The organism is Modicisalibacter ilicicola DSM 19980 (assembly GCF_900128925.1).
Classification (GTDB): Bacteria; Pseudomonadota; Gammaproteobacteria; order Pseudomonadales; family Halomonadaceae; genus Modicisalibacter; species Modicisalibacter ilicicola.
On the sequence record NZ_FQUJ01000002.1, the window covers coordinates 34,856 to 262,854 of the forward strand.

212 protein-coding genes, 1 tRNA gene and 1 riboswitch (1 of these 214 cut by a window edge) are annotated in these 227,999 nt (G+C 63.3%); of the genes, 76 read left to right on the forward strand and 137 right to left on the reverse strand.

The features are described from left to right. Positions 1–148 precede the first annotated feature (148 nt). Together sufB and BUA41_RS00210 are read right to left on the reverse strand one after the other, a co-directional pair. Complete coding sequence (gene sufB, locus BUA41_RS00205) at positions 149–1,591, reverse strand: Fe-S cluster assembly protein SufB (protein ID WP_072818453.1); 1,443 nt, start codon at positions 1,589–1,591, stop codon at positions 149–151. A gap of 18 nt (positions 1,592–1,609) precedes the next feature. Beyond that, entirely contained in the window at positions 1,610–2,113 is a 504-nt protein-coding gene (locus tag BUA41_RS00210; RefSeq protein WP_072818456.1) for an SUF system Fe-S cluster assembly regulator, read from the reverse strand. Positions 2,114–2,649: 536 nt separating this feature from the next. Here BUA41_RS00210 and BUA41_RS00215 point away from each other — a divergent pair. From BUA41_RS00215 to BUA41_RS00250, 8 genes are all read left to right on the forward strand, one after another. Further along, a complete protein-coding gene (locus tag BUA41_RS00215; RefSeq protein WP_072818459.1) occupies positions 2,650–3,996 on the forward strand; it encodes a UDP-glucose dehydrogenase family protein in 1,347 nt (448 codons plus the stop codon). A gap of 333 nt (positions 3,997–4,329) precedes the next feature. Continuing rightward, positions 4,330–6,261 carry a glycosyltransferase gene (locus BUA41_RS00220; protein WP_072818461.1) on the forward strand — a complete coding sequence of 644 codons (1,932 nt, stop codon included), beginning with the start codon at positions 4,330–4,332 and terminating at the stop codon, positions 6,259–6,261. Between the two features lie 40 nt (positions 6,262–6,301). Further along, entirely contained in the window at positions 6,302–7,882 is a 1,581-nt protein-coding gene (locus tag BUA41_RS00225; protein WP_072818464.1) for a PilZ domain-containing protein, read from the forward strand. Positions 7,883–7,933: 51 nt separating this feature from the next. Beyond that, positions 7,934–8,857, forward strand: coding sequence for a polysaccharide lyase (locus BUA41_RS00230; protein WP_245791819.1), 924 nt, complete (start codon positions 7,934–7,936; stop codon positions 8,855–8,857). Further along, positions 8,811–10,160, forward strand: a complete 1,350-nt coding sequence (locus tag BUA41_RS00235) for an alginate lyase family protein (RefSeq protein WP_245791820.1) — start codon at positions 8,811–8,813, stop codon at positions 10,158–10,160. Before BUA41_RS00230 ends, BUA41_RS00235 begins: the two co-directional genes overlap by 47 nt. A gap of 177 nt (positions 10,161–10,337) precedes the next feature. Beyond that, positions 10,338–11,528, forward strand: a complete 1,191-nt coding sequence (locus tag BUA41_RS00240) for an alginate lyase family protein (protein WP_139249020.1) — start codon at positions 10,338–10,340, stop codon at positions 11,526–11,528. A 40-nt stretch (positions 11,529–11,568) separates the two neighbouring features. Then, positions 11,569–13,473, forward strand: coding sequence for a tetratricopeptide repeat protein (locus BUA41_RS00245; RefSeq protein ID WP_072818472.1), 1,905 nt, complete (start codon positions 11,569–11,571; stop codon positions 13,471–13,473). Between the two features lie 87 nt (positions 13,474–13,560). Next, complete coding sequence (locus BUA41_RS00250; protein WP_072818474.1) at positions 13,561–16,347, forward strand: tetratricopeptide repeat protein; 2,787 nt, start codon at positions 13,561–13,563, stop codon at positions 16,345–16,347. Between the two features lie 73 nt (positions 16,348–16,420). Here BUA41_RS00250 and BUA41_RS00255 read toward each other — a convergent pair whose 3' ends face one another. From BUA41_RS00255 to BUA41_RS00305, 11 genes are all read right to left on the reverse strand, one after another. Further along, positions 16,421–17,716, reverse strand: a complete 1,296-nt coding sequence (locus BUA41_RS00255) for an adenylosuccinate synthase (protein ID WP_072818476.1) — start codon at positions 17,714–17,716, stop codon at positions 16,421–16,423. An 81-nt stretch (positions 17,717–17,797) separates the two neighbouring features. Then, positions 17,798–18,991: an ATP phosphoribosyltransferase regulatory subunit gene (locus tag BUA41_RS00260; RefSeq protein WP_072818478.1), complete on the reverse strand. Its 1,194-nt coding sequence runs from the start codon at positions 18,989–18,991 to the stop codon at positions 17,798–17,800. 112 nt (positions 18,992–19,103) lie between these two features. Beyond that, positions 19,104–19,994, reverse strand: coding sequence for a protease modulator HflC (gene hflC, locus BUA41_RS00265; protein ID WP_072818480.1), 891 nt, complete (start codon positions 19,992–19,994; stop codon positions 19,104–19,106). Then, positions 19,994–21,220: an FtsH protease activity modulator HflK gene (gene hflK, locus BUA41_RS00270; protein WP_072818482.1), complete on the reverse strand. Its 1,227-nt coding sequence runs from the start codon at positions 21,218–21,220 to the stop codon at positions 19,994–19,996. Before hflK ends, hflC begins: the two co-directional genes overlap by 1 nt. A 90-nt stretch (positions 21,221–21,310) precedes the next feature. Next, positions 21,311–22,639 carry a ribosome rescue GTPase HflX gene (gene hflX, locus BUA41_RS00275; RefSeq protein WP_072818485.1) on the reverse strand — a complete coding sequence of 443 codons (1,329 nt, stop codon included), beginning with the start codon at positions 22,637–22,639 and terminating at the stop codon, positions 21,311–21,313. 18 nt (positions 22,640–22,657) lie between these two features. Continuing rightward, positions 22,658–22,903, reverse strand: coding sequence for an RNA chaperone Hfq (gene hfq, locus BUA41_RS00280; RefSeq protein WP_072818487.1), 246 nt, complete (start codon positions 22,901–22,903; stop codon positions 22,658–22,660). 122 nt (positions 22,904–23,025) lie between these two features. After that, positions 23,026–23,964: a tRNA (adenosine(37)-N6)-dimethylallyltransferase MiaA gene (gene miaA, locus BUA41_RS00285; RefSeq protein ID WP_072818489.1), complete on the reverse strand. Its 939-nt coding sequence runs from the start codon at positions 23,962–23,964 to the stop codon at positions 23,026–23,028. A gap of 2 nt (positions 23,965–23,966) precedes the next feature. Next, positions 23,967–25,925, reverse strand: coding sequence for a DNA mismatch repair endonuclease MutL (gene mutL, locus BUA41_RS00290; RefSeq protein WP_072818491.1), 1,959 nt, complete (start codon positions 25,923–25,925; stop codon positions 23,967–23,969). 30 nt (positions 25,926–25,955) lie between these two features. Beyond that, complete coding sequence (locus BUA41_RS00295) at positions 25,956–27,362, reverse strand: N-acetylmuramoyl-L-alanine amidase (RefSeq protein ID WP_139249033.1); 1,407 nt, start codon at positions 27,360–27,362, stop codon at positions 25,956–25,958. An 86-nt stretch (positions 27,363–27,448) separates the two neighbouring features. Beyond that, a complete protein-coding gene (gene tsaE / locus BUA41_RS00300) occupies positions 27,449–27,937 on the reverse strand; it encodes a tRNA (adenosine(37)-N6)-threonylcarbamoyltransferase complex ATPase subunit type 1 TsaE (RefSeq protein ID WP_072818496.1) in 489 nt (162 codons plus the stop codon). Continuing rightward, the gene (locus BUA41_RS00305) at positions 27,934–29,442 is read right to left on the reverse strand and encodes a bifunctional ADP-dependent NAD(P)H-hydrate dehydratase/NAD(P)H-hydrate epimerase (RefSeq protein WP_072818498.1); all 1,509 of its coding nucleotides are present in this window, start codon (positions 29,440–29,442) and stop codon (positions 27,934–27,936) included. Before BUA41_RS00305 ends, tsaE begins: the two co-directional genes overlap by 4 nt. Before the next feature lie 112 nt (positions 29,443–29,554). On the opposite strand from BUA41_RS00305, the gene queG reads away from it, so the two are divergent. After that, on the forward strand, positions 29,555–30,709 hold the full coding sequence (gene queG / locus BUA41_RS00310; protein WP_072818500.1) for a tRNA epoxyqueuosine(34) reductase QueG: 1,155 nt from the start codon (positions 29,555–29,557) through the stop codon (positions 30,707–30,709). Here the strand turns inward: queG and orn are convergent. After that, positions 30,655–31,242, reverse strand: a complete 588-nt coding sequence (gene orn, locus BUA41_RS00315) for an oligoribonuclease (protein WP_072818503.1) — start codon at positions 31,240–31,242, stop codon at positions 30,655–30,657. The two genes, queG and orn, sit on opposite strands and share 55 nt — an antisense overlap. Positions 31,243–31,341: 99 nt before the next feature. Here orn and rsgA point away from each other — a divergent pair, with 99 nt between their 5' ends. From rsgA to BUA41_RS00340, 5 genes are all read left to right on the forward strand, one after another. Further along, on the forward strand, positions 31,342–32,355 hold the full coding sequence (gene rsgA / locus BUA41_RS00320) for a small ribosomal subunit biogenesis GTPase RsgA (RefSeq protein ID WP_072818506.1): 1,014 nt from the start codon (positions 31,342–31,344) through the stop codon (positions 32,353–32,355). A gap of 85 nt (positions 32,356–32,440) precedes the next feature. Further along, positions 32,441–33,271 (forward strand): sulfurtransferase, encoded by an 831-nt coding sequence (locus BUA41_RS00325; RefSeq protein ID WP_072818508.1) that lies wholly within the window; start codon positions 32,441–32,443, stop codon positions 33,269–33,271. A gap of 164 nt (positions 33,272–33,435) precedes the next feature. Next, positions 33,436–34,278 (forward strand): archaetidylserine decarboxylase, encoded by an 843-nt coding sequence (gene asd / locus BUA41_RS00330; RefSeq protein WP_072818510.1) that lies wholly within the window; start codon positions 33,436–33,438, stop codon positions 34,276–34,278. Between the two features lie 124 nt (positions 34,279–34,402). Next, positions 34,403–34,894 (forward strand): (2Fe-2S)-binding protein, encoded by a 492-nt coding sequence (locus BUA41_RS00335; protein WP_281247807.1) that lies wholly within the window; start codon positions 34,403–34,405, stop codon positions 34,892–34,894. Beyond that, positions 34,891–37,056 carry a xanthine dehydrogenase family protein molybdopterin-binding subunit gene (locus BUA41_RS00340; RefSeq protein ID WP_072818512.1) on the forward strand — a complete coding sequence of 722 codons (2,166 nt, stop codon included), beginning with the start codon at positions 34,891–34,893 and terminating at the stop codon, positions 37,054–37,056. The genes BUA41_RS00335 and BUA41_RS00340 overlap by 4 nt, the downstream gene beginning before the upstream one ends. A 56-nt stretch (positions 37,057–37,112) precedes the next feature. Here the strand turns inward: BUA41_RS00340 and epmA are convergent, their stop codons facing one another. Further along, positions 37,113–38,084, reverse strand: a complete 972-nt coding sequence (epmA, locus tag BUA41_RS00345) for an EF-P lysine aminoacylase EpmA (protein ID WP_072818515.1) — start codon at positions 38,082–38,084, stop codon at positions 37,113–37,115. 253 nt (positions 38,085–38,337) lie between these two features. Then, positions 38,338–38,904, reverse strand: a complete 567-nt coding sequence (efp, locus tag BUA41_RS00350) for an elongation factor P (RefSeq protein ID WP_072818517.1) — start codon at positions 38,902–38,904, stop codon at positions 38,338–38,340. A 74-nt stretch (positions 38,905–38,978) separates the two neighbouring features. On the opposite strand from efp, the gene epmB reads away from it, so the two are divergent. Next, positions 38,979–40,019: an EF-P beta-lysylation protein EpmB gene (gene epmB / locus BUA41_RS00355; protein WP_072818520.1), complete on the forward strand. Its 1,041-nt coding sequence runs from the start codon at positions 38,979–38,981 to the stop codon at positions 40,017–40,019. Between the two features lie 67 nt (positions 40,020–40,086). On the opposite strand, the gene BUA41_RS00360 is transcribed toward epmB, so the two are convergent. The 15 genes from BUA41_RS00360 to pgi form a co-directional block, all read right to left on the reverse strand. After that, entirely contained in the window at positions 40,087–40,479 is a 393-nt protein-coding gene (locus tag BUA41_RS00360; protein WP_072818522.1) for a hypothetical protein, read from the reverse strand. Positions 40,480–40,629: 150 nt separating this feature from the next. After that, positions 40,630–41,013: a hypothetical protein gene (locus tag BUA41_RS18830; protein WP_139249021.1), complete on the reverse strand. Its 384-nt coding sequence runs from the start codon at positions 41,011–41,013 to the stop codon at positions 40,630–40,632. A gap of 152 nt (positions 41,014–41,165) precedes the next feature. Then, a complete protein-coding gene (locus tag BUA41_RS00365; protein WP_072818524.1) occupies positions 41,166–41,555 on the reverse strand; it encodes a hypothetical protein in 390 nt (129 codons plus the stop codon). Next, positions 41,542–43,092, reverse strand: a complete 1,551-nt coding sequence (locus BUA41_RS00370) for a hypothetical protein (protein ID WP_072818526.1) — start codon at positions 43,090–43,092, stop codon at positions 41,542–41,544. The genes BUA41_RS00365 and BUA41_RS00370 overlap by 14 nt, the downstream gene beginning before the upstream one ends. Before the next feature lie 104 nt (positions 43,093–43,196). Beyond that, positions 43,197–43,715, reverse strand: coding sequence for an Hcp family type VI secretion system effector (locus tag BUA41_RS00375; RefSeq protein WP_072818529.1), 519 nt, complete (start codon positions 43,713–43,715; stop codon positions 43,197–43,199). Positions 43,716–43,929: 214 nt separating this feature from the next. Continuing rightward, positions 43,930–44,790 carry a DUF6920 family protein gene (locus BUA41_RS00380; RefSeq protein WP_072818532.1) on the reverse strand — a complete coding sequence of 287 codons (861 nt, stop codon included), beginning with the start codon at positions 44,788–44,790 and terminating at the stop codon, positions 43,930–43,932. 14 nt (positions 44,791–44,804) lie between these two features. Continuing rightward, entirely contained in the window at positions 44,805–45,056 is a 252-nt protein-coding gene (locus BUA41_RS00385) for a TIGR02647 family protein (RefSeq protein WP_072819393.1), read from the reverse strand. 77 nt (positions 45,057–45,133) lie between these two features. Continuing rightward, positions 45,134–45,499, reverse strand: a complete 366-nt coding sequence (locus tag BUA41_RS00390) for a protealysin inhibitor emfourin (protein WP_072818534.1) — start codon at positions 45,497–45,499, stop codon at positions 45,134–45,136. Beyond that, positions 45,496–46,554: a M4 family metallopeptidase gene (locus BUA41_RS00395; RefSeq protein WP_072818537.1), complete on the reverse strand. Its 1,059-nt coding sequence runs from the start codon at positions 46,552–46,554 to the stop codon at positions 45,496–45,498. Before BUA41_RS00395 ends, BUA41_RS00390 begins: the two co-directional genes overlap by 4 nt. Before the next feature lie 134 nt (positions 46,555–46,688). Continuing rightward, a complete protein-coding gene (locus BUA41_RS00400; RefSeq protein WP_175546908.1) occupies positions 46,689–48,365 on the reverse strand; it encodes an HD domain-containing phosphohydrolase in 1,677 nt (558 codons plus the stop codon). A 67-nt stretch (positions 48,366–48,432) separates the two neighbouring features. Further along, positions 48,433–49,638, reverse strand: coding sequence for a phosphoserine phosphatase SerB (gene serB, locus BUA41_RS00405; RefSeq protein WP_072818541.1), 1,206 nt, complete (start codon positions 49,636–49,638; stop codon positions 48,433–48,435). Further along, a complete protein-coding gene (gene parC / locus BUA41_RS00410; RefSeq protein ID WP_072818543.1) occupies positions 49,635–51,896 on the reverse strand; it encodes a DNA topoisomerase IV subunit A in 2,262 nt (753 codons plus the stop codon). Before parC ends, serB begins: the two co-directional genes overlap by 4 nt. A gap of 172 nt (positions 51,897–52,068) precedes the next feature. Continuing rightward, positions 52,069–53,964, reverse strand: coding sequence for a DNA topoisomerase IV subunit B (parE, locus tag BUA41_RS00415; RefSeq protein ID WP_072818545.1), 1,896 nt, complete (start codon positions 53,962–53,964; stop codon positions 52,069–52,071). Positions 53,965–54,043: 79 nt separating this feature from the next. After that, the gene (locus BUA41_RS00420) at positions 54,044–54,670 is read right to left on the reverse strand and encodes a YqiA/YcfP family alpha/beta fold hydrolase (protein ID WP_072818548.1); all 627 of its coding nucleotides are present in this window, start codon (positions 54,668–54,670) and stop codon (positions 54,044–54,046) included. Positions 54,671–54,698: 28 nt separating this feature from the next. Further along, on the reverse strand, positions 54,699–56,369 hold the full coding sequence (pgi, locus tag BUA41_RS00425; protein ID WP_072818550.1) for a glucose-6-phosphate isomerase: 1,671 nt from the start codon (positions 56,367–56,369) through the stop codon (positions 54,699–54,701). Positions 56,370–56,540: 171 nt separating this feature from the next. Here pgi and cmoA point away from each other — a divergent pair, with 171 nt between their 5' ends. Continuing rightward, positions 56,541–57,281 (forward strand): carboxy-S-adenosyl-L-methionine synthase CmoA, encoded by a 741-nt coding sequence (gene cmoA, locus BUA41_RS00430; RefSeq protein WP_072818552.1) that lies wholly within the window; start codon positions 56,541–56,543, stop codon positions 57,279–57,281. A 4-nt stretch (positions 57,282–57,285) separates the two neighbouring features. Beyond that, positions 57,286–58,278: a tRNA 5-methoxyuridine(34)/uridine 5-oxyacetic acid(34) synthase CmoB gene (gene cmoB / locus BUA41_RS00435; protein ID WP_072818554.1), complete on the forward strand. Its 993-nt coding sequence runs from the start codon at positions 57,286–57,288 to the stop codon at positions 58,276–58,278. Between the two features lie 22 nt (positions 58,279–58,300). On the opposite strand, the gene BUA41_RS00440 is transcribed toward cmoB, so the two are convergent. Continuing rightward, complete coding sequence (locus tag BUA41_RS00440) at positions 58,301–59,170, reverse strand: PA4780 family RIO1-like protein kinase (RefSeq protein ID WP_072818556.1); 870 nt, start codon at positions 59,168–59,170, stop codon at positions 58,301–58,303. 108 nt (positions 59,171–59,278) lie between these two features. Next, positions 59,279–60,460, reverse strand: a complete 1,182-nt coding sequence (hmpA, locus tag BUA41_RS00445) for an NO-inducible flavohemoprotein (protein WP_072818558.1) — start codon at positions 60,458–60,460, stop codon at positions 59,279–59,281. A 547-nt stretch (positions 60,461–61,007) separates the two neighbouring features. On the opposite strand from hmpA, the gene BUA41_RS19415 reads away from it, so the two are divergent. Both BUA41_RS19415 and BUA41_RS19420 read left to right on the forward strand, forming a co-directional pair. Next, complete coding sequence (locus BUA41_RS19415) at positions 61,008–61,169, forward strand: hypothetical protein (RefSeq protein ID WP_175546909.1); 162 nt, start codon at positions 61,008–61,010, stop codon at positions 61,167–61,169. 35 nt (positions 61,170–61,204) lie between these two features. Beyond that, positions 61,205–61,375, forward strand: a complete 171-nt coding sequence (locus tag BUA41_RS19420) for a hexameric tyrosine-coordinated heme protein (RefSeq protein ID WP_245791821.1) — start codon at positions 61,205–61,207, stop codon at positions 61,373–61,375. Positions 61,376–61,452: 77 nt separating this feature from the next. Here BUA41_RS19420 and trhP read toward each other — a convergent pair whose 3' ends face one another. The 10 genes from trhP to BUA41_RS00500 form a co-directional block, all read right to left on the reverse strand. Continuing rightward, complete coding sequence (gene trhP, locus BUA41_RS00455; protein ID WP_072818564.1) at positions 61,453–62,766, reverse strand: prephenate-dependent tRNA uridine(34) hydroxylase TrhP; 1,314 nt, start codon at positions 62,764–62,766, stop codon at positions 61,453–61,455. A gap of 45 nt (positions 62,767–62,811) precedes the next feature. Then, positions 62,812–64,032 (reverse strand): NnrS family protein, encoded by a 1,221-nt coding sequence (locus tag BUA41_RS00460; RefSeq protein ID WP_072818566.1) that lies wholly within the window; start codon positions 64,030–64,032, stop codon positions 62,812–62,814. A gap of 129 nt (positions 64,033–64,161) precedes the next feature. Then, positions 64,162–65,742 (reverse strand): nitrite reductase, encoded by a 1,581-nt coding sequence (locus tag BUA41_RS00465; protein ID WP_072818569.1) that lies wholly within the window; start codon positions 65,740–65,742, stop codon positions 64,162–64,164. After that, entirely contained in the window at positions 65,736–66,581 is an 846-nt protein-coding gene (cobA, locus tag BUA41_RS00470) for a uroporphyrinogen-III C-methyltransferase (RefSeq protein ID WP_072818571.1), read from the reverse strand. Before cobA ends, BUA41_RS00465 begins: the two co-directional genes overlap by 7 nt. A 35-nt stretch (positions 66,582–66,616) precedes the next feature. Then, positions 66,617–67,813 carry a heme d1 biosynthesis radical SAM protein NirJ gene (gene nirJ, locus BUA41_RS00475; protein WP_072818574.1) on the reverse strand — a complete coding sequence of 399 codons (1,197 nt, stop codon included), beginning with the start codon at positions 67,811–67,813 and terminating at the stop codon, positions 66,617–66,619. Between the two features lie 23 nt (positions 67,814–67,836). Then, a complete protein-coding gene (ahbB, locus tag BUA41_RS00480) occupies positions 67,837–68,391 on the reverse strand; it encodes a siroheme decarboxylase subunit beta (RefSeq protein WP_072818576.1) in 555 nt (184 codons plus the stop codon). Beyond that, the gene (locus tag BUA41_RS00485; protein WP_217652751.1) at positions 68,366–68,845 is read right to left on the reverse strand and encodes an Lrp/AsnC family transcriptional regulator; all 480 of its coding nucleotides are present in this window, start codon (positions 68,843–68,845) and stop codon (positions 68,366–68,368) included. The genes ahbB (BUA41_RS00480) and BUA41_RS00485 overlap by 26 nt, the downstream gene beginning before the upstream one ends. 10 nt (positions 68,846–68,855) lie before the next feature. Continuing rightward, positions 68,856–69,392 (reverse strand): siroheme decarboxylase subunit beta, encoded by a 537-nt coding sequence (gene ahbB / locus BUA41_RS00490; RefSeq protein WP_217652752.1) that lies wholly within the window; start codon positions 69,390–69,392, stop codon positions 68,856–68,858. Next, complete coding sequence (locus BUA41_RS00495) at positions 69,389–69,874, reverse strand: Lrp/AsnC family transcriptional regulator (RefSeq protein WP_072818579.1); 486 nt, start codon at positions 69,872–69,874, stop codon at positions 69,389–69,391. The genes ahbB (BUA41_RS00490) and BUA41_RS00495 overlap by 4 nt, the downstream gene beginning before the upstream one ends. 67 nt (positions 69,875–69,941) lie before the next feature. Next, positions 69,942–71,702 carry a nitrite reductase gene (locus tag BUA41_RS00500; protein ID WP_072818581.1) on the reverse strand — a complete coding sequence of 587 codons (1,761 nt, stop codon included), beginning with the start codon at positions 71,700–71,702 and terminating at the stop codon, positions 69,942–69,944. A 350-nt stretch (positions 71,703–72,052) separates the two neighbouring features. Between BUA41_RS00500 and BUA41_RS00505 the strand changes: the two genes are divergently transcribed. Together BUA41_RS00505 and BUA41_RS00510 are read left to right on the forward strand one after the other, a co-directional pair. Next, the gene (locus tag BUA41_RS00505) at positions 72,053–72,382 is read left to right on the forward strand and encodes a c-type cytochrome (RefSeq protein ID WP_072818583.1); all 330 of its coding nucleotides are present in this window, start codon (positions 72,053–72,055) and stop codon (positions 72,380–72,382) included. 35 nt (positions 72,383–72,417) lie between these two features. Further along, the gene (locus BUA41_RS00510) at positions 72,418–73,623 is read left to right on the forward strand and encodes a cytochrome D1 domain-containing protein (RefSeq protein ID WP_072818586.1); all 1,206 of its coding nucleotides are present in this window, start codon (positions 72,418–72,420) and stop codon (positions 73,621–73,623) included. A 369-nt stretch (positions 73,624–73,992) separates the two neighbouring features. Here BUA41_RS00510 and BUA41_RS00515 read toward each other — a convergent pair whose 3' ends face one another. The 4 genes from BUA41_RS00515 to BUA41_RS00530 form a co-directional block, all read right to left on the reverse strand. After that, positions 73,993–74,544, reverse strand: coding sequence for a cytochrome b/b6 domain-containing protein (locus tag BUA41_RS00515; RefSeq protein WP_072818590.1), 552 nt, complete (start codon positions 74,542–74,544; stop codon positions 73,993–73,995). Beyond that, positions 74,537–74,812: a PepSY domain-containing protein gene (locus BUA41_RS00520; RefSeq protein WP_072818592.1), complete on the reverse strand. Its 276-nt coding sequence runs from the start codon at positions 74,810–74,812 to the stop codon at positions 74,537–74,539. Before BUA41_RS00520 ends, BUA41_RS00515 begins: the two co-directional genes overlap by 8 nt. Positions 74,813–74,997: 185 nt before the next feature. Beyond that, positions 74,998–75,435: an OsmC family protein gene (locus tag BUA41_RS00525; protein ID WP_072818594.1), complete on the reverse strand. Its 438-nt coding sequence runs from the start codon at positions 75,433–75,435 to the stop codon at positions 74,998–75,000. A gap of 68 nt (positions 75,436–75,503) precedes the next feature. Further along, a complete protein-coding gene (locus BUA41_RS00530) occupies positions 75,504–76,556 on the reverse strand; it encodes a cytochrome-c peroxidase (protein ID WP_072818596.1) in 1,053 nt (350 codons plus the stop codon). A gap of 266 nt (positions 76,557–76,822) precedes the next feature. Here BUA41_RS00530 and BUA41_RS00535 point away from each other — a divergent pair, with 266 nt between their 5' ends. Then, positions 76,823–77,854 carry a zinc-dependent alcohol dehydrogenase family protein gene (locus tag BUA41_RS00535; protein ID WP_072818608.1) on the forward strand — a complete coding sequence of 344 codons (1,032 nt, stop codon included), beginning with the start codon at positions 76,823–76,825 and terminating at the stop codon, positions 77,852–77,854. 123 nt (positions 77,855–77,977) lie between these two features. Here the strand turns inward: BUA41_RS00535 and BUA41_RS00540 are convergent, their stop codons facing one another. The 5 genes from BUA41_RS00540 to BUA41_RS00560 form a co-directional block, all read right to left on the reverse strand. Beyond that, a complete protein-coding gene (locus BUA41_RS00540; RefSeq protein ID WP_072818610.1) occupies positions 77,978–78,307 on the reverse strand; it encodes a hypothetical protein in 330 nt (109 codons plus the stop codon). An 89-nt stretch (positions 78,308–78,396) separates the two neighbouring features. Continuing rightward, positions 78,397–78,585: a hypothetical protein gene (locus BUA41_RS00545; RefSeq protein ID WP_072818612.1), complete on the reverse strand. Its 189-nt coding sequence runs from the start codon at positions 78,583–78,585 to the stop codon at positions 78,397–78,399. A gap of 30 nt (positions 78,586–78,615) precedes the next feature. Then, a complete protein-coding gene (locus tag BUA41_RS00550; RefSeq protein WP_072818615.1) occupies positions 78,616–79,374 on the reverse strand; it encodes a VIT1/CCC1 transporter family protein in 759 nt (252 codons plus the stop codon). A 177-nt stretch (positions 79,375–79,551) separates the two neighbouring features. Beyond that, positions 79,552–80,877 (reverse strand): sensor histidine kinase, encoded by a 1,326-nt coding sequence (locus BUA41_RS00555; RefSeq protein WP_072818617.1) that lies wholly within the window; start codon positions 80,875–80,877, stop codon positions 79,552–79,554. Next, a complete protein-coding gene (locus tag BUA41_RS00560; protein ID WP_072818619.1) occupies positions 80,874–81,533 on the reverse strand; it encodes a response regulator in 660 nt (219 codons plus the stop codon). Before BUA41_RS00560 ends, BUA41_RS00555 begins: the two co-directional genes overlap by 4 nt. Before the next feature lie 166 nt (positions 81,534–81,699). On the opposite strand from BUA41_RS00560, the gene BUA41_RS00565 reads away from it, so the two are divergent. Genes BUA41_RS00565 through BUA41_RS00575 form a run of 3 tightly spaced genes read left to right on the forward strand, consistent with a single transcriptional unit; the run spans position 81,700 to position 84,902 of the window. Further along, the gene (locus BUA41_RS00565) at positions 81,700–82,113 is read left to right on the forward strand and encodes a PepSY domain-containing protein (protein WP_072818621.1); all 414 of its coding nucleotides are present in this window, start codon (positions 81,700–81,702) and stop codon (positions 82,111–82,113) included. Positions 82,114–82,171: 58 nt separating this feature from the next. Further along, entirely contained in the window at positions 82,172–82,654 is a 483-nt protein-coding gene (locus tag BUA41_RS00570; protein ID WP_072818623.1) for a DUF2271 domain-containing protein, read from the forward strand. Between the two features lie 22 nt (positions 82,655–82,676). Then, complete coding sequence (locus BUA41_RS00575) at positions 82,677–84,902, forward strand: PepSY domain-containing protein (protein WP_072818625.1); 2,226 nt, start codon at positions 82,677–82,679, stop codon at positions 84,900–84,902. Between the two features lie 35 nt (positions 84,903–84,937). Here BUA41_RS00575 and BUA41_RS00580 read toward each other — a convergent pair whose 3' ends face one another. Then, complete coding sequence (locus tag BUA41_RS00580; RefSeq protein WP_072818627.1) at positions 84,938–86,356, reverse strand: dihydrolipoyl dehydrogenase; 1,419 nt, start codon at positions 86,354–86,356, stop codon at positions 84,938–84,940. Positions 86,357–86,501: 145 nt separating this feature from the next. Between BUA41_RS00580 and BUA41_RS00585 the strand changes: the two genes are divergently transcribed. The 4 genes from BUA41_RS00585 (at position 86,502) to BUA41_RS00600 (ending at position 89,610) form a co-directional block, all read left to right on the forward strand. Continuing rightward, positions 86,502–87,302, forward strand: a complete 801-nt coding sequence (locus tag BUA41_RS00585; protein ID WP_072818629.1) for a methyltransferase domain-containing protein — start codon at positions 86,502–86,504, stop codon at positions 87,300–87,302. Positions 87,303–87,340: 38 nt separating this feature from the next. Continuing rightward, positions 87,341–87,444: riboswitch (TPP riboswitch) on the forward strand. A 53-nt stretch (positions 87,445–87,497) separates the two neighbouring features. Next, entirely contained in the window at positions 87,498–88,601 is a 1,104-nt protein-coding gene (gene thiO / locus BUA41_RS00590) for a glycine oxidase ThiO (RefSeq protein WP_072818631.1), read from the forward strand. After that, positions 88,598–88,807 carry a sulfur carrier protein ThiS gene (gene thiS / locus BUA41_RS00595; protein WP_084670988.1) on the forward strand — a complete coding sequence of 70 codons (210 nt, stop codon included), beginning with the start codon at positions 88,598–88,600 and terminating at the stop codon, positions 88,805–88,807. The genes thiO and thiS overlap by 4 nt, the downstream gene beginning before the upstream one ends. Next, on the forward strand, positions 88,807–89,610 hold the full coding sequence (locus tag BUA41_RS00600; RefSeq protein ID WP_072818633.1) for a thiazole synthase: 804 nt from the start codon (positions 88,807–88,809) through the stop codon (positions 89,608–89,610). The genes thiS and BUA41_RS00600 overlap by 1 nt, the downstream gene beginning before the upstream one ends. On the opposite strand, the gene BUA41_RS00605 is transcribed toward BUA41_RS00600, so the two are convergent. From BUA41_RS00605 to BUA41_RS00630, 6 genes are all read right to left on the reverse strand, one after another. Further along, positions 89,607–90,458 carry a putative universal stress family protein gene (locus BUA41_RS00605; protein WP_072818636.1) on the reverse strand — a complete coding sequence of 284 codons (852 nt, stop codon included), beginning with the start codon at positions 90,456–90,458 and terminating at the stop codon, positions 89,607–89,609. The two genes, BUA41_RS00600 and BUA41_RS00605, sit on opposite strands and share 4 nt — an antisense overlap. Further along, positions 90,455–92,860, reverse strand: a complete 2,406-nt coding sequence (locus tag BUA41_RS00610; protein ID WP_072819401.1) for a Lon protease family protein — start codon at positions 92,858–92,860, stop codon at positions 90,455–90,457. The genes BUA41_RS00605 and BUA41_RS00610 overlap by 4 nt, the downstream gene beginning before the upstream one ends. 113 nt (positions 92,861–92,973) lie before the next feature. Beyond that, positions 92,974–93,495 carry a cytochrome c gene (locus tag BUA41_RS00615; protein ID WP_084670990.1) on the reverse strand — a complete coding sequence of 174 codons (522 nt, stop codon included), beginning with the start codon at positions 93,493–93,495 and terminating at the stop codon, positions 92,974–92,976. A gap of 15 nt (positions 93,496–93,510) precedes the next feature. Continuing rightward, positions 93,511–96,639 (reverse strand): efflux RND transporter permease subunit, encoded by a 3,129-nt coding sequence (locus BUA41_RS00620; protein ID WP_072818640.1) that lies wholly within the window; start codon positions 96,637–96,639, stop codon positions 93,511–93,513. Further along, positions 96,636–97,994 (reverse strand): efflux RND transporter periplasmic adaptor subunit, encoded by a 1,359-nt coding sequence (locus BUA41_RS00625; RefSeq protein WP_245791822.1) that lies wholly within the window; start codon positions 97,992–97,994, stop codon positions 96,636–96,638. Before BUA41_RS00625 ends, BUA41_RS00620 begins: the two co-directional genes overlap by 4 nt. After that, entirely contained in the window at positions 97,991–98,602 is a 612-nt protein-coding gene (locus tag BUA41_RS00630) for a TetR/AcrR family transcriptional regulator (protein WP_072818645.1), read from the reverse strand. The genes BUA41_RS00625 and BUA41_RS00630 overlap by 4 nt, the downstream gene beginning before the upstream one ends. A gap of 173 nt (positions 98,603–98,775) precedes the next feature. Between BUA41_RS00630 and BUA41_RS00635 the strand changes: the two genes are divergently transcribed. After that, complete coding sequence (locus tag BUA41_RS00635; protein WP_072818647.1) at positions 98,776–99,981, forward strand: cation:proton antiporter; 1,206 nt, start codon at positions 98,776–98,778, stop codon at positions 99,979–99,981. A gap of 425 nt (positions 99,982–100,406) precedes the next feature. On the opposite strand, the gene katG is transcribed toward BUA41_RS00635, so the two are convergent. Both katG and BUA41_RS00645 read right to left on the reverse strand, forming a co-directional pair. Then, complete coding sequence (gene katG / locus BUA41_RS00640) at positions 100,407–102,629, reverse strand: catalase/peroxidase HPI (protein ID WP_072818650.1); 2,223 nt, start codon at positions 102,627–102,629, stop codon at positions 100,407–100,409. Between the two features lie 220 nt (positions 102,630–102,849). Beyond that, positions 102,850–103,059, reverse strand: coding sequence for a hypothetical protein (locus BUA41_RS00645; RefSeq protein ID WP_217652753.1), 210 nt, complete (start codon positions 103,057–103,059; stop codon positions 102,850–102,852). A gap of 96 nt (positions 103,060–103,155) precedes the next feature. Here BUA41_RS00645 and BUA41_RS00650 point away from each other — a divergent pair, with 96 nt between their 5' ends. Both BUA41_RS00650 and BUA41_RS00655 read left to right on the forward strand, forming a co-directional pair. Further along, positions 103,156–103,410 (forward strand): type II toxin-antitoxin system HicA family toxin, encoded by a 255-nt coding sequence (locus BUA41_RS00650; protein WP_072818653.1) that lies wholly within the window; start codon positions 103,156–103,158, stop codon positions 103,408–103,410. After that, positions 103,407–103,742 carry a type II toxin-antitoxin system HicB family antitoxin gene (locus BUA41_RS00655; RefSeq protein WP_072818655.1) on the forward strand — a complete coding sequence of 112 codons (336 nt, stop codon included), beginning with the start codon at positions 103,407–103,409 and terminating at the stop codon, positions 103,740–103,742. The genes BUA41_RS00650 and BUA41_RS00655 overlap by 4 nt, the downstream gene beginning before the upstream one ends. Here the strand turns inward: BUA41_RS00655 and BUA41_RS00660 are convergent. Genes BUA41_RS00660 through BUA41_RS00670 form a run of 3 tightly spaced genes read right to left on the reverse strand, consistent with a single transcriptional unit; the run spans position 103,734 to position 105,666 of the window. After that, on the reverse strand, positions 103,734–104,147 hold the full coding sequence (locus BUA41_RS00660; protein WP_072818657.1) for a DUF6858 family protein: 414 nt from the start codon (positions 104,145–104,147) through the stop codon (positions 103,734–103,736). The genes BUA41_RS00655 and BUA41_RS00660 overlap by 9 nt on opposite strands. Positions 104,148–104,168: 21 nt before the next feature. Further along, the gene (locus BUA41_RS00665) at positions 104,169–105,134 is read right to left on the reverse strand and encodes an arsenic resistance protein (protein WP_072818659.1); all 966 of its coding nucleotides are present in this window, start codon (positions 105,132–105,134) and stop codon (positions 104,169–104,171) included. A 58-nt stretch (positions 105,135–105,192) separates the two neighbouring features. Continuing rightward, positions 105,193–105,666 (reverse strand): DsrE family protein, encoded by a 474-nt coding sequence (locus BUA41_RS00670; protein ID WP_072818662.1) that lies wholly within the window; start codon positions 105,664–105,666, stop codon positions 105,193–105,195. A gap of 136 nt (positions 105,667–105,802) precedes the next feature. Here BUA41_RS00670 and BUA41_RS00675 point away from each other — a divergent pair, with 136 nt between their 5' ends. The 3 genes from BUA41_RS00675 to BUA41_RS00685 all read left to right on the forward strand — a co-directional run bounded on the left by BUA41_RS00675 (position 105,803) and on the right by BUA41_RS00685 (position 108,496). After that, positions 105,803–106,114 (forward strand): ArsR/SmtB family transcription factor, encoded by a 312-nt coding sequence (locus tag BUA41_RS00675; protein ID WP_072818664.1) that lies wholly within the window; start codon positions 105,803–105,805, stop codon positions 106,112–106,114. A gap of 97 nt (positions 106,115–106,211) precedes the next feature. After that, complete coding sequence (locus tag BUA41_RS00680) at positions 106,212–107,810, forward strand: tetrathionate reductase family octaheme c-type cytochrome (RefSeq protein WP_072818666.1); 1,599 nt, start codon at positions 106,212–106,214, stop codon at positions 107,808–107,810. Next, positions 107,807–108,496 carry a cytochrome b/b6 domain-containing protein gene (locus BUA41_RS00685; RefSeq protein ID WP_084670999.1) on the forward strand — a complete coding sequence of 230 codons (690 nt, stop codon included), beginning with the start codon at positions 107,807–107,809 and terminating at the stop codon, positions 108,494–108,496. Before BUA41_RS00680 ends, BUA41_RS00685 begins: the two co-directional genes overlap by 4 nt. Before the next feature lie 117 nt (positions 108,497–108,613). On the opposite strand, the gene BUA41_RS00690 is transcribed toward BUA41_RS00685, so the two are convergent. From BUA41_RS00690 to BUA41_RS00700, 3 genes are all read right to left on the reverse strand, one after another. Further along, the gene (locus BUA41_RS00690; RefSeq protein ID WP_072818668.1) at positions 108,614–109,348 is read right to left on the reverse strand and encodes a ZIP family metal transporter; all 735 of its coding nucleotides are present in this window, start codon (positions 109,346–109,348) and stop codon (positions 108,614–108,616) included. 267 nt (positions 109,349–109,615) lie between these two features. Further along, entirely contained in the window at positions 109,616–110,053 is a 438-nt protein-coding gene (gene trxC / locus BUA41_RS00695) for a thioredoxin TrxC (protein ID WP_072818670.1), read from the reverse strand. Between the two features lie 90 nt (positions 110,054–110,143). Beyond that, positions 110,144–111,367, reverse strand: a complete 1,224-nt coding sequence (locus tag BUA41_RS00700) for a TsoY family (seleno)protein (RefSeq protein ID WP_072818672.1) — start codon at positions 111,365–111,367, stop codon at positions 110,144–110,146. 190 nt (positions 111,368–111,557) lie between these two features. Between BUA41_RS00700 and BUA41_RS00705 the strand changes: the two genes are divergently transcribed. The 12 genes from BUA41_RS00705 to BUA41_RS00765 all read left to right on the forward strand — a co-directional run bounded on the left by BUA41_RS00705 (position 111,558) and on the right by BUA41_RS00765 (position 123,348). Continuing rightward, positions 111,558–111,767: a YgaP family membrane protein gene (locus BUA41_RS00705; RefSeq protein ID WP_072818674.1), complete on the forward strand. Its 210-nt coding sequence runs from the start codon at positions 111,558–111,560 to the stop codon at positions 111,765–111,767. A 60-nt stretch (positions 111,768–111,827) separates the two neighbouring features. Continuing rightward, on the forward strand, positions 111,828–112,526 hold the full coding sequence (locus BUA41_RS00710; RefSeq protein ID WP_072818676.1) for a glutathione S-transferase family protein: 699 nt from the start codon (positions 111,828–111,830) through the stop codon (positions 112,524–112,526). Further along, on the forward strand, positions 112,516–113,241 hold the full coding sequence (locus BUA41_RS00715; RefSeq protein ID WP_084671000.1) for an ankyrin repeat domain-containing protein: 726 nt from the start codon (positions 112,516–112,518) through the stop codon (positions 113,239–113,241). Before BUA41_RS00710 ends, BUA41_RS00715 begins: the two co-directional genes overlap by 11 nt. Positions 113,242–113,541: 300 nt before the next feature. After that, positions 113,542–114,927, forward strand: coding sequence for a V-type ATP synthase subunit B (locus BUA41_RS00725; protein WP_072818680.1), 1,386 nt, complete (start codon positions 113,542–113,544; stop codon positions 114,925–114,927). Positions 114,928–115,175: 248 nt separating this feature from the next. Further along, positions 115,176–115,781, forward strand: a complete 606-nt coding sequence (locus tag BUA41_RS00730; protein ID WP_072818682.1) for a V-type ATP synthase subunit D — start codon at positions 115,176–115,178, stop codon at positions 115,779–115,781. Further along, positions 115,778–117,559, forward strand: coding sequence for a V-type ATP synthase subunit I (locus tag BUA41_RS00735; RefSeq protein ID WP_072818684.1), 1,782 nt, complete (start codon positions 115,778–115,780; stop codon positions 117,557–117,559). Before BUA41_RS00730 ends, BUA41_RS00735 begins: the two co-directional genes overlap by 4 nt. Further along, positions 117,547–117,996, forward strand: a complete 450-nt coding sequence (locus BUA41_RS00740; protein ID WP_072818686.1) for an ATP synthase subunit C — start codon at positions 117,547–117,549, stop codon at positions 117,994–117,996. The genes BUA41_RS00735 and BUA41_RS00740 overlap by 13 nt, the downstream gene beginning before the upstream one ends. A gap of 19 nt (positions 117,997–118,015) precedes the next feature. Then, entirely contained in the window at positions 118,016–118,708 is a 693-nt protein-coding gene (locus BUA41_RS00745; RefSeq protein ID WP_072818688.1) for a hypothetical protein, read from the forward strand. Positions 118,709–118,740: 32 nt separating this feature from the next. Further along, entirely contained in the window at positions 118,741–119,439 is a 699-nt protein-coding gene (locus tag BUA41_RS00750; protein WP_072818690.1) for a hypothetical protein, read from the forward strand. Beyond that, complete coding sequence (locus BUA41_RS00755; protein ID WP_072818693.1) at positions 119,439–121,268, forward strand: V-type ATP synthase subunit A; 1,830 nt, start codon at positions 119,439–119,441, stop codon at positions 121,266–121,268. The genes BUA41_RS00750 and BUA41_RS00755 overlap by 1 nt, the downstream gene beginning before the upstream one ends. Before the next feature lie 174 nt (positions 121,269–121,442). Beyond that, entirely contained in the window at positions 121,443–122,438 is a 996-nt protein-coding gene (gene ubiU, locus BUA41_RS00760; protein WP_072818695.1) for a ubiquinone anaerobic biosynthesis protein UbiU, read from the forward strand. Between the two features lie 10 nt (positions 122,439–122,448). After that, positions 122,449–123,348 carry a U32 family peptidase gene (locus tag BUA41_RS00765; RefSeq protein ID WP_072818697.1) on the forward strand — a complete coding sequence of 300 codons (900 nt, stop codon included), beginning with the start codon at positions 122,449–122,451 and terminating at the stop codon, positions 123,346–123,348. 220 nt (positions 123,349–123,568) lie between these two features. Here the strand turns inward: BUA41_RS00765 and BUA41_RS00770 are convergent, their stop codons facing one another. Next, on the reverse strand, positions 123,569–124,624 hold the full coding sequence (locus tag BUA41_RS00770; RefSeq protein ID WP_072818700.1) for an alcohol dehydrogenase family protein: 1,056 nt from the start codon (positions 124,622–124,624) through the stop codon (positions 123,569–123,571). A 47-nt stretch (positions 124,625–124,671) separates the two neighbouring features. Between BUA41_RS00770 and BUA41_RS19145 the strand changes: the two genes are divergently transcribed. Then, positions 124,672–124,842 (forward strand): hypothetical protein, encoded by a 171-nt coding sequence (locus tag BUA41_RS19145; RefSeq protein ID WP_175546910.1) that lies wholly within the window; start codon positions 124,672–124,674, stop codon positions 124,840–124,842. Here BUA41_RS19145 and cdd read toward each other — a convergent pair. The 7 genes from cdd to BUA41_RS00810 are packed head-to-tail and all read right to left on the reverse strand — an operon-like array spanning position 124,831 to position 131,532. Next, positions 124,831–125,256, reverse strand: a complete 426-nt coding sequence (gene cdd / locus BUA41_RS00780) for a cytidine deaminase (RefSeq protein ID WP_072818702.1) — start codon at positions 125,254–125,256, stop codon at positions 124,831–124,833. The genes BUA41_RS19145 and cdd overlap by 12 nt on opposite strands. Then, positions 125,253–125,987 (reverse strand): purine-nucleoside phosphorylase, encoded by a 735-nt coding sequence (gene deoD / locus BUA41_RS00785; RefSeq protein ID WP_072818704.1) that lies wholly within the window; start codon positions 125,985–125,987, stop codon positions 125,253–125,255. The genes cdd and deoD overlap by 4 nt, the downstream gene beginning before the upstream one ends. After that, positions 125,987–127,273: a phosphopentomutase gene (locus BUA41_RS00790; RefSeq protein ID WP_072818706.1), complete on the reverse strand. Its 1,287-nt coding sequence runs from the start codon at positions 127,271–127,273 to the stop codon at positions 125,987–125,989. The genes deoD and BUA41_RS00790 overlap by 1 nt, the downstream gene beginning before the upstream one ends. Further along, a complete protein-coding gene (gene deoA, locus BUA41_RS00795; protein WP_072818709.1) occupies positions 127,270–128,598 on the reverse strand; it encodes a thymidine phosphorylase in 1,329 nt (442 codons plus the stop codon). The genes BUA41_RS00790 and deoA overlap by 4 nt, the downstream gene beginning before the upstream one ends. Then, positions 128,598–129,389 (reverse strand): deoxyribose-phosphate aldolase, encoded by a 792-nt coding sequence (gene deoC, locus BUA41_RS00800; protein WP_072818712.1) that lies wholly within the window; start codon positions 129,387–129,389, stop codon positions 128,598–128,600. Before deoC ends, deoA begins: the two co-directional genes overlap by 1 nt. Before the next feature lie 34 nt (positions 129,390–129,423). After that, the gene (locus tag BUA41_RS00805) at positions 129,424–130,695 is read right to left on the reverse strand and encodes a NupC/NupG family nucleoside CNT transporter (RefSeq protein WP_072818714.1); all 1,272 of its coding nucleotides are present in this window, start codon (positions 130,693–130,695) and stop codon (positions 129,424–129,426) included. Positions 130,696–130,710: 15 nt separating this feature from the next. Continuing rightward, complete coding sequence (locus tag BUA41_RS00810; protein ID WP_084671001.1) at positions 130,711–131,532, reverse strand: outer membrane protein OmpK; 822 nt, start codon at positions 131,530–131,532, stop codon at positions 130,711–130,713. A 198-nt stretch (positions 131,533–131,730) separates the two neighbouring features. Here BUA41_RS00810 and BUA41_RS00815 point away from each other — a divergent pair, with 198 nt between their 5' ends. Then, a complete protein-coding gene (locus BUA41_RS00815) occupies positions 131,731–132,486 on the forward strand; it encodes a DeoR family transcriptional regulator (protein ID WP_072818716.1) in 756 nt (251 codons plus the stop codon). Between the two features lie 42 nt (positions 132,487–132,528). Here BUA41_RS00815 and BUA41_RS00820 read toward each other — a convergent pair whose 3' ends face one another. From BUA41_RS00820 to BUA41_RS00830, 3 genes are read right to left on the reverse strand one after another with little or no spacing between them, the layout of a single operon-like run. After that, positions 132,529–133,488: a universal stress protein gene (locus BUA41_RS00820; RefSeq protein ID WP_072818719.1), complete on the reverse strand. Its 960-nt coding sequence runs from the start codon at positions 133,486–133,488 to the stop codon at positions 132,529–132,531. A gap of 17 nt (positions 133,489–133,505) precedes the next feature. Next, positions 133,506–136,517 (reverse strand): molybdopterin-dependent oxidoreductase, encoded by a 3,012-nt coding sequence (locus BUA41_RS00825; RefSeq protein WP_217652754.1) that lies wholly within the window; start codon positions 136,515–136,517, stop codon positions 133,506–133,508. Next, positions 136,490–137,305, reverse strand: coding sequence for a hypothetical protein (locus BUA41_RS00830; RefSeq protein WP_072818723.1), 816 nt, complete (start codon positions 137,303–137,305; stop codon positions 136,490–136,492). Before BUA41_RS00830 ends, BUA41_RS00825 begins: the two co-directional genes overlap by 28 nt. A gap of 334 nt (positions 137,306–137,639) precedes the next feature. Between BUA41_RS00830 and BUA41_RS00835 the strand changes: the two genes are divergently transcribed. The 3 genes from BUA41_RS00835 to BUA41_RS00845 all read left to right on the forward strand — a co-directional run bounded on the left by BUA41_RS00835 (position 137,640) and on the right by BUA41_RS00845 (position 140,778). After that, the gene (locus BUA41_RS00835) at positions 137,640–138,167 is read left to right on the forward strand and encodes a TRAP transporter small permease subunit (RefSeq protein ID WP_072818725.1); all 528 of its coding nucleotides are present in this window, start codon (positions 137,640–137,642) and stop codon (positions 138,165–138,167) included. A gap of 51 nt (positions 138,168–138,218) precedes the next feature. Next, positions 138,219–139,280: a TRAP transporter substrate-binding protein gene (locus tag BUA41_RS00840; protein WP_072818727.1), complete on the forward strand. Its 1,062-nt coding sequence runs from the start codon at positions 138,219–138,221 to the stop codon at positions 139,278–139,280. A gap of 187 nt (positions 139,281–139,467) precedes the next feature. Beyond that, positions 139,468–140,778 carry a TRAP transporter large permease gene (locus tag BUA41_RS00845; RefSeq protein ID WP_072818728.1) on the forward strand — a complete coding sequence of 437 codons (1,311 nt, stop codon included), beginning with the start codon at positions 139,468–139,470 and terminating at the stop codon, positions 140,776–140,778. A gap of 204 nt (positions 140,779–140,982) precedes the next feature. Here BUA41_RS00845 and BUA41_RS00850 read toward each other — a convergent pair whose 3' ends face one another. Genes BUA41_RS00850 through ubiT form a run of 3 tightly spaced genes read right to left on the reverse strand, consistent with a single transcriptional unit; the run spans position 140,983 to position 144,390 of the window. Further along, the gene (locus BUA41_RS00850) at positions 140,983–141,714 is read right to left on the reverse strand and encodes a ribonucleoside-diphosphate reductase (RefSeq protein WP_072818730.1); all 732 of its coding nucleotides are present in this window, start codon (positions 141,712–141,714) and stop codon (positions 140,983–140,985) included. A gap of 56 nt (positions 141,715–141,770) precedes the next feature. Then, a complete protein-coding gene (locus tag BUA41_RS00855) occupies positions 141,771–143,882 on the reverse strand; it encodes an adenosylcobalamin-dependent ribonucleoside-diphosphate reductase (RefSeq protein WP_072818732.1) in 2,112 nt (703 codons plus the stop codon). Between the two features lie 37 nt (positions 143,883–143,919). Then, positions 143,920–144,390, reverse strand: a complete 471-nt coding sequence (gene ubiT / locus BUA41_RS00860; protein WP_072818735.1) for a ubiquinone anaerobic biosynthesis accessory factor UbiT — start codon at positions 144,388–144,390, stop codon at positions 143,920–143,922. Positions 144,391–144,698: 308 nt separating this feature from the next. On the opposite strand from ubiT, the gene fdxA reads away from it, so the two are divergent. Genes fdxA through BUA41_RS00880 form a run of 4 tightly spaced genes read left to right on the forward strand, consistent with a single transcriptional unit; the run spans position 144,699 to position 146,418 of the window. Beyond that, complete coding sequence (gene fdxA, locus BUA41_RS00865; protein WP_072818737.1) at positions 144,699–145,022, forward strand: ferredoxin FdxA; 324 nt, start codon at positions 144,699–144,701, stop codon at positions 145,020–145,022. A 36-nt stretch (positions 145,023–145,058) separates the two neighbouring features. After that, positions 145,059–145,499 (forward strand): DUF4870 family protein, encoded by a 441-nt coding sequence (locus BUA41_RS00870; RefSeq protein ID WP_072818740.1) that lies wholly within the window; start codon positions 145,059–145,061, stop codon positions 145,497–145,499. Beyond that, positions 145,492–146,091 carry a cytochrome c oxidase subunit 3 family protein gene (locus BUA41_RS00875; RefSeq protein ID WP_072818742.1) on the forward strand — a complete coding sequence of 200 codons (600 nt, stop codon included), beginning with the start codon at positions 145,492–145,494 and terminating at the stop codon, positions 146,089–146,091. Before BUA41_RS00870 ends, BUA41_RS00875 begins: the two co-directional genes overlap by 8 nt. A 21-nt stretch (positions 146,092–146,112) precedes the next feature. Further along, positions 146,113–146,418, forward strand: coding sequence for a cytochrome C oxidase subunit IV family protein (locus BUA41_RS00880; protein ID WP_072818744.1), 306 nt, complete (start codon positions 146,113–146,115; stop codon positions 146,416–146,418). Here BUA41_RS00880 and BUA41_RS00885 read toward each other — a convergent pair. From BUA41_RS00885 to BUA41_RS00905, 5 genes are all read right to left on the reverse strand, one after another. Further along, a complete protein-coding gene (locus BUA41_RS00885) occupies positions 146,403–146,618 on the reverse strand; it encodes a hypothetical protein (RefSeq protein ID WP_072818746.1) in 216 nt (71 codons plus the stop codon). The two genes, BUA41_RS00880 and BUA41_RS00885, sit on opposite strands and share 16 nt — an antisense overlap. Positions 146,619–146,774: 156 nt before the next feature. Next, the gene (locus BUA41_RS00890; protein WP_072818749.1) at positions 146,775–148,715 is read right to left on the reverse strand and encodes a nitric oxide reductase activation protein NorD; all 1,941 of its coding nucleotides are present in this window, start codon (positions 148,713–148,715) and stop codon (positions 146,775–146,777) included. A gap of 170 nt (positions 148,716–148,885) precedes the next feature. Further along, positions 148,886–149,698, reverse strand: coding sequence for a CbbQ/NirQ/NorQ/GpvN family protein (locus BUA41_RS00895; RefSeq protein ID WP_072818751.1), 813 nt, complete (start codon positions 149,696–149,698; stop codon positions 148,886–148,888). Positions 149,699–149,771: 73 nt separating this feature from the next. Beyond that, positions 149,772–151,121: a cbb3-type cytochrome c oxidase subunit I gene (locus BUA41_RS00900; RefSeq protein WP_072818753.1), complete on the reverse strand. Its 1,350-nt coding sequence runs from the start codon at positions 151,119–151,121 to the stop codon at positions 149,772–149,774. A gap of 46 nt (positions 151,122–151,167) precedes the next feature. Continuing rightward, positions 151,168–151,620, reverse strand: coding sequence for a c-type cytochrome (locus BUA41_RS00905; RefSeq protein ID WP_072818755.1), 453 nt, complete (start codon positions 151,618–151,620; stop codon positions 151,168–151,170). A 306-nt stretch (positions 151,621–151,926) separates the two neighbouring features. Between BUA41_RS00905 and BUA41_RS00910 the strand changes: the two genes are divergently transcribed. The 8 genes from BUA41_RS00910 to BUA41_RS00945 all read left to right on the forward strand — a co-directional run bounded on the left by BUA41_RS00910 (position 151,927) and on the right by BUA41_RS00945 (position 160,479). Beyond that, positions 151,927–152,238 (forward strand): c-type cytochrome, encoded by a 312-nt coding sequence (locus tag BUA41_RS00910; protein ID WP_072818757.1) that lies wholly within the window; start codon positions 151,927–151,929, stop codon positions 152,236–152,238. Between the two features lie 242 nt (positions 152,239–152,480). Next, the gene (gene nosR, locus BUA41_RS00915) at positions 152,481–154,625 is read left to right on the forward strand and encodes a transcriptional regulator NosR (RefSeq protein ID WP_084671002.1); all 2,145 of its coding nucleotides are present in this window, start codon (positions 152,481–152,483) and stop codon (positions 154,623–154,625) included. 3 nt (positions 154,626–154,628) lie between these two features. Further along, positions 154,629–156,512, forward strand: coding sequence for a TAT-dependent nitrous-oxide reductase (gene nosZ, locus BUA41_RS00920; protein WP_072818759.1), 1,884 nt, complete (start codon positions 154,629–154,631; stop codon positions 156,510–156,512). 76 nt (positions 156,513–156,588) lie between these two features. Beyond that, complete coding sequence (locus BUA41_RS00925) at positions 156,589–157,905, forward strand: nitrous oxide reductase family maturation protein NosD (RefSeq protein WP_084671003.1); 1,317 nt, start codon at positions 156,589–156,591, stop codon at positions 157,903–157,905. Next, positions 157,902–158,828 (forward strand): ABC transporter ATP-binding protein, encoded by a 927-nt coding sequence (locus tag BUA41_RS00930; RefSeq protein ID WP_072818761.1) that lies wholly within the window; start codon positions 157,902–157,904, stop codon positions 158,826–158,828. The genes BUA41_RS00925 and BUA41_RS00930 overlap by 4 nt, the downstream gene beginning before the upstream one ends. Then, positions 158,825–159,649 (forward strand): ABC transporter permease, encoded by an 825-nt coding sequence (locus BUA41_RS00935; RefSeq protein WP_072818763.1) that lies wholly within the window; start codon positions 158,825–158,827, stop codon positions 159,647–159,649. The genes BUA41_RS00930 and BUA41_RS00935 overlap by 4 nt, the downstream gene beginning before the upstream one ends. A gap of 20 nt (positions 159,650–159,669) precedes the next feature. Continuing rightward, positions 159,670–160,197 (forward strand): nitrous oxide reductase accessory protein NosL, encoded by a 528-nt coding sequence (locus tag BUA41_RS00940; RefSeq protein ID WP_072818765.1) that lies wholly within the window; start codon positions 159,670–159,672, stop codon positions 160,195–160,197. Positions 160,198–160,230: 33 nt separating this feature from the next. Next, on the forward strand, positions 160,231–160,479 hold the full coding sequence (locus BUA41_RS00945; protein WP_072818767.1) for a DUF2442 domain-containing protein: 249 nt from the start codon (positions 160,231–160,233) through the stop codon (positions 160,477–160,479). Positions 160,480–160,504: 25 nt separating this feature from the next. On the opposite strand, the gene BUA41_RS00950 is transcribed toward BUA41_RS00945, so the two are convergent. The 4 genes from BUA41_RS00950 to BUA41_RS00965 are packed head-to-tail and all read right to left on the reverse strand — an operon-like array spanning position 160,505 to position 164,064. Next, a complete protein-coding gene (locus BUA41_RS00950) occupies positions 160,505–160,978 on the reverse strand; it encodes a hypothetical protein (RefSeq protein WP_072818770.1) in 474 nt (157 codons plus the stop codon). A 25-nt stretch (positions 160,979–161,003) separates the two neighbouring features. Then, positions 161,004–162,398, reverse strand: a complete 1,395-nt coding sequence (hemN, locus tag BUA41_RS00955) for an oxygen-independent coproporphyrinogen III oxidase (RefSeq protein ID WP_072818772.1) — start codon at positions 162,396–162,398, stop codon at positions 161,004–161,006. A 16-nt stretch (positions 162,399–162,414) separates the two neighbouring features. Beyond that, positions 162,415–162,819: a ribonucleotide reductase subunit alpha gene (locus tag BUA41_RS18835; RefSeq protein WP_072818774.1), complete on the reverse strand. Its 405-nt coding sequence runs from the start codon at positions 162,817–162,819 to the stop codon at positions 162,415–162,417. A gap of 54 nt (positions 162,820–162,873) precedes the next feature. Beyond that, a complete protein-coding gene (locus tag BUA41_RS00965) occupies positions 162,874–164,064 on the reverse strand; it encodes an NnrS family protein (RefSeq protein WP_175546911.1) in 1,191 nt (396 codons plus the stop codon). A 208-nt stretch (positions 164,065–164,272) separates the two neighbouring features. On the opposite strand from BUA41_RS00965, the gene BUA41_RS00970 reads away from it, so the two are divergent. After that, positions 164,273–164,749, forward strand: coding sequence for an Rrf2 family transcriptional regulator (locus tag BUA41_RS00970; protein ID WP_072818778.1), 477 nt, complete (start codon positions 164,273–164,275; stop codon positions 164,747–164,749). On the opposite strand, the gene cysN is transcribed toward BUA41_RS00970, so the two are convergent. From cysN to BUA41_RS01000, 6 genes are all read right to left on the reverse strand, one after another. Next, positions 164,739–166,172, reverse strand: a complete 1,434-nt coding sequence (gene cysN / locus BUA41_RS00975; protein ID WP_072818781.1) for a sulfate adenylyltransferase subunit CysN — start codon at positions 166,170–166,172, stop codon at positions 164,739–164,741. The genes BUA41_RS00970 and cysN overlap by 11 nt on opposite strands. A gap of 182 nt (positions 166,173–166,354) precedes the next feature. Beyond that, positions 166,355–167,269, reverse strand: coding sequence for a sulfate adenylyltransferase subunit CysD (gene cysD / locus BUA41_RS00980; protein WP_072818783.1), 915 nt, complete (start codon positions 167,267–167,269; stop codon positions 166,355–166,357). A gap of 181 nt (positions 167,270–167,450) precedes the next feature. After that, positions 167,451–168,173, reverse strand: coding sequence for a metallophosphoesterase (locus BUA41_RS00985; protein WP_072818785.1), 723 nt, complete (start codon positions 168,171–168,173; stop codon positions 167,451–167,453). Then, complete coding sequence (locus tag BUA41_RS00990) at positions 168,173–168,619, reverse strand: DUF1249 domain-containing protein (RefSeq protein WP_072818787.1); 447 nt, start codon at positions 168,617–168,619, stop codon at positions 168,173–168,175. Before BUA41_RS00990 ends, BUA41_RS00985 begins: the two co-directional genes overlap by 1 nt. Positions 168,620–168,623: 4 nt before the next feature. Continuing rightward, positions 168,624–169,253, reverse strand: coding sequence for an NUDIX domain-containing protein (locus BUA41_RS00995; RefSeq protein ID WP_072818789.1), 630 nt, complete (start codon positions 169,251–169,253; stop codon positions 168,624–168,626). An 89-nt stretch (positions 169,254–169,342) separates the two neighbouring features. Next, on the reverse strand, positions 169,343–169,984 hold the full coding sequence (locus BUA41_RS01000; RefSeq protein ID WP_072818791.1) for a tetratricopeptide repeat protein: 642 nt from the start codon (positions 169,982–169,984) through the stop codon (positions 169,343–169,345). A 104-nt stretch (positions 169,985–170,088) separates the two neighbouring features. On the opposite strand from BUA41_RS01000, the gene greB reads away from it, so the two are divergent. Further along, the gene (gene greB / locus BUA41_RS01005) at positions 170,089–170,622 is read left to right on the forward strand and encodes a transcription elongation factor GreB (protein ID WP_072819411.1); all 534 of its coding nucleotides are present in this window, start codon (positions 170,089–170,091) and stop codon (positions 170,620–170,622) included. A 64-nt stretch (positions 170,623–170,686) separates the two neighbouring features. Here greB and BUA41_RS01010 read toward each other — a convergent pair whose 3' ends face one another. The 4 genes from BUA41_RS01010 to BUA41_RS01025 all read right to left on the reverse strand — a co-directional run bounded on the left by BUA41_RS01010 (position 170,687) and on the right by BUA41_RS01025 (position 174,375). Further along, on the reverse strand, positions 170,687–171,931 hold the full coding sequence (locus BUA41_RS01010) for an AMP-binding protein (protein ID WP_072818793.1): 1,245 nt from the start codon (positions 171,929–171,931) through the stop codon (positions 170,687–170,689). Positions 171,932–172,014: 83 nt separating this feature from the next. Next, positions 172,015–172,392, reverse strand: coding sequence for a photoactive yellow protein (pyp, locus tag BUA41_RS01015; protein ID WP_072818795.1), 378 nt, complete (start codon positions 172,390–172,392; stop codon positions 172,015–172,017). A 208-nt stretch (positions 172,393–172,600) separates the two neighbouring features. After that, positions 172,601–173,599: a methyltransferase gene (locus tag BUA41_RS01020; RefSeq protein WP_072818798.1), complete on the reverse strand. Its 999-nt coding sequence runs from the start codon at positions 173,597–173,599 to the stop codon at positions 172,601–172,603. Beyond that, positions 173,596–174,375: a methyltransferase gene (locus tag BUA41_RS01025; protein WP_072818800.1), complete on the reverse strand. Its 780-nt coding sequence runs from the start codon at positions 174,373–174,375 to the stop codon at positions 173,596–173,598. The genes BUA41_RS01020 and BUA41_RS01025 overlap by 4 nt, the downstream gene beginning before the upstream one ends. Positions 174,376–174,710: 335 nt before the next feature. On the opposite strand from BUA41_RS01025, the gene BUA41_RS01030 reads away from it, so the two are divergent. Next, a tRNA-Arg gene (locus BUA41_RS01030) sits at positions 174,711–174,787 on the forward strand. A gap of 2 nt (positions 174,788–174,789) precedes the next feature. Here the strand turns inward: BUA41_RS01030 and BUA41_RS01035 are convergent. The 3 genes from BUA41_RS01035 to BUA41_RS01050 all read right to left on the reverse strand — a co-directional run bounded on the left by BUA41_RS01035 (position 174,790) and on the right by BUA41_RS01050 (position 178,121). Next, positions 174,790–174,972, reverse strand: coding sequence for a hypothetical protein (locus BUA41_RS01035; protein WP_072818802.1), 183 nt, complete (start codon positions 174,970–174,972; stop codon positions 174,790–174,792). Positions 174,973–175,786: 814 nt separating this feature from the next. Further along, positions 175,787–175,969: a hypothetical protein gene (locus tag BUA41_RS01045; protein ID WP_072818807.1), complete on the reverse strand. Its 183-nt coding sequence runs from the start codon at positions 175,967–175,969 to the stop codon at positions 175,787–175,789. Between the two features lie 160 nt (positions 175,970–176,129). Then, a complete protein-coding gene (locus tag BUA41_RS01050) occupies positions 176,130–178,121 on the reverse strand; it encodes a sensor domain-containing diguanylate cyclase (RefSeq protein ID WP_072818809.1) in 1,992 nt (663 codons plus the stop codon). A gap of 273 nt (positions 178,122–178,394) precedes the next feature. Between BUA41_RS01050 and BUA41_RS01055 the strand changes: the two genes are divergently transcribed. Further along, positions 178,395–178,751 (forward strand): DUF488 domain-containing protein, encoded by a 357-nt coding sequence (locus tag BUA41_RS01055; protein ID WP_072818812.1) that lies wholly within the window; start codon positions 178,395–178,397, stop codon positions 178,749–178,751. A 91-nt stretch (positions 178,752–178,842) separates the two neighbouring features. Here the strand turns inward: BUA41_RS01055 and BUA41_RS01060 are convergent, their stop codons facing one another. The 6 genes from BUA41_RS01060 to BUA41_RS01085 form a co-directional block, all read right to left on the reverse strand. Continuing rightward, on the reverse strand, positions 178,843–180,039 hold the full coding sequence (locus tag BUA41_RS01060; protein WP_072818825.1) for a porin: 1,197 nt from the start codon (positions 180,037–180,039) through the stop codon (positions 178,843–178,845). A 453-nt stretch (positions 180,040–180,492) separates the two neighbouring features. Continuing rightward, complete coding sequence (locus BUA41_RS01065; protein WP_072818827.1) at positions 180,493–181,287, reverse strand: ProQ/FINO family protein; 795 nt, start codon at positions 181,285–181,287, stop codon at positions 180,493–180,495. An 83-nt stretch (positions 181,288–181,370) separates the two neighbouring features. Beyond that, entirely contained in the window at positions 181,371–181,934 is a 564-nt protein-coding gene (locus BUA41_RS01070) for a dihydrofolate reductase (RefSeq protein ID WP_072818828.1), read from the reverse strand. After that, a complete protein-coding gene (locus tag BUA41_RS01075; RefSeq protein WP_072818829.1) occupies positions 181,931–182,770 on the reverse strand; it encodes a thymidylate synthase in 840 nt (279 codons plus the stop codon). The genes BUA41_RS01070 and BUA41_RS01075 overlap by 4 nt, the downstream gene beginning before the upstream one ends. After that, the gene (gene lgt, locus BUA41_RS01080) at positions 182,767–183,594 is read right to left on the reverse strand and encodes a prolipoprotein diacylglyceryl transferase (protein ID WP_072818831.1); all 828 of its coding nucleotides are present in this window, start codon (positions 183,592–183,594) and stop codon (positions 182,767–182,769) included. The genes BUA41_RS01075 and lgt overlap by 4 nt, the downstream gene beginning before the upstream one ends. 16 nt (positions 183,595–183,610) lie before the next feature. After that, entirely contained in the window at positions 183,611–185,776 is a 2,166-nt protein-coding gene (locus tag BUA41_RS01085; protein WP_072818832.1) for a response regulator, read from the reverse strand. A 367-nt stretch (positions 185,777–186,143) separates the two neighbouring features. On the opposite strand from BUA41_RS01085, the gene BUA41_RS01090 reads away from it, so the two are divergent. Next, on the forward strand, positions 186,144–186,968 hold the full coding sequence (locus BUA41_RS01090; protein ID WP_072818833.1) for an NRDE family protein: 825 nt from the start codon (positions 186,144–186,146) through the stop codon (positions 186,966–186,968). 72 nt (positions 186,969–187,040) lie between these two features. On the opposite strand, the gene ptsP is transcribed toward BUA41_RS01090, so the two are convergent. Next, positions 187,041–189,311 (reverse strand): phosphoenolpyruvate--protein phosphotransferase, encoded by a 2,271-nt coding sequence (ptsP, locus tag BUA41_RS01095; RefSeq protein ID WP_072818835.1) that lies wholly within the window; start codon positions 189,309–189,311, stop codon positions 187,041–187,043. A 33-nt stretch (positions 189,312–189,344) separates the two neighbouring features. After that, on the reverse strand, positions 189,345–189,836 hold the full coding sequence (locus BUA41_RS01100) for an RNA pyrophosphohydrolase (protein WP_072819414.1): 492 nt from the start codon (positions 189,834–189,836) through the stop codon (positions 189,345–189,347). A gap of 141 nt (positions 189,837–189,977) precedes the next feature. On the opposite strand from BUA41_RS01100, the gene BUA41_RS01105 reads away from it, so the two are divergent. From BUA41_RS01105 to BUA41_RS01115, 3 genes are all read left to right on the forward strand, one after another. After that, the gene (locus BUA41_RS01105) at positions 189,978–190,631 is read left to right on the forward strand and encodes a histidinol-phosphatase (RefSeq protein WP_072818836.1); all 654 of its coding nucleotides are present in this window, start codon (positions 189,978–189,980) and stop codon (positions 190,629–190,631) included. A gap of 119 nt (positions 190,632–190,750) precedes the next feature. After that, positions 190,751–191,839, forward strand: coding sequence for an efflux RND transporter periplasmic adaptor subunit (locus BUA41_RS01110; RefSeq protein WP_072818838.1), 1,089 nt, complete (start codon positions 190,751–190,753; stop codon positions 191,837–191,839). Between the two features lies 1 nt (position 191,840). Further along, entirely contained in the window at positions 191,841–194,924 is a 3,084-nt protein-coding gene (locus BUA41_RS01115; RefSeq protein ID WP_072818839.1) for an efflux RND transporter permease subunit, read from the forward strand. A 336-nt stretch (positions 194,925–195,260) separates the two neighbouring features. On the opposite strand, the gene BUA41_RS01120 is transcribed toward BUA41_RS01115, so the two are convergent. From BUA41_RS01120 to BUA41_RS01155, 8 genes are all read right to left on the reverse strand, one after another. Then, a complete protein-coding gene (locus tag BUA41_RS01120; RefSeq protein WP_072818841.1) occupies positions 195,261–195,767 on the reverse strand; it encodes an Rsd/AlgQ family anti-sigma factor in 507 nt (168 codons plus the stop codon). Between the two features lie 160 nt (positions 195,768–195,927). Then, positions 195,928–196,476, reverse strand: coding sequence for a disulfide bond formation protein B (locus tag BUA41_RS01125; protein WP_072818842.1), 549 nt, complete (start codon positions 196,474–196,476; stop codon positions 195,928–195,930). A 36-nt stretch (positions 196,477–196,512) separates the two neighbouring features. Next, entirely contained in the window at positions 196,513–198,114 is a 1,602-nt protein-coding gene (gene gshA / locus BUA41_RS01130) for a glutamate--cysteine ligase (protein ID WP_084671019.1), read from the reverse strand. A gap of 94 nt (positions 198,115–198,208) precedes the next feature. After that, positions 198,209–200,569, reverse strand: a complete 2,361-nt coding sequence (locus BUA41_RS01135; RefSeq protein WP_072818845.1) for a Tex family protein — start codon at positions 200,567–200,569, stop codon at positions 198,209–198,211. Positions 200,570–200,846: 277 nt separating this feature from the next. Then, the gene (gene msrB, locus BUA41_RS01140; RefSeq protein ID WP_072818846.1) at positions 200,847–201,344 is read right to left on the reverse strand and encodes a peptide-methionine (R)-S-oxide reductase MsrB; all 498 of its coding nucleotides are present in this window, start codon (positions 201,342–201,344) and stop codon (positions 200,847–200,849) included. A 129-nt stretch (positions 201,345–201,473) separates the two neighbouring features. Further along, the gene (locus BUA41_RS01145; protein WP_072818847.1) at positions 201,474–203,057 is read right to left on the reverse strand and encodes a phosphoenolpyruvate carboxykinase; all 1,584 of its coding nucleotides are present in this window, start codon (positions 203,055–203,057) and stop codon (positions 201,474–201,476) included. A gap of 263 nt (positions 203,058–203,320) precedes the next feature. Next, the gene (gene hslO, locus BUA41_RS01150) at positions 203,321–204,196 is read right to left on the reverse strand and encodes an Hsp33 family molecular chaperone HslO (protein WP_072818849.1); all 876 of its coding nucleotides are present in this window, start codon (positions 204,194–204,196) and stop codon (positions 203,321–203,323) included. Between the two features lie 59 nt (positions 204,197–204,255). Continuing rightward, on the reverse strand, positions 204,256–204,645 hold the full coding sequence (locus tag BUA41_RS01155; protein WP_072818850.1) for an RNA-binding S4 domain-containing protein: 390 nt from the start codon (positions 204,643–204,645) through the stop codon (positions 204,256–204,258). A gap of 113 nt (positions 204,646–204,758) precedes the next feature. On the opposite strand from BUA41_RS01155, the gene nudE reads away from it, so the two are divergent. Continuing rightward, on the forward strand, positions 204,759–205,337 hold the full coding sequence (gene nudE / locus BUA41_RS01160) for an ADP compounds hydrolase NudE (protein ID WP_072818852.1): 579 nt from the start codon (positions 204,759–204,761) through the stop codon (positions 205,335–205,337). Positions 205,338–205,428: 91 nt separating this feature from the next. Then, positions 205,429–205,755 carry a longin-like domain-containing protein gene (locus tag BUA41_RS01165; protein ID WP_072818853.1) on the forward strand — a complete coding sequence of 109 codons (327 nt, stop codon included), beginning with the start codon at positions 205,429–205,431 and terminating at the stop codon, positions 205,753–205,755. Positions 205,756–205,905: 150 nt separating this feature from the next. Here the strand turns inward: BUA41_RS01165 and BUA41_RS01170 are convergent, their stop codons facing one another. The 15 genes from BUA41_RS01170 to nrdR form a co-directional block, all read right to left on the reverse strand. Beyond that, a complete protein-coding gene (locus BUA41_RS01170) occupies positions 205,906–206,985 on the reverse strand; it encodes an oxidoreductase (protein ID WP_072818855.1) in 1,080 nt (359 codons plus the stop codon). Positions 206,986–207,353: 368 nt separating this feature from the next. After that, positions 207,354–209,198 carry a dihydroxy-acid dehydratase gene (gene ilvD, locus BUA41_RS01175; protein WP_072818856.1) on the reverse strand — a complete coding sequence of 615 codons (1,845 nt, stop codon included), beginning with the start codon at positions 209,196–209,198 and terminating at the stop codon, positions 207,354–207,356. A 220-nt stretch (positions 209,199–209,418) separates the two neighbouring features. Beyond that, the gene (locus BUA41_RS01180; RefSeq protein ID WP_175546912.1) at positions 209,419–210,369 is read right to left on the reverse strand and encodes a phosphoribosyltransferase; all 951 of its coding nucleotides are present in this window, start codon (positions 210,367–210,369) and stop codon (positions 209,419–209,421) included. Between the two features lie 101 nt (positions 210,370–210,470). After that, on the reverse strand, positions 210,471–211,124 hold the full coding sequence (locus BUA41_RS01185; RefSeq protein ID WP_072818860.1) for an ATP-binding cassette domain-containing protein: 654 nt from the start codon (positions 211,122–211,124) through the stop codon (positions 210,471–210,473). Next, positions 211,117–212,817 (reverse strand): thiamine/thiamine pyrophosphate ABC transporter permease, encoded by a 1,701-nt coding sequence (gene thiP / locus BUA41_RS01190; protein ID WP_072818862.1) that lies wholly within the window; start codon positions 212,815–212,817, stop codon positions 211,117–211,119. Before thiP ends, BUA41_RS01185 begins: the two co-directional genes overlap by 8 nt. Continuing rightward, positions 212,793–213,815, reverse strand: a complete 1,023-nt coding sequence (gene thiB / locus BUA41_RS01195) for a thiamine ABC transporter substrate binding subunit (RefSeq protein WP_072818863.1) — start codon at positions 213,813–213,815, stop codon at positions 212,793–212,795. Before thiB ends, thiP begins: the two co-directional genes overlap by 25 nt. 66 nt (positions 213,816–213,881) lie before the next feature. Beyond that, positions 213,882–216,296, reverse strand: coding sequence for an endopeptidase La (lon, locus tag BUA41_RS01200; protein WP_072818868.1), 2,415 nt, complete (start codon positions 216,294–216,296; stop codon positions 213,882–213,884). A gap of 114 nt (positions 216,297–216,410) precedes the next feature. Beyond that, a complete protein-coding gene (locus tag BUA41_RS01205; protein ID WP_072818870.1) occupies positions 216,411–217,661 on the reverse strand; it encodes a DUF945 family protein in 1,251 nt (416 codons plus the stop codon). A gap of 17 nt (positions 217,662–217,678) precedes the next feature. Then, entirely contained in the window at positions 217,679–218,152 is a 474-nt protein-coding gene (locus BUA41_RS01210) for a phosphatidylglycerophosphatase A family protein (RefSeq protein ID WP_072818873.1), read from the reverse strand. Next, entirely contained in the window at positions 218,149–219,132 is a 984-nt protein-coding gene (gene thiL / locus BUA41_RS01215; protein WP_072818875.1) for a thiamine-phosphate kinase, read from the reverse strand. Before thiL ends, BUA41_RS01210 begins: the two co-directional genes overlap by 4 nt. Next, the gene (nusB, locus tag BUA41_RS01220) at positions 219,116–219,616 is read right to left on the reverse strand and encodes a transcription antitermination factor NusB (protein ID WP_072818877.1); all 501 of its coding nucleotides are present in this window, start codon (positions 219,614–219,616) and stop codon (positions 219,116–219,118) included. Before nusB ends, thiL begins: the two co-directional genes overlap by 17 nt. After that, entirely contained in the window at positions 219,613–220,095 is a 483-nt protein-coding gene (gene ribH / locus BUA41_RS01225) for a 6,7-dimethyl-8-ribityllumazine synthase (RefSeq protein WP_072818879.1), read from the reverse strand. Before ribH ends, nusB begins: the two co-directional genes overlap by 4 nt. Before the next feature lie 23 nt (positions 220,096–220,118). Further along, complete coding sequence (gene ribBA, locus BUA41_RS01230; protein ID WP_072818881.1) at positions 220,119–221,318, reverse strand: bifunctional 3,4-dihydroxy-2-butanone-4-phosphate synthase/GTP cyclohydrolase II; 1,200 nt, start codon at positions 221,316–221,318, stop codon at positions 220,119–220,121. A gap of 168 nt (positions 221,319–221,486) precedes the next feature. Beyond that, entirely contained in the window at positions 221,487–222,629 is a 1,143-nt protein-coding gene (ribD, locus tag BUA41_RS01235) for a bifunctional diaminohydroxyphosphoribosylaminopyrimidine deaminase/5-amino-6-(5-phosphoribosylamino)uracil reductase RibD (RefSeq protein ID WP_072818883.1), read from the reverse strand. A gap of 4 nt (positions 222,630–222,633) precedes the next feature. Then, a complete protein-coding gene (nrdR, locus tag BUA41_RS01240; RefSeq protein ID WP_072818885.1) occupies positions 222,634–223,116 on the reverse strand; it encodes a transcriptional regulator NrdR in 483 nt (160 codons plus the stop codon). 143 nt (positions 223,117–223,259) lie between these two features. On the opposite strand from nrdR, the gene BUA41_RS01245 reads away from it, so the two are divergent. Further along, positions 223,260–225,095, forward strand: coding sequence for a sugar phosphorylase (locus BUA41_RS01245; protein ID WP_072818888.1), 1,836 nt, complete (start codon positions 223,260–223,262; stop codon positions 225,093–225,095). Here the strand turns inward: BUA41_RS01245 and BUA41_RS01250 are convergent. Further along, positions 225,080–226,300 (reverse strand): glycosyltransferase family protein, encoded by a 1,221-nt coding sequence (locus BUA41_RS01250; RefSeq protein WP_072818890.1) that lies wholly within the window; start codon positions 226,298–226,300, stop codon positions 225,080–225,082. The genes BUA41_RS01245 and BUA41_RS01250 overlap by 16 nt on opposite strands. Continuing rightward, entirely contained in the window at positions 226,297–227,139 is an 843-nt protein-coding gene (locus BUA41_RS01255) for an HAD-IIB family hydrolase (protein ID WP_072818893.1), read from the reverse strand. Before BUA41_RS01255 ends, BUA41_RS01250 begins: the two co-directional genes overlap by 4 nt. Positions 227,140–227,272: 133 nt before the next feature. On the opposite strand from BUA41_RS01255, the gene BUA41_RS01260 reads away from it, so the two are divergent. Then, the gene (locus tag BUA41_RS01260) at positions 227,273–227,785 is read left to right on the forward strand and encodes a gluconokinase (RefSeq protein ID WP_072818895.1); all 513 of its coding nucleotides are present in this window, start codon (positions 227,273–227,275) and stop codon (positions 227,783–227,785) included. Between the two features lie 87 nt (positions 227,786–227,872). Here the strand turns inward: BUA41_RS01260 and BUA41_RS01265 are convergent, their stop codons facing one another. Then, positions 227,873–227,999 carry the 3' end of a 2-dehydro-3-deoxygalactonokinase gene (locus BUA41_RS01265; protein WP_072818897.1) on the reverse strand. The gene runs 788 nt beyond the window's last position, so only the last 127 of its 915 coding nucleotides appear in the window; the start codon falls outside the window, past its right edge; the stop codon is at positions 227,873–227,875.

Below are 227,999 nucleotides of genomic sequence, written 5' to 3' on the forward strand. Positions count from 1 at the left end.
CTCGCTTCAGCGAGCGAGAGGTCGATCCATCGCCCGATGAATCGGGCTCCTACCAAGACCAGCGGTTCCATCTCCCCGTAGGAGCTCGCTTCAGCGAGCGATGCAATGGTTCAACCGCCCATGAATCGACTCCTACCGCAGCAGCGCCTTAACCAACCGCACCCTCGAGCGTGACATTGAGCAGCGCCTCGGCCTCCACGGCAAACTCCATCGGCAGTTCCTGGAACACGTCCTTGCAGAAGCCGTTGACGATCATGTTCACCGCGTCCTCCTCGGAGATGCCGCGCTGACGGCAGTAGAACAGCTGGTCTTCGCCGATCTTCGAGGTGGTGGCCTCATGCTCGACGGTCGCGGTGCTGTTGCCGATCTCCTGGTAGGGAAAGGTATGCGCGCCGCTGCGATCGCCGATCAGGAGCGAGTCACACTGGGTGAAGTTGCGCGCCCGCCTGGCCCGCGGACCGATCTTGACCAGGCCACGGTAGGACTGGTCGCTGTTGCCGGCGGAGATCCCCTTGGAGACGATCGTCGACTTGGTCCCCTCGCCGATATGGATCATCTTGGTGCCGGTGTCGGCCTGCTGGCGCCCGTTGGTCACCGCGACGGAATAGAACTCGCCGACGCTGTCCTTGCCGCGCAGCACGCAGGAGGGGTACTTCCAGGTGATGGCGGAACCGGTCTCGACCTGGGTCCAGGACACCTTGGAACGATCGCCGCGACAGTCGGCCCGCTTGGTGACGAAGTTGTAGATGCCGCCCTTGCCATCCTCGTCGCCGGGATACCAGTTCTGCACCGTGGAGTACTTGATGTAGGCATCTTCCAGGGCCACCAGCTCGACGATGGCGGCATGCAGCTGGTTCTCGTCGCGCTGCGGCGCGGTGCAGCCTTCCAGGTAGGAGACCTGGGCCTGTTTCTCGCAGATGATCAGGGTGCGCTCGAACTGGCCGGTGTTGGCGGCATTGATCCGAAAGTAGGTCGACAGCTCCATCGGGCAGGTGACCCCCTCGGGCACGAAGACGAAAGACCCGTCGGTGAAGACCGCGGAATTGAGCGCCGCGAAGAAGTTGTCCCCCTTGGGCACCACGCTACCCAGGTATTGCTTGATCAGGTCGGGGTAGTCGCGAATCGCCTCGGAGATCGAACAGAAGATCACCCCGGCCTCGGCAAGCTTTTCCTTGAAGGTGGTGGTCACCGATACCGAATCGAAGACCGCGTCGACCGCCACCCCGGCAAGGGCCGCCCTCTCATGCAACGGGATGCCCAGCTTCTCGTAGGTCTCGAGCAGCTTGGGGTCGACTTCGTCGAGGCTCTGCGGTCGATCCTCGGGCTTTTTCGGTGCGCTGTAGTAGGAAATCGCCTGGTAGTCGATGGGCGGATAGTTCAGGTGCGCCCAGGAGGGCTCCTTCATCTTCAGCCACTGGCGATAGGCATCGAGCCGCCACTCCAGCATCCACTCCGGCTCGCCTTTCTTCTGCGAGATGAAGGCGATCACGCTCTCATCCAGACCCGGCGGTACGGTGTCGCTTTCGATGTCGGTCACGAACCCCTGGGTGTATTCGCGCCGAACAAGCTGCTCCATTTCCTCGGTAGCCATGTCTTTTCCCCTCCGGGCTTATGCTAGTGGGTCTTCTTCGACCTCAAGGCGGTGCTCGACTTCGGCCACTTCGGCCAGAGTCACACTCTGTATGGGTAATTGAACGGGTAACTTGATGGGGGCGGACTGTGCCAGATGCGCCAGGGTCACGCTGTCGAGCAGCGTCCCCACGGCCAAGGACACTCGTTGCCAGTTGCTGGCCACGCCGCAGCTGCCGAAAAGATCGCACTCGCCATCGGCATGGCTGCATTCGGTCATCGCCACCGGGCCTTCGATGGCCGCGATGATGTCGCTGGCACTGATCTGCGACGCCGGGCGCGCCAGGTGGTAGCCGCCTTGAACACCACGCTGCGACACAAGCAAGCCGGCCCGCACCAACATCTTCAACGTCTTGCTCACCGTCGGGCGTGGTAGCTTGACCGCTTCGGCCAGTTCGGTTGCAGCGTGAGGCTGGTCCGGATGGCGAGCAATCTGTGCCATCACGACGGCTGCGTAATCGGTCAGCTTGGATAGCTTCAGCACGCTTGAACCTCGGCGAACAGGATAATGTGGACCATTTTAGTCCTGTATCGCCGGATTGTGAAGCCCGGACATCGAAACGCTGGCCCTGCGGGGCCGTCCGGCCGCGCCGAATGTCATGAAAAAGCAACAATGTGCTGGTAGAGTGTCGTCAGCGTTCTGAACTTGTTATTTTGAGTAAACATTGGTTCCAGTGCGTGATGCCCTGTGAGACGGCCCACGGCAATATCACCGCCGCAAAACGCCATCCTTGAAGTACTTGGCCAGGGAGCGGACACACAATTACCACTCTGTGTCGAGGTTACGCCGGGTTTGACGCCTTCAACTAAGGTCTCTAGTCTTGTGGTCAATCATGCCTACGTGCGCTTGCTGATAGCGGATCGAATGACTTATTGCTCGCTAACCGATACAAGTTCGGCTGCAAGCCCGTATTCATATGCCTGAAACTGGCAGAAGAATTTTTTGCATATAGATAACGAACAGTGTTAGAAAACCAATCCACTCTTAACTGAATCCATTCAACCACCCATGGAGGGGCCATGAAGATCACTATATTCGGTTCGGGTTACGTTGGGCTAGTCACCGGGACTTGCCTTGCCGATGCAGGCCACGAAATCGTCTGCGTCGATGTCGACGAGGACAAGGTCGCAAGGCTCAATGCCGGCGAAGTCCCCATCTACGAACCCGGCCTGGAACCGATGATCCGCACCAACATGGATGCCGGTCGCCTCCGTTTTACCACGGATGCGGAGATGGCCGTCAATTTCGGTCTCCTGCAGTTCATTGCCGTCGGCACCCCTCCCGATGAAGACGGCAGTGCCGATCTCAAGTACGTGCTCAAGGTGGCCGAGACCATCGCCACCCACATGCAGGACTACAAGATCGTCATCGACAAGTCCACGGTTCCCGTGGGTACGGCCGACAAGGTCAGTGCCGCCATCGACAAGGTTCTCAAGCAGCGCGGTGTCGAACTCGAATACGATGTCTGCTCGAACCCCGAATTCCTCAAGGAAGGCGCCGCGGTCGAAGATTTCTCGAAGGGTGCCCGCATCATCGTCGGCACCGATTCCGAGCGCGTGAAGAGGGCCATGCGCGAATGCTATTCCCCCTATAACCGCAACCATGAAAAGCTGATGTTCATGGACGTGCGTTGTGCCGAGCTGACCAAGTATGCCGCCAACGCCATGCTGGCCACCAAGATCAGTTTCATGAACGAGGTCGCCAACCTGGCCGAGACCCTGGGCGCCGACATCGAACAGGTGCGGCATGGCATCGGCAGCGATCCACGCATCGGCTATCACTTCATCTATCCCGGCTGCGGGTATGGTGGCTCCTGCTTTCCCAAGGACGTCCAGGCTCTGGCACGCGCGGCCAGCGACGTCGGCTACAACGCCGAGCTGCTCAATGCCGTGGAATCAGTCAACAAGCGACAGAAGGGCAAGCTATTCCAGAAGCTCGTCCAGGCCTTCGACAACGATCTCGAGGGCAAGACCATCGCCTTATGGGGATTGGCTTTCAAGCCCAATACCGACGATATGCGCGAGGCGCCCAGCCGCGAGCTGATGGAGTCCCTCTGGAAGGCCGGTGCCAAGGTTCAGGCCTTCGATCCCGAAGCCAGCAGGGAATGCAAGCGCATCTATGGCGAGCGCGACGACCTGACGATCACCGACAAGCGCGACGATGCCCTGGAAGGGGCCGACGCTCTGGTCATCTGCACGGAATGGAAGGCGTTCCGCACCGTCGATTTCGATTTCGTGAAGCAGAAGCTGAACACCCCGGTCATCGTCGATGGCAGGAACCTGTTCGACCCCGACACCGTCAAGTCTGCCGGGCTTCTCTATTTTGCCATGGGGCGTGGTGAGTCGCTACGCAAGGTGACTTACTGAGCCGGTGCCGCACGACCGCTGGCCAACATCGGCTTCTCGCAACCGAGAAGCCGCGTGGCCGGCGGTGATGTAGCGAAGCGATGGTCAGCCAACAGCGACACACTAATGGGTCAGCGCCCAGTGCGCGGGGGGAAGAACATTCCTTCCCGGGCAGAATGGCTTATGCATGGTGCTCTCATCAAGATCTGATATTGCCCTCGTGGGGCGGGCGGCCTGACTGCTCGTTCGGAGTTGATTCAAAAGCATCAACTTGTACACCCAACATTGGAATCAGTGCCGGCGGCAAATGACATCGTCGCATTTGCACAGCAACGGCAACCAGGAAGGTTCTACATGAACGATTTCCAATCTGGATCCTCGGGAGCCAGCTGGATCACAGAACTCACGGCTTTCTTGTTCGCAGCGGCGCTGCTGGTGATTCTGTTTTTCGAACTTCCCAGCGAAGTGTTCTCCCCGGAGTCGAAGAGCTTCATCCTGGCGATCGGGATCATCGGCGCATGGCGCTATTCCTGGTGGTTCGTCCAGGCGATACGCTCGGTCTGGTACAACCGTCGCGTCTTTCCCGACTTGCGCGCCCAGGCCGATGCGCTTGGTGCCATCGAAAAGCCGGATGCGCTCTACGTGCTGTGCACCTCCTTTCGCATCGAGCCGGAGGTGACGTTTGCCGTCTACGATGCGCTGATCAAGGATGCCCACGACTACGGGGTGCCGACAACCATCTTCGCGGCCATCTCCGACCGCAGCGATATCGATGTCATCGACCATGTCATGGCCGAGAACGGCTGGCCCGGCAACATCGAGGTCAGCTACATGTTTCAGAAGGGGGATGGCAAGCGCTCGGCGATGGCAGAGGTGCTGCGGGCCATCTCGCGGCGCATGCCGACCCATCGTTCGCTGCTGGTCTCCATGGATGGCGACATCCAGATCGAACCGGGCACCCTCCCCCGCTCGTTGTCGTTCTTCCTCATCGACGAAAGCCTGGGAGCGCTGACCACCAACAACAAGGCCATCGTCAACGGCGGCGACGTCACCAAGGAGTGGTACGACCTGCGCTACGCCCAGCGCCATCTGGTGATGAGCTCGATGTCCCTCTCGGAACGCCTGCTGGTGCTGACCGGGCGCTACAGTGCCTTCCGTGCCGAGCTGGCGACGGAGCCGGAATTCATCGACTTGGTCGAGAACGATCACGTCGAGCATTGGCGCTTCGGCAACTTCAAGTTCCTTTCCGGGGACGACAAGTCCACCTGGTACTGGTTGCTCAAGAACCGCTGGAAGATGCTCTATATTCCCGATGTCAACGTCTCGGGGTTCGAGGAGCTGCCCGACAAGGATCGCTTCTTCAAGTCGACCATCGACCTGATGCGACGCTGGTTCGGCAACATGTTCAGAACCAGCGGCCGGGCCATCGGCCTGGGTCCGCGCACGATGGGATTCTTCACCTGGTGGAGCCTGGTCGACCAGCGCCTGTCGATGTGGACCACCCTGATCGGGCCTACGGTCGCCATCCTGGTGACGCTGTTCGTGCGTCCCTCGTTCATCTTCGCCTATCTGCTCTGGGTGCTGTTCACCCGCAGCATCGCGTCCTCCGTGCTGGCCTGGCAGCGCGGACGCTTCAGCCTGCTCTGGGTGCCTCTGCTCTACTACAACCAGGTCGGCGGTGCCTTGCTCAAGACCTACATCAGCTTTCGCTTCAACCGCCAGTCCTGGTCACGCCAGGGCATCTCCGCGGGGGAGCCGGACGATCCCCGGGCCGCGCGTCGCCAGCGCCTGCTCGGTCACCTGATGCATGCACTCTATTTCGGCGGCCTGCTCACGGTGCTGATCGTCGCCGTGGGTGTCATGGCTCCCCCCGATCGGACCTCCATGGCCATCCTCCAGGACGAGCTCGGGCTTGGCCAAAGCCAGGCAGAGGAACAGCAGGAAGGTGACAGTTACTGGATAGCCCTTGCCCTGGCCGATACCCCCGAGGGGGGGCAGGTACGCCTCCCGGCGGGCAGGGTGATCCTGGACGCCTCGCTTACAGAGGAACTGGGCAAGCTCGAGAAGATACGTGCCGGCAGCATGGTAGGAAACGGCGACAAGCCTGCCACCGTCTTGCTGGTCGATGACGCGATCGCCGACCGCGTGCATGACCAGAACGACCGCCCTCTCAGCGAAACCAAGCGCATGGTCTGCAAAGCGCAGGACCATTGCACCTTGACGACCGAGGCAGGCCCGATCGAGCTGATCGATATGGAAATACGGCTGCGCTCAGCGCAAGCATGACACACCGGATGACACAGATTTCAGACGAAGGGTACCACTTATGGCCGACGAACATATCACCAACGATGACCACAAGCGCAGCGAACCCACCATTGGCTCCTCGCGCCCGTCGAGAGACACCGACGATGCGGGGAACCAGCGGCAGGAGCACGAAGAACGCAGCGCCCGGGAAGGCCAGTTGAGCCACGAGCGTCGCGACGAACGCCAGCATGTCCGCGTGCACGCCCCCTTCCAGGTCCGTTTCGAGGACGGTCATACCCTGCCGGGGGAGGATCTCTCCCTGGGCGGATTCTCGATTCACACCGACCGTCCGGTCGAGCCCGACCAGGTGGTCCAGGTGTCCTTGCTGCTGATGGCAGGCTCGGCGGAACTGATCGTCCCGGTCACCGCGCGTGCGCTGCGCAGCCATGCCGAACGCCAGGGCAAGAGCCACGAGACAGCCTTCGAGATCACCAAGATCGATCAGCGCCACCGCGAGCTGCTGCGCCGAATCATCCGCTCGCACCTGAGTGGCCGCTACGCCGCGGTGGAAGACCTGATCGAGCGCGAGGACCCCCAGACGCCACGCAAGCGGGACCAGTCCGCCGCGCCGCGCCCCGCTCCACAGCGCAAGAAGCCCAAGGGCAGATATGCCCTGCTGATTCTCGCCGGGGTGACCCTGCTGGCAGTCATTGCCGCCACGGCCTACCGCAACTTCATGCTGATCGAACCCAGCTTCGCCGCCGTCACCGCGCCGCGCATCGACATTCGCGCGCCGGGCCCGGGCATCCTGGCGGAGCATGGCCTCAAGGCCGGCGACAAGGTGGATCGCGACCAGAAGCTCACCACGGTCATCAACAGTCAGCTGCAGACCGACCTGATCCTGGCCAAGGCCTCGCATACCTACAACCAGCAGCTGATCAAGAACATGCAGGAAGCCATCGAAGGCAACAGCGATGTGCTCATGTCCGACTCGACGACACCTTCCGGTGGCGAGCCGAGCAGCTACGAAACCGTTTCGCCGGAGATCGCCCAGGCCAGGATCGAGCAGTTCGAGACCGCTCGGGACTACGAGAGTTCGCGCATCGATGCCCTGGAAGCGCAGATGGCCGCCAACACCATCTACAGTCCATGCGATTGCCAGGTCGCCTGGGCACTGAGCAGCGCCGGCGGCGTCTATATCAATGAAAGCGAACGCATCATGACGCTGCTGCAGACGGGCGAGAACGACATCATGGCGGAAGCCCTGGTGCACATGAGCGACATCGCCCGCATCCAGCCGCACCAGAAGGCCTACATCGCCCTGCCCAACGCTTCCGAGCCCATCGAGGCCACGGTGCGCACCGTCGCCCTGGACGTCGAGAGCCAGCCCCGGGCCGGCTTTCCGAAATGGGTACGCCAGCAGCAGAACGTCGCCAGTGTGCTGCTGGTCCCGGAGGAACCTCTTCCGGCCAGCGCAGTCGGTATTCCTGTCGACGTCCGGTTCAGTGAAGCTCCGGTGATCGACAACGCCGTGGAGTGGATCTGGCAGGGAGGCCGCGCCGTCGTCCAGCAGACGATGCGCCTCTTCGGCGCCGACAACCCTGAAGCGGTGGATAGTGAAGAGGCCGTCGAGGAGCAGATCAGCGAAGACAGCGCTTGATCACTGACATCTCATACCTTTTGGCGATGAGTCAGCATCCAGGAGAGTCGAATGTCGGATTTTCATCCTGACCACAGCAACATCCGCACGCGCCGCCCCGCTCGGGTGTCGTGTCATCCCCTGTTCGATCTGGCCCTGGCGACAAGCCTGCTGGTGGCACTTCCCGGCTTGGCCAGCGCCGACGACGGTGGCGACAAGCCCAAGCTGACTACACCCCAGGTGGCGCCCTGTTCGGAGCGCTACGAGCTGGTAGCCGACCCGGCACCGCCACCCAACCCCAGGGATGGCAAGGAAGCCGTACGCATGGGCTACGGCACCAACGACGACTGGGGCACCCGCGAGAACGTCGAGGTCTTGTCTCCCCAGCAAGCAGGGCTGAATGAAACGGCGCTGCGGGTTCACTATCCGAAAGGTACCTCCGCCCCCAGCGACAACGGCGAGGGCGGTGCCGGCTTCTACGCGACCATCGACGGGTTGGCCGAGGCCGAAAGCGCCTGTCTGCAGTACAAGGTGCGCTTCGAGCGTGGCTTCGACTTCGTCAAGGGCGGAAAACTGCCGGGACTCTACGGCGGGGTCGGCCCCAGCGGGGGTGAAGAAGTCACGGGTGACAGCGGCTTTTCCGTGCGTTTCATGTGGCGTGAAGAGGGCCAGGGTGAACTTTATGAGTATGTCATCAAGGACGCAGACTACGGCAAATCCGTGGGTCGCGGCCGCTGGACTTTCCCGACCGGCGAGTGGGTGACCATCGAGAATGAAATCATTCTAAACGACCCCGACCAAAAAAATGGTATCGCACGTGTCTGGATCGATGGGCATCCTGTACTTGAACAGCAAGACATCGTCTATCGCACTCATGATCGCATCTATGTCGATGGCTTGATGTTCTCGACATTCTTCGGTGGCCATGGCGAGGAGTGGCGCACACCGCGTGACCAAATCGCCGATTTTGCCGATTTTCGCTTCTTCCGACCGTGAGGCTGAGCCATGGCACCGTTGCACATTTTTGTCACGGAGGATGCACGACGCCATGTTGTCACAAAACGGAATTGGCCCCATCGCACAGGGCGGGAAAGCATTTTTCAAGGGTCTTACGCTAGTGGCCTTTCTTGCCCCCATCGTCTCGACGACCCACGCCATGACCTATGAAGCGCGCCAGAAGCTGGATCTTTCGGAGTATACCGTCAAGCGTCCCGATGCCTCTTACTTCGATGTACAGGAGCGCATCGACCTACTGCAGGAGACGAACAATCCGATGCTCATGCACCAGGTCACGCGGCTGATCAAGGGCCCCAGTTGCCAACAGAAGATGGCCCTGCCCCCGCTGAAGGATCAGATTCGCATTCCCGGCTTTTATCCCAGCCCGGAGGAGTGGCGCTTTGCGACGCGCCCGCTCTTTCAGTTCGAAGACACGGTCTCCAACCTTGCCGGCACCTATGTGGCCAGTAACGACGTTTACTACGCCGAGTGTCTGGTCTCTTTCCTGGATCAGTGGGCTCAAGCAGACGCCTTGATGGATTTTTATTACCACTGGGATGAACCGCAGGCCTGGTTCGGGACGGAGTCGATGATCTTCGCCGCCGCCATGGCCTACTCGATCGTACGGCCTCAGGTCGAGGGCATGGACGAAGAAATCGCGCGCGTGAACGGGTGGCTGAATCGCTTGGCCCACCAGCATTCGAGCATCCCTGGCGGTATCCAGAGCAGCTGCTGCAACAACCACTTCTATCGTCGTGCCCTCTACGCCACCATGGTCGGCGTCTTGACCGAGGATCAGGAGCTGTTCCGCTTCGGCATCAGCGCGGTCTATTCGGCGCTCAGCGATCTTACCCAGGAGAGTGCCTTTCGGTTGGAAATGAAGCGCGGACGCCGCGCCACCCACTATCAAAACTACGCGTTGCTCTATTTGATCACCAACATGCAGATCATTGCGCGTCAGGGTTACGACATTTTCGAGCTGGAAGTCGATGGAAAGACGATTCACGATGCGATCGATTTCGCTCTGGAAATCATCGACGATCCCGCTGCCTTGGGTGATCTCGCACCGCTGGAACAGTACGAGGGGTTCCTCAAGGACGATCAGTATTTTTCCTGGATGGAGATTTATCTCTCGCGCTTCGACAAGCCTCAATTGAGCGAACTCATCAAGCCGATGCGCCCTGTCTACAACCGTAGTGCAGGCGGCTATATGAGCCTTTACTTCATGGACCCTAGCGAGCAGAGACGTAAGATCATAAAGGAACCTGAAAGGATCGAAGCGACCCGTATCTTCGAAGAGTAATTCCTTTCACCACCGTGATCAGGCAATGGAAAGCCGACTTTCGTTTTTATCGTTGACGCCGCTGATCGTTAGCGTCCGGCATCTCAAACGACGAGTAACGACATGGACCTTACGCCCTTGAAAAATGGACTTCACGAGACCCCGAAAGCCGGGAAAGGCGTTCTGCCGGCGCTTCTGATGCTGACAAGCCTGTTCGCCGGTGGTTTTTCCACCGCCCATGGAATGACCATCGAGGAGCGCCAGGCGTTGGATCTTTCCGAGTATACCGTCACCGACCCGGACGCCTCCTACTTCGAGGTGGAAGCGCGCATCGAGCTGCTTCAAGAAACCGACAACCCGATCCTCATGCAGCAGGCCGCCAGGCTCGAGAGCGGCCCCAGCTGCAAGCAGATCCTGGCCATCCCGCCGCTTTCGGACCAGATTCGCATCCCCGGCTTCTACCCTAGCCCCGAGGAGTGGCGCTTCGCGTCGCGCCCGCTGTTCCAGTTCGAGGATACCGTCTCGAACCTGGCCGGCGCCTACGTGGCAAGCGATGACATCTACTACGCCGAGTGCCTGGTGTCCTTCCTCGATCACTGGGCCCGGGAAGACGGCCTGATGGACTTCTACTACGTCTCCTCCCACCCCCAGGCGTGGTTCGCGACGGAGTCGATGATCTTCGCCGCCGCCATGGCCTACTCGATCGCCCGCCCGCGGGTCGAGAACATGCAGGAAGAGAAAGAACGCATCGACGACTGGCTGAACCGGCTGGCGCACCAGCATGCGGACATCCCGGGTCGCCCCGGAAACAGCTGCTGCAACAACCACTTCTACCGTCGGGCGCTCTACGGCACCATGGTCGGTATCCTGACCGAGGATCAGGAGCTGTTCCATTTCGGCATCAGTTCGATCTACTCTGCGCTGAGCGATCTCACCGAGGAAGGCGCCTTCAGGCTGGAAATGAAACGCGGGCGGCGTGCCAGCCACTACCAGAACTACGCCCTGCTCTACCTGATCACCAACATGCAGATCATCTCCCGTCAGGGTTACGACATCTTCGACCTGGAGATCAACGGCAGGACCATACACGATGCGGTCGACTTCGCCATGGACATCTTCGAGGACCCCGCGGCGCTCGGTGACCTCGCGCCACGGGAACAGTACACGGGGTTCTTCAACGACGACCAGTATTTCGCCTGGATGGAGATCTACCAGTCCCGATTCAACGACCCCAGGATTGCCGAATTCATCAAGCCGATGCGGCCCATCTTCAATCGCAGCGCCGGGGGATACACAACCCTCTATTTCATGGAGCCCGATGCCCAGGATCAGGAGATCATAGAGCAGGAACCCGAAGAGATCGAAGAAACCAGGGTCTTCTCCGATTGAGCCCATTCACCACCGTGGCACTCCACAGGAAGGCGTCATCATGATGGTGTTTCTTGCCCTGAGTCGTTTCGTCGTGCCGGCACCTGGCAGGCTCGCCATGCTCGTCGCATCGATGGGCACGGTACTGCTCGCCGGCTGTGTCGCGGGAGTGGGTGGCTCGGGGGACACCGCCGTGCATGACGACATCCCCCCCGCCCACCGGGACTGGTTCGATGGCGGCCAGCCGGTCGACATGGACTCGATGGACTGGGGGCGCATCGAGTTCGCCCGCCAGGCCGCGGCAAAGGGCGATGCCAGACGCGCCGTGGGTATCCTGCAGCCGATGATGAACGAAGGGTTCTCGCCGGCCTACTACGAAGCCGGCAAGTTGCACGAAGACGGTATCGGCACCCCGCCAGACCCGGCCAAGGCCGCGATCTATTACGGCAAGGCGCTTCGCTCCCCCTCGAACGTGCTGGGCAATGCCTCCCTGAGGCTGGGACGGCTGTACCGGGACGGCCAGGCCGTGGAGCGCAACGAGACCCTCGCATACCACCTGTTTCGCCAGGCGGTCGATCGGGACACCGGGGCGAGCGCCCTGGTAGCGCTTGCCGAGATGCTCGTCGAGGGCCGTGGCGTGGAGGCGAATACCGAAGAAGCCGAGGCACTCTATTCCCGCGCTGCCGATCTCGGTTATCCCCAGGCGTTCAGGGCCCTGGCCGAAGCCCATGCGCCGGGAGGCTGGCTCGAGCGAGACGATCAGCTTGTCCGGGAGTACGCGCAGCGTTATGCGACCGGCCTCGAGAAGCAGGTCCAGGCCCGGGCCGACGACCAGGACGCCCTGGCGGCGCTGGCCAGGCTCCATGACGAAGACGGTCTGCTCGGCCCCAGGCCCGACGCCTATCGTCATTGGCTGAGACGGGCCGCCGAGGCAGGTCATGCCGGTTCCCTGGGCAAGGCCGGGGAGATCGCCCTCGAGGAAGGAAATGTGCAACACGGTCTCGAGATGCTGCGCCGCAGTGCCGAAGCCGGTAATGTCTATGCGATGACGGACCTGGGCAGGGCCCTGCTCGAGCGCGATCCTGCCCGGGCAGAACAATGGCTGCAGGCCGCCGCCGAAAAGGGGTCGGTGAACGCGGCGGCATCGCTGGGTCGTGCCTACCTGCCGGGCGGAGAGTTGCAAGCTGACCATCGCCGGGCGCGCACCTGGCTATCCCGAGCCTCGGAGGGCGGCCATGCAGGTGCGGCAGCCACCCTGGGCCGACTGTATCTGCGAGGTGATGGCGTCGCGCAGGATACCAGCCGGGGGGTCGCCTATCTGGAACGTGCCGTGGCCCAGGGACACGCGGGCGCACGAATCGACCTCGGCAAGCTGCTGCTGGCCGGGGATGGCGTGAATCAGGATACCCAGCGCGGTATCAGCCTGCTGCGTTCCGCAGCCGAACGCGGCAATGCAGACGCCGCTCACTCTCTCGGCGATGCCTATCTGGAGGGCAAGGGCGTCGAGCAGGACCCTCGGCAGGCGGAGAAATGGCTTGCCCAGGCAGTCGATGCCGGCAATCCGTTCGCCACCTACAGCCTCGGACGGACACATCTCTATGGCGAAAAGGGATTCGAGCCGAATGTGGCACGCGGCCGCGAACTGCTGGCCCAGGCAGCCGAACAGCAGCACGCCGGCGCCCAGACGCTGCTGGGTCGCGAGTACCTCAGAGGCGAGCTGTTCGAAAAGGACCCCGACCAAGGCGCCAGTTATCTCTACCAGGCTGCCCGGCAAGGCCATTCCGGTGCGCGCCTGGCCCTGGCCAAGGCCTACCTCTGGGCCAACGGTCTCGAAGGGGCCAACCAGGAGCAGGCCGTGCTCTGGCTAGACGACATACTCGATGGCGATAGCGAGGTGGCCCTCGCGACCATGCGCCAGTTATTAACCGAGGCAGACGACAAGGCGGTGAGGGATTCGCTGCAGTAGGCAGGCTGACGAACCCGCGTTGTCGATGCCCCAACTCGAACAGTGGTAGCGAGAAGCATCGCGTCTCGCCCAGGGAGGCTCAAAACCATGAAAGGTACGAAATTGACTCACTCGCATCGTCGGCGCACCCCCGCCTTCACGCGCCTGCTCCTCACCAGTGCCGTGGTGATCGGCCTCGGTGGATGCGCTACCGGAGGTGGCGGCAGCGGCGACACCCTCGACACCTCCAGCCTGCCCGAGCCCGCCGTCGACCCACGGTACAGCGACTGGTTCGATGGCGGCCGCCCCTCCGATATGGGCTCCATGGAATGGGGCCAGGTGGAATTCGCCCGCCAGGAGATCGAGCAGGGCAATACCGAGGAGGGTATCGAACAGCTCCGCGCCCTGATGCGCCAGGGTTACCCGCCGGCCTACTACGAGCTGGCCCAGGTATACGACGATGGCATCGGCGTGCCACGAGATCCTGCTCGCGCGGCATCTCTCTATGGCGAGACGCTGGAAACCCCCTCGTCCATCAACAAGCATGCCGCGCGCAAGCTGGCCGAGCTCTACATGGTCGGCGACGGCGTCGAACGCAACGAAACCCTGGCGTACCGTCTGGCCAAGATGTCCGTCGAGGATCAGGGCGGCCCGAGCTCACTGTCCCTGCTGGCCGAGATGCTGGTCAAGGGCATCGGCGTCGAAGCCAATCCCCAGCTCGCCATCAAGCTCTATGAACAGGCCGCCAACCAGGGCTATCCGAACGCCATGAAGGCCCTCGCCGAGGCCTACAGCGCGAGCGGCTGGGCCGAGAAGAATATCGGGCAGTCGCGCAGCTACGCGCAACGCTATGCCGAAGCGATCGAACCTCAGGCCCAGGCGGGGGATATCGATGCCATGATGAAGCTGGCGGCGCTCTACGAGCCGGACGGACTGTTGAAGCCCGACCCGCAGAAACGCCAGGAATGGCTGCTGCGAGCCGCCGACTCGGGCAATCCCGAGGCACTGGGTGAAGCCGGCGAAGCGCTGCTCGAGTCCGGCGATACCCAGCGTGGCCTCGACATGCTGACCCAGGCCGCCGAGGCCGGTGACGTGGAAGCCATGGAGCACCTGGGCCAGGCGCTGCTCGGGGAAAACGGCGTTCAACCGGCCCCGGAACGCGCGGTGCAGTGGCTCGAGAGCGCTGCCTCCAAGGGCTCCACCCTGGCGCAGGTCACCCTCGGCCGCGCTTATCTCGAGGGCACGACCCTGTCCCGCCAGCCGGACCGGGGGATCGCGCTGCTCGAAGAAGCGGCGCGCAAGAACGATCCCCTGGCGCTGGCCGTGCTCGGTGATCTCTACCTGGATCCCGAGATCGAGCCAACCAATCCCCAGCGCGGTATCGACTACCTGCAACGCGGCCACGAGGCCGGCAGCGAGTACGCCACCGCCCTGCTCGGCGAAGCCTACCTGACCGGTAACGGCGTCGCGCCGGATGGCGTGCGCGCGATCCAGTATCTTTCCGATGCCGCCGATCGCGGCCAGATCTTTGCCTCCCGCATGCTCGGTGAAGCCTATCTCGAAGGCAACGTGCTCAAGCTCGACAAGGCGGAAGCCGAACGGCTGTTGCGCCAGGCTGCCGAGGCCGGAGACACCACGGCCATGACCAAGCTGGGCGAGGCCTATGTCGACGGGGCGCTGGAACAGACCGAGTCCGGAGAAGGCATACGGCTGCTGGAGAAAGCCGCCAACAGTGGCGACGCCTATGCCATGATCGTCCTGGGGCGCGCCTATCGCGACAGCGAGCTGGTACCCCAGGACCTGCAGCGCTCGCAACAATGGCTGAGCCGCGCCCGGGACGCTGGCCACGACTCGGCCGAGGACGCCCTGTCGCGCACCTACCGCGAACTGGGTGAACAGGGCGATATCGATGCGCTGATCCGTGCCGCCGAGATGGGCGACCCCGCGGCGATGGCGGATCTTGGCCGTGCCTATCTCGACGGCCGGGGGGTGAGCCGGAACTACCGCCAGGCGCGCCTCTGGTTCGAACGCGCCTACGACGAAGGCCATGCCGGCGCGGCCGCCGCCCTGGGCCGCATGTATCTCGAGGGCCAGGGCGTCCAGCGCAATACCACCTACGGCATCGACTACCTGAGAAGCGCGGTGGCCCGCGGCCACGCCGGGGCACGCGCCGATCTCGGCGAGATACTGCTCAAGGGTGAACTGGTCCCCGCCGAACCCGAGCGCGGCCTGGCACTGTTGCGCCAGGCCGCCCGCAATGGCAACAGCGGCGCCAGGCTCTTCCTGGGCGAGGCCTATCTCAATGGCGAGCATGTCGAGAAGGATGTCGAGACGGGGCTGAGCTATCTCAACGACGCCGCCGAAAGCGGCAACCCCTACGCCGCGCGGGCCCTCGGGGAAGCCTATCTCAAGGGAGAAGGCGTCGAGAAGAACACCGAACTCGCCGAGAAATGGCTCTCCTACGCCGCCGAGTCCGGCGACCCCTGGGCCAAGTCGCTGTTTGGCCACGCGCTGATCTATGGTACCGCAGGCCTGCCCAAGGACGTGGAGCGGGGCCAGCGGTTGATGACCGAGGCCGCCGAGTCGGGCCATGCCGGCGCCCAGTCGGCCCTGGGCAGTGAATATCTCCAAGGCGAAGCGCTGGAGCTGGATCCCGAGCGTGGCGCCGAATTGCTATTCCAGGCGGCCAGCAGTGGCAATCGCACCGCGCGGCTGGCATTGGCCAAGGCCTACCTGATGGCCAACGGCCTGGAAGGTGTCGATCAGTCGCAGGCCCTGTTATGGCTGGACAAGGTAATCGATGGCGACAGTCAGATCGCCCTGCAGACCATGCGCGAACTGCTGCAGGACCCGAAGGCCATCGAGGCGGCCCGGGAGGCGGCCCAGGCAGGCTAGCCCCGGCCGTGAAGGGAAGCAGCAACGAAAAAGCCGGCGAATCGCCGGCTTTTTCGTCACGGTGACACCCGCTTCATCCCGTGAACGGGTTGCGCAGCACGATGGTCTCGTTACGGTCGGGGCCCGTCGAGATGATATCGATCGGCGTGCCGGTCTGCTCTTCCAGGAAGCTGATATAGGAACGTGCCGCGGCCGGCAGTTCCTCGACGCGCTTGACGCCCAGCGTCGACTCGCTCCAGCCGGGCAGGTCCCGGTAAATGGGCTCTACCGCCTCGTAGCCTTCCGAATCGACGGGCGTATCGAGCCTTTCACCGTCCTTGCTGCGATAGCCGACACAGACCCGGATGGTCTCGAGACCATCGAGCACGTCGAGCTTCGTCAGGCAGAGACCCGAAACGGAATTGATCTGCACCGCATGGCGCAGGGCGACGGCATCGAACCAGCCGCAGCGCCGCGGTCGCCCTGTCGTGGCGCCGAACTCGTGGCCACGCTCGGCCAGATGGCGGCCGAATTCGTCGAAGAGCTCCGTGGGGAAGGGGCCCGACCCGACCCGGGTGGTATAGGCCTTGGTGATGCCCAGCACGTAATCCAGATACAACGGCCCTACCCCGGAGCCGGTGGCGGTGCCCCCGGCGGTGGTATTCGAGCTGGTGACGAAGGGGTAGGTCCCGTGGTCGATATCGAGCAACGAACCCTGGGCGCCCTCGAAGAGGATGTTTTCCCCGGCCTTGCGCATTTCGTGCACGAGGCTGACGGTATCGCAGACCATCGGACGCAACTCTTCGGCCATGCTCATCGCCTCATCGAGCACCTGCTGGAAGTCGACCGGCGCCTCGCCGTGGTAATGCTGGAGGACGAAGTTGTGATAATCCAGCACCTCGCCGAGCTTGGAAGCGAAGCGCTCGCGATGCAGCAGGTCGCCGAGCCGCAGGCCACGCCGCGAGACCTTGTCCTCGTAGGCGGGGCCGATGCCGCGCCCGGTGGTGCCGATCTTGGCGACGCCACGCGCCTTTTCGCGGGCCTGGTCGAGGCGTACGTGGTACGAGAGGATCAGTGGGCACGCGGGCGATAGCCGCAGCCGCTCGCGTACCGGCACGCCCTTGGCCTCGAGTTCATGGATCTCCTTGATCAGTGCCTCGGGCGAGAGCACCACGCCGTTACCGATGACGCAGGTCTTGTCCTCCCGCAGGATGCCCGAGGGGATCAGGTGCAGTACGGTCTTCTCGCCGTCGATGACCAGTGTATGGCCGGCGTTGTGCCCGCCCTGGAAACGCACCACCGCCGTGGCCGACTCGGTGAGCAGATCGACGACCTTGCCCTTGCCTTCGTCGCCCCACTGGGTACCCAACACGACTACATTCTTGCCCATTGCTCTTTTCTCTCGATCAATCTCTGAATGGAGCGCTCGCCAGGCGGTGTGCTTGCAACCGCGTTCCTGGAGCCTGTTCCATCACGTCAGTGGGAAAATTTGCCAACCGTTCTCGGTACTCACGAGTCGACGATTGCAGCGGTGTTCCTCGGGTCCGGTACTCTGCCCGGGCAAGGCCTGGACGACGCGTTCCCCGGCATCGCGCAGCCGGGCGATGACCTCGGGCAATTCTTGCATTGCCTGCCCCGGCTCCCAGACCGGCGCCCAGATGCCATCGGCGATGGGCGGCTGCTCGGCCAACGATGCCAGCAACTTGAGATCCATCGAGAACCCCGTCGCCGGTCGCGCGCGCCCGAATGCCTTGCCGGTGTCGTCATAGCGACCGCCCTTGGCCAGGGCCTGGCCATAGCTGGGCACGTAGGCGGCGAACGTCATGCCCGTGTGATACTGATACCCTCGCAGGTCGGCCAGATCGAAATAGAGGGTGGCGCCCGGGTACATTTCTGCCACCCCACGGTAAAGCGCCTGAAGCTGATCCAGCGCCTCGATCACCGCCGTGGGGGCCCCGTCGAATAGGCGACGTGCCTCGTCGAGCACGTCGGCACCCCCATGCAGCGTGACCAGCGCCTTGAGCAGTTCGGCACGCTGCACATCGCCGACATGGCCATCGACGAGTGTCGTCACGTCACCGGGAGACTTGCGCTCGATCGCCTCGAACAGCGCCCGCTGCCCGATATCATCCAGGTCGACCGACTGCACCAGGGCCCGATAGATCCCGATATGGCCCAAGGCCAGGTGTATCTCGTCGGCCCCGGCCACGGTCAGGCTCGACAACGCCAGATGCAGGATTTCCAGGTCGGCTTCCAGGCCCGCATGCCCGAAGAGCTCGACCCCCACCTGCACCGGGCTACGACCGCCCTGGTGTTGATCCGCCTTGGCACGCAGCACCGGATTGCAGTAGCAAAAACGCGCCGGTCCCTGGCGCTTCAGGGAATGGGCGTCCATGCGTGCCACCTGGGGCGTGACATCGGCGCTCGCCCCCATCATGCGTCCGGTCAATTGATCGGTGAGCTTGAAGGTCTGCAGATCCAGGTCGGTCCCCGTGCCGGTCAGCAACGAATCGAGGAACTCCACCGGCGGCGGCATCACCAGATCATAGCCCCAGCGGCAATAGAGATCGAGCAATGCACGACGCAGCTCTTCCATGCGCGTCGCCTGGGGTGGAAGCACTTCATCCATGCCGTCGGGAAGCAACCAGCGGTCAGCGATGGTCATCGGTCTATCCTGCCAAAGTGGATGGCCACAAAAAAACCGGGCCTCGCCCGGTCAAATGGGATTTTATCATGTTTGCCCTGCGGGTGTACCCCGCAGGGCCTTTGCACGCCGCCTATTGCCCTTCCAAGCCCTGGGGTTGCGCGTCCTCGAGGTAGCGGAAGAAATCGCTGGAAGGCTCGAGCACGATCAGGTCGCTCTTGCTGTCGAAGCTCTCGCGATAGGCATTCAGGCTACGATAGAAGCGGAAGAACTCCGCGTCCTGCTGATACGCCTCGGAGTAGATGGCCGCGGCCTCCGCGTCCCCCTGACCGCGCAGGGTCTCGGCGCGAGCCCGGGCCTCCGCCAGCAGTACCTGCTGACGACGATCGGCATTGGCGCGAATCTTCTCGGCCTGCTCCTCGCCCTGGGCGCGATACTCGCGAGCCTCGCGATTCCGCTCGGTCTGCATGCGCTCGTAGACCGCCTGGGTGACCTGATCCGGCAAGTCGATGCGCTTGATGCGGATGTCGATGATCGCCACGCCGAGTTCGTCCCGCAACAAGCCATTGAGCTGCTCGGTGGGCCCGGACATCAGGGCATCGCGCTTCTCGGCGATGATCTCCTGAAGCTCGAGACGCCCGAACTCGTTACGCAGGCTCTCATCCACTCGGGGGGTGATCAGTCGCTCGGCGGCCATTTCTTCCCCGGAGGTGGCCTCGTAGTAACGAGTGGGATTGACCACCTGCCACATGACGAAGGAGTCGACGATCACCGCCTTCTTCTCCAGGGTCAGATAGCGGCTGGTATCCGTATCCAGCGTACGAATCCGCACATCGAAGTTACGCACCGTCTGGGTGACCGGCACCTTGAAGTGCAGTCCCGGCGCGATATTCTCTTCGATGATCTCGCCGAAGCGCAGTTTTACCGCCCGTTCGGTTTCATCGACGATGTAAAGACTGTTACTGCCTACCCAAGCGACCGCGGCCAGGCCAGCGACGATGAGCAGGGAACGGTTATTGATCATCAGCGACCCTCCCTGCGGATGCTATTGCCAGATTCGGATTGGCTGCTGTTGCTGCTGTTGCGCAGGCGGTCGAGTAACCGCGGGTCCATGCCCGCTTCACCGCCGGACCTTCTGATCGCATCCTCGCTGCTTTCACCCGATCCATCCTGGTTATTTTGCAACTGCTCCAGCGGCAGCACCATCAGGGGACTGCTCTGATCGAGATCGACCAGCACCTTACTGGTGTTGCTGAACACCTGGGACATGGTCTCGATGTACATGCGATCACGCATGATCTGCGGCGCGTTGCGGTACTCCGAGAGCAACGAGTTGAAGCGGTTGGAATTACCCTGGGCATCGGCAACCACGGATTCACGATAGCCCTGGGCCTGCTCGATCATGCGCTGCGCCTGGCCCTGGGCGACCGGGATGATGGCATTGGCATAACCGATCGCCTGGTTGATGGTGCGCTGGCGATCCTCGCGGGCCTTGATCACATCGTCGAAGGCTTCCTGAACCGCGTCCGGTGCCGAGGTCGATTCGACGTTGATCGCCTGAATCGTCACCCCCAGGTTGTAGTTGTTGAGATAGGTCTGCAGCCGCGTGGACACGGTATCGGCGAGCAACTCACGCCCGGAGGTCAGTATCTGATCCATTTCCGTTCCGCCCACCACATGACGCAGGGCAGAATCGAGGGCATTCTCGATGGTGATGTCGGGATCGCGTACGTTGAGTACGAAGAAACGCGGCTCGATGACGCGATACTGGGCCGACATCTCGACCTCGACGATGTTCTCGTCCTGGGTCAGCATCGACTTGGTCTGGCTGATGGAGCGAACCCGAGTGACATTGACCATGCGCACGTCATCGATCAGCGGCGGATTCCAGTGCAGGCCAGGACTGACGACCTCCTGGAACTTGCCGAAACGCAGCACGACCCCACGCTCGGACTGGTCGACGAGATAGAAACCGGTCGCCGCCCAGATCGCCAGGGCGACGATCAGCAGCAATCCCGGCAGAGCGAAGGCGTTGCGCTTGCCACCGCCACTGCCGCCACTGCCGCCGCCGCCACGTCTGCCACGACCGCCACCCAACATCTTGTTGAGCTTGTCCTGGAACTTCTTCAACGCCTCGTCAAGATCGGGCGGTCCTTGATTGTTTCCGCCGTTGCCGCCGCCACCGCGTCGGCCCCCACCACTCCAGGGGTCGTGCTGATTGCCACCACCACCAGGCTCATTCCAAGCCATACGTCGTCTCCACTAAGCATTATTGCGACATGCGTTGATTGCGTTTGGGAAGTACCGAAAGGCTCGCCGAAGATAACGATGCCGCTCGGATCATTGTCGAGCCTCTCGGACCCACCCCGGCGACTCCCTGTCGTCCGGTGGCAGATAATCTTGTGCTCTTTCGCCCAGGCGCGCGAGAAGCTGCATGAAATCGCGTCGTGGCAGGCGAATGTCGAGCAGAATACGCCCCTGATCGTCGAAGGCTTCTTCGCGCACCGCGTCGAGGTCGTGCAGGCCGGCCCGCAACCTGCCCTGCTGCGGCGACAGGGTGAGATGCGCCTCGATGACATCCTCGGCCAAGCGTTCCGAAAGCGCCTGTGCCAGCAGGTCGAGGCCGAGCCCCTGTTGCGCCGACACCCAGACGACGTCGGGCACCCCCTCGCCATCCCGCTCGATCCGCGGCGCACTGCCGAGCAGATCGATCTTGTTCATGACCCGCAGGCAAGGCACGTCGTCGGCACCGATCTCGTCGAGAACCCCTTCGACCTCTCCGACATTAAGCTCACGGTCCGGGTCGGGGGCATCGATGACATGCACCAGTAGCGCCGCTTCGTTGGCCTCCTGCAGGGTGGCCTGAAAAGCCTCGACCAGCTTGTGAGGCAAATGACGAATGAACCCCACCGTATCCGCCAGGATCACGGGGCCCACGTCACTGAGCTCGAGACGTCGCAGCGTCGGATCCAGTGTCGCAAAGAGCTGATCCGCGGCGTAGACATCGGCATCGGTCATCGCATTGAACAGGGTCGATTTCCCCGCGTTGGTGTACCCCACCAGCGAGATGCTGGGGATATCGGCACGCGAGCGGGCGCGACGATTCTGCTGACGCTGGCTGCGCACCTTGTCGAGGCGCTTGTGAATTGCCTTGATGCGTGCTCGCAGCAAGCGACGGTCCGTCTCGAGCTGGGTCTCGCCCGGCCCGCGCAGACCGATGCCGCCCTTCTGACGCTCGAGGTGGGTCCACCCGCGCACCAGGCGCGTGGACATGTATTCCAGCTGCGCCAGTTCGACCTGCAGCTTGCCCTCGTGGGTGCGCGCCCGCTGGGCAAAGATATCCAGTATCAATCCAGTGCGATCCAGCACACGACACTTCAGCGCCCGCTCCAGGTTGCGCTCCTGAGAGGGGCTCAGCGCATGGTTGAATATCACCAGCTCGGCACCGTGGATGGCGAGCAACTCGCGCAGCTCTTCCACCTTGCCGCTACCTATGAAAGCACGAGGATCCGGCCTGCGCCGGCTTCCCTGCATCAGGGTCGCCGGCTCGGCCCCGGCGGAGCGCACCAGCTCCAGGAACTCCCCCGGGTCCTCGCGTTCCTGCTCGTCCTGGAAATCGACATGGACGAGTACCGCCGTCTCACCGGCGTCGGGACGTTCGAAAAACAATCAAGGCCTCGTGATCGGTTATTCCTGCCCGGCCATGCTTGGGTCCTGAGCAGGCAAGCGTACGTTGCGTGAAGGCACCACCGTGGAGATGGCGTGCTTGTAGACCATCTGACTGACCGTATTGCGCAGCAGGATGACGAACTGGTCGAAGGATTCGATCTGACCCTGTAGCTTGATTCCGTTGACCAGGAAGATGGACACCGGAATGCGCTCCTTGCGCAGGATGTTCAGATACGGATCTTGAAGGGACTGCCCTTTGGACATTTTGCTCTCCCTAACTGTCTCTATAATGTTGATATCTTTATCGTCTATTCGCCTGGGCAAGAAACCCGGACGGTTGGGTCAAACCATATACCGCACCGTTGTCGCGAAGCTATCATCTTACGCTAAGTGCTGCACTGGCGCACGATTTTCAATACGTTCTCGACGGCATCCGGCCCGTGGGGATCGATCCAGTGAAGCGCCGGCCAGCGACGCAACCAAGTCAGCTGTCGCTTGGCCAGCTGGCGTGTGGCGACGATCCCCTTGTACGCCAGCTCATCCCTGCCATGAACCCCCTCCAGGTACTGCCACACCTGGCGATAACCCACGCTCTTCATCGCCGGCAGTCCCAGATGCAGATCGTGGCGGGCCTTCAGCGCAGCGACTTCCTCGACGAACCCCTGTTCGAGCATTTGCTCGAAGCGTCGTGCAATGCGTTCATGCAAGATGCTGCGATGCATGGGTGCAAGTCCAATGGACAATGTTTGCCAGGCAAAGGTTTCCTTTCGCTGCTCACGCCACAGCTCGCTCATCGGTCGTTGGCTGAGGCGCTGAACCTCGAGTGCCCGCATCAGCCGCTGAGGATCGTTGGGGTGAATGCGCGAGGCGGACTCGGGATCGACCCGCGCAAGCTTGGCATGCAGCGCGCCGAGCCCCTCCCGGGCCGCCCAGGCCTCGAGTTCGGCACGCGTCGCGGCGTCGGCGGCAGGCAGGTTTCCCACCCCGCCAAGCAGGCTCCTGTAGTAGAGCATGGTGCCACCCACCAGCAGCGGAATGCCGCCGTCGTTGCTGATGCGCTGCATCTCGAGACGCGCATCGTCACGAAACTCCGCCGCAGAATAGGGATCGGCGGGATCACGGATATCGATCAGCCGATGCGGTGCGCGCGCCTGTTCATCGGGTGACGGCTTGGCGGTTCCGATATCCATGCCACGATAGACCATCGCCGAATCGACACTGATCAGCTCGGCACCCAGACGCTGGTGAAGCGCCATGGCCAGGTCGGTCTTTCCCGAGGCGGTGGGCCCCATCAGCAGGATGGCCAGTGGGCGGCTATCCTTCATGGTCACTGGCCTCTCAGGAACAGCCTGTCGAGTTCCTGCATCGACATCTCGGTCCAGGTCGGCCGACCATGGTTGCACTGGCCACTGCGCTCGGTACGTTCCATGTCGCGCAGCAAGGCATTCATCTCGGCAATGCTCAGGCGGCGGTTGGCCCGCACGCTGCCGTGGCAGGCCATGGTCGAGAGCAGTTCGTTGATGTGTGCCTCGAGCCGATCCGAGCGACCGTAGCGCTCGAGATCCGCCAGCATGTCGCGGATCAGGGGCTCCACATCGGCCTTGGCGAGCAGACTCGGCACCTGGCGCACCAGCAGGGTCTCGGGACCGGCCACATCGAGTTCCACCCCCAGACGCGAGAATGCCTCGCGGCACTGTTCGGCGGTCTCCACCTCGGCGGCGCTCGCAGCCAGCGACACGGGAACCAGCAGCGGCTGGGCCTCGAGGGCGCCACCGCACTCGGCCCCGGCGAACACCTGCCGCTTCATGCCCTCGTAGGTGATGCGCTCATGGGCGGCATGCATGTCGACGACCACCATGCCGCGCGAGGTCTGGGAAAGAATGTAGACGCCGTGGAGCTGGGCGACGGCATATCCCAAGGGGGGCGCTCGAGTCGGGTCGTCCTCGGGCAAGGCCTGGGACGGCATTGTGGTGACCGGCGCCTCGTCGGCCTGACGCTCCTGGAGGGCCGCTTGTGCCTCGGGGCCGCCCGGTGCGGGAGGCTGCGGCGTCAACAGGCTCTCTTCGTGCTCGGGGTGCAGCGCGCGATACCCCGCCATGAATTCCCGGACCCGACCGGGACCGGGGCGTGCCCCGGCATCGGGACGCAAGGCCATCTGCTGCTGCCACCCGGGCCGATCCTCGGCGCCGGGCGCTGCTCCCGCCCGATCCGCCTCGCTGCTGGAAGTTTCCGCAGCATCCGCGTCCTCGCCGGGGTGGGCTTCGGTGTTGGGACGCGCCTCGCCGAGCGCCCGGTGGAGGCTGGAGAACAGGAAATCGTGCACGAGACGCCCGTCGCGAAAGCGCACTTCATGCTTGGTCGGATGGACATTGACATCGACGACCGCCGGATCGAGCTCCAGGTACAGCACGAAGACCGGGTGCCGGCCGTGGAACAGCACGTCACGGTAGGCCTGGCGGATGGCATGGGCGACCAGGCGGTCGCGCACCACGCGCCCGTTGACGAAGAAGTATTGCTGATCCGCCTGAGCCCGGGAATGCGTCGGCAGCCCGACCCAGCCCCACAGCCGCAAGCCGGACGCCTCGATGTCCAGATGCAGGGCGTTGTCGAGGAACTTGCCGCCCAGCAAGGCGCTGATACGCCGCTCGCCACCCGCGGCATCACTGACGGGACGCAGCTGATGAAGCGCCTTCTGGTTATGACGCAGCGTCCAGCCGATGTCGTAACGCGACAGCGCAAGCCGTCGGAAGACCTCTTCCGCGTGGGAGAGCTCGGTCTTCTCGGTACGCAGGAACTTGCGCCGGGCCGGCGTGTTGAAGAAAAGATCGCGAACCACTACCGAGGTGCCGCGTGGATGCGGCGCCGGCGAGACACGAGGCTCCATGTCGCGCCCCTCGGCCACCACACGCCAGCCGGCAGTAGGGTCCTCGTCGGCATTGGAAACCAGCTCGAGGCGCGATACTGAACTGATCGACGCCAGCGCCTCGCCGCGAAACCCCAGGCTGGCGACCCCCTCGAGATCCTCGAGGGATTCGATCTTGCTGGTGGCATGACGCGACAATGCCAGGGGCAGGTCCTCCTCGGCGATGCCGCTGCCATCGTCGCGTATCTTGATCAGCCGGGCGCCACCGGCCTCGAGCTCCACTTCGATGCGCCGACTTCCGGCATCGATGGCGTTCTCGATCAGCTCCTTGATCACCGAGGAGGGACGCTCGACCACCTCGCCGGCGGCAATCTGGTTGGCCAGGCGCGGATTGAGGATGTGAATGCGCCGAGTCTGGGTCATTTCATCTCGCTGATAAACCTGAGTGAGGCGTTACCCCCGGGGAATCCGCAGCACCTGCCCCACCCGAATCACGTCACCATTCAACTCGTTGGCCTGCTTCAGGGTCTGCACGGGTACCGCATGGCGAGAGGCGATCTCGGAGAGGGTATCGCCCGGCTGGATGCGGTACTCGTTGGCCTCTCCCCCGCGCTGACGATCGCGTTGCCAGGCCAGCAGGCTGGCCGGCGGCGGGTTACGCCGAAAATGGGCGTTGATACCGGCGAAGATCGCCTTGGCCAGGCTGCGCTGGTAGCCGCGATCGCGTAATCGAGTCTCTTCCCGAGGGTTGGAGATGAAGCCTGTCTCGACCAGCAGCGAGGGGATGTCCGGTGACTTGAGCACCATGAAGCCCGCCTGCTCGACCTGGGACTTGTGCAGCTTGCTGATCTTGCCGAGCTGATCGAGCACCTGGCCGCCCACCGCCAGGGAGTCGTTGAGCGTCGCGGTCATGGTCAGATCGAGCAGCACGCCGCGCAGCACCTCGTCCTTGTCAGCCAGGTCGAGATTGCCATCGACCCCGCCGATGAGGTCGGAGCGGTTCTCGCTGGCCGCCAGCCATTTGGCGGTTTCCGAGGTTGCGCCACTCTGGGACAGGGCAAACACCGAGCTGCCGCTGGGTCGCGGGCTCTTGAATGCATCGGCGTGAATCGACACGAAGAAGTCGGCCTTCTGATCCCGAGCCAGCAGCGTGCGCTGGCGCAGGCCGACGTAATAGTCGCCATCGCGAATCATTACCGCCTTGAAGCCCGGGGTGTCGGCGATGATTCTCTCGAGCTGGCGGGCGATATCCAGCACGATATCCTTCTCGCGGGTGCCCCGAGGGCCCAGGGCACCGGGGTCTTCGCCGCCATGCCCGGCGTCCACGGCAATGATGATGTCGCGCTTGGGATGCGGCTGAGCCTGTTCCTTGCGGGTCGGCAAGGTCGCCCCGGAGGCGCTCTCACCGTTCGCCCGCGCCTGGGCCAGCGCGCGATCGGTGGCAATCTCATGCTCGCGAATCTTGGCCTCGATGGGATCGATGGGGTTCTGCACCGCGCTTTCCCCGGGGTATTCGAGATCCACCACCAGGCGGTGCCCGTACTTGTCGTTGGGGGGCAGCGTAAAGTGCTTGGGATTCACCTCTCGGCTGAGATCCAGCACCACGCGCAAGTCATTGCCATTACGAACGCCGGTGCGGACCTCGCTGATCGCGCTTCCGCTGAGATCGAGGCGCGAGGTGTCCAGTTGCAACTGACTGTCGACCAGGTCGATGACCAGCCGGTCCGGATTGTTCAGGGAAAAGACATTGGCACTGGCCGGTTCGGAGAGATCGAACACCAGACGCGCATGATCCGGCGCCGCCCAGATACGCAGATTGTCGACATCGCTGGCCATTGCCGATAGCGATGACATCATCATCAACAGCGCGGACAGGCACAGGATCAACGACCGAGAACGCTGACCGGCACGGGCACGCAGCCGACTGTATGAAGTGAACAACCATTTCATGAGGTGTTCCGGGTCCTTTCTGGAACAAGCGCGGCAAGCCGAGCAAGAACATTTTCACCGTGGGTCGAATCGGCGGCCAGGCGCGCCTCGCGTCCCGCACCGGCGACGCTGAGCACGACGACAAGATCGGCCGCTGGCAACCATCCTTTACCGCGAATCGGCCACTCGATCAGATTGAGGGTCTCCTTATCGAGCATTTCCCGTGCCCCGATGAATTCCAGTTCTTCCGGGTCGCCGAGACGATACAGGTCGAAATGGTGCACACGGATGTCGCCGAACTGATAAGGCTCCACCAGGGTGTAGGTAGGGCTCTTGACCGGCCCTTGATGCCCGTAGGCACGCAGCACCCCTCTCGCCAGGGTTGTCTTGCCTGCACCCAGCTCACCCTGAAGATGCACCTGACCATGACCCTGCAGGGCTCTGCCCAAGGCCTCGCCGAAGGCAACCTGTTCGGCCTCGTTGTGCAAGAGATAGGCATCTTTCATGAGTCGCCATCGAAGTTCGCCAGAAAACGCCCATAGGATGCCAGATCGCTTGCCAGCAGGCCACGCTCCCCTTCTTCCGCAGCGGCGCAATCCGCGGCCAGGGCATGCAGGGTGACCCCCACCCGCGCCGCCTGCTCTATCCCGTGCCCCTGGGCCACGAGTGCACCGAGCATCCCGGACAACACATCTCCCATTCCGCCGCTCGCCATGCCGGGGTTGCCATAGGGGCAGACCGCGACACCATCGGGCCCGGCCACCAGCGTGCCCGTCCCCTTGAGCACCATCGTGCCGCCGCGTGATTCCTGCAGCCTTCGGATGGCTGCCAGGCGATCCGCCTGTACCTCCCCGCCACTCAGGCCGAGCAGGCGTGCCGCTTCGCCGGGGTGCGGCGTCAGCAACCAGTCGTCGCGCTTCTCGTCGGGCCAGTGGGCCGCCAGCAGATTCAGGCCATCCGCATCGATCACCAGGGGCTTGCCGGCCTTCAGTGCAGCCTGCAGCATGCCCTGCCCCCAGGCGTCCTGGCCAAGCCCCGGACCAACCACGACCACGTCGGCACCCTCCAGAAGTTCGGCGACATCGGGGACACCTCGCGCGCCTCGAACCATGACCTCGGGCATGCGCGTCAGGCTGGCACCGACATGTTCCGGGGCAGTGGCCAGGCTGATCTTGCCGGCGCCGAGTCGCGCCGCTGCCTGGCTGGCCAGCAGCGCCGCCCCCCCGAACCCGGGAGCTCCACCGATCACCAGCACATGACCAAAGTCACCCTTGTGGCTACTGCGCCGACGCAGGGGAAGCGCCTCGGCGATGAGGGACTCGTCCAGCAGGTCCGCCACCGGCGGCAGGTCCTCGTGCCTCAGTGTGTCGACATCCAGCGAGCAGTACACCACCTCGCCGACGTGATCCGCCGCCTGACCGGTATGCAGGCCGAACTTGTCGGCGATGAAGGTCACCGTGATATCTGCCTCCACCGCACAGCCCAGCACCCTGCCGCTGTCCGCTGCGAGTCCCGAGGGGATGTCGACCGCCAGCACCGGCAGCGAACTGGCGTTGATCGCCTCGATGACCGCGACGAAGGGCTCGCGCACCTCGCCCCCCAGCCCGGTGCCGAGCAGCGCGTCGACGAGGACATCGCCCTCGACGCTCGTGCCATTCTGCCAGGGGATCGCCTCGATCCCCGCCGTTCGCGCCATCTGCAGCGCCCGAGCCGCATCGCCCTTGAGCTCGCCGGGATCGCGAACGGCGATCACCTGCACCTCGAGGCCATCGCGAGCGGCCAGCGCCGCCATCACGTAGCCGTCTCCCGCATTATTTCCGGCCCCGCACAGCACGCACAGGCGTCGCGCCTGCGGCCAGTGCCGGCGCAGCGCATCGTAGGCCGCTCCAGCGGCTCGCTGCATCAGATCGAAACCCTGGAAGCCGTCGCTCGAGCCCGCGGCAATCGCGCGTCGATCGATTTCGCGCACCTGCTCTGCGAGGTAGAGCGGATGCCGGTAGCGTCGTGACATGTGCATCTCCCGAAATAACGCGCCATGATGTGACGTGGGCTGTGGGTTAGTGTAGTGTGGCCAGCCCCTTACCGAGCCGACCCGAGATGGTTTCCACCGTTTTTTCACGCTCATGACGACACGTCAACTCAGCCAAGACATCGACCTGCAGGCACTCGCCGACCGCATCAAGGCATGGGGGCGCGAATTGGGTTTCCAGCAGGTAGGCATCACCGACATCGACCTCGAGAGCCATGAGCGCCATCTCGAGCACTGGCTGGCGGCCGGGCACCAGGGCGAAATGGACTTCATGGCCAAGCACGGCACCAAGCGCACTCGTCCCGACGAGTTGGTCCCGGGAACAGTGCGGGTGATCAGCGTGCGCATGGATTACCTGCCGCCTGAGGTCGAGACCACCCGGGTACTGGGCGAGCCGCGCAAGGCCTATGTCTCGCGCTATGCCCTGGGGCGCGACTACCACAAGCTGATGCGCAAGCGGCTGGCGACCCTGGCCAGGACCATCGAGGACGAGATCGGCCCTCACGGCTACCGTGCCTTCGTGGATTCCGCCCCGGTCATGGAGCGCGCCCTGGCCCAGAAGGCCGGACTCGGCTGGTTCGGCAAGAACTCGATGCTGCTCAACCCCAGGGCAGGCTCGCTGTTCTTTTTGGGTGAGCTCTATACCGACCTGCCACTGCCGGTGGACGCTCCCTTCGAGGAGGAGCACTGCGGCAGCTGCGCCCAGTGCCGCATCGCCTGCCCGACCGGCGCCATCGTCGACGACAAGGTGGTGGACTCCCGGCGCTGCATCTCCTACCTGACCATCGAACTGCATGGCAGCATCCCCGAGGAGTATCGCGAGGCGATGGGCAACCGGGTCTACGGCTGCGACGACTGCCAACTGGTCTGCCCCTTCACCCGTTTTACCCGCGCAAGCCACGAGGAGGATTTCTCCCCGCGACACGATCTCGACCGGGCCGACCTGTTACGGCTATTCGCCTGGAGCGAAGAAGAGTTCCTGCTGAAGACCGAGGGCAGCGCCATTCGCCGGATCGGTTACGAGCGGTGGTTGCGCAACCTGGCCGTCGGGCTGGGCAACGCGCCCTGGAGCCTGGGCGTGGAAGCGGCCTTGCGTGCACGGCTTGCCTTTCCTTCCGACCTGGTGCGCGAGCACGTGCGCTGGGCGCTGAGACGGCAGGGCGAAAAGCGCCAGACGCTGATCGCCAGCAGTGCTCAAGCCCTGTCCTGTGAACCGGAAGCCATCATGCGCAGGAACGTTTCTCGATAGTGGGCCAGCTCGTCCACGGATTCCCGGATATCGTCCAGCGCCTTGTGGGTATTGCGCTTCTCGAAGCCCTTCAAGGCATCCGGGTTCCAGCGCTTGGCCAACTCCTTGAGGGTCGAGACGTCCAGATTGCGGTAGTGAAAGAAGTCGAGCAGCGCCGGCATTTCCCGTTCCAGAAAGCGCCGATCCTGATGGACGCTGTTGCCGCAGACCGGGGACGACCCCGGCACCACGTAGGTCTTGAGAAACTCCAGGGTCTTGCGCTCGGCGCCGGGGGCGTCCACACGGCTCGACTTGACCCGATCGATCAGCCCGGATTGGCCATGCGTCCTGGTGTTCCACTCGTCCATGGCGTCGAGGATGCTGTCGGGTTGCTTGACGGCGATGACAGGCCCTTCGGCGATCAACTTGAGATCGTTGTCGGTGATCAGCGTCGCCACCTCGATGATACGCTCCTTGTTCGGGTCGAGACCGGTCATCTCCAGATCGATCCACACCAGCAGATCCTTACGCGGCGTGATGGCTTGCTCAAACATGTAAAGCTCCGGACAAGAGTAGTGGGGCGGACAGGGCCGCCGCCAGTGAATACAATGCAAAGGAATTATTCCCCATAGTGTACGCTCTATCGAGGTGGCATGAGCAAACGCAAGCTATCGCGCCAGCAGCGTTGGCGGATCGAAAAGATCCAGGCCGAGCGGGCCGCCCGGGCCGACAAGCAGAGCGCTCGAGAGGCCGAAGCGCTTCAGGCTGGCGAGCATGGCCCCGAGGTTCCCGGCCGGGTGATCGCCCACTTCGGCCGCACCCTGGACGTTCGGGCCGAGGATGACGCCACGTTGCACCGTTGCCACCTGCGCGCCAATCTCGACGGGCTGGTCACCGGCGACCGGGTGATCTGGCGCCAGGCCCAGGACGGCAGCGGCGTGATCGTCGCCCGCGACTTCCGCGACAACGTGCTCGAACGTCCCGACCCTCGCGGTCAGCTCAAGCCGGTAGCCGCCAATATCGATCAGATCCTCATCGTCTTCGCCGTGGAGCCCGCCCCGTTCGCCAACCTCATCGACCGCTACCTGGTGGCCGCCGAGGCCACCGGCATCACCCCGGTGCTGGTACTCAACAAGATAGACCTGCTGCCCGACGGGGGCGGCAAGCTCGGTGAACTGCTCACGCGCTACGAGGCGCTGGGCTACGCGGTGATCCGCGCCACCGCCCAGAGCGAACAAGGCCTGGAAGCGCTGCATGCACGACTTCAGGGCAGGACCTCGGTGTTCGTCGGCCAGAGCGGCGTGGGCAAATCCTCCCTGATCGATCGGCTGCTACCGGACGAAGCTCTGCGCATCGGTGCGCTCTCGGAGGATTCCCGCAAGGGTACCCACACCACGACCACCGCACGGCTCTATGGCCTGCCCGGCGGTGGCGAGCTGATCGATTCGCCAGGCATTCGCGAGTTCGGGCTTGCCCACTTGGACGAGCAGCAGGTCACCGAAGGCTTCGTGGAGTTTCGCGACCTCCTGGGTCACTGCCGTTTTCGCGACTGCCGGCATCGGGACGAGCCGGGTTGCGCGCTACTGGCGGCCCTCGACCGCGGCGATGTCAGTCGAGAGCGCTTCACCAGCTATCGCCGCATCCTGGAAAGCCTGAAACAGGCCTGACAGCGTCAGTCGCCGGGGTCCTCGAAGCTGTGTCATTATCTGCAGAGATAGTCACGACGTCATCCCGCAAGTGAGGAGCAACCTCATGCATTCCGAACATAACCTGCTGCCGCTGATCGTCGAACCTGATCAACTCGCCGAACACCTGGACGAGCCGCAGCTATTGATCATCGACGTGCCGCTCAAGGCGGAAAGCTACAGCGAAGGCCATGTGCCCGGTGCCCTGTTTCTCGACCACCGCCGGCTGATGCGCGGGGAAGGCGACGTGCCCAGCGACGTGCCCGATGAAGAGGCGCTGTCCCGGCTGTTCTCCTCCCTGGGCCTGACCCGGGATACCCATGTCGTGGCCTGCGACGATGAAGGTGGTGGCTGGGCCGGGCGCCTGCTCTGGACCCTGGAGCTGATCGGGCATACTCGCTACTCCTACCTGAACGGCGGGATCCACGCCTGGCGTGCCGCCGGCCTGCTCCAGTCGACCGAGGCCACGCAGCCGCGCCCCAGCGACTACCGGGCAGAGATCCTCAACCCCGAGGTCATGATCGAGCGCGCCGAACTCGTCGATCGCCTGGGCGAGAAAGGCTTCGCGGTCTGGGACGCCCGCTCTCCCGAGGAGTATCGCGGCGAGAAAGGCAACAACAAGCATCTGGGGCATATCCCCGGCGCGATCAACATGGAGTGGACCGAGGCCATGGATCGCGAACGCGACCTGCGTATCCGCGACTATGCCGAACTCGTCACCGAACTCGAGGCTCAGGGCCTGACCCCGGACATGGAAGTGGTCACCCATTGCCAGAGCCATCACCGCAGCGGTCTCACCTGGCTGGTCGGCAAGGCGCTGGGGTTCGACAAGATGCGCGGCTATGGCGGCTCCTGGCAGGAATGGGGCAATCGCGACGATACGCCGATCGAGAAATAAAGACGATGTTCATGCTACTTACCCAGGCATGATTGTTCGCGCAGGCATGAAAGTCGACGTCAGCAATAGCGCTGGTACCAGCGCAGCAACAGAAAAGGCTATTGCGTGTCACTTTCCGTGCCTGCGTGAGCAAGCGCTACGCTATTTACTGGAAACCGATACTCGTGACTTTCGACAAGCTGTTTTCTCTTGCTCAATACCCGCTGCCCCATCATCTGATCTCGCGCCTGGCCGGCCTGGCAGCCGACTGCCGAGCACCATGGTTCAAGGACCCATTCATAAAATGGTTCATTCGCCGCTATGGCGTCGACATGAGCCAGGCAAAGGAACCCGAGCCCACCGCCTACGACTGCTTCAACGACTTCTTCACTCGCGCGCTACGCGCTGATGCACGCCCCATCGGCGGCGGCATCGTATCGCCCGCCGATGGCTTCCTGTCCCAGTTCGGTGACATCGAGCACGGCACGCTGATCCAGGCCAAGGGTCAGACCTATTCGGTGACCTCGCTGCTGGGCGGCGACACCCGGCGTGCCAATCCCTTTCGCCAGGGCAGCTTCGCCACCGTCTATCTCTCGCCCAAGGACTATCATCGCGTGCACATGCCCGTGACCGGCACCCTGCGCGAGACGATCTACGTGCCAGGGCGTCTGTTCTCGGTCAACCTGGCCACCGCCGACAATGTGCCGAGACTGTTCGCCCGCAACGAGCGCCTGGTGTGCATCTTCGAGACCGAGTTCGGCCCCATGGCCATGGTGCTGGTGGGGGCCATGATCGTCGCCTCCATCGAGACGGTCTGGGCCGGCCAGGTCACCCCGCTCTCCAAGCAGATACAGACGACCCGCCTCGACAAGCCCATCGAACTCGCCAAGGGCGCTGAGATGGGTCGCTTCAAGCTCGGCTCCACGGTGATCCTGTGCTTTTCTCGCAACGTCGATTTCCGTGATGGCCTGGGCGTCGACGACAGTCCGATGAGCATGGGGCAGACGCTGGGTGGCTTTTCTGGCTGACCGCTTTCCGAATGGGCGGCAGGGCGAGTCGAGCGGATGTATGCGGCCATGGCATTCAAAAAGTCCGGCGCCTTACGTGAGCATGCACTAACCTTATAACCCTCTTCATGCAAAGAGGGTTACGATGATGGTGACACTCACGGTCAACGGCACCCAGCACAGCCTGGACACCGAGCCGGATACGCCCCTGCTCTGGGTGCTGCGGGACCAGCTCAATCTCACCGGCACCAAATACGGCTGCGGCATCGCCCAATGCGGGGCCTGCACGGTGCACGTCGGCGGCCAGGCCATGCGCTCCTGTGTCACACCGCTGTCCGCCGTCCAGAATCAGGAAGTGATCACCATTGAAGGCCTCAGCGACGACGGCTTGAGCCACCCCCTGCAAGTCGCCTGGCGTGAGATCGATGTGCCGCAATGCGGCTACTGCCAGTCCGGACAGATCATGGCGGCCGCCGCGCTCTTGGCCTCGAACCCGAATCCCACCGAGGAGGATATCGCCAGCTCGGTGAACAATCTCTGCCGTTGCGGCACCTATCTGCGCATCAACAAGGCCATCCTGCAGGCGGCTGAAGCCCGAGGCCAACATAAGAACCAGACCCAGGGAGAAGCCTCATGATCACCTCACTGGAGATGTCAAGGCGGGGGTTTCTCAAGGCCAGCGGGCTCGCCGCCGGCGGTCTGGTGCTGGCCTTCCAGCTACCGCTCATTGTGCGTCAGGCGCGCGGCGCTTCGCCATCGGGCGGCACCCTGAACGCCTTCCTGACCCTCGATCCCGAGGGGCGTGTCACCTTCTTCAGCCCGTTCATCGAGGGCGGCCAGGGGGTTTACACCGCCCTGCCCCAGATCATTGCCGACGAACTCGATGTGGCGTTCGAAACGATCAGCGTCGAACAGGCCCCGGCGGGCGAGGCCTACAAGATCATGTTCGGTGGTACCCAGCGCTTCACCGGCGGCAGCATGAGCGTGCGCTCCTCCTATACGGCGATGCGCCAGGCAGGCGCCGCGGCGCGGCAGATGCTGCTGCAGGCCGCCGCCGATCGCTGGGAGGTGCCGATCGGTGAGCTCGATACCCAGCCGGGCCGTGTCGTGCATGCCGCCAGCGAGCGCTCCATCGGCTACGGCGAACTCGCCGAGGCCGCCGGTGCGCTCGAGCCGCCTACGGATCCGCCCCTCAAGGACCCCTCGCGCTTTCGCTATATCGGCAAGCCCATTCAGCGCAATGACAGCACCGCCAAGGCGAACGGCAGCGCCCAGTTCGCCATCGATGTGCGTCTGCCGAACATGGCCTATGCCGCAGTGAAACAAAGCCCGGTGCTGGGGGGCGACGTCGCCAGTATGGACGAAGCCGCCATCGCCGACCGTCCGGGGGTGATCAGCGTGGAACGCCTGCCCGGGGCAGTGGCGGTCATCGCCGACACCTACTGGCATGCCCAGAGTGCACTCGACGCATTGCCGGTCGAATTCGAGAATGCCGCCGCAGCGGGACTGAATTCCGAGCAGCTCGCCGAGGAGATGCAGGGCCGCGTCGATGAGGCCGGCATGACCGCCGAATCCCACGGCGACGTCGAAGCGGCCTTCCTCGACGCCGAGCGCGTCATCGAGGCCGTCTACCAGATGCCCTTTCTCGCGCATGCCACCATGGAACCGATGAATGCCACCGCCGATGTCACCGCCGAGCGCTGCGAAGCCTGGGTGCCCAACCAGGGCGTGGATGTCGTGGTGCAGCAGATTGCCGAGATCACCGGGCTCTCGGCGGACAACATCACCGTCCATACCCCGTACATCGGCGGCTTCTACGGGCGGCGTTTCATCACCGATTACGGCCAGCAGGCCGTTCGCTTGTCCAAGGCGGCGGGGCGGCCGGTGCAGCTCATCTGGTCCCGCGAACAGGACACCCAGCACGATTACTTCCGTCCCATGGTGACCCTCAAGCACCGCGCCGCCATCGACGCCGAGGGCAAGGTGAGCGGCTGGCACGTCACCGTGGTCGGCGATGGCCCCTTCAAGCGGCTGATGCCGCAGTTCATGCAGGACGGCATCGACAGCTCGGCGCTGGAAGGCGTGACCGAACAGCCCTACACCATTGCCAATCGTCGCGTCGACTGGGTCAGTCACGACTACCCGGTGAAGATCGGCTTCTGGCGCTCGGTGGGCCACTCCTACAACGGCTACGTCACCGAGAGCTTCATCGACGAGATGGCCGAGGCGACCGCGACCGACCCCCTGGAATTTCGTCGCCAATTGCTGGGCGAGGCCCCTCGTTATCTGAACGTGCTCGACAGCGTGGCCGAGATGGCGGGCTACCAACCGAGTGTCCAAGAGGAGAACGGCCGGCGCTCAGCCTACGGCATCGCCCTGCATCTCTCCTTCGGCAGCATCGTCGGCGAGGTGGCCAAGGTCTCGATCGAGGAGGGTCGACCACGGGTCCACAAGGTCTGGTGCGCCGTGGACTGCGGCTCGATGGTCAATCCGGATACCATCGAGGCGCAGATACAGAGTGGTATCTCGACAGGGTTGTCTCAAACCCTGCTGGAAGAAATCACCATCGAGAACGGCGAGGTGGTACAGAAGAACTTCGATACCTACCGGTTTTTGCCACCGAGCCTGATGCCCGATGTCGAGGTGCAGATCATCGAGAGTGGCGCCGAGATGGGTGGTATCGGCGAAGTGGGCACGCCGCCGGTGGCCCCTGCGGTGGCGAGCGCCGTCTACAAGCTGACCGGCCAACGCATCCGCCGCCTGCCCATGGCGCGTCATGACCTGACTGCCTCGGCGTAAGTCGAGCCATGGCCATGGCGAGCGGGTGAGGCTGGTCGCTGGAGGTCGGTTACTTGTCAGCAGATCGCTGTGGCAAACGCCATGACCTCCGCCACGCTCCGCTTGCCCAGGGCCAGTTGGATCAGGCGGTCGACACCCAGGGCCACGCCGCTGCCTTCCGGCATGCCTGCGTTGAGTGCGGCCACCAGGCGCATGTCGACATCGACGAGCGGCTTGCCGGCTTTTTCACGCTCGGCGTTGTCCGCGGCGAAACGCGCTGCCTGCTCAGCTCCATCGGTCAGCTCGTCGTAGCCATTGGCCAGCTCGAGCCCTTGCACGTAGGTCTCGAAGCGCGCTGCCACCTCGGTGCCATCTTCCGGATCGTATCGCCGCCGGGCGAGGGCTGCCTGGCTGGCCGGGTAATCGACGATCACGTCGATGCTCCCGTGGCCCAGTGTCGGCTCGATGACCAGGCTCATCAGCAGGTCCAGGCAATCGTCCCGCGGACTATCGGCCATATCCAGATTGCCATGCTCGCTCGTCAAGCGGCGCAGTTCGTCGAGCGGCGTGGTGAAGGGATCGATCCCGAGGTGTTCACGAAACGGCTCGCGATAGCGGCGCAGCCGACGAGGGCCCGCGTCGGGCAGCAACAGCCGAATCAGCGCCTCGGTCTCGTCGATGAGATCCGTCAGTGAAAACCCCGGGCGATACCACTCGAGCATGGTGAATTCGAGGTTGTGGCGCTGCCCAACCTCGCCATCGCGGAAGCTGCGGGCCAGCTGGAAGATCGGCCCGCTGCCTGCCGCCAGCAGGCGCTTCATGTGAAATTCCGGCGAGGTCTGCAGCCACAGCCGTTCGCGCCCCGCCGGCGTAGTAGCGGTCAAGGAAAGCGAATCGAGATGCAGGTCCGTGCTGCCGGCATGGCCGAGCAACGGGGTCTCCACCTCCAGCACCCCGCGCTCGGCGAAGAAGGCGCGAATCTCGGCCAGGCAGCGGGCGCGTTGACGCAGCGTCTCGATAGTGGCGGTGGGCTGCCAGTCGTTCAGCATTTTGAAATTTGCTCTTGGCTACCAAAAAGACCACGCTTGATCGAGCGTGGTCATTAGTAAAACTGTCGTGATCTAGAGCGTTATGAGCGATGGCAAGGGCTAGACCCGCTCCAGGCGGGTCTTCGCATTTCCCACATCCATGTGGGTCACAAAGCGAAACCAGATGAGTCAGCGGAGTTTACTTTAGTAAATGAGCATGACGAATCTGGTTTCAACGCCGGATCGCCGAGCGCAATAGCTATAATCATGACAGTTAGGCGCGGCTGACGTATTCCCCGCTCCTCGTATCCACCTTCAACACCTCGCCCTGGTTGATGAACAACGGCACCTTGACTACCGCACCGGACGAGAGCGTGGCCGGCTTGGAGCCACCCTGGGCGGTGTCGCCCTTGAGCCCCGGGTCGGTCTCGACCACTTCCAGCTCGATGAAGTTGGGCGGGCTCACGCTGATGACGTTGTCATTCCACAAGGTAACGGTATAAGGCACCTGCTCCTTGAGCCACTTCTCGGTGTCGCCCAGCGCCTTCTTGGCCACCGGATACTGCTCGAAGGAGCCATCGGTGCGCATGAAGTACCACATGTCACCGTCGTTGTAGAGGTACTCCATTTCCAGGTCGAGCACATCCGCGCCTTCCAGGGACTCCCCGGACTTGAAGGTTCGCTCCCAGACGCGGCCAGTGATCAGGTTGCGCAGCTTGACGCGGTTGAACGCCTGCCCCTTGCCCGGCTTGACGAATTCGTTCTCGACGATGTTGCAGGGGTCGCCATCCAGCATCACCTTCAGACCGGCCTTGAATTCGTTGGTAGAATAGTTCGCCATGCTTCCTCGCTAATGATTCGGACGCGGCAGGCACGAGCACACCGCGGCAATGAACTCACTTTTTGGTGCGACAGATGATAACCCGAAGCCCGGCCACTTTGCAGCGCGTTATCCCTACCCAGGCCTCGACGGATACACCAGGCTGGCAGGCTCAGCTCAGTGGTGCCGTTCGCGATCCTCATGTGCTGCTCGACCGGCTAAAGCTCGACCCGAATTGGCTACCGGGCGCCGAGCGCGGCCATGCCCTGTTCGAGGTGCGCGTGCCCGAGGCCTATCTGGCCCGCATCCGCCCCGGGGATCCCGCCGACCCGCTGCTGCGTCAGGTGCTGCCCCTGAATGCCGAGACCGACAGCGTCAGAGGGTTCGTCAGCGACCCACTGGAAGAGGCCGAGCACAGCCCGCACCCCGGCCTGATTCACAAGTATCCGGGGCGGGTACTGCTGATCGCCAGTCCCACCTGCGCGATCAACTGTCGCTACTGTTTTCGCCGTCACTTCCCATACAGTGAAAATTCGCCGTCGCGGGCGCAGTGGGATGAGGTGCTCAATTACCTGCGCGTCGACCCTTCCATCCAGGAAGCGATTCTCTCCGGCGGCGACCCGCTGGCCTCCAGCGACAAGCGCCTGGCCTGGCTGGTCGAACGCCTCGACGAGATTCCTCATTTGAAGCGTCTGCGCATCCATACCCGGCTGCCGGTGGTGATTCCCGACCGGATCGACGACGCACTGCTCGGCTGGCTGAACGCCACGCGCTTGCAGAAGGTCGTGGTGCTGCATATCAACCACGCCAACGAGATCGATGATGCGGTCGTCGATGCCTGCGCTCGCTTGCGAAGTACCGGCGCGACCCTGCTCAATCAGAGCGTGCTGCTGCGCGGGGTGAACGATGACGTCGAGACCTTGGCCACCCTGTCGGAGCGGCTGTTCGAGGCCGGCGTGCTGCCCTACTACCTGCACGTGCTCGACCCGGTGACGGGCGCCGCTCACTTCGACGTCCCCGACGACGAGGCCATCGCCCTGGTCGATGCCCTGCGCGAGCAGTTGGCCGGCTTCCTGATGCCGCGGCTGGTGCGGGAAGTGCCAGGAGAGAATAGCAAGACGCCGCTGGGTGGATGAAGACAGTAGCGGAGGCCTTTGCTTCATCGATACTGAGCGGGTCACAAGGGCACAGTAAAAGCCAACTTTATAGCGTCTCGGGAAACAGCATCAGCAGGCCACCGAGCAGTAGGAACATGACGCCGCACAGGAACCAGGTGGCATAAAGCCACACCAGCAAACGCTCTAGACGTCGCGGCGGGTCGTTGACTGCAATCTGAGCCAACTCACGAGCGTAGCGTTTCTGAACGTAGCGGGTATTGGAAAATAGAATCACCATGCCATATTCGGCCATCCTGCCCTGAGAGAAAGGAAGCCCCTTGAGGCATAGGCGCTCACCGCCAAGCCTGCCCACGCCGTAATACTCGTCCGCTTCATCGATCTTGAAGAGAGAGACCACCATGGTGATGAGCGTCAATCCAAAGCCCACCAGGCCGAAGAAAGAGCCGCTGAATATCACGATGGTTTCAATCAGCTCCATTGGTTTTTTCCTCGCCGTAAATTCTTGTAAACAATCCACCCCCGAACTTGGCTCCGACTTGTCCTCCTACTTTTTCACCAGCCACCGCGCCTGCTCCCGCACCGATCATGTATCAACGCGTGCCCCTCGCTCTAAAACGATTCAAGATATCTAGAAAAACACACCCAAAGAAATCCCAGCGAGAACTGCCATGATAACTAGTAGCAGCCAGCTAGAATACAAATATTTAATAATGATATTTAATTTTCTTGGTGGGTTTCTTGCCGAAATCATCATTAGCTCCTCCCCATAGAACCTCTTTACCAAGCGGTTGTGAGAGAGCAATGTAATCAAGCCATACTCCGTCATTCGCCAAAGGCTAAACGGGAGGCCTTTCAGGAAAAGTCTTTCTCCACCAAGCCGACCAGCTCCATAGTAATGATCGGCCTCATCAAGTTTGAACAAAGCTATTAATGATGCAATTAAAAGGAGAGCAGTGCCAGAAATACCACAAGCAACGCCGCCTAATCCAATTATCAGTTTAATCGGATCCATTTTGCTCAGTGACTTCGTATCTTAGTCCAAAAAGGAACGCACCTAATTCTTTTCCACCGAAGTCACCAGCTTCTGTCCCAGCATAGCTTCCACCAATTGCACCCTCCGCCACGCGGGTAGCAGCGTTGATCCTCATGCTCTAGCCCGACTCATTACGCCTCGGGAAACAGCATTAGCAGGCCGCCGAGCATCATGCTGGCCATCACCAATATGAACCATGGGGCGAAGAGCCATACTAGTAATCTCTCCAATCGACGAGGTGGATCATTGGCTGCAATCTGTGCCAACTCATGTCCATAGTGATTTTTAACGTACTTGGTACGCGAAAACATGATTGCCATTCCATACCACGTCATCCGTGATAAAGAAAAAGGGAGCCCTTTGAAGTCAGATTTGCCGCCACCTAGCTTTCCCTCCCCATAATAGTCATCCGCTTCATCGATCTTGAAAAGGGCGACTATCGATGCAATAAACATCATTGCCACACCAATCAGGCCAAGAAAAGCACCACTGAACACTATAAATGTTTCAATTAGATCCATGATTGTTGCTCTCGCCATAGATTCTTGTGAATAATCCAGCACCGAACTTTTCTCCGACTTGGCCACCCATTTTTTCACCAGCAATTGCTCCCGAACCAGCGCTGACAACGGCGCAGGCGATTCGCCCATGAGGGACAACTGCCACAGCAAGACATACTTTACTATCGATATTTAACTTGAGACCAGATAATGCAACACCCGCTGCTGCACCACCGGCTCGCCCCAAGAGCCCGCCATACTCAACATACTTGGTTCTCGTGCACTCTCGTTCGCGCCCTTCGCTGCAGGCCTGTTCGATGGTGGCTTGCGTGGCCACGACATCGAGGCCGACACCGACGAAGGAGCCGATACTGGTGAGCTTGGAAACGATCGCGGTCTTGGTAATGGCCTCGGAAATGGTAGGGATGCGAAACTTGCCGCCCGTGCGGGCCGTGTCGACACTGTGCAGTTGCTGGCGGGCCTCGATGTTGATGCGCGATTTCAGTTCCGTATGACGGGGCAGACGCAGCGGGGCGTTCACCCAGTTATTCATTACCACCCCCAGGCGCTTGAAACGCTGCTCGCGCTGGGCGAAGAACTGCGTGCGGGTCATCGGATTGTGCGGGTCCATGGCCTGTCGATAGAGCCGGTCGATCTCTTCGATGGCTTGCCTGACCTCCGACACCGCCCGGCTGCCAGCGGCGGAAGTGGCGCCCAGGGCGGTAGAGGTGTTGGAAAGCGCGGAAGCATCTGCGTCCATCGCCTCGCCACTCAAGGCGATGTCCTCGTAGGCCTGCCAATGATTCATCAGCGTCTGGCGCTGATCTTCGCCGAGCGGGTATAGGGCGTCTTGAATCCGACGTGCCTCGGCCATGAGGTATTCCTCGTCTTCCCGGCACTCCCGGGACGCCGGATCGGCAAGCACAACCACCTCTCCCGGGAGAAGGTAGTCGCCGAGGTGGCCGTTCAGGCGCTCGAACATCGCCTCGACATCCGGCGTCGGGGTATAGGGAAACAGGCGCTGCTTGACCTGCTCGCGAGTTCCCGACAGGCGTACGATATGAAACCCCGGCTTGATGGGCGGGGGTGGCTCTTCGACGATGGGCTCCGGAATCGTCTCGGGAATCCTGGGTGCTGGGGCCGGGGAGGCTCGAGCATCGCTCGGCCAGCGGGCCTTGCGCAGGTCGTCGGGTGTCAGCGCTTGCGCGTTGAGTCGGGCGATCTTCGCTTCGAGGCTCGGGTCCGCCTGCCATAGGGCACTGGAGCTCAAGCGCCATTGGCTGCCGGTCCACTGGGCAACCGGGCTGAAGGGGCGCTCGAACCTCGGATCCAGGAGCAGGTACAGGGTGCCGCGTTTCACTTCCTCGAGCAGGCGTTGATGAACCTTCGTTCCATCGCCCATGAACGAGAAGCCCCAGGCGCTGCCGAGGCGTTCGAGGTCGCTATGCAGTGCGCCATGGCTTCCCAGCAGCGCTTCGACCTTGCTCACTGCAAAGAAGGAAGACTCGACATAAGGCAGGTCGATATCGCGGATTTCATGCCATCGCTTGAGTCGCATGTCGTTTCCCGTGGAAACCAGGCCCGCTTCGGTACATGCCCCGAAGGGTCCTTGAATCATCGTTCAAGGCCGGGGCGCTCGCTCGAGCGCCCCGGCAATCAGGCTCAGGCCTCTACCGGGGCGCGCCAGTCATCGGATCCGGAGGTGCCGGCGACGGTGTGCTCCCAATCGATCTTGCGATAGGCCAGGGAGACGTCGATCAACTGGGTGAACTCGGCCTTGGCCGAATCCTGGGCATGGGGCATGCGCAGGTTGATGTCGACCACGGTGGCATCGGTCAGCGAGGTGGTGAAGAAGTGCTCCTGCTTGCCTTCCACCGAGGTGCGGTACCACTTGAGCTCGACGTTGGGCAGCATCTCGCCGGATGCCAGGGCGTTGTACATCAGCGGCACGGCCTTGTTCAGGGCCACGGTGAAGATGAACGGCTTGTGGGCGCGCTGGCCGCTGGGCTGGCCGGACTGCGGGTCGGTGGGTACGGTGACGACGTGCTTGAATTCCTGGACCAGCATCTGGTCTTCATGGCCTTCGACATAGATGTTGCCGACGGAGTCCGGGGTAAAGGCGCCGGCGGTGATGTTGCCCTGGGTCTGGCCTTCGATGCTGATGTAACAAGGGGTTGGCATGGTCTGCTTCCTACTGGGTAATGGATGAGAATGTCCTTGGGACACTCCCCTACAGGCAGGCACCATGCCATGAATCGTATTATTATTTAAAAACAAGTAGTTGATTAATTTTCACTCCTTGGTATCAAGCGGATTTAGGCAAGTTCTTGCCTGAATCGAGCAAGAAGTTGCCCAGCGGGCAAGAACTTGCTCGCTGAAATGCGCAGGATTCCTATCAACCGGCGAACTCGTAGTCTATCTTGGTGATTCGCCCGCGCCAGTACGGCCTGGCGCCTTCTTCGGACAGCCATGCCACCTCGCCCTCGAGGGGCACCAGCATGCCTTTTCGTCGCTGGTAGTTCCAGAAGCGCCCCTGCCACGGCGTCGGCACGCTCTGTTCGCCCACGCTGCGCCCGCGGGCTTTCGCCCGCACGGTGTCGATCACGCCCTCCTCGTTGAAATCGAACGACAGAGTCAGGCTGATGGCGCCATCGGTCAGCGTGGCCTTCGCGGAGCGCGTCCCCTCCTCTTCCCAGTGGACGCCCTGACTGGGCAGCAGCGCCGTCGGATACCACACCGCTTCGGCGAGAAAGCGCATGAGTTCGCCTTCGGCGATCGCGCCTTTGCCTCGCTGGCTGACGACGGGAAACAGGCCAAGCAGGTTGCCCTGCAGAATTCCCTGGCCCGCGACATAGGCATCGTGGACACGAACTGGCAAGCCGGGTATCGCGGCGATCCGGCCATTCCAGACGAATCCGGGGCGGCAGGTGATCACGCGCTGGGCCGAGGTGAACGGCCGCCACCGGTCTGCCGTCGCCCCCATGTTGAAGGAGCCGCGATGTCTGGCGCGCACGCCGGCCACCATCGGCAGGCCTTCCTCGAGCACGGTATGAAAGTAGCGCCGTACCGGCGCCGGCAGACCCTCGAGTTCACCGAAGTCGACAGCCTCCGGCCTTGCCGGGACGCGAGCGGCGTCGATGCGGGATTCGAGCCGGCGGGTTGCCGCCTGCCAGCGCAGAGCGCCAAACGTCGCGACCGCGACCAGTGCCGAGGCCGCTACCGTTACCGGAACCAGGACGATCTGCAGCGCGGTCATTCACTCCAGGAGATTCAGGATGTGGTTGTCGGGGCAGTCGTCAGGATCATCAACAGATCCTGAGCTTGCACCGCCGCATCGTGCCCGAGGCCGGTCAGGTAGCCACCATCGGGCTGGGTGACCAGGCCGCGCTCGTGCAACCTGGAAACGGCGGCTATCTTGGCGGGGTCGGCGCTGGAATGCACCTTGATTCCCTCCTGGGTGGTGGCCAGATTGAACAGGCAAAGCACGTTGAGTTCTTCGAGTATTTCCTGGGTATAGCGCATGGCCACCTCGGTTCATCAGGGAAGGAAGACGTCTTCACTTTAGGCCAAAAAGCCGAGCCTGCCATGATCGCCCTCAACTATTGCGCATTCTCATCGCCCGACATGCCATGCTCCCACAGGGATCGCAATGCCTCGGGCATCTGTTCCTCGGGGATGCTCAATGACCACACCCGGCGGGCGTCGGCATCCACGGCTTTGTCGTCCCCGCACTCCTGAATATCGACAGAGAAGACGCGCCGATCGGCACCGGGGGGTGGCGAGTCGTCGCAGGCACGGACTGCCTGGCTCAGCAGCGCCTGCAACCAGCGCCGCTGCTGCTCCGTACACTCATCACAGTGGATACGGCGAAGAGTCATCAGTCCGGGGAACGCCGCCAGCCCGCCCTCGCGACGGATGGCGATGATGCTTTTCGCCCCCAGGACAGGAGGCGATCTGTCGTTCATGTCGTCACTCCCACGGCTTGCCAGGCGTCGCGGACCGCGGCGGCTTCTCGGCTCTCGTTCCCGAAACGACGACCGGCATTGTCGATGACCAGGGCGGCGAAGGTGGCAAAATCGCTTTGCTCGGCCAGCCGGGGATCGCGGAGCGTGTCGTACCAGACGAGGCCGGCGGCGTCCCAGGCATGCCCCCCCAGGGCCATCGCCGCCAGGTAGAAGGCGTGATTGGGAATGCCCGAATTGATGTGCACGCCACCGTTGTCCTGCTCCGTCTCGACATAGTCGTCCATGTGGCCCGGCTGCGGATCTCGACCTAGGATCGGATCGTCATAGGCCGTACCGGGTTCGGCCATGGAGCGCAGCGCGCGCCCCTGGACGCGCTCGGTCAGCAACTCGGCACCGATCAGCCAATCCGCTTCCGCGGCGGTCTGGCCAAGGTGATACTGCTTGGTGAGGCTGCCGAAGACGTCCGCGAAGGACTCGTTGAGCGCACCGGATTGATAGGTGTAGACGAGCCCCGCCTCGCGCTCGATGACCCCATGGGCCAGTTCATGGCCGATCACGTCCAGCGCAGCGGTGAAACGATTGAACAGCTCGCCGTCCCCATCGCCGAACACCATCTGGGCACCGTTCCAGAAGGCGTTCTCATAATCCTGGCCATAGTGCACCGTGCCCAGCAACGGCATGCCGCGGTCATCGATGGAGTTGCGCTCGAAGACTTCCCAGAAGAAGCGATAGGTCACGCCCAGCCCGCTGTAGGCCTCATCGGCGGCGGGGTCGCCGGTGTCGCCCTGGCCCTCTTCACGCACCAGCGTCCCGGGAAGCACCTCCCGATAGTCGGCGGAATAAATATACCGTGCGGGCTCACCCGGCCTGGGGCTTCCCTCGGGCAGGGCCAGGTTGGCAGCGATTTGAGGATCGCGCCGGGTGCGGAAGTAGGCGTCCGCCTCGAGCGTGCGCTGGGCACAGCCCTTGAGACGTGCATCGCCATGGGCGGCGATCCGTTCGAGGATGAACGGCGGCATGAACCCCGGACGGGTGCGTGGTGTCGGCTTGTGCATGATGGTTCTCCTGGTGAATGGTCAGTGCGTTCCCCTGCGCCGACTATCTTTACTACTGCGACCCACCAGCTTCACCGAGAGTTCGCCTACTTTTTCATTACCATGGTTCCTGCACTTTCCTGCTGCCCACGCGCTCATTGCTGAGGCAGCAATTCCGGCGCCGGGGCTCTTACCAGAGATTCGATACCTCCCAGGGAGGCGATCTCCTTGTCCATGAGCAACTGGACCTTCGGGCTGACCACCGCGATCTGTCGCGGCGCTCCCTTGGCATCGAGACGCTGGATCCAGCCATGGGCACCGCTCGTGAATCGCGCCAGGCAACCGATGGGATGCAGGCCGAAGTGGCGAATGTAGCGCTGTACCCAGGTGCTGTCGAAAAGATCGTCCCTCGTCAACATGTGCCGGTAGGTCTCCTCCATGGCCCAGCCCCCGCGATCCGGCCGGGAACGACTCATGGCGTCGATGACATCCACCACCATCGCCATGCGGCTCAGGGCGGACAGTTCGCTGCCTCCGAGACGATAGGGATATCCGCTGCCATCGAGCCGTTCGTTGATCTCGACGACGATTCTCCTGACGGCCTGGGGGTCGAGCCAGCGGCAACCTTGCAGTCGCTCGTGGATCAGCGGGACATGAGAAGCCAGCTGCTGACGCTGCGCTTCATCGAAGAGCGTGCTGTCGAGCAGGTCATCGGGCAGCAATGCCTTGCCAAGATCGTGGATCATGGCCGTCGCCGCAATGGCCTTCAGCAGATTGCGCGGTAGATTGCGGGCGGCCGCCAGATCGGCCAGCCGAATCGCCACGCCGAGGCCATGCTGCACGGGCAGGGGGTCGCGATGCAAGCAGACGCTCGCGAAAAGCAGCGCCTCCCTGTCCTCCTCGAGCAGGTTCAGCAGCTTGTCACTGTGCCGGGACAGCAGCAGGCTATCGATCGGCTCGCCCTGCTCCAGTCGCACCATCTGCCCATTGAGATAGTCGGCTATCTTGGCCAGGCGCCGCGCCATGGGCGTTGCGTACTCAGCCCGGGGACGACGTGCAGGAGGTACCTGGATCGACGTCGTGGCGGGCTGGAACAACGATGACGGGTCGAGGTCGTCATCCTGTTCGCTCTTGCGAGCGCTCTCGCGCTCGATCTCCTTGACCAGAAACCAGATCAGACGCTCGAACTTGGGCGTCAGCATGCGGAATTCGCAGCCCAGGAGTGCCCGCTGCCAATGAGCGTCGGTGCGCACATGACGTATCTCGCCCCGAGTAGCGAAGCGCTGTCCACTGGGAAAGGTGGCTTCGAGGCGTGACAGCGCGTAACCCGCCCGCAGCTTCGCGGCATCCTGCAGGGGGATCTGTACCAGACTTCCACCCAGGGAAAGATTCAGCAACTTCCCCTGAAGGATCTTCTCCACGCCATCCACCTCGAGCGCCACCGTGACGGTCATCCCAGGCCCCAGTTCGGCGCGAAAGGCGCTGCGCCGATGCCAGACTTCGAGGCGATCCGGGTAAGGGCAGGCGAAGCGCAATCGTCCGGGGATGTCGTTGCAAGGCTCGGCAACCAAGGGCTCGGTCATGACCATGGCCCCGTGCGCCTGCCCGGTCAGACGAAAGGGGCGTTCCACAGAGAGCACGCTGGCTATTTCCGCCGCCGCCGTGACGTCGAGAATCAGTCGTTCACCGGCGATCACATTGGCCAGCAGCACATTCACCGGCGGCGCCGTCTGCTCCTCGAAGGCCAGCGATACCCCGCCGGGGCGGCTCATGGCTTCCAGCAGCCTCTCTATCTCGCCGGCGTGCTCTATACGAGATGATGTCTCGCTCATCTGTTCCATCCTGGCTTGCACGATACGTGACGCACCATCGCGTGGTATCGTCTGTCTATTGCCGACGCTATTCCTGTAGATCGCCTTGACGGTACCCGATCAGGTACAGCACGGCATCCAGCCCTAGCGTCGAAATGGACTGGCGAGCCTGGCGGCGCACCAGCGGCTTGGCGCGGTAGGCGATCCCCAGCCCGGCAGTCGCGAGCATCTTCAGGTCGTTGGCGCCATCACCCACGGCAATGGTCTGCTCCAGGCACAGCCCCTCCCGCTCGGTAATCGATTTCAGCAGCTTGGCCTTGCGCGGGGCATCGATTATCGGTTCGCGCACCTCGCCGGTCACCCGACCACCCTCGATCACCAGTTCGTTGGCATGGATCTCGTCGAATCCCAGCTTCTCCTGGAGATAGCGCGCGAAATAGGTAAAGCCACCGGACAGGATCACGGTGCGATACCCGAGCCGCTTGAGGTGATGCATCAGTCGCTCGACGCCGGGCATCAACTCGAGATGGTCCGCGATCTCGGCGAGCACCGCCTCGTCGAGCCCCTCGAGCATCGCCATGCGTGCGCGGAAGCTTTGCTGAAAGTCCAGCTCACCGCGCATGGCCCGCTCGGTGATGGCGGCCACTTCGTCGTATACCCCGTGGCGCCGTGCGAGTTCGTCGATCACCTCGGCCTGGATCAGCGTCGAGTCCATGTCGAAACAGATCAGCCGGCGGTGACGTCGCCAGATGGAATCTTCCTGGATGGCGATGTCCACGCCGTGCATCGCCCCCAGCGCCAGGGCCTTCTCGCGCAGCGCCTCGAGATCGACTTCTTCGCCGCGCAACCAGCATTCGACGCAGGCACCATGGGCCGGCGCCTCGCCATCCAGGGGCTCGCGACCGGAAAGGCGATGAATCAGCTCCACGGTCAAGCCATGGGCGGCGGTCAAGGCCCCGACCTCGGCAAGAATCCCGGCGGGCAGGCGTGGCGCCAGCAGCGTCAGGATCAGGCGCGGCTGGCTGGCCTGGGCACTCCAGCGCTGATAATCCTCGGCACTGATCTGGATAGCCTGGATGTCGAGCCCAAGGTTGCTTCCGGCCTGGTTGAGCGTCCTTTCGATCTCTGCATCCGCGTCGAGTCCTACCAGCGCCTCCAGGGAAACGATGCCGAAGGTCACGCTCTGGTTGATGTCCAGCAGTCGCGCACCGCTGACGGCCAGGGCTTTTCCCAGGCCGGCGAGCTGGCCGGGTTGCGCGGTGCCGGTGGCACGAATCAGCAGGCGTCGCGTCATGATCGCTCCTGTTCCACGTCCAGTCGGTCGACCTTCTGGAAACCGCGCGGCAACTTGCTGCCGCGGCGGCCCCGCTCTCCTGCATAGTAGGCCAGATCGGCAGGCTTCAGGGTCAGCTTGCGCTTGCCGGCGTGAATCACCAGAGAGGCCTTTTCAGGCAAGATGACCAGGTCCCGCACGAACTCCTCGCGACGGGCCGCCCGGGCGCCGGGAATATCGATCATCTTGTTGCCCTTGCCCTTGGCCATCTCCGGCAACTGGTCGAGTCCGAACAGCAGCATGCGTCCCTCGTTGGAGACCACCGCGACCCGCGCGTTCGCCCCCCCCGGCACCCCTCGCGGTGCCAGCACGTTGCAGCCCTTGGGCACCGAGAGTGCCGCCTTGCCCGACTTGTTCTTGCCGGTCAGTTCCTCGAGGCGGGCGACGAAACCGTAGCCCCCGTCGGAGGCCAGCAGGTAACGGCTTTCCGGTGCGCCCAGCATCAACCCGACCATGTGCGCCCCGGCACCGGGATTGACCCGGCCGGTGATGGGTTCGCCCTGGCTGCGGGCGCTGGGCAGGTTATGGGCGCTCAGGGTATAGGCGCGGCCACTGTCGTCGAGCAACACCAAGGGTTGGTTGGTCTTGCCCCGTGCGGCCAGGTGGAAGCGGTCGCCGGACTTGAAGGCGAGCCCGGCCGGGTCGATCTCGTGGCCCTTGGCGCTGCGAATCCAGCCCTTCTCGGAAAGCACGACGGTAACCGGATCGGCACCCATCAGCTCGACCTCGGAGAGCGCCCTGGCTTCCTCGCGCTCGACGATCGGTGAACGACGAGCATCGCCATGCTCCTTGCCGGCCTCGCGCAGTTCCTGCTCGATCAAGTCGGTCAGGGCCTCGTCATCACCCAGCAGCTTCTTCAGGCGCTTGCGCTCGGCCTTGAGTTCGTCCTGCTCGCCACGGATCTTCATCTCTTCGAGCTTGGCGAGATGGCGCAGGCGCAGCTCGAGGATGGCTTCGGCCTGGCGATCGGAGAGCCCGAACGCCGCGATCAGGGCAGGCTTGGGCTCGTCCTCCTCGCGGATGATGCGGATCACCTCGTCGATGTTGAGATACGCCGCCAACAGGCCCTCGAGGATATGCAGGCGATCCTCGACCTTGCCCAGGCGGTGCTCGAGGCGCCGGCGTACCGTGGCACGCCGGTAACGCAGCCACTCGCCGAGCATGACGGGCAGCGGCATGACCCGCGGACGCCCGTCGAGACCGATGATGTTGAGATTGATGCGCACGCTCTTCTCGAGGTCGGTGGTGGCGAAGAGGTGCGCCATCAGCCCTTCGATATCGACGCGATTGGAGCGTGGCTCGATGACCAGTCGGGTGGGATTCTCGTGGGTCGATTCGTCGCGCAGGTCGGCGACCATGGGCAGCTTCTTGGCCTGCATCTGCGCGGCGATCTGCTCGAGCACCTTGGAGCCACTGACCTGATAGGGCAGCGCGGTGACGATCACGTTGCCCTCTTCCAGGCCGTAGCGGGCGCGCAGCTTGACCGAGCCGCGTCCGACCTCGTAGAGCTTGGCCAGATCCTCTCGGGACGAGATGATCTCCGCCTCGGTGGGAAAGTCCGGGGCCGGCACATACGCGAGCAGGTCGCCGACGGTCGCCTCGGGGTGACGCAGCAGGTGGCAGGTCGCCTCGACCACTTCGCTGACGTTGTGCGGCGGAATGTCGGTGGCCATGCCCACGGCGATCCCGGTGGCACCGTTGAGCAGCACGTGGGGCAGCCGGGCCGGCAACACCGCCGGCTCGTTCATGGTGCCGTCGAAGTTGGGCATCCAGTCGACGGTGCCCTGGCCGAGCTCGGACAGCAGCACCTCGGAGAACTTCGACAGGCGCGCCTCGGTGTAGCGCATCGCCGCGAAGGACTTGGGATCGTCCGGGCTACCCCAGTTGCCCTGGCCATCCACCAGCGGATAGCGATAGCTGAACGACTGGGCCATCAGCACCATCGCCTCGTAGCAGGCACTGTCGCCATGCGGGTGGAACTTGCCCAGCACGTCGCCGACGGTACGTGCCGACTTCTTGTACTTGGCATTGGCGGTCAGCGACAGCTCGCGCATGGCATAAATGATGCGCCGCTGTACCGGCTTCATGCCGTCACCGATGTGCGGCAGGGCGCGGTCGAGAATCACGTACATCGAGTAGTCGAGGTACGCCTTCTCGGTGTATTCGCGGAGCGAGAGGCGTTCGACGTCGCCTTCCTCCACGTGTATATCCATGGTCATCGATTGACCTCTTTCGCAATTCGATTTTTCGAGTCCCAACCTGCTCGCGAACATCGCCGAGCGATGGCGAGACAAGGCGGATGGCAAGCGACAACGCGGAGTTTACTGGTGTAAATGAGCAGTTGGCGCTTGCCATCCAACGCCGTATCGGCGAGCGCAGGCATGTTCCAGGTCATACTTCGATATCGGCGAGGTTGCCATAATCCTCGAGCCAACTCTTGCGATCCGAGGCGCGCTTCTTGGCCAGCAGCATGTCCATCATCTCGCTGGTGCCATCGCCCTCCTCCCGGGTCAACTGCACCAGGCGCCGGGTATCGACCGCCATGGTGGTCTCGCGCAGCTGCAAGGGGCTCATCTCGCCGAGGCCCTTGAAGCGCTGAACGTTGGGCGGGCCGGCCTTCCGGGTGCCACGCTTGCCTTCCAGGCGCTTGAGGATCGCCGATTTCTCGCTCTCGTCGAGGGCGTAGAAGACCTCCTTGCCGAGATCGATGCGATACAGCGGCGGCATGGCGACATAGACGTGACCGGCATCGACCAGCGCCGGAAAGTGGCGCAGGAACAGCGCGCACAGCAGTGTGGCAATGTGCAGCCCGTCGGAGTCGGCATCGGCGAGGATGCAGATCTTGTGATAGCGCAGCTTGGAGAGATCGTCGCTGGCCGGATCGATGCCGATGGCCACGGCGATGTCGTGCACTTCCTGAGAGCCGTAGATGTCGTGGGAGTCGACCTCCCAGGTGTTGAGGATCTTGCCGCGCAGCGGCAGGATCGCCTGGGTCTCGCGATGACGCGCCTGCTTGGCACTGCCGCCGGCGGAGTCGCCCTCCACCAGGAACAGCTCGCTGGCGGCCGGGTCCTGGCCGCTGCAGTCGGCCAGCTTGCCGGGCAGCGCCGGCCCCGAAGTGATCTTCTTGCGCGCCACCTTCTTGGCACTCTTCTGGCGGCGCTGGGCGGCGCTGATCACCAGCTCGGCCAGGGCCTCGCCCTGATCGACATGGTGATTGAGCCACAAGGAGAAGGCGTCCTTGACCACCCCGGAGACGAAGCCGGCCACGGTGCGCGACGAGAGCCGCTCCTTGGTCTGGCCGGCGAACTGCGGGTCGAGCATCTTCACCGAGAGCACGAAGGAGACCCGCTCCCAGAGATCCTCGGCGGTCAGCTTGACGCCCCGGGGCAACAGGCTGCGGTAGTCACAGAATTCGCGCAGCGCCTCGAGCAGCCCCGAACGCAGGCCATTGACGTGGGTGCCGCCCAGGGGCGTGGGAATCAGGTTGACGTAGCTCTCGAGCAGCGGCTCGCCACCCTCGGGAAGCCATTGGATCGCCCAGTCCACGGCCTGCTCGTCATCGGCGAAATGGCCGATGAAGGGCGAGGCCGGCAGCACGTCGAACCCGTCGGTGGCCTGGGCCAGATAGTCGCGCAGGCCATCCTCGTACTGCCAGACGCTCTCGGCGCCGTCGGCTTCGGTGAGCACCACCTTGAGTCCCGGACACAATACCGCCTTGGCGCGCAACAGATGCTTGAGCCGCGGCAGGGAGAGCCTGGGAGAATCGAAATAGGCGATCTCGGGCCAGAAGCGCACCACCGTGCCGGTGGCACGCTTGGGGCAGCTGCCGATGATCGACAACTCCTCGACCTTCTCGCCCTTCTCGAAGGCGATGCCGTGACGCTCGCCATCGCGGCAGACCTCGACTTCCAGTCGCTGCGACAGCGCATTGACCACCGAGACCCCGACCCCGTGCAGGCCGCCGGCGAAACGGTAGCTCGACTGGGAGAACTTGCCGCCGGCGTGCAGCTTGGTGAGGATCAGCTCGACCCCCGACAGGCCATGCTCGGGGTGCATGTCGATGGGCATGCCGCGACCGTCGTCGCTGACCTCGATGCCGCCATCGTCGAGCAGACGCACCTTGATCTCGCCGGCGTGTCCTGCCAGCGCCTCGTCGACGCTGTTGTCGACGACTTCCTGCACCAGGTGGTTGGGGCGGGTGGTGTCGGTATACATGCCGGGGCGCTTGCGCACCGGCTCGAGTCCGGAGAGAACCTCAATCGATGTCGCACTGTATTGCGTCATGCGTTGTCCAGGATGCTGTTTTCTGTCACAGGAGTTATCGGCAAGGGAACCTCGAAATTGACGATGAGCCGGGTCGGGTCTACGGAGCTCGCTCCAGCCGGTGCCCGCCCTGGGCCAGCACCGCCGGCAGGTAGTCGGCCAGGCGATCGAAGCCGTGATCCCCGCCGGGCTCGATGAGCGTGCGACAGCCGGCATAGGCCTCGAAGGCGTCTCGACAATCCAGCGTCTCGTCGGCGGTGCCCAGCAACAGCAGATAGCGCTGCGGATTCAGCCGAGCGGGGACCAGGGACGCCAACTCGTCGCGGTGCGCCGCCTCGATGGTGAAGCGCTCGCCAGTGTAGTCGTTGACGAGATCCGTGCCCATCCAGCCGTCGACCAGCCGGGCCGGCTGCACTGCCGGGTTGATCACTGCCGCGGCGAGATCGAAGCGCTCGGCCAGGCATGACGCCAGGAACCCTCCCATCGAACTTCCCACGAGCAAGGTATTCGACCCCAGCGCCTCGAGGGCCAGCCGGGCCGTCTCGAGCGCCGCCCGCGGACGATGGGGCAGCTGTGGCGTGCTGCAGGCAAGCGGCTTGCCCTCATGGGTAACCCGCCGGCATGCGGCCCGCATCAATCGCGCCTTGGGCGACTCGCTGCCGCTGTTGAAACCGTGCAAGTAGAGCACGGCGTCGACCGGGGCCCTGCGCCAGTGGTCGCTCAGCATACCGCAAAACCTGTATGAAAAAACAGTATCACCCGACACCCTCGGCATTCCACACCGCCTCGATCAACCCTCGGCTGGAAGCGTCCAGGGCGTCAATGCCTTCGCGGGAGGCCAGAATCTGCTCGGTCTGGGTGGCGATCTTCTTGCCGAGTTCCACGCCCCACTGGTCGAAGGGGTTGATGTCCCAGATGGTGGCCTGGACGAAGACCTTGTGCTCGTAGAGCGCCACCAGCGCGCCCAGCGTTTCCGGGGTCAAGCGGTCGAGCAGCAGCGTGGTCGAGGGCTGGTTGCCGTGGTAGCGCTTGTGGCTGGGGCGCGGCCCATCGTCGTCGATGGCCTCGTCACCCAGCATCAGCAGCCGCGACTGGGCGAAGCAGTTGGCCAGGGTCAGGCGATGCTGGCTCTTCAGGTGCTTGCGCGTCGCCTCATCCTCGACCCGATCGTAACGCCGCATGGGTGCGATGAAATCGCACTCCACCGCCTGGGTGCCCTGATGCAGCAACTGATAGAAGGCATGCTGGGCATTCGGGCCGAGCTGCCCCCAGAGCACCGGGCAGGTGGAGTAACGCACCTTCTCGCCGTCGTTGGTCACCGACTTGCCGTTGGACTCCATCTCGAGCTGCTCGAGGTAACTGGCGAAGTATTCCAGGCGTCCATCGTAGGGCAGGATCGAATGGGCCCGGATATCGAGGAAGTTGACGTTCCAGATACCCGCCAGGGCCAACAGCACCGGCAGATTATCGGCCAGTTCGGCACTGGCGAAATGGCGATCCATGGCATGCGCCCCGTCGAGCAGGGCACGGAAGTTGTCCATGCCGACGGTCAGGGCGATGGGCAGGCCGATGGCCCCCCACAACGAATAGCGGCCGCCGACCCACTCCCAGAACTCCAGCTGGTTGGCATTGCTGATGCCCCATTCGCTCATCTTCTCGGGGCTGGCCGAGACACCGATGAAATGCTGACGCATCACCAGATCGTGATCGCCGTCGCCATCGACCAGATGGCCCATCAGCCAATCCTTGGCGGTGCGCGCATTGGAGAGGGTATCGATCGTGGTGAAGGACTTCGACGAGAGCACGAACAGGGTCGTCTCGGGGTTGAGGCGATCCAGATAGTCGGCAAGCTGGGAGCCATCCATGGTCGAGGCGAAATGCACCTCGACGCGATGCACGTCTCGCGGTCGGTAATCCGCCAGGGCATGGGTCACCATCAAGGGGCCCAGGTCCGAACCGCCGACCCCGAGGTTGACCACGTCGGTGATCGCCTTGCCGGTGGCACCGCGCCACTGCCCGGCCAGGAACTTCTCGACCATCGTCGCCATATGGTCCAGGGTCCTGTGGACCGCGGGCACGATGTCTTCGCCCTCCACCTCGAGACATGCGTCCGCGGGCAGACGCAACGCGGTGTGCAGCGCGGGACGGTCCTCGCTGCGATTGACCCGCTCGCCGGCGAGCAGTCGCTTGATCGCCTCGGGCACCTGGGCGACACGGGCCAGTTCAAGCAGCTTGTCCAGAGTGTCGTCGCGCCAGCGCTGCTTGGACAGGTCGAGCATCAGGCCTGCCGCACGACGCGAGAAATGGCCATGTCGCTCATCCGACTCGCTGAACAGCTCCTTGAGATGCACCTCGCGCATGGCGTCGGCGTGGGCACTCAGCGATTGCCAGGCGGCATGACGATCGATCGGGCCTCGGGAAGTCATCGTTTATCTCTCCTTGAGCGTAATGTCGGCTTCGCCAGCATATCGATATCGGACCGCTGATGGGTGCAACGCCGTTGGACGGTACGTAAACTAGGGACTTTCGGGCAGCGCCTGAAACCCTTGGCTGCACATCGCCCCCGGGCTCGATACCTCAACCGACTACCAGTTTCCATGAGTTCTGCATCTTACCGTGACGCGGTCTTTACCACACCCCTTGACCGGATCGCGTCATTTTCCTTCGACGAACAGGTCGTGGCCTGCTTCCCCGACATGATTCGTCGCTCGGTACCCGGCTACGGCCAGATACTGGGCATGCTCGGGGTGATCGCCGAACGCCATCTGCGCCACGGGGCGCATGTCTACGACCTGGGCTGTTCACTAGGCGCCGTGGGTCTGGCACTGGCCGGGCGCCTTCCGCCAGACGCCTTCACCCTGACCGGTGTCGACCTGTCGCCCGCCATGGTCGAGCGTGCCCGATCCACCCTGGCCGAAGAATGCCCGGGACATCATATCGAGATCGTCGAGGGCGACATCCGTCATCTGGATTACCGACCCTCGGGCATGATCGTGCTCAACTTCACCCTTCAGTTTCTCGCGCCTGGTGATCGCGACGCGGTGATCGCCACGCTGTTCGAGGCTCTGGAGCCCGGCGGCGTGCTCGTACTGTCCGAGAAGATCGTCGCCGCGGACGAGCAGGAAAACGCCTGGCTGGTGGAGCGCTATCACGACTTCAAGCGCGCCAACGGCTACAGCGACCTGGAGATCAGCCAGAAACGCACTGCCCTGGAGAACGTGCTGGTACCCGACACCCTGGACGCTCACCACGCTCGCCTGTCGCGTGCCGGTTTTTCACGGGTGACTACCTGGTTTCAGTATCTCAACTTCGCCTCGATGATCGCCTTCAAGGAGTGAGTGCGTGCCGCTGCTGAATGCCCCGCAAAGAGCGCTCTATCATGCCTTCGTCGAGCAGGGCCTCGACACCTGGCTGGCCCGGCTGCCCGAACAGTTCGCCCGGGGGCTCGATCGCAAGCGCCATGGCGACCTGCCCGCCTGGGAGAAGGCGGTGGCGAAATTGCCACCGCTGCCCGAGGAGAGGGCCGTGCATCTCGATCAGGATTGCGTGAGCGTCGAGGTGGCGCTGACGGATGCCGAGCGGCGCCGCTGCGAGAATCTCTTGCGCAAGCTGATGCCCTGGCGCAAGGGCCCGTTCTGCCTCGGCGGCATCGTGATCGACACGGAGTGGCGATCGGACTGGAAATGGCAGCGCGTGGCACCGCATCTGTCTTCCCTCGAGGGACGCCGCATTCTCGACGTGGGGGGCGGCAGCGGCTATCACGCCTGGCGCATGGCGGGTAAAGGCGCAGCCTTCGTGCTGGTCATCGACCCCTCGCCGCGCTTCTACTACCAGTTCCAGGCGGTGCGTCATTTCGTCGGCGCCGCCGAGGGCGGCCGCACCCACTTCCTGCCGGTGGGCATCGAGGATGTTCCCGAGAAACTCGCGTTCTTCGACACGGTATTCTCCATGGGCGTGCTCTATCATCGTGCCTCGCCCCTGGATCATCTGGTGCAACTTAAAGACGCGCTGCGTCCCGGTGGCGAACTGGTACTGGAGACGCTAGTGGTGGAAGGCGACGAAAGCACCGTGTTCATGCCCGGCGAGCGCTATGCGGCCATGCCCAACGTCTACTTCCTGCCCTCCTCCGCCGCACTTTGCCATTGGCTCGAGCGTTGCGGTTTTCAGGATATCCGGGTGGTCGACGAGGCCGTGACCAGCCTCGACGAGCAGCGCTCGACGGAGTGGATGACCTTTCAGTCATTGAAAGATTTTCTCGACTCCGAGGACCGCTCGCGCACCATCGAGGGCCACCCGGCGCCGCGACGGGCGGTCATCGTGGCGCGCAAGTCCTGATTGTGGAAGAGGTCAGACGGCATCAACGGTCGCGCCACTCCTCCTCGGTGTCTGCCTCTTCATCATCCGACCGGCCAAGATGCTCGTCACGCGCGGCATCGATCTCGCGCATTACCCCTTCGAGATCGGCGCTCTTTTCGCTACGCTTAAAGGTGCCGGTCAAGGGTATATCGGGACTGAGGTTGCCCAGCTGGAACAGCGACCAGATCTCGCCGGCGTAGTCGATGGTCAACAGCTCCGGGGCGAAGCGTCCGAAATAGCGCGCCATGTTGTCGACGTCCCGGGTCAGCATGCGCTCCGCACTGTTGTTGGCCGCAGCATCCACGGCCTGGGGCAGGTCGATGATGATCGGCCCTTCCGGCCCCAGGAGCACGTTGTATTCCGACAGATCCCCGTGAATCAGCCCGACGCTGAGCATGCGAACCACCTCGCGCATCATCACCTGATGATAGTCCCGTGCCTCGGCGGCCGTCAGTTCGACATCGTTGAGGCGCGGTGCCACGTCACCGTCGGCACCGGCGATCAGGTCCATCAGCAGCACGCCATCGACGAAGCCGTGGGGCTTGGGAACACGCACCCCCGCCCCCGCCAACCGATAAAGGGCATCGACCTCGGCGTTCTGCCAGGCCTCCTCCTGCTCGCGGCGCCCGAACCGGCTGCGCTTCTGCATGGCTCGGGCCTGGCGGCTGTTGCGTACCTTGCGCCCTTCCTGGTACTCGGCCTGATTGTGGAAGCTGCGCTTGCTGGCCTCCTTGTAGACCTTGGCACAGCGCAGCTGGCCCTGGGCCCGCACCACATAGACCGCCGCCTCCTTGCCGCTCATCAGCGGGCGCAGCACGTCGTCGATGAAGCCGTCGTCGAGCAGCGGCTGTAAACGCTTCGGGGTTTTCATTTGCTTTAGGTGGCATCCTGGCAAGTCATGGGGTCACAGCATACCGTCTCGCGCCCCAACACCAAAAGGCCCGCCTAGGCGGGCCGGAAGAAGCGATGATCAGCAGAATCAAGCAGCATGCAGCGCACGAGACGGGCCGAAATGCTCGTAATGGCGATGTTCGGCAGCGATGCCCAGGTCATCCAGCGCCTGATCCACCGCGCTCATGAAACCCTGGGGACCGACGAAGTAGCACTCCACCTCAGTCTTGGGCAGGTAGTAGGCGATCAATTCGCGATCGATGCGCCCGATACGAGCCGTTTTCTCGTTCTCGGTTCCTCGCTCGTAGAGAGTGACGCTGGTCAGCTGTCGCGGATAGTCGTCCTCGAGCGCCCGCAACTCGTCGGCGAAGGCATGCTGGTCGCGTTCCTGGGCGGCATGCAGATAGATCACCTGGCGCCCCTGCTCCAGGGCGCGTCGCGCCAGGGGAAGCATCGGCGTCTGGCCTACGCCGCCGCTGAGCAGCATCACCGGGGTCCGGCTTTCATCGAGCACCAGTTCGCCGGCGGGAGGCAACAGTTCCAAGGTGTCGCCGACCTGCAGGACGTCATGGAAATGCCGACTCGCCTGGCCCTGCAGTTCGCGCTTGATGGAGAGCCGATAGGTCCTGCCATTGGGATAGCCCGAGAGGCTGTAATGACGATAGACCGGCTCGCCGTCGATCATCAGGTGTACCCCGATGAACTGTCCGGGCTGGTAATCCGCCACCGCTCCACCATCTTCCGGGGCCAGCACGAAGGAAGCGATGACCGCACTTTCCGGGGTCTTCTCGATGATGCGAAAACGCCGCTTGCCCCGCCAGCCGCCTTTGCGCTTGGCAAATTCGTGGTAACGGTGGTCCTCAAGCTCGATCAGGAGTCCCGCCAGTTCATTGTAGAGCGCCGTCCAGGCGTCTGCGATTTCCGGCGTCACCGCATCGCCCAGCACCTCGGCCACCGCCACCAGCAGGCACTCGCCGACGATGGGATACTGATCGGGGCGAATGTCCAGAGAAACGTGCTTCTCCACCACCGTAGCAAGCGTCTGCTTGACCTTCTCCGGCTCCTTGCGCAACTGCACGTAGGCCAGTACCGCGCCGGCCAACACCCGTGGCTGGCCGCCATCGGCCTGGTGGGCCTGGTTGAACAGCGGTTTCACTTCGGGATAGCGCTCGAACATCAGCGGGTAGAAACGCCGAGTGATGGTTTCCAGGTGTTCCGCCACCAGCGGTGCGGTGGCGTCGATCAACTGCTCCTGTTCTTTGGTCAGCATATAGGTCCTCAGGGTTAGGGAAACACTGAATAAGTGTCTGCACGGACGAATCGCTGCGTTGCGCGGTACTGGTGCGCCAGCCCGGTCGAAGGTCGCCTAACTCTATGTTATGTCTCGCCTTCTGTGTGCCGTGCGCCTTGCGCTTCATCCCGTTCGCCGATTTATTCAGCGCTTCCTTGCATTTAATGATGCTTTTTATATGCTTCTTATTGTACCCGAAGCATTGCTGGGCCCGTCCATCCGACATCATGCCGCAGGTCGTTTTACTGCCAGCGAAACGACCGCTGCGCCTTTTCAGGAGAAGCTCTGAGGATCACGGCCCTGTTGTTTCGCTACCATCCTGAAATCGAAGACAGAGCTTGCATGGAGGGATCAAGCCAACAGCAAGGATTCGGGGAGAGTCGATGCGAACCAACTTGCGTCCTGTGTATCTACTGCTATCTTTAAACATGCATAAAAAATACTTCATAAAAATAATGACCTTGGTAACGATGCTGCGAGCGCAGAACACGATACGCCAAGGTCGCCTGGATAAGGAGTCATGACCATGACCAGACTGGCGCGTTCTGTTCCTTCCACGATGAAAAACGTCAAGATGCCATCGGCTGTTCTGTTGGCGATATTTCTCTGCCTGAGCCTGGGGAATTCGGCACTGGCCGAAGAGGAAATGGAGCAGAGCAAAGGCAGCGACAGCTGGTTGCGAGCCTGATCACCGACACACCTCAGGAAGGCTTCGAGCTGGCCGTGAAACTCTCCCAGAAGGGCGTAGGCACTACCCAGCCGGACGCCAATGTGCGCAAGGCGCTGCGGGGTGCCTACGCGCGTGATCCGGATAGCCTGATCGCTGCCTCGCAGGTGATCGCCATCCACTTTCAGACCGTGGCCGCAGCCAACGACTACTGGAAGGAAGACTGAAGAGACGTGCCAAGGACGGCACGCCTCGGCATTGACCGCCATGAACAGCCGACGGCTTGTCGTGCGTTGCGACCGGGCTAGCCAATATCCCGCAACAACAGCGCGAACTCGATGCGTTCGGGCTCGATGGCCTCGCCGGGGATGGGCAGACGCACCACGTGCCCGGAACCCGGCGCCACATCGATTGTCTCGCCGCGCTTGTTCTCGAGCGCTGCGAGGGTAAAGCGGCGATTGCCGCCGGGCAGCATCAACTCCAGCGAGTCGCCCAGGGTGAAGCGGTTCTTGACGTCGACCTCCAGCCAGCCGCGGCTTGCGTCGTAATCGATCACTTCGCCGACGAACTGCTGATGCACGCCGATGGAGTGGCCGCGCTCGTAGTTCTGGTATTCGTCGTGCACGTGGCGGCGATAGAAGCCTTCCGTGTAGCCGCGATTGGCCAGGTTCTCCAACTCGTCCATCAGGCCCATGTCGAAGGGCCGGCCGGCCAGGGCGTCGTCGATGGCGCGTCGGTAGACCTGGGCGGTGCGCGCCACGTAGTAATGCGACTTGGTACGTCCCTCGATCTTCAGCGAACTCACCCCCATCTCGGCCAATCGTCCCACGTGCTGTACGGCGCGCAAGTCCTTGGAATTCATGATGTAGGTGCCGTGCTCGTCCTCGTCGATGGGCATCAGCTCGCCGGGGCGCGTCACGTCCTCGATCAACGCCGCCTGGACGGGCTTGAGATCGCCGGTCGTGTCGGTGTCCGCCGCGATGGTGTTGTACTTCCAGCGGCAGGCGTTGGTGCAGGTGCCCTGGTTGGGGTCGCGACGATTGAAGTAGCCCGACAGCAGGCAGCGTCCGGAATAGGCGATGCACAGGGCGCCATGCACGAAGGTCTCGATCTCCAGATCCGGGCATTCGCGGCGAATCTCGCCGATCTCTTCCAGGGAAAGCTCCCGGGACAGAATGATGCGGCTGATGCCCTGCCCCTGCCAGAAACGCGCCGCGGCATGGTTGACCACGTTGGACTGCACCGAGAGGTGGATGGTCTGCTCCGGCCAACGCTCGCGCACCATCATGATCAGCCCCGGGTCGGACATGATCAGCGCGTCCGGGCCGGCCTCGATGACCGGCTCCATGTCGCGCAGGTAGGTCTTGAGCTTGGCGTTGTGGGGCGCGATGTTCGAGGCGACGTAGAACGACTTGCCCTGGGCATGGGCCTCCTCGATGCCGCGGCCCAGATTGGCGAGGTCGAAATCGTTGTTGCGTACCCGCAGCGAATAACGCGGCTGGCCGGCATAGACCGCATCGGCGCCGTAGGCAAAGGCGTAGCGCATGTTGCGGTAGTTGCCCGCCGGAGAGAGAAGCTCGGGGGCGGTGGTAGCGGCTTCCTGGGCGATAGAGCTCATGCTGTCCAGCTAGTGATATGATAAAAGTGAATGCCGATTATCGGTTTATCCATCCTTGCCATCCACCCGGGCGCTGAGCAGCGGCCTGGTGTAGAGCATCAGGAAGGTCGCGTAGGCCAGGCACCACAGCAGAATGCTCAGGCTCAGCATCCAGTGGGTGACCTGGGGCCAGATGGCCGGGATCAGGGCGCGGAGGACCGTGGCCGCAAGCATCAGACCAAGGGCCAGGCCGATGCCGGGCAAGGTTTCGATGGGCCGACCGGTATGTCCTAGCGAGACCCGGGAAATCATGGCGAGGATCATGGTGCTCATGCCGCCCATGGTCAGGGCATGAACCGCCAGGGTGGCCGGCAGCAGGTTCATTGCGGCCAGGGCATACATCAAGAAACCCAGCGCCACGAAGCCATAGCTGGCGTGCAGCCCCCATAGCAGCGGCTCGTGCAGGGTACGCCACCCTTCCCAGCGCGCCAGGCGTAGCAGGTTGGCGAGCCCGGCCAGCAGGGCAATGACGGCGGTGACGATTGGCGGCACCGCCAGCCCCACGACTGCCAGCAGCAGAATCGCCACCAGTGCCACGACACTACCGATTGCCAGCTTTTCCAGCATCGGGACCGGCTGAGGCTTCTGGCGCTTCAGGCGCAAGGAGGTGAAAAACGGAATGACCCGGCCACCGAGAATGATCATCAACTGGCTGATCAGCAACACCGCCAGATAGGCGCCCTGACGCACCAGTTCGCCATCGCCGTGAAGCATGCCGGCATGCATCAGGACATTGGCGATCACCAGAAGCGTCAGCACCGGCAGGAAGATCAGGTTGCGCCATTGCTTGACGCGAATCACCAGTCGCGCCATGACAGCCGCCACCAGCGGCAGAAAGGCCAGATCGACCAAGGCAATCAGCAGCGGGTCGAGATTGCCGAGGGCCTGGGGAAAGGCCAGCAGCAGGCGTCCCGCAAGCCACACAGCGACTAGACCGAGCAGCGGCCAGCCCTTGAGGCTGGGCTGGCCGGTCCAGTTCTGCACCGCGGTAAGCAGGAAACCGGCGGCGATGGCTGCCACGAAGCCGAACAGCATCTCGTGCTGATGCCACCAGATCATGCCGCCCAGCGGTTCCAGCAGCAACGTGCCGTGCCAGAAGCCGCCCCACACCAGCATGGCCAGCAAGCTGAACAAGGTACCCAACAGGAACAACGGTCGAAACGCCAGTCGCCACAGCGGCATGAGGCGAGTCAGTTGGGTGTGCTGGGAGAGGCTTCTTTCACTCATGAGGGTTCTCGGCAACTGAAGGCGGCTTCTAATGATGCTTTTTAAATACACCTTATTATAGCCGACAAGCGCCGAGGGCTGTCTACCCTCGGCGCATCGTGGTGTCAGGCGAACATTCTGACCCTGAGCCTAATGACTCGTCCCCTCTTCATAGTGCGTCTTGTTCCAGACGTTGTACTTGCCCGAGGGCTTGTCCATGGGGATGCGCTCGAGTTCATCGAGGGTCTTGGCGTCGTAGACGATCACCGCGCCGTCCCGATCCCAGATGCTCAGCAGGAGCTTCTCGCCATGGCGATCGAACTCGACATGAGCGGCGGTCTTGCCCGGGGCCGGCTCCAGAGTCTCGACGATCTCGAGGGTCTGCTTGTCGATCACGTGCACCTTGTCGTGATTGGGCCCGAAGAAGACATCCACCCAGGCGTAGGGCGAGTTTTCGTGGCTGCGCATGAAGAAGCCGGGTCCGGCGGTCTCGAGGGTCTTGATCAGCGACCAGTCGCGCATGTCGATGATCGACACCGCTCCCTTGGTCAGGTGCGGAATCGCCATCACGCGCCGCCCCTCGTGCATCCAGCTGATGCCGGAGCCCAGGTGCGGCATGCCCGCCAGCGGCAGGTCGGCGGCCTTTGTGCCGCTGTCGAGGTCGATCACCATGGCGCCCTTGCCGCCCCGAGCAGCACCGATCACATGGCGGTACTCGGGGTCGAAGAAGAAGTCGTCGAGATAGTCAGGCACCGCGATGCGACGCACGTCGAAGTTGGGCGTGTCGTGACTGCGCAGGGCCTCAATGGGCTCCTTCATGTGACCCGTGGAGACCACCGGCGAGGTGGGGATCGGCCAGGGGATCTCCCAGACCTCCTCGAGGTCCTTCAGCGCGGCGATGAAACTGCCACGCGGCGGTGCCGCGTAGACCGCGCTGACCCGGGAACTCTCGCCGTTTTCATTCTCCACCGGGTAGACCTTCATCGGGTCCAGGTTGTGGGCCTCGAAAAGCACCAGGGTATGCGGCAGGTAGTTGGCGGCCATCACATAGCGGCCATCCGCGGAGACCGCGATGTTGCGCATGTTGATGCCGGCGCGCACCTCGGCGACCATCTCCTGGTTGTAGATGTCGTACTTGCTGATCCAGCCGTCCCGGGAGCCGAAGAAGACATAGCGCCCGTCCGGCGTGTACTTGGGGCCACCATGCAGGGCGTAACGACTCGGAAAGCGGTCGATGCGCTCGAAGCTGTCGCCGTCGAGCAGGCTGACGTGGTGATCGCCGGTCTCCACCACCAGGAACAGGTTCATGGGGTCGGCATCGAAGGTCGGCTCGTCCGGTAGACTGCCGAAGGGATGCATCACCGCGTGGCTCTGCTTGATCTCCGCCATGGTCCAGATGGGCGATGTCTCGGGCGGTGTATAGATCCACTGCGCGAGGGCATCGATCTCGGCGTCGTTGAGCAGTTCGCCGAAGCCCATCATCTGGGTCGCCGGACGCCCCCGGTGGATCACCTCGATGGCTTCGTCTTTCTTCAGACGCGACAGATTGCCCGGCAGCAGCGCCGGCCCCATTCCGCCCAACCGGTCGCTCCCGTGACAACTGGCGCAGTGCGACTGGTAAAGTGCCTGGCTATCTATATCGTTTTGTCGTGATGCCTCTTCCGCCAATGCCGGCAATGACATCAGCAACGCTACCGCCAGCAATCCATTTCCACCAAGGGGTCTTACCATGCCACGGCTCCCAGCACCTCGTGGGTCTCGGCCTTCACGTGCTCGGGCTGGGCCACGGCCAGGGTCTCTGCCAGGCGCACCACCTCACCCACCACAATTAGGGTGGGCGGCTTGAAGGTTTCCCGGGCGATGGTGTCCACCAGGTCGTCGAGACACGTCAGTACCTGACGCTGTTCGCTGGTGGTACCGCGCTCCACCAGGGCCACCGGATGCGACCCCGGCAGGCCTCGCTGCATGAGCTCGCGGCTGATCAGCGCCGCGTTGGCGAGCCCCATGTAGAACACCACGGTCTGGTGAGGAGCCGACAGGGCATCCCAGTTGAGTTCCAGGCAGTTGTCACCCTTGCAGTGCCCGGTCACGAAGGTCACGCTCTGGGCATGATCGCGGTGGGTCAACGGAAAGCCGGCATAGGTGGAGCAGCCCGACGCCGAGGTGATGCCCGGCACCACCCGGAAAGCGACCTGATGATCGATCAGGTACTCGGCTTCCTCGCCGCCGCGACCGAAGATGAACGGATCGCCGCCCTTCAGGCGCACGACACGCTTGCCCTCCCGGGAGAGCTTCACCAGCAGGGCGTTGGTCTGCTCCTGGGTCAGGGCATGGCAGCGCGAGGCCTTGCCCACGTAATAGGACTCGGCGCTGACTGATGCCATGTCCAGAACGTCCTGAGACACCAGCCGGTCGAACACCAGGCAATCGGCCTGTTGCAGAAGCGACAGGGCACGCAGGGTCAGAAGCCCCGGGTCTCCCGGGCCGGCGCCCACGATGGCCACCTCGCCTGGCGCCAGGGGCGCTTCGGTCAGGTGATAGCAGAAGCGTCGTGTTTGTGTCGTCGTCATGGTGTCTCTCCCCGGCATCGTCACATTCTTTTTTATCAAAGCTCGACGGCCTGAATGGCGTCCGCCGGCGCGCTGATGCGCCGGTCTTGCCCTTGCACGCCGATCTCTTCGTTGGTCAGGTAGCACCCGGGGTCCTCTTCCCAGGGATCGCCGCTCACCTTCCAGGCACGCACCCGCGTGTTGCCGTTGCAGATCGCCAGATACCGGCACTCGGCACACCGCCCCTTCACTGGACGCGGACGCTGGCGCATCCCCAAAACCAGCGGGTCCCGGGTATCGCGCCATATCTCGGAGAACGGTTTGTCACGCACGTTGCCCAGTTCATGATCCCACCAGAAGGTGTCCGGATGCACGACCCCGAGATTGTCGATGTTGGCAATGTTCTCACCGGAAGCATTGCCGCCCCACTGCTCCAGGCGCCGGCGCAGCGTGTCGGCCTGATCGGGAAAATGATGCTCGGCCCACTGGAGCAGGAAGGGGCCATCCGCGTCGTTGTTGCCGGTCACGTATTCCCGCTCCACGCCTCGTTCGAGCTCGTCCCGGCAGTGATCGAACAGCAGCGTCATGGCATCTCGGGTCATCTGGTACCAGGCATCCTGCTTGCGATGCCGGTGACCGCGACCACCGTAGTTGAGATGCGACAGGTAGAACTTGTCGATGTCGTGCTCGTCGAGCAGCTTGAGGATCTCGGGCAATTGGGCGTAGTTGTGCTGGGTCAGGGTGGTGCGCAACCCGACCTTGATGCCGTGCGCCTTGCACAGCGCCACGGCATGCATGGACTCGCGAAAGGCCCCTTGGCGGCGGCGGAACTCGTCATGCGTCGCCTCCAGGCCATCGATGCTGATGCCCACGTAGTCGTAGCCTGCTGCGGCGATCTCGGCGATGTTGTCTTCGGTGATCAGGGTACCGTTGGTGGAAAGCCCGGTATACAGGCCCAGTTCCTTGGCACGCCTCGAGATCGCGAAGATGTCCGGGCGCATCAGCGGCTCGCCGCCGGACAGGATCAGCGCGGGCACGCGAAAGCCCTTGAGGTCCTCGAGCACCTCGAAGGCTTCCTGGGTGCTCAGCTCCCCCTTGAAGTCGATGTCCGCAGACACCGTATAGCAGTGTTTGCAGGTCAGGTTGCAGCGACGGATCAGATTCCAGATCACCACCGGCCCGGGAGGCTTGCGGGCCGGCCCCAGAGGCGCCGGCTCGAGCAATGTCTTGATGTAGCGGGTGACTCGAAACATGATAACTCCTTGCGAAACGCTGCTCAGGTCTTCTCGGCGGAACGGTCGGTCTCGGCGTGGCGCTTGGCCAGGCGCAGACCGGTCTTCTTGAGAATACGCGAGCTGTAGAGAATGCGGTGGCTGCGGCAGGCATCGCCGAGGAGCGCGGCAAGCTCCTCGGCCTGGCGCTCGACCTCTTCTCGGGAGCGGCCGTGCAGCATGGCGAACAGGTTGTAGGGCCACTCCGGCAGGTGCCGCGGACGTCGATAGCAGTGGCTGACACCGGGCAGCCTCGCCACTTCGCGGCCCAGGCGGTCGATGTGGGTATCGTCGACATCCCACACGGTCATGCCGTTGGCCACGTAACCGAGCCGGTAATGGTTGGGTACCGCGGCGATACGCCGAATTACGCCGAGCTCCTGCATGCGCGCCATACGTCGACGGACCTCCTCGGCGCTCATGCCCACCTGCTCGCCTACCGCTGCCCAGGGGTCGGAAACCAAGGGCAGGCCCGATTGGGTCGCCAGGACGATGGCGCGGTCCCGCTCGTCGAGCACGGCGTCTGTCGGGGCCTCAGACAGGCAGGTGGAGTCGGACATGGAATTCTTCCTGCTTGGGCATGTTGTACACCGGATAGCCGGTATCGGCTTCGATGGCGGCGATGACTTCGGCGATACGCTCCGGGGTCTCGGTAGCCAGCACGAACCACATGTTGAGGCGATGCTCCCGGCGATAGTTGTGGGCGACCTCGGGGAACGTGTTGACCCGCTCGACGATCTCGTCGAAGCGGGCTTCCGGGATTGCCATCGCGGCCAGGGTGAGTCCACCGCCCAGGCGTTCGGCATGATACATGGGCCCGAAGCGGCTGAGCACGCCATTTTCCTTGAGTGCCTTCAGGCGCTCGAGCAGCACCTGTTCGTCGATCGCCAGCTCGTCGGCGACCGCCGCGAAAGGTGCCTCGACGACCGGCAGCCCATCCTGCAGCCGGTTGATGATGCGGCGATCGAGGACATCCAGGTCGGCGATGTCATGCTTGGCCATTGGCGCTGACATAGGTTCTTCCTTATTCACCCAGATACCGGGCACCGTGCTGACGATAGGCGCGCGTGCTGAACAGCACCCGATGAGGCACCTGCTCGAGCCCTTGGCGCGCCACAATGGCATCGAGCTCGCTCAAGACTCGCGGGCGACGAGTGCCGTGAATCATGCAGAACAGGTTATAGGGCCATTCGGGCAAGCGACGCGGCCGCCGGTAGCACAGGGTAACGGCGGATTCTGCAGCCAGGCGACGTCCCAGTGCCGCGACCTGGTCGTCCGGCACGTCCCAGACCACCATGGCATTCGCCCTGATGCCCAGCGGGCGATGCTTGACCACCAGCCCCAGGCGCTTGATCAGACCGTCGGCCTGCCAATGCTCGACCAGGGCCAGGACCTCGGCCTCGCTCATGCCGCATTGTTCGGCCAGGGTTTGCCAGGGCCGCGAGGTCAAGGGCAAGCCCCTCTCGAGCAAGGCACGCAAGCGTTGTACGTCACCTCGGGTCGACGGAAGCTCGGCGACGGGTTGCCGGTTGCCTTGCATGGCCAGCGTGGTGCTTGTCATGCGTCCTCCAGCTCGTCCCAGGGAATGGGAAAACCCAGGTCGATATGGAAGCCTTCCAGCATCGGCAGGCGCAACAAGGGCCGGCCGAGGGTCTCCTCCAGATGATCCAGCCGCCTTTCGAGTTGCTGCTCGTCGGGGGCGGTCATCACGAACCACAGGTTGTAGTCGTGTTCCCGAGCGTAGTTATGGTTCACTCCCGGGGCGAGATTGATGAGCTCTGCATATGCCTCGCGTTCGTCTTCCGGCACCGCCACTGCGGCCAGCAGGCTGGCGCCTGCCTTGGCATGGTCGAAGACCGGCCCCACACGACTCAGCACGCCCAGATGCTGCAGACGCTGCAGGCGTTCGAGCAGTTCGCTCTCCGCCAGACCCAGCGTCTCGGCCATGGCCGCGTAGGGACGTTCACAGACCGGCAGGTCACGCTGGTAGCCATCGATCAGACGGCGATCCAGGGCATCGAGTTGGTGGGCGAGTCGAGGCATCGGCACAGCTCACTGTCGAAGATGGCAAGGCGGGCCTTGCGGCCCGCCTGCCTGGTCGGCTCAGCGATCAGTAGACATCATTCTGAGTGTTATAGACATTGAACTTACCGGTCGGCGTGACCAGTCGTTCATCCTTGATGACCTTCTTGAGCTCGCGGGTCTTGTCGTCGACCACCACCAGCGCGGACTTCTGCTCCATGCCGTTCCAGACCGAGAACCACACCTCGTCGCCGGCCTTGTTGTACTCCGGCTGAACGACGCGCTTGGGCCCTTCGCCCAGATCCGCCCACTCGGCAATCGGCAGCACTTCGTAGCCTGCTTCGAGATTGTTGATGTCGTAGACCGCCACGCTCTGGCTGATGTCCTCGCCCGGGTTCAGCGGGGTATCGACATAGAGGTTGCTGGACTCCGGGTGGGTCTTGATGAACAGCGAGCCACCACCCTGGCCTTCAAGGGTACGCACGACCTTCCAGGCCTTGTCGGCATGGCCTTCCGGATCGGTGCCGATCAGCGAGATGGTGTTGTCACCCAGGTGGCTGGTCGCCCAGACCGGCCCGTGCTCGGGATCCTCGAAGTTGGCGCCGCGTCCCGGGTGCGGGATCTTGCCGACGTCGACGATGGCCTCGAGCTCACGCTCCTTGGCATCGATGACCACGATCTTATTGGACTCGTTGGCGGCGGTCAGGAAGTAGCGCATCGAGCTGTCCCAGCCACCGTCGTGCAGGAAGCGCGCCGTTGCGATCTCGACGATGCTCATGGCGTCGAGGTCCTCGTAGTTGACCAGCTGGATCTTGCCGGTCTCCTTGATGTTGACGATGAACTCGGGCGCCTCGTGAGACGCGACGATGGCGGCTACCCGCGGCTCGGGGTGGTACTCCTGCTCGTCCACGGTCATGCCCCGGGTCGAGCGAATCTTCAATGGCTCCAGGGTCTCGCCATCCATGACCACGTACTGCGGCGGCCAGTAAGCGCCGGCAATGGCGTACTTGTCCTCGTAGCCCTTGTACTTGGACGTTTCCACGGAACGGGCTTCCAGGCCGACCTTGATCTTGGCCACGGTGGTGGGTTCTTCCATCCACAGGTCGATCATGTCGACGACCGCGTCGCGCCCGATGACGAACAGGTAGCGCCCGGAGGCGGACATGCGAGAGATATGCACCGCATAACCGGTCTCAAGTACCTTGGCGATTTCCTTGCTGTCACCCTCGATCAGGGCGACCTGGCCGGCATCACGCAACGTAACAGAGAACAGGTTCTCGAGGTCGAGATCGTTCATCTGCTCGGTGGGACGCTCCTCCGGGGGGACGATGACTTCCCAGGATTCCTTCATCTTGTCCATGCCGAACTCCGGCGGCACCGGCGGCTCGTGCATGATGTACTTGGCCATCAGCTCGACTTCGTCATCGGTCAAGTCGCCCGAAGTGCCCCAGTTGGGCATACCCGCCGGAGAGCCGAAGTTGATGAAGGTCTTCAAGTACTCGATACCGCGATCCTGGGTGATATCGGTGGTCAGCGGCTTGCCGGTCGCGCCTTTGCGCAACACGCCATGACAGCCGGCACAGCGCTGAAAGTAGATCTCGGTGGCCTTGTCAAAGCCCTCCTGGGTCATGTCCGGCGCCCCGGGGGTCGTCACCATCTTGACGTCACCGGATTGGATCGGCGAACCGCCAGCGCCCTTGTATTTTTGTGCCGCCGGATCCCCCTTGTGCTCCTGTTTGGCCTCTTGCTTGGGTGAATCCTGCTGGGCCACGGCGATCGCACCGGTACCCAACGCTGCCATTGCCACCGCAACTACCAGCGGCTTGAGATATCCCCTCGTGGATTTCATCTTTCCCCTCCATTTGCTCTTAGAGAACTACCATGCCGCCGGGTCATGTTCTTGTTCTGGATCGCAGGCCAGAGGCCCCTTCGCATGGGCGTCTCTCGGCCGTTATATCGATATGGCAGATAGGCATAAAATGCATGCCAACTACCTCTTTTGGGGTATATCGAAGCTCTTCTTGTTACTGCTATGCATTGCCTGCATCCAAGGCATCGACTCACCGCCACGGGCATCGTCGCAGCCCTCATGTCCGGGGATATTGATCAGGATCAAGGTTCAGGGCGTTAGGCGATGTGACACTTAAAACATTCTTTCAAAAAGCACCTTTCAATATTTTCAGAACGATGAGGCTGTTGATGCACTACCGCCATTGGAGTCATGTGGTGCTGCTTGGCCTGCTACCCATGCTGGCCACGGCCGACCCCAGCCCGAGCCGGCAGGCCGAACTCGAGACACTCTTGTATCAGGATTGCGGTTCCTGCCATGGCATGACCCTGAAGGGGGGGCTAGGCCCCTCCCTGTCGCCGGAGCGGATGGAGCGTTTTTCCGCCGAGGCCGTGACCGGCATCATCCTCTATGGAGTGCCGGGTACCGCCATGCCCGGCTGGTCGGACCTGTTGACCGAACAGGAAGCCGCCTGGCTTGCCGATCAGCTCAAGCAAGAGCCTCCCCCTTCTTCACGCTGATCTCTCTTTTACCCTGACTCAAGGAAATCGTCTCGATGCCCCTGCCGTTTTCTCTCAAGCCACTCTTGCTGGGCGGTGCCCTCACGCTTCTCGCTGGTTGCCAGGCGATGAACCCCGCAGCCGAACTCCGTGGTACCGGCGATCTCGGCGTCGTGGTGGAGCGCGCCACGGGCAGCCTGGCCCTCGTCGATACCAGCGAGCGCGAGATCATCGATCGCGTCGAGGGCCTCGGCGATCTTTCTCATGCCTCGGTCAAGTTCTCCCGGGACGCACGCTATGCCTTCGTCTTCGGCCGGGATGGCGGCCTCACCAAGGTCGACCTGCTGACCGGCGAGATCGTCGAGCGGGTCATTCAGTCCGGCAACAGCATCGGCGGGGCGATCTCCCAGGATGGCAACTACGTGGCGGTGGCCAACTACGAGCCCGGCGGGGTCAAGGTGTTCGCCAGTGACGACCTGGAGCTGATAGCCGACATCCCGGCGACCTACGAAAACGCGAGCGGCGAGACCGAGCGCTCCAAGACCGTGGGACTGGTCGATGCTCCGGGCAACACCTTCGTCGTCAGTCTGTTCGAGGCCGGCGAGATCTGGACCCTGGACATGGCCACCGACGACCCCAAGGTGCAGCGCTACCAGGAGGTAGGCGAGATGCCGTACGATGCCCTGATCAGCCCCAGCGGTCGTTACTACATCGCCGGCCTGTTCGGCGAGGACGGACTGGCACTGCTGGATATGTGGCATCCCGAGGCGGGGGTCAAACGCATCCTGCCCGACTACGGGCGTGGCGAGAAGCGCCTGCCGGTCTACAAGATGCCGCACCTGGAAGGCTGGGCCCTGGCCGGCGATCAGGCCTTCTTCCCCGCCGTGGGCCGGCATGAAGTCCTCGTTGCCGACACCGGTGACTGGTCACTGATCGAGCGCATCCCGGTGCAGGGTCAGCCGGTGTTCGTGATGAGCCGCCCGGATGAGCGTCAGGTGTGGGTCAGCTTCGCCCACCCGAAAAACGATGTGGTGCAGGTCATCGACACCCAGAGTCATGAGGTCGTCAAGACCCTGGCAGCCGGGGATTCCATCCTGCACATGGAGTTCACCCCGCGCGGCGAGCACGTCTGGATCTCGGCCCGGGACAGCGATCACGTCAAGGTCTACGACACCGAGACCTTCGAGGAACTGGCCACGCTGCCCGCCGAGTCGCCCAGCGGCATCTTCTTTACCGACCGGGCGCATCGCATCGGACTGTGAGTTCTCCGAGCGCTAGTTGTCGAGGTCTGCCAGTCCGGCCAGCTGCTTGCCAAGGCTGTCACCCGCAAAAGGATCGGTGAAGGCTCGAGGGGCGTTATACAGTCCCTCGATGGTGTTCTCTCGACAACATCGATGCCTGCCCACAAGGGATCCTGGTGGCCGGTATGGCAAGCCTGGCTGGTGGAACGCTCTTCCAAGGAAAAGATCGATCCTCCGGCGATGGGCGGCGAACCCTATTCGCCTCTCATCGACGCCCGGGCACCTACGTACTGCAGCAATGATGCTCTTTTCTTCTCCACGATCGGCCATCATAAGCAGATGACCGGGGGTCACTTGTTTGCAAGCATTCCTGACGCAGTGTAAAAACACTCAGCGCCGCTTGTAACCGGTCACCATGGCGCGAATCAGGTTTTCCCGATGACGCACGCTTTCGTAGATCGCCCCCGCGACGTGCAGGGCGATCGCCACAAGCGTGACGTTCACCGCTATCTCGTGCACCTCCTCGATCGTCTTGCTGCCCCAGCCCCAGTCGGTAGTCAGCAGCCAGCCGCTGACGCCGATCACCCCGACGGCGACGAGCAGGAAAAGAATCATGATCGCCGCTGCAGGGTTGTGGCCAAGATAGCGCGGTTCCTGGCCCTTCAAGGCACGACGCATATAATCGATCAGTTTAGCCGGCCCCGGCACGAAGTCGCTGAAACGCGCATGAGGACTGCCGATCACGCCCCAAATCAGGCGAAACGCCACCAGGCCCAAGGCTACGTAGCCGGCCCATTCATGAATAGTACGGTTACCTTCCACGATGAAGTAGGCGACGGCAAAGGCCGTCACCAGACTCCAATGGAAGATGCGCACCGCCGGGTCCCAGACCTTGACCCGGTCATCCCGGGTCGCGGGGCTCGTCTCCCGGTTATCAGTCATTGCGATGCTCCTCCACGGCTTCGCCATTGACCGGATTGAAGTAGATCTCGACCTTGACCCCTTCCTTGTCCTCCCCATAAATTTCGTAGCAATTAGTGTCGGTAACGACGAATCGATCAATCTGATAACCCTGATCCTTGAGCTGCTGTTGCATGGCCTCCTCGCCCATCCATTCGGATTCCGGCGCATCGGTGCACTGGGGAGCGGCAACGGCGACACCGGCAAACGACAGGGCGGCAGCGGCAACGAGCACATGACGAATTTGCATATTGACTCTCCTTTTCACGGTCTTGATCGCGTCTTGCGAGTACATGCCGAATCGGCATGTTGTCATGATGGCAGCACAACCTTACGGAAGACTTACAAAGGAAAGATTTTTCATCGAAGCATTCGGGAAAGGGAAGCCACAGACATATCCCCACGAAGATCGCAGGGATATAAAAAAAGAACGGGTTACTGAGCGATTTCGATATCGATCACCAACTCCTTCTCGCTGTTCAGGGAACTGGTGATCAGACAATTCTGCTCCGCCTTCTCGAGGCAGCGCTCGGCCTTTCGGCGGTCATCGTCGCTCGAAAGCGTCAGGCTCGGCTTGAGGATGAAGCGCGTGAAGCGCGTGATTCTATCTTCCTTTTCAAGGATGCCCTCGACCTCGCAGCTCAGGCTTTTCCACTCGAGTTTCGATGCTCGCGCCACGGCACGAAATGACAGGATGAAGCAGTCGGCAACGGCGGCCACCAGCAGTGTCTCCGGCGACCAGTAGCCCGACGGCCCATTGAATTCCGGAGGAGGATTCGTCTCCAGCGTCGGCAATTCAGCTCCGCTGACCGAAACGCTTCCTTCCCGGCCTCCCGAAGCCGAGACCCGGTAATGATGGGGATACTCCTGCATGAAACAGAGTCCTCTATTAATACCCAATGACGACGTGGCTCGAGTATCGTGCCACGTCGTCATTCAGCTTATTGATCGATACCCAGCTGCGGTTGTGGGGTTTCTGCGGTGCTCGGCGGCAGAATGGGATACGCCACCTTGGGCTGTTCACCAGTCAGGCTATGTAGAAACGCGGTGATCGAATTCACTTCCTCGTCATTCAATTCCGCTCCGAGTTGCGCCGATCCCATCACCGCCACGGCCTGCTTCAGGTCCCAGGCCTTGCCGCTGTGGAAATACGGTGGCGTCAGGGCAATGTTGCGCAAGCTCGGTACCTTGTAGACGTACTCGTCCGAGGCGGACTGCGTCACTTCGAAACGCCCCTTGTCTTCCCGCGGCAGGAAGTCGGCGCCGGGTTGTTCCACCACACCGAAGGGCTGGTACTGATCGCCCCCGAGGTTGACGCCGCTATGGCAGGCGGCGCAGCCCTTGTTGACGAACAGCTCGAGGCCGGTCTTCTGCTGCTCGGTCAGGGCGTCGGCATCGCCCTGGAGGTATTGGTCGAAGGGCGCGTTGGGGGTGATCAGCGTGGCCTCGAAAAGGGCAATGACATCCTGGATATTGCCGATGGTGATGGGATCCTCCGCCTTGGGGAAGGCCTCCTCGAAAACGGCCTGGTAACCGGGAATGCCTTTGATCATCTCTACCGCATGCTCATGGGTGATGGCCATTTCCACCGGATTGACCAGGGGGCCGCCCGCCTGTTCGGCGAGATCCTCGGCACGCCCATCCCAGAACTGGGCGGTATTAAAGACCGCGTTGAGCACCGTGGGCGAGTTGCGCCTGCCCATTTGCCAGCCGTGGCCTACCGAGGTTTCCAGCATGTCGGTGCCGCCGAGCCCCACCTGATGGCAGGAGTTGCAGCTGATGGTGTGGCTCTTGGACAGCCGCGGCTCGAAGTAAAGCATCTTGCCGAGTTCCACCTTGGCCGGCGAACTGGGATTACCCTCGAGCTCCGGTGGTTCCTGAGGGATCGGCTTGAACAGTCCTTGAGCCTGGCTCATCAGCTTATCCTCGGCAGCCATGGCCGCACCGGCCAACGCCATACCCGCCACCATCAGTACCAGGTTATGCTTTTGCATGATGATCTCCCTTGTCCATGCTGCGATGGATTGCCTAGCTAGAGCATTGATGCATACGCGCCTTACAGGAAACTTAAGGCCGAGGTATTAGCAGCTTCCTTGCTAGCCTCGTTTCGACTCCGCAGCTTCACTTTATAATTTGGCTAACTGACCAGCCTCTGTCTTGATGTGGATCAAGGAGTCGTGAACGGAAGCTGCCATCATGAAGTGGCAATGCGTGGCATTGGCTGCCAACGGCAGCTTTTCATCATCAAGGAGAAAGCATCATGAAAGCATTGGTATTTCATGGCCCTGGCGAACGCCGCTGGGAGGATAAGCCGCGCCCGAGTATCGACAAGCCTACGGACGCGGTGGTACGCATCACCCATACCACCATCTGCGGCACCGACCTGCATATCCTCAAGGGCGACGTACCCGCCGTGAAGGATGGCCGCATTCTGGGCCACGAAGGCGTGGGAGTGGTCGAGGAAGTCGGTGATGGCGTGAGCAACATCCAGGTCGGCGACGAGGTGCTGATCTCCTGCGTCACTTCCTGCGGCCGCTGCGACTACTGCAAGCGCGGCGTCTATTCCCACTGCCGCGATGGCGGCTGGATCCTCGGTCATCTGATCGACGGCACCCAGGCCGAGTACGTGCGTATCCCCCATGCGGACAACAGCCTCTACCCGCTACCCAAGGGGATCGATCACGCCGCGGCGGTGATGCTCAGCGACATCCTGCCCACCGGCCACGAGATCGGCGCCCTGAACGGGGAGGTCAAGCTCGGCGACACCGTGGCCATCGTCGGCGCCGGCCCCATCGGCCTGGCGGCGCTGATGACCTCACGCTTCTACTCTCCCGCGCGAATCATCATGATCGACCCGGACGAGAACCGCCTGGCCATGGCCAAGCAGCTCGGCGCTACCGACACCATCGCTCGGGACCCGCTCGAGGCCATCGACAAGCTGACCGGCGGCGAAGGCGTGGATGTGGCCATGGAGGCGGTGGGCATTCCCGAGACCTTCGATGTCTGTCAGCGCATCGTTCGACCGGGCGGGCATATCGCCAACATCGGTGTGCATGGCAAGAGCGTCGACCTCCAGCTTCAGGATCTGTGGATCAAGAACATCACCCTGCGTACCGGCCTGGTGAACACCGACACTATCCCGGTACTGATGCGCGTCGTCGAGAGCGGCGGCGTCGAGCCCGCAGGACTGGTGACCCACCGCTTCAAGCTCGATGACATCGAGAAGGCCTACGACATCTTCAGCGAAGCGGCGAAGGAGCAGGCCATCAAGATGCTGCTGACCGTCGAGTGAGGATTGAAAGCTGGTGAAAGATGGTGCCAGACGCGATCGTAGTGGACGTCAATTCCTGCGCCTGGCACCCAGCATTTTTACAGCGCTCTTTCCTTCACCCTTCCCATCGTTCATAGCGAACGATTAGAGTTCATGCAACGTGATGCCGAGCCCTCTCGACCACTCCAGCACCTTGTCGCGGTGCTCCGTAACGGCGGCCTGAGGTATGCGAGGCATGGGCTCCGGGGAAGACGACGTGACCTCCACATCAGGCATTGGAGCCTCGGCCAGAGGCAGCGTGACACCCAACCCTCTGGACCACTCCTGTAGCTTGTCGTGATGCTCCATGAAGGCGACCTGCGGTATTCGGGGCGTGATCTCTCCCGAAGCCGGCTCTGCCGCTACCGCGGAGACAGCGGCGCCGGCCAGGAACATCGCACCGCTAACGAGGCCAATGATATGACGACGGTTCATGACGATATCCTCCTTCCTCATCAATCGAGGAAGTTTGACTGCCGAGCGGAGGCTTCCACTCGATTCATGAACAGTCTGGCAAGTCAGGCTTACACGGCGCTGAACGAACCCAAAAATCGAGGTATTTTTTCGACTCGCGCCGGCTCGCCCTGGGCGACCAGCCGCCCCATGTTGATCAGCGCCAGCTCATCGCTGTATTCCGCCTCGTCCATGTAGTGGGTAGTCACGAAGACCGTGGTGCCCCCGGCGGGCGCTACTCGCCGATGACTTCTTGCCATAGCTCGTTGCCACAGCTCGACACGACCCGATCACATCCCGACGCCGAACAGCGTCTGGGCGAGATGGCCGGTGAGGAAGGCCAATCCCGCTGCCGCGCCACCGATCAGCAGAGTGCGCAGCCCCGACGTCAGCACCGGTTGGTGATAGACCAGGCTCTTGCCCATGCCGATCAGAAAGAACATCAGCCCGGCCACCAACAGACTCGCAAGGAACTGCCGAGTAGTGTCCAGGCCTGGCAGCGCATAGGGCAGCAGCGGCATGGCCCCCACCACCAGGAAGGCGACGAAGGTGGTCAACGCCGAGCGCAGTGGACTCAGCCCCTCGGTCTGCAGGCCGTGTTCTTCGCGGACCATGGTTTCCACCCACAACTCGCGGTCGCTGCATATCGTCTCCACCACCCGCTCCAGGATTTCGCCCGCGAAGCCCTTGCGCTGAAAGATCTGGCGAATCTCCTCGCGCTCACCCTCCGGCACCTGGTCAATATAATGATGCTCGCTGCGGCGCACTCCCTCGACATGCTCGCGCCGGGCCTGGATCGCCTCGTAATTGCTGATCGCCATGCTAAAGCCGTCTGCCAGAAGATTAGCCACGCCCAGTACCAGGGCGACCGTGGCCGAGAAGCCCGCCCCGAAAGCCCCAGAGACCACCGCGAAGGTGGTCACGCAGCCGTCGATGCCGCCAAGGATGGCATCGGGTAGGTTCTGCACGCGGGACGGCTCGCGTAGCCGGTGGCGAATGACCTCCGGGCGATGTTGGTGCTCCAGTGACTCGCGTCTCTTGCCGGTCATGACCTTCTCCCGGGGTGTTCCGTCCGCTCTTTGCTGTGCTGAATGCGCCTGTCCTGACCGCCACATGCCAGCCATCAGCTTGGCATACCAGGCGAGCAAGGAGGAGTATTGGTCGACGCATGCCGCGAGCTTTGAAGCCCTTCCAAGGAATAAACCATACTGATTTACCAGATACGCTCACGGTGGGAGCCATAGGCTCGCCTCGAAGCCATCCCCGCGCCCCGTAGCGGGGGAGATAAGCGTCAGGGTAGCGCCAGATCCCGTGGCGATCGCCTGGGCGATGGCGAGCCCAAGGCCGGAGCCGTCGGCCCGACTATTCGCCCGAGTGAAACGATCGGTCAGCCGAACGAGATCCTCCGCGGGCACTACCGGCCCCGCGTTTATCACGCGCAACACGCCCTCGCTCGATACGGCGACCTCGACGGGCCGATCTTCCCGCCCATGCTTCAGGGCATTTTCGATCAAATTGCGCAGCAGGATCGCCAGGGCATCCGGATCGATCGATGAAACAATTTGTTTTTCCTTGGGCAGCGATAGTTCGAGGCGAGTGTCGTATGAGCGACGAAAGTCGTCGACGACGTGGATGACGACCGGCAGCACGTCCTGGGGCGTCTCGACCAGCAGCCCTCCGCTTTCCGCCTTGGCCAGCTGCATCAGCTTCTCCGAGAGTCGGGACAGCTCGCGTAGCGAGGCCTCGATCCGCCACGCCCGATCCTGTAGCGGCCCCGGGGGTGCTTCACGGCGCAGACGCTGCACCTGCGCCAAGGCCGCGGCCAACGGTGTGCGCAGCTCATGGGCGCTATTGGCGGTGAAGCTGCGTTCGGCCTCCAGCACTCGGCGCAACCGCGCCAGCAGCTGATCCACCGCCACGGCGACAGGCACGAGTTCCGCCGGCAGGCGTGGCGCCTCGACCGGGGATAGATCCCCGGCGTCACGTTCCTCGAGCGCCTGCCGATAGGCCAGCAGGCCACCCAGGCTGTGACGCACCAACCACCAGATGCCGGCCAGGCTGAGCGGCACCAGTACCGCCAGAGGCAGCAGCAGCATCGCCAGCATCTCCCGGGTCGCCCGGTGGCGATAGGTCAGCGGTTCGGCAACCTCGATGAAGAAGGTATCGCTGACCGCGGAAGTGCCGTAGAGCCGGTGCGTCGCGGTGCTGCGCAATCCCATTTGAGGTGTTTCGGGAAAGACGGATAGGTCGACGTCGTGGGATATGAGCAAGGGAATGCCGTTCGCGCCCCGCACCAGATAGGTGATGTATTCCTCATGAGGGCGTAGAGAAGCGACCTGCTGGAGCAGGTCGGAGCTTTCCCGGTTGAAGATCTCGACGACGGCCAGAGACAGGATGCGTTGCGCGGTCTCTTCCAGGGAGCTGTCGAGGGTTCTGTCGATGGTATGTTGCACGATGAATACCGTTAGCGTGGTCGCGACGAGCCAAAGCGCCGCCACGCCCAGGGTCAGGCCGATCCCGAGACGACGCTGCAGGCTGACCGGCTGGCTCACGAGCGCCCCAGGCGATAACCCATGCCACGCACCGTCTCGATGCTGGCGTGGCCCAGCTTCTTGCGCATGCGGCTGATATGCACCTCGATGGTGTTGCTCTCGATCTCCGCGCCGAAGGCATACAGGCGATCCTCGAGCTGAGACCGGGACAGCAGCGCCCCCGGGTGCTGCACGAGCGCCTCAAGCAGCGCCCATTCCCGAGCCGTCAGCTCAACGTCCTGCCCCGCTCGATGCACTGAATGATTGACCAGATCGATCTCCAGTTCGCCCACATGAATTAGTGGATTGGGATTGCCCGTATAACGCCGCGCCACGGCGGCGACTCGCGCGGAGAGCTCCTCGAGATCGAAGGGCTTGACCAGGTAATCGTCCGCGCCGGCATTCAGGCCGGCGATACGATCGGAAATCTGGTCCCGGGCGGTCAGGATGATGATCGGCGTCGCAACCCCTGCCCGACGGCGCTGCCTAAGCAGATCGAGCCCGTTGCCATCAGGCAACAGCAGATCGAGCAGCAGCAGGTCGTAATCGGTGGTCGCCAGACACGCCTCTCCCTCGGCAAGGGTCTGCATCCAGTCCACCGCATGGCCATCCTCGGTGATCTGATCATGCACCGCTTCGCCCAGGGAGGGGGCATCCTCGATCAGCAATATGCGCATATCCCAGTTCCTCCTGGCGCCACGGATATCCTGAGCCTAACGAAGCTGTCTGACGGCAACCTGAACGAGGCCGAATCGCTTTTACATCGAATCTGGCGTAGTCACTTCAGATTCCTGTCAGGTGGCCGGTCTACAGTGACAACGTGAACATCATCTGGAGAAAACCATGAAAACGCCACTGCTCGTCACCACCACGCTGGCCGCCACCCTGGCGACCGGAATGAGCTTCGCCGATGACGACTGTCCTGATGCGGTCGCCGACTGGCAGCCTCGGGAAGTCCTGCGCCAGCAACTCGAGGCCAAGGGCTGGCAGGTGCGCCGTATCAAGATCGACGACGGCTGCTACGAGGTCAAGGGCCTCGATCAGGACGGCAACAGGGTCGAGGCGGAGTATGCCCCGACGTCGCTGCGCCTGCGCAAGCTGGAAATCGAATACGACGATGAGGAATACGAAGACTCCGACGACGATGATGACGATGATGACGATGACGACCGCGAAGCCACCAAGCGGCGCCCGGAGACCCGCACCGCCCCTAACAACGGCATTGTCCGCGGCAAGCCGTCCGTTCGCATCGAGTGATGCGTTGTTTCATACGGATGCCAGATTGCCCGATACCGACACGTGACGGAGACAGATGATGAAAAAACTCACTCTTGCTCTTGCCCTTACGCTTGGCCTTGTCGCCGCCATCGCGCTGCCGACCCTCGCCCAGGCACGCGAAGTGACGTTCACCACCGAGCTGAAAAGCTACGGCGGCGATGGTGCCTATGTGGCGCTCTACCTCACCGACGCCAATGGCCAGTACCAGGGTACGCTCTGGATCGCCGGAGAGAAGTCGAAATACTACAAGCACCTGCGGGACTGGGCGCGAGGCAGCGGCCTGCGTAGCAGCGAATATGACGGACTGACCGGCGCCAGCGTCGGCAGCGGCCGCACCCTGAATATCACCCTCGACATTGCCGACGAGCTGATCGATGCCGGGTATGAAGTGCGCGTGGATACCGCCGTCGAGGACATGCGCGACAACCGTGCCGACGTCGTCGTACCGCTGACCACCGAGGGCGCAGGCCAGTCGGTATCGGGCCGTGGCTACGTGCAGTCGTTCCGCTACACCTTCTGATTGATCGAGGAGCACAGATACCATGCTACGCCAGCTTCATTCGCTGCCCGGCCTGATCGTGGCGCTGTTCGTCATCGTTCTCTCGGTGACCGGGGCGATCCTGTCGCTCAATCCGGCGCTCGAACGGGCAGGAACCGTGGTTCCCGCCACTGAGCAAGTCAGCGTTGCCGAGCTGGCGGGCAAAATAAAGGAACATTACCCGCGAGCCGAACAGATCGAGCGCACGCCCTCGGGCACCCTCATCGTCTATTACACTCGAGACGGCCAGGTGAGAGCCGATCGAGTGGACCCACGCACCGGGCAGGCCATCGCTCCCTATGAGTCGTCATCGTTCTCACGCTGGGTGAAGAACCTGCACCGTTCCTTGCTGCTCGACATGCCCGGGCGCGCGGTGTCGGGCATCACAGCACTGGCGATGGTCGTGCTGGCGATCTCCGGCGCCATGCTGCTGGCCGCTCGCCTGGGCGGATGGCGCCAGTTGCTGCATCCGGTGCGCGGCACGCTGAGCCAGCGACTGCACATCGAACTCGGTCGGGCGGCGATTCTCGGCCTGCTGCTGTCGGGGCTGACCGGGTCCTATCTCTCCGCCACCACCTTCGGTCTGGCCTCGGAAGGCGTGGAGGCTGAACCCGAATTCCCGCTGGAGGTCGATGGCGGCCCTCCCGCTGCCATCGATACCCTATCGGCCCTGAAGACAACGGACTTAAGCGACCTCCGAGAGCTGGTCTATCCCTATCCGGACGATCCCACGGACATGTATTCCCTGGGCACCGATCAGGGTGCCGGCTACATCGACCAGGCCAGCGGTGAGTGGCTCGCCTATCAGCCCCATGACGCAACTCACAAGTTTTATGAGTTCATCTATAGGCTCCACACCGGCGAAGGCCTTTGGTGGCTTGGCCTGACCCTCGGCCTGGCCGCCCTGACGGTACCGGTGATGGCCGTGACCGGCACGATGATCTGGTGGAAACGCCACCGGTCCAAACCGAAGCTTGCCGCCAACAGTGGGCCGAACGCCGCGGACAGCGTGATCCTCGTCGGCAGCGAAGGCAACACGACCTGGGGCTTCGCCAAGACCCTGCACGACAGCCTGGTCCAGGCGGGCCAGCGCGTACATACCGCCCCCATGAACCAGTTGGCCCCGCGGTATCGCAGCGCGAAACGGCTGTTCATCCTCACCGCGACCTACGGAGACGGCGATGCGCCGGCCTCGGCCAACCAATTCCTGGCGCGGCTCGAGAAGATCAAGGAGGCGCCCAGGCTTTCCACCGCCGTGCTGGGTTTCGGCGATCGGCAGTTCCCGCAATTCTGCGGATTCGCGAAGGAGGTCGAGGCGGCACTGATCGCCAAAGGTTGGCAACAACTGCTGCCGCTCGACACCATCAACCGTCAGTCGCCGCAGGAATTCACTCGCTGGGGCGACGCCGTGGGCAAGGTGCTCGGCACCGAGTTGACGCTGGTTCATACCCCGGTACGTCCGCGCACCGCCATGCTGGAACTCGCCGAGCGGGTGGATTACGGTACCGACGTGCAGGCCCCCACCGCCGTGCTGCGCTTCAAGGTGCCTGAAGGTAGCGGCAAGACCGGCCTGCTGAGTCGTTTGCTGGGACGCACCGGGTTGCCACATTTCGAGGCCGGCGACCTGGTCGGCATACTGCCACCTGACAGCCAGGTGCCGCGCTTCTATTCCCTGGCCTCCGCCTCAAAAGATGGCATGCTGGAGATCTGTGTGCGTCACCACCCCGGCGGCCTGTGTTCGAGCTTTCTCCATGCGCTGCCGATAGGCGGCACCATCGAGGCCTTCATCCAGCCCAACCCGGACTTCCGCCCCGCCTCCGGCAAGGCGCCAATCGTGCTGATCGGCGCCGGCACCGGCATCGGTCCGCTGGTCGGTTTCATCCGCCACAACAAGGCGCATCACCCCATGCACCTCTACTGGGGCGGTCGCAACCCGCAGTCCGACTTCCTTTATGAGCCTGAACTGAACGCCTATCTCGCGGACCGGCGGCTGACAGAGTTGAACACCGTCTTCTCCCGCGTCGATGAACGTGCCTATGTACAGGACAAGATCGCCGTGGATGGCCCGGAACTGCGCCGGCTGATAGAGAAGGGCGCGCAGATCCTGGTCTGCGGCGGTCGCGACATGGCGGCGAGCGTCATGGCCGCGCTGAACGACATCGTCGCACCGCTGGGCATGGACGTGGCGACGCTCAAGGCCCAGGGGCGCTATCGTGAAGACGTCTATTGACCCCAAGTTTCTTCTCGAGGTTTCGTCGACTTCGGCTAGCCCAAGGCCCAATCGGCCGCCTCATGGCAGAGTGGCAGGTCGGGTTGGGTGCGCCGCTTGCCGAGCTTGCGTCGAGCGGATTGCAGTGCGCCCCGCAACCCCTCTTCCAGGGTCGGGTGGTAAAACGGCATCTGCAGCATCTGGTCGACCGTCATCCCCTGCTGGATCGACCAGGCAAGCAGATGCAGCAGGTGTTCCGCGTCCGGCGTCACGATCTCTGCCCCGCGCAGGCGCCCGTCCTCCTCGTCGACGTAGAGATGCATCAAGCCGGCGTTGCGTCCTGCCATCAAGGCCCGAGGCTGTCTGGTGAAGTCGGCGGTTCCCGTGACGATACCGGAATCGGGAAGCTCCCGATGGGTCAGGCCCGCGTGACCGGCACCGGGTTCGGTGAAGACGATGCCTTGCGGGACGCGTCGGGCCAGGCATTCGGCATCGGGGTGCAACGCATGGTAGGCCGCTATTCGTCCCTCGTCTGCCGCCTCGTGCATCAACGGTCGCTGTCCGCTCACGTCGCCGGCGATATAGATCGGCAGATCACCGAGCCGTAGCGTGGCAGGGTCGAAGGCGGGCAGCCCCCGCCCATCGAGCTCCACCCCCAGGTTCTCCAGGCCCAGTCCCTCGATGTTGGGCCGCCGCCCCAGGGAAGCGAGCACCCAGTCGACCTCTACTTCCTTCCCGCCTCCTCGGATCATCACGCCTGAGTGGTTCGGCTGAAGCGTCACCTCTGCCTCGGTGGTGACCGCCATCTGGCTTTCCAGCACCTCGAGCAGGCTGGCGTTGACCTTCGGGTCGCTCAGGCCGGCCACGGAGGTTCCACGCGTGAAGGCCTGCACCTCGCAGCCGAGCTGGGCGAAGGCCTGACCCAGCTCCACGCCGATCGGCCCCAGGCCGACCACCCCCACACGCCGGCCCGGCGACTTGAGCTCGAAGACATCATCCGAGGTGACGATACGCCCCCCCAGGGACCGCCAGGCCTCGGGCACGACCGGGCGCGTGCCGGTGGCAATGATCACGGCCTCGGCGTGGATCCGCTCACCCTCGATCTCGAGGGTCTGGGCATCGAGGAAGCGCGCTCGTCCCTGGAGGCTGCGCTCTCCCAGGGATTCGGCGGTCTCGATCGGCCCCGTGATGAAACGATCCCGCAGCTTGCGAACGTGGGCCATGATGGCAGGCAGGTCCGCCTGTAAGGGTTTGCTGCCCCGGACCCCGCTTGCCGCCAGCCAGTCGCGCCTTGCGAAGGCATGCGCCACCTCGAGCAACGCCTTCGAAGGCATGCAACCGACCCGCGCGCAGGTCGTGCCATAGCGACCGTCATTGATCAGCAGCACGTCATCGGTGTAGCGCTGTGCCTCCTTGAGTGCCGTGAGTCCTGCCGTGCCGGCCCCCAGAATCACAATCTTCGCGTGTCGTGTCATGGTTCCTCCCGAGTCCGACATGGCTCCATGAGTCAACATACAAAACCCGGCGAACTTGAGCCAATTTGCGCCCCCTTCCTGTTGCTGCCATCTTTGAACATGCATCAAAAATACCTTTATCAAGACACACTCCGGTTGCCTGCCCATGACCATCGATGACATCGATTTTGCCGCCCTCTACCGCCAGCACATGGCACGAGCTGAACGCCAACCCAAGCCGGCCAGCGCCTGGGACGCCCGGGCCGAGGCGCTGGGACGCAAGCCCCTCGGCGGCATCTACGCCGAGACTTTCCTCTCGCGAATGGACCTGACCGGCAGCCGCAGCCTGCTGGATGTCGGGTGCGGTCCCGGCACCATCGGCTTGCTGCTGGCCGACCGCCTGGAGCAGGTGATCGGCATGGATTACAGCCCGGCCATGCTCGAACAGCTGGAAAACAACGCCCGGCACCTCGGTCTCGACAATGTCACCCCCCTGCTTTGCGCCTGGGAAGATGACTGGCACGACGTTCCCCGCTGCGACATCGTGGTGGCCTCGCGCTCCGGCATGGTGACCGAGCTGCAGGACGCCCTCGCCAAGCTCAACGCGCATGCTCGCCAGAGGGTCTACATGACCCAGTTAGTGGGCGGCCACTTCATCGACGCCGATCTCACCGCATTGCTGGGACGTCAACGTGCTTCCGTTCCCGACTACGTCTATGCCGTCAACCTGCTCCATGCCCAGGGCATCCATCCACGGCTGAGCTATATCGAGGTGCCCAGCCGCCTGGCCGGTACCCGGGACTTCGACGAATTCGCCCAGCGCGTGGCCTGGTCGCTAGGCGAGCTGACCACCGAGGAAGCCGCACGACTCAAAACCTGGTACGACGCCAACCCCGAGCGGGCCGCCGCCGGGGGCACGCCCTTGCGCTGGGCACTGATCGATTGGGATGTGGTTCAGCGTTCCTGAGAGGCCATTGCACCGCCGGCCTCCCACGATTATATTGGCGAGACTTGTCGGGGTGCCCTCACCAGGGCTGAGATCGGTGACCGCCGAACCCGTTGAACCTGATCAGGTTGATGCCTGCGGAGGGAACAAGCTCATGCTTACCGATTCGCTCATTCCATCCGCGCCCTCTTCGTTTTCACTTGGCCGGATGTTCCCATGACCTCCATTTCTCCTTCTTCTCACGTCGCCATCGCCGGCGCTGGACTGCTGGGCCGCCTGCTCGCCTGGCGGCTGTTGCGCGGCGGTCGGCGCGTCAGTCTCTTCGATGCCGGCGATCTGGATACGCCCCCCGCTGCCGCCTGGACGGCGGCCGGGATGGTCGCGCCACAGTGCGAGACCGCCGTCTCGGAAGCGAGCATCTACGCCATGGGCACCTTCGCCCTGGCCCAGTGGCCGAAGTGGCTCGCCGAACTCGACGCCGAAGCGCTATGGCACGCCAAGGGCAGCCTGGTGGTCGCCCATCCCCAGGACATGGCCGCCCTGAACCAGTTTCGTCGCGATCTGGAGCATGCCCTGGGTGAACAGGCCAACCTGCAGGCGCTGGATCACGCCGGATTGCACCACCTGGAGCCGGATCTCGCTCCGGGGCTGCGCCAGGGGCTGTATCTCGAGAACGAGGCGCATCTGGACAACCGCGAGCTGCTCGTTCGCCTGTTGGCGGAGATTCGTGGCCTGGGCGGGCAATGCCATGCTCACTGCCCGGTCGAGACGGCCCCGGGCGAAATCGTCACCCCCGGCGGGCGGCAGCGTTTCGATTGGGTGATCGACTGCCGTGGCACCGGCGCCCGACCTCGCCAGCCCGGGCTTCGTGGCGTACGCGGCGAAACGTTGCACGTGCGTACCAGCGAAGTGCATCTTTCCCGTCCGGTGCGCCTGATGCATCCGCGCTATCAACTCTACGTGGTGCCCAAGCCCGGCCACCGCTTCGTGATCGGTGCCACCCAGATCGAGAGCGAGGACCGCTCGCCGATGTCGCTGCAATCGTCACTGGAGCTGGGCAGCGCCTTGTTCACCCTGTCGCCGGCCTTCGCCGAGGCACGCATCCTCGAGCAGGGAGTCAACCTGCGCCCGGCGTTTCACGACAACCTGCCCCGCGTCACCCAGCAGCCCGGGCTGATTTCCGCCAACGGTCTGTTCCGCCACGGCTATCTGCTGGCACCCGCGGTGGCCAGCCATGTGCTGGCACGGCTCGAGGGCGACACCCAGCTTCCTTTCAGGTCGATCCTCGATGTCCGACCGCTCCAGGAGGTGAGTCCATGAATACCATTACCCTGAGCCTGAACGGTGAATCCACCACGGTGCCCGCCGACACCACACTGGCCGATGCCCTGGCTCGGTGGGGCTATGCCGGGCAGCGCATCGCGGTAGCGGTCGACGATGAATTCGTGCCGCGTTCCGCCTACGCCTCGCAGCGCCTGCAGGACAACGCACGCATCGATATCGTGGCCCCGATAGGAGGTGGCTGATGACCGACACACCGAACGACCTGGTCCTCTACGGTGAGCGCTTCACCAGTCGCTTTCTGCTGGGCACCGCCCTCTACGACTCGCCGGCACAGATGCAGGAAGCCATTCGCGCCGCCGGCTGCGAGATCGTCACCCTGGGCCTGCGACGACAGGGCCCGGCGGAAGGCCACGGCGACGCCTTCTTTGGCCTCATCCGCGACAGCGGATGCAGGCTGCTGCCCAACACCGCGGGATGCCGCAGCGCCCGGGAGGCGATCACCCTCGCCGAGATGTCCCGGGAGCTGTTCGACACACCCTGGATCAAACTCGAGGTGATCGGCGACGACTACACCCTGCACCCCGACCCCTTCGGTCTGGTGGAAGCCGCCAGCGAACTGGTCGCCCAGGGGTTCAAGGTGCTGCCCTACTGCAGCGACGACCTGATCCTTTGCCAGCGCCTGATCGACGCCGGCTGCCAGGCACTGATGCCCTGGGGCGCCCCGATCGGCACCGGCCTTGGGCTGAACAATCGCTACGCCCTGCGCACCCTGCGCGAACGCCTCGACGTGCCGTTGATCATCGATGCCGGCCTCGGCGCGCCCTCTCAGGCCTGCGAAGCCATGGAACTAGGCTTCGACGCCATCCTGCTCAACACCGCCGTGGCGCGCGCCCACAACCCGCCGCAGATGGCAGGGGCCTTCAGGGAGGCCATCGATGCGGGACGGCGCGCTCATCTGGCCGGGTTGATGGAGCGCCAGCAGACCGCCAGCCCCAGCACCCCGACGCTGGGGCAGCCGTTCTGGCATGGGATGACTCAAGGCTAGGGAACGACGATCAGTGCAATATCGCTCTTTTCCAGCAGCCTCTCCCCTGCCACGCCGCGCAACAGCGCGTGCTCCCGGGGCAGGACCAACGCGCCGGCGCGTTCCTTTCTGAGTAATGCGACGAGCGTCGCGATGTCTTCCCCCTCGAAGGGAATGCAGCGCGGGCTCCGCCCCTGCCGCGCGCCCCAGGCCTCGATGGCCGCCCGGGCGCGCTCGTCCTGTTCGACGCTGTGAGGCAACAGCACGAGCAGCTCCTGATTCGCGATCCGCGCCAGGCGCAGCGCTTCGTTCATGGCACGCTGGCCGGCCTCCCCTGGTGCCTGGAAGGCGACGATGGGATGCGCGCCCATCGAGGCCGACTCGCCGAGCATCATCACCCGGCAGTGAGCGGCGCCGAGCATGCGGCTGAGGGTACGACTGGTGAAGCCACCCTCGGGAGGGTGTCGCCAGCCGGCCCGATAGAGCACGAGCAGATCATCCGCCATGGTGGCGGCCAGGGCCGCGGCCTCGAGGTGATCGCGATTGATCTCGAGACGCCAGCGCAGGGCATGGCGACCCGCCGTGGCGGCGAGCAGCGACTGCAGTCGATCCGCCTGCTGGCGCAGCCGGCGTTCCAGCGCCTCCGGTGCCACCGGGCGCAGGCTTCCCGAAATCAGGCCAATCTCGCCCCCGCAGGGCAGGCTGGCGGCCCGCAGCAGCTCGGTGTCCTCGACAAAGAGTCCGACGAGCTCGGCGTCTTCGCGCTTGGCCAGCTGTGCGACCTCGTCGAGCAGCAGCTGGGCGCGACGGCCGCCGTCGAGCAGCACCACGACGCGCTGGATCAAGCGGGCATCATCACGAGTCGTCATGGCGATTTGCCATCCCGCCGATTGTCGCCATCACTCTGCTGGCGGCCGATGTCGGTGAATTCGCGCAGACGATCCGCGACGCGTCGATTAAGGGTATCGACAGGGAAGCAGCCGTCCGCATCACGCTCGCCGGCGGCCACTCCGGTCAACAGGCCGATGGCCTCGTCCACGCTATCGATCGGATACACATGGAAACGCTCGGCCCGAACCGCCTCGACCACATCGCGGCGCAACATGAGGTGCACCACGTTGGCCCCGGGCAGCAGGACACCGTGACTGCCATCCAGTCCCCGGGCCTGACAGATGTCGAAAAACCCTTCGATCTTCTCGTTGACGCCGCCCACCGCCTGCACCTGCCCGTGCTGGTTGACGGAACCGGTCACCGCCAGGGATTGCCGCAACGGCGTCCTGGCAAGCACCGAGAGCAAGGCGCAGAACTCGGCCACGGAGGCGCTGTCGCCGTCGACCATGCCGTAGGACTGCTCGAAGGCCAGGCTCGCCGACAGGGACAGCGCCGATTCACCGGCGTAGCGCGAGGCCAACAGGCGTGACAGGATCATCACTCCCTTGGAGTGGATGTTGCCGCCCAGCTTGGCCTCGCGCTCGATATCCACCAGGCCGCCGCGCCCCGGCCGCGCCGTGGCGGTGATGCGGGTGGGCCGGCCGAAGGCGTGACCGCCGAGCTGGATCACCGACAGGCCGTTGACCTGACCCAAGGCCTCCCCGGCGGTGTCGATGAGCATGATGTCGCGCAGGATCGAGCGCTCCATGCTTTCATGCACCCGCGAGGCACGGTAGACCTGCTGGTCGATGGCCTCTTGCACATGCTCGGCGGTGACCCGATCGCTTCCCGCCTGGGCGGCCCAGTAGTCCGCCTCCCGCAGCAGATCGCTGAAGGCGCGCCGGTGGATAGATAGACGTTCACTGTCATCGGCGAGGCGACTGGCATGCTCGATCAGCCGCGCCACGGCGTCGCGTCCCAGGGCCTTGAGATTCGCCTCCCGGGCCAGGGTGGCGAACAGGCGCGCATAGAGTCGCTGGGTGCTCGTATCGCGCTGCACGTCTTCCTCGAGATCCGCCTGCACCTTGAACAGCTCCAGGAAATCCGGGTCGTGGGCACAGAGCAGGTAGTAGAGCATGCGATTGCCGATCAGCACGACCTTGAGGTCCAGCGGCATTGGCTCGGGCTCCAGGGAGACGGTGCTGGCGAGGCTGTAGAGCCGCTCCAGGGATTCGATCTTCACCCGGGCCCCGTAAAGGGCGCGTTTGAGACTCTCCCAGACGAAGGGTTGGGTGAGCACCTTGGCGACATCGAGGATCAGGTAGCCGCCATTGGCGCGATGCAGCGCGCCGGCCCGGATCAGACGGAAGTCGGTCAGCAGCGCCCCCTGGTGCACCTGGTGCTCCACCCGTCCCACCAGATGCTGATAGGTCGGCATGTCCTCGTAGACCACCGGCGCGCCCTCCTGCTCGGCATTGTCCACCAGCAGATTGGCCTGATAGCGACTGAAGACCGACGCCATGGAGCCGTTGCTGCGCGCCTCCTGGCTGATCAACGCATTGATGCTCTCGGTCACGTCCTGCTGGATGGCGTTGACGTGCTCGACGACTCGGGGGTGATCGCGATAGGTCTCGCGCAGCTCCTCGATCAGCGGCCCTACCGAAGCCGTCGCCATCTCCTCGTTGAGTTCCCGGATGCGCTGCTGCACTTCCTTGCGCCAGCGCGGCATCTGCTGAATCGTCCTCTGCAGCTTCTCCTGCAGCGTCGCGATGGTGCGCTGGATCGCCTGGCGACGCTCCTCGGGCAGCGCCTGAAACGCCTCCACGTCCATCACCTCGCCTTCGTCGTTGCGCGGGGCGAAGCTGAAGCCGTTAGGGGACTGAATCAGGGCGATGTGATCCTGCTCGGCTTCCTTGCCGATCTCGCGAAAGGCTTCGCTCTGGCGCTGACCGAGCTCCTGCTGGATCTCGTGCAGGCGGCTCTGGTACTCGTCGCTCTCGAAGGTGGCGGGAATGGCATGCTGCAATTCGTCGACCAGCTGTTCCAGGTCGCGTCGGAAGCGCGCGCCCTTCCCCGCCGGCAATTCGATGAGGCGCGGATGGCTGCCCTGCTTGAAATCATGCAGGTAGCACCAGTCGGAAGGCGTCGGCGCCTGACGGGAACGCTCGTGAAGAAAGCGTTGCACGATCTCGTGCTTGCCGGCCCCGGACGGCCCCAGCACGAAGAGATTGTAGCCCTGCCCCTGGATGCCGGTGCCGAAACGCAACGCCTCCAGGGCCCGCTCCTGGCCGATCAGTTGATCGAGAGGTTCCAGTTCATCGCTGGTCTCGAAGTCCAGCGAATCCGGATCGCAATGTCGATAGAGCCGGTCGACGGCAAGCGGTTCGGGATGGCCCGTCATGGATTCCTCGTCTCGCATGCAAAGCTTTCATGTTCGAGAATAGCCGACGGGCCAGGACGATCAAGACCCTGAGAAACGCCGCTACAGAGCGGGAGAGGCAGGCGCGCTTGGGATCACGGTTCACTGGCCACCCCGTCGTGGTGCCCCCAGCCCTCGGGAATCGATGGATCCTCCAGACCCTCGAACCGATCTGTCACGTAGCGGCTGTGGCAGGCCACGCAGGACTCGGTCATGCGATTGAAGGTCTCGACCTGGGCCTGGGTGTCCTGCCGTTCCCCTGCCTCGGCCAGGGATGCCGACAGCTGATGAAAGTGCTCATCCATCTGCAGGAACCCCTTGGGTACCGCCGCCTTCAGATCCTGGCGGTCCTGCTCGGTCAGGGACTGCTCGAGGATGAAGCTGTCGTGGATGGCCTGGCCCCTCTGCGCCACCTCGTCGTGCTTGCCCTGGACGATGGCACTGTAGGTCGCCTGCATGGCCGCCTCGATCTCGACCATCTCCTTTACCAGCAGCCCGCGCAGCTTATCGGTCAGCTTCGGACCCACCGGTTCTGCCGCGAAAACGGCGCCGCTCAATGTCAGGCTCGCCAGCATGGCAGCCGATCCGATGGCTCTGTAAGCATGTCTCTTGTTCATGATCTACACCTCGCTTTACGTTGGCTTGCTTGCATCGGGCAGTACCTCCCGGGGCGTAACATCCTCCACCCGCGCCCAGCCCAGGTCGTCGAAGATCACATACAGCGCCGGGATCACGACCAGCACCAGCACGGTAGAGGAAAGCAAGCCGAACACCACCGCGATCACCAGCGGCTGCACCGCCGCCGCCTGGGCGCTGGTCTCGGCCAGCAGCGGCAAGAGTCCGGCGATGGTGGTGGTCGAGGAGATCAGGATGGCGCGCAGCCGGTCGCGGCTGGCCTGCCCCGCCGCGGCGATGGCGGATTGCCCCGAGGCGCGGTAGCCCTTGATGAAGTGAATCAGCAGGATGGCGTTGTTGACCACGATGCCCGCCAGGGACGCCGCGCCGATCAGAGAGGGCATGGAGAGATAGAAACCCATCAGCACATGCCCCCACAACGCACCGATGAAAGCCAGAGGGATCGACAGCATGACGATCAGCGGTTCGATGTAGCTTCTGAACTGGAAGGAAAGGATGACAAAAATCCCGATCAGGCCGATCGCCAGGGCGCGCTGGATCGAACCGCCGGTCTCCGCGGAGCGGGCGACCTGTCCCTCGAAGGCGACCGTCACCTCGGGATGGCGTTCCTGGAAGCCAGGCAACCAGTCAGTGCGGATATCGTCGACGATTGCCTGGGCATTGGCCGTGGAGGCCGCCACGTTGGCGCTCAGGGTCACGGTACGCATGCCATCGAGTCGGGTGATGCGAGCCCAGTCCCGCGCCTTGTCGATGCGGGCAGCCACGTCGAGGGGCACGCGGTGCCCTTCCGGAAGCTGCACGGTCAGATCCTCCAGATCATCCAGGCTCTGCCGGTCCTGTTCGGCATGACGCACCAGGATTTCCACATCCCGCTGGCCGATGCGCAGGGTATCGCTGATCTCGCCGAGCAAGGCGGCACGCAACTGGTTCGCCGCCTCTTGTGCGGAGATCCCCAACCCATGGGCGCCCTCGGCCAAGGACAGACGGCGCTGAGGCTTGCCGGGCCGCAGATCGTCGATGACGTTGTATACCCCCGCATAACCGGCGAGATGCTGGGCGAATTCCAGGGAGGCGGCCTTGAGTGCATCTAGATCCTCTCCCTGCAGGCGCACCTCGATGGGCGTGCCCGCAGGCCCGAACCCGGGCTCCTGGATGATCAAGCTGACCAGCCCCGGGACATCGCCGATCGCCCGGCGCCAGCGCATGGTCACTTCGTCCAGACTCACACTGCGTCGCTCGGCGGTGAGCAGATCGACCATCACCGTGGCGACATGGGCCCCGGCTTCCTGAGCGCTGGGGTTGTGGTTGAAACGCACCTGGATGGCACGCACCAGAGGTTCCTCACCCGGCTGCTCGGGCGTCAGGTGCGCGTCGATCTCGCGCAGGGCGTTCGTGACATGGGACGCCACCGCCTCGGTACGCTCGAGCGGCGTGCCCTGGGGCATCAAAATGCGCGCCTCTAGCACGTCGCCGTCGATCTCGGGCATGGCCTCGCTGCCGATATGCCCGCCGGCGAGATAGCCCATGGAGCCGAGCAACAGGACCAGCACGCCACTCAGCACGGCGTAGCGAAAGCGAATTGCCTCATCGGCAATACGCCCGACGCCTTCACGAAACGCCTCGAAGCGAGCCTCGAAGCCGGCACGCAGCCGCGACGGCTCGGCTTGCAGTCGAGGAATGCCGCCCTTGAGATGGTGCGGCAGGATCAGGAAGGCTTCTATCAGGCTCGCCGCCAGGGCGGCAATCAATGCTACCGGCAGCACCTCGAGCACATCGCCCAGCTCACCGGCGAGAAAGGAGAGCGGCATGAAGACCGCTACCGTCGTCAGGAAGGACGACAGCACGCCGGGCAGCACACCGCGGGTGCCTGCGACCACCGCCTCCAGCGGCGTGGCCTCCTCCCGGGCATGAGCGGCGATGTTGTCGGTGATCACGATGGCGTCGTCCATGACGATGCCGATCGCCATCAACAGCGCCACCAGGGTGATCATGTTCAACGACAAGCCGGCGAACCCCATCACCGCGAAGGCCCCCAGGAAGGCCACCGGCAATCCCAGCACTGCCCAGAGCGCCAGACGTGGCCGAAAGAACAGGCTCATCACCAGCACCACCAGCACGAAACCGATGAGGCCGTTCTCGACCAGCATCTGCAGGCGGTCGCGCACGATACTGGTCATGTCCTGGGTCACGGTCAGCGAGACCTCGCCATTCAATCGCCGGCGCTCGTTCTCGACCACCGCCTGCAAGGCATCCATCACGTCCAGGGCATCATCGCGCAGCGTCTTGTGCACCTCGAGCACCAGGGCGCGCCGGCCGTCGAACCAGACCTTCTCCTCTTCACGCTCGGGGGTTTCACGCAGGGTGGCGATCTGCCCCAGGCGAAGCTCGCCCCCAGCGGGGCTCGACAAGACCACGACCTTGGCCAGCTCGCTCAGGGTGTGACGCTGATCGGTGAAGCGCAGCTGGATGTCCTGGCGCGGGGTTTCCAGGGTACCCAATGGCATGTCGACGTTCTGACGGGCGAGGATCGCCGCCAGCTCGCTCGCCGACAGGCCATACTGGGCGAGTATTTCCTGAGGAATCTCGATCTGCCACTGGCGCTGGGAAAGCCCTTGGATATCGACCTTGGCGACGCCGGGCAAACCCAGCAGGCGATCTTCCAGGCGCTTGGCATAATCTTCCAGGTCGGACAGCGACATGTCGCCACTCACGGCCACCGCCGCCACCAGATCGCTGCGATGCAGTTCGCGCACCACCGGCGGCTCGGCCTGCTCAGGAAAGTCGGTGATGGCCTCGACCTCGGTGGAAATATCGTCCACGAAGCGGCCGATATCGCCCTCGTCCTCCATGGTGGCCGTGGCACTGGCCAGGTTGTCCTGGGCCACGCAGACGAACTCCTCGAGGAAGTCCACGCCGGTCAGGCCATCATGAAGACGACGGCAGATCTCATCCTCCACATCCGCGGCGGTGGCACCCCGATACGCCACCTCGATGCCGACCTCACCGGGCAGGTAGTCGGGAAAAGTCTCGCGCTTGAGGCTGGGAACGGCAAACAGCCCTACCGCCAGCAGCAGGATAAGAAGCAGGTTGGCGGCGGTGGGGTGACCAGCGAACCAGCGAATCATGATGTTTCTCCCAGCGCTTGCTGGCGCAGGCGCTTCGCCGCCTCCTCGTCGCGGCGTGGATCGATCGACATGCCGCCTATCGCCGGCACCACATCATCCAGGATCACGCGATCGCCCGCCTCGAGCCCTTCCGCGATCACCGCCAGATCGTGCTGCTCGAAAGCGACCTCGACCGGTTGACGCACCAGGCGCTGTGCGTCGTCAAGCAGGTAGACCTCACCCTGATGGACCGCCGACGCAGGGATCACCATGAGTGGCGCCTCGGCCCTGGCCGCCAGGCGTACCTGGACGTACATGTCCCGCACCAGAGGCGGTCGAGTCAGCGGCGCCACGTGCCGATAGGGCTCGTCGACCCGCACCACGACCTGGGCGGTACGGGTGGCCGGATCCAGACCGTTGGCCACCCGTACGACCCGAGCCGGCCAGCGCGCGCCCTGCCCGCCCACCAGCATCACCTCGGCATCGAAGGCGGAAAGATCCAGGCGCTCGGCGATATCCAGGGCGCCACCGTCGGCGTCCTCGAGGGTCTGGGTGCCAAGCAAGCGACGCAGCATGTCTACCGGCACCTGCGCCACTACCTCGGCGGCGTCGATGCCATCGGCGCTGAACAGGCGCTGACCGGCATTGATGTACTGATGAAGCTCCGCCTCCACCTCACCCAGGCGCAGGTCATAGGGTGCGACGAAGCGAGTATCATCGAGGTCCTGGCGAGCCTGGGCCAGGTGTGTGGCGGCCCGTTCGGTCTCGGCTTCCAGGCGCTGACGCCGCGAAGGCATCAGCTGCAATTCGTTCTCCAGCGACTGCACGGTCTGGCGTTGGGAAAGCGTGGCGCGCTCTTCCGTGTCTAGGCGGGAGCGCGACACCGCGCCGCTGGCTTCCAGGCGCCGGATACGCGACAGCTCCTGCTCGGCCAGACGCAGACGCTCGCGCTCCAGGGCCAGCAGCCGACGAGTATTCTCGGCTTCCGCCTCCAGCTGCACCTGCTCGGCAGCCAGGCTGGCCAGCTCCGCCTTGGTCTCGGCCTCGGCAAGCCGATAGCGGCTGGGGTCGATCGTCAGCAGTGGCGTCCCCTTGGCCAGCAGTACGCCGCTCTCCAGCCTGGGATGCCGCTCGACGACCCGGCCAGGCACGTTGGCGATGGCGTCCCAGCGCCGGGCGGGACGCGCAGTGCCATAGCCCCGGGCCTCGATGACGAAGGGCAGTAGCTCGGCCTCGATGAGCCGTACCGTCGGAGTGTTCGAGGTGGCTTCATCCCTCGTCGGCGCCTGACGGTTCAAGATCAGGATCACGATCAGCAAGATGCCGATTGCCAGCCCCGCCACAACCAATAAGCCACGTCCGAGTCGAGAACTCACGATCCCTCCCCGGCCTGAATGCCACGTTGGTAAAGCAGGAAAGCACCCGGTGCCTGCTCGGCGACGCGCGCGACGTCTCCATCGATCAGCGACTGAACCACCAGCCCCTGCACCGTGCCGACGAACTGGGTGGCCGCCGCTTCGATATCCAGATCGGCACGCAACTCACCGCTCGCCCTGCCCTTCTCCAGAATGGCCGCGAGCCGTTCGCGATACCGGGCCAGCATGGAGCGCACCAACTGCTGGGCGGAGGTCGGCTCGGCGTGCTGCAACTGCCCGAGCATCAGCCGCGGCACCCCGGGATGTTCGATGATGAAGCGAATATGCGCCATGAACATGGCCTCCAGGGTCGCCAGCGGTGTCTCGGCTCGGGCGACGGCCTTCTCGAGACGCTGCATGACCTGTTCGGCGATCCAGGCCATGACCGCCTGCCAGATCTCGTCCTTGCCGGTGAAATGGCGAAACAGCGCCCCCTGGGTCACCTTCATGCGCTCGGCAATGGAAGCGGTAGTGATGCGCGCCGGGTCCTGCTCACCGCACAGTTCCACCACGGCGCGCACGGTCAGTTCCTTGCGTTCTTCGGCGGGCAGGTGCCGGGTTCTTGCCATGGACGTCTTCCTTAAGATAGTAATTGGTTACTATCTTAGCTGGGAACCTTGATTTCTTCCATCTCGGCTTCGCATTTCCTGGCGTATCATTCGCCACGCCGGAGGATTATCGACTCCTGAATTCCCATGACGCATGCTGGCACGCCCGCGCCTTTTTATCTGGAGTCAACGACATGGACGGCCTCTCGACCACCACGCTCTTGATCCTCTTCATCGGACTCTCGACGGCAGCGGCAATGCTCCTGCGTGCCGGTTGCGAGCGAATCGGCACACCACCGCTGGTGGGATTTCTGCTGCTCGGCATCGGTATCAGCACCCTGGATGCGAGCGTGGGCGTCATCAATGTGGAGACCGAGGTGGGCATCGAACTGCTGGCCCAGCTGGGCTTGGTGGCATTGCTGTTTCGGGTTGGGTTGGGGCTCGACCCGCGGAGGCTGCTCGCCAAGCTGCCGAGCGCCAGCGTGATATGGCTGGGGAATATCGCCATCGCGGGACTCACGGGCTATGCAGTGGCGCAGTGGGTGCTGGGGCTGGAGCTGATAGCGTCGCTGGTGATCGCCGTCGCCCTGACCGCGACCAGCATCGGCGTGGTCATCCCGGTCTGGGAAGAGGCTGGCGACCTGAACGACGATGCGGGGACTCTAACCGTCGACGTGGCCGAACTCGACGATATTTCAGGCATCGTGTTGATGGCGCTACTGTTTGCAGTGCTGCCGGTACTACAAGATGGTGAAGGTAACTTCTGGCTCTCGATGGGCGCGGCGGCAGGCGAACTGGTGCTGCTCTTCACTGTCTTCGTCACTTTCTGCTGGCTGTTCGCCCGTTACCTGACGCCGCGGCTTTATCGCTTGCTGCATCGCTGGGAACGGACCCCGGAGCATCTGCTCACCGTGATCGCCCTCGGCGCGGTGATCGCCGGTATCGCCGAAGTGCTAGGGTTCTCGCTGGCGGTGGGGGCACTGTTCGCCGGGATCGTTTTCAGCGCCTATCCGGAGCAGGTGCGTTCCAATGGTGCCTACGGCCTGCTCTACGACTTCTTCACGCCGTATTTCTTCATCGCCATCGGCCTGCACCTCGATCCGACGCTGATTCTACCGGCGGCCGGTGTCGGCCTGGTGCTGCTGATCGCGGCGGTGGCCGGCAAACTGATCGGGACCTATCTTCCTGCTCGGCTGATGACCGACCGGGCCTCGGCAGGGCTTATCGCCGTGAGCATGGTACCGCGTGCCGAGATCGCCATGATCATTGCGCACCAGGCCTATCAACTCGGCCCCTGGGCACTCGACGCCGAACTCTATGGCGCCATGGCGGTAGTGACCCTGGGGACCTGTCTGCTCACTCCTCCGCTGCTGGGACGTCTACTGGCGCGGTCAGCATGACCGCGTTTACGACTCGTTTTTTACCAACTCCCCGACCCACTCTCGCATGGTCTCGTTCATTACAGGACTGGGGCCTCGAGACAAGGTGATGACGAAACGGTCATCGAATTCGCCGACGCCGAAAACGCCGCTCGTGCCGTGCTCTCTGGCGGGACCTGTTCACGTCCGAAATACCGGTCCAGGATCGTCTAGGCGATGCGCATCATTAATGTCTCCATCCCACAAAGACCGGTAACTCTCAGATCGAGTCTGAATTACTACAAAGCATCCGATTCGGTAAAACAGGTGCTTATCTCTTTCTTTTTGTGGCCCTTTCTTTTTTGCTTTTCACGATTACCGGGCAAAAAACGGCGGCGCCTTCCGCGCCGCCGTTTTTGCATGAGTCTCGGTAATTCGCCACTCATCCCGGGTCCTACCCCGATGTATTACAAGTCGAAGCGATCCAGGGTCATGATCTTGGTCCAGGCATCAACGAAGTCATCGACGAACTTCTCGTCCGCGCCGTTGGAGGCATACACTTCCGCCACCGCCCGCAGCTCGGAATTCGAGCCGAAGATTAGATCGACCGGCGTTGCGGTCCAGCGCTGTTCGTTGCTGGCACGGTCACGGCCGATATAAAGACCATCTCTGTCGCCCGAATTCTCCCATTCGGTGGCCATGTCCAGAAGGTTCACAAAGAAGTCATTCGTGAGTGTTCCCGGGCTGTCGGTGAACACACCGTGCTGCACGCCGCCGGTGTTGGCATTCAGCGCACGCATGCCGCCCACAAGCACGGTCATTTCCGGCACCGTCAGCGTCAGCAGATCCGCGCGATCAACCAACGCCTCGGCCGGCGACATCCGGTTGCCGTCACCATAGTAGTTACGGAAGCCGTCAGCGGTCGGTTTGAGAGCTTCAAAGGCTTCCACGTCGGTCATTTCCTGCGAGGCATCCCTGCGGCCGGGTTCGAAGGGAACCGTCACATCGTGACCGGCGTCCTTCGCTGCCTTCTCGATGGCCGCCGCGCCACCCAGCACGATCACGTCTGCCAGCGAAACGCGGGTGTTCCCCCCTTGATCTTCGTTGAACGCCTGCTGCACTTGTTCCAGCGCTGTCAGCACGCGGGCGAGCTCGTCCGGGTTGTTCACCGCCCAGCCATTCTGCGGCTCGAGACGCACGCGCGCACCGTTCGCTCCACCGCGCATGTCGCTGCCGCGATAGCTGGCGGCCGACGCCCAGGCGGTGCGCACCAGTTCCGGCACCGTCAGCTCGGTGGCCAGGATCATTTCCTTGATGTCCTTAGCGCCACCCTGGTCAATAACATCGTCATTCGCCTCGGGAAGCGGGTCTTGCCAGAGCAGCTTCTCCGCCGGCACCTCGGAGCCGACATAACGGGCCCGCGGCCCCATGTCACGGTGCGTCAGCTTGAACCAGGCACGGGCGAAGGCATCCTCGAATTCCTTCTGATTTTCCAGGAAACGTTGGGAAATCTTGAGGTAGACCGGGTCTTCTTTCAGCGCCAGGTCGGTCGTCAGCATGATCGGCGCATTGCTTTTGCCCTCGACGTGTGCATCGGGCACCGAGTTGTCCAGTGCACCGTCCTTCGCCTCCCACTGGACGGCGCCGGCGGGACTACGGGTCTGCTCCCATTCGTGATTGAGCAGGTTCGACAGGTACAACATCGACCACTGCGTGGGCAACTGGGTCCACGCCCCCTCCAGGCCACTGGTGATGGTGTCCTCGGCGTTACCCTTGCCGCACTTGTTCTTCCAGCCCAGACCCTGCTCCTCGATGTTCGCGGCCGCCGGCTCGGGGCCTAAGCAGTCGCCGGGCTTACCCGCACCGTGTACTTTCCCGAAGGTGTGACCACCGGCGATCAAGGCCACGGTTTCCTCGTCATTCATCGACATGCGCCCGAAGCTCATGCGGATCTGCTTTGCGGCGGCGACCGGATCCGGGTTACCTCCCGGGCCTTCCGGATTGACGTAGATCAGCCCCATCTGCGTGGCGGCGAGCGGGCCTTTCAGATCTCCTTTCTCATCGTGACGATCGCGACCCAGCATTTCTTGTTCCGGGCCCCAATAGACCAGATCCGGTTCCCAGTCATCCTCCCGGCCGCCCGCAAAACCAAAGGTCTTGAAACCCATGTCCTCCAACGCAACCGTTCCAGCAAGTACCATCAGATCGGCCCAGGAAATGTTGCGACCGTACTTCTGCTTGACCGGCCACAATAGGCGACGGGCCTTGTCCAGACTCGCGTTATCCGGCCAGCTGTTCAGCGGGTCGAAACGCTGCTGACCGCCACCGGCCCCACCCCGGCCATCGGCCACGCGGTACGTACCGGCACTGTGCCAAGCCATGCGAATGAACAGCGGGCCATAGTGGCCCCAGTCGGCTGGCCACCAGTCTTGAGACGTGGTCATGACAGATCTGAGGTCCTCTTTCAAAGCATCGAGATCGAGCTTCGAGAAAGCCTCCGCGTAGTTGAAATCCTCGCCGTAGGGATTGGACGATACATCATTGTCGCGCAGCGGCGACAAGTCGAGTTGCTTGGGCCACCAGAACTGATTCGACTTGGCCTCACCTTCCGCGAAAACAGCACTGGGAACTGCGCCCAGCGAAGTGGTAAGCGCAAGCACGGCAATGGTTATCATCTTGTATTTATTCATCTTATGACACCTCTTCAGGTCAAACGCGACATCTACGTCGCACGTGTAAATAGTTCGATCAGCATTCTCTAAATCAGCACTAGTGGATTTAGATCACTCCAAACGTTCCCGGTTAAGAAGCCTTGCTGTGGTCCGGTGAGAAACTTTATCCATTTAGCTTTCTATACAATTATTCTATATATTTATACATAAAATATATATTTTGCAACTATTATTGCCTCTATAAAAATTGATTTGAATCAACAAAAAATCGAGAGACGACGGCGATGCGCAGCGCTGCATAGCGGGCGAACGAGGTCATGTGGTTGTCGATGACCACGATCATCTCGCACAGATTGTCATCGGCGAGGATCTCGTGGGCACGTTTGATCTCGGAGTGCAGATTCACCAGACAGTTGCCCGCATAGTTCCAGAGAAACTTGATGGGCACATCGAGCCTATCCTTGCCCCGCGCCGTCCCGGCTACCGGTCACCATGACATGACGTGCTTCTTGTGCTAGATTGATACCAAAAAACGGTACCATCAATGAAACGTAAACATGAGCGCACGCTTGCGGCCATCTTCAGTCGTCCAGCCTCCGGGTCCATTCCCTGGAAAGACATCGAAGCGCTTCTGGGAGCGCTAGGTGCAGAGGTCGAGGAGCGTGAAGGTTCCCGAGTCGCGGTAGTGCTGTTTGGCGAAGTGCGTGTTTTCCATCGTCCACACCCATCGCCCAAGACCGACAAAGGAGCCGTTGCCAGTGTCCGCAAGTGGTTGGAAGAGAACGGAGTAACGCCATGAACAACACCATGGTCATCGATGGTCACCGGGCCATCATTCAATACGATCCCGAGATCGAGATGTTCCGGGGAGAATTCACCGGCTTGAACGGCAGCGCGGATTTCTATGCGGAGAGTGTGGAAGCATTGCGGGAGGAAGGAAAAGCCTCCCTGCGCACCTTCCTGGAGGTATGTCAGGAGAAGGGAATCGAGCCCGTCAAGGCGTACTCGGGGAAATTCCAGGTACGCCTGTCGGAGGAGCTGCATCGGGATGCCGTGGACGCGGCAAAGGCACGCGGCGAGAGCCTGAATCAGTTCGTGGCTCAGGCCATTCAGCATGAACTGTCAACGTGAAGGCGACACCGGCCCGATTTTGACCAGCTCCCCGACCCACTCCCGCATGGTCTCGTTCATGATCGGGTTGGGCGCCTCGAGAAAGGTGATGACGAAACGGTCCTCGAGTTCGCAGACGCCGATCGAGCGAGGCCGGGGCGCCATGGCCAAGGGGTTGGGCAGCTTGAGCCCGAAGCAGAACACCAGATGCTTGGCGGCGCGAATATCCTCGGCGATCTCGCCCTCGGGCAGCGAACGGGTATGGGCGTAATGATCGAAGACGGCGATCTGGCAGGCCCGGGGGTCCTGCTCCACCTTGTCGTGGAAGAAGTCGATGATCGCGTCCACGGACTCGAAAGGCGTTGCGGCCTTGGGCAGGTCGAGATGGTGGGTGGGATACTTGTCCATGAAAAGCGTGGTTTGCACGGGAGAGTGCCTCCTGGTGGTTCAGGCCAATCGGGGCCCGAAGAAACGTTCACTGAGCTTCACGTACCAGGCGGCGGACTGCACCTGGAGGATATAGGCGACGGCAATCAGCAGCGCCGCATCGGCGCTGGCCTCGCCGAAAGCGTTCATGGCCAGGGCCAGGGCGATGGACAGGTTGCGCATCACCGTGCCGTAGACCAGGGCGATGGCGTCCCCTCGCGGCAGTAGCCACCTGGCGACGAAGGTGCTGAAGGCGTAGTTGAAGGCGTAGAGCGCGAACAGGGGCACGAGGATATCGAGCAGCATCTGCGGTTGTGCCACCAGTTCCCCTCCCTTCAGGGCGATGGCGACGAAGACGATCCCCAGCACCCCCAGGGTCGACAGCGGCGGAAACCGGGGTGCCCAGCGCTGCTGGTACTCCTGTTGTCCGTGGCGGCGGATCAGGTACGCCTGGGTCAATTGTCCCGCGAGCATGGGCAGGAACACGACCAGGGCGATCTGCAGGAAGACGGCAATCAGGTCCACCGGCACCGTCGCGCCCATCAGCCACTGCACGTAGAACGGCGTGGCCAGGGAGCCGAGAATCAGGCCCACCACCGTCATCTTGACCGCGGCGGCAAGATTGCCCTCGGCGAACCCGGTCCAGGCGATGGTCATGCCGCTGGTCGGCAGCAGCGCGGCCAGCAGCAGCCCCAGGGCGAGATAGGGCTGCTCCGGGAACCATAGCCGCCCCAGGGCGAAGGCGACGAAGGGGATGATCGCGAAATTGATTGCCTGGGCCAGCAGCTGCGACTTGGCATCTCCGCCCTCGAGCAGCTTGCGCAGCTTGAGGTTGACCATCATCGGATAGACCATCAGCAGCGTCAGCGGCACGATCAGCGTTCGCAGCCAGTCCGTCGGCGCGCTCAGGCCATACAGCAGACCCAGCAGCATCGCCACCGGAATGGCCAGGGTCAGGTTGCGGGTCATGCGAATCAGCAGGCTCATGCCTCATCCCTCGGCAAACGAGGCGACCGCCGCCTGGCGACGGCCGTCGGCGTAGCGACTAGAAGTGGAAGACCTTGGTATCCGGGTCGCGCATCATCTCGGCCATGGGACCGGGCTGGGCGGCGCTCACGCCCTCGCGCAGGTCGTCCTCCTGATAATCGCTGTTGGGCAGGTAGAGCGCACAGACCGCTACCTTGGCGCCATCGTCCAGGATCATCTGCAACAGGCCTTCGGGCTTCATGTCCTTAGGCGCCAGGGCGGACTCGCTCTGGTAATCGGCGATCGCCAGATCCCCGGCCTGGTCGCAGAGCAGGATGTTCAACTCCGTGCCCTGCTGCTGCATGGTGCGGGAGAGCACCATGGCCATGCCCTGGGTCTGCAGCGAGTCGCTGGTGACGATCACCATGGCCTTCTCCGCGGCGCCCTGCTGGGCAGACGCTTCCGGGCTGGCATGTGACGTGGCGAGGGCGCCAAGTCCCAGAACGAGGGTGGCCAGCGGCAGGAAGAGACGGGTGTGTCGGGATGGGGTCATCGGTTTTCTCCTTGACGTGAGTCTCCCGAGGGAGGGGCGTTTCCTCCCGCGATCGGGAGGTGATTCCATGATAGCCTTTCAATCTATTTTTTAATATAATGTTTTTTACAGAATCATAAGGAGCCCTGTTACGACGATGCGACAAGATACCGCACTGGAACTGGACCGCCTTCGCGAGAGCGCCGACGAGGCGGGACGACTGCTCAAGACACTGGCCAACACGGATCGCCTGATGCTGCTGTGCCAGCTCTCCCAGGGTGAGATGAACGTGGGCGAACTGGAACGCGAGCTGGGCATCGAACAGCCCACGCTCTCGCAACAGCTGGCGGTGCTGCGTCGAGAAGGTCTCGTGGCGACGCGCCGGGAGGGAAAGCAGATCTACTACCGCATCAGCAGCGAGCAGGCCATGGCGGTCATCCAGACGCTCTACGAGCAGTTCTGCGCCTGAACGAGACCACTTCTCGAAAACGATAAAAAACCGCGACTTACCCCATGACGACAGGAAACACATAACGCACAAGAGATGGTTGCCAAGAGGGGGAATCATGATGGGGTCATACACAAGACGAATCCCGTGGGGGCTCTTGGCCGCCATGCTGATGCTGGCGTCGGGCTCGGCGACGGCGCTGGAACGCGCATCACCCTCGACGGCGGACCATGAACGCTTCAAGGCGCTGCAGGGCCCCTTCGCCTCGGGCCCCGAGGTCACCGAGGCGTGCCTGAAGTGCCATACCGAGGCCGCCGACCAGCTCCAGGCCACCACCCACTGGACCTGGGAGTACCTGCATCCCGAAACCCGGCAGCTGCTGGGCAAGCGCCACGTGGTCAACAGCTTCTGCGGTTCGGTAGCCTCCAACGAGCCGTTCTGCACCAGTTGCCATACCGGCTACGGCTGGGACGACATGCGCGAGGCCCCGCCGGTCGCGGGCAACCGGGTCGACTGCCTGGTCTGTCATGACACCACCGGCGACTACTGGAAATCCCCCACCGGGGCCGGCCATCCGGTCTATGAATCCCTCGATCCTGCCGATGACACGGCCAGGCAACCACCCGATCTGGCGCGCATCGCCCGGAACATCGGCCCCACCGGCAGGCAGAACTGCGGCAGCTGTCATTTCTACGGCGGCGGTGGCGACGGCGTGAAGCACGGCGACCTGGACTCGTCCCTGGTCGACCCGCCGCGCACGCTGGACGTGCACATGGCGCCGGAGGGCGCCGATTTCGCCTGTGCCGACTGTCACACCACCTCGGCACACAGCGTCACCGGCAGTCGCTATCTGACCAAGGCCCGGGACACCCAGGGCATCGACGTGCCGGGACACACCGACTTCACCCGCTCCTCCTGCGAGTCCTGCCACGGCCTGGCACCTCACGCATCCACCAAGCTCAACGACCACATCGACCAGGTCGCCTGCCAGAGCTGCCATATCCCCGCCTTCGCCCGGGGCGGCGTGGCCACCAAGACCTGGTGGGACTGGTCCACCGCCGGGCGGCTCGGCGAGGATGGCGAACCCCTCAAGATTCGTGACGCGGACGGCAATCTCGAGTACCTGAGCACCAAGGGCAGCTTCCGCCATGGCGAGAACGTGGTGCCGGAGTACCGCTGGTTCGATGGCCAGGTGCGCTACACCTTGCGCAGCGACACCCTCGACGACAGCCAACAGCCCATCGAGATCAACCGGATCCAGGGCAGCCACGACGACCCCGATTCGCGCATCTGGCCCTTCAAGATCATGCAGGGCAAGCAGCCCTACGACCCGGTCAACCAGCATCTGCTGGTCAACCACGTCTACAGTGCCGTCGACGACACGGCGCTGTGGACGAACTTCGACTGGGCCAAGGCGCTGAAGGCCGGCGCGGAGTATGCCGACCAGCCCTACAGCGGCGAGTTCGATTTCGTGGAAACCCGCATGCACTGGCCCATCACCCACATGGTGGCGCCGGCCGAGGACGCCTTGCACTGCAGCGCCTGCCATGCCCGGGAGGGGCGGCTGGCGGCGCTGACGGATTTCTATCTCCCCGCCCGGGACCGCAGCGTCTGGCTGGATCGGGCGGGCTGGAGCGCCGCCCTGCTGGTGCTGGTCGGCAGCCTTACCCATGCCGGCGGGCGCATCCTGACACGCCGCAGGAGGAAAGACTCATGAAACGGGTGATGATCTACAAGCGCTTCGAACGCTTCTGGCACTGGTCCCAGGCAGCGCTGATCTTCTTTCTGATGTTCACCGGCTTCGAAATCCACGGCAGCTATCAGGCGCTGGGCTTCGGCACCGCCGCCCGACTGCATGGCCTGGCCGCCTACACGCTGATAGGCCTGTGGATCCTGGCGATCTTCTGGCACTTCACCACCGGCGAATGGCGCCAGTACATCCCCACCACCGACAAGCTGGGCGCGGTGATCCACTATTATCTGATCGGCACCTTCACCGGTGCCGAACACCCCTTCCGCCAGACCACCCGGGCCAAGCACAATCCGCTGCAACGCCTGGCCTACCTGGGCTTCAAGCTGGTGATCTCGCCACTCATCTGGATCTCGGGGCTCTTGTACCTGTTCTACAATCAGTGGCCCGCCTGGGGCCTGGAGGGCCTGTCCCTGGGCGGCGTGGCCCTGGTGCACACCGCCGCGGCCTTCGCCATGCTGGCCTTCGTGATCGGCCACGTCTACATGGCGACCATGGGCAAGACGGTCTTCAGCCTGGTCAAGCCTATGATCACCGGCTATGAAGACTCCAGGGAGCAGTTACCCGCGAAGGACGCGCCTGATCGAGGCACCGTCGAAGCGCCGCATCAGCCGCCATCCGGTCAAGGCCATCATCCCGGTGGCAGTCAATGAGGTGGGCACGCCGACCATCATGGCGAACCGCATCATCTCATGGCAGCGGTGCTGCCCATGGCTTTCGTCAGCGGCCCGGTGGGGTCCTGCATGAGCAGACTGACGGCATCACTCCCTTTAGGCTTTCGATGCCACGATGATGGCTGCGACCAATACGCCACCTCCCAATGCGAACAGCCCATATTTGCGATGCTCCTGCTCTGCGCGAGGCAGTAGGTGCGTGGCACCCACATAGATCAAGGCGCCTGCGGACAATGCCAACACCACTCCCAGACTTGACGGCGCGATGGCACTGATAAATGGATAGGACACCAGCATGCCCAGCGGAGTCGTGGCAGCAGCAGCCAAAAAAGCCAGCACTGCCGAACTACGCTCGTTGAAGCCGGCGCGCAGCAACAAGAGATAGGTGATCATCCCCTCCGGAAATTCGTGCAACACCATTCCCAGACTAGCGAGATAGCCGGTAAGGATACTTACACTGAAGGTGACGGAGTAGATGAAGCCATCGATGAACGAGTGCAAGCCAATGCCGAGCATCGGCACGAGGCCGAAGACATAGTCCTTCTTGCCGGGTTCTTTATCGCAGTTGAAAACAGCGAGAAAGCGGTTGGACAGATGCAAGCCGAAAAAGCCGGCCAGTAGCCAGGCAGGCGCCTGGGCGTTCATGCTCAACGCTCTGGGCACGATATGCAAAAATGACGACGAAATCAGCACTCCAGCGGCAAAATACATGAAGTAAGTGGTGTTGCGGCTGCCCCAACGCGAAAAGTAGCGAATGACGAAGATACCGAGGGAGGTGACCAATGCAGCCGCCAGGCTGGTGGCAAACGCTGTCCAGAAGGTGTTCTGCATACTTTCCTGCCTCGGTGACACGCCGAAAGAGCGTTCGATAGTACCCTCTACCCGCACTCACCTCAGTGTTGACGCGATAGCGCTTCGCCACCGGTATCATATCGGAAATTCTTCACATTGAGCGTACATCAGCCAGATCGTCGCCGTCTGAACCATCAGGAGCAGCGCGATCAGCAGTCGATAGGCCATGCTAAATTTGTCGATCAAGCCAATATCGACCAATCCCTTGTTAATGAAAAACTGCAGCATCACTACGACAAAACTTACTTACAGCAGATGCGACTGCAGCCACTGGTTGAGCTGGGAAGCCTGCATCACGCCCGCCTGGCGAGCGATCTCCTGGCCGCGACGGAAGACGACCAGGGTGGGAATGCTGCGAATACCGAAGCGCCCGGCAATGGCTTGCTCGGCCTCGGTATCCAGCTTGGCGAAACGTAGGCGCGGTTCGAGTTCGCGGGTCACCTGGGCAAAGATCGGGGCCATCATCTTGCAGGGCCCACACCAACTCGCCCAGAAATCCACCACGATCGGCAGGTCGCTGCGATTGACCATCGCCTCATAGTTGCCGGCATTCAGCTCGATGGGTTCACCGGTGAATAGCGCCTGCTTGCACTTGCCGCATCTGGCGCTCTCGCCCAGCCTGTTCGTCTGGACGCGATTTATGCTGAAGCAATGGGGACAGGCCAGTTGAATGGCATCGCTCATTTCATTCTCCCGAGGCGGTGTGTTCCATGGATGATAGCGGTAACAAGGCAGGGACGGGCCAGGTTATCGCCCGTCCCCGCCATTTAGCTCTTATCTCTCGGCCGAAGCCAACGGCGCCTTGCGCGCCCGATCCACCCGGAAGTGCTTGGCGTTCAGGGTGAATACCAGCCAGATCGTCGCCGCCTGCACCATCAGCGGCAGCGCGGTCAGCAGCCAGTAGGCCATGCCGAACTTGTCGATCAGGCCGATAGCCACCAGCCCCTTGTTGATGAAGAACTGCAGGATCACCGCCAACGCCACCCCGGGACAGACCAGCACATAGGAGCCCGCGGAGCGCTCGCTGCCGGTGACGAAGCGCCCGAAGTAGCCTTGCCGACGCATCACCACGTAGCCGAACAGGGCAAAGGCGAGCTGCAGCGACAGGAAGGTGGTAAGCATCGTGAAGGTATCGGTGGGCGTGCCATGGCTACCGAAGTGCACCCCCAGGCCATGGCCCTGGCGCATCAGTGCAATACCGACGACGGTCATGATCGGCACCACCACCCACAGGCTCGGTGCGCTCTCGGCGTCGGCACCGTGCTCCATCATCGCCCGCAGGCCGATCACCAGCATGATCACGCCAAGCATCAGAGCCATCGTGATAAAGAAGGACGATGCGATATAGGAGACGCCCGCGACCCAGGGCGTCTGGCTCATCGCCGCCGGCGCGGCCAGTCCCACGCCGATCATGGCCAGGGCGAAGGACGGCAGCAACTGGGAGAAACCGTTGTTTCGCGAGCAGTCGAAGCCACCCCGGGTCAGGATGCGCCCCCAGAAATCGCCCAGCAGGCGCAGCGCCCAGACGCCGATGGCCAGGAAACCCAGCATGGCCAGGGGGAAGAGATATTCCACCACCGACCATAGCCCCGGCACGAAGACCAGACCGAGAATGAAGCCGCCATTGATCGCCATGGCCACCGCCAGCGGTGCGGCCAGCAGTTGCGTTTCGCTGTTGCTCTCGCGCAGCGCGGTGTAGGCGGCGGTCCTGCGCCAGCCTGCCGCCTCGCGCAGGTTCCAGATCAGCAGGCGGAACAGCATCCAGGCGAAGAGCGCGATACCGGCCCAGCCGCCCAGGATGGCAAGCTGCTGGGCGAATGAGCCATTCATGAGCGTAGCAACGATGTCCTCGAAGATCGGCACGGGTCGCCCCGGGTGCGGCACCCAGGCCATCAGCCACATGAAGAAGCTCACGATGAGCCCCCCGCTGCCGAGGGCGGCGAGGAAATAGAGCGGCGAATAGCGTTCGCCGAGATTGCGCGGCATGTGGAACAGCATGGCGGCACCTCCTTTCAGGGTTGCCCGTCTTGATCATTGAATCGGTACGCTTGACACATACAGTTTATTTTTTTATATATTGTAGTTATGCTATGTGTCAAGGGAACATGCCCACGGGCCATTTCCCCTTTGCAACGCCGAGCCCCAGACCTATCTGAAGGCTGCGGCCAAACGACCCAGGAGGTGTCCCATGAAACGCAATATCGGCAATCTCGACAGCGGGCTGCGCATCATCGTCGGCGTGGCGCTGATCGCCCTGGTGATAATGAACGTCATCGGCTGGTGGGGCTGGATCGGCGTCGTCCCTCTCATCACGGGCGTATTCCGCTTCTGCCCGGCCTATCGTCTGCTGGGCATCAGCAGTTGCCAGCGCAAGACCCTCGACAAACCGAGTCACTAGCCATTACCGAATGCCTGTCGCCAATACGAACCTGCGGCGGGCATTCTCCCGGGAGTCTCAATGATCGAGCTTCATCAGTTTCGCCCCTTCTGGGGGCTGCCCAACGCCAGCCCCTTCTGCATGAAGGCGGAAACCTATCTGCGTTACCGGGACATCCCTTTTCGCTCGGTGCCGAGCGGGCCACGCCGCTCGCCCTCGGGGCAGATCCCCTTCCTCGTCGACGGGGAGCGGACCGTGACCGACTCCCAGGCCATCATCGAGCATTTCGAGGCTCGCCAGCCCTCGCACCTGGATGCCGATCTCGACGAGACCCAGCGGGCGACGGCCTACTTCGTGCGGGAACTGGTGGAAGAACGTCTCTACTGGCAGATCACCTACATGCGCTGGGGAGACCCCGCCGGCTGGCGCGTCTTCAAGCCAGATCTGACGCCCTATCTGCCGCGCGCCCTGCGCGGCCCCGGGCTGTTCGCGATCCGTCGCACGCTGCTGCGCCGCATGCGCCGACGTGGCCTGCCGCCCGACGATCCGGCCGCCGCCTATGCCCAAGGCATGCCGGTGCTGGACGCCCTGTCGGGTCTACTGGCAGACAAGCCTTTCTTCCTGGGCGAGACACCGCACAGCCTGGACATGAGCCTGCACGCCTTTCTGGCCAACATTCTCGACCAGCCCCACGAGAATCCCTTGCAGGCTCATGGCCGCCGACTGACCAACCTGGTCGACTACACACGGCGAATGAAGGCGCTGTGCTATGAAAACTGAGCCGTTACGCTTCTTTCACGCCTTCTTCCAGCGCTATCCCACCCTGCTCGGCGCCCTGTTCGCGGCGCTGCTGCTGGGCGTGGGCGCCAGCCTGCTGCAGACGAACGACGCTTCCTCGCAGCGCGATGCCCAGGGACGCACGCCGCTCATTCAGGCCGCCGAGCAGGGCGACATCCGCAAGGTGAGCGATCTGCTGGCCGCGGGTGCCTACGTTCACGCTACCGACGGCTGCGGCTGGACCGCCCTCATGAAGGCCGCCGCCCAGGGGCACGGCGAGATCGTCAGATGCCTGCTCGACCACGGCGCCGACCCCGAGCATCGCGACGATTCCGGCTACACTGCGCTGATGGTGGCGGTCGTGAACGGGCGCACCGATCTGGCGGTCTGGCTACTCGAACAGGCCGTAGCGGTGGATACGGCCGATGTGGACAGCGGCTGGACCGCCTTGCTGTGGGCGGCCAAGGATGGCCAGGATGCACTGGTCCGCGAGTTGCTCGGCCACGGCGCGACCGTGGATCAACCGGCCTCGGACGGTTCGACGCCCTTGATGTGGGCCGCCAAGAATGGGCATGCAGAGGTCGTGGAACGTCTACTGAAGGCCGGGGCCGACACTAGTCGTCGTGACCGAGACGGTCACACCGCGCGGGATCTAGCGTTGGCAGCCGAGCATCCGAAAGTACTGGCTCTGCTCGATGCTCCTTCCACGAGCCTCTGAGCCATGTCGATACAGCCATGCTCAAGGCACCGGCATCGGCACCGCCGCGCCCCTCAGCCACCCCTCGCGTAGATCCAACTAGCGCCTGGGAGCCGGCAAGACCATGGTACACATCTTGAGGTCGCTCATGAGAACTTCCGCCTCTGATTGACACTCCGCCGAGACGAGGAGCATGCTCGCTGTAAAGAAAGTAAAACGAATACAGAACAATACCCCCTCGACGAATTTTACGTTGTCATCGGCAGCGTCGCTTGCGTCGTGCCGAGACAATGTTATTTCGCATGGAGACATCGGCCCGGCATGGCACAACCGCTCAGTCACTATCGCAATATCCTCAGCATCGTCGGCGGCATCGTGCGAGTGCGGGTGCCCGGCGGCGATGACCAGCCGACGCCGGCACGTTTTCGCGATCTCGCCGTCCTGCGCAAGGCCGACGGCGAGACGGTACTCGCCCAGGTGATCCGCATCGATGACGACGTGGTCTCGCTGCAGGTCTTCGGCGGCACCGCCGGGTTGACCACTCGGGCGTCGATTCGTTTTCTCGGCCATCCCATGCAGGTCATCTGTTCGCAGAACGTGCTGGGACGCGCCTTCAACAGCCTCGGCGAACCCATGGATCGCGGGCCGGCCCTGGGCGAGGATCGCCGGGTGGATATCGGCGGGCCCTCGGTCAATCCCCTGCGCCGGGTGATGCCGAGCCGCATGATCCGCACCGACGTGCCGATGATCGACGTCTTCAACACCCTGGTGGAGAGCCAGAAGATTCCCATCTTCTCCGTGGCCGGCGAGCCCTACAACGCCCTGCTGGCGCGCATCGCCATTCACGCAGATGCGGACGTGGTGGTATTCGGCGGCATGGGGTTGATCTTCGATGACTACCACTACTTCCGTCAGCGTTTCCTCGATGCCGGGGTATTCGCCCATACGGTGATGTTCGCCAACCTGGCCTCGGACTCGGTGGTGGAGCGCCTGCTGGTGCCGGACATGGCCCTGGCGGTGGCCGAGCGTTTCGCCGTGGAGGAAGGCAAGCGGGTGCTGGTGCTGCTCACGGACATGACCGCCTTCGCCGACGCCTTGAAGGAGGTCGGCATCAGCATGGAGCGGGTACCGTCGAATCGCGGCCACATGGGGGATCTCTACTCCCAGCTGGCACGCCGCTACGAGAAGGCCTGCGCCTTCCACGGCGCCGGCTCAGTGACGGTGCTCAGCGTCACCACCATGCCCGGGGACGACATCACCCATCCGGTACCGGACAACACCGGCTACATCACCGAGGGCCAGTTCTACCTGCGCGACGGTCGGATCGATCCCTTCGGCTCCCTGTCCCGGCTCAAGCAGCATGTGATCGGCAAGAGTACCCGGGAGGATCACGGCGCGCTGATGAACACCATGATCCGCCTCTACGCCGGCGCCCGGGACGCCCAGCAGAAGCGCGCCATGGCCTTCGAGCTCTCAAGCTTCGACGAGAAGCTGTTGCGCTTCGGCGACCTGTTCGAGACCCGCTTCATGGATGTCTCGGTCTCCCTGCCCCTGGAACGCGCCCTGGACCTGGCCTGGGAGACCCTGGCGGAATGCTTCGACCCCCGGGAACTCGTCATGCGTCAGCAGCTCATCGACAAGTATTTCCCCGGCAAACAACGTCGGACCGCCGAGGCAACGCCAACCGCTGACGCAAGCCTAAAGTAGGACGTTCAGTGGAAACGAGAACGAGTTCAAGATCTAGCGAGCTAGAGCCAGACGAGGCAAATTCGAACGACAAATCGGCAGGATTGCCAATTTGGGCGGCACTGCCGCTCGAAGAGCGAGCAACATGGATGTTGTGAGTCAAAAAGCGCAGTTTACTGGGGTAAATGAGCATTTTGATCGGACTCGCGCACGAGATCGAATTTAACGAAGTATGGCCGACGCGCAGCAGATCGTTCCAAGGATGTGATGTGGCACGACTCTCATTAAACAAAACCGCCCTGCACCGGGAGCAGTCCCGGCTCAGGCAGTTCCAGCAGTTGCTGCCATCCCTGGATCTCAAGCGCCGGCAGCTGATCGCCGAGCGCCGACGCGCCCGGGAAACCCTGTGCGATAGCGAAGCCGAACTTGATGCCTTGATAGTCCGGGTGCGCGACCGGCTGCCAATGGCCGGTGACGGCACCTTGAAGATCAAGAACCTGGCCCGGGTGAGTGAAGTGCAGCTTCGCGAGCACAATCTGCTCGGCGTGCATCTGCCGACTTTGGAAAAGGTCGAGATCGACGTCGCCGAATATCCGGCGCTGACCACGCCCCATTGGCTGGATCGCTACCAGGAGGCCCTGCGGGACGCCCTGGCGCTGACGGTACGCCTGCAGGTGGAACGCGAACGGCTGCGGCGCCTGGAGCGAGCTGTCAAACGCGTCACCCAGCGGGTCAACCTGTTCGACAAGGTATTGATCCCCCGCACCCGGGAGAACATCCGACGCATTCGTATCCATCTTGCCGATAGCGAGCGCTCCGCAGTGGTGCGGGCCAAGCTGGCCAAGCGCAAGCAGATTCAGGGAGCGCACTTATGAGTATCGTGCCCCTTCGCCGCGTGACGCTGCTCGGCCGGCATGCCGACAAGCAGGGCACGCTGGGTGAATTGCAGCGCCTCGGTGTCATGCACCTGATCGACCTGGGACCGGAAAAGTCGGACGCCCCTGCCGCTGCGGCGGTCAGCGATACTCGCAAGGCGCTGGCCTATCTGCTCGACTGCCCGATCAAGCGCCATCAGGTGGCGAACGACCCGGACTTCGACCACCAGGCCATCGTCGAACGTGCCCTGGAGAATCAGCGCCGGATGCGAGACCTGGAGGACAGCATCGACTTTACCCGGCAGCGCCTCAAGGATCTCGACCCCTGGGGTGACTTCGACTTTCCGCCCCTGGAAAGCCTCGCCGGGCATCGCCTGTGGTTCTACGAGGTGCCCCACTACAAGGCGCGCCAACTCGCGCAGATCGCCTTGCCCTGGCAGGAAGTACATCGCGACAACCGCAACCGTTATATCGCGGTGATCAGCCAGGACGAGCCCGCGCCGGATGCCCTGCCGGTGCCACGCACCCACACCGGCAGCGTGCCGCGTCATCGTCTTCGTGAAAAGCTTCAGCGTCTGGCAGTGCGCCTCGACGAGCACACCGCCGAACGCGAGGCGCTGACCCGCTGGATCCATCTGCTGCATCGTCATCAAGCCCAGGCAGAGGACGCGGCGAACCTGGCCCGGGCCCAGCATCTCACCCGGGACCTGGATGCGATCTTCGCCGTCCAGGGCTGGGTGCCCAAGGCGGTGCTCGACGACGTGCGGCGTCTCGCGGAGTGCCAGAAGCTCGCCCTGCTCGACGAGCCGGTAGGGCCGGAGGATCAGCCGCCCACGCTGCTCGACAATGATGAGCGCACCGCCGGCGGCGCAGAGATCGTGCATTTCTACCAGATGCCCGGCTATCGCAGCTGGGACCCCTCCCGGGTAATCTTCTTCTCCTTCGCGATATTCTTCGCCATGATCCTCGCCGACGCCGGCTATGCGCTGCTGCTGCTCGGCGCGATCCTGTTCCTTTCCAGACGGCTCGAACGCCGTCGCGCCGGCACTCGGGTCCGCAACCTGGGCTTCGCCCTGGTAGGCTTCGCCTTCGTCTATGGCGTACTCGCCGGCAGCTATTTCGGCTGGAGCCCACCACCGGGGAGCTGGCTTGCACACTTGTGGATCCTCGACGTCAACGACTTCGGCCAGATGATGCAGCTGGCGATCGGCATCGGCCTGGCGCATCTGATCGTCGCCAACGCCACCGTCGCCTGGCACCATCGGGGACAAGCCGCCGTGCTGGCGCCACTCGGCTGGATCGTCGCCCTGATGGCCGGCGTCATGCTTTTTTACGGCATCACCGGCGGTGCCATCGCACTAACCCTAGGGCTTATCGGCGTCTTCGTCTTCACCGATACCCGGCCTATACACCGACCACTGGACCTGCTCAAGCGAGTAGGCGGCGGTCTCTACGCTCTGACCAACGTGACCCGGGCCTTCGGCGATGTCCTGAGTTACCTGCGCCTGTTCGCCCTGGGGCTTGCCAGCGCATCCCTGGCGGTCACCTTCAACCAGCTTGCCGCGGACGCGGCGGCGGCCTTCCCGGGCCTGGGCATCCTGCTCTACGCGCTGATTCTGATCGTCGGCCATGCGCTGAACTTCGTGCTGGCAGTGGTCAGCGGCGTGGTGCACGGGCTGCGGCTCAATCTCATCGAGTTCTATCACTGGGGCATCTCGGACGAGGGCTACCCCTTCACCGCATTCGCAAAAACGGAGACCACACCATGGAGCAACTGATCCTCGCCCTGGGCTGGGCAGGTCTGTACGGGCCCATGGCTCTGGGCGCCATCGGCAGCATCATCGGCTGTGCCATTGCCGGCCAGGCGGCCATCGGCGCCCTGCTCGAGACCGAATCCGGCCACGGGCGCTTCATCGGGCTCTCGGCGATGCCGTCCTCCCAGAGCATCTACGGCATCGTGGTGATGTTCACCCTGCAGCGCCCGGTCACCCTGGCGACGTCGGCAGGACTCTTTTCCGTGGGCATCCTCGCCGGGGTGGCGCTACTGCTGAGCGCGGTCTACCAGGGCAACTGCTGCGCCTCGGCAATCAACAGCGCGAAGAGCAAGCCCGAGATCTTCGGCCTGTCCATCGCACCGGCGGCCATCGTCGAGGGCTTCGGGGTGTTCGCCTTCATCTTCGCCCTGGTGATCGCGGGCAACATTCCGGCGCAATGAGTCTTCGAGGAGATCAGGCATGAGTCAATCGGAAACGGCCTCTCAAGGAGCGTCTTCCGGCGTCGAGACGCTGATCGAGAGGCTGCGCGGCGAGGGTGTCGAGCAGGGTCGGGAAGAGGCCAGACGCATCGTCAAGGATGCGGAAACCCGCGCCGCCTGGATGATCGAACAGGCGGAACGAGACGCCCAGGAACTGCGCGAGCAGGCTCGGGAAGAGGCCAAGCGCCTGGAGAATTCCGCCAAGGAAGCGCTGCGGGTCGCCGCCCGGGACAGTGTGCTGGAGATGCAGACCACCCTGACCCACCGCTTTCGCGATCATCTGCGCCGATTGGTGGGTGATGCCTTGTCCGGGGAAGATCTGCTGCAGCGACTGATTCTCGAACTCACCGCCCGCATTCGAGCCGATACGCCGCTGGAGGCGGAAAAAGACGTGGAAATCATGCTGCCCCGGGACGTGGTGGGGCTGGAGGAGTTGCGTCGTCGTCCGGAAGAACTCAAGGAAGGCACGCTTTCCTCTTTCGTGGCCGCTCAGGCTCGGGAGGTGCTGCGGGAAGGGGTGCGTTTTTCCGTCGGCGAGCAATCAAGCGGCCTGCGCATCCGCCTTCACGAGCACGAGATGGAACTCGATCTCAGCGATGAGGCGGTGGCGGAATTTCTTCTGGAACACCTGCAACCGCGTTTTCGCGCCATGCTAGAAGGCATCGTCAAGTAGCTGTGTCATAGATCACCAGGTCATCCATCGCCATGTCAAAGCGCCACCAGTACGTCGATCTGCTCGCCAGCCTGCCGGCCCTACCCGTCACGCCCTTCGGCCGGGAGCCCCTGCCGATCTCGGCGATCCGTCTGGAGCATCGTCTCGTGACCTTGAGCGATGCCCATCGCGACACGCTAGAGGCGCTGGAGAGTCTGCTCGACTGGCGACATCTGGGCCTGGAGCTGTCCACCGAGGCCTATATCCGGTGCTACCGACAGGCCGCGCCGCAATTGGCGGAGCACGGCGTTCTCGAGCTCGTCGAGGCTTTGCTCGAACAGCGCAGCCTGATGACGGCCCTGCGCCGACGTCGGCGGGGCGATCCCGCGCCGTCCCTGGGCGAGACCTGGGGATTCGGACCGCGCCTGGCGCACATCAGCGCCCACTGGCAGGCGCCCTTGTTCGGCGTGGGACCGGTCTTTCCCTGGCTCGCCGAGGCCCGGGAGCATCTTGAGCACGACCGCCCCCGGAAACTGGAAGGGCTGTTGCTCGAGGAAGGCTGGCGTCGGCTCGACCGGGCGCGTCGGCATGATCGTTTCGATTTTCGCGAGGTCGTCATCTACTGGCTGCGCTGGCGTCTGCTCGCCGCCTGGCGGCGCTACAACGCCGAGGCGGCGGAGCGTCGACTACAGGCCGATATCGAGCAGGGGCTCGGCGACTACGAGACGCTTTTTTCAGGAGACGGGAATTGATGGATAAGGATTGCCGGGTAGTCAACGTCCAGGACGATATCGTCGTCATCGAGGCCCTAGATCGCTCGAAGGGGCTGATGAAGAACGAGGTGGTCTATATCCGCCCTGCCCAGGATGAGGAGGAGCGCGATGTCCGCCTTAAGGGCGAGGTACTGCGGGTGCAGGGCCAGCGGGCGGACGTTCAGGTCTTCGAGGATACCGGCGGCATCAAGGTGGGCGACGGCGTGGAGCAGACCGGCGAGATGCTTTCCGTCACCCTCGGCCCCGGCCTGCTCGGGCAGATTTATGACGGCCTGCAGAATCCTCTGGAGCAGATCGCCCTGCAATCCGGCTTCTTCCTGCCCCGGGGTCTGCATCTGCCAGCGCTGGACAGGACCGCCAAATGGTCCTTCTCTCCCCGAGTGCGCATGGGCACCAGCCTCCACGCCGGAGATACGCTCGGCACCGTGCAGGAGGGGCGCTTCACCCATCGCATCATGGTGCCCTTCGACGCCCGGGGAGAACAGGAAGTCAGCTGGATCCAGGAAGGCAGCTTTGCCGTGGACGTGCCGGTGGCGAGGCTTCGTGATGAGGCGGGTACCGAGCGAGAGGTCACCCTGGCCCAGCGCTGGCCGGTACGTCGCCCCCTGCCCCAGCGCCTGCTGGACAGCAACGCCAGCGAACGGCTCTACCCCGACCGCCCTCTGGACACCACCATCCGGGTGATCGACACCTTCTTTCCCATCGCCATCGGGGGCACCGCCTGCATTCCCGGTCCCTTCGGCGCTGGCAAGACGGTGCTGCAGAATCTGATCGCCCGCTATTCCACCGTGGATATCGTGATCATCGTCGCCTGCGGCGAACGGGCCGGCGAGGTGGTGGAGACCATCACCGAGTTCCCGCAGCTCAGCGATCCGACCACCGGCGGCTCGCTGATGGATCGCACAGTGATCGTCTGCAACACCTCGTCGATGCCGGTGGCCGCCCGGGAAGCTTCGATCTACACCGGCATCACCCTCGGCGAATACTATCGTCAGATGGGGCTCGACGTGCTGCTGATCGCCGACTCCACCTCGCGCTGGGCCCAGGCGATGCGCGAGACCTCGGGACGCATGGAAGAGATTCCCGGCGAGGAAGCCTATCCCGCCTACCTGGACTCGGCGGTGCGCAGCGTCTATGAACGTGCCGGGGTGATCCGCAACAATGCAGGCGACAGCGGCAGCCTTACCCTGATCGGTACCGTCTCCCCGTCCGGCGGCAACTTCGAGGAGCCGGTGACCCAGGCGACCCTGAGCACGGTCAAGGCGTTTCTCGGCCTATCGTCCGAACGCGCCTATAAGCGCTTCTATCCGGCGGTGGACCCGCTGCTGTCCTGGTCGCGCTATCGCGCCGAACTCGAGCCCGCCATTGCAGAGCGACTGGGCGCCGAGTGGCCGGATCGCATCGATAAGCTGTTGCAGCTTCTGCACGATGGAGAGGACGTCAACCAGATGATGCAGGTCACCGGGGACGAAGGCATCACCCTCGAAGACTTTCTCACCTATCACAAGGCCGGCTTCCTGGATCTCGTGTATCTGCAGCAGGACGCCTTCGACGACGTGGACGGCAGTAGTTCTGCGGAACGCCAACGACGCAGCCTTGCGCTGATCTATCCGCTGGTCGACGCGGCGTACGCCTTCGAGGATAAGGACGCCATACGCGACTACTTCACGGCGCTTTCCAGCGAGGTGAAGAACCTCAACTATGCGACCCTGGATTCCAGCGAGTACCGTCGCCATTACCGGGAAATCGAAAGGCTGACCAGGCAAGCGGGGATCGAGTCGGCAACGCTGCCGGAGAATTCGGATTGATCCTTGCTGTCTCGCAAAAGTGTGATTCGACCACACGACAACAATGAATGCTTACCTGGACCGGGTCGACATCCCGAGTGTGCTCTTCTTCTAATTACCCGCTCAATGACTTGAATCAAAAAGACCGAGGTTGGGTTCGACTAGCATGGGCGCATTTTCGTCAGGAGAACCCCCATGGAACTCGTGTGCCCGGCAGGTAACCTGCCCGCGCTGAAACGCGCCGTGGACGAAGGCGCCGACGCGGTCTACTTCGGCTTTCAGAACGCCACCAACGCCCGCCAGTTCGCCGGCCTCAACTTTACCGAGAAGCGCGCCCGGGAAGGCGTGGCCTATGCACGGTCCCGGGGCAAGCGGGTCTTCTGCGCCATCAACACCTATCCGCAGCCCGCCGGCTGGTCCCAGTGGACGAAGGCCGTGGATCAGGCCGCGGATCTCGGCGTGGATGCCTTGATAATGGCCGACCTGGGCCTGCTCGACTACGCCGCGCGGCACCATCCCGACCTGCCCCGCCACCTCTCGGTGCAGGGCTCGGCCACCAGCTACGAGGCGCTGCGCTTCTATCACGAGCACTTCGGCATCAAGCGTGCCGTGCTGCCCCGGGTGCTGTCCATGACCCAGGTGCGCGACGTGGCCAGGAAGAGTCCGGTGGAACTCGAGGTGTTCGCCTTCGGCAGCCTGTGCATCATGGCCGAGGGGCGCTGCTATCTGTCGTCCTACCTGACCGGCGAATCCCCCAATACTCGCGGTGTCTGCTCTCCCGCCGCCCATGTGCGCTGGGAGGAGACCCCGCGGGGGCTGGAATCTCGGCTGGGCGGCGTGCTGATCGACCGCTACGGCGAAGGCGAGCGAGCCGGTTACCCGACCCTATGCAAGGGACGCTTCGAGGTGGACGGCGAGACCTATCACGCCATCGAGGAGCCCACCAGCCTCAATACCCTGGACCTGCTGCCGGAATTGAGGGAGCTCGGCATCAGCGCGGTGAAGATCGAAGGACGCCAGCGCAGCCCCGCCTATGTTTCCAAGGTCGCCGGCATCTGGCGCCAGGCGCTCGACCGGCTCGAACATCGGCCCGAGCGCTTCCAGCCCGACCCAACCTGGCAGGCCGAGCTTGGCGAACTCTCCGAGGGCGCCACCACCACCCTGGGTGCCTACGAACGACGCTGGAAATAAGGAGAGAAGAATGCAACTGTCCCTCGGCCCCGTGCTGTTCTACTGGACCCGCGAAGGCTACGCCGATTTCTACCGCGACGCCGCCGACTGGCCGGTGGAGATCGTCCATCTCGGCGAGACGGTCTGCTCCCGCCGCCGGGACATGAAGCTCGACGACTGGCTGGGCATCGGCCGGGAGCTCGAGCAGAGCGGCAAGCAGGTGGTGCTCTCCTCCCAGACGCTGATCGAATCCGAGGCCGACCTGCGTGGCCTGCGCAAGCTGTGCGCCAACGGCGAGTTCCTGGTAGAAGCCAACGATCAGAGCGCCCTGCAGCTGCTGACCGACGCCGGGCTGCCCTTCGTCGCCGGGCCGGCGCTGAACCTCTACAACCCGGCGGCCATCGGCGTGCTGGCCCGGACCGGCATGCAGCGCTGGTGCGCCCCGGTGGAGATGCCCCGGGACGATCTCGCCAACCTGCTCGATGAGTGCGCCCGGGAAGGGCTCGATCAGCCCTGCGAGGTGTTCGCCTACGGCCACCTGCCCCTGGCCTGGTCGGCGCGCTGCTTCACCGCTCGGCGCCATCAGTATCCCAAGGACCGCTGCCAGTTCGTCTGCCAGCACTATCCCGAGGGGCTGGCCCTGCGCTCCCAGGAAGCCGAGGGCGTGTTCACCCTGAACGGCATCCAGACGATGTCCGGCGCCTGCCAGGACCTGCGCCGCGAAGTCCCCGACATGCAGTCGATGGGCGTCGGCGTGGCGCGCCTGAGCCCACGTGCCGCGAACATGGCGGAGGTCGTCGAGGCCTTCGACCAGGCGCGGCGCGGCGAACTGCCCCCCGCCGACCCGCTGGCGCTGGTGGAGGCCGAGATCTGCGACGGCTACTGGCACGGTCGGTCCGGCATGGCGAATACGCATACGGTGTCCGGCTGAACATCCATTTCCCCCTACCACCCGCCCATAACGCCCATCGCTCTCTCGATGGGCGTTGTCGCAGCGCCATCCACCGTTTCATTGGCTCGATTGCCCCTGTGCCCCGCAGCCTGGCTAACCATGTCGAGGCCAGGCGAGATAGCCTCTACCCCTGCCCGGTGCGAGGCCTGTAGGCCAGATGCTCTCTCACTTGGTAAGCCGCAATTCAGCATCCAGGTGACTACCCTGATACGCCGACTTCAAGCACGATCTTGCCGACATGGCGTTTTTCCTGAAACAGCGCCTGGGCCTTGCCAATCTGCTCGAGTGGCATGGAGTCCGCGACCAGAGGCACAATCCTGCCCTGTTCGATGTGCGACACCAGGTTACCGAAGACCTCGGGCTCCAGTACCGTGCAGCCCAGCAGGCTCAGATCCTTGAGGTAGAGCGTCCTGACATCCAGCTCGACGATGGGGCCGGCGATCGCGCCGGACACGGCATAGCGCCCTCGGCGGCGCAGCACCTCCAGGTATTGCGGCCACTGCTTGCCGGCGACCAGGTCCACCACGACATCGATGCTGTCGACCTCGATGGCATCAAGCAATGCTTTGTCGCGCAGTATCACCTCGTCGGCACCCAGGTCGCGCAGCATCTCGACCTTCTCGGCGCTGGTGATGGCGATGACGTGTGCGCCCCGCGCCTTGGCCAGCTGGACGGCGGCCGAGCCGACCCCGCCAGAGGCGCCCGTGACCAATACTCGCTCGCCCTGAGCGACCCTGGCGCGTGTCAGCATGTTCTCGGCGGTGGAGTAGGAGCAGGGGAAGGAAGCGAGCTCGACATCGCTCATGTCGCTATCGATGCGGTAGGCATGTCGTCCGGCCACGGTCGTGTACTCCGCGAAACCGCCGTCGCACTCGGAACCGAAGTACCAGGGCGGATCCAGGCGCTTGCCACCGCTTTCCCTGAGGCAGGGCTCGACCAGCACGCGCTCGCCAATCCGCTCGGCACTCACCCCCTCGCCGACCGCGACAATCTCGCCACAGACGTCGGCGCCTTGGATGCGGGGGAACTGAAGCGCCTGGCCCGACCAGCTGGCATCCTCGCTCTCTCCATCGCCTTTCGAATACCAGGCGAGACGGGTATTGATATCCGTATTGTTGACGCCGGCGGCGGCTACCCGAATCAACACCTCACCTGGCCCGGGGGTAGGCACGGGAATATCGTGTCGAGCTTGAAGCATTTCCGGGCCGCCATGCCCGGTGAGCTGGATGCCATGCATCGTATCAGGCAGCGTCATCGTCGGTTCTCCTCATCAGTTGCAGGGCAGCCGTCTGGACTGACCGAATGGCTTCCTCTCCCAGCGTGGGCCAGGCTGTCGAGGCCCCTTCGTGGAGAAGGAAGAGTTCTCCCGCCAGGTCCTCTCGACCGCTCAGGGTCGCCGGCAAGCTGATCGCCAGCTACTGGCTGGGCGAAGTCTACGCGCCGCATTTCGACCAGCTGACGCTACGCGAATGACGGCTTGCCCAGGTTCTCGGGACCGAAGGCGTCGGGCAGCAGCGCCTCCATATCGTAGTCTCGGAGCAGGTTTCCTTGGGCGTCGAGAACCAGGATTCGCGTTTCGGCCGTGGCGAACTCGCGGATACGCTGGCGACAATCGCCGCAGGGCGAGCAGAGATGCTCGCCGGGGCCGATCACGTAGACCCGCTGCAGACGACGCTCCCCGGTGCTGACCATGGCGGCGATGGCCGAGGCCTCGGCACAGAGCCCCTTGTAGTGGGCGGTCTCGACATTGGCCCCGGCGTAGCGGGTGCCGCTCTCGCTCTCCACCACGGCGCCGACCGGGTGATTCGAGTAAGGTGCATAGGCGCGATCGCGCACGCCGATCAGCTCGGCGACCAGGGTGGCATCGATGGTGGTGGGAACGCTCATGGGGCGACCTCCCTGGCCTGGTCGTCTCGCAGCACACTCTCCAGGGCTACCACCATCATCTCGTCGAAGGTGGCCTGGCGCTCGGCGCTGGAGAGCGAATCCCCCTTGAGGATGTGATCGGACACGGTGCACAGGGTGGCGGCCCGGGCACCGAACTCGGCGGCCACGCCGTAGAGGCCGGCAGCTTCCATCTCCACGCCGACGATACCGTAGCGCTTGAGCAGTTCGGCGGTCTCGGGACGCGGATCGTAGAACAGGTCCGCCGAGAAGAGGTTGCCGACCTTGACCGCGATACCCTGGGCCGCGGCGGCGTCCACCGCGTGCCGGGTCAGTTCGAAGTCGGCGATGGCGGCGAAGTCCATGCCCGCGAAGCGGGTGCGGTTCACGCCGGAGTCGGTGCAGGCCCCCAGGCCGATGATCACGTCGCGCAGGGCGATATCGTCGCGCACCGCCCCGCAGGAGCCGACGCGAATCAGCGTCTTGACGCCGTAGTCGACGATCAGCTCTCGAGCGTAGATGGATACCGAGGGGATGCCCATGCCATGCCCCATCACCGAGATGTCACGCCCCTTGTAGTGCCCGCTGAAGCCGCTCATGCTGCGCACGCTGTTGACTTCCCGCACGTCGTCGAGGAAGGTCTCGGCGATATACCGGGCACGCAGCGGGTCGCCGGGCATCAGCACGGTATCGGCAAAATCGCCGGGCTCGGCGTTGATATGGGGTGTCGCCATCAGGAGGTTCCTTGTGGGCCGGTGGAAAGAAAGCTGATGCCATCGGCCATCGCCGGCAGGCCGAAGTAGGCGGCGAGACTCTGGCCGATGTCGGCGAAGGTCTCCCGGGCGCCCAGGGAACCAGTCTCCATCCCCGCGCCTCGGGCGAGTACCGGGATATGCTCCCGGGTGTGGTCGCTGCCGGGCCAGGTCGGGTCACAGCCATGGTCGGCGGTGAGGATCAGCAGGTCGTCGTCGTCAAGCCTGGCGAGAAGCTCGGGCAGTCGCGCATCGAAGCGCTCCAGGGCCGCCGCGTAGCCGGTGATATCGCGGCGATGACCGTAGAGCATGTCGAAATCGACGAAGTTGGTCATGATCAGGCGGCGCTCGCCGGCCTCGTCCAGGGCCGCCAGGGTGGCGTCCATCAACGCATCGTGACCGCTGGCCTTGACCGAGCGCGAGATACCGCAATGGGCGTAGATATCGGCGATCTTGCCGATGGCGATCACCTCGCCACCGGCCTCGTGAAGCTTCTGGAGCACGGTGGGCGATGGCGGCTCGACGCTGTAGTCACGCCGATTGGCGCTGCGCACGAAGGTCTCGGCCGTCTCGCCGGTGAACGGGCGGGCGATCACCCGGCCGATGTTGTAGGGCTCGAGCAGGCCCCGGGCGATCTCGCAGACCCGGTAGAGCCGTTCCAGGCCGAAGACTTCCTCATGCGCGGCGATCTGGAACACCGAGTCCGCCGAGGTGTAGACGATGGGCTTGCCGCTGGCGACGTGCGCTTCGCCGAGTCGGGCGATGATCTCGGTGCCCGAGGCATGGCAGTTGCCGATCACCCCGGGCAGCTCGGCGTCGCGCACCAGTGACTCGAGCAGTTCGTCGGGAAAGCTCGCTTGCCTGTCGGGGAAATAGCCCCAATCGAAGCGCACCGGTACCCCGGCGATCTCCCAGTGGCCGGAAGGCGTATCCTTGCCGGAAGACACCTCCCGGGCATGACCATAGGCACCGTCGAGCTCATCAGGAACGGCCATGCCCTCGGCCCAGGCGCCGGTACTCTCGCGGTGGGCGTGCAACAGCCCCAGGCCCGCCAGGTTGGGCAGCTGAAGCGGGCCCCGGCAGCCTAGGCTGGCTTCGGGGCCCTGTGAAGAACCGGCTTCGGGGCCCTGTAAAGAATCGGCATCACCTCGGGCGCAGGCGGCGGCGATATGCCCCAGGGTGTCGGCACCGGCATCGCCGAAGTCGGCGGCATCCGGCGTGGCGCCGATGCCGAAGGAGTCGAGTACCAGTACGACGGCGCGTGTCATGTTGCCTCCCGGCGGATCATCTCGTGAATCAAGGTGGGCGGCGTGATATCGACATCGCCGATCTCGGCCGCGGCCAGCACACGCTGGGCGGCGCGCCGGGCATCGGCCGGGTCGCGGGCATGGACGATCGCCAGCGGATGCTGGTCATCGACGCGCTCGCCCAGGGCGGCGATGTCGCTCAGGCCGACGGCGTGGTCGATGGCCTGCCCGGCCTGCAGACGCCCCCCGCCCAGTTCGACCACGGCCATTCCCAGGGCCCGGGTGTCGAGTCGCCGCAGGATGCCCGGCCTGTCGGCATGCACCGCGACCTGGCAAGAGGCCCTGGGCAGATGTCGATCGGCACGCTCGAGCAGATCCGTGGGCCCGCCGAGCCCAGCCACCATGCGCGAGAACCGTTCGGCGGCGGCCCCGGAAGAAAGCGCCCGGTCGAGACGCGTCATGGCCGCTTGGGTCGATTCGGCCAGACCGCCCTGAAGCAGCATTTCAATCGCCACTGCCCGGGTCACCTCGAGCAGGCGGCCTTCTCGCCTATCACCGGTCAAGAGCGCGATGGCTTCGTGCACTTCCAGGGCATTGCCCGCGCAGGGCGCCAGCGGCTGGCTCATGTCGGTGAGCAGTGCCGTGGTCGGCGTTCCCGCCCGGCTGGCCACCTCGGCAATGGTGGTGGCCAACTCGGTGGACGCCTCGTATGTGGGCATAAAGGCGCCGCTGCCCACCTTGACGTCCATGACCAGGGCGTCGAGCCCGCAGGCGAGTTTCTTGCCGAGGATCGAGGCGACGATCAGCGGCAGCGACTCCACCGTGGCGGTGACGTCGCGTACCGCATAGAGGCGCTTGTCGGCGGGCGCCAGATCCGCGGTCTGGCCGATGATCGCCACGCCGGCCTCCTTGACCAGACGCCGAAAACGCGCCTGATCCGGGGCGACATCGTAGCCGGGGATCGACTCGAGCTTGTCCAGCGTACCGCCGGTATGACCCAGGCCACGTCCGGAAACCATCGGCACATGGCCGCCGCAGGCGGCGATCCAGGGGCCGAGCACCAACGATACCAGATCACCGACCCCGCCGGTGGAATGCTTGTCTAGCACCGGCCCGGGCAGATCGAGATCGTCCCAGCGCAGCACCTGACCCGAGTCCCGGGTGGCGATGGTCAGCGCCACGGTCTCGGCATCGCTCATGCCGTTGAGATACACCGCCATGGCGAAGGCCCCCAATTGACCGTCGCCAATATGCTCCTCGGCAATACCGCTCACGAATTCGGCGATGGCCTCCGGAGGCAGCTCGCGGCCATCGCGCTTGGCACGAATCAGCTCCTGGGGCAGCATCAGTAGTCTCCAGCGACGCCCGTCGAAACGTCATCCACGCCGAGCGTGGCAAGCAGGCTGTCGAGCAGGCTCGAGGCACCGAAACGGAAGTGCGCCGGGGTGAGCCAGTCCCTGCCCATGAGGCGTGCCGCCAGTTGCAGATAGGCCTGGGCGTCTTCGGCACTGCGCACGCCGCCGGCCGCCTTGAAGCCTATGTCCTGAGCGCTGTCACGAATCAGGGTCAACAGGATCTCGGCCGACTCGAGGGTGGCGTTGACCGTCACCTTGCCGGTGGAGGTCTTGAGGAAGTCGGCCCCCCCGGCGATGGCCAGTTCCCCGGCACGCCGGATCAGCCCGGGGTCATTCAGTTCGCCGGTCTCCAGAATCACCTTGAGCGTGGCGTCGGCGCAGACCGCCTTGCAGGCGGCGACCAGTTCACGACCTTGCGCCTCGTCCCCGGCCATCAGGGCACGATAGGGGAAGACCACGTCCACTTCGTCGGCCCCCGAGGCGACGGCTTCCCTGACCTCTCGGGCAACCTCGACGATTTCGCCATCGCCCCGGGGAAAGTTGGCGACCGTGGCGACCTTCACGACATCTCCGAGGCCGTAGGCGGCCAGTGCACGCTTGGCGGTCACCACGAAGGCAGGGTAGACACAGACCGCCGCCGGGGCACCTGCCGACGTCTTCGCCCGTCGACACAACGCCTCGATGGTGGCATCGCTGTCGTCATCGTTGAGGCTGGTAAGATCCATCAGGCTCAGGGCCTGACGTGCCGCGTTACGAAGGTCGTTATCGAAAGAGTGGGTCATGCTGTCCTCCCGTGGGTTAGCGTCATGTTGGCCCTCATCCTGCCGCCGCCAGGGCGATGAAGAAACCGGCAATCGTGGCGGACATCAGGTTGGAGAGCGTGCCCGCCAGCACTGCCTTGAGGCCGAACCGAGCAATGTCGTGGCGGCGGCTGGGGGCGATGCTGCCCAGCCCGCCGAGCAGAATGGCGATGGACGACAGATTGGCGAAGCCGCACAGGGCAAACGACAGAATCGCCACGGTGTGGGGCGAAATCATCTCGCCAGTGGCGGGTACCATCTGCTCGCCGTCGATGAAGGGCGCCAGGTTGACGTAGGCAACAAACTCGTTGAGCACCAGCTTCTGACCGATGAAAGAGCCAGCGAACACTGCCTCTTCCCAACCCACGCCCAGCAGAAAGGCCAGAGGCGCGAACAACCAGCCCAGGATCAGCTCCAGACTCAGCGACTCCATGCCGAACCAGCCACCGACTCCACCCAGGATGCCGTTGATCAGCGCGATCAGGCCAATGAAGGCCAGCAGCATGGCCCCGACGTTGGCCGCCAGCTGCAGGCCCGAAGAGGCCCCCGCGGCAGCGGCATCGAGCACGTTGCTCGGATGGTCCTGCTCGTCGAGCACTTCGTTGGCCTTGTCGGCATCATCCACCACTTCCTGGGTCTCGGGCATGATCAGCTTGGCGAACAGCAACCCGCCCGGGGCGGCCATGAAGGAGGCCGCCACCAGGTATTCCATGGGGATCCCCAGGGCGGCGTATCCCGCCAGCACCGAGCCCGCGACCGAAGCGAGCCCGCCGCACATCACGGCGAAGAGTTGCGAGGGGGTCATGCGAGCGATGAAGGGACGCACCACCAGGGGCGCCTCGGTCTGGCCGACGAAGATGTTGGCGGTGGCCGAGAGCGATTCGGTGCGGGAGGTGCCGAGCGCCTTCTGCAGGGCGCCGCCGAGAATGCGGATCACCCACTGCATGATGCCCAGGTAGTAGAGCACGGCGGTCAGCGAGGCGAAGAAGATGATCACCGGCAATACCTTGATCGCGAACACGAAGCCGACCGACTCCACGTCGGCCAGTCCCCCGAAGAGAAAATCGATGCCGTCGTTGGCATAGAGCACCACCTGGCTGACGGCATCGGAAACCGTCTTGAGCACCACCTGGCCGAAGGGAACGTAGAGCACGAAGGCGCCGATCCCCGCCTGGATGGCAAAAGCGACGCCCACGGTACGCAGACGAATCGCACGGCGGTTGGTGGAGAACAGCAACGCGATGAGTATCAGGGTCGCCATCCCGATGAGGCTCATGAGCAGTGTCATGGCAAGGTCCTTTTTCTACAAGAAATTGTATTTGAGGGTGTAGATCATGGCGTTCTGGTAATGGTCGGCAGTGCCCAGCTTGTTGTCGGAATAGCGATATTGCACGCCGGTGGTGATCGCCTCGACAGGGTGCCACCACAGCGCCACGGCGCCGTTGGTGCCGACGCTTCCGGCCGAGCCGTTGACGTAGTTGCGAGCAAGGTAGTCGTCATCCCGGCCGAAGGTCTGCTCGTGCCAGTTGGTCAGGCTGAGGTTCTCGCCGAAGGCCTCGAAATCGTAGCCCAGCACCCAGCCGAGCATGTAGCCATTCTCGCCGCTGTAACCGCCGGACTGGCTCTCCACCCAGGCCTTGCCCAGAAACGGCTTGAACCACAGCCCATTGTCGAAGGTGTGGCGGTACCCCAACCCCACGACGCGGTCCTGCTCCTCGCTGTCATAACCGTAGTCGCGAAAGTCGTAGACGTGAAAGTAAAGCGAGAAAGGCGTCTCGCCCAGGTAGATATGCGAGGTGACCTTGGCGGCACTGCGTCGGTTGTCGCGACCGTCCTCCTCTCGGGTCTCGTTCTGAGGGTTCTCGAAGTCGTAGAAGCCATAGAACTCCCCCCAGTCGAAGCCGACGCCACCTTCGAGCTCGAGGTAGAAGAAATCCCCCTTGGCGGCATTGTCGGCGGTGCGCTCCTCGGTGCCATCCGACCAGTCGAGATAATTGATCGACACGTTGGCGAAGGACCAGCGAGGCGCGAAGGCCTCCTCGGCCTGCACAGCCGTTGAGGCCCATGGCAGGGCATTGGCGGCAGCAAGCAAGGCAATGGGGGTGCATCGAAGGAACTTGGGCATGACGGATTCCACTCTTGTCGTTGTCATCGGCGAGAGAGCCGTGAGCACGAAGGGGCGTCACGGCACTCGGAGTGAAATCTATAACATTTGATGTTATTTTTCTAACAAAAACCTCCCTGCCCTTGCTTGTCCCAGGAGGGTCGGGGATTCGGATAGCATGAGCGGCGGGCTCCCCCTCGCTCTCTGGAGAACCTTGGCATGAATGAACGCAGTGCCCGACGACTGGGGCGACTCACCGAGGCATTGGCACGTGGCGGCACCTTGCGGCTGTCCGAGGCCGCCAGGCTGTGTGGCGTTTCGGAGATGACCATCCGCCGCGACCTGTCGGCCGGTGATGGCGGCCTGACGTTGATCGGGGGGCATCTGGTGCGTGCCGACGACCCCCGCTATGCCCCGCTCTACGACCTGGCCACCCAGCAGGACCGCCAGGCCGAAGCCAAGCAGCGGCTATGCGAGGTGGCGGCGCGTCACATCGAGGATGGCGATACGCTGTTCGTCGACTGCGGCACCACCCTCATGCCGCTGGTCTCGGGCCTCGACCAGGAGCGCTCCCTGACGGTGGTCACCTACGCCCTCAACGTGGCCAATGCGCTCTCCCGCCTGCCGGGGGTGCGCCTGGTATTGCTGGGGGGCGTCTATCACCCCTCCTCCCAGACCTTTGCCAGCGACGACATCGTTGCACGCCTTTCTCGACTGGGCATCAACAAGGCCTTCATCACCGCCGCCGGGGTGCACGCGAAAAAGGGGGTGAGCTGTTTCCATTTCCATGAAGTGGCGCCCAAGCAAGCGGCAATCGCCTGCGCCACCCAGCGTCTGCTGGTGGCCGACGACAGCAAGGCGGGGATCATCCGCCCCGCCTACTTTGCCACTCTCGACGATTTCGACGTGGTGATCACGGGCCCCGAGTCAGGGCTCGAGACAACGGCAGGCCGTCCCCAGATCATCGTGGCTTGAACGCGTGTTTCCGCTACCTTTACCCGATAGTCGGAGGTCTGGCTACGATACCGGAGAAACGAACCCTTCGGGCTTGATGGCCAGTACCGAACAATCTATCTGGGCGAGGATGGCTTCTGCCGTATTGCCGATGACAGCCCCGGCGATCCCCGCGCGGGCAACCGTACCCATTACCACGAGATCAGCCTTGACGGCCTCCGCCATTCTTGGGATCTCGCGATCGGGAATTCCCTTGACAACATGGGAAATCGGGGAGAGATATCGATATGCTTCCTCGCCTATATTCTCTTTCAAGGAATCAAGCAGCACACGCATCTTATAATGACTTCGGCGATATTCGTCTTCGAACAACTCGCTCCTTACTCTATCCGGTTGCTCCACCCAAAGGCTGACAAACCCCGCTTCCGGAACGTCGTAGATGTTCACCACGTGCAATGACGCAAAATCCGAGAGCGACAATGAACTGGCCAGGTTCAGTATCATCTCGTTCAATCCATCATTGATATCCTCATCATCGCCATCAAACGCAACCGCGGCCATGATATGGCGATAATCCGGTTTTTCGTTTTGCTTCATCAGCCAAACCGGACAAGGACACCTGCGCAGCAGGTTCATGTCATCGCTGCCAAAAAAACGGTCTAGCCAGCTTGTAGCATCGGTTTCCTTGATGACCCCATCGATGTTTTTCATCTGCACGGCACGAATGATCTCTACATGCCTTTTACCCACCATGAGCTCCGCACTGGCATTGCACTCCGCCTCGAGCAAGGAAAGCAGACGCCGTAGCTCGCTGTCTTCATGCTCAAGCACTTTTTGCTGAAGCTCCTGCCCATTGACGTGGTATTTCCTCGCGTAAGAGGAGAGCGAGACTTCGGGAAGGACACGCAGCAGGGTCAAATCCGCCTGGTTGTTCTTGGCGAGCGAAACAGCTCGCTTCCAGGATGGAGAAGACTCATTGGTCTGGGGACCGAGCACATATAAGATATTCTTAAAACCTTTCATGATACCGACCTCCTTACCTACCACCGACCGTTGGATTTACCTTGCCATCGACCATTTTCCACCCGACACATGGTCAGCTTCAGGTTGGCTTGCTGGGAAATCGGGTCCAGCCTCACCTGGGTCAGGTGGTTGATCGAGGGACCGGGGTGGAAGGGTTGACGCTCGTCCCAGCCGATGGGAATGAAGATCGCTCGTTCGCGCATGCCCGCATAGCGCCAGGCACGAGCCTCGATCTGCCCGGTTCGCGTGGTGATGCGCACCCGGTCCCCGTCGTGGATTTCCAGCGAGTCCGCCAGTCGAGGATGAATCTGGCAGTAGAGCTCCGGCCACATCTCCTGGGCCTGCCAGAAGTAGTGGGTCCAGGAGTGAAAGTGCGGCGCCGGCGGACGGCCGGTGACCAGTTCGACATCCATTCCATCTCTCCCGGTCGCCTGCGTCGCAGGAGCGATATGGCCCCGAACGGCCTGGCTCGCCACGGCGAAGAACGGCGAGACGATCCTTTCCTCCTCGTTCACGAAATACGGCAGCGGCATGGAGCTTGCCGCCTCGGAGTAGAATTCGGGCAGGGGCGACAACCCCAGCGTCGCGAAGTGCTCGACCAACGCGGGCGTATGGAATTCCAGCTTGCCGGAGGGGGTGGGGAAGCGCTTGCCCGGGACTTGACCGAAGGCGGTGGTGCCTTCCAGGTACAGCGTATCGGTTTCCGGAGCCTCCTCGTCGGCCAGTGGCACGCGCAGGCTACGATTGGCCTTTTGCAGCAGGCGCCGGGTGGTCGCTCCTCTCAGGGTGGGGGAGGCCCGGCAAAGCACCTCGTCCCAGAGCCGGCGCGGGTCCTTGTACTCTTCCTTGAGGAGATCGCCGAAACCGCAACGCTTGCCCAGTTCGATCCAGAACCAGTGATCGGACCTGGCCTCGCCCGGCGGCTCGATGAGCTTGTCGTTCCAGACGATGCGTCGATCCTCGGCCAGGCGCGTGGTGCCGCCCTTCTCGATGCCGCTGGCCATGGGCAGCAGGTAATCCGCGAACGCGGAGGTGGCGTTGCGATAAAGCTCCAGGTGCACCAGCAGATCGAGGTGACTCACGGCCTCGCGCATCCGGTTCTGATCCGGCCACAGTGCCAGGGGGTTGTTGCCGGTGATCAGTCCGCGAATCGGATAGGCCGCCTCGCCCAGCATGGCGTCCGCCCAGCCGGCGGGATTCTTGCAGATCGCCGGGCGGCGCGGCGGGCGGCGCGCCTCGGGCACCTGCGGTGCCTGGACGTCGGGTTCCGAGGAGACATTGAAATACCCCCCGCCTCGGCGCCCCCAGTTGCCGGTGATCGCCGCCAGGAACATGAAGACGCGGTGAGTCTGAGCCGCGTTGGTATGCTGATTGACGCCACGACTGAGCATCAGCATCGCACCGTCGGCGTCCGCGATCGCTTCCGCCAGGCAGGCGATGCGTTCGGCGGGAAGATCGGTGATGGGCGCGGCCCATTCGGGGGTATAGCCCTGCGTCCGGATGAACGCTCGCCAGGCCTCGAAGCCCTCGATCCAGGCCTCGCAGAAGGCCGCGTCGTGCAGGTCACGATCCAGAATGTGGCCGATCATCGCCAGGCCCAGGGCCATGTCCGTGCCCGGACGAATGGGTAACCAGTCGTCCGCTTTCGCGGCGGTGGCGGTGGCGCGCGGGTCCACCACCACCAGCCGTGCGCCGTTGCGCATTCGCCACTGGTTGACCAGCCCGAAGTTGACCGGGCGCGTCTCCGCCTGGTTGTCGCCGATATAGACGTAGAGCGCGGCGCTGCCGATATCCTCGGGGGTATAGACATTGGTCATCATCACCGAGCCCTGGGTCATCTCCAGGGCGACCACCTTGCTTAGATCGCAGAAGGGCTCCGTGGTGGCAACGTTGTCGGTGCCCCAGAGATTGGCAAAAAGCGGCACGCAGCCCTGGGTCGTCAGGGTGCCGGTGCGCGAGCCGGAATGAATGGCCAGGCTGTCCGCGCCATGCATCTCCCGGAGCGCCCCGAGTCTTGCGGCGATCTCGTCCAGGGCCTGTTCCCAGGTGATGCGCTCAAACCGGCCCTCGCCGCGCGCCCCCACCCGCTTGAGGGGATGCCGCAGGCGCTCCTTTGCGTCATGCATCTGCAACGTCATCTGGGACTTCGGACAGATGCGCCCTTCGAAGACAGGATCTTCCTTGTTGCCATAGACGTGGCCAAGCCGCTCGCCTTGCAGTTCGTACACAACCGGACAGCCGTTGAAGCAGATAGGGCAGCCACCGGGAACGCGGACAACTTCGGCATCGGCGACACGCTCCCGGGCCGCGGCGTCGTAGGCCAGGTTGAGCGCGCTGCGGTCGAGATTGCCGCGCACCTCGTCGTCCAGCATCAAGGCGGGAATGCGCTGGGTGCCATGGCGTTCGTGATGCTCTGCGGCATCCAGCCCTTCGTCCGCGCGACGCTTGAGATAGACCGTGGCGGGTCTCTGCAGGAAATGGTCGATGTCCAGCACCTCGCGCCCCGCCGCCTCGGCAGCCACCAGGTGATCCTCCGTGCGTCCGAAGCGGATGGCCTGGGTCGGACACACCGAGGCACAGGCGGGGCCATCGCCCACGGCGCGACGATGAGCGCAGAGGTCGCACTTCACCGCATGATGATGTTCCGCGTTGTAGCCGATGGCACCGTAGGGGCAGGAGATTGCGCACTCGCCGCAGCCGGTGCAGCGATCCTCGTTGATGGCCACCACGCCGGTGACCGGATCCTTGCTGATCGCCTTGGGGTTGACCGGACAGGCACGCAGGCAGGCCGGGCGCTCGCACTGCTGACAGGTCACGGTAAGAAAATCCAGCAGTGCCTGCGGCGTGCTCTCTGCCGCATCAACGTTCTGGGCAGCAAACCACAGCACGCGATTGCGATAGCTGTGCGGGCCCAGGCCATTGGCCTGCTTGCAGGCGGCTTCGCAGCTCTTGCAGCCGGTGCAGCGCTCCAGGTCGATGGACAGGCTCAGCACATCGCTCATCAGCGCCCCCAGGCGGCCAGATGCCACCAATAGATCTCGCCCTCTCCCGCCGCGTAGCCGGCGAAGAACAGCATCACCACCACATGCCCCAGCATGCCGAGGTAGAACAGCACTGCCGCCAAAAGGTGCAGCCGGCGCCAGCTGGAAAGCGTCCTGCCGGCGCGTCGACGTGCCCCTACCAGGCGTAGCTCTTTCTCCATCAGCGCTTGATAGCGCAGCGCCGCAACGGGCTGGGTGAGAAAGTGACGCAACCGGGGCGAAAAGGTCGCCTCCTGGGCGACTGGATCCAGCGTCTCGAGCTGTGCTTCCTTGCGCTCGATCACCTCGCGCAGCGCCTGGCGATCGATCTCGAGCGGCTCGTGGAAGTTGAAACTTTGGAAGCTGCGAGCGAACAGGAAGCTCAGTCGACGCGACAGGAATACCCGGGCCAGAACGCCCTGGATACAAAGAAAGAGCATCAGCAGCAGGGGGATGCTTGCCGGCGTGGCGAACGAACCGGCAGAGGCGTGGAAGAGGATCGCCACCGCGCCGAGGGTCGCCCCCAGCGCGTGCACCGCAAACCACCAGGGCGGGCTGGCCGCATACCCCATTCGCTTGGCGAGGAAGAATGCCAGAGGCCCCAGCAGCAATACCACCCCGAGCATCGCCGCAATCTGATGCGGCGTATCGCCGGGACGGCTCGCGGTATCGAAGGCGTAGGCAACCGCCGCCGCGATGCAGGCCGCCACCAACAGCATCGCCAGCCCCAGCAAGAAGCCGTTGCTCAGGTCCGGGCGTCGACTGGATGCGTGCTTGGGAATGGAGACATCGTTCATGGCCCGGATCACCCGATTGTCGAGGAGCCGCGAGACACCTCGTATTGGCCCGAAAACTGCAAAAGACATGAAGAATATGGTTTAAAAATACTGATAATTCATATCTTTATGTGCAATCCAATCGCAGCAGCCGTCATGCCAAAACATAGCACGCCGACCGCTTCCTTTCCATGCACAATGCGCACCGACCGGGCCACACCCGCGGGAGTTCGCTTCAGGGAGCCAGGGGCGACATCGACCGCGATGAGCGCATTCGACCCGGCATTTGACGCCCCGCCAGCGCAGGCTATGTTGATATAAAGCAACAATAACAAGACAACGAGCACGGGAATTGATGATGATCCTCAAGGGGTTCAGCAAGTTCATAGACGTTTCCGCTGAGATACTCGGTATCATCGGTTCGTTACTGGTGCTCTACTGCATGTTCTTTGGTGTTGCCGACGTCTTCATGCGCTATGCGCTCAATTCGGCCTCGCAGTGGATCAGCGTGTCGACCCAGGCCGCCATGGTCCTGATTGCCTGCGCCGGTGGCATCTACTCGCTGAAGCATGGCGCCTTCATCAAGCTCGATATCTTTTACGCCAAGTGGTCGAGGCGCAAGAGAGCGTTCTTCGACATTCTCACCAGCATCTACACCTTTCTTTTTCTCGGCGTGCTGATCTGGAAAGGCATCCAGGCGGCGCAGCTCTCCATCATGCTCAATCAGGTAACGCCCACGGCGATACCGATTCCCATCTATCCCATCAAGACCATCATTCCCATCGCGGCAACCTTCGTGCTGCTGATGGTCGTCAAGCATTTCATCAACGACCTTAAGACACTGTTCGGCGACAAGCACAAGCAGCCCCGACCCGACGAGTGACCGAACACTCGCCTCCTCACGACGGCTGGACTTCGAAACAGGAGCAATCCAATGACCATCGACAAGAAACCTTCATCAGCCTCATTGATCCTGGGAGCTGGCATCCTGGCCTTTTCTGCCTCCGTGGCGCTTGCCCAGGAACCCGGCCCCCCGGACGAGGTGACCAACTGGGTCTTTCAGCCCGCTTTCGACACCTCGGACGCCGGCTGGGAAAACGGACTCATTCCCTGGGTCAAGGCCGTGGAGGAAGCCACCCAGGGTACGGTGAAGATCAAGGTCGAGCCGGCCGGCGCGCTGACGAGCGGCGATGAAGCCTTCGGCGCCGCTGCAGCGGGCATGACCGATGGCTACGCGGGCTGGGCGACGGTCTACGGCGGCCAGATGCCCGAGGGGATGCTGGCCTTTGGGTTGCCCATGGGCGCCAGCAATGCCGAGGAGGCCTGGGAGCTGATGTGGGGCAATCCCGACTACCGGGTCGGCGAACTCGTTCAGGAAGCGGCCCGAGAGCGCAATCTCTACTGGGGCGGCTGGTCGAACCAGGGCCCCAACGCCATGTTCACCACCTTCCCCGTCGAGGGCCTGGAGGACTTCGAGGGCAAGAAGATGCGTGCGGGAGGCCCGCAGGCGCTCTTCCATCAGGCGCTGGGGGGCGTGCCGGTCTCCATGGGCGCAGGCGACATCTACACGGCAATCAAGCTCGGCACCGTCGAAGGCACCTACTGGGACACCGGCGGCATCGACGACATGTCCTTCAACGAGGTGATCGACTATGCCGTCATGCCTGGCTGGAATCCCGCTCAGCATCAAGAGATCTTCATCAACCTGGAGTCCTGGAATGCGCTGACCCAGTGGCAGCGAGACCAGATCGACGGCATCTTCGAGTCGACGTATTTCGAAACCAGCGAAATGCATGCCGAACAGGTCGACGAAGCACTCAAGATCCTCGAGGAGAGCGGCGGCAAGGTCGTTCGACTCTCCGACGAGCAGGTCGAGGAGATGCGCGATGTCTCCATCGAAAAGGTGTGGCCGCAAATCGCCGAGCTGTCCGAGCGCAACGCCAAGGGCGTCGAGCTCTACAAGAAATACCTGAAAGAAAAAGGAAAGATTGAATAGAAAGCCGCATTGAACAGGAAAACTCAAAGGTGCCTGTGTCGCTTCAAGAAATCAGCAAGCGCCAGGCACCCGGCCATCATCCAGGCGAAATGCCCCGAAAGGGTAAAAAAGAAAGCCGACACGAGAACGCACTCGCTCGGTAACAAAAGCCCAAAAGAATCACTCCTGTCTTTCCCAAGGACACGCCATGAGCCTGGAAATCATCACCGCCCTATACTTCCTGTGCCTGTTCGTCTCGCTATTCCTGGGGCTTCCGGTCGCCTTCGGCCTGGGCGGTACCGCTGTCATCTTCGCACTGTTCTTCGAGCCCCGCGCCCTGCTGGCGGTGCCGAGCGCCTTCTACTCCACGCCGTGGAACTCCATTCTGGTCACCATTCCGCTGTTTCTCTTCATGGGCAGCCTCATCCGCTACTCGGGGATCGCCACCGCCGCCTACGACGCCGTCTACAAACTGATTGGCCATATTCCCGGCGGGCTGGCCATCGGCACGGTAAAGGTCAGTACCATCTTCGCGGCGGTGACGGGAATCACGCCGCCGGCCACCATCGCCATGGGCCAGATCGCCTATCCCTCGATGATGAAATACAAGTACGACAGAAAGATCGCGATCGGGTCCATCTGCGCCGGCGGCGCCCTGGGAGCACTCATTCCACCGAGCGTGCCCTTCATCTTCTACGGCCTGCTGGCCAATGCCTCCATCGGCAAGCTGTTCATGGCCGGTCTCGTCCCCGGGCTGATGCTCGCGACCTTCTACGCCATCTACATCGGGGTACGCTGCAAGCTCCAGCCGCACATCGGGCCGGCACTGCCCAAGGAGATCCGCTTCTCGCGCCGGGAGAAGCTGGCCTCCCTGCTCGATATCTGGCCGTTCGCGGTGCTGATCGTCGTGGTGCTGGGCGCCATCTGGGGCGGCATCACCACCCCCGCCGAGGCAGCGGCCCTGGGCGCCACCGGGGCACTGTTGATCACCGTCATCAACCGGCAGCTGAGCTGGGAGGTGCTGAAGGATTCGCTGTCGACCACCCTGAAGCTCACCGGCATGGGCTTGTGGATTCTCATCGGCGCCAACATCTTCCTGAACATCTTCAACTCCTTGGGGAGCCAGGACCTGATCACCTCCGCCGTGCTGGCAATGCCAGGCGGCACCATGGGGGTTCTCTTCCTGATGATGCTGATCATCCTCGTGCTGGGCATGGTGATGGACGACTGGGCGATCATCATGCTGTGCACCCCGCTGTTCATCCCCATCGTCGAGGCGCTGGAGGTCGACAAGATATGGTTCGGCGTGCTGTTCATCGTCAACATCCAGATCGCCTACCTGACGCCCCCTTTCGGTTTCGTGCTGTTCTGGATCAAGAGCATCCTGCCCAGTGACGTCGACATGGGCAACGTCTACCAGTCGGTGTGGCCGTTCGTGCTGCTGCAGCTGCTGGGCTTGACGCTGATCTTCCTGTTCCCGCAGATCGCCCTGTGGCTACCTGACTGGGTGGAGGGATGAGGACGAAGAATGGCACCCATCGCCCGGTGAACCGGGCTCCTATCCCCCCGGTAGCTCTGGTTTTTGTAGGAGTTCGCTTCAGCGAACGATGGTGATCCGACCATCGCCCGGTGAACCGGGCTCCTACAAATCTCATCTATATCAATCGCCTATAGGAGCTCTCTTCAGCGAGCGAAAAGCGGCCGTCGCTGAAACGGGCGCCCGTCAACCGCACTTCGACCAGCCGCAGCCGGCGTAGCAGGTCGGGCAGCCATCCATCATGATCAACTCGCCGCGACACTCGGGACAGTGGCCGACCACCGCCGCGCCGGCGCTGTTTTCCGCATCCGAATCGCCGGTCTCCTCGGCGGCGGGCGGCTGCCAGGGGTGACCGTGGATCAGGCGCTGGGCATAGCGCTGGGCCAGCTCGTCCACCGGGACCTGGATGCCGTCGGCGTCGACGAACCCCCGCCGATAGAGGATCTGCTGGATCGACCAGGCGATGGCCGCCACCTCGGAATCATGGAACATCGGCTTGTTCCAGCGGTTCGTGCCGCAGCGCACCAGCCCCTTGTCCCAGGCCACCTTGCGCAGGTCCGCCAGGGCCTGGGTGACATAGCCACCCCGGGCAGCCAGCGACAGGCTGCGCATGGTGGCAGTGATCCACTGATGCTCGCTGGAGAGCTGTCCCGAGGGGAAGAAGAATTCCACCGGACGCTCGATGACCACCTGCTTGCCATTGAGCACCCCTTCCACCGGCATGAATGCCACCAGCACGTAGACCTTCTTGCGCCCCTCGGCCCCGACGTAGGAGATCTTCTCGGAGACTGCCTCCAGGGTGCCTTCCGGACGCGAGGGTATCCGCACCGTCAAGGGGTTCTCGTCGACCAGCGGCAACTCCGCCTGGGGCTGCTTGACGCGGTAGTTCACGATCTTGGATTTGATTTCAACAGCCATCTTCCGGCTCCACTGACAGATTCGAATTCGATTTCATCACGCGATGCGCAGTCCCATCACCACTTGCCGTAGGTGCCTTCCTTCAAGCCATCGTAAAGGTTGGCGGCGTTGTGCTCCTCGCCGTCGTAGATCACCTTCTCGTTGCCCTTGAGTTCCAGCGTCTCGCCGCTTTCCAGCTCGAACACGTAGGTGGTGTTCTTCAGGTCATCCTCGCGCACCAGCACGCCCTGGAAGGCTTCCGGGTTGAAGCGGAAGGTGGTGCACCCCTTGAGCTTGCTGGCATAGGCATCCAGATAGAGGTCCTTGAAGGCCTCGTAGGGAAAGTCGGTGGGCACGTTGACCGTCTTGGAGATCGCCGAATCGACCCAGGCCTGGGCCGCTGCCTGAACCGCCACGTGCTGCTGCGGAGTGACCGCATCGGCGGTGATGAAGTAGTCGGGAAGATCGCTCTCGACGGCTTCCGGCGCCACGAAATGACGGTAGGCGGCCAGCTCGAAGGAAGCCACCTCGACCTGCTCCTTGGTCTTCTTGCCCGCCTGGATGATGTTGCGGTAGTAGCGATGCGAGAAGGTCGGTTCGATGCCGTTGGAGGCATTGTTGCCCAGCGACAGGCTGATGGTGCCGGTCGGGGCGATGGACGAATGGTGGGTGAAGCGCGCACCGTGCTCCGCCAGCGCCGCCACCAGCTCGGGCTCGACCTCGGCGATCTTCTGCATGTAGTGGCTATAGCGGGCGTGCAGGATACGCCCGGGCACCTTGTCGCCGATCTCGTAGCCGTCCTTCGCCAGCTTGGGACGCTCGCGCATCATCTTGGGCGTGATCTCGATCTCCTCGGCGAGGATCGGCGCCATGCCCTTCTCCTTGGAGAGCTCGAGGGCCACCTTCCAGCCTTCGATGGCAAGCGTCTTGCTGACCTCGTCGGTGAACGCCAGCGACTCCTCCGAGCCGTAATGCAGCTTGAGCATGGTCAGGGTCGAGCCCAGGCCGAGAAAGCCCATGCCATGGCGGCGCTTGGCCTCGATCTCGCGCTGCTGCCCGGGGAGCGGTAGGCCGGCGATCTCCACCACGTTGTCGAGCATGCGGGTGAAGATCGCCACCACCTTGCGATAGCGCTCCCAGTCGAAACGCGGATTGTCGCTGAACGGCTCGATGACGAACCGGGTCAGGTTGATCGACCCCAGCAGGCAGGCGCCTTCCGGCGGCAGGGGCTGCTCGCCGCAGGGGTTGGTCGCCCGGATCTCCTCGCAGAACCAGTTGTTGTTCATGCGGTTGACCTGGTCGATCAGGATGAAGCCCGGCTCGGCGAAGTCGTAGGTGGAGGACATGATGGTATCCCACAGCTCGCGAGCCCTGATGGTGCTCACGATACGGCAGGCCACGCGCCCCTCGTCATCGACGCTGTAGCCCTCCTCGATCACCGGCCAGTCTCGGTAGATCAGTTGCTCGGGCTTGACGTCGTCCTTCTCGCCCGGGTGCAGCGGGAAGGCCAGGTGCCAGTCGGCATCCTGCTTGACCGCCTCGATAAACTCATCGGTGATCAGCAGGCTCAGGTTGAACTGGCGCAGGCGACCGGGTTCGCGCTTGGCCTCGATGAATTCCTTCACGTCGGGATGGCCGACGTCGAAGGTCGCCATCTGGGCACCACGCCGGCCGCCGGCAGAGGCCACCGTGAAACACATCTTGTCATGAACGTCCATGAACGCCAGGGGGCCGTTGGTGCCCGCTCCCGCACCGAACACGAAGGCACCCTTGTGACGCAGCGTGGAGAACTCGTAGCCGATACCGCAACCGGCCTTGAGGGTCATGCCGGCATCCACCACGGAATCGAGGATGTTGTGCATGCTGTCGCGAATGGAACGCGACACCGTGCAGTTGATCAGGCTCACCGCCGGCTTGTGGTCCTCGGCCCCGGCGTTGGAGAGGATGCGCCCGGCCGGAATGGCACCATTTTCCAGGGCCCAGCGGAACTTGACCAGCCATTCCTCGGCCTTGTCGCCCTCGACCGCCGCCAGGGCGCGGGCCACGCGCTCGTAGGTTGCCCGAACATCCTTGTCCACGGGACGCTGGTGCCGATCCTTGAGCCGGTACTTGGAATCCCAGATGTCGCGGGAAGGTGCCTGGAGGGGCACCTCGTTGGAGGTCTTGACGGCCTTGGCGGAAGTACTCATGCGGGTCTCCAGAAAGAATGCTATCGATGGTTCGTGATCAATGCTTGTGAAGGAATGTCTCGAGATGATTCAACAGCGCCCCCAGGCGGCCTTGTGCCAGCCCCGCCTCCTGACCGTCGAGGAGGTTCTTGACCATCAGGCCCAGTTCGGTGTCCCCTTCGATCAGCAGGCGACGCTGGAAGAACAGGCTGTCCGGGTCCTCGCGCCGGGTGGCCAGGCACAGGAACTCCCGCCAGCCGCCGCGGATGGTCGCTTCGCCGGGCGCATCGAGCATCACCAGGCGCTGGTTCTCGAGCCCCAGGGTCAATGACACGCCCAGGTCGCTGACACTCAGGGTGATACGCCGCCCTTCCAGGGCATCGAACTCGCCTTCCACCAGGGGCTCGGCGAAGGTGCGGTTGAGTACGGGCTCGACGAGGCGCCGCTTGAGCGCCACGGGCACGCGCGGGTCGACGAGGCGGATCAGATGACTCGGTGCCGGCAGGCGCGGCAGGGCAAATAGCGACATGACAATGACTCCGTTGTATAGCGGTGATCAGAACGCCGAAAGGGGGCCAATGCTAGGCCCGACCGACTGCCCGCAACATGACTCGCATCAAGAAAACGATATTTGGCGATGATACGCCCGAACACTACATATGGGAACCTTTCGCCAGCATAGCACAAGATAGGCCATCCAAATCGCCGTATCGGCCTGCATAAAGAGGCCTGTTCCTCCCTTTGACAGCAACGAAAGTGGCCTAGCGGCGATTGCCGCCATTCATTCCGGGCATTAAGATGTGCAACATATGCATCTTAAAGTTCGGGAGATGAGCCATGACCTTCGTCGTCACCGAGAACTGCATCAAGTGCAAGTACACCGACTGCGTGGAAGTCTGTCCCGTGGACTGCTTCTACGAGGGCCCCAACTTCCTGGTGATCCATCCGGACGAGTGCATCGATTGCGCCCTGTGCGAGCCGGAATGCCCAGCGGAGGCCATCTTCGCCGAGGACGAACTTCCGGCATCCCAGCGCCACTTCTTGGAACTGAACGCCGAGCTGGCCGAAAAGTGGCCGGTCATCACCGAGAAGAAGGACCCCCCGGAGGACGCCGAGTCCTGGGACGGCGTGGCCGACAAGCTTTCCTACCTCGAACGCTAGAGGGTGACTTATTCCATGCATGCCGAGAGAATCCCTATGCCTACCCCCGTCGATAACGACCGAGACTTCGCCTCGCAAAAGGCCAACTCCCCCGGACGTGGCGCCGCCATCCTGATCTATGCCTTTTACCTGGGCAGTGTCATGGCGGTGGTCACGGCGCCGCTAGGCGTCGCGATCGCCCACTTCAAGCTGGGACGCGGTGCCGCCTGGGTCGACAGCCATTTCCGCTTTCAGATTCGCACCTTCTGGCTAGGGGTCGTGGCGGGTGGCATCGGTCTGCTGCTGTGGAACCTGCTGGGCTACTTCGAGGCCCCGCCAGGCATTGCCTGGGCGCTTGGCTATCTGTTCTTCACGGCTTGCCTGGTATGGATGGTGGGCCGCTGCGGGGTCGGCATTCATCGCCTGATGGCCAACCGCCCCATCGACAATCCCCGCAGCCTGGGGTTCGGCGGCGCCGTGGTCACCCTGCATGACTGAGCCCCGCGGCTCGTCTTCGGTCTCGGGCGCCCCTTCGGAAGGCGAGGCCGATTGGGGGCCGCTTTCCGCCCTGCCCGGCAACCCCTTGATGTGGGTGCTGATCCTGAGCGAAATGCTGGTCTTCGCCGCCGCCTTCGGCCTGTTTGCCTGGATGCGCGCCGACCAGCGCGAGCTCTTCGATGCCTCTCAGCAGCTTCTCGATCCGGTCATCGGGGGGCTGAACACCATGGTGCTGCTGACCAGCGGCCTGTTCGCCGCGCTGGCCACGAACGCCGTCGCCCGGCACCAGGTACGCCGCAGCCGCCAGTGGTTGCTGCTGACCATGGCGCTGGGTCTGGTATTCGGTGCAATCAAGATCGCCGAATATGCGAGCAAGTTCGGGGCGGGCCTGACGCCCGAGACCAACACCTTCTTCGCCTTCTACTACCTGCTGACCGGCTTTCACTTCGCCCACGTGCTGTTCGGGCTCGTCCTGCTCGCCCTGGTGGCCTGGCGCACCACGCTTGCCAACGTGGAAACCGCCACGGCCTTCTGGCACATGGTCGATCTGATCTGGATACTGCTCTACCCGCTGATCTATCTATTGCGCTGACGACTCCCTGCCGAGGTAATCATGAGGACGACACTTCCAAGCTCTCGCCGCCTGGTGCTGACCTGGGCGACCCTCATGGGACTGACGCTGATCTCGATGATCTCCGCGCGACTCGATGCCGATGCCGAGTGGCAGGCACTACCGTTGTGGGGGGCGTTGCTGGTGCTGGTCAGCACCGGCTTCAAGGCACATCAGGTGCTCATGACCTATCTCAACCTGCGGGTCTCGTCGCCGGGCTGGAAAGGCGCCTTCCTGGGACTGGCACTGGTGATCCTGGGCGTGATTCTGTCGGGATACCTGGCGGCCCGCCATCAGCTCCTGGGGTGATGGTCGCGGCGACGGGGGTCGCGCCTGACCCAGTCGTCCAGCCGGCGCGCCACCACCATCAGGCCGTAGACGATCAGGGGCGCGGGAAAGATCATCGCCACGCCCCAGTCCTGGGTATTGATGATCCAGGCCACCGGAATCACCACCGCCAGGAAGACCACTCCCCCTACCAATATCGCAATCACGGCGCGTGCGGTCATGTAACTTCTCCTCAAGGAAGGGCTGAAGAAATCGGCGAGCGGTTCAAGCACAAGGCGCCCGGAGCACAGGAACCGGAGCATATGGGTATATGTGAGGATTCCGCGTACCGCGTAACGCAGTGCTTGAGACGCGTAGGCATTTATTCAGTGCTTCCTTCAACTGGCGATGATCTGGCGATAAATCCCCGGCAGCGCCAGGGAGAGATGCTCGGGCTTCTGCACGATGGCGTAACCGCCACGGCCGAACAGGTGCGGAATATACTGCCGCGCCTCCTGATCGATGGTCACGCCGAACACCTTGATCTCCTGCTGGCGCGCATCGAGGATCGCCCGACGGGTGTCCTCGATGCCGTAACGCCCCTCGTAGTAGTCGGTATCGTTGGGCTTGCCGTCGGTGAGCACCAGCAGCAGGCGGTGCCGGTTGGGGCGCTGGGCAAGCTCGCGGGCAAGATGGCGGATGGCTGGCCCCATGCGGGTATAGCGCCCGGGGCTCAGAGCGGCGATGCGCCGACTGACCCGTTCGTTCATCGATTCCTCGAAGGTCTTGAGGGTGTTGACCCAGACTTTCTGGCGACGATGCGAGGTAAAGCAGTGGATGGCATAGTCGTCGCCGCAGCCCGCCAGACCGTGGCCGAGCACCAGCAGGGCCTCCTTCTCCACGTCCAGCACGCGCCTGTCGTCGAGCCAGGCATCCGTGGAGAGCGACACGTCCACCAGGATCGACACGGCCAGGTCCCGGGCCTGCTGGCGGGTGGCCAGATAGAGATGATCGCTGGTCTCGCCGGTGGCGGCCAGGTCGCAATGGGCGCGGATCGCCGCGTCCATGTCCAGCTCGCTGCCGTCGACCTGGCCGCGCAGGGTCTCGCGGCGCGGGCGCAGCGCCTCGAACTCCCGGCGTACCCGGCGGATGCGGCGTCGGGTCGTCTCGTCCGGCACCCAATCCTCGCCTTCCTCGCTTTGCAGGTCCGTCAGCACCGCGCAGTGATCCGGCAGGTACTCCTGCCTGCGATGATTCCACTCCGGGTAGAGATGCTTGCCGCGCAGGCGCTCGCCGCTGATGGCCTCCGGAGCCAGGTCCAGGTCGATCTTGAGCTGGGAGGCGGCGCGTTGCTCGTGGGGGCTCAGGGTGATTTCCTCCATCTGCTCCGCGACGCTGCGCGCGTTCTCATCCTCTTCGTCATCCACCCGACGGTTGAGATTGATCATCTCCGAGAAGGAGAGCATCTTCTCGAAGCGATTGAAGATCAGCGAGTCCTTGCGTTCGCTCTGGTCCTGGCGCCGTCGCTCGGCCTTGCGCTTGCCTGCGGAGACGGCTTCGGCCTGGTGATCGCTGGGGGGCTCGTCGTCGCCCTCGGGACGAGCCTCGCCCCGGCTGCCGAGCTCGACGACCTGCGCCCAGAGCGGCACGGGCAGCGGCGGGCGATAGCCCCGGGGAGCCTGGAAATCCTTCAAGGAAACGTCGGGATCGAGCACCGCCGCCTGGAGACAGGCGGCCTCGTCGTTCAACGGCTGGGCGTCGCCCAGCAAGTGCAGGATCATGGCCTCGACGGCCGCCTCGGTCCCGGGCAGGCGGCGCTTGGGGCGAATCTCCAGCAGAGCCTGGCAAAGCCGGGCATGGCGCCCCCGCAGACCGGGGAAGCACGACAATGCCTGGCGACTCGCCTCGACGACCTCACGCAACCAGGCAATGTCCTGACGCAGCGGATCGTCGTGGTGCGGAACGCGTCGTGCTACCGCCAGGAAAGCCACCAGCCAGAAGTAGAGATCGCGATTGAGCGCCGGCTCGGCAAACAGGTCGAGCCGGGGAGGCAGCAGCAGGTTCTCTTCGTCCCGGCGCGCCAGGTCGAGGGTCTCCTCGTCGAACCCCAGGCGTTGGCGCAGAGTGAGACGGTGGGTCGAGTTGCGTGCCGCGATGGCAGCCACCTCGACCCCCGACTCGCCGCCGCTGGCACGAAAGAAGACGCCCAGCACGCCGCGCAGTTCCTCGAGATGCACCGCTGCGTCGGGATGATGCGGGTAACTCGCCGCCCCAGAGGCCCAGCGATGCCAGTGACGACCGACGAACTCCTCGACCTCGAGAAAATCCAGCTTGCTCATAAGCGTATGCCCTTGAAACACATTTTAAGAGAAAGCTTCGATTCATGTCGCGAGCGATGAGAGGCTGGTCGCCGCCGGAACGGAAAAACCGGAATTTACACGGCAGTAAATGAGGAGTTTGAGTACCGCCGGCGGCCAGGATATCGAGCGCAGCAATGAATCGAGCTTTCTCAGCCGAAGGTGGCGCGTATGGCTTCCATCAACCCTTCCTGCACATCCTCGTCATCGCTGAGCGGCTCCACCAGAGTCGCCCGAGTCGCTTCCATGATGGGCATGCCGGCAGCGATCAGGGTGGCGCAATAGACCAGCAGGCGTGTCGAGACCCCCTCTTCCAGATCCTGGCCCTTCATGTCGCGCAGCCGTGCTGCCAGATTGACCAGGGCGCTGCATCTATCCGCCGACAGGCCGCTTTCCCGGGCCACGATATCCCGTTCCACCGCCGGGGGCGGGAAATCGAAGGTCTGGGCCACGAAGCGCTGGCGGGTGCTGGGCTTGAGCGACTTGAGGATGTGCTGGTAGCCGGGATTGTAGGAGACAACCAGCATGAAATCGTCCGGTGCCTCGAGCAGTTCGCCGGTACGCTCCAGGGGCAACAGGCGGCGATCGTCGGTGAGCGGATGCAGCACCACGGTGACGTCCTTGCGAGCCTCCACCACCTCGTCAAGGTAGCAGATGCCGCCTTCGCGAACGGCGCGGGTCAACGGCCCATCGACCCAGCGGGTCTCGCCGCCCTGCAGCAGGTAACGACCGGTCAGGTCGGCAGCGGTCAGGTCGTCGTGACAGGAGACGGTGAACAGCGGCTTGCCCAGTCGCGCCGCCATATGACTGACGAAGCGCGTCTTGCCGCAACCCGTCGGCCCCTTGAGCAGCAGCGGCAAGTGCTGGCGATAGGCCTGCTCGAACAGCTCGCACTCGTTGCCGACGGCGTGATAGTACGGAATCTCTCGATCGGACTCGAGAGACCGGGCGGAAGAGGATGACATAGGGACACTCCAGGGAAGGATCGGCGCCCGTGGCCTCGAAGGAGGCCACGGGTTGCTGCTTGGCTAGAATGACTCAGTAAGAGCCACTGGTCATCTGGGTACCGCCGGCCGGCACCTGTTCGCGAGCGCGACCAAAGACGGCGTAGAGGAAGAGCAGCGCGGCGACGGCCACAGCCACGCCTGCGCCGAGACGCATGATGTAGAACAGTACCAGCTGGTCTTGCACCTCCATGTAGTTCATGCCCAGCACACGCTGCAGGTGGGTCTGCACCACACCGGCGAAGGTCAGCGTGAAGGTCATGAAGGACATGGCGCCGGTCATGATCCAGAAGCTCCACATGTTGAGGATCTGGTTGTAGGGCTGCACGCGGCGAATCTGCGGCATGGCGTAGGTGATCACTGCCATGATCATCATCACGTAGGCGCCATAGAAGGCCAGGTGGCCGTGAGCGGCGGTGACCTGAGTACCGTGGCTATAGTAGTTGACGAAGGACAGGGTATGCATGAAGCCCCATACGCCGGCACCGAAGAAGGCTACCGTGGCGCTACCCAGGGTCCACAGCATGGCACTCTTGTTGGGGTGGTTACGGCGCCCCTTCCAGAACATGGTGAAGGCGAACATCACCATGGCGAAGAACGGCAGTACCTCGAGGGTGGAAAAGATGCTGCCGATGGGCTGCCAGTAGCCGGGCGCACCGATCCAGTAGTAGTGGTGGCCGGTACCCAGCAGGCCGGAGAACAGTGCCAGGCCGATGATGACATAGAGCCACTTCTCGATGACCTCGCGGTCCACCCCGGTCATCTTGATCAGCAGATAGGCCAGCAGGGACGCCATGATCAGTTCCCACACGCCCTCGACCCAGATGTGAACGATCCACCACCAGTAGAGCTTGTCCAGCGCCAGGTTGGCCGGGTTGAAGAAGGCGAACAGCCAGAAGACGGCAGCCAGCCACAGTCCCAGCATCAGGATCATGTTGACGGCGGTCTTGCGCCCCTTGAGCAGGGTCATGCTGGTGTTGTAGAGGAACATCAGGAAGGAGATGGTGATCAATACCTTGACCCAGAACGGCTGCTCGAGGAACTCGCGCCCTTCATGAATGCCGAACTGGTAGCTGACCAATGCGCCGGCGCCGGCGATGGCAAAGATGCCCAACTGGATGTAGGCCAGCATGGGGCTGTGGATTTCCCGCTCCGCCTCTTCGGGCATCAGGAAGTAGGTACAGCCCATGAAGCCGATCAGCAACCAGACGATCAATAGGTTGGTATGGCTCATGCGGATGACGTTGAAGGGCATGAATTCTGCCCAGAACTCAGGCAACACATAGACGGTGGCGGCCAGCAATCCGAAGACGACCTGCAGCGCGAATAGCGCCATGGCGACCGCGAAGAACGGATAGGCCACCCATTGCGTTTCATATTTCATCGGTTCGATGCTCCTGTTTTCTTGAACCCTTGATGTACGCGATCTATCAACCGGCCTTGGTGGGTGGCCAATCTTGGGTGTCGATGGAGTCGGTCCACTGGAAGAAATCGACCAGGGCATCCAACTCTTCCTCGCTCAGATTGAACTGCGGCATCTGACGACGCCCCGGCACGTTGAGCGGCTGCGCGTTCATCCAGGCCTTCAGGCCCGCGCGAGCGGCCTCGGGATTCTCGCGTCCCCCGTAGCGGTGCCAGACGTTGCCGAGCTCCGGCGCGAAGTAGGCGCCTTCGCCGATGAGGCTGTGGCAGTTGATGCAGCTGTGTTCTTCCCACACCTCCTTGCCATGCTTCACGGAGTCCGTCAGCGTCTCTTCGTTGGTGGATGTCGTCTTCATGTACCAGTGGCTGTGGGCCGTCAGCGCGGCGAACAGCAAGAAGAAAAACAGCGACCCGCCGAAGAAGATATTGCGAGCCGCCGATTTTGTAAGACCATCGGCCATGTGGTTCCCCCCCCTTTCATTATGTGGCGTTGCAGACCGGGCCTATTATCGGCATGATCGAGCACACCCTTAACATGCATCGAAAATACGTCTTAAAGATTATCCCACGTCTATACCCCGGTCAATTGCCAGGCTAGTATCTCGTCTTGATCGACGCCATTGAATCCATCTTTTCGCGCTTAACATGACTTCCGTCAATTTACTCGCATCTAGATGGCAGGCATCATCGTAGCCATCCAGCCTGGCGCGGCGTGTGGTCGCTCCAGGCTTTCTCAAGCCCAATAAGAGGCATTCTGGAGACTAGTTATGAGAATCCTGACCACCGCAGTATTACTGAGTTGTGCCACCTTCGCCCTGACCGCCCAGGCCGCGGGGGATGCCGAAGCCGGCGCCGAAAAGATCAGCGCCTGTGTCGCCTGCCACGGCAAGGATGGCCAGGCCACGGCCCCGATCTACCCCAACCTGAACGGGCAGTCCGCGCAATACCTGGAAAGCTCTCTCAAGGCGTATCGCGAAGGCCAGCGCAGCGGCGGCATGGCAGCGATGATGACCCCGCAGGCCCAGTCGCTGTCCGACGAGGACATCGCCGATATCGCCGCCTACTACAGCCAGCAGTAGCCCTGAAGCCGCAAGACCCTGCAGTGAACGGTCCGCCTCGTGCGGACCGTCGTCGAGTCAGCCTGATCATTCATACCCGAGTTCGATGCTCAACTATTGACGCCAATCAATACAGTCTCGAATCGTCGATGGCATGCTCCGCACCAAGCGTTGGCCATCGCCGGATCAAGCATCGGTGCCCTTTCCGGACACTCATCACCGGCGAATACCCATAGTTCTAGCCAGTATTCAAGGCACGACTCATGACCCCTGCACCTTACCTCCTACGCCTTGCCCAGACCGCAGTGACCCTCGTGCTGCTGTGGTGCCTGTCGCTCCCGGCCCTGGCCATCGAACTCGAGCAGGTCAAGAATGGCTTTCCCGACGCTCGGCGTCTCGTCGACGCAGAGTCCGATTTACCGGTCCAGGCGGTCATGAACGGCGATGAGGTGCTGGGCTATGTCTTCGAGAGCGTGGACATCGCACCGATTCCCGCCTACTCCGGCAAGCCGGTCAACCTGCTGGTGGGCATCGATCCTGCCGGGCAGCTGACCCTCGCCGAAGTGCTCGATCATTCCGAGCCGATCATGCTGGTGGGGATTCCCGAAGAGAAGCTGCAGAATTTCGCCGGCGCCCACACCAATTACAGCGTCAGCGACAACCCCAAGATCGGCGACAACCTGGATGCCATCTCCGGTGCCACCGTCACGGTGATCGTGGTCAACGACACCATCATGCGTGCCGCACGTCAGGTCGCCGCCAGCCTGGGCATCATCGAAGACCCCTCCGCTCAGCCCGCCGCCACGGTCAAGGCCGATGTGTTCGAGGAAGCCGACTGGCAGACCCTGACCGGCGACGGCACCATCCGCCGCCTGCGCCTGACCCACGGCCAGGTCGACGAGGCCTTCGTCGGCACGGCGGCCGAGAATTACATGCGCGGCCAGCCCGAGCCCGCGGACAAGACCTTCATCGATCTCTACTACACCTACCTCAATGCTCCCATGGCCGGGCGTAACCTGCTGGGCGATGCCCGCTATGAGGCGCTGATGGAAAGCCTCGAGCCCGGTGAGCATGCCGTCGCCCTGATGGCCAACGGTGACTACTCCTTCAAAGGATCGGGCTACGTGCGCGGCGGCATCTTCGATCGTATCGAATTGAGCCAGGATGGCCGCACCATCACCTTCCACGACCTGGATCATCAGCGGGTAGGCCGCTTCTCGCTGGACGACATGCCACGCATGACGGAAAAGGACATCTTCATCATTCGCGAGGAGGCCAGCTTCGATCCGGGCCGGCCCTGGCAGCTGGACCTGCTGGTGCGTCGTGCCTCCGGGCCGCTGGACACGGAATTCACTCGTTTCAGTGCCGACTACAGCATCCCCGAGGCCTATGTCGATCGCCCCGAGCCGGTGGTGGAGCGCCCCATCTGGGTCCAGGTGTGGTACGACAAGGCCTTCCAGATCGGCGTGCTCGGCGCGGGTCTTCTGGTACTGACCGGCGTGATGCTGTTCCAGGATGTGCTGGTGCGCTATCCGCGCATCTTCGAGCCCCTGCGCATCGGCTTTCTGGTCTACACCCTGGTGTTCATCGGCTGGTATGCCCTCGCCCAGCTCTCGGTCGTCAATATCCTGACCTTCACCCACTCGCTGATCACCGACTTCAGCTGGAGCTCCTTCCTGATCGACCCGATGATGTTCATTCTCTGGTCCTTCGTGGCGGTCAGCCTGCTGCTGTGGGGTCGCGGGGTGTTCTGTGGCTGGCTTTGCCCCTTCGGCGCCCTGCAGGATCTGGTCAACAAGGCGTCCCGCAAGCTGGGGGTCAAGCAGATCGAGGTGCCCTTCGGGCTGCATGAGCGGCTATGGGCCATCAAGTACATCATCCTGCTGGTGCTGTTCGCCATTTCGCTGAATTCCCTGGGCACCGCGGAGAAATTCGCCGAAGTCGAGCCCTTCAAGACCGCGATCACCCTGCGCTTCCAGCGCGACTGGCCCTTCGTGCTCTACGCCCTGGCGCTGGTGGCGGTCTCCATCTTCAATCACAAGTTCTACTGCCGCTACGTGTGCCCGCTGGGCGCCGGCCTGGCGATACCCTCGCGGCTGCGGCTTTTCGACTGGCTCAAGCGCCACCGCGGCAGCTGCGGTACGCCCTGCCAGATCTGCGCTCGCGAGTGCGAGGTAGGTGCCATCCACCCGGATGGACACATCAACGCCAACGAATGCCATTACTGTCTCGATTGTCAGGTCACCTACTGGGATGACCAGCGCTGCCCGCCCATGGTCAAGCGGCGCAAGCGTTACGAGAAGGCAGCCCGAGTTTCTGGAGGCAAGGTAGCCCAACCATTCGACCCGGCAGCGTCCGGCGCGGGAAGCGCCTCGCTGCAACGCATCCCCATCCACAACGAGGAATGAAGCATGAGTGAAGACAAGAAGAAGGAACTGCAGAGCCTGAGCCGCCGCCACTTCCTGCGCAACACCGGTGTCGCGGGCGTGGCCGGTGCAGGGCTCGCCGGCGGGTTCGGCAGTGCCGCACTGCTGCAAAGCCAGCGGGCCAAGGCCGCCAGCGAAGGCAACGGTGTCGAGATCGCCCCGGGTGAACTCGACGAATACTACGGCTTCTGGAGCGGCGGCCACTCCGGCGAGGTGCGCATCCTGGGCGTGCCCTCCATGCGCGAGCTGATGCGCATCCCGGTATTCAATATCGATAGCGCCACCGGCTGGGGCATCTCCAACGAATCCAAGCGGATCCTCGGGGACTCCGCACGCTTTCTCGCCGGCGATGCCCACCACCCGCACATCTCGATGACCGACGGTCGTTACGATGGCAAGTACCTGTTCATCAACGACAAGGCCAACACCCGGGTGGCCCGTATCCGTCTCGACGTCATGAAGACGGACAAGATCACCACCATCCCCAATGTCCAGGCGATCCACGGCCTGCGTCTGCAGAAGGTGCCGCACACCAAGTACGTATTCGCCAATGCCGAACTGCCGATTCCGCAGGTCAATGATGGCCGCGACATGGAAACGCCGGAGAACTACTACACCATGTTCAACGCCATCGATGCGGAGACCATGGAAGTGGCCTGGCAGGTGATCGTCGACGGCAACCTGGACAACACCGACGCGGACTACACCGGGCGTTTCGTCGCCTCGACCTGCTACAACTCGGAGAAGGGCGTGACCCTGGCCGAGACCATGCGCAACGAGCGTGACTGGGCGGTCGTGTTCGATGTTGAAGCGATCGAAAAGGCAGTCGAAGCCGGCGACTACAAGACCATCGGTGACTCCAAGGTGCCGGTAGTCGACGGTCGTGATGGCTCCAAGCTGACCCGTTACATTCCGGTGCCCAAGAACCCCCATGGCCTCAACACCTCGCCGGACGGCAAGTACTTCATCGCCAACGGCAAGCTCTCGCCGACCTGCTCGGTGATCGCCATCGACAAGCTGCCGGATGTCTTCGCCGACAAGATCGAGCCGCGCGATGCCGTGATTGCCGAACCGGAGCTTGGCCTCGGGCCGCTGCACACCACCTTCGATGGCCGTGGCAATGCCTATACCACCTTGTTCATCGACAGTCAGGTGGCCAAGTGGAACATCGAAGACGCCATTCGCAGCTACAACGGTGAAGAGGTCAACTACCTGCGCCAGAAGCTCGACGTGCACTATCAGCCTGGCCACAACCATGCCAGCCTGACGGAATCCCGGGATGCGGATGGCAAGTGGCTGGTGGTGCTCTCGAAGTTCTCCAAGGACCGCTTCCTGCCGGTTGGCCCGCTGCGCCCCGAGAACGATCAGCTGATCGACATCTCCGGCGAGGAGATGAAGCTGATACACGACGGCCCGACCTATGCCGAGCCTCACGACTGCATCCTGGTGCGCGCCGACCAGATCAACCCGTCCAAGCTATGGAAGCGCGACGATCCGTTCTTCGCCGAGACGGTGGCCATGGCCAAGAAGGATGGCGTCACCCTGGAGAGCGACAACAAGGTCATCCGCGACGGCAACAAGGTACGCGTCTACATGACCTCGGTGGCGCCGCAGTTCGGGCTGGAGAAGTTCACCGTCAAGCAGGGCGACGAGGTCACGGTGGTCGTCACCAACCTGGACCAGGTCGAGGACCTGACCCACGGCTTCTGCATGGTCAACCATGGTGCCCAGATGGAGATCGGCCCGCAGCAGACCGCCAGCGTGACCTTCACCGCCGACAAGCCCGGGGTGTACTGGTACTACTGCAACTGGTTCTGCCACGCGATGCATATGGAGATGTCCGGTCGCATGCTGGTCGAACCTGCTTGATGCAGGCTGAAGTTTGAGCAAGTAAAACACGGGCCGGGGGCGATAACGCTCGCCGGCCCGTGCCGCAGGAGCCCTGATGCCACGATTTCCATTGCCACCAGGCGCGCGATGCGTTCTGCTGGTCATTGCGCTATTTTCCCTGTCCAGTGCCGTCTTCGGCGCCGATTTGGAAGCCACCCCCGGACAATCGCCACAAGCCTTGATCGACAAGGCCAGCGACGGCGATCATCTGCATCTTCCCAAGGGCCGCTACCCGGGGCCACTCGACATCACTCGCTCCCTGCGGATCAGCGCAGAGGAACAGGCCATCATCGACGGCCAGGGAGAGGGTCATGCGGTGATCATCGATGCTCCGGAGGTGACGCTCGAAGGGCTCGAGATCGTCAACTGGGGCAAGAACCTCACCGACCTGGATGCCGGTATCTTCGTTACCGAACAGGGCACCAACAGCGTGATCCGTAACAACCGGCTCGAGGGGCCAGGCTTCGGCATCTGGCTGGACGCGGTCAAGGGCGTTCGAGTCGTCGACAACGTCATTCGCGGTGATACGGGGCTGCGGTCCCAGGACCGTGGCAACGGCATCCACCTGTTCAATGTGCAAGACGTGCGAGTTTCGGGTAACGATATCACCCGCACCCGAGACGGCATCTATATCGATACCAGCAGCAACAACGTATTGAGCCACAACACGCTCTACGATCTGCGTTATGGCATTCATTACATGTATGCCTACGACAACCGGGTGGAGGACAACCTGACTCACGATACCCGGACCGGCTACGCGCTGATGCAGTCCAAGCGCCTGACGGTGGTCGGAAACCGATCGGTGAACGACGACAACTACGGTATCCTGATGAACAACATCACCGGTTCGGTGATACGCGACAACCGTATCGAGGGCATCACCCAGCCCGTCGACGAACACGGCGAGGGCAAGCTCAGCGGCGGCGACGGCAAGGCCATCTTCGTCTACAACTCCCAGTTCAACGAGTTTCTCGACAACCGCTTCGCCAGGAGCGACATCGGCATCCATCTCACCGCCGGCTCGGAAGACAACGAGGTGGTCGGCAACGCCTTCGTCGACAATCGCCAGCAGGTCAAGTACGTGGCCACCCGCCCCCAGGAATGGTCCCGGGAGGACGGTGGCAACTACTGGAGCGACTACCTGGGCTGGGACCTGGACAACGACGGCATCGGTGATACCAGCCACGAACCCAATGATGCCATGGATCGCGTACTGTGGCGCTACCCTGCCGCGCGCCTTCTGATGCATAGCCCGGCGGTGCTGGCATTGCGCTGGGCTCAGCGCCAGTTCCCGGTGTTTCGCCCCGAAGGGGTGAAGGACAGCGCGCCACTGATGGTCGATCCCACGCGTGACGAGACAGAGACATGAACCAGATCATTACCTTCGACGGCGTAACCAAGCGCCATGGCGACGTCACGAGTCTTCACGCTCTCGACCTCGAGGTTCATGAAGGCGAGGTGCTCGCCCTGCTGGGCCACAACGGTGCCGGCAAGACCACCACCATGAAGCTGATCCTCGGCTTGATCGCACCGAGCGAGGGCGATCTCCAGGTGTTTGGCACGCCACCCCACGGCGCCGAGGCCGACCGGCTGCGCCAGCGACTGGGCTTTCTGCCCGAGAACGTGGGCTTCTACGAACAGCTCAGCGGTCGCGAGGTGCTCGATTACTTCGCCCGACTCAAGCGCGTCGACCGGCGCCAGATCGATGACCTGCTCGAGCAGGTGGGTCTCGGCGAGGCGTCCAGGCGTCGCGTCAAGACCTACTCCAAGGGCATGCGCCAGCGCCTTGGGCTGGCCCAGGCACTGCTCGGCGAGCCGCAATTGCTGCTGCTCGACGAGCCCACCACCGGTCTCGACCCCGCCGCGACCCGGGACTTCTACACCACGGTCAAGACCCTGCGCGACCAAGGCTGCACGGTACTGCTGTCCTCCCACGTGTTGCCGGGGGTCGAGCCCTACATCGATCGCGCCTTGATCCTCGGCGCCGGGCGCCGCCTGGCCCTGGGCAGCCTGGATGAACTGCGCCACCAGGCAGAACTGCCCTTGACCATTCGTGCCAAGGGCGACTGGCCATCCAACGAGCCGCTGTTCGAGATTCCGGAGGCCCGCAGCACTCCACAGCGGCTCAATGGCCATGCCTGCGAGTTTCGCGTTCACCCTTCGAACAAGATGGCCGTGCTGCGCCGTTTGACGACCACCCCGGGTGTCGAGGATATCGAACTGCTTCCTCCCACCCTGGAGCATCTCTACGCGCATTTTTCTTCTACCGTGTCATCTCGAGGTCTGTCATGAATGCCATCCTGACCGTCACCCGCAAGGAGTTCCAGGACGGCCTGCGCAATCGCTGGGTACTGGCCATCGCCCTGGTGCTGGCCATGATGGCAGTGGGCATCGCCTACTTCGGTGCCGCCGCCAGCGGCGGCCTGGGCTTCACGTCCCTGGCCACCACCGTGGTCAGCCTGTCGACCCTGGCGGTGTTCCTGATCCCGCTGATCGCCCTGCTGCTGGCCTATGACGCCATCGTCGGCGAACAGGAAGCCGGCACCCTGCTTTTGCTGCTCACCTACCCGCTGAGCCGTTCGGCGCTGCTGCTGGGCAAGTTCCTGGGCCATGGATTGATTCTCGGCGTCGCCACCACCCTGGGCTTCGGCATCGCCGGAGTCGCCATTGCCCTGGGCGGTAACGGCATCGACATGGGCGAACTCGCCGGCAGCATCGCCTTGCTGATCCTCAGCAGCGTCCTGCTCGGCTGGGTGTTCATCGCCTTCGCCTACCTGATCAGCGTCTGGGTGGTGGAAAAGGCCCGGGCCGCCGGGCTCGCCCTGATCGTCTGGTTCCTGTTCGTGCTGGTCTTCGACCTGGCGTTGCTGGCGCTGCTGGTCGGGGCGCAGCACGGTGGCGACTGGCTGCCCTACCTGCTGCTCCTGAACCCCACGGACTGCTTCCGGCTGATCAACCTGGCCGGCCTCGAAGCCGCCCAGGCCTACTCGGGGCTGACCGCCCTCGCCCGGGACAGCGCCTTTCAGCCGGAGTGGCTGCTGCTGATCCTGCTCGGGTGGATCGTCGTGCCCCTGGCTTTGGCGCTGCTGCGCTTTCGAAATCGCTCCGTATAGACAATCGAGGTCACTCAACCATGCCACGTCACTTTTCATTACCCTTTCTGCTGTTGGTTGCCATGCTGCTCGGCATCGGCCTCGCAGGCTGCAGCGAGGAGGCAGAGCAGTCCGTCCTGGCATCGCCGGAGCCCATCACCGATGGCGATGCCTGCCATGTGTGCGGCATGACGATCACCAACTTCCCCGGCCCCAAGGGGCAGGCCTTCATGAAGAACGATCCCGAGGCCCTGAAGTTCTGCTCGACCATGGATCTGTTCACCTTCCTCAAGCAGCCGGAAAACGAGACCCAGCTCAGCCATGCCTACGTGCACAACATCGCCGAGACGACCTGGGAAAATCCCGCCGACGATGCCTACGTCCGCGCCGTCGATGCCTGGTACGTGGTCGGCCACGACCGGCGCGGCGCCATGGGCCATACCCTCGCCTCCTTCGCCGAACAGGAGCAGGCCGAGGCGTTTCGTGGCGAGCACGGCGGCGAGATCATCCGCTTCGAGGACATCGACCTGGAGTTGCTGGGCAAGCTGGGGCGGGGAGAATTGCACTAAACTGGTTTCAAGACTTATATAAGGAAGAACTTGATGACTACTTCTCCTAAGCATGTGACGTTCAACGACGATAGTTTCTGGGTCGAACTCAGCGACGGGCGCACGATCGGTGTACCTCTGACGCGGTATCCGCGCCTGCTCAATGCCACCCAAGCGCAGATTGAGGCCTATGAGCTAAGCCCGCGAGGCATCCATTGGGATGCTCTGGACGAAGATATATCCATTGAGGGATTGCTGGCAGGCCGAGGTGATATGACCCGACGTCGCAACCATGTCGCTTGAACTCAAGCATTACATTCGCGCATGCCTACCACCAGAACCAGCCGTGGCTCCCCGCCACGGCGCCGGCGACGGTGATCAGGCTCACGGTCAACAATCCCCAGTGAAGCCCGTGTATCAACCGGAAGGTCGCCTGCGGCGCACGCTCGGCGCGTTCGTTGAACCAGCGGTGCAGGAAGAGCGGTTCGAAGACGAAGAGCATCAAGGTGAACAGCAGCCATACCGCGATCATGGCGTGTAGCCACCAGTAGCCCGGCAGCCAGAGCCGCTGCCAGCCCAGCAGATGCAGCATGTAGAAGCCGCTGGCGCCGGCCAGCAGCGTGGTGATGCGCGATTGCCAGGCGAAGCGTGCCTCCACCCTCTCGAAGAAGGCCACCGCCTCCTCGGGGCTCTTGAAGCGTTTCACGGCAGGCAGCAGCACGGTGGTGACCATGGCCACGCCGCCGATCCACAGCACCACCGCCACCACATGCACGACCCGCGCCAGGGCGAGTTCCGTCATGGCTGCCTTGCCCTCTCCTGCGGGTTCATACCGTGCGCGAGAAACGCTTCTCTCGGGAATCCGCCGCGATGTAGGCATCGAAGGCCATGGCCACGTTGCGCATCATCAGCCGTCCCTGGGAATGCAGCACCAGGGCGTCTTTCTCGAGGGAGATCAGCCTGTCGGCCACCAGCTCATCCAGGGACGCCAGGGCATCGGCGAAATAGTCCCGGAAACGGATGTCGTGCGCCGCTTCGATGTCGGCAAAATCGACCCGCCCGTGACACATCAGTTGATGGATGACGTCGCGCCGCAGCTGGTCGTCGTCGTTGAGCCGATAGCCGCGCTGGATGGGCAGCTGGTCTTCGTCGAGGCGCGCGTAGTACTCCGACAGCACCTTGGCGTTCTGGCTGTAGGTGTCGCCGACCTTGCCGATGGCGGAGACGCCCAGACCGATCAGGTCGCAGTCGGCATGGGTGGAGTAGCCCTGAAAGTTGCGCTGCAGGGTGCCGTTGTCCCGCGCCCGGGTGAGCTCGTCGTCGGGCAGCGCGAAATGATCCATACCGATATAGACGTAGCCCGCCGCCTGCAGGTGGTGGATCGTCAGCTCCAGCAGTTCCAGCTTGCGCTCGGGCGGTGGCATGTCCTCGGGTCGGATCAGTCGCTGGGCGCGGAAGGTTTCGGGAAGGTGCGCATAACTGTAGGCCGCCACCCGGTCCGGGCGCATGCTCACCACCTTGTCCAGGGTCGTGGCGAAGCTCTCGACGGTCTGCAACGGCAAGCCGTAGATGAGATCGACGCTGACGGAATCGAAACCCGCCTCCCTTGCCGCCTCGATCAGCTCCAGGGTCTGCTGCTCGCTTTGCAGGCGATTGACCGCCTGCTGCACGTCGGGGTCGAAATCCTGCACCCCAAGACTCAGGCGATTGAACCCCAGCCCGTGCAGTTCGTGGATCTGCCGCGCCGAGACGGTGCGCGGATCCACTTCCAGCGAGAATTCGCGCTTCTCGCCCCGCTCGAGGGTGAAAGCCTCATCGAGGGCGTTCATCAACTCGGCCAATTGATCGTTGGTCAGATAGGTCGGCGTGCCGCCGCCCAGATGCAGCTGGGTCAGCTTGCGATTCGCGTCGAAGAGCTCGGCCTGAAGCGCGATCTCGCGTTTCAGGTAGTCGAGATACTCCACCGCCTTGTCGGTCTTGTTGGTGATGATCTTGTTGCAGGCGCAGTAGTAGCAAAGGCTCTTGCAGAACGGGATGTGGATGTAGACCGATAACGGCTTCGGCGACGCATCGGCGTTGCTGCGCCTCACCGCATCCCGATAGTCGTCCAGGGCGAAGGCGGCGTTGAACCGAGGCGCCGTGGGGTAAGAGGTATAGCGCGGCCCCGGCCGGTCGTATTTCTCGACCAGGGCGCGGTCAAAGGTCAAATCATCTGGTTTCACGATGTCTCCAGGAAACTCAATGGAAGCTGACCGTGTCGCCTTGGCGATCGAAGGCCAGAAAGTTGTCGATGGTCCCCTGCTGCAGAGATTCCACCATGCGCTGCAAGGGCAGCTCAGCCTCGTCACTGCTGGGCGGTTCATGGCCATCGCCGGCCAGGGCGGCGGCAAAGACGATGTCCCATTCCACTTCGGTGCGCCGTGACTCCTCGACCAGGGCCGCCATGTCGCTCAACTCATCGAGCGTCTTGTCGACACACAGCACCGGCATCAACACCCCGCCCTCGCCACGCTCGAAACGCTCACGCTGCGCCGCACTGGGATGATCCGGCAACTCGGCCCGGGCAAACACGAACAGCAGGCGCTGAGGCTCTGGCTGTCGGCGGGCTTCCGTCAGCAGATCGGCAAAACTGGAAATGGACACGAGAACCTCCTTACGATTACAACAGTGCCAACCGGAACTCGCTTTCCCGAAGGCTCATCGGTGGTGCACTTCGCCGCGCCGTGCGGCTTGGTGTTTCAGGCCATGATCGGCACCCCTGAACAGGCAGGGCGTGACCAATAACCAGGCCAGGCTCCAGGCAAGAGCGGCACTCCACAGCAGCGCTAGATGCAGGGCTGCGACGTGAGGCGCAGCAAGTCGCAACAAGGTCGCCACCGCGATCAGCAAGGTGAACACCGGCACCCGCCATTCTCGCGCGAGATCCAGCGTCTGCCGGCCACTGGCCTGAAGCATGGCGGAACGCATCATGATAACACCCGAGAGCGTTCCCAACGCCCCCAAGGTCATGACATGGATCAAGCCCGATGTCATCTGCTGCAGCCATTGAGCGACCCCGTTGCTCAACAGCCCCGCCACCAGCCAGCCATAGCCTGCCCCCAGGCAGAGCAGATCAGGACGCCCCAGGCACCGCCACAACCGCCAGCGCAGCAGACGCACGAGCCCCAGCAGCCCTGTCAGGACGAGCATCGGCCCGGCCCAGTCGCGAGCGCCAGGCCAGCTCATCAAGGCGATGCCCAGGAGCATGCTCAGGATGAGCCCTCCTTCGAGCCGCGGTTGCACGCGCGCGTTCAAGGGCTTGCCTAGACGCTGGCAATGGCCCGCCACCGCCGGGGCGATCACCCGCCCGCCCATGAAAAGCATCAGCAGGGCCAGCAGCAATACGGCCTGATACACCAGGACATGCTGCGTGACTACCGCCGCCCCCGCATGTACCAGCCAGAACAGGATTGCTGCCAGCACGCAGATCGACAGCAGCAGCGGGCCCAGCAGGCGATTGCGCCACTTCCTGGCGGAGCGGAAGCGCGGCACGAGATGAACCGCGAGACCGAGCGCGAACAGCGTACCCAGAAGAGGCGATACGATACTGCCAGGTGCCAGCAGATACCCCAGCCGCGCACCGAGCCATAACCCGAACAGCAGCAGCAGGCGCCCGAGATGCAATGGCCCCAGCAGATAGCCTGCAATCACGGCCAGGGCAAACCCGAACAGCAACTCGCGCGCATGGCCGACACCGCTGCTGATGCCCGGCAGCAACAGAGGCCGATGGAACATCGCCCATAACGACAGGGGCACCAGGATCGCCGCATAGAGACTCGCCGCAGGGAAGAAGAGCGCCTTTGCCGGCAACTTGCGTTGACCGCCCAAACGGGCCTTGCCCTTGTGCACGGCCTTCCCCCTCATTAATATACATGAGAAATGCATCTTATACGGCTGGCCACTTCCGTGAAAGTCTGGCGTGGCGTCCGACTTGCTCGGCCTGCTTCACGGTCGGGCGCTGTCCACCCCAGCCGCCTCGCGGTCGCCGACTTCATCCTGACGGGCTCTGCACCGCATCAATGAACGGAAGGGAGTTACTGCTCGCGAGGATTACCCCATGCACATCACCCGCTACACCGACTACTCGCTGCGCGTGCTGCTTTATGTCGCGCTCAAGGGAGAAGAGCGCTCCACCATCAGCGAAATCGCCGAGCGCTACGATATTTCCCGCAACCATCTGATGAAGGTCGTTCAGGAACTCAACCACAAAGGCTATTTGCAAGCGATTCGAGGCAAGCATGGCGGATTGTTGCTGAAACGGCGCGCTCAGGACATCAATATCGGCGCTCTGGTCCGGGACACCGAACAGGATCTGGCCCTGGTGGAGTGCTTCGGCGACAACAACCAATGCGTCATCACGCCCGCCTGTCGCATCAAGACGGTACTCTTCGAGGCCCTGGAAGCCTTCTTCCAGGTACTCGATGGCTACACGCTCGCCGACATGCTGGAGCCGGAGCCATGCATGCGCAACGAATTGATCAAGCTCCTGCAGCTTCACGGCACACCTGACCCATCGAAGAACGTCAGCTCTTGAACACGTCGCGTATATCCCTTGCTTCCCAGTGAGGGAAGTACCTGCGGATCAATTCATTGAGCTCGAGCTCGAACCCCTGCCAATCGATGCTGTCGGCGGAATCCGCCGTGCGCCGACATTCGCTCACACCGCGCAACATTCCCACCCCGACGGTAGCATTGCTCAGGCGGTCGATGATGATGAAGCTCCCCGTGCCAGGGCTTCGCCGATAGTCATCCACCGGGACCGGAGCGGTCAGCTCCACCCGGCAGCGGCCGATGGCGTTCAACTCCAGGTGGTCGGCATGCTTGTGCTCCAGGGTGTTGACGTCGACCTGATGATCGATGGCGGCAATCTTGCCGGCGAGATCGCGGGTGGTCAGCTTGAAATCGTAGAGCCTGTCGATCTCCAGCGCCGTCTCGTGCATCCACACGATATCGGCCTCGAAGGCATTGGATAGCGGCACATCGGCATCCGCCGCGACCAGCCAGTCACCACGCGAAATATCGATCTCGTCGACCAGCGTCACGGTGATCGCCTGGCCCGGGTAAGCGACTTCCAGGTCGCCGTCGTAGGTGACGAGGCGGTCCACCCGGGAGACCTTGCGTGAAGGAAGCGCCTTGACCGTTTGCCCGGGACGCAGAATTCCGGCGGCCAGCGTGCCGCAGAAGCCACGAAAGTCGAGATCGGGGCGGTTGACGAACTGGACCGGCAGGCGCAGGTCGCTGAGGTTGCTGTCCCGGGCAATCTCGACGGTTTCGAGCAGTTCGAGCAGTGCGGGGCCGTCGTGCCAGGGCATGCTGGCGCTTGGATTGACGACGTTGTCACCCTCGAGGGCGGAGATCGGCACGAAGCGAATGTCCGGGGCATCGAGCTTCTCGGCAAACGTTCGGTAGTCGGCGACGATGGCGTCGAAGCGCTCCCGGGAGAAGTCGACCAGGTCCATCTTGTTGACGGCGATCACCAGGTGACGGATGCCCAGCAGGTCGGCGATGAAGCTGTGCCGGCGGGTCTGGGTCTGCACGCCATGGCGGGCGTCGATCAGGATGACCGCGAGGCTCGCCGTGGAGGCGCCGGTGGCCATGTTGCGGGTGTACTGCTCGTGGCCCGGGGTGTCGGCGATGATGAACTTGCGACGGTCCGTGGAGAAATAACGGTAGGCCACGTCGATGGTGATGCCCTGCTCGCGCTCGGACTGCAACCCGTCGACCAGCAGGGCCAGATCGACCTTCTCCCCGGTGGTGCCGCTGCTCCTGGAAGCCTGAGTGATCGCCGCCAGCTGATCCTCGTAGATCATCTTGGAGTCGTGCAGCAACCGGCCGATCAGGGTCGACTTGCCGTCGTCGACGCTGCCGCAGGTGATGAAGCGCAACAGGTCCTTGTTCTCGTGCTCGTGCAGGTAGTGCTCGATGTCGTCGGCGATCAAGCTGGATTGATGGGCCATAATCGTTTTCCGTTAATCTGTCACACAGGCGCTGAACGAAACGTCAGCGAGCGAAGGCCAGACCAGGCAAACATCAGCGAAAGAACGGACTGGGCTCGCATGCGAGTTTACGGGATGTAAATGAGGCTCTTGAGCTGATGTTTGACGCCGTATGGCTGAGCGCAGCGAGGTTTCGTCAGCGGCTAGAAGTAGCCCTCGCGTTTCTTTCTTTCCATCGAGCCGGCCTGATCATGATCGATGGCGCGGCCGCTGCGTTCGCTGGTGCGGGTCAGGAGCATCTCCTGGATGATCTCGGGCAGCGTGGCGGCGCGGGACTCCACGGCGCCGGTCAGCGGGTAGCAGCCCAGGGTGCGAAAGCGCACCCACTTTTCCTCGGGCACCTCTCCTTCGGCCAGCGGCAGGCGCACGTCGTCGACCATGATCTGCATGCCGTCGCGCTCGACCACCGGGCGCGGCGCGGCATAGTAGAGCGGCACGATGGGGATCGATTCGAGATGGATGTACTGCCAGATGTCCAGCTCGGTCCAGTTGGAGAGGGGAAAGACACGAATCGATTCGCCCTTGTCGATCCTGGCATTGTAGATATTCCACAGCTCGGGGCGCTGGTTCTTGGGATCCCAGCGGTGATGGCGATCGCGAAAGGAGTAGACCCGTTCCTTGGCTCTCGAGGCCTCCTCGTCGCGCCGGGCCCCGCCGAAGGCGGCATCGAAGCCGTGGTGGTCCAGCGCCTGCTTGAGCGCCTGGGTCTTCATGATGTCGGTGTACTTGGCGCTGCCGTGCTCGAAGGGATTGATATTGGCTGCACGGCCCTCCTCGTTGATGTGTTCGATCAACTCCATGCCGACCTCCGCGGCCATGCGATCGCGGAACTCGATCATCTCGCGGAACTTCCAGGTGGTGTTGACGTGCATCAGCGGAAATGGCGGCGTGCCGGGATAGAAGGCCTTGCGCGCCAGATGGAGCATCACCGAGGAATCCTTGCCGATGGAATAGAGCATCACCGGATTCGAGAACTCGGCAGCCACTTCGCGGAGGATATGGATCGACTCCGCCTCGAGCTGCTTGAGATGGGTCTGGTGTTGGGGCGAGGGCGCCACGGCTTGTCACCTCTCATGACGGACGCCCGGCAGTGGAAGGCGTCTCAGCGAAACGGGCAGCCTCGCCATCGACATGCGGGCTGGTCATGAGGGTACGTTATCGGGGCCACCACGATAACGTCAAAGAATTAACAAACCTCTTTTAATTTCTAAAAGAAATATATAGAGACGGCGGGTGCGCTCAGGGCTCTACCCGCTCGATCCAGGTCGACAACCTCTGGCCATGCATATCCACCACACGCAACCCGGGACGCGAGGCCTCATCGACGGCGAAGGCGGGAGAACCACCCAGGAACTGATCGGTGGTGGCAGGGCAACCATAGACCATGACCTCGCCCTGCCGGAGCGCGAGCGCCTGATGGATATGCCCACAAAGCACGCCACGCACCTGCGGGTATGGCGTCACGGCGTCCCAGAATGCCTCTCGGTCCATCAGGCCGATGGCGTCCATCCACTCCGAGCCGATCGATACCGGGGGATGATGCATGGCCAGCAAGCTGGGGCGATCGTCCTCTTCCAGGCACTGCGCCAGCCTTTCCAGCTGTGCCTCGCCCAGGGCGCCGTAGGCCTGCCCGTCGACCCGTGAATCGAGAATCAGCAATCGCCAGGCACCGAGGTCGACCTCGGTGTCGATCTCGTGCAGCTCGTGCATGAGCCGGGGTTGATCGTGATTGCCGGGGAACCAGGACCAGAAACAACCGAGGGACGAGAAAGCCTCATCGGCAAGGCGGTAGGAAGCCACGGTCTCGTCCTGGCTGACATCGCCACTCACCAGCACGACATCCGGACGCAGCGCCCCGGCCCGCTCGATAACCGCCCGCAGTTGTCGCAAGGGATACCCCACGCGGGAGCGTGCCCAGGCCTCGGCGTGGAGATGGCAATCGGTGATCTGGATCAGGCGCATCAACGCAGCTCAGGCAGGTACTCGGCATGTCCGTGCGCAAAACCGTGGTCCAGCCATTCCCCGAGAAAGCGGTTGAGTTGCAGCTTTTCGTCGGGCTGGTGCATGCGCGAGTTGGGATAGCGATAACGCCCGTTGAAGTGGCGCTGGCGCTGGAAATCGGTGACTTCGGCCATGCGCACGTCGTGGTAGAGGTGTACCAGCATCCGCGGCGTCTCGATGAAGGCATCCAGCACACCGGTCTGGGTCACACGCACGATGGTCGTGTAGGGGGCGCGTTCCAGAACCTCCAGCCAGAGCGTACCGAAACGACCCGACTCCCCCGCCAGCGGTACCTCGCGCACGTCGCCGGCATCAAGATCACCCAGCAGGCGAGTCATGCGCAGGTAATTGGCCGTGCACTCTCCCTGAAGTGTCTTGAGATCGGTTACATAGGCGGTTCTGGTCAATGAGTCATCTCCTTGCTCGTAGTGAAGCTCGTTCGCGCGCCAGCCAGTAGAAGGCGATCAGACACATGGCATTGTCGAGTCGCCCGGCCTCGAGGAGTTCCCAGGCCTGGGCAAACGATAGCACATGCACCAGGATATCCTCGTTTTCCTCGTCGAGACCATGCACTCCACCCAACCGGCACGAATCCACCAGACCACAGAACATGGTGACCCGTTCGTCGCAGGCGCCGGGGCTGGGGTAGTAGGTATGCAGCTCGATCAGCTCGAGTATCTCACACCCCGCCTCTTCCACGGTTTCGCGGTAGGCCACGTCGGCTGGATTCTCTCCAGGCTCGATCAATCCGGCCACCGGCTCCAGTTTCCAGGGGCTCAGCGGATCGTCCAGGGCGCCGGCGCGTACCTGCTCCACCAGGACGACACGGTCCCGCTCCACATCGTAGAGCAGCACCCCTACCGCATCCCGGCGCACATGCACCTCTCGGGTGACCACGTCGCTCCACCCTCCCTCGAACAGGCGATGACGCAGGTGGCGCTGCTCGAGACTGAAGAACCCCTGATACAGGCACTCGGTGCCGGTCCGCTCGATATCGGTAGCCGTGAAGCGTGGGGTATCCAGCGAGATCCTTTCGGCCATGCGGCCTCCTTGGCAGGATGGAATGTGCTAGCGTCGCTCGACAATACACCATTATCGGGACCGCGCCCGGCAATTCCAACCGCGTCGCCCTACTGGAGGGAAGTCACGAGTTCCCGCGCCTGGGCGCGCAACGCCTCGTCGGAGACCTGGCGCTCTTCCCGGGCCTCGCCCTCCACGGCGCGCCGTGCATGTTCCAGGGCTTCCCGGGTGCGCCCCTCCTCTTCCAGGAAGGCCGCATAGTAGTAGTTCACGTCGATGCCTTCAGGGCGTATCGCCAAGGCCTTCTGGAACATGGTTTCGGCGGTCTCGCTGTTGCCGAAGCCCACCGGCCAGCCGGGGACCCGGTCGTAGAGCGCTCCCAGGGTAACGTAGGCCGAACCGCCGTTGCCTTCGGGGTCGAGCTCGAGGGCCCTCTCGAGAATGGACCGAGCCTCCTTGGCCAGCCCCAGAGCCCCCAGGCCACCTGCCGCCCGGGCCTGGGAGGCAAGCACGATACCCTGCCAGATCAACACCCGAGGATGATCGGGATATTGTCGAACAAGCGCATTCGCCTCTTCGGCGAGCGCCTCGAGCGCCTTGGCCCGGGCGCCTTCGGGCGTCTGGGTGGTAACATGCTCCCAGCGGTTCTTCAGCGCGAACAGTTCGCTGTCCTGGGCCAGTGCGCCAGGCCCGCCGAAGGCCAGGACGAAGCCCAGGATACTGGCCGGCAGCAGACGGGAGTGGAATGGCATGGGGGACTCCTCGAAATACGTTATGGTTGTTGTGCGGCATCGCTATGCCAGAGTGCAATGTAACGAACGTTTGAATGATTCGCCACCAGCAGGAAGGCTTTACCATGAAAGGCCGTAACATGACGCGCTGGCGGGACCCGGCCACGGACCCGCGCCAGGAGAAGAAGAGCAACCTGATCACCCCGGAGGGGTTTGCCCGGCTCCAGGGCATTCATGATCACCTCTCGCGGGTACGCCGCCCCGAACTCTCGACCAAGGTCGGCGAGGCAGCGGCGCTGGGCGATCGCAGCGAGAATGCCGACTACACCTACAACAAGAAGGAACTCAACCGGGTCATCGCGCGTATTCGCTACCTGGGCAAGCGCCTCGAGGAACTCCAGGTGGTGGATCGCCTGCCCGCGGACACCGGGCGCGTCTATTTCGGCGCCTTCGTGACCCTGGAAGACGAAGCCGGCGAGGAACTGGCCATTCGCATCGTAGGCCACGACGAGACCGACACCCGCAAGCGCTGGATCAGCGTCGATGCCCCGCTGGCCCGTGCCCTGCTAGGCAAGGCTCTCGACGAGGAAGTCACCGTCGCCGCGCCGGGCGGCGACACCACCTATGTCATCACCGAAATCGACTACCGAACGCCTTGACTGGATTTCAAGGCGCTGCCTGAAAGGTTCAACGCCGTATCGTCAAGCGGGGGAGATCGTGATGCTACAGCTCCCAATCGCCTGGCTTACCCATCGCTCCCGTGGGCAAATTCTCACCGAAGGTAAAGACCCGAGGCGTTTCCGGGGCCGTCAGGTGCATTCGACACCACTGGGTAAGCTTCTCGGTCAGGGCTCCCGCGGCCTGTAGCGGCGTCGAGGGCACCACGAACGCCTTCAGGCGCCCACCCTCCTCATGGGTCATCAGTCGTACCTGAGCCCTGGCCACCTGGGGCAGGCTTTCCAGCAGCCGCGCAATCCTCCCGGGATAGACGTTGACGCCCCCCACCTGGACGGCCTCGTCCTTGCGCCCCCGGGGGTGGAAATGGCGATCATCCAGCCAGTGCAGGTCATCCGCCAGGGCATAGTGGTGGTTGCGATCGTCCCGGAGCTCATTCTCGGCCACATCCTCACGCCGCCAGCGCGGCAGCAGCCGATAGGACTCATCGGCATCGACGCGCGCGCCCACCCCCGCGGTCTCGCTCGAACCGTAGATTTCCACCATCGCGGTCAGCCCCTGGCGACGCAGTAGGCGGATGATCTCTGGATCGCTCGCCCCCGTGGAGGTCAGCCCCAGCACCTTCTCGGGGAACCTCAATGCCTGGCGGCTCAACTGCTGCCAGACGAAAGGAAACCCCACCACGACATCCCCGCCCTGAAGTCGCCGCGCCTGGGCCAGCGCCAATGCCTGCTGCCCTCGTACCACCGGCAATTCCAGAAGCTGAGGCACCAGCACGGTGAAGATGAAGCCATAGATATGGTGGCAAGGAGCAAGCGCCACCACTCGCGTCAGGCGATCGTCCAGTACATCCTCGAAATAGCGGGCGAAGAAGGCAGCTTCTTCGACCAGGGTTTCCCATCGGTGAACGCAGACTTTCGGCGTGCCCGTACTGCCCGAGGTGGTGAAGGCCAGGTTGCGCGCCCCCCTGTCGCGTGCCGTCGCCACCAGTGTCACCCAGTCGCCCAGTGTCTTGTAGCGCAACAGGTAATCCTCGAGACCGCTCTCGTGCAACTGGAAGCAGGTATTCACCCGGGTCGCCAGGGCGATCACTTCCATCGAGTCGGCGTTCAGGGAACGCGCTGCCCCTTGCCCATCGGCCGACTCGAACGAACCATGAATAAGCGTCGTCTCATCCCATGCTGTCGTGTCGAGATCATGGTCGCTGAGGTGCCTGAGCGCCTTCAGCTCGTCGGCCAGCAGGGATTTCAGGACGTGCAACAGACTGGATTTGGACAACGTCAACATGGACATGGTGGGACTCTTGCCTCGTGCGGCCTGGTAGATGGACGGTGACGAGCTGGAACAAGGCGGGTCGTCCCTGACCCAGGAGAACCTTACAAGCGCTTGACGAAGACCCAGTAGGAATCGTCGGAAAGTGCCTTCTTCATGTGCACCTTCACCTTGGTGGGCTTCATGTCATGGTCGAAGGTGTATTCGAAAAGGGTGTTCAGGCTGTCGCTCTTGACGCCCGTGTCGAAACGGCCTTTGAATTCCGGCCTGTTGGTGCAGGGCGCGACATCGCGGAAGAAGTTTTTGCCGATCACCTCGCTGGGCTTGCGGCCGGTGATATCACCCTCGGCGGCATTGTATTTCAGAATTGTACCGTTCTTGTCCAGCTGGATCGCACCAAAGGCGACCTTGTCCAGTTGCTGACTGGACATTCTGGCCAGCGAGTTTTCGATATTGTCGGCACCAAAGCTCAAGATTTCCATCGATCACACCCTGCGTTGAGTTATGTAAACCTGCATAGGACTTTAAAAGTCATACTTGAAACCAGGAGTGATACTGAATTTCCCACCTCTTTTTGTCAAGCTCTTGTAAAAGTATTCAAGGCAAATGTACAACCCCTGAGATACCGTCCTGCTCGTCAGGACAAGTTTGCCTCTCCACGCTTCTCCGTGAATGCCAAGATAGCGAGCACTAACGACGCCTAATCGCGCGATAGACACGGAAGCGGCGATCGTCGGCAAGGATATCGAAGCCACCGAAGGCCGCCTCGAGGAGATCGGGATAGGGCAGGAAGGCGTTGGCGACCAGAGTCAGCCTGCCGCCCTTCTCGAGATGACCCGGGGCCTCGCGGATCAACCGCGCCGCGGGACCACGATCGATGGCCCGCTCCTGATGAAACGGCGGGTTACTGATGATGGCATCGAAGCGCGCGTCTTCGGGCAGTGCGGCATAGACATCGCCCTGCAGGACGCTGCCGCTCAGCGCGTTGGCGGCCAACGTCCGCCGCGTGGCCTCCACGGCAAAGAGGCTGCTGTCCACCGCCGTGACCTCGGCACCTCGCGCCGCCAGCCAGGCAGCGATCACACCGTCACCGCAGCCGACATCGAGTACCTTTCTCCCCGCGAACTCAGAAGAAGCTGGCAGGTTGTCGAGCAACAACCGGGTACCGGCGTCGAGCTTGCCATGGCCGAATACCCCGGGATGGCTGACCAGGCGCAGGCCGAGTGCCTCGAAGCTCGTCCAGGCATCATCCGGTACGAGCCCCACCGGCCCGAGGCGCGTCTCGAACAGCGTGCAGCGCCGTGCGTTGTCGAGCTTGCGACACCCCAGCCCCAGGGCCGCGAGCACCTTCAACACGCGCCGGATGCCGCCCTGATTCTCCCCGACGATCTGCAACCGAGTGCCTTTCGGCAATTGCGCGCACAACGCCAGCAGCCACCATTCGCCCAGGGCATGGGCCTTGGGCCAGAACAGCACCGCCCCGGGCACCGCCGCGATGGCTGGAGAGAGGTCGTCATATACCGTCGCGCCGCGTGCGCGCCACGCCTGGCAGATGGCCAGATCGGCGCTCCATACCGGGCCCGGATGATCGTCGAGCCACGGATCCATGGGTGGCGCCACCCATAACCAGTCCCGGTACTCCTCCGACTGGCGTTCGAGCAGTTGGCAGGCAGGCGTGATGGCTGTCATGGGCAGGATTCCGATTGCAGGGGTTTGCGAACGCTGTACAGCAGATAACGGCCCAGTCGCCAATGAGGGTCGACATCGCAATAGCGGCGCTCGAGCTCGAAGAGCCGAGCCAGGGTCGCCTCGTCCGGGTCGCGCTCGCGCAGATAATCATGGAACACGCGAATGCCGGCGACATGCTCGACGACCAGCTTCCGCTCGGCCAGCCAATGACCGACCTGGGCGTGGGTCAAGGGCGAGATCGGCGTCAGTCGCTGCCGCTTGCCGGTGCCCTCGAGACGGTCGTCGAGCGCCTTGCCCAGATTGCCCTTGACGATGTTGGAAAAGCGCAGCGCATCGCGATTGAACACCATGAGCGACAGATGGCCACCGGGAGCGAGCAACCCGTCGATGATGGCGATCGCCTCACGCGGATCGGCCAACCATTCGAGGACCGCATGGCACAGGATGAGCGGCCAGGGTCCCGGCGCATGGTCGGGCAAGGCCTGCAACGGTACCGCCAGGCAATCGACATCGGCGTCACCCAGCGTTTCGCGCGCCCGGCCCAGCATCTCCTCGGAAGGCTCGGCCAGGGTGACGGCGTGACCGCGGTGGGCCAGCCAGGCGCTCATCTGCCCCAGGCCGCCACCGATGTCCAGTACCGGCTGGCCCTGGAGCGGCAGCGTTCGCGGCAACAGATGGTCCAGCAGTGCCAGGCGCAATTCGCCGCGGGCCGCCCCATACAGGCTGGCGGCAAACTTGTCGGCCAGGCCGTCGAAGATGCGATCGTGGGTCGTCAAGAAGCCCCTCCTTCCGAAGCGGGCCAGTTTAGCCTCCCCCCGAGCCGACTCCAACCGATTCGACATTCCAGACGATGATGACGTGCCTGGCATGGCTTTGTGCAAGGGAATTGCTGAATAAATCGCCGAGCGAAATAAGCGGGCGTCGCTACGCTGCAAGGCGCTCGGAGCGCAGAAAACGAGACGTAACATGGGTTAGGCGAGTTTCGACCGGGCTGGCGCACCAGCAACGCGCGACGCAGCAATTCGTCCGTGTAGGCATTTATGCAGTGATTCCCAAGCGGTGGGTTTATCTCGAGGAGTGGGATGCCTATAATGCCCAGCGTCTTTCGACTGCCCCCATAGCTCAGCTGGATAGAGCGTCCCCCTCCTAAGGGGAAGGTCTCAGGTTCGAATCCTGATGGGGGCGCCAGCTCAGCCCACCAGCAACTGGCCGAGCATTCCCAGGATCAGGAGTCCTCCGAGCAGCGCCCCACCGCACAAGAGCCAGGCGCCGAGGCTGTGCTTTCGCTTGCGAAGTCGTGAACCGCATTGGCTGCACTTGAAGGCCAGATCACTGGCGTTGTGACTGCATCGTGGACAGGCGACAAGGGCCATGATGTTTCCTCGCTTGTGGTGGTGTTCCCTGGACACTACCTCCAAAGATCGGCGGACAGGGCGGTGCCTTTAACCGCAGGGCGAACTCTGACCGCTTTCGCCCTGTTACAAACGAGATACATCAGACTATTTATTTATGCGGGCTGATGAAAAAGGGAATTCCTTGCCGAATATTTACCCTTGATTTCGTGGAACTTTTTCATGCAGAAAAATATATTTCCGAGGATTAGACTGTAACTACGACAGGATAACAGAGCGAGTCACGAAAATGGCGTCCGAATTCTCTCCCGCCACCATGTCTTTCGACGCTCTCATGCACTCTCTTCGCGAGGCGGAAAACGATCCCGCTTACCGTCTTCGGGAAATCAACAGAAAGCTCCGGGAAGCCACACTGCGGTTGAAGGTGGCAAATTCTCGGGTACAGCACGGCCTCGTGGATCTCAAGTTCGAGCTCATGCAATTTCAGCAACGCCACCCAGGGCCCGACTCGAAGAACCCGCCGACCGAATGACAGCAATGTCCAGCCGACAACCATGATCAATCCTGTCGGTCGGGCAACAGTCAGCAATTTCCTGCCTTCCTTCTCGCCCAAAGAAATGGCGCGACAGCCAAGGTGGCTACCGCGCCAAAAACGATCGTTGCCAGTTACTGTCACTGTTACTTTGCTTGCCCTTGCTCTTGCCCTTGCCCTTGCCCTTGCCCTTGCCCTTGCCGCCTGAGAGAGTCGCCTATCCAGGAACGACCCTGCCAGATATATCCACGACTATGAGCCCTGAACCGTAAAGCTCCCTAGTAACCACACCGAATGGTGGTGTTATCCCATCATCTGGCCACACATCTCTCGATTGGCCTGGAGAGCATCGAAATAACTGTGAAAACGATGGATCTCTCGCACTTTTCCTCCTGTCGTTTCCTGCAACACCCAGTAATCCGGCTTCCTGAGCTTGTGACCATTGCCGGTGGTGGTCGGAGTGATCTTGAAGCTGCGCTTGGCCATATCGTTTTACTCACGTCATCTGCAAAACACAGCTTAATCATGAAATAAAAACGAACGCTTTGAAACATTATTTTACTACGTAACTCAATGTAACAAATTATTAGCGCAACCATCCCCGTGTGGATGGAAAAAACAATACTGCCGGTCGCCGGCAGGCGTGTCATCCGTGACCGGGCGCCGTCCGGGCAGCGTAGGGCGGCGAGGTGGTCTCCTCATCGACCATGATGACGTTCCTTCCCTGGGCCTTGGCCTGGTAGCTCGCCTGATCCGCCCGCTGCATGGGAAGATCGATATGGTCGTCGTCGGCGCGAAGCGCCGTGACACCCAGGCTGAGTGTCACCCGGTAGCGCTTGCCCTCGTGCTCGACGCTCGACTCCTGAACGGCCTCCCTCAGCGCTTCGGCGGTCCTGCGAGCATGGTCGAGGTCGCAACCCGTGAGCAGCAGGGCAAACTCATCCCCACCGTAACGCGCCACGTGGTCGCTCTTGCGGACCTTGTGACTGATCAGCTCGGCGATTCGCTTGAGCATCACATCGCCCAGCGCATGACCGCCCTCGTCGTTGATCGGCTTGAAGTGATCCAGGTCGAAGAGGATCAATGTCGAGAGCGTCCCCCCCTTGAGGCGATCCACCAGCGCCTCTTCAAGGCGTCGCTCGAAACCACGCCGGTTGAGCAGGCCCGTGAGCGGGTCGTGCTCGGCCTCCCAGCGCTGCAGCATCTCCATTTCCCGCTTCTGGGTGATGTCCTTGAACGTGCCCACGAAGCCGATTGGCCGACCGCTGGGCAGCCGTACCATGCTGGCATGGGACTCTACCCAGATCGTTTCACCCGACGCAGTGATGTAACGGTATTGACGCTGGAAGTCGCGCCCGCTCGCCAGGGTGTCCTTCCAATGGTCACTGACGTCCTGCTGATCCTCGGCATGGATGTACGCCGTGTGACCTTGCTGTTGCAGTACCTTGTAGTCGTACCCCGTCAGGCGGCACATGGCGGGGTTGGCATAGCGCAACCCTCCATCGAGGCCATAGACGAACATGCCCGCCGGCGATGAATTCAATACCGCATCCAGAAACGCCTGGCGTGCCAGCATCGTCGACTCGGCCTGGTGTTTTCTCTCCAGCACGCGATTGAAGGTCTCGGCGACCTTCTGAAGCTCGATGATGCGTGTGTCCAGTTCGACGCGTTCCCGTTTCCCCTGCCCCACATCGCCGATCTGTCGTTCGAGTCGATCCAGCGGCGCGAGGGCGACTCGCAAGAGCCACCAAAGCAATAACAGCATCACCGCCACGGTTACCGACCCCACCAGCCACAGGTTGCGAACGAACCATTGCAGCGGTGCGAAAGCCTGGGACTGCGGCACCATCACACCCACGATCCAGTTCGCCGACCAGACCTGGCGATAGGCCTGCAGCGCCATCCGGCCATCGAGAAGCTGGCCGACGGCGGTGCCCTGCCACCCGGACAACGCCATATCGAGCAAGGGATACTGTTGCGCGGAGGGCACCGCCTGCAGGATCAGCTCCTGATTCGGGTGCACCAACACCTTGCCCGAGGCCGTCATGACCGCGGCATAGCCCTGATGGCCGATGCGGATGCGGCGCAGCTTGTCGAACAGAGTGCCCTCCATGACCTTGGCCACCCCGCCCACGACTCCGGCGAAGCGGCCTTCGTCATCCAGCAGCGGTACGCTCAACAAGGTCAAGGGGGTACGACTGGCTCGCCCAAAGAAGGGCTCGCTGACATGGGGACGGCCGACCTGACGCTGGAATTCAAAGAATTCCGACTGCGTCGTATCCAGGCCCTGACGGCCCTCGACTCTCGGCCAGTCCGCCACGACGCTTCCCTGATCGTCGATCACCACCAGGCCGTCGAACAGCGACAGCAGCGCATCGTTGTGCTCCAGTTCATCCACCAGCTCGGAGGAAGAACGCGCTTTCAAGGTGCTGATGCGCCGCGCCAACCGTTCCAGGGCCTCGAAGCGCAGTGTCACTTCCTGGTCGATTTCCCCGGCGATCATGCGCGCCTCGTAGTCCAGGTGCTCGTTGGCCACCTCGCTGATCAGCGACTGACCCGAGTACCAGGTCGACAGCAGGATCGCCGCCACCACCACGAGCCAGCCGACAGCCAGCCCGAGCAGCAGGCGCTTGTGCATCGTTCTGATGCCGAAGCTCGGAAATCCGATACCTGAAAGCCTCCTGACGTTGTCCCGACTCAAGCTGCGTCCTCCGGATGGCAGGCCCCGTCGGGGCGGTGTTGTCCTATGTTATGGGAAGCCAGCGCTATCCGATGGCATCGTCTACCTTAATCCAGATCAACAATGACAATTCGAAGAAAAGAGCGTGTTTTTGCAGGTTTTGTATGAAAGCTCGGAAATGCGAGCGCCTTTCGGCCAAAACCCGGGATTCAACAGCGACAGGAGATCATCATGAGCCAGGGAGACATTCGACTGAAACGCGCCTACGACGCCCCCGCCGACAACGACGGCAAGCGCATACTGGTCGACGGCATGTGGCCACGAGGCGTGAAGAAGGAGGACGCCGACATCGACGAATGGCTGAAGGATCTGGCCCCCAGCAAGGAACTGCGCCAGTGGTTCGGCCACGATGCGGACAAGTGGGAGGAATTCAAGAAACGCTACAAGGAAGAGCTCAAGGATCACTCGGACGCAATGAAGACGCTGCGCGACTACCACAAGGACGGCCGCGTCACCCTGGTGTTCGCGGCGAAGGACGAGAAGCACAACAACGCCGTGGTGCTCAAGGAGGTGCTGCAGAAGGGATGAGGCAACGTCGACCAGCGGCGAGCGCCCACGAAAAAGCCGGCCCTTAGGCCGGCTTCGTTATCACACAAGCGGTGATCGGTATGGGGTCCGCTTAGAAAGCGTAGACCGCACCCACGGCGATGCCGTCGCCGATGTCTTCTTCGCGGTCATACCAAGCCACTTCGGCAAAGGTGTACATGGCCGAGGAGATGTTGTAGGTCGCGCCCAGGATGATTTCGTTGTAGGACTCATCGCTAGTGTCGGTGGGCAGATCCTGATCCTCGACCGCAACTTCGAGGGTGTCGCCGAAATCGTCGCCGCCCACGTCGACATACTGGTAGGCGCCGTAGATATCGCCCATGCCGTAGCCGTAGCGAGCACCCAGAGCATAGCGGTTCTCGGAAGGGACAAAGTCCTCGTCGCCGGACTCGTAGCGCTCGTACTTGAGCGCCATGCGCAGGGCGTCCATGGTGTACTGGAAGGTCACACCGTACTGCTCGCCTGCGTCGAAGTCATTATTTCCAGCTGCGGAGCCCTGGTCGCCTTCGGCAGAAATCAGCTCGCCGTTAGGGTCAGCAACCAAGTATTCTGCGCCGGAAACATCCCCTTCATAGTTATCAAGGTTGTCGTAGACACCCGCCACAGAGAAGGCGCCCACGGTGTACTTCAGACCGCCGAAGAAGGAAGCGTTGCCGGAATCCGAGATGTTCTCATTCTCGTCGCTACCCTTGTACTGGGAACCCACGGCGAACTGCAGGCCACCGAACGACGGTGACATGTACTGGATCTTGTCGCCTTCGTTGTCGTTGTCGGCGTTCTGGGTATTGAAACCGTCATCGCCTACAACGGAGGCGTCGGTGACGTCGAAGAACTCGTTGTTGGTGATCGGATCCTGGATCCAGTCGTCGATCAGGCGATCCCAGGAGCCCAGGCGGGCATCACCGAAGTTGCCTTTCAGACCGATATAGGCCTGGTCGCCGGTGTCGATGCCGCCGTCACCCTTGGCTTCATCGGCGTCGAATTCCCACTCGGCCTTGAAGTAGCCGGTCAGGCCCGGGTTGATGACATGCTGACCGGTGACACCGAAGGTGGAACCGTTGTCGAAGATTTCGTCACGAGACTCGGAACCTTCACCACGCTGAAGGACTCCATCATCGTTGTCATCTGTCTCAATGCTTTTGTAGGCAATCTGGAGGTTGCCGTAGATGTCGAGCTGCGTGCCGTCCTGGTTGTAGACCGTGGCGGCCTGGGCAGCGGCGGAGGCACCGATGGCGCCGGCAATGGCAGTTACTAAGAGCGTCTTTTTCATCGCGATAGTTCCTTAACTAGCTTACTGTTCGATCGTTGTCTGCAGTGTGCAGCCAGCTTGCCAGGCGCCTCCGCGGGTAGCTGGAGGTATTGCCATAGTCAAGCCTTGTTATTATCCAATGCTCGCAGGGGAAACCTTATACCGGGTCTTTCAGGAACGCAACAAGAAAAAAACACTGTTTTTAATCCTGCCGCGAAAAAAGCCCTGGATCGCCCTTCCACTAACGCCTCCCGTCTGACCGGAGCCGCCAACCTCGGCGCTCCGGGCATTCCATCGCCTCGAGTCTTCCACCCATGAGCGGAAGATGTCAGCGCGAACAGTGTTCATGATGGCAGCGTTGACGGAAGTTTCAAGTCCATCGAGCGTTAAAAGATGACACAGGTCAAGAAGCCGCGCCCTCCTGGGTGGCGCGGCTTCCTTTCGAAAAAGGGGAACAGGCGGTCGAGATGAGGCTCAGTGGCGGCCGTGCTTGGCCAGCAACTCGCTCAACTTGTTGTCGAGGCGGGCGTTCTTGCGCGATTCGGGATTGCGTTTGCTGGCAGCCTCTCGCTGGCGCTGCTGGGCCTGGAGCGATTCGAGCTGCTTGTGCGCATGGCGCGCTTCGCCTTCGGTGACCACGCCCGCCGGCTGGCCGTCCAGATCGACCCGTTCGGCGCCGACTCGCACCGCCTTGAGATAGCGCGGCAGGTGCACATAGCAGGCCAGTGCCCGGCGCACCAGCTTGTCCGGCCAGGGTTCGCGCGCCACCAGGTCCTCGTGAACGCCCACCTTGAGGGGTCGCGTATGGCCCTTGAAGAAGGTGTCGGTATAACGCCGATACCACTGGTCGAGCAGCGCCTGGGGAGTCGGCGGCTCGTCGTCGGGAAGCGAGTTCGTCTGGCTATTTTCGGCCTGGCCTTTGTCGGCGGCGTGCGAGAAGGCTGGCTCGGAACTCACGGCCGTCGTGTCGTTGCCGGGCGGCGAAGCGGATTCGGCGACCGGTGCCTCGGGCTCGGCCGGAAGCGGCGCCTCGGGCTCGGCGCGACGCGGCAACGGATAGCCGCGTTCGGCAGCGCTGCGAGGCACGGCTTGAGGCACCGCCGCGGCCTGGGCAAGTGCCGCTTCGCGTTGCTCCAGGGTATCGCGCAAGCGCTGATTCTCGGCTTCCAGCACTGCGAGCCGCCCGCGCAGACGAGCCGTCTCGTCCAACCCTCGCTGCGCCTGAAGTTCCAGAGTGTCGAATAGCGCGGCTACGCGTTCCGTCAGCACGGTGTGGCCTCCTTGGGCTGCCTTGAACTCGGGCTCATCTGCCAATACCAGCGTTGATCGGTGACAATGTCAAATCCGCATTTTCAGCGACGTTCGTAGACGACGAAGGCGTAGTCGGGACGCCCCTCTTGCGTATCGCTCTTGTCGGCTTGCGCATCGGTGCCTTCGGCCCGGCCCGGCCTGCGCTCGATTTCCTGCCACTGCCGATCATCCAGCGGCGGGAAGTAGGCATCCCCCTCGAGGGTCGTGTCGATCTCGGTGAGATAGAGGCGCGATGCCCGGGGCATGGCCTGGGTGAAGATCTCGCCGCCCCCGATCACCGCGATCTCGTCGACGCCCTCCGCGATGGCCTGGCGTTCGGCCAGGGCCAGGGCATCCGCCAGGTCATGACAGACCCGCACGCCCTCGCGCTGGAAGCTCGTATCGCGGGTCACCACGATGTTGAGGCGCCCCGGCAATGGGCGGCCGATGGAGTCGAAGGTCTTGCGCCCCATGACCAGCGGCTTGCCGAGGGTGATGCGCTTGAAGAACTTGAGGTCCTCGGGCAGGTGCCAGGGCAACCGGTTGTCGACACCGATCACCCCGTTCCGGGTCAGGGCGGCGACCATCACCACCGCGACCCGAGACTCGCCGTTCGATGGGTTCATACCGCCACCTCGGCCTTGATGTGAGGGTGCGGCTCATAGCCTTCGATGGCGATGTCCTCGAAGCGGAAGGCGAAGAGATCCTTGACCCGCGGATTGAGCACCAGTTGCGGAGCCGGACGCGGGGTGCGCGACAATTGCAGCTCGGCCTGCTCGAGATGGTTCGAATAGAGGTGGGCATCGCCCAGGGTATGAACGAACTCGCCGGGGGCCAGGTCGCAGGCCTGGGCGATCATCCGGGTCAGCAGCGCGTAGCTGGCGATATTGAAGGGCACCCCGAGGAAGATGTCGGCGCTGCGCTGATAGAGCTGGCAGGAAAGCCGCCCCTCGGCGACATAGAACTGGAACAGCGCGTGGCACGGCGGCAGGGCCATCTCGTCGACCAGGGCCGGATTCCAGGCCGAGACGATGAGCCGGCGCGAGTCCGGGTGGCGCTTGATCTGCTCGACGACATTGGCGATCTGGTCGACATGGCCGCCATCGGGGCGGGGCCAGCTGCGCCACTGGTAGCCGTAGACCGGGCCCAGGTCGCCGTTCTCGTCGGCCCATTCGTCCCAGATGCTGACCTTGTGCTCCTTGAGGTAGGCGATATTGGTATCGCCGCGCAGGAACCACAGCAGCTCATGGATAATCGAGCGCAGGTGCAGCTTCTTGGTGGTCAGCAGCGGAAAGCCCCGGCTCAGGTCGAAGCGCATCTGGTGGCCGAACAGGCTGCGGGTTCCCACGCCGGTGCGGTCGGACTTTTCCACGCCGGCGTCCAGCACCTGGCGCACCAGGTCCAGATAGGGTTGCTCGAGAGCGGGCTGCTCGAGAGGGCGTTGTTCAAAAGCGTTGGTCATGAGCGTCTGGCTTGCTTGCGGTGAGTGGCTTCGGGGGCGGCGGTGCCATCCACCGGCTGGCGGCGCGACCAGAGGATCAGACCCAGCCCGGCGGCGATCATCGGCAGGGTCAGGAGCATGCCCATGGTCAGCCAGCCGAAGGCGATGAAGCCCAGTTGCGGGTCCGGCAGGCGCACGAATTCCACGGCGAAACGGAAGACGCCATAGAGCACCAGGAACAGTCCCGAGATCATACCCCGGTGGCGTGGGCGACGCGACACCCACCAGAGGATGGCGAACAGCACCACACCTTCCAGCAGGAACTCGTAAAGCGACGACGGGTGACGCGGCTCCGGCCCCATGCCGGGGAACGGCATGGCCCAGGGCAGTTCGCTGATCCGGCCGGGCAACTCGACATTGAGGAAGTTGCCGATGCGCCCCGCGCCCAAGCCGATGGGCACCAGGGGAGCGATGAAGTCGGTCAACTGGAAGAAGGCCAGGCGATGCTTGCGGGCGAAGAGCCAGGCGGCGATCAATACGCCGAGCAAGCCGCCGTGGAAGCTCATGCCGCCGTCCCATATCTGGAACAGCCACAGCGGATTGTCCAGCAATCGATCGAAGCCGTAGAAGAGCGCATAGCCGACACGCCCGCCCAGCACGACTCCCAGCGCGCCGTAGAAGAGCATGTCGCCGATATCGTCGTGGCTCAGGCCGACCCGGTGAGCCCGCTTGCGACCCAGCCACCAGGCGCCGACGAAGCCGACCACGTACATCAAGCCATACCAGTGAATCTTCACCGGCCCCAGGGCGATGGCGACCGGGTCTATCTGCGGGTATTGGAGCATAAGTGTCTCAAGCAATTTAGCGGATATCGGCCTCGGGTAGCCAGCGACGAATCATATCGATTAGCGCCTGGGGTCGATAGGGCTTCGCCAGGTAATCGTCCATGCCGGCGGCGAAAAAACGCTCTCGGTCGCTTTCGCTGGCGTTGGCGGTCAAGGCCACCAGAACGCTGCGCCGCGCCTCCTTGTCGGCGTCTTCCCGGGCTCGCCAGCGCCGAGTCGTCTCGATGCCATCCGGGGGCGGCATGAATATATCCATGAAAACGAGATCATAGAAATGTCGGTCCGAGAGGTCGAGGGCCTCCTGCCCCCCTGCCGCCGTGTCCACCTTGAGTCCGTGGCGGGAAAGCATATCATGGGCCAGGGCGGTATTCACCGGCCCGTCGTCGACGATCAGCATCCGCGGCGAGCGCGTCTCGCTTGCCGGTCTTGCCTGGGACACGACGCCCCCCGAAGGCTTGCCACCGTTCTCCTCGTTCAGGCTATCCAGCAACTGCAGCAACATCGCTCCCCTTTCGCGCAGCCTTTCGTCGAGTCCTGCCGTCCTGCCCACTTCCACCGACAGCGCCTCCAGTTCACGCCGCAGCAAGGCCAGGTAATCGGACTTGAGCCGCGAATCCTGCCGGGCACGATCCCGGGCCAGGGAGAGCTGCTGGGCATGGTAGCGGGACTCCGACTCATCGATCAGCAGCGTCAGGCCATGACCATGCTCGTCATCGCCCAGGCAACGTCGCATCATTCGCCAATGGCCATCGGCGGTCTTGACGCGCACCATGGACTCATCGGCGTCATCCTCGGCGATCAGGAAAAGCGACTCGTTGAGCCCTTCCAGCTCGCGGTGCGAATGGCCCACAAGCCTCTCGAAGGCGGGGTTGGTGGCGACCAGCCTGTCGTGGTGGGTGAGCATCGCCGGCGCATCCAGCGTCTCGAGCAGATCGAACAATCGGGGCTGCCGCCTGAGCAGTGCCAGGGACGCTTCCAGGGCATTCAGCTCCTCGTCGAGCCTGGCAGTCAGCCTCTCGCTGGTTTCGTGTCTCGGCTCAGGGGTCTCGTGCTGCGAAGGAATCAACCAGGCAGGAACCAGTGCCTGCACGCGGCGGGCGAGACCCGCCACTCGCGATGCAGGGGCCTCCAACTGTCGCGTCCAGTATCGAGCACGTTGCCCCATCACCAGCAGCAGCACGCCAAGCATCAGCAGGCTACCGAGCGCCCAGGCCAGCACGACCCAAAGAAGCGCACCGGACGGCAGCACACTCCCCGGGCTTGCCTGTCGACTGACCAGGCGCCACCCGCTGGTGGGCAACGACATCCAGACCAACTGTCCGGACGCCTCCCGACTGCCCAACGATTCGTCATCGCTCGGGGTGTAGACGCCGCGGCGTCCGGCACTGGCAGGCAAGGTAATCGATTCCGCCCCCATCAGGCGTTCGCCCTGAGCCTCCAGCAGCCAGGCTTCGGTGTCGGGCCCCAGGGCTTCCTGAATGATCCGGGCCAGACGCCGGTCATCGAATTCAAGCGTCAGCTGTGCCACGCGCTCGTTCGCGAGGTCCATCACGTCGTACTGCAGGGCCAGATGTGCCTCCCCGGCCGGGCCCTGGGGAGCGGCGTGCCAACGAAACGGCGTGACAGGATCATCGCTTTCGCCCACCTCGAAACGGTAGCGCTGCCACTCCGATCTGTCGGTGTCGAGTGCCAGCCGGCTGGCGGGCACCAGGGCAGTCAGTCCCTGGGGCAAGGCAACGTAGAGACGTTCGATCAGGGTGTCGCTGAGGTAGAGATCGTTCATCAGCGGTTCGAGCCGATGGAGCTGGCGAACGCGGCTCGGGGGGGCGGTATCCTCGGAGGCCGGCACCTCGCCAAACAGTGCCATGACGCCCTCGGGCCCAAGGCGATGGCCATCGTCACCCGCAGACGGCGCAAGAGGGGTAGCCGTCATCTCGGTTTGCAATACCCGACGCACCGCCCGCCCCAACTGACGCAGGTGGCGCTGCTGTTCGATCAGTCGCTGGTCGATCAGGTTCGCCTGCACTACGTGGGTCTGCAGCAGGTCGCGCTGGAGTTCCTGGCGGTAACGCTGTTCGGCATCACGCCAGATCCAGACCCCGACGGCCAGGCAGATCAGGGAAAAGCCGATCTCGGCCACGAGCAAGGGGCCAGCGGCCTGCAGCAAGCGCCGGCTCAACACGTTGCGTTGTTTCCTTTTGCCCCGCGTTCCTTGCATCATGACCCCGGTCGTCGACAATGAGGCGAGTCTACGCGTTTCACCGTTTGGCTGTCATGTCGCCTATTTTCCCCCACCAGGCTTCTGCGACGCGACGAGAAATGGCGGAAAAATGGGTTCATCGCAGAGCAGGCGCCGCTACGCGGCGTTCGCCCGATGAATCGGGCTCCTACCACCCCGGTGGCTCTGATTTTCGTGGGAGCTCGCTTCAGCGAGCGAGGGGTTGGTCCATCGCCCGATCAATCGGGCCCCTACATCTCCACAGCCATTCACGGCAATCTGTGAAGAGCCAAAAAATGCAGCATCCGGACGATATTCAACGGGAGCAAGCATGTGCCTGATCGTGTTTGATTGGCGTCCCGGTGGCGCGGTTCCCCTGCGTCTTGCCGCCAACCGCGACGAATTCCACGAGCGGCCCAGTGCTGCATTGCACGTATGGAGGGATGCTCCCGACATCCTGGGAGGCCGTGACCTGCGCGCCGGCGGCACCTGGCTGGCTGGCCATCGCCGGGGGCGCCTGGCTGCCGTCACCAATGTGCGTGCTCCCGAGTTCGAGGCACCCGCCCAGGGTCACAGTCGAGGCGAGCTGGCCCGCCACGCCCTGGAATGCGACTCTCTGGAAAAGTGGCTACACGGCCTGGAACGAAAGGCCGCGTACTGCTATGCCGGCTTCAACCTGCTGGCAAGCGATGGGCGCATCCTATGGCACCTGCACCACGGTCCTTCGGGCACCCGGCTTCAGGAGGTGGCCCCCGGGCTGCACGGACTCTCCAACGCCACCCTCGACACTCCCTGGCCGAAGCTGCTGCGTAGCCGGCAACGCCTTGCCACCGCCACACGGGCCGAGACCGGCCGCGATGGCAGCGAGACCTTCGCGGCACGCGCCTGGGCACTGCTGGCGGACGACGCACGCGCCACGGATGCGCAACTGCCCGATACCGGTGTTGGCCTCGAACTGGAGCGTTTCCTCTCGGCGCCCTTTATCGTCGGCGATGAGTATGGCACTCGCGCCAGCACCTGGGTGCGCTGGGAGGCCGAGAGCGGCATCGCGATCGGTGAACGCGCCTTCGGGCCACTCGGAAGGCTCCTCGAGGAACGTCAATGCCGACTCGACGTCCCACCGTTGCCGGTCGATCGTCGACCCATCGCTCGCTGAAGCTAGCCCCTACAGGCAATTGATATCAAAGGGTTTTCAGGAGGCCGATTGATCGAGCGATCTCCGGCGAGCCTATTTGCCATACTCCCGGGGCGGCAGCAGGTGTGCCAGCCCCCAGGCATCGAAGCACGCCGTCAGATGCGCCCGAACCGCGGTGGGTGTCGCCAGCGGCAGGGTCTCCTCGACCAGCTTCTGCGCCTGAGCCAGGGAAACGCGGCGAATGGCGGCCCGCACCTTCGGCAGGCTGGGCGCGTTCATGGAGAGTACATCGAAGCCCATGCCCATCAGCAGCAGCGCGCCGCCGGGGTCACCGGCCAGCTCGCCACACACCGACGTGGGCATCTTCAGCGATGCGGCCTCGTCGGCCAGACGTGCCAGGGCCGCCAGAACGGCGGGATGGCAGGCGTCATACAGCTCGGCCACTCGAGGATTGTTGCGATCCACCGCGAGCAGGTACTGGGTCAGGTCGTTGCTGCCCACCGAGAAGAAATCGACCCGGCTTGCCAGCGCCTTGAGCTGGTAGAGCGTCGCCGGCACTTCCAGCATCACCCCGACCTGGGGCCGCGTGATATCCTCGCCTTCCTCGCCCAGTTCGACCAGCGCCCGATCGAGCAGCCGCAATGCGGTGTCGACCTCGTCGATGTTGGTGACCATGGGGAGCAGAACATGCAGGTTGTCGAGCCCTCTGGACGCGCGAAGCATTGCCCGCAACTGCACCATCAGCACCTCGGGGTGGTCCAGGGTCACGCGTATGCCGCGCCAGCCGAGGAACGGGTTGGCCTCGTGGATGGGAAAATAAGGCAGGTCCTTGTCGCCACCGATGTCCAGGGTACGCATGGTCACGGGCAGCGGCGCGAAGCCTTCCAGCTGCTCGCGGTAGAGCCTCTCCTGTTCCTGTTCGCTGGGGAAGCGTTCGGTGATCATGAACGGCACCTCGGTGCGGTAGAGCCCGACCCCGCCGATACGCGGCTTGAGCTGGGCCACCGCATCGACGGTCAAGCCGGTGTTGACCATCAGCGCCATGGCGTGGCCGTCTGGCGTCTCGCTGGGCAGGTGCTGTTCATGCTCTAGCACCTCGGCCAGCGCCTGCTCCTCGGCGATCTGCTCTCGGTAGTGGCCGATGAGCTCGCTGTCCGGACGCACGAACAAGCGACCGCGGTGGCCATCGAGAATCACCGGGGCATTGTTGAGACGCTGCAAGGGCAGATCGACCATGCCCAACGCCGTGGGGATGCCCATCGCCCGGGCCAGGATCGCGACATGGGAGGTGCTGGACCCGCTGATCGACACCAGTCCCGCCAGCTTCTCCCGGGGCACTTCGCCGAGCATGCCCACGCTGATCTCGTCACCGACGAGAATGCAACGCTCCGGAAAGGCCTCGGAAGTACGCGGGCTCTCTTCCTGAAGATGGGTCAGCACCCGTCGGCCCAGGTCACGAATATCCGCCGAACGCTCGCGCAGGTAATCGTCATCCACCCGTTCCAGGTACTGCACGTGGCGGCGCACCACGTCCGCCAAGGCGCCCGGGGCCCACTGGCCCTCGCGAATGCGCTTCTCCACCTCCTGGCCCAGCGCCGCGTCCGCCAGCATCTGTTCGTAGGCATCGAACAAGGCGAGCTCCTGGGCGGAGATGCGATTGGCCAGGCGCTCCCCGGTGCGTCGCATCTCGCCCCGTACCTTGCCGATGGCCTCCTGCAGGCGGCGGAGCTCGTAGTCGATGTCCGTGGGGATCAGGTCCGGCACGCTGTCCAGGTCGGCCAGCGGCGCGATCACCACCGCCTCGCCGATGGCCATCCCCGGCGAAGCGGCAACGCCCTTGAACATCGCCATGCCGTCGGCGCGGGTCGGCTGATTGAGAGCCCCCGTGGCCATGGCGTGGGCAAGAACGCCGGCCAGCTGCGCCGCCATGGTGACCAGGAACGCCTCGTCGCCCTCGTCGTAGCGGCGCTTGTCCTGCTGCTGAACGACCAGTACGCCCAGCATTCGCCGCTGATGGATGATCGGCACGCCGAGGAAGCTGGAAAAACGTTCTTCTCCCGTTTCCTTGAAGTAGCGAAACTGCGGATGCGACGGGGCATCCTCGAGGTTGAGGGTCTCCTCGCGCTGCCCCACCAGCCCGACCAGTCCCTCGCCCAGGCGCAAGGCGACCTGGCCAACCGCCTGGGTACGCAGGCCGATGGTATCCTTGAGCACCAGTCGCTCCCGGGCGGGGTCGAACAGGTAGATGGAACAGACATCGGTGCGCATCGCCTTGCGGACACGCCGCACCACGGTGGCCAGCGCCGCCTCGAGGCTGCGTGCTCCGTTGACTTCCTGGACGATGCGACGTAGGACATCGAGCATGGGCATTCTTCTTGTAATGAAACAAGGGGGCAGTCAGTCACCGCCCCGGGCCAGATGCTGCACCCGGGGCGCCAGCTCCCGCAAGGCGCGACGGTAGACTTCGCGCTTGAACGGCACCACCTGGCCCAGCGGGTACCAGTAGCTTACCCATTGCCAGCCATCGAACTCCGGCTTGGGCGTTGAATCCATGCAGATCCGGCTGTCCTGGCAGCGTATGTGGAGCAGAAACCATTTCTGCTTCTGGCCGATGCATACCGGCCTCGATTGTGTGCGTATCATGCGCCGGGGCAAACGATAGCGCAGCCATCCTCGGGTACAGGCCAACACCTCGACATCGGCTGGCGTCAGACCGATCTCTTCCTCGAGCTCACGGTAGAGCGCCTGTTGTGGAGTCTCGTCGGACTTTATGCCTCCCTGAGGAAATTGCCACGCATTCTGTCCTACCCGACGCGCCCAAAGCAGCTGGCCCTCGCGGTTGACAATGATAATGCCAACGTTGGGGCGGAAGCCGTCGGCGTCGATCACGGGCTTCACCTTATGAATCTACTATTGCACTCATTCTTCCACAAAGCTCGAAAGCGCATCAACACGCGCGTGCGCCGTGGTGTGAATGCACGGTCACTTCTGCAATAATCGCTTACATTCGGCACCACCAAGGAGCGTGTCTTGAGCCTGGCCATCTTCGATCTCGACAACACATTGCTGGCAATCGACAGCGACCATGCCTGGGGCGAGTTCCTGGTCGAACAGGGGGCCGTCGATCCGGTGAGCTACCGCGAATCCAACGAGCGCTTCTACCGGCAATACCACGAGGGTACCCTCGACATTCACGACTACCTGGCCCTGGCCCTCAAGCCACTGGCGGAAAACTCCCCGGAGCAGCTGAGCGCCTGGCACCAGCAGTTCATGATCAGCAAGATCGAGCCGAACATCCTCACCAAGGGCGAGGAACTGCTGGCCCGGCATCGCGCCAAGGGCGATACCCTGTTGATCGTCACCGCCACCAACCGCTTCATCACCGGGCCGATCGCCAGGCGGCTGGGCGTGGACGACCTGATCGCCGTCGAGCCCGAGATCGTCGACAACCGTTATACCGGTCGCGTCAGCGGCACGCCGAGCTTCCAGCACGGCAAGGTCGTCTGTCTCGACGAATGGCTGGAGAAGCAGAGCATCACCCTCGACAATGCCTGGTTCTACAGCGATTCCCATAACGACCTGCCCCTGCTGGAGAAGGTCGACAATCCTGTCGCGGTGGACCCGGACGACAGGCTGCGCAAGGTCGCGATCGAGCGTGGCTGGCGCATCATCAGCCTGAGGTAGCCGGGCGTCCAATCTGATAAAGTGGCGGTCGCCTCGGGAACATATTTCAAATAATTGATTCAAAAGCGTTCCTGTTGCGATCGTCGTGGCACTTCTTCCTGCCTCTGCTGGATGGCTTGATGCGTCTGAAATTTTCTTCCTTCTCCGCTCCGTTCGCCTTGCTGCTGGGCGTTGCCCTGTTCGTCTGGCTACTGCTCGGCGACGTGCAGCATTTTCGCGCCGAACCCCCCGCAACCATCCAGGTGCAGACGCCCAGCCTGCCGCGGGTCGAGGTCCGTCTGTCCGAGGCCCGGGAGCATACGCCGGACTTGACGCTGCAGGGCCAGCTCGAACCGCACCGCGATATCATCCTGCGTCCTCGTCGCACCGGCACCGTGGCGGCCCTGCCCCACCCCCAGGGAAGCCGCGTCGAGGCCGGCGACACCCTGCTCGAGCTCGACGAGGAAGACCTGCCCGAGCAGTTGGCCCAGGCCGAGGCCGAGCTCAAGCTGGCCCTTTCCGAGCGGGAAGGCGCCCGCCGTCTGAGCGGCAAGAACCTGGTATCCAGCAACGAGGTACTGCGCCTGGAAAGCGCCGTGGCCGAGGCGCGCGCCGAACTGGCCAGGCTCCGCCAGCTGCGGGCCGATGCACGCTTCAAGGCACCTTTCACCGGTGTGCTCGATCGTCTCGATGTCGAACTGGGCGACTTCGTCCAGCCCGGCGAGGATGTGGGCAAGCTGGTCGAGATCGATCGGCTGATCGCCACGGCCAGGGCGCCACAGCGACGCGCCCCGGAGCTGCGTACCGGCTTGCCGGTGACCGCCACCCTGTTGAGCGGCGAGCAGTTGCAGGGTGAGCTCAGCTTCGTCGCCAGCAGCGCCGACAGCGCGACCCGCAGCTACGCGCTGGAGGCGAACCTGGCCAACCCGGAGCGTCTGCGCATCGCCGGGGCCAGCGCCACCCTCGACATCGCCTTGCCGTCACGCCAGGCGCACCGGCTGTCGCCGGCACTGCTGATTCTCGACGACCGGGGGCGCCTGGGCGTCAAGCATCTCGATGACAGCGACACGGTGCGCTTCACGCCGGTTTCCCTGCTCACCGCCGACGCCCACCAGACCTGGGTCACCGGGCTCCCCGACCAGGTGCGCCTGATCACCCTGGGGGGCGGTTTCGTCGACCTCGGCGAGCAGGTCGAAGCGGTACCGGTCAACGACGAGCAAGAGTCGTAACATGCGTACCTTGATTCATGCCGCCCTGAACCGCAGCCGTACCACCCTGCTGCTCTTGGCGTTTCTGGTACTGGCCGGGCTGGCGGCCTATCAGGCCATTCCCAAGGAATCCAACCCCGACGTGGCGATTCCGATGATCTACGTCTCGCTGGTGCTCGAGGGGGTCAGCCCGGAGGATGGCGAACGCCTGCTGGTGCGCCCCATGGAACAGGAACTGCGGACCATCGAGGGCATCAAGAAGATGACCTCGCAATCCAGCGAGGGCATCGCCTCGATCACCCTGGAGTTCGATGCCGGCTTCGATGCCCGCCGTGCCCTGGCCGACGTGCGCGAGAAGGTCGACATCGCGCGCAGCTCGCTGCCCGACGAGGCGGAGGAGCCACGGGTCATGGAGGTGAACGTCGCCCTGTTCCCGATCCTTTCCGTGGGGCTTTCCGGACCGCTGTCGGCCAACGAACTGATGTGGCTGTCCCGGGAACTGAAGGAGAACATCGAAGGCATTCCCAGCGTCCTCGACGTCGAGATTGCCGGGGAGCGCGAGGATCTGATGGAGATCGTGGTCGACCCCCTGGTGCTCGACAGCTACGGCGTCGATTTCGACACCCTGTTCAACCTGGTGTCACGCAACAACCGGCTGGTCGCGGCGGGCAGCCTGGACAACGGCGCGGGACGCATGGCGATCAAGGTGCCGGGCGTCATCGAGAACCTCGAGGACGTAATGAACACCCCGGTCAAGGTCGATGGCGACCGGGTGATCACCTTCGGCGAGGTCGCGAGCATCCATCGCACCTTCAAGGACCCCACCGGCTACGCCCGCATCAACGGGCAACCGGCGGTGGTGCTGGAGATATCCAAGCGAACCGGCGCGAACATCATCGCCACCGTCGAGGCGGTGAAGGCCGTGCTGGAGGAGGCGCGTCCGCAGATGCCCGACGGGCTGGACGTGAACGTCATCATGGACCAGTCGACGGAAGTCGAGGAGATGCTCGACGAGCTGTTGAACAATGTGCTCACCGCCGTCGTGCTGGTGTTGATCGTGATTCTCGCCGCCATGGGCCCCCGGGCGGCACTGCTGATCGGCATGACCATTCCCGGCGCCTTTCTCACCGGCATCCTGCTGATCTGGTCGGTTGGCTACACGCTCAACATCGTCGTGCTGTTCGCCCTGATCCTGGTCGCCGGCATGCTGGTCGACGGCGCCATCGTGGTCGGCGAGCAGGCGGACCGCTACTTCGCCGAGGGACGCTCGCCTCACGATGCCTGGGCCGGAGCCGCCAGTCGCATGGCCTGGCCGGTCATCACCTCCACCGCCACCACCCTGGCGGTGTTCCTGCCACTGCTGTTCTGGCCCGGGGTGGTGGGCGAATTCATGAAATACCTGCCGGCGACGGTGATCCTCTGCCTGCTCGCCTCCCTGGCCATGGCCCTGGTGTTCATGCCCACCCTGGGCAACCTGTTCAGTCGCGGTCAGCCTCGGGGCAGTGAACGAATCACTCGCGGGGGGCGCCTCTACCGGCGCACCCTGGCCCATCTGCTGCAGCGGCCGGCGCTGACCCTCGCCGGGGCGCTGACGGTGATGGCGCTTCTCTACGCGGGCTACGCGCGCTTCAATCACGGCGTGGAGTTCTTTCCTTCGGTGGAGCCCGACAGCGCCCAGCTGCTGGTGCACGCCCGGGGCGATCTTTCCGTCGAGGAGAAGGATGCGATAGTCAGGCGCATCGAGGCACGCCTGGAGGGCATCAGCGAGGTCGAATCGCTCTATGCGCGCTCCTACGCCATCCCTAACCGTCAGTTGGGCGAAGACGTCATCGGCCAGCTCTCCTTCCAGCTCATCGACTGGCACCAGCGCCGGCCCGCGGCCGAGATCCTCGCCGACATGCTCGAGCGCACCGAGGATATCCCCGGCATCCGCCTGGAGACCCGGGAGCAGGAGCAGGGCCCCTCCAGCGGCAAGCCGATCCAGCTCGAGTTGAGTGCCAACGACCCGGGCGCCATCGAAGAGGCCGTGGTGCAGTTGCGCAGCGCCATGCAGCGTCTCGGCGGCTTTCGTGCCATCGAGGACGACCGCAGTCTGCCCGGCGTGGAGTGGCGCCTGCAGGTCGATCGCGAGGCGGCGGCACGCTTCGGTGCCGATGTCTCGACCATCGGCAGTGCCGTGCAGCTGGTCACCACCGGCTTGCAGATCGCCACCTACCGGCCCCAGGACGCCAACGACGAGGTGGATATCCGGGTGCGCCTGCCCGGCGCGCAACGCAGCCTCGATCAGCTCGAGCGCCTGACCATCAATACGACCCGAGGCCAGGTGCCGATCAGCCATTTCGTGCGACTCGAGCCCGCCCCGAAGGTGGGCACCCTGCATCGCGTCGACGGGCAGCGGGCGATCACCCTGCAGGCCGATGTCGACCCCGATCGTCAGGTCGACGAACGCCTGCGCGCCCTGAGCGATACGCTCGACGAGTTGCCGGGGGGCGTACGCGTCGGCTTTGCCGGGGAGCAGGAAGACCAGGCCGAGACCAGCCAGTTTCTGACCACCGCCTTCGGTGTCGCGATCTTCCTGATGGCGATCATCATGGTGACCCAGTTCAACAGCCTCTATCAGGCCTTGCTGGTGCTGTCGGCCATCGTCTTCTCCACCGGCGGCGTGCTGCTCGGCCTGCTGCTCAACGGCCAGCCTTTCGGCATCGTCATGGTGGGCATGGGCATCATCGCCCTGGCCGGCATCGTGGTTAACAACAATATCGTGCTGATCGACACCTACAACCAGCTGCGCAGCGAAGGGCTGACCGCCCTCGATGCCGCCCTGGAGGCCGGCGGTCACCGCCTGCGCCCGGTATTGCTTACGGCCATCACCACCATCCTCGGCCTGATGCCGATGGTGCTCGGCGTCAATGTCGACCTGCTCGCCCCCAGCCTTGGCTGGGGCGCGCCCTCGACCCAATGGTGGACACAGCTCTCCAGCGCCATCGCCGGCGGGCTGGGCTTCGCCACCGGGCTGACGCTGTTGCTGACCCCGTGCATGCTGGTGCTGGGAGCCAAGACCAGCGAGCGCCTGACGCGGCGGCTCAGGCCGGCAGATGCAAAGTGAAAGGGGTTCTTCATGGATTGCCGTGAGTGGCTGTGAGACGTAGGGGCCCGATTGATCGGGCGATGGCTGATCATGACAACCCCTCGCTCGGTAAACCGAGCTCCCACGAAAACCAGCGCCATTGGGGTGGTGGGAACTCTCGTGGGGCACCAGGGCCACCGGGGTGGTAGGAGCCGGATTTATCCGGCGATGGTAATAACGCCAATCGCGCAGAAACTCTGCGCTCCTACGCCAACCTTTCCGGCAGGCTTGCGGCTTCACACTGCTCTGCGATGAACCAAAAAAGAAGCGCCTCGCTGTCAGGGCGAGGCATGAACGACCGGTAGTCGGTAAACGCTATTGGAAGGTGGCGCGGGTCGTGGCCTGAGCAGCAGGCGGCGGTGAATGCGCGGCGTGCAGGCGACCGATCAACTGGTCTTCGAGGGCAAAGCGCTCGGTGAGTCCCTTGCCCAGGCGTTCGAGCCAGGCGGGAAGACGGAACAGGTAGTGCTGGCAACGCGTCGGTGTCGAGTAATCGTTCTCGAAGTCCAACGCCAGTTGCGTGGACATCTCGAGACGTTCCAGCAACTTGTCGGCCACGGCCAGGGCCTCGTGATCGTTGAAGTGCTCGGCTTCCTGGCGTAACTGGGGGTAGATCTCGAAATGCCCGGCACTGATATAGTCCATCAGCAATTCACTGAAATTGTCGATGCGCGCCTTGGTCACCGCTTCCTCGTCGATGTCGCAGGCTTCCTTCAGATCCATGAAGGCGACCAGCATCTCGCGACGCGCGTCGATCCAGCGGTCGATCATCCGATGCACGCCTCCCCAACGCTCCTGCGCGGTTCTGCAGTTTTCCAGCATGGGCAGCCCTCCCTTTATCGTTCTCACTCCTGCGGATCTCCAGCGTCACCCCAAGCGTCATGGGTGTCAATCCCGCCACACGAAAAAGATGCAACCTGTTGTTTCACTTGCATTAAAGGTATCATCAGAAAGCACTGTTCGATAATCGAGAACGGCTTTCTCAGGCGTTGCCGACACCTTCCTGCTGCCCTTCGGCTCTCCCCCGCCTGGCATTCAGAATCCCTTGAACGATCATCGCCAAGGGAATCAGCGCCAGAACGAGAAAGCCGATCAGCGTCCACTGCGGGAGCGTCAGCCCCCACCAGTACCCCTCGATCTCGGCACATTCGCCGGAACCGGAGAGTACCCTGGACATCACGTCCCACAGCGGCAGCACCTCCAGCATGTAGTCGAGCCCTGGGCCGCAGCTGGGCACCTTGTCGGGGGGCAACGACTGCAACCAGATATGGCGCCCCGCCACGGCCACGCCGCCGCCGACGGCGATCAGGCCCAGCCCCCCGTAGAGGGCTCCGCCCCAGTCGCGAGGGCCGTGCAGGGCCGCGATCAAAAATAGCGTTGCCGCCGTCAGCACGGCGACACGCTGGAAGATGCATAGCGGGCAGGGTGCCAGGTCGGCGACGTACTGAAGCGCCAGGGCCACCCCCATCATCAGGGCACAGAACGCCAACCCGGCCAGGCTCCACTGGCGAATGCTCAGTTCAAATCGCATGCAACACTCTCCGATACGCAAGATGCCCGCTGATCGTCACACCGACTCGGCGGCACGCGACTCCCGCGCCCGGGCAAAGTAGGCGTCGATGAATTTGTCGAAGCTTTCGGTGTCCGCCGCCTCGATATCACCTTGCTGCTGATGGGAGGTCTCGGTGAGCTGGGTGAACAGAGCCTCCCGAGCAGGATCCATGGTTTCTTCTCGCCATTGCGTCGCCTGGTCACGGGCCAGCTCGAGCACATGGTCGACGAATTCGTCACCGCTCTCCTCGAGGGCCGACAGCAGCCGACCGGAGGGGGTCAGTTCCGGGCGCGAAAGCTGGGGCGCCAGGGCGTCGATCGCCTCGCGATGGCGCTCTTCTCCTTCGGTGATATCGAGCAGCTCGGCAACCTGGCGAAGCTCACTGAAGATCTCCTCGGCACGATCGGCCAGCCTGCGCTCCTGCCCGTCGACGGCCAGGGCCAGTGCGGGGTCGCGGCCACGCTCGACCACCAGGCGGCGATTGTCGTCGAGATGGTCGCACTCCTCGTCGGAGATCCAGGGGCTCTCGGAGAGCAGGCACCACATCAGGAAGGTATCCAGGAAACGCATCTGCGTCTCGTCGATGCCCAGCGCCAGGAAAGGATTGAGATCCAGGCATCGCACCTCGATGTACTCCACCCCCCGGGCCTCGAGCGACTGGGTAGGGGTCTCCCCCTGTTGGGCGACCCGCTTGGGGCGAATGTCGCTGTAGTACTCGTTCTCGATCTGCAGGATGTTGGAGTTGAGCTGGCGCCAGTCGCCGTTCTCGGCCACGCCGATGCGCTCGTAGGCGGGCCAGGGCGTGGTGATGGCGTTGCGCAGCGTCCCCACGTAATTGGAAAGCGAATTGAAGCAGATCTTGAGCTGCGCCTGGACCTTGTTCTGATAGCCCAGATCGGACATGCGCAAGCTGGTGGCGTAAGGGGCGTAGAGCGTCTCCCGGGCATGAGCATGCAGCTTGTCGGGGGTCGACCCGGTCAAAAAGCTTCGGTCCAGCGCCGGCGACGCACCGAACAGGTAGAGCAGCAGCCAGCTGTTGCGTCGGAAGTTGCGGATCAGGTCGAAATAGCGCCCCGAGCGATAGGCCGCCTGGGGCTTGTGCTGAGCGCCTTCCAGTTCCTGGAGCAGCGGCCAGAACCCCTCGGGCAGCGAGACGTTGTAATGAATGCCGGCAATCGACTGCATGATGCGCCCGTAACGGGCATCCAGCCCCCGCCGGTAGATATGCTTCATCATGCCCGAATTGGAGTTGCCGTAATCGGCGATCGGCACGCTGTCGTTGCCATCCAGGCGACAGGGCATGCTGGCCGGCCAGACCAGTTCGTCACCGAGATGCCGAAAGCTGAAGCGATGCAGGTCGGCAAGGAAGGCCAGCGTGTCCGCGGGACGACAATGCACCGGCGTGATGTATTCCAGCAGGGACTCGGAATAATCGGTGGTGATGTAGGGGTGGGTCAGCTTCGATCCCAGCGAATGGGGATGAGGCGTCTGGGCGATATCGCCCCGCCGGTCGGTGCGCAACCCTTCCTTCTCGACGCCGCGGCGCAGCCGCCCCACGTGCCCACGACGCGCCAGCCCTTTCAGCCGTGCGATAGCGTTGTCTAGTTGCTCGGACAAGATGACCACCCCTTGTTGATTCGCCGGCACATGGCACGACGCGTGATGAACGTTCGATTATGGCGGCAGGTGCGCACCTTTCAACCCTGGGCGATCATTGTTTCTTGCGCGCCTTGAGCAGCGCCTCGCCCAACGCCCCCATCTGCCCCGGCCGGGTCTCGCCACCACGCGGAGGGGTTCCGCGCGGCGCCGAGCCGGTGCGGGATCCCCGGGAGCTTCGAGAAGGCTTGGCCTCGCCGGCCTTGTCGCCGGCGGGCTGGTCATGCATGCGCATGGACAGGCCGATGCGCTTGCGCTCGATGTCCACCGCCATGACCTTGACCTTGACGATATCACCGGCCTTGACCACCTGGCGCGGATCTTCGACGAAGCTGTCGGAGAGCGCCGAGATATGCACCAGGCCGTCCTGGTGAACCCCGACATCGACAAAGGCGCCGAAATGGGTGACGTTGGTCACCGTGCCCTCGAGAATCATGCCGGGCTCGAGGTCCTTGATCTGCTCGACCCCTTCGCGGAATTCCGCGGCGCGAAACTCGGGACGCGGATCGCGCCCGGGCTTGTCGAGCTCCTTAAGAATGTCGGTCACCGTCGGCACCCCGAAGGTATCATCGACGAAGTCCGTGGGCTTCAGGGTCCTGAGGTAGGCGCTGTCGCCGATCAGGCTGGCCAGCCCGCGCCCGCCACGCTCGGCGATGCGCGATACCACCGGGTAGGCCTCGGGATGTACCGCGCTGCGATCCAGCGGGTTGTCGCCATTCATGATGCGCAGGAAGCCGGCACACTGCTCGAAGGTGCGCGGCCCCAGACGACCGACCTCGAGCAGCTCGCGGCGATCGCGAAACGGCCCCTCGGCGTTGCGGCGCAGGACGATATTCTCGGCAAGGCCCGGATTGAGCCCCGAGACCCGGGAAAGCAGCGCGCTCGACGCGGTATTCAGGTCCACTCCCACGGCGTTGACGCAATCCTCGATCACCGTCTCCAGGCTGCGCGAGAGCTGCATCTGGGACACGTCGTGCTGATACTGCCCGACCCCGATGGACTTCGGCTCGATCTTGACCAGTTCGGCCAGCGGGTCCTGGAGACGACGGGCGATGGAGACCGCGCCGCGAATGGTCACATCGAGATCGGGGAATTCCCGGGCAGCGATCTCGGAGGCCGAATAGACCGAGGCACCGGCCTCGCTGACCATCACCTTGGCGAGATGGCGCGGCGGGCTTGCCGAGGCGAAACGCTTGACCAGCTCGCCGGCGAGCCTGTCGGTCTCGCGGCTGGCCGTGCCGTTGCCGATGGCGATCAGGGTGACAGCGTGCTTCTCGACCAGTCTGGCCAGCTTGGCAAGGGCCTCGTCCCAGCGGTTCTGGGGCGCGTGGGGGTAGATCACCTCGTGATCGAGGAACTGGCCGGTGGCATCCACCACCGCCACCTTGCAGCCGGTACGCAACCCCGGATCCAGGGCCAGGGTGGCCTTGGGACCGGCCGGGGCGGCCAGCAGCAGATCCTTCAGATTGGCGGCAAACACCTCGATGGCCTCGCCTTCCGCGCGCTCGCGGAGCCGTCCCATCAGCTCGGTCTCGAGATGGGTATAGAGCTTGACCCGCCAGGTCCAGCGCACCACCTCGCGCAACCAGCGATCCGCCGGCCGGCCGGTGTCCTTGCTTGAAAGGTCGATCCCGAAATGCCGGGCGATGGCGACCTCGGCAGGATGCAGCACCGCCTCCTCCTCCCCGGGAAGCGTGATGGTCAACCCCAGCACACCCTCGTTGCGCCCCCGGAACATGGCCAGGGCACGATGCGAGGGCACCTTGGCCAGGCGTTCGTCGTGCTCGAAGTAATCCGAGAACTTGGCGCCCTCCTGCTGCTTGCCGTCGATCACCCGGGCACTGAACTCGCCCTCCTCCCACAGGCGATCACGCAGGCGACCCACCAGCTCGGCGTCCTCGGCGAAGCGTTCCATGAGGATCTGCTTGGCGCCGTCTAGCGCCGCCTTGGTGTCCGCCACGCCCTTGTCGGCGTCCACGTAATCCGCCGCGGTGGTCTGCGGATCGAGGGAAGGATCGTCGAGCAGCGCCTGGGCCAACGGCTCGAGCCCCGCCTCGCGGGCGATCTGGGCCTTGGTGCGACGCTTCTTCTTGTAGGGCAGGTAGAGGTCTTCCAGGCGCTGCTTGGTGTCCGCCGCACGAATCTGGGCGGTCAGCTCATCGGTCAGCTTGCCCTGCTCGTCGATGCTGGCCAGCACCGTCTCGCGACGCTCTTCCAGTTCACGCAGATAGCGCAACCGCTCCTCCAGCGTACGCAGCTGGCCGTCGTCGAGAGCGCCGGTGACTTCCTTGCGATACCGGGAAATGAACGGCACGGTGGCGCCACCATCGAGCAGCTCCACGGCCGCGGCCACCTGTTGAGGGCGAACATTGAGCTCCTCGGCGAGGCGCTGGGTAATCTGTGTCTGTGCGTCCATGAGATCCTTGACGTCTTTGCGAATCGTAGCGCGCCGGGTCCGAAAACCCGGTTCGATGAAATGGCGACAAGGTACCACAAAGCATCTCGCCAGCGCAGAGCGGCCTGCGCCACGTTTTCTCCTCCTGGCATTCTTGGATGCCCTCGCCGATCGCTTCAGTGACTCAAGCCCTCGCGACCGCTGCCGATTTCCAGCCGCATACCCGAAATGAAGCATGGCCCGATCGTAGGATCGGGCCATGTTCATCTTGGTACAGCGTGGTGGCGTGCGTGGGAGGTCAGGCGGGAGCGAAGCTGAGCGCCAGCCCGTTGTTGCACCAGCGCAACCCCGTGGGTTCCGGGCCATCCTCGAAGACATGCCCCTGATGGCCACCGCAACGCGCACAGTGGTATTCGGTACGTGGAATCAGCAGCACGAAGTCCAGCTCGGTCAACAAGTTGCCTTCGATGTGCTCGTAGAAGCTCGGCCAGCCGGTGCCGGAATCGTACTTCGCCTCACTGCGGAACAGCGGCAGATCGCACCCGGCGCAATGGTAGGTGCCCTTGCGCTCCTCGTCATTGAGCGGACTGCTGCCGGCGGGTTCGGTCCCGGCTTCGCGCAGGATATGGAACTGCTCCTCGGTAAGACGCTCGCGCCACTGCGCTTCGCTCAACTCCAGCGGCTCGATGTCCGCCGCCCGCTCGAGTTCCAGCTTGGGGCGTGCCCGCGCGACACCGGGCAGCAATCCTGCCAGCCCACCGGCACCGAGCAGTCCCAGGAAATGACGTCGTTGCATGTTGCGCTCCTCGACCTTGCAGACCGTTTGCGTGTGGTGAGGCCCTTTATTGCCGCCAGTACTCACACAAGAATGGGGAGGGCCTTTTCTGCCCTCCCCATTGGATGCGATCGGTGTATGAAGGTTCGATCAGTCGAGGCGGGGGCCTGCCTGCACGATCGCTTCGTCGATCCCTTCGAATTTCCTGAAGTTGTCGACGAACTTGGCCACCAGCTGCTTCATCTGCGCGGCATAGGCATCCCTATCCTGCCAGGTGGTTCTGGGATCGAGCAGCGTCGAATCGACCCCCGGTACCTCCGTCGGCACGTCCAGGTTGAGCCCGTCGATGTGCCGGGTGTCGGTATCCTTGAGCGCCCCGGACTGGATCGCCGTAATGATGCTGCGGGTGGTGGGAATGCTGAAGCGGCTGCCACCTTGGCCATAGCTGCCTCCGGTCCAGCCGGTGTTGACCAGATAGACCCGGGAGCCGAAGCCCTCGATGCGCTTGATCAGCAGGTCGGCGTATTCCCGGGCCGGACGCGGGAAGAAGGGGGCACCGAAGCAGGTCGAGAACGTTGCCTCGAGTCCTTCGGAGGAACCCATCTCGGTGGAACCGACCTTGGCGGTGTACCCGGACAGGAAGTGATAGGCGGCGGCTTCCTTGGAGAGCAGCGACACCGGGGGCAGCACGCCACTCATGTCGCAGGTAAGGAAGATGATGGCGTTGGGCTCGCCGGCACGGTTTTCCTCGATGCGCTTCTCGATATGCTCGCGCGGGTAGGCGGCGCGGCTGTTCTGGGTCAGGCTGTCGTCGGTGTAGTCCGCGTGACGATGCTCGTTCAGCACGACATTCTCGAGCACCGCACCGAACCTGATGGCATCCCAGATGACCGGTTCGTTCTGTTTGGAGAGGTCGATGCACTTAGCATAGCAGCCGCCTTCGATGTTGAAGACCGTGCCCTCGCCCCAGCCATGCTCGTCGTCGCCGATCAGATACCGCGCCGGGTCGGCGGACAGGGTGGTCTTGCCGGTACCGGAAAGCCCGAAGAATAGGGTGGTTTCACCGTCGTCGCCGACATTGGCGCTGCAGTGCATGGGCAGGACATCCTTCTCGGGCAGCAGGAAGTTCTGCACCGAGAACATGGCCTTCTTCATTTCGCCGGCATAGCGCATCCCGGCGATCAGCACCCGACGTCGCGCGAAGTTGATGATGACCGCGCCTTCGGAGTTGGTGCCATCCCGCTGGGGGTCACAGACGAAGTGGGGCGCATTGAGGATGCTCCATTCGCTCTTGCCCTTGGGATTGAAGGTATCGGGGCGCACGAACATGATGCGCCCGAACAGGTTGTGCCAGGCCGTCTCGGTGGTGACACGAATCGGCAGGTAATATTCGGGATCGGCGCCGACATGCAGTTCGGATTCGAAGCTCTCGTCTTCGGCAAGATAGTCCTCGACCCGCTCCCAGAGCGCATCGAAACGCTCGGCATCGAAAGGCTTGTTGACGCTTCCCCAGTCGATCAGTTCGGACGTGGACGGCTCTTCGACGATGAAGCGGTCCGCCGGCGAGCGGCCGGTACGTGCCCCCGTGTTCACCACCAGCGCACCGTTGTCGGCAAGATGGCCTTCCCGGCGCATGATGGCGCGTTCGACGAGCTCCGCGGCGCTGAGATTGATGTGGTTCTTCGTGGCGCGACTCTCGGCCGCAATCTGACGATCAGCTTGGGTAGTGGTCATCGCTGGTCCCTGGCCCTCGGGCCGCTCCTCTATATCTGGAAATCGCTGTCGAATGCCTTTCAGCAATTCCTTAGCCAAAGACGCGGAGTGTATCGCGCCATTAACGGGCGTTTGTCGCCCTGCCTGCAGGCACGTCCCGAACACACCATGCCCCGAGCACGACACCTTGAAGGCAGACATTATTGCAAAAAGCCACGCCTCGGCAAACGCTGCTTTTCTCCCCCGCTAACGATGAGAACACTCAGCGTTCGTCTCGAATGCCATCAATGCAGTGTCGGGGCCTCGGCATCCGGCGAGTCGATCAGTGCCTCGATCTCCGCGGCCCCGAAGTGGTAGCGGGTATGACAGAAATGGCACTGGGTATCGATGGACTGCTGTTCCTCGAGGATGCTGCGCAGTTCCGCCTCTCCCAGCCCGAGTAGCGCAGCGGCGATACGTTCCCGGGAACAGCTGCAGCCGAAATGAAGCGCCTTGGGATCGAAGACGCGGGCGGTTTCCTCGTGATAGAGCCGATAGAGCAGATCGCGCTGTTCCAGAGTGAGCATTTCGTCGTCGGAGACCGTGCTCGCCAGGGAGACCAGGCGGTCCCAGGCGTCCGGGTCCGAATGGCTATCCGCGCCGGGCAGCTGTTGCAGCAGCATCCCCGCGGCACGCTGCCCGTCGGCGGTCAGCCACAACCGCGTGGCCAATTGTTCGGAACGCGCGAAGTACTCCTCGAGACAGCCCGCCAGGTCGTTGGCATCCAGCTCGACGATGCCCTGGTAGCGATTGCCCTCGTTGGGATCGAGGGTGATGACCAGCCGGCCATCGCCCACCAGTTCCTTGAAGGATGCCTGGCTGGCAGGCAGTGCCGCCGCCTCGTCGAGATGGGCGATGGCGCGCAGCTCGCCTCCCGGATTGGACTCCGCCATCAGCAGACTGAGCGCTCCGTCCCCACGCACCTCCAGGCTCAGGGTGCCATCGAGCTTGATGGTTTCCGTCAGCAGGGCTGTCGCCGCGAGTAGCTCACCGAGCTGGCGTTCGACGGCGGGCGGATAGGCTTGCTTGTCGAGCACCTCGGCATAGGCTTTCTCGAGGGTGACGATTTCCCCGCGCACGTTGGTGTCGTCGAAAAGAAAGCGCTGGATCTGGTCAGTCATCGGCAGAGATTCCAAGGGTCTGGTGTTCGCGGGTGGCAAGGTAAAGGGCAGAGAAACGCTCACTCGTCGGGACGCTGGCGCTGGAAACGCTGGAGCTCGCGGCGCTGCTTCTTGTCGGGGCGGCCACGGGGCGCCATCACGCTGCGATTGGCCAGGCGGCGATTCTCCGCCTCGCGTTCGCGACGCGCCTGACTGTGCGGCGTTTCACGATAGAGTGCTCGCGCCTCGGGGGCGCCGCGGCGCTGATCGGTGACCGCCAGCACCTCGACCTCCCAGAACTCCCATCCTTGAGGCACCTTGATCAGGGCGCCGGGCTCGACATGCTTGCTGGTCTTGACCCGCGCACCGTTGTACTCGACCTTGCCCCCTTCGATGGCCTTCTTGGCCAGGGCGCGGGTCTTGAAGAAGCGTGCTGCCCATAGCCACTTGTCGATACGTACGCTCTCCATAAGGCTCCAGTTCTCGACCATGCGCCCGTCGGATCACCAATCGTTGGCCAGCCCCTACCAGGCGATGGTAAAAGAGGTGAAGGTTCCGTTTCATTGTACTGGATACGCTTGCCATGCCGCCAATGCTCCCTCCCAAGCCCAGCGTTCTCGATCGCGAGGAAGTCGCCCGGAGTCGCCTCTTCACCATCGAGCAGCTCGATCTGCGTTTTTCCAATGGTGCCGAGCGCCGCTTCGAGCGACTCAAGGGGACCGGACGCGGCGCGGTCATGATCGTGGCCATGCCGGATCCGGATCATGTGCTGTTGATTCACGAGTATGCTGCCGGCTTCGACGAGTACGCACTGACCCTGCCCAAGGGCCTGGTCGATCCCGGCGAGGATATCGTCACGGCCGCCAATCGCGAATTGATGGAAGAGTGTGGCGTGGCGGCACGCAACATCGAACCGTTGATCGAGCTTTCCCTGGCGCCCAACTACATGAACCACCGCATGCACGTGCTGCTGGCCAGCGACCTCTACGAGCAGCATCTGCCCGGCGACGAACCGGAACCCCTGGTGGTCGAGACCTACCCTCTCGACGAGCTGACCGCCCTGCTCGCCCGAGAGGATTTCCACGAAGCCCGAGCCATCGCGGCCCTGTTCATCGCCCGGGAACGAGTGAGGGCCAGCCAGGCCAGCAGCGACTGGTGGTAACGACTCGTTACAGATCATTTGTTTGCAAATCAAAAAGACTCGTCTAAGTTTTGTACTGGAATTCCCATTCAGTACAGCAAGGAGCAGCACCATGAAAGGATCGCAGTTGACCAGCATTTTCCTGGCCTCGTTACTGACCTTTTCCATCAGCGCCGTGGCTCAGCAGAGTTCGCCGACAGAACCCAACAGCGGAATAGATTCGGCCCAGGACGTGGATCCTTCCACGGAAGAGCCCGTCAGCGAGCAGCCGGACAAGAGCAACCTGGATCCCGACGGCGGTGTCAACTCGGCCCAGGATGTCGATCCCACGCCCGAGAGCGAGAGCGGCGGTCAACTGGAGGAAGATGCCATGGCTCCCAACAGCGGTATCGATTCCAACGCCGATGTATCACCGGACGAGGACGAGATGAACAATTGAGCGTCTGCCTGAGTCAGGCAATGTTCGTTCGACGCTGAACAACGCTCTGCAACCTCGGCCCCGCCGAGGTTGTTTCGTTCCAGCGATCGGTATCAAGGAAGCAGGCGTTGTCTGAAAAGTCAGCGAGCACAGGTACTTTTCGTGCAAAGCCTAGTACTTGCGGCGCAGCCCGCTCCCCCCCTCCTTGAGTTTCACCCAGCGTTCCTGGCGGGCGCTGTCCAGTCCCGTCTCCAGCAGTTGCATCACCGCCAATGCGTCGTCTACCGGTACCGGGTTGTTCCCTTTTCCCGCCAGGGCATCGCGTATCGCGGTGTAATAGGCCAGGTAGTCGCCGGGCAGGGTACCGCAGGCATGGGTGGCAAGCTCTGCCGCCTCGCTGTCACCTTCTCTCAGCACCAGGTCGCCGTCGCGGCTGTCCACCCCCCATCGAGGCGTCGGCGTTCGCCCCTCCTTCAGCCAGCCTTCCTGGGGGTCCAGCCCATGCTTGACGTAGCTGCCCTGGGTGCCATGCAAGACGAAGCGCGGCGAATCCGCCGCTACCAGGGCGCTCGCGCCGAGCACGACCCGCAGACCGTCGTAGTCCAGTAGCGCGTGAAAATCGTCGTCCACCCTAGCGCCGTCGCGTCGCTTGGCCAGGTTCAGCAGAATGGCCCGCGGCATGCCGAACGCCTCGCGTGCCTGATCGAGCAGGTGGGGGCCCAGGTCATACCAGAGGCCCGACCCGGGCTTGGGCTTCTCGCGCCAACGATCATTGATCTCGGGGCGGAAACGGTCGAAGTGCGATTCGAAATGCGTGAGCCGGCCCAGGGTGCGTGCCTCGAGCAGCGCACGCACGGTCAGGAAATCGCTGTCCCAGCGACGATTGTGGAATACCGACAATAGCTTGCCGGCTTCCTCGGCATGCCCCTTGAGCAATCGCCCCTCGCTCAGGGTGACCGTGAAGGGCTTGTCGACGATCACGTGCTTGCCTGCCGCCAGTGCCGCCTTGGCCAGCGGATAGTGCGTCTCGTTGGGGGTGGGAATGACGACCAGATCGACATCGTGCCTTGCGAACAGCGCCTGGGGGGACGCCACCACTTCGACCCCGGGAAGATCGGCATGCACCTTGTCCGGGTCGCTGCTCGACACGGCCGCGATCTCGAGCCCGGGGGTAGCCGCGATCAACGGCGCATGGAAGGTCTTGCTGGCCATTCCATAGCCCACCAATCCCACGTTATGGACTTCCTTCATGCGTACTCCTTGTCTTGCAACATTTAGCGCCCTACTCATCCTTATGCACGAGAAGATGATTCATATCAAAAAAGAGTCAAAAAAATAGCGTGCGACTTTGGTCTAGCCAGCCATACTTCATGCAGGATACTCGAAGAGAGACAGATTTCATCTCAATTCAGGGAGAAACGATGATGTGCTGTTCCGAGGAAAGCCTCGAACTACTGGAGGTGTGGTATGTCGTGGAGTGTGAGCTGGAAGCACTCGAGGACGACCTCATCGAGAAGGTACGGGAAGCCGCCTGATCCCGACTGATCGCAGCCGCCGAACGCCAAAATCATCGAGGCCCGCACCGTGCGGGCCTCGGCTTTTCGGGCAGGTTTCGACTCTCACTCCAGCTTGGCAAGGTCCCGCACCGCTCCCTTGTCCGCCGAGGTGGCCAACAGCGCATAGGCCTTGAGCGCCGCGGTGACCTTGCGCTCGCGCTGGATGCTCGGCTTCCAGGCCTCCTTGCCCCTTGCCTGCATGGCCTGGCGCCGTTGCTCCAGTTCCTCCGCCGAGAGCCGTACATCGATACGCCGGTTGGGGATGTCGATGCGGATCGTGTCGCCCTGCTCGACCAGCCCGATGGCGCCGCCCGCCGCCGCCTCCGGGGAGACATGGCCGATGGAGAGCCCCGAAGTGCCGCCGGAGAAGCGCCCGTCGGTGAGCAGCGCACAGCGCTTGCCCAGCCCCTTCGACTTGAGGTAGCTGGTGGGATAGAGCATCTCCTGCATGCCCGGCCCCCCCTTGGGGCCCTCGTAGCGAATGAGCACCACCTCGCCTTCCTCGACCCGCCCTTCGAGAATATGTTCGACCGCCTGGTCCTGGGACTCGACCACGTGGGCAGGCCCTTCGAAGACCAGGATGGCGTCGTCGACACCGGCGGTCTTCACCACGCAGCCATCTTCAGCGATGTTGCCGTAGAGCACCGCCAGCCCGCCCTGCCGGGAGAAGGCGTGCTCGAGATCACGAATACAGCCGGTGGCACGATCGCCGTCGAGGCTCGGCCAGCGCGCACTCTGGGAAAATGCCGTCTGGGTGGGGACACCGCCCGGCCCGGCGCGGAAGAATTCGACCACCTCCGGCGCGGGATCGCGCATGATGTCCCAGCGGCCCAAGGCATCGGCCAGGCTCTCTTCATGCACCGTCGGCACCCGGGTGTCGAGCACCCCGGCCCGATCCAGTTCGCCGAGGATCGCCATGATCCCGCCGGCACGGTGCACGTCCTCGATGTGATACTTCTGAGTGTTGGGCGCCACCTTGCACAGCTGCGGCACTTCCCGCGACAGACGATCGATATCCGCCATGCTGAAGTCGAGTTCCGCCTCCTGGGCGGCGGCCAGCAGATGCAGAATGGTATTGGTGGAACCGCCCATGGCGATATCCAGGGTCATGGCATTCTTGAACGCGGCCAGGCTGCCGATCTCCCGCGGCAGCCAGCGCGCCTCGTCCTGCTCGTAGTAGCGCTTGGCGATCTCGACGATGCGCGAACCGGCCCGTTCGAACAGCCGGCGACGGTCGGCGTGGGTGGCCAGCACCGTGCCGTTACCCGGCAGTGCCAATCCCAGCGCCTCGGTCAGGCAGTTCATGGAATTGGCGGTGAACATGCCGGAGCAACTGCCGCAGGTGGGGCAGGCGCTGCGCTCGACCTCGTCGAGGGTCTCATCGTCGACGCTGTCGTCGGCGGCCATGACCATGGCATCGACCAGGTCCAGGCCATGATCCAGCAGCTTCGTCTTGCCCGCCTCCATCGGTCCACCGGAAACGAAGATCACCGGAATATTCAGGCGCATGGCGGCCATCAGCATGCCCGGGGTGATCTTGTCGCAGTTGGAGATGCATACCAAGGCATCGGCGCAGTGCGCGTTGACCATGTACTCGACACTGTCGGCGATGATGTCGCGGCTCGGCAGCGAGTAGAGCATGCCGTCGTGGCCCATGGCGATGCCGTCGTCCACGGCGATGGTGTTGAACTCCTTGGCCACGCCACCGGCCTTCTCGATCTCCCGGGCCACCAGCTGGCCCATGTCCTTCAGGTGCACGTGCCCGGGCACGAACTGGGTGAAGGAGTTGGCCACGGCAACGATGGGCTTGTGGAAATCCTCGTCGGTCATGCCGGTAGCTCGCCACAGGGCGCGGGCTCCGGCCATGTTGCGACCAGCGGTGGTGGTGCGGGAGCGATACTCGGGCATGGTCTTTCCTCAGCAAAAGTCGACTAGGATGCAAACGACCCCTCTCTAGACGCGGTCGTCACAGAAAAGCGAAGTAAATCGAGAGCAGAAAAGATAGCAAGGTGATTCCTGCATGGCGAGTCTAGGCCCCGCCACAATGACGACTGACTACCAAGCCAGACTGAGGTGTGATGCCACTGGCGATCAGAAGCCGGACATGAATAAGAGTTTCTGGGCTTCTTTACAAGCTAGGGAGCCACCTTTTCATGACCCTCCTCATCCTTGCTAGATTTATTCTAAAAAAATAAGCCTTCCCATGCTTTACGATTTCTCTGACAGATGGCCTTACCAGATCGTTTGCTTGCGTGCAAAAAACCGATTTACCTGTCGCCTTGGCAATAAACACCGCGTGATCAAAATCACTTTCCACGAAAAAATACAGCCTTGAATCTTGCTTATAATAATCTGCCTTTAGTTTACAGTATTCCTGGTGGCTTCGAGTTTCATTCTTATCCACCGAGCCCGACATGATCAAGTTATCATAAGTTATATTGTAATAAGACAGCCAGCTTTCGATCTCCTTTCGGTAACGCTCATGCTGCTTCGTTATCAACGAATTTATTCTGTAGGTAGGAATGACAAGAGGCCTGACTTCTTGTATGAGCCCCATGCCGTTTTCTTCTTTGTCGAGATGTTCTTCTAGCCCGTTGAAAATCACACCATCCAAGGCAATACAGGCTCGCTGCAAGACATTGTGATGCCAAATATTCCACTGAAATACCCGTGGTGAAGAAAGGTATTTCAAGCACACATCCACTTTGGCCATACCGACAGCATTGCCATACACAGCCAAGGTGGTTATTTCACAAGGGCAATCTTCGGGTATCTGATCAAGCACCTCCTCCATGGAAGCACCCGTATTTACACTATCGTCGACGATCAATACTTTTTTGGCATCCCAAGCATTGCATATCTCCTTTCTAAGGCTTCTTGTATTACCCTTGGCAAGTTTGGAATTTCTAATAAAGTCATGCAGACTCGTACAGTCTATATTAAGGAAAAGACTCAGCATATAGGCTGGGATCATACCACTTCGCGGTATGCCAACGATTAGTTCGAAGCCCTGATACTGAACCTTATCGAGGTTGTTAAAAATATCATCACTAAGCCCTGCGTAAGACTTATAATTCATTTTATTCTCCATGATCATCGACGAATTTTTTTTAGAAATGCCTTTCGCCGAAGAATACCTATCCAATCAACCCCTTACAATTAGACTTTTTCAATGCTAATTCACGCTTGAGCCACCAGCCGCCCATCATCGAGCTGGCAGCGTCGGTCGGCCAGGGCACGGATGTCCTCGCTGTCGTGACTGACCAGCAACACCGCGACGCCCTCCTGCTGCTGCGCGCGCACCTGCTCCCACAGGGCCTCGCGGTTGGCGGCGTCGAGGCCGCTGAAGGGTTCATCGAGCAGCAGCAGCGGCCGCCGGCGCAACAGGGCCCGCAGCAAGGCCACGCGCTGACGCTGCCCGCCGGACAGCTCCCCCGGCAACCGGTCGTGCATCCCCTCGAGCCCGACCCGGGCCAGCCCCTCTCGAACACGGCGATGTTCGACGTCACCCAGACGCAGGTCTGGCGCGATGCCCAGCCCGACGTTGGCCCATACCGGCAGATGCTCGAACAGGTTGTGCTCCTGGAATACCGTGGTCAGCGGCCGTTGCCAGGGTGGCAGGTCCCGCCAGGAATCCCCCTTCCAGCCCAGCCAACCGCTCGCGGGCTCGAGAAAGCCGGCGATGAGACTCAGCAGCGTGCTCTTGCCACCCCCCGAAGGCCCCTGCACCGCCAGGCACTCCCCGGGGGCCAGCTCGAGGGAGAAACAGAAATCCGGGATTTCCCCCGGCTCGGCTTCGGTGTAGTGGAAGACCAGATCGCGGCACTCAAGCATGGGCGGCCTCCCTGTCTCGTGCCGGCCAGAAACGCTGCTGGGGATAGCGCGGCAGATGGCGAGTGGCCACATTGAGCAGCAGGAACAGCGCCGCCACCAGCAACAACAGCAAGAATGCCGTTGCCGCGGCGCCCTCCCAGCGATAGCCGCCGAGCTGCTGGTAGAGCAGCATCGGCAGGGTCGGCCGGGAGGGGCTGCCGAACAGGGCGATCACACTGAAATCCCCCAGCGAGAGGGTCATGGCATAGGCCAGCGCCAGGGCGGCCGGGCGACGCAGCGGCGGCCACACCAGCCAGCGCCAGCGGGCCCAACCCTGAATGCCCAATTGCGCGGCCAGGCGACGCTGGGGATCGTTGGTGCCCAGCAGAGCGCCGCGCAATACCTGCATGGCAAACGGCAAGGCCATGAAGGCATTGACCAGCACCACCAGGGCGTACCCCTGCCAGCCACCGCCCAGGCTGGGGCGCAACAGCAGGAAGAGACCGGTCCCCAGCACCAGCGCCGGGGTCACCAGGATCAGCTGTCCGCCCCCTTCCATCACGCCGGCCAATGTCGAGCGACTGCGCTGGTGCAACCAGGCACTGCCGCCCAGCAGGGCCAAGGCCAGCAGCAAGGCCCCGGCACCCGCCCCCAGCGCCATCGTCAGGCTCAGCCCGGCGGCGGGCCAGAGGGAGGATTGGGCCGGCAAGGATGGCAGCCCCATCACCCCGGCGATCACCACCGCCGCCAGGGGCGGCAACAGCAGCAAGGCCAGCGCCACGAGCCAGACGCTGTCGGTGATCCTCGAGACCCCCCTTTCGTCCCGGCGTCGCCAGCGCCCTGCTCGTCGCGTGTCCAGGGCCGTGGCGACCAGGCCGCCCATGCCGCCGAAACGCAGGGCGAAGGCCCACAGCGTCAGGCAGATCACCAGCTGGGTCAGCGCCAGCAGTGCCGCTCGGGCCAGATCGAAGTCGAACTTCAAGGCCTGATAGAGCGCCACCTCGAGTGTCGTCGAGCGCGGCCCCCCGCCCAGGGTCATGACGATGACGAAGCTGGTGAAGCAGAGGGTGAAGACCAGGGCTCCCAGCCGGGGCAGCGAATGACGCATCACCGGCCACTCCAGGCAGCGCCAGATGGCACGCCGCGTCAGCCCCAACTGGGCCGCCAGGCGCCAGTGCTGGTGGGGCTGGCGTTCGAGTTCCTGGAGCAGCAGGCGTGCTGCGAGGGGCAGATTGTAGAAGACATGGGCCAGCACGATGCCCGACAGGCCATAGAGGTAGTTGGCCGGCTCACCGGTCGCGGCCTGCCATAGCGGCGCCGCCCAGCCCTGACGGCCATGTACTGCCACCAGGCCGAACAGCGCGATGAGCGTGGGGATGACCAGCGAGAGTTCCATGGCGCGCAGCAGCAAGGTGCGGCCGACAAACCGCGGTCGTCGGGCCAGGGCCACGGCGACCGGCACCGCCAGGCCGAGGCTGAGAAGAGTGGAAAGCAGCGCCTGGATGACGGTGAAGCGCAGGACGCTGGCCAGGTAAGGCTCGCGCCACAACGCCGCGACATTCAGCACCGGCGCATGAACCAGCAAGGCGGCCAGGCTGGCCAGCCCCAGGCCCGCCACCGCCAGCCAGGCCAGGACGCCGAACCACAACGGCCAGCGCTCGCCTCGAGCCGTCACGCTCGTGTCCCGACTCAGCGCGTGCTGACGTTGAGCCACTCGTCGATCCAGGCGCGACGATTCTCGTGCACCTCTTGCGGCGGGAAGGTGAACACCTCGGGATCGATTAGCCGGGTGAAGGCCTCGGGCAATGCGTCGCCGAGCTCGATGGCCGGGTACATGACGTTGCCCAGCGGGATATGCTGCTGGAAATCCCGGGTGAGCATGAACTCGAGGAATTCCCGTGCCAGCTCCGGATTGCCCGTCGCCCGAGTCATCGCCGCGACCTCCACCTGGAGATAATGCCCTTCGTCGAACTTGGCGGCGCGGTAGCGATCGCTGCCTTCCACCGCCATGTGATAGGCCGGCGAGGTCGCGTAGGAGAGCACCATCGGCGCCTCGCCGTTCATGAACAGCGAGAAGTAGGCCTCGCTCCAGCCCCGGGTCACGGTGAGGATGTTGTCCTGCAGGCGGCGCCAGACCTCATCGGCCTCGTCACCATAGGCATGCTTGATCCACAGCAGCAGCCCCAGCCCCGGGGTGCTGGTGCGCGGGTCCTGGATGATGATCTTGAACTCCTCCGGCGCGTCGGCCAGCTCCTCGAGACTCGACGGCGGATCGCTGATCATTTGGGTATCGTAGACGAAGGCGAAGGGGCCCCAGTCGTAGGGCACGAAGGTCTCGTCCTGCCAGTCGATGGGCAAGGCCAGCGGCGACAGATCGGCACCGTGGGGGGCCAGCAACCCGGTGTCCCGGGCCGCTTGCATCAGGTTCATGTCCAGCCCCAGCACCACGTCCGCCCGGGTCTCCTCCCCCTCCAGGCGCAGGCGCTGCAGGATACTCGGGGCGCCATCCAGGGCGATGAAGTCGAGCCGGCAATTGCACTGCGATTCGAAGGCCTCCTCGATGCCCGGCCCCGCGCCCCACTCGGAAACGAAGGAGTCGTAGGTGTAAACGGTCAGCTTGGACGTGTCCGCGGACGCCACTGCAGCGCTCGAGAACAAGCCTAGAATCAATGCGGCGGTGGCCCTGGGGGCGGGAATCGTGTCGTGGGACATCGTACTTTCCGTTACACGCGAAGCCCCTGAACAGGGGCTTGGTATCAGTGGCTATTCAAACATAGCCTAACCGAAAACGATGTCGGCGACGTCCCTGTATCGCTTGGCGAAGTGAACCGTCACGCCGTTCCTGAGGTGATCCGGCAGTTCCTCGTAATCCCGGCGGTTGGCTTCGGGCAGGATCAGCTCGAAGATGTCGCTGCGGCGTGCGGCAATCACCTTCTCGCGGATACCGCCTACCGGCAGCACCTGCCCGGTGAGGGTCAGCTCGCCGGTCATCGCCAGCGGACGTTCGATGTCCTGATGCCGCGCCAGGGAGATCAGAGCCGTGGCCATGGTCACCCCGGCAGAGGGGCCGTCCTTCGGGGTCGCCCCCTCGGGAACGTGGAGATGGACGAACGCCTCGTTGAAGAAGTCCGCATCGGCATCGTACTCGCCGAGATGGCCAAGCACATAGCTGTAGGCGATGTTGGCGGATTCCTGCATCACGTCGCCGAGCTTGCCGGTGAGCTTGAAGCCCCGGGTCAGCGCATGCACCTTGGAGGCCTCGATGGGTAGCGTGGCACCGCCCATGGAGGTCCAGGCCAGGCCGGTCACCACCCCGACACCCTGCAGCACGTTCTCGCGACGGAACAGCGGCGCGCCGAGATACTCCTCGAGGTTCTTGACCGAGATCTTGACGCTCTTCTGCCCGCTCTCCAGCAGCTTGACCGCGGCCTTGCGCACGATGCGGTGCAGCTGTTTCTCCAGCTGGCGCACCCCTGCCTCCCGGGCATAGCCTTCGATGACCTGACGCAGGGCCGCATCGGTGAGATTGATGCGCTTCTTGGGAATCTTGTCGCGGCTGAGCAGCTTGGGCCACAGGTGATGCTTGGCGATGGCCATCTTCTCTTCGGCGATATAGCCGGACAGGCGAATCTGCTCCATGCGATCGAGCAGCGCCGGCGGAATGGTGTCGACCTGGTTGGCGGTGCACACGAACAACACCTTGGAGAGGTCCAGGCGCACGTCGAGGTAGTGATCGAGGAAGTCGACGTTCTGCTCCGGGTCGAGCACCTCGAGCAGGGCCGAGGCGGGATCGCCCTGGAACGATTGGCCCATCTTGTCGATCTCGTCGAGCATGATCACCGGATTCTCGACCTCGACCTCCTTCAGGGCCTGCACCAGCTTGCCGGGCATGGCACCGATATAGGTGCGCCGGTGGCCCTTGATCTCGGCCTCGTCGCGCATGCCGCCCACCGAGAAACGGTAGAACTTGCGGCCCAGGGCCTCGGCGATGGAGCGCCCCACCGAGGTCTTGCCCACCCCCGGCGGGCCGACCAGCATGACGATGGAGCCCCCCACATCGCCCTTGAAGGTGCCCTCGGCAAGGAACTCGATGATGCGCTCCTTGACGTCCTTGAGCCCGTCGTGATCGCGATCGAGCACCGTGCGCGCGTGATCGAGATCGAGCTGGTCGTCCGAGGTCACTCCCCAGGGCAGTGAGGTGAGCCAGTCCAGGTAATTGCGCGTGGTGCCGTATTCCGGCGACCCGGTCTCGAGCACCGAGAGCTTGTCCAGCTCATCGTCGATGCGCGTCATGACCCGTTCCGGCACCTTGAGGTTCTCCAGACGTTCCCGAAAGGTGTCGACGTCGTTCTCCCGGTCGTCCTTGGAAATGCCCAGTTCCTTCTGGATCACCTTGAGCTGTTCGCGCAGGAAGAATTCGCGCTGGCGATCCTCCATCTGGGCATTGACCTGCTCGCTGATCTCGGTCTGCAGCTGGGCGACCTCGATCTCCTTGCGCAGCAGCGGCAGGACCTTCTGCATCCGCTCCATGACCGGCAGGGTCTCGAGGATCTCCTGAAGCTCGCGCCCCTTGGCCGAGGTGATGGCGGCGGCGAAGTCGGTCAACGGCCCCGGTTCGTGGGGACTGAAGCGATTGAGGTAGTGCTTGAGTTCTTCGCCGTAGAGCGGATTGATCGGCAACAGCTCCTTGATGCCGTTGATCAATGCCATGGCGTAGGCCCGAGTCTCGTCGGCCTCCTTGTCGACCGGTTCCTTGGGGTAGCTCACCTCGACCAGATAGGGGGGCTTCTTCGACAACCAGCGCTGGATGCGAAAACGACGCATGCCCTGGGCGATGAACTGGATCTGCTGATCCTCGCCCTGGGCCTTGTGCACCTTGACCGCGGTACCGATGCTCGGGAAGTGCTCGTGATCCAGCTCACCGCCCTCCACATCGCCGACAAATGCCACCCCGACGGTGTGATGCGGCGTGTCGGCGATGCGGCGCATGGTCTCCTCCCAGCGTTCGCGCTGTATCACCAGCGGCTGCACCTGGGCGGGGAAGAAGGGACGATTGTGTATGGGCAGCAGGTAGATGCGTTCGGGCAGGTACTCCTGGGTCGGCACCATCGCGCCGGAATGGCCCTGCTGCTCTTCCTGATCGTCACGAAGCTCCGTGAGGAGGTCCTGGTCGTCTTGATTGCGTTCGCTCATCGTTCACCTTGCATCCGTGGGCCGGATTGCCCGACATGTCCTGTGGATGCGGGCAGTCGGGATGGACTTCAAGAGCGAGCGCAATCGGCTGTCGGGCAACGGGCTCGATGAGACTCACCGCACCGATGCCAGCGGCTGTCCATTGACGAGCAAGCGGCCCTGCTCGATCCGCAATTCGATTTGGCGGGTTTCCGGAGGCAAGCCGAGCTGCAGGGCCAGCAAGGGCGGCACGCCATGCCAGCTGAAGCGACCGTTCAGGCGTTCGCGCCAAGGCTCGGCATCGCCCTCGAGCAGGGCATCGAGGTTCAAGGCCTGGCTGTCCTGGCCATCGAAGATCAACTCGCCGCTACCGCGCACGTCGACGCCGAACAGGGGGCTCGTCAGGGTAACGCCTTCGAGGATAAAGCGAGGCGAGTCTCCCAGGGCGCTCAACAGCGCCGGCTCGATGCGCTCGACCTGGGCCTCGTCGAGTGCGGTGACTTCACCGCCCTGCTCCTGGAGGATGGCCTTGACCTGCTCGACCAGGCGCCGTGCCGCCTGGCCATCGATACGATCGAGACGGGCTTTCAGGTTTCCGGACAGGAGTCTCTCGCCGGAGGCTTGCGCCTCGTCCAGAGAAATGGCCAGATCGACGCGCAGCTGCTCGTCGAGACGGGTCTCGTCGCTGTAGCGCACCCCGGAAAGCGTCACGTCCTGGCGCTTGCTCCCGCGGAAATCCAGGCGCTCGAGGGTCAGCTCGTTGCGTTGTTGAAAGAACGAGCCATCATCGGCGAAGCGGTAGCGGCTCTCGAGACGCAGGGGGCCGGCGGTTATCTTCGCGTCAGGGCCATCCAGACGAAGGGATTCGACGCGCCCTTGCACTCGAACATCGCCGAGGCGCCCTTCCAGGTCGAGTACCGCATCGCCGAGTGCGAACCGTTCGCCGTCGACATCCACCTCGAAGGGCGCGATGTCGAGACGCCCCTCGACGCGCCGGTCGAGGGTATGAAAGGCTGCCGTCCAGCGCGGTTCGGCGGCGTCCAGCAGGTCGCCGAAGAGCATGCGCTCGTCGTTCGATCCGCCGTCACTCAGAAAGAGCCTCAGTGCACCGCTCAAGCGGGTGGTCAATACACCATGACGGGCCTCGTAGGGCAGGCTCAGTCGCCATCCCTCGTCGCCGCGAGGGGCGAGCCGCAGACGGCCCCGGGAGAGGAACCAGCCGCGTTCGGCCCGATCCCGGGCGACCTGCCACTGTTCATCGTCGCGCAGCCTGTCCAGCGTGTGTGCGAGTTCACGCTCGAAGACATGGCTGGAGTAGGCCTGGGCTCCCAGGTAGCCAGCCACCAGAACCACCAAGGCCACGATGGCCAGCCCTGTCTTGCGCATGCTTTTCCTCAATCGACTCAGTGCAACCATAACCAGAGATGCATCACGCTCCAGGCCAGTATTCCCGCCAGGATGTCGTCGAGCATGATGCCGAAACCGCCGGCCACCCGCCGATCGACCCAGCGGATCGGCCAGGGCTTGATGATGTCGAACACCCGGAACACCACGAACCCCCACAAGGCGGCCTCCCAGGAGAAGGGAACCGCCGCCATGGTGATCCAGTAGCCGACGAACTCGTCCCAGACGATGCCGGAATGGTCGTGGACACCAAGATCGCGAGAGGTCTTGTCGCACAGCCAGATACCCGCCAGGCTGGCGAAGAGTACCAGGCCGAGATACCAGGATAGCGGCAGGCCGGACATCAGCCAGTAGAAGGGAATCGCCGCCAGGGTGCCGAAGGTGCCCGGCGCGAAGGGCACCGCACCGCTACCCAGGCCGAAGGCGAAGAAGTGGGTGGGGCGTCGCCAGACGCTGGAGGGCGCGCGATTCATGGCGTGCCTCCGGGGAAATGCTGCCAGCCGCCGGTGAGCCCGGCATCCACCCCGGCGATTCCGGGAGTCTCGCTCAGCCGTCCGATGAGGGTCAGGGTATTCCCGCAGGCCTGAAGCCGCTGCCGAGTCGTCTCGACGGCCTCGGCTGGCAGACTGAACAGCAGCTCGTAGTCGTCGCCGCCGGTCAACGCCGCCCGCTGCGCTGCCTCGCGCCCCAGGGCCGTTTCCAGCCCGGCAGTCAGCGGCAATCGATCGACATCGAGCTCGGCCCCCACCCCGGAGGCATGGCAGAGATGGCCCAGATCCGCCAGTAGCCCGTCGGAGATATCGATGGCGCAATTGGCCAGGCCACGCAGGGCGAGTCCCGCCTCGAGGCGCGGCCGGGGCAGCAGATAGGCCTGGAGCAAGGCGTGATCGAGGTCCCGCTCGCCAGCCTGCCACGCCTTCAGGCCGCCCTGACCGCCACCCAGCGAACCGGTGACCGCGATCAGATCGCCGGCCCGACCACCCTGGCGGCGCAGTGCCGCGCCCGGCGGCACCTCGCCGTGGACGGTCACGCTGATGCTCAATTGGCCGCGCGTCACATCGCCGCCTACCAGGCTGACTGCGCTCTGTCTGCATAACGCATGAAAGCCCTCGCTGAAGGCGGCGATCCACTCTTCGTCCATCGCGGGAATCGCCAGCGCCATGGTGCACCAGCGTGCCTGCGCCCCCATGGCGGCAAGATCGCTCAGGGCCACGGCCAGGGCACGATGGCCCACGACAGCGGCAGGCGCGGTGGCGGGAAAATGCACGTCGGCCACCGAAGTGTCGACGCTCACCGCCAGCTGATGGCCCGGCGACGGCGACAGCAGCGCGCAGTCGTCCCCCGGGCCCAGCACCAGGCCGGTAGCCTCGCCTTCGTCACGGCGTGCGAAGTAACGAGCGATGAGCTCGAACTCGCCCGGCTCGCGACGTGGCCTGTCAGCGACGCCGGGCATTGACCTCGGCATTTCTGAGCCTTGCGGCAAGCTTGTCGAGAATGCCATTGACGTACTTGTGGCCGTCGGTGGCGCCGAAGGATCTGGCCAGTTCCACGCCTTCGTTGATCACTACCCGATAAGGCACCTCGGGGCGGCTGGCGAGCTCGTAGGTGCCCAGGCGCAGGATGGCCAGCTCGATGGGATCCAGATCGATGATGCGGCGGTCGAGCAGCGGCTCGATGGCTGCATCCAGGTCGACACGGTCGCGAATCACGTTGTGCAGAAGCTCATGGAACAGCGCCAGGTCGGCGATCTCCATCACCTTCGACCAGTTCTCGTGATCCTCGAGATCCTCATCGGCGACCTGGGTGCGGAATTCGGCTTCCAGGGTGGCCGCCGGCTTGCCGTTGAACTGCCACTGATAAAGCCCTTGCACCGCCAGCTCGCGCGCCGCGTGCCGGGCCTCGCCGGCGTTCGCCCGGGTACGCCTGTCGGCATTCATTGCTTGCCCCCCAGGCGTCTCATCAGCGACACCATCTCCATGGCGGCCATGGCCGCCTCGGCCCCCTTGTTGCCGGCCTTGGTGCCCGAGCGCTCGATGGCCTGCTCGATGGAATTGACGGTGAGCACGCCGTTGGCGATGGGCGTCTCGAACTCGAGCTGCAGGTTGCCCAGGGCGGCGTTGCAGCCACCTGCCACATACTCGAAATGTGGTGTGCCGCCACGAATCACCGCCCCCAGGGCGATGACCGCCTCGGGCTTGATCAGGCGCAGCGCACGCTTGACCGCCAGGGGCAGTTCCCAGGCCCCGGGCACATGAACGATATCGATGTTGTCCTCATCGACACCATGGCGTACCAGGCTATCGACGGCGCCTTCCACCAGGCTGTCGACCACATGATGATTGAAACGACCGACGACGAGCACGTAACGGCCATCGACATCGGTGAAGGAGCCTTCGACTTGGGCGATCGGTTGCATAGTCAATCCTGACAAAAAAGGAGCTATTCTAACGGCTCACCGGACTCGACGGTATCGCTACCCAGACGCTCCACCACCTCGAGATCGAAGCCGGAAAGTGCCGAGAACTTCCACGGCGAACTGAGCAGGCGCATCTGACCCACGCCCAGCTGGCGCAGGATCTGGGAGCCGGTACCGATCATCAGGTAGTTGCCGGAGCCATCGGAATCCGTGGAGCGCGGCGTGCGGGTACGCCCCAGGAACACGTCCAGCTGCGTCTTGAAATCGAGCGGGACACGCCCGTCGTCGAGCAGCACCAGTACCCCGGCCTCCGCCTCGGCGATCTGGGACAGGGCCGCATGGGCGGTCCAGCTACGGCCTTCCGGACGCTGCAGCATCAGCACGTCGCGTAGGGTATCGGCCAGGTGCACCCGCACCGTGGTCGGCACATCGGCTCGCGGATGCCCCTTGACCAGGGCCAGGTGGTGGGCCCCCTGGATGCGGTCACGAAAGACATGCAGCGTCAGATCGCCGACGGCGGTATGCACCGGAACCTGCTCGTCGAGTTCGACGGTCTGCTCGTTGTGGATACGGTAGTGGATCAGGTCGGCGATGGTGCCGATCTTTAGATCGTGCTCCGCGGCGAAGCGCTCGAGTTCGGCGCGCCGCGCCATGCTGCCGTCCTCGTTCATCACCTCGCAGATCACGCCGCTTGGCTCGAAGCCCGCCATGGCCGCCAGGTCGCAGGCCGCCTCGGTATGACCGGCGCGACGCAGCACGCCCCCCGGCTCGGCCATCAGCGGAAAGATGTGCCCCGGCTGGACGATATCGGCGGCCTTGGCATCCCGGGCCACCGCGGCACGCACGGTACGCGCCCGGTCTGCCGCGGAGATGCCCGTGGTCACGCCATGGGCGGCTTCGATGGAGAGCGTGAACTTGGTGCCGAAGCCGGAGTTGTTGTCGCTGACCATCAAGGGCAGGTTGAGTCGCTCGCAGCGTTCCCGGGTCATCGGCAGACAGATCAGGCCGCGGGCATGCCGCGCCATGAAGTTGATGTGCTCCGCCTCGACCTTCTCCGCGGCCATGATGATGTCGCCTTCGTTCTCGCGATCCTCGTCGTCCATGAGGATCACCATCTTGCCCTGGCGAATGTCTTCGACCAGCTCTTCGATGCGAGCCAGACCGGGCGAAGGCGAATCCTGCGAGGTCCCGCTGGCGGGGTTCTGGAAAGAGGAAGGCACCATGACTTCTCCACAATGCATTACGTATGGGCCCGTCGCCGCAGGACGACAAGGCGACTGATCGGGTCGCTCTCGGGCCGCATCTGGTCGGCGGTCAGGGTACCTGTGTGGCGGCATCGGCGCCAGCCCTTCCGCCCTTCACCATGACGGCATGTCACGCGCTGGCGGTACTCAGCCCCTTGCCCTGGGGCGCGCGATGATACGCCAATCCTTTCCGATGGCGCGAATGTCGTCGATCTGCAACGGACGCTGCTGGGCCATGTGCTGCATGCCGCTCAGGGCGAACAGGGGACGTGCCTCGCCTCCTAACAGTGTAGGCGCCACGAACAGGTGCATTTCATCGATCAGTTCGGCGTCGAGCATGGCGCCCGCCAGGGTGGCACCGGTTTCCAGCAGCACCTCGTTGCAGTTCTCGTGATGCGCCAGATGGTCGAGCAATGCGCCGAGATCGACGCGGCCATGGAGGTCGCAGGCCAGCACGAGCACCTGTGCTCCCGCCTGTTCGAGGGTTGCGCGGCGTGCCGCGTCGTCCGAGCAGGTGGCGATCAGCGTGCGTCCGGGCTCGCGCAGGCAAGCCGCTGCCAAGGGCAGGCGCAGATGCGAATCGACCACCACGCGCAACGGCTGGCGAGTGGCGATCTCCTCGCCCTGAGCGAGGTTCAACGGCTCGGCGCGCACCGTCAGGCGCGAATTGTCGAAGATGATCGACTCGACACCGGTCATCACCGCGCTGGAGCGCGCCCTCAGCCGCTGCACCTCGGTGCGGGCCGCGGGGCCGGTGATCCACTGGGATTCGCCGCTGGCCATGGCGGTACGGCCGTCGAGGCTCATGGCCATCTTCAGCCGCACGAAGGGGCGCCGGCGCTCCATTCGCGCGATGAAGCCGGGGTTCAATGCCCGGGCCTGCTCCTCGAGCAGGCCGAGCTCGACCTCGATACCCGCCTCGCGCAATAGCTCGATTCCCTGCCCGGCCACCAGAGGGTTGGGGTCCTGCATGGCCACCACGACCCTGGCGACACCGGCATCGATCAATGCTTTCGTGCAAGGGCCGGTGCGCCCCTGATGCGAGCAGGGTTCCAGGGTGACGTAGGCGGTGGCCCCGCGAGCGGCCGACCCGGCATCGCGCAGGGCGTGAATCTCGGCATGCGGTTCGCCGGCGCGCCGATGCCATCCCTCACCGACACGCCGGCCGCCGTTGACCAGCACGCAGCCGACCCTGGGGTTGGGGTCGGTGGTATAGAGGCCGCGACGCGCCAGCACCAGGGCACGGGCCATCCAGGCTTCCGGGGTCGCGATGGTCGAAAGAGTGGTCATCGGGCTACTGCTCATCCTCCTGGGAAGGATACCCCGGCTCCTGGGCCAGGCGATCGATCTCGGCGCGAAACTCGTCGAGGTCCTGGAAGCGGCGATAGACCGAGGCGAAGCGGATATAGGCGACCTGATCGAGCCGCTTGAGGGCGCGCATCACCTCCTCGCCGATCTCCCGTGCCTCGATCTCGCGCTCACCCCGGGCGCGCAGGCGCTGGCGGATACGCTCCACCGCCGCCTCGATGGATTCGGCGCTCACCGGGCGCTTCTCCAGGGCCCGCAGCATGCCGGCACGCAGCTTGCGCTCGTCGAAGCTCTCCCGGGAGCCGTCGGCCTTGACCACGCGCGGCATGATCAGCTCGGCGGTTTCGTAGGTGGTGAAGCGCTCGCCGCAGCTCGCGCACTGCCGGCGCCGGCGGACCTGGTCACCCTCGGCGACCAGGCGCGAATCGGTCACCCGAGTGTCGTGGGAACCGCAGAAAGGACAATGCATGAGCAGGCATCCGAGGATGAATATGTTGCCATTGTAACGGACTCGCCCCGCGAGGCGGAAACGCCTTGTCAGGGTCGATGGTTGCCGCCCTGGCACGACTACTGCAAGAGTAGGCAGTACGCCGATGAACAGGATACCTCGCGATGCCCCCTACCCCTGCCCATGCCGGTCATGGCTTGCCGCCCACCCCGGCCACCGTTCTGGACGAGGCGGCCTTCACCGCCCGGGCCCAGGCGCGTCTCGAAGAACTCTACGGTCCTCGCGCCAGCGAGGTCCTGCGACGCCTGACGACGCTGGTCATGCACCAGCGCGGTGCGATCGACGCCACGCCGCGTCCGTTGTGGAGCGAACGGGACCAGTGGTTGATCACCTACGGCGATTCGCTGCTGGACGGGAGAAGACCGCCGCTGGAAGCGCTCGACGCCTTTCTCGACGAACGCCTGCCGGAAACCTTCAGCGGCGTGCACATCCTGCCCTTCTTCCCCTGGAGCAGCGACGATGGCTTCGCGGTCATTCATTACCGGGAGGTGGACCCGGCCCTGGGCGACTGGTCGCATGTCCGGCGCCTGGCCGACAAGCGCGACCTGATGGCCGACCTGGTGATCAATCATGTCTCGCGGGAATCGCTGTGGTTCGTCGACTACCTGGCCGGCAGCCTGCCCGGGCGCGACTACTTCATCGAGATGGACCCCGATACCGACCTGAGCGAGGTCACCCGGCCGCGCAGCTCGCCCCTGCTGGTACCCGTCTCGACCCGCCGCGGCACGCGTCATCTCTGGGCCACCTTCTCCGAGGATCAGATCGATCTCAACTTCGCCAACCCGGACGTGCTGCTGGAGTTTGTCGGCATCCTGCTCTATTACGTGCAGCAGGGGGCGCGCATGATCCGCCTCGACGCCATCGCCTATCTGTGGAAGGAAGTCGGCACCTCCTGCATCCATCTGCCCCAGACCCATGCCGTGGTACGGCTGCTGCGGGCCGTGCTCGACTTCGTGGCGCCTGGCACGCTGCTGATCACCGAGACCAACGTGCCGCATCGCGAGAACATGAGCTACCTGGGACTGGACCGACTGGGCAAAACGGAGCCGGACAATCCCGGCGAATCCTCGGCAGAGTACACGGCGCCGGACGAGGCCCACCTGATCTACCAGTTCACCCTGCCGCCATTGCTGGTGCACACCCTGACCAGCGGCGATGCCACCGCCCTGCGCACCTGGGCCGCCCAGCTGCCGCCACTACCTGCCGGCTGCAGCTATTTCAATTTCACCGCCAGTCACGACGGCATCGGCGTGCGCGCGCTGGAGGGGCTGCTTCCCGAACACGAGCTGGAGGTCCTGCTCGAACTGATGCATCGTTTCGGCGGCTACGTCAGCATGAAGGCCAACCCCGACGGCAACGATTCCCCCTACGAGATCAACATCAGCTATTTCGATGCCTTGAAGGGCACCCGCCGGGGGCCGGACGCCTGGCAGGTGGAACGCTTCTTGTGCAGCCAGAACCTGGCCCTGGCGCTGCAGGGCATCCCGGGTATCTACCTGCATTCGCTCACCGCCACCCTCAACGACCACGAGGGAGTGGAGCGCTCCGGTCGATTGCGCTCGATCAACCGGCGGCGCTGGCACAAGCAGGAACTCGATGAACTGCTCGACAGTCGCAGCACGCCCACCCGGGAAGCGTTTCTCTCGCTCAAGCGCCGCCTCGCGCTGCGCGCCGGCGAACCCTGCTTCCACCCCGAGGCCGCCCAGCGGGTACTCGATACCGCACCGGGGGTGTTCGCCATACAGCGCGGTCCCCTGCCGGGAGGTCGGCGCCTGCTGGCCATCCACAACATCAGCAGCGAGCGTCAACCCCTCGAACTGCCGGAACTCGACCAGGGCGAGTGGTACGACGTGCTGGCGGACGGCGCGCTCTGGCAGCCCGAGGAGCGCTACCAGCTCAGGCCCTATCGCAGCCTTTGGCTGGTTCAGACCTTGCCCTGATTGTCGAGCTCGACCGCCTCGTGCATCCGCTCGAGCAGATCGGGGATCGCCGCCTGCACCCGGTTCCAACTGGGGATGAACGGCTTGTCGCGGGGGTTTTCCAGGAACACCTTGCCGGCCTCCATGATGTTGGCGGCGAAGAGTTCGACGGCCTGTTCCTCGCTGTGCCGATCGAGCTTGAGGCCGTTCATCATCGCATCGTTGTCGTAGATCTCGATCAGATCCAGGGCGATGCGATAGTAGGTGGCCTTGATGGTGCGAAAGCTCTCGGCGTTCACCTGCACGCCGAGGGTGGCCAGCTTGCGATAGAGTGCCTTGGCGATATCCAGGCTCATGCGATTAAGGCCACTATCCGGGTCGTCCGCGGACATCGGCTGATGCTTGTGATCGTAACTGTCGGCGACATCCACCTGACACAGGCGCTTGGTGGAGTAGTTGCGATGCACCTCGGAAAGCACGCCGATCTCCAGCCCCCAGTCACTGGGGATACGGATACCTGTCAGCACGTCGGTGCGCATCGAGAACTCGCCGGAGAGCGGGTAGCGATAGCTGTCCAGGTAGTCCAGGTAAGGCAAGGGGCCGAAGACCTTCTTCAGGGCACGAATGAGCGGCGTCACCATCAGCCGGGCCACCCGACCGTTGAGCTTGCCGTCGGCGATACGGGAATAGTAGCCCTTGCAGAACTCGTAATTGAATTGGGGGTTGGCCACCGGATAGATCAGTCGCGCCAGCAGGCTGCGATCGTAGGTCAGGATATCGCAGTCGTGCAGCGCCAGCGCCTCGGTACGCTGGGACGCCAGGGTATAGCCGGCGCAGTACCAGACATTGCGTCCCTTGCCTGGCTCCTGTGGGGCGATGTCCTTGGATTCGAGTTCGCCATCCAGTGCCCGCAGACGCGGGCCGTCGTGCCACAGGACGCGGTGATGCTGGGGCAGTCGCGAGAAGAACTCCCGGGCGTGCTGGAACTGCTCGCGATCGGCCTGATCGAGGCCGATGACGATCTCGCTGAGATAGGGCACCCGGGCCAGTTCGTCGACGATATGCGACAACGCGGGGCCTTCCAGTTCGGAATAGAGCGAAGGCAGGATCAATCCCATGGGTCGGCGCCGCGAGAAGCGCACCAGGTCGCTTTCGAGTTCCTCCACCGAGCGCCGGGTGAGATTGTGAAAATTGGTGATGATGCCGTTCTGAAAGAAGTCACTCATGCCAGCGTCTCTCCCAACCAATGTTCGATGCCCTCGACCCAGCCGTGCGGCCCGGCTCGACGGGTCGAATAGAGCGACGGGTGACTCACCTCGACCGGGTGCGAATGGCAACCGCGGATCAGCACCGCCCGGTCGACGGCCTGGAGCAGCGAAACGTCATTGGGCCCATCGCCGAGGCCCAGCGTGACCGGCGACGCACCCCGCAGGGCGACAAAGCGTGCTACCAGCCAATCGATGGCACGCCCCTTGTCGACGTCGCCCATGACATGGTGGAAACGCCCGCCCTGGGTCAGGGTCAGCGCGTCATCCTTCAGTGCAGCGCGAAACTCGTCCAGTGCTCGCGCATCGTCTTCCCAGAGTATCGGCTCGCTGCCTTCCCGGGCCACGGCCCGGCGTGCCGCGGGCTCACTGAGACCGGTCTCGGCCACGATCTCCTCGAGGGGCATCTCGCTCAGGCAACGAAACCGGCATCCCAGATGCTCGCGCAATACCTCGAGACGCTGACGCAGGAAGTTGATATCGGCGCCCAGGGTCTTGATGCGCAGGCCTTCTATGTCGTCGGGATCGCGATCCAGCGTGGCGTGCTGCCAGCTTGGGGGAAGACCGATGACGGCGCCGTTTTCACCGATGAAGGGCGTTTTCTCCAGACCAAGCTCGCGGCGCAGTTCCAGAAGCTCGCTGCGCGTCTTGCTGGTGACGGGGATCACCGGTATGCCGGCCTCGCCCAGGCGCATCAACCAGGGAGCCGCAGGCTGCCAGTCATAGCTGTGATGATCGAGCAGGGAGCCGTCCAGATCGGTAAACACCAGATATGACGGCGGTGGCGTAGCGTCTGTCATTGCAACTCCTCTGAATGAAGTGGACGGTGCAGAGGCCAACCCCCTTCATCCCCGCCATCGAATGGCCCTGGGAAGGCCGATTGATGTTATTCTAGCATGCTCTTCTGAGGGCAATTTCCTGGATGGAAGCCAAATGAAAGATTCGTCGCACTGCATCCTCGTCATGGGGGTTTCAGGGTCGGGAAAATCGCATATTGGCCGCGATATCGCCGCCGCCATCGACGCCGAATTCATCGATGCGGACGACTATCATAGCGCCGTCAGCGTCGCCAAGATGGCCCGGGGAGAACCCCTCGATGACGCGGATCGCAAGGAGTGGCTGGAAACGCTCGGTGGGCTCTATCGCTCTCGCAAGGCGCAAGGCCGGGACGTGGTGATCGGCTGCTCGGCATTGAAACGTCGCTATCGCGACGTGCTGCGCCGGGGGGCCCCGGACCTGATCGTCCTTTACCTGCGAGGCAGCCGTGAAGTCCTCCTGGAGCGGCTGAACAACCGCGGGGCGCACTTCTTTGCAGGGGAACGCATGCTCGACAGCCAGCTCCACGACCTGGAGCCCCCCGATGAGAAGGAAGCGATACACATGGATATTCGCACACCCCCGGAGGTCATCGTCGAGCGGTTCGTTTCTCGGCTCGAAAAGAGCTGAATACACATATTGGCTCCAGCGCTTCCCGATAAAAAAGACGCCCCTCGCCCGGCGTCTTTTTCGCTATTGTCAGTCGCATTCGATACGTCATTCATCCCGATGTTGACGTGCCAGGGCGCATAGACCCATCAATGTCGCATGATCGCTATCGATCTCACGTACGCCAAATCCTGCCGCTTCCATTGCCCGACGATAGAGGGCGTTGAGGGCACTG

Excerpts from the sequence above, each read along its gene's own strand:
- sufB (WP_072818453.1), bottom strand. The coding sequence starts at position 1,591 with ATGGCTACCGAGGAAATGGAGCAGCTTGTTCGGCGCGAATACACCCAG.
- BUA41_RS00215 (WP_072818459.1), top strand. The coding sequence starts at position 2,650 with ATGAAGATCACTATATTCGGTTCGGGTTACGTTGGGCTAGTCACCGGG.
- BUA41_RS00220 (WP_072818461.1), top strand. The coding sequence starts at position 4,330 with ATGAACGATTTCCAATCTGGATCCTCGGGAGCCAGCTGGATCACAGAA.
- BUA41_RS00225 (WP_072818464.1), top strand. The coding sequence starts at position 6,302 with ATGGCCGACGAACATATCACCAACGATGACCACAAGCGCAGCGAACCC.
- BUA41_RS00230 (WP_245791819.1), top strand. The coding sequence starts at position 7,934 with ATGTCGGATTTTCATCCTGACCACAGCAACATCCGCACGCGCCGCCCC.
- BUA41_RS00240 (WP_139249020.1), top strand. The coding sequence starts at position 10,338 with ATGCTGACAAGCCTGTTCGCCGGTGGTTTTTCCACCGCCCATGGAATG.
- BUA41_RS00245 (WP_072818472.1), top strand. The coding sequence starts at position 11,569 with ATGATGGTGTTTCTTGCCCTGAGTCGTTTCGTCGTGCCGGCACCTGGC.
- BUA41_RS00250 (WP_072818474.1), top strand. The coding sequence starts at position 13,561 with ATGAAAGGTACGAAATTGACTCACTCGCATCGTCGGCGCACCCCCGCC.
- BUA41_RS00255 (WP_072818476.1), bottom strand. The coding sequence starts at position 17,716 with ATGGGCAAGAATGTAGTCGTGTTGGGTACCCAGTGGGGCGACGAAGGC.
- BUA41_RS00260 (WP_072818478.1), bottom strand. The coding sequence starts at position 18,991 with ATGACCATCGCTGACCGCTGGTTGCTTCCCGACGGCATGGATGAAGTG.
- hflC (WP_072818480.1), bottom strand. The coding sequence starts at position 19,994 with ATGATCAATAACCGTTCCCTGCTCATCGTCGCTGGCCTGGCCGCGGTC.
- hflK (WP_072818482.1), bottom strand. The coding sequence starts at position 21,220 with ATGGCTTGGAATGAGCCTGGTGGTGGTGGCAATCAGCACGACCCCTGG.
- hfq (WP_072818487.1), bottom strand. The coding sequence starts at position 22,903 with ATGTCCAAAGGGCAGTCCCTTCAAGATCCGTATCTGAACATCCTGCGC.
- miaA (WP_072818489.1), bottom strand. The coding sequence starts at position 23,964 with ATGAAGGATAGCCGCCCACTGGCCATCCTGCTGATGGGGCCCACCGCC.
- mutL (WP_072818491.1), bottom strand. The coding sequence starts at position 25,925 with ATGACCCAGACTCGGCGCATTCACATCCTCAATCCGCGCCTGGCCAAC.
- BUA41_RS00295 (WP_139249033.1), bottom strand. The coding sequence starts at position 27,362 with ATGATGATGTCATCGCTATCGGCAATGGCCAGCGATGTCGACAATCTG.
- tsaE (WP_072818496.1), bottom strand. The coding sequence starts at position 27,937 with ATGAAAGATGCCTATCTCTTGCACAACGAGGCCGAACAGGTTGCCTTC.
- BUA41_RS00305 (WP_072818498.1), bottom strand. The coding sequence starts at position 29,442 with ATGTCACGACGCTACCGGCATCCGCTCTACCTCGCAGAGCAGGTGCGC.
- queG (WP_072818500.1), top strand. The coding sequence starts at position 29,555 with ATGACGACACGTCAACTCAGCCAAGACATCGACCTGCAGGCACTCGCC.
- orn (WP_072818503.1), bottom strand. The coding sequence starts at position 31,242 with ATGTTTGAGCAAGCCATCACGCCGCGTAAGGATCTGCTGGTGTGGATC.
- rsgA (WP_072818506.1), top strand. The coding sequence starts at position 31,342 with ATGAGCAAACGCAAGCTATCGCGCCAGCAGCGTTGGCGGATCGAAAAG.
- BUA41_RS00325 (WP_072818508.1), top strand. The coding sequence starts at position 32,441 with ATGCATTCCGAACATAACCTGCTGCCGCTGATCGTCGAACCTGATCAA.
- BUA41_RS00335 (WP_281247807.1), top strand. The coding sequence starts at position 34,403 with ATGATGGTGACACTCACGGTCAACGGCACCCAGCACAGCCTGGACACC.
- BUA41_RS00340 (WP_072818512.1), top strand. The coding sequence starts at position 34,891 with ATGATCACCTCACTGGAGATGTCAAGGCGGGGGTTTCTCAAGGCCAGC.
- epmA (WP_072818515.1), bottom strand. The coding sequence starts at position 38,084 with ATGCTGAACGACTGGCAGCCCACCGCCACTATCGAGACGCTGCGTCAA.
- efp (WP_072818517.1), bottom strand. The coding sequence starts at position 38,904 with ATGGCGAACTATTCTACCAACGAATTCAAGGCCGGTCTGAAGGTGATG.
- epmB (WP_072818520.1), top strand. The coding sequence starts at position 38,979 with ATGATAACCCGAAGCCCGGCCACTTTGCAGCGCGTTATCCCTACCCAG.
- BUA41_RS00360 (WP_072818522.1), bottom strand. The coding sequence starts at position 40,479 with ATGGAGCTGATTGAAACCATCGTGATATTCAGCGGCTCTTTCTTCGGC.
- BUA41_RS18830 (WP_139249021.1), bottom strand. The coding sequence starts at position 41,013 with ATGGATCCGATTAAACTGATAATTGGATTAGGCGGCGTTGCTTGTGGT.
- BUA41_RS00365 (WP_072818524.1), bottom strand. The coding sequence starts at position 41,555 with ATGGATCTAATTGAAACATTTATAGTGTTCAGTGGTGCTTTTCTTGGC.
- BUA41_RS00370 (WP_072818526.1), bottom strand. The coding sequence starts at position 43,092 with ATGCGACTCAAGCGATGGCATGAAATCCGCGATATCGACCTGCCTTAT.
- BUA41_RS00375 (WP_072818529.1), bottom strand. The coding sequence starts at position 43,715 with ATGCCAACCCCTTGTTACATCAGCATCGAAGGCCAGACCCAGGGCAAC.
- BUA41_RS00380 (WP_072818532.1), bottom strand. The coding sequence starts at position 44,790 with ATGACCGCGCTGCAGATCGTCCTGGTTCCGGTAACGGTAGCGGCCTCG.
- BUA41_RS00385 (WP_072819393.1), bottom strand. The coding sequence starts at position 45,056 with ATGCGCTATACCCAGGAAATACTCGAAGAACTCAACGTGCTTTGCCTG.
- BUA41_RS00390 (WP_072818534.1), bottom strand. The coding sequence starts at position 45,499 with ATGAACGACAGATCGCCTCCTGTCCTGGGGGCGAAAAGCATCATCGCC.
- BUA41_RS00395 (WP_072818537.1), bottom strand. The coding sequence starts at position 46,554 with ATGCACAAGCCGACACCACGCACCCGTCCGGGGTTCATGCCGCCGTTC.
- BUA41_RS00400 (WP_175546908.1), bottom strand. The coding sequence starts at position 48,365 with ATGAGCGAGACATCATCTCGTATAGAGCACGCCGGCGAGATAGAGAGG.
- serB (WP_072818541.1), bottom strand. The coding sequence starts at position 49,638 with ATGACGCGACGCCTGCTGATTCGTGCCACCGGCACCGCGCAACCCGGC.
- parC (WP_072818543.1), bottom strand. The coding sequence starts at position 51,896 with ATGACCATGGATATACACGTGGAGGAAGGCGACGTCGAACGCCTCTCG.
- parE (WP_072818545.1), bottom strand. The coding sequence starts at position 53,964 with ATGACGCAATACAGTGCGACATCGATTGAGGTTCTCTCCGGACTCGAG.
- BUA41_RS00420 (WP_072818548.1), bottom strand. The coding sequence starts at position 54,670 with ATGCTGAGCGACCACTGGCGCAGGGCCCCGGTCGACGCCGTGCTCTAC.
- pgi (WP_072818550.1), bottom strand. The coding sequence starts at position 56,369 with ATGACTTCCCGAGGCCCGATCGATCGTCATGCCGCCTGGCAATCGCTG.
- cmoA (WP_072818552.1), top strand. The coding sequence starts at position 56,541 with ATGAGTTCTGCATCTTACCGTGACGCGGTCTTTACCACACCCCTTGAC.
- BUA41_RS00440 (WP_072818556.1), bottom strand. The coding sequence starts at position 59,170 with ATGAAAACCCCGAAGCGTTTACAGCCGCTGCTCGACGACGGCTTCATC.
- hmpA (WP_072818558.1), bottom strand. The coding sequence starts at position 60,460 with ATGCTGACCAAAGAACAGGAGCAGTTGATCGACGCCACCGCACCGCTG.
- BUA41_RS19415 (WP_175546909.1), top strand. The coding sequence starts at position 61,008 with ATGACCAGACTGGCGCGTTCTGTTCCTTCCACGATGAAAAACGTCAAG.
- trhP (WP_072818564.1), bottom strand. The coding sequence starts at position 62,766 with ATGAGCTCTATCGCCCAGGAAGCCGCTACCACCGCCCCCGAGCTTCTC.
- BUA41_RS00460 (WP_072818566.1), bottom strand. The coding sequence starts at position 64,032 with ATGAGTGAAAGAAGCCTCTCCCAGCACACCCAACTGACTCGCCTCATG.
- BUA41_RS00465 (WP_072818569.1), bottom strand. The coding sequence starts at position 65,742 with ATGGTAAGACCCCTTGGTGGAAATGGATTGCTGGCGGTAGCGTTGCTG.
- cobA (WP_072818571.1), bottom strand. The coding sequence starts at position 66,581 with ATGACGACGACACAAACACGACGCTTCTGCTATCACCTGACCGAAGCG.
- nirJ (WP_072818574.1), bottom strand. The coding sequence starts at position 67,813 with ATGTTTCGAGTCACCCGCTACATCAAGACATTGCTCGAGCCGGCGCCT.
- ahbB (WP_072818576.1), bottom strand. The coding sequence starts at position 68,391 with ATGTCCGACTCCACCTGCCTGTCTGAGGCCCCGACAGACGCCGTGCTC.
- BUA41_RS00485 (WP_217652751.1), bottom strand. The coding sequence starts at position 68,845 with ATGTCAGCGCCAATGGCCAAGCATGACATCGCCGACCTGGATGTCCTC.
- ahbB (WP_217652752.1), bottom strand. The coding sequence starts at position 69,392 with ATGACAAGCACCACGCTGGCCATGCAAGGCAACCGGCAACCCGTCGCC.
- BUA41_RS00495 (WP_072818579.1), bottom strand. The coding sequence starts at position 69,874 with ATGCCTCGACTCGCCCACCAACTCGATGCCCTGGATCGCCGTCTGATC.
- BUA41_RS00500 (WP_072818581.1), bottom strand. The coding sequence starts at position 71,702 with ATGAAATCCACGAGGGGATATCTCAAGCCGCTGGTAGTTGCGGTGGCA.
- BUA41_RS00505 (WP_072818583.1), top strand. The coding sequence starts at position 72,053 with ATGCACTACCGCCATTGGAGTCATGTGGTGCTGCTTGGCCTGCTACCC.
- BUA41_RS00510 (WP_072818586.1), top strand. The coding sequence starts at position 72,418 with ATGCCCCTGCCGTTTTCTCTCAAGCCACTCTTGCTGGGCGGTGCCCTC.
- BUA41_RS00515 (WP_072818590.1), bottom strand. The coding sequence starts at position 74,544 with ATGACTGATAACCGGGAGACGAGCCCCGCGACCCGGGATGACCGGGTC.
- BUA41_RS00520 (WP_072818592.1), bottom strand. The coding sequence starts at position 74,812 with ATGCAAATTCGTCATGTGCTCGTTGCCGCTGCCGCCCTGTCGTTTGCC.
- BUA41_RS00525 (WP_072818594.1), bottom strand. The coding sequence starts at position 75,435 with ATGCAGGAGTATCCCCATCATTACCGGGTCTCGGCTTCGGGAGGCCGG.
- BUA41_RS00530 (WP_072818596.1), bottom strand. The coding sequence starts at position 76,556 with ATGCAAAAGCATAACCTGGTACTGATGGTGGCGGGTATGGCGTTGGCC.
- BUA41_RS00535 (WP_072818608.1), top strand. The coding sequence starts at position 76,823 with ATGAAAGCATTGGTATTTCATGGCCCTGGCGAACGCCGCTGGGAGGAT.
- BUA41_RS00540 (WP_072818610.1), bottom strand. The coding sequence starts at position 78,307 with ATGAACCGTCGTCATATCATTGGCCTCGTTAGCGGTGCGATGTTCCTG.
- BUA41_RS00545 (WP_072818612.1), bottom strand. The coding sequence starts at position 78,585 with ATGGCAAGAAGTCATCGGCGAGTAGCGCCCGCCGGGGGCACCACGGTC.
- BUA41_RS00550 (WP_072818615.1), bottom strand. The coding sequence starts at position 79,374 with ATGACCGGCAAGAGACGCGAGTCACTGGAGCACCAACATCGCCCGGAG.
- BUA41_RS00560 (WP_072818619.1), bottom strand. The coding sequence starts at position 81,533 with ATGCGCATATTGCTGATCGAGGATGCCCCCTCCCTGGGCGAAGCGGTG.
- BUA41_RS00565 (WP_072818621.1), top strand. The coding sequence starts at position 81,700 with ATGAAAACGCCACTGCTCGTCACCACCACGCTGGCCGCCACCCTGGCG.
- BUA41_RS00570 (WP_072818623.1), top strand. The coding sequence starts at position 82,172 with ATGAAAAAACTCACTCTTGCTCTTGCCCTTACGCTTGGCCTTGTCGCC.
- BUA41_RS00575 (WP_072818625.1), top strand. The coding sequence starts at position 82,677 with ATGCTACGCCAGCTTCATTCGCTGCCCGGCCTGATCGTGGCGCTGTTC.
- BUA41_RS00580 (WP_072818627.1), bottom strand. The coding sequence starts at position 86,356 with ATGACACGACACGCGAAGATTGTGATTCTGGGGGCCGGCACGGCAGGA.
- BUA41_RS00585 (WP_072818629.1), top strand. The coding sequence starts at position 86,502 with ATGACCATCGATGACATCGATTTTGCCGCCCTCTACCGCCAGCACATG.
- thiO (WP_072818631.1), top strand. The coding sequence starts at position 87,498 with ATGACCTCCATTTCTCCTTCTTCTCACGTCGCCATCGCCGGCGCTGGA.
- thiS (WP_084670988.1), top strand. The coding sequence starts at position 88,598 with ATGAATACCATTACCCTGAGCCTGAACGGTGAATCCACCACGGTGCCC.
- BUA41_RS00600 (WP_072818633.1), top strand. The coding sequence starts at position 88,807 with ATGACCGACACACCGAACGACCTGGTCCTCTACGGTGAGCGCTTCACC.
- BUA41_RS00605 (WP_072818636.1), bottom strand. The coding sequence starts at position 90,458 with ATGACGACTCGTGATGATGCCCGCTTGATCCAGCGCGTCGTGGTGCTG.
- BUA41_RS00610 (WP_072819401.1), bottom strand. The coding sequence starts at position 92,860 with ATGACGGGCCATCCCGAACCGCTTGCCGTCGACCGGCTCTATCGACAT.
- BUA41_RS00615 (WP_084670990.1), bottom strand. The coding sequence starts at position 93,495 with ATGAACAAGAGACATGCTTACAGAGCCATCGGATCGGCTGCCATGCTG.
- BUA41_RS00620 (WP_072818640.1), bottom strand. The coding sequence starts at position 96,639 with ATGATTCGCTGGTTCGCTGGTCACCCCACCGCCGCCAACCTGCTTCTT.
- BUA41_RS00630 (WP_072818645.1), bottom strand. The coding sequence starts at position 98,602 with ATGGCAAGAACCCGGCACCTGCCCGCCGAAGAACGCAAGGAACTGACC.
- BUA41_RS00635 (WP_072818647.1), top strand. The coding sequence starts at position 98,776 with ATGGACGGCCTCTCGACCACCACGCTCTTGATCCTCTTCATCGGACTC.
- katG (WP_072818650.1), bottom strand. The coding sequence starts at position 102,629 with ATGAATAAATACAAGATGATAACCATTGCCGTGCTTGCGCTTACCACT.
- BUA41_RS00650 (WP_072818653.1), top strand. The coding sequence starts at position 103,156 with ATGAAACGTAAACATGAGCGCACGCTTGCGGCCATCTTCAGTCGTCCA.
- BUA41_RS00655 (WP_072818655.1), top strand. The coding sequence starts at position 103,407 with ATGAACAACACCATGGTCATCGATGGTCACCGGGCCATCATTCAATAC.
- BUA41_RS00665 (WP_072818659.1), bottom strand. The coding sequence starts at position 105,134 with ATGAGCCTGCTGATTCGCATGACCCGCAACCTGACCCTGGCCATTCCG.
- BUA41_RS00670 (WP_072818662.1), bottom strand. The coding sequence starts at position 105,666 with ATGACCCCATCCCGACACACCCGTCTCTTCCTGCCGCTGGCCACCCTC.
- BUA41_RS00675 (WP_072818664.1), top strand. The coding sequence starts at position 105,803 with ATGCGACAAGATACCGCACTGGAACTGGACCGCCTTCGCGAGAGCGCC.
- BUA41_RS00680 (WP_072818666.1), top strand. The coding sequence starts at position 106,212 with ATGATGGGGTCATACACAAGACGAATCCCGTGGGGGCTCTTGGCCGCC.
- BUA41_RS00685 (WP_084670999.1), top strand. The coding sequence starts at position 107,807 with ATGAAACGGGTGATGATCTACAAGCGCTTCGAACGCTTCTGGCACTGG.
- BUA41_RS00690 (WP_072818668.1), bottom strand. The coding sequence starts at position 109,348 with ATGCAGAACACCTTCTGGACAGCGTTTGCCACCAGCCTGGCGGCTGCA.
- trxC (WP_072818670.1), bottom strand. The coding sequence starts at position 110,053 with ATGAGCGATGCCATTCAACTGGCCTGTCCCCATTGCTTCAGCATAAAT.
- BUA41_RS00700 (WP_072818672.1), bottom strand. The coding sequence starts at position 111,367 with ATGCTGTTCCACATGCCGCGCAATCTCGGCGAACGCTATTCGCCGCTC.
- BUA41_RS00705 (WP_072818674.1), top strand. The coding sequence starts at position 111,558 with ATGAAACGCAATATCGGCAATCTCGACAGCGGGCTGCGCATCATCGTC.
- BUA41_RS00710 (WP_072818676.1), top strand. The coding sequence starts at position 111,828 with ATGATCGAGCTTCATCAGTTTCGCCCCTTCTGGGGGCTGCCCAACGCC.
- BUA41_RS00715 (WP_084671000.1), top strand. The coding sequence starts at position 112,516 with ATGAAAACTGAGCCGTTACGCTTCTTTCACGCCTTCTTCCAGCGCTAT.
- BUA41_RS00725 (WP_072818680.1), top strand. The coding sequence starts at position 113,542 with ATGGCACAACCGCTCAGTCACTATCGCAATATCCTCAGCATCGTCGGC.
- BUA41_RS00735 (WP_072818684.1), top strand. The coding sequence starts at position 115,778 with ATGAGTATCGTGCCCCTTCGCCGCGTGACGCTGCTCGGCCGGCATGCC.
- BUA41_RS00740 (WP_072818686.1), top strand. The coding sequence starts at position 117,547 with ATGGAGCAACTGATCCTCGCCCTGGGCTGGGCAGGTCTGTACGGGCCC.
- BUA41_RS00745 (WP_072818688.1), top strand. The coding sequence starts at position 118,016 with ATGAGTCAATCGGAAACGGCCTCTCAAGGAGCGTCTTCCGGCGTCGAG.
- BUA41_RS00750 (WP_072818690.1), top strand. The coding sequence starts at position 118,741 with ATGTCAAAGCGCCACCAGTACGTCGATCTGCTCGCCAGCCTGCCGGCC.
- BUA41_RS00755 (WP_072818693.1), top strand. The coding sequence starts at position 119,439 with ATGGATAAGGATTGCCGGGTAGTCAACGTCCAGGACGATATCGTCGTC.
- ubiU (WP_072818695.1), top strand. The coding sequence starts at position 121,443 with ATGGAACTCGTGTGCCCGGCAGGTAACCTGCCCGCGCTGAAACGCGCC.
- BUA41_RS00765 (WP_072818697.1), top strand. The coding sequence starts at position 122,449 with ATGCAACTGTCCCTCGGCCCCGTGCTGTTCTACTGGACCCGCGAAGGC.
- BUA41_RS00770 (WP_072818700.1), bottom strand. The coding sequence starts at position 124,624 with ATGACGCTGCCTGATACGATGCATGGCATCCAGCTCACCGGGCATGGC.
- BUA41_RS19145 (WP_175546910.1), top strand. The coding sequence starts at position 124,672 with ATGGCTTCCTCTCCCAGCGTGGGCCAGGCTGTCGAGGCCCCTTCGTGG.
- cdd (WP_072818702.1), bottom strand. The coding sequence starts at position 125,256 with ATGAGCGTTCCCACCACCATCGATGCCACCCTGGTCGCCGAGCTGATC.
- deoD (WP_072818704.1), bottom strand. The coding sequence starts at position 125,987 with ATGGCGACACCCCATATCAACGCCGAGCCCGGCGATTTTGCCGATACC.
- BUA41_RS00790 (WP_072818706.1), bottom strand. The coding sequence starts at position 127,273 with ATGACACGCGCCGTCGTACTGGTACTCGACTCCTTCGGCATCGGCGCC.
- deoA (WP_072818709.1), bottom strand. The coding sequence starts at position 128,598 with ATGCTGCCCCAGGAGCTGATTCGTGCCAAGCGCGATGGCCGCGAGCTG.
- deoC (WP_072818712.1), bottom strand. The coding sequence starts at position 129,389 with ATGACCCACTCTTTCGATAACGACCTTCGTAACGCGGCACGTCAGGCC.
- BUA41_RS00805 (WP_072818714.1), bottom strand. The coding sequence starts at position 130,695 with ATGACACTGCTCATGAGCCTCATCGGGATGGCGACCCTGATACTCATC.
- BUA41_RS00810 (WP_084671001.1), bottom strand. The coding sequence starts at position 131,532 with ATGCCCAAGTTCCTTCGATGCACCCCCATTGCCTTGCTTGCTGCCGCC.
- BUA41_RS00815 (WP_072818716.1), top strand. The coding sequence starts at position 131,731 with ATGAATGAACGCAGTGCCCGACGACTGGGGCGACTCACCGAGGCATTG.
- BUA41_RS00820 (WP_072818719.1), bottom strand. The coding sequence starts at position 133,488 with ATGAAAGGTTTTAAGAATATCTTATATGTGCTCGGTCCCCAGACCAAT.
- BUA41_RS00830 (WP_072818723.1), bottom strand. The coding sequence starts at position 137,305 with ATGAACGATGTCTCCATTCCCAAGCACGCATCCAGTCGACGCCCGGAC.
- BUA41_RS00835 (WP_072818725.1), top strand. The coding sequence starts at position 137,640 with ATGATGATCCTCAAGGGGTTCAGCAAGTTCATAGACGTTTCCGCTGAG.
- BUA41_RS00840 (WP_072818727.1), top strand. The coding sequence starts at position 138,219 with ATGACCATCGACAAGAAACCTTCATCAGCCTCATTGATCCTGGGAGCT.
- BUA41_RS00845 (WP_072818728.1), top strand. The coding sequence starts at position 139,468 with ATGAGCCTGGAAATCATCACCGCCCTATACTTCCTGTGCCTGTTCGTC.
- BUA41_RS00850 (WP_072818730.1), bottom strand. The coding sequence starts at position 141,714 with ATGGCTGTTGAAATCAAATCCAAGATCGTGAACTACCGCGTCAAGCAG.
- BUA41_RS00855 (WP_072818732.1), bottom strand. The coding sequence starts at position 143,882 with ATGAGTACTTCCGCCAAGGCCGTCAAGACCTCCAACGAGGTGCCCCTC.
- ubiT (WP_072818735.1), bottom strand. The coding sequence starts at position 144,390 with ATGTCGCTATTTGCCCTGCCGCGCCTGCCGGCACCGAGTCATCTGATC.
- fdxA (WP_072818737.1), top strand. The coding sequence starts at position 144,699 with ATGACCTTCGTCGTCACCGAGAACTGCATCAAGTGCAAGTACACCGAC.
- BUA41_RS00870 (WP_072818740.1), top strand. The coding sequence starts at position 145,059 with ATGCCTACCCCCGTCGATAACGACCGAGACTTCGCCTCGCAAAAGGCC.
- BUA41_RS00875 (WP_072818742.1), top strand. The coding sequence starts at position 145,492 with ATGACTGAGCCCCGCGGCTCGTCTTCGGTCTCGGGCGCCCCTTCGGAA.
- BUA41_RS00880 (WP_072818744.1), top strand. The coding sequence starts at position 146,113 with ATGAGGACGACACTTCCAAGCTCTCGCCGCCTGGTGCTGACCTGGGCG.
- BUA41_RS00885 (WP_072818746.1), bottom strand. The coding sequence starts at position 146,618 with ATGACCGCACGCGCCGTGATTGCGATATTGGTAGGGGGAGTGGTCTTC.
- BUA41_RS00890 (WP_072818749.1), bottom strand. The coding sequence starts at position 148,715 with ATGAGCAAGCTGGATTTTCTCGAGGTCGAGGAGTTCGTCGGTCGTCAC.
- BUA41_RS00895 (WP_072818751.1), bottom strand. The coding sequence starts at position 149,698 with ATGTCATCCTCTTCCGCCCGGTCTCTCGAGTCCGATCGAGAGATTCCG.
- BUA41_RS00900 (WP_072818753.1), bottom strand. The coding sequence starts at position 151,121 with ATGAAATATGAAACGCAATGGGTGGCCTATCCGTTCTTCGCGGTCGCC.
- BUA41_RS00905 (WP_072818755.1), bottom strand. The coding sequence starts at position 151,620 with ATGGCCGATGGTCTTACAAAATCGGCGGCTCGCAATATCTTCTTCGGC.
- BUA41_RS00910 (WP_072818757.1), top strand. The coding sequence starts at position 151,927 with ATGAGAATCCTGACCACCGCAGTATTACTGAGTTGTGCCACCTTCGCC.
- nosR (WP_084671002.1), top strand. The coding sequence starts at position 152,481 with ATGACCCCTGCACCTTACCTCCTACGCCTTGCCCAGACCGCAGTGACC.
- nosZ (WP_072818759.1), top strand. The coding sequence starts at position 154,629 with ATGAGTGAAGACAAGAAGAAGGAACTGCAGAGCCTGAGCCGCCGCCAC.
- BUA41_RS00925 (WP_084671003.1), top strand. The coding sequence starts at position 156,589 with ATGCCACGATTTCCATTGCCACCAGGCGCGCGATGCGTTCTGCTGGTC.
- BUA41_RS00930 (WP_072818761.1), top strand. The coding sequence starts at position 157,902 with ATGAACCAGATCATTACCTTCGACGGCGTAACCAAGCGCCATGGCGAC.
- BUA41_RS00935 (WP_072818763.1), top strand. The coding sequence starts at position 158,825 with ATGAATGCCATCCTGACCGTCACCCGCAAGGAGTTCCAGGACGGCCTG.
- BUA41_RS00940 (WP_072818765.1), top strand. The coding sequence starts at position 159,670 with ATGCCACGTCACTTTTCATTACCCTTTCTGCTGTTGGTTGCCATGCTG.
- BUA41_RS00945 (WP_072818767.1), top strand. The coding sequence starts at position 160,231 with ATGACTACTTCTCCTAAGCATGTGACGTTCAACGACGATAGTTTCTGG.
- BUA41_RS00950 (WP_072818770.1), bottom strand. The coding sequence starts at position 160,978 with ATGACGGAACTCGCCCTGGCGCGGGTCGTGCATGTGGTGGCGGTGGTG.
- BUA41_RS00970 (WP_072818778.1), top strand. The coding sequence starts at position 164,273 with ATGCACATCACCCGCTACACCGACTACTCGCTGCGCGTGCTGCTTTAT.
- cysN (WP_072818781.1), bottom strand. The coding sequence starts at position 166,172 with ATGGCCCATCAATCCAGCTTGATCGCCGACGACATCGAGCACTACCTG.
- BUA41_RS00985 (WP_072818785.1), bottom strand. The coding sequence starts at position 168,173 with ATGCGCCTGATCCAGATCACCGATTGCCATCTCCACGCCGAGGCCTGG.
- BUA41_RS00995 (WP_072818789.1), bottom strand. The coding sequence starts at position 169,253 with ATGGCCGAAAGGATCTCGCTGGATACCCCACGCTTCACGGCTACCGAT.
- BUA41_RS01000 (WP_072818791.1), bottom strand. The coding sequence starts at position 169,984 with ATGCCATTCCACTCCCGTCTGCTGCCGGCCAGTATCCTGGGCTTCGTC.
- greB (WP_072819411.1), top strand. The coding sequence starts at position 170,089 with ATGAAAGGCCGTAACATGACGCGCTGGCGGGACCCGGCCACGGACCCG.
- BUA41_RS01010 (WP_072818793.1), bottom strand. The coding sequence starts at position 171,931 with ATGTCCATGTTGACGTTGTCCAAATCCAGTCTGTTGCACGTCCTGAAA.
- pyp (WP_072818795.1), bottom strand. The coding sequence starts at position 172,392 with ATGGAAATCTTGAGCTTTGGTGCCGACAATATCGAAAACTCGCTGGCC.
- BUA41_RS01020 (WP_072818798.1), bottom strand. The coding sequence starts at position 173,599 with ATGACAGCCATCACGCCTGCCTGCCAACTGCTCGAACGCCAGTCGGAG.
- BUA41_RS01035 (WP_072818802.1), bottom strand. The coding sequence starts at position 174,972 with ATGGCCCTTGTCGCCTGTCCACGATGCAGTCACAACGCCAGTGATCTG.
- BUA41_RS01045 (WP_072818807.1), bottom strand. The coding sequence starts at position 175,969 with ATGGCCAAGCGCAGCTTCAAGATCACTCCGACCACCACCGGCAATGGT.
- BUA41_RS01050 (WP_072818809.1), bottom strand. The coding sequence starts at position 178,121 with ATGCACAAGCGCCTGCTGCTCGGGCTGGCTGTCGGCTGGCTCGTGGTG.
- BUA41_RS01055 (WP_072818812.1), top strand. The coding sequence starts at position 178,395 with ATGAGCCAGGGAGACATTCGACTGAAACGCGCCTACGACGCCCCCGCC.
- BUA41_RS01060 (WP_072818825.1), bottom strand. The coding sequence starts at position 180,039 with ATGAAAAAGACGCTCTTAGTAACTGCCATTGCCGGCGCCATCGGTGCC.
- BUA41_RS01070 (WP_072818828.1), bottom strand. The coding sequence starts at position 181,934 with ATGAACCCATCGAACGGCGAGTCTCGGGTCGCGGTGGTGATGGTCGCC.
- BUA41_RS01075 (WP_072818829.1), bottom strand. The coding sequence starts at position 182,770 with ATGACCAACGCTTTTGAACAACGCCCTCTCGAGCAGCCCGCTCTCGAG.
- lgt (WP_072818831.1), bottom strand. The coding sequence starts at position 183,594 with ATGCTCCAATACCCGCAGATAGACCCGGTCGCCATCGCCCTGGGGCCG.
- BUA41_RS01090 (WP_072818833.1), top strand. The coding sequence starts at position 186,144 with ATGTGCCTGATCGTGTTTGATTGGCGTCCCGGTGGCGCGGTTCCCCTG.
- ptsP (WP_072818835.1), bottom strand. The coding sequence starts at position 189,311 with ATGCTCGATGTCCTACGTCGCATCGTCCAGGAAGTCAACGGAGCACGC.
- BUA41_RS01110 (WP_072818838.1), top strand. The coding sequence starts at position 190,751 with ATGCGTCTGAAATTTTCTTCCTTCTCCGCTCCGTTCGCCTTGCTGCTG.
- BUA41_RS01115 (WP_072818839.1), top strand. The coding sequence starts at position 191,841 with ATGCGTACCTTGATTCATGCCGCCCTGAACCGCAGCCGTACCACCCTG.
- BUA41_RS01120 (WP_072818841.1), bottom strand. The coding sequence starts at position 195,767 with ATGCTGGAAAACTGCAGAACCGCGCAGGAGCGTTGGGGAGGCGTGCAT.
- BUA41_RS01125 (WP_072818842.1), bottom strand. The coding sequence starts at position 196,476 with ATGCGATTTGAACTGAGCATTCGCCAGTGGAGCCTGGCCGGGTTGGCG.
- BUA41_RS01135 (WP_072818845.1), bottom strand. The coding sequence starts at position 200,569 with ATGGACGCACAGACACAGATTACCCAGCGCCTCGCCGAGGAGCTCAAT.
- msrB (WP_072818846.1), bottom strand. The coding sequence starts at position 201,344 with ATGCAACGACGTCATTTCCTGGGACTGCTCGGTGCCGGTGGGCTGGCA.
- BUA41_RS01145 (WP_072818847.1), bottom strand. The coding sequence starts at position 203,057 with ATGACCACTACCCAAGCTGATCGTCAGATTGCGGCCGAGAGTCGCGCC.
- hslO (WP_072818849.1), bottom strand. The coding sequence starts at position 204,196 with ATGACTGACCAGATCCAGCGCTTTCTTTTCGACGACACCAACGTGCGC.
- BUA41_RS01155 (WP_072818850.1), bottom strand. The coding sequence starts at position 204,645 with ATGGAGAGCGTACGTATCGACAAGTGGCTATGGGCAGCACGCTTCTTC.
- nudE (WP_072818852.1), top strand. The coding sequence starts at position 204,759 with ATGCCGCCAATGCTCCCTCCCAAGCCCAGCGTTCTCGATCGCGAGGAA.
- BUA41_RS01165 (WP_072818853.1), top strand. The coding sequence starts at position 205,429 with ATGAAAGGATCGCAGTTGACCAGCATTTTCCTGGCCTCGTTACTGACC.
- BUA41_RS01170 (WP_072818855.1), bottom strand. The coding sequence starts at position 206,985 with ATGAAGGAAGTCCATAACGTGGGATTGGTGGGCTATGGAATGGCCAGC.
- ilvD (WP_072818856.1), bottom strand. The coding sequence starts at position 209,198 with ATGCCCGAGTATCGCTCCCGCACCACCACCGCTGGTCGCAACATGGCC.
- BUA41_RS01180 (WP_175546912.1), bottom strand. The coding sequence starts at position 210,369 with ATGAATTATAAGTCTTACGCAGGGCTTAGTGATGATATTTTTAACAAC.
- BUA41_RS01185 (WP_072818860.1), bottom strand. The coding sequence starts at position 211,124 with ATGCTTGAGTGCCGCGATCTGGTCTTCCACTACACCGAAGCCGAGCCG.
- thiB (WP_072818863.1), bottom strand. The coding sequence starts at position 213,815 with ATGTCCCACGACACGATTCCCGCCCCCAGGGCCACCGCCGCATTGATT.
- lon (WP_072818868.1), bottom strand. The coding sequence starts at position 216,296 with ATGAGCGAACGCAATCAAGACGACCAGGACCTCCTCACGGAGCTTCGT.
- BUA41_RS01205 (WP_072818870.1), bottom strand. The coding sequence starts at position 217,661 with ATGCGCAAGACAGGGCTGGCCATCGTGGCCTTGGTGGTTCTGGTGGCT.
- BUA41_RS01210 (WP_072818873.1), bottom strand. The coding sequence starts at position 218,152 with ATGAATCGCGCGCCCTCCAGCGTCTGGCGACGCCCCACCCACTTCTTC.
- thiL (WP_072818875.1), bottom strand. The coding sequence starts at position 219,132 with ATGCCCGGCGTCGCTGACAGGCCACGTCGCGAGCCGGGCGAGTTCGAG.
- nusB (WP_072818877.1), bottom strand. The coding sequence starts at position 219,616 with ATGAATGCCGACAGGCGTACCCGGGCGAACGCCGGCGAGGCCCGGCAC.
- ribH (WP_072818879.1), bottom strand. The coding sequence starts at position 220,095 with ATGCAACCGATCGCCCAAGTCGAAGGCTCCTTCACCGATGTCGATGGC.
- ribBA (WP_072818881.1), bottom strand. The coding sequence starts at position 221,318 with ATGGTGCCTTCCTCTTTCCAGAACCCCGCCAGCGGGACCTCGCAGGAT.
- ribD (WP_072818883.1), bottom strand. The coding sequence starts at position 222,629 with ATGACCACTCTTTCGACCATCGCGACCCCGGAAGCCTGGATGGCCCGT.
- nrdR (WP_072818885.1), bottom strand. The coding sequence starts at position 223,116 with ATGCATTGTCCTTTCTGCGGTTCCCACGACACTCGGGTGACCGATTCG.
- BUA41_RS01245 (WP_072818888.1), top strand. The coding sequence starts at position 223,260 with ATGCCCCCTACCCCTGCCCATGCCGGTCATGGCTTGCCGCCCACCCCG.
- BUA41_RS01250 (WP_072818890.1), bottom strand. The coding sequence starts at position 226,300 with ATGAGTGACTTCTTTCAGAACGGCATCATCACCAATTTTCACAATCTC.
- BUA41_RS01255 (WP_072818893.1), bottom strand. The coding sequence starts at position 227,139 with ATGACAGACGCTACGCCACCGCCGTCATATCTGGTGTTTACCGATCTG.
- BUA41_RS01260 (WP_072818895.1), top strand. The coding sequence starts at position 227,273 with ATGAAAGATTCGTCGCACTGCATCCTCGTCATGGGGGTTTCAGGGTCG.